232 protein-coding genes, 2 tRNA genes and 8 pseudogenes (2 of these 242 only partly in view) are annotated in these 226,265 nt (G+C 60.9%); 110 read left to right on the top strand and 132 right to left on the bottom strand.

Translation table 11 applies throughout. The features are described 5' to 3' along the window. A protein-coding gene (locus tag NUH87_RS26970; protein ID WP_338523391.1) for a transporter substrate-binding domain-containing protein crosses the window boundary here: on the top strand, positions 1-270 show its 3' end. 3,378 nt of this gene lie to the left of the window's left edge; only the last 270 of its 3,648 coding nucleotides appear in the window; the start codon falls outside the window, past its left edge; the stop codon is at positions 268-270. A gap of 62 nt (positions 271-332) precedes the next feature. Beyond that, positions 333-3,284 (top strand): HD domain-containing phosphohydrolase, encoded by a 2,952-nt coding sequence (locus NUH87_RS26965; protein WP_338523390.1) that lies wholly within the window; start codon positions 333-335, stop codon positions 3,282-3,284. A 6-nt stretch (positions 3,285-3,290) separates the two neighbouring features. On the opposite strand, the gene NUH87_RS26960 is transcribed toward NUH87_RS26965, so the two are convergent. Together NUH87_RS26960 and NUH87_RS26955 are read right to left on the bottom strand one after the other, a co-directional pair. Further along, positions 3,291-3,773: a GAF domain-containing protein gene (locus NUH87_RS26960; protein WP_040064690.1), complete on the bottom strand. Its 483-nt coding sequence runs from the start codon at positions 3,771-3,773 to the stop codon at positions 3,291-3,293. Next, positions 3,770-4,660 (bottom strand): ATP-binding protein, encoded by an 891-nt coding sequence (locus NUH87_RS26955; protein WP_338523389.1) that lies wholly within the window; start codon positions 4,658-4,660, stop codon positions 3,770-3,772. The genes NUH87_RS26960 and NUH87_RS26955 overlap by 4 nt, the downstream gene beginning before the upstream one ends. Positions 4,661-4,827: 167 nt before the next feature. On the opposite strand from NUH87_RS26955, the pseudogene NUH87_RS26950 reads away from it, so the two are divergent. Continuing rightward, positions 4,828-7,145, top strand: a pseudogene (locus tag NUH87_RS26950) (response regulator). On the opposite strand, the gene NUH87_RS26945 reads toward NUH87_RS26950, so the two are convergent. From NUH87_RS26945 to msrB, 3 genes are all read right to left on the bottom strand, one after another. Beyond that, the gene (locus NUH87_RS26945; protein WP_338523388.1) at positions 7,132-7,590 is read right to left on the bottom strand and encodes a MarR family winged helix-turn-helix transcriptional regulator; all 459 of its coding nucleotides are present in this window, start codon (positions 7,588-7,590) and stop codon (positions 7,132-7,134) included. The pseudogene NUH87_RS26950 and the gene NUH87_RS26945 sit on opposite strands and share 14 nt — an antisense overlap. After that, entirely contained in the window at positions 7,587-8,072 is a 486-nt protein-coding gene (locus tag NUH87_RS26940) for a glutathione peroxidase (RefSeq protein WP_338523387.1), read from the bottom strand. The genes NUH87_RS26945 and NUH87_RS26940 overlap by 4 nt, the downstream gene beginning before the upstream one ends. A gap of 106 nt (positions 8,073-8,178) precedes the next feature. Then, positions 8,179-8,574, bottom strand: a complete 396-nt coding sequence (msrB, locus tag NUH87_RS26935; protein ID WP_338523386.1) for a peptide-methionine (R)-S-oxide reductase MsrB — start codon at positions 8,572-8,574, stop codon at positions 8,179-8,181. Between the two features lie 226 nt (positions 8,575-8,800). On the opposite strand from msrB, the gene NUH87_RS26930 reads away from it, so the two are divergent. Further along, positions 8,801-10,012 carry a pyridoxal phosphate-dependent aminotransferase gene (locus NUH87_RS26930; protein WP_338526967.1) on the top strand — a complete coding sequence of 404 codons (1,212 nt, stop codon included), beginning with the start codon at positions 8,801-8,803 and terminating at the stop codon, positions 10,010-10,012. A gap of 316 nt (positions 10,013-10,328) precedes the next feature. Further along, positions 10,329-11,216: a protease HtpX gene (gene htpX / locus NUH87_RS26925; protein ID WP_338523385.1), complete on the top strand. Its 888-nt coding sequence runs from the start codon at positions 10,329-10,331 to the stop codon at positions 11,214-11,216. Positions 11,217-11,297: 81 nt separating this feature from the next. Here the strand turns inward: htpX and NUH87_RS26920 are convergent, their stop codons facing one another. Then, positions 11,298-11,957, bottom strand: coding sequence for a thiopurine S-methyltransferase (locus NUH87_RS26920; RefSeq protein WP_338523384.1), 660 nt, complete (start codon positions 11,955-11,957; stop codon positions 11,298-11,300). A 109-nt stretch (positions 11,958-12,066) separates the two neighbouring features. On the opposite strand from NUH87_RS26920, the gene NUH87_RS26915 reads away from it, so the two are divergent. Continuing rightward, positions 12,067-12,834 (top strand): class III extradiol ring-cleavage dioxygenase, encoded by a 768-nt coding sequence (locus tag NUH87_RS26915; RefSeq protein WP_338523383.1) that lies wholly within the window; start codon positions 12,067-12,069, stop codon positions 12,832-12,834. A gap of 82 nt (positions 12,835-12,916) precedes the next feature. Here NUH87_RS26915 and NUH87_RS26910 read toward each other — a convergent pair. Further along, positions 12,917-14,624 (bottom strand): annotated as a pseudogene (locus NUH87_RS26910) (DEAD/DEAH box helicase). Positions 14,625-15,037: 413 nt separating this feature from the next. Continuing rightward, positions 15,038-15,946 carry a 50S ribosomal protein L3 N(5)-glutamine methyltransferase gene (gene prmB, locus NUH87_RS26905; RefSeq protein WP_338523382.1) on the bottom strand — a complete coding sequence of 303 codons (909 nt, stop codon included), beginning with the start codon at positions 15,944-15,946 and terminating at the stop codon, positions 15,038-15,040. 218 nt (positions 15,947-16,164) lie between these two features. Here prmB and NUH87_RS26900 point away from each other — a divergent pair, with 218 nt between their 5' ends. The 3 genes from NUH87_RS26900 (at position 16,165) to NUH87_RS26890 (ending at position 17,851) form a co-directional block, all read left to right on the top strand. Beyond that, positions 16,165-16,758, top strand: coding sequence for a cysteine hydrolase family protein (locus tag NUH87_RS26900; protein WP_040065817.1), 594 nt, complete (start codon positions 16,165-16,167; stop codon positions 16,756-16,758). A 138-nt stretch (positions 16,759-16,896) separates the two neighbouring features. Further along, complete coding sequence (locus NUH87_RS26895; RefSeq protein ID WP_040065814.1) at positions 16,897-17,217, top strand: hypothetical protein; 321 nt, start codon at positions 16,897-16,899, stop codon at positions 17,215-17,217. 76 nt (positions 17,218-17,293) lie between these two features. Further along, positions 17,294-17,851 carry a Smr/MutS family protein gene (locus NUH87_RS26890; protein ID WP_040065812.1) on the top strand — a complete coding sequence of 186 codons (558 nt, stop codon included), beginning with the start codon at positions 17,294-17,296 and terminating at the stop codon, positions 17,849-17,851. Positions 17,852-18,124: 273 nt separating this feature from the next. Here NUH87_RS26890 and NUH87_RS26885 read toward each other — a convergent pair whose 3' ends face one another. The 11 genes from NUH87_RS26885 to NUH87_RS26835 all read right to left on the bottom strand — a co-directional run bounded on the left by NUH87_RS26885 (position 18,125) and on the right by NUH87_RS26835 (position 25,864). Next, entirely contained in the window at positions 18,125-18,646 is a 522-nt protein-coding gene (locus tag NUH87_RS26885) for a DUF2514 family protein (RefSeq protein WP_338523381.1), read from the bottom strand. Further along, complete coding sequence (locus NUH87_RS26880; RefSeq protein WP_338523380.1) at positions 18,631-18,981, bottom strand: DUF6527 family protein; 351 nt, start codon at positions 18,979-18,981, stop codon at positions 18,631-18,633. Before NUH87_RS26880 ends, NUH87_RS26885 begins: the two co-directional genes overlap by 16 nt. Next, a complete protein-coding gene (locus NUH87_RS26875) occupies positions 18,978-19,589 on the bottom strand; it encodes a glycoside hydrolase family 19 protein (RefSeq protein ID WP_338523379.1) in 612 nt (203 codons plus the stop codon). The genes NUH87_RS26880 and NUH87_RS26875 overlap by 4 nt, the downstream gene beginning before the upstream one ends. 57 nt (positions 19,590-19,646) lie before the next feature. Beyond that, positions 19,647-19,895 (bottom strand): hypothetical protein, encoded by a 249-nt coding sequence (locus NUH87_RS26870; protein WP_338523378.1) that lies wholly within the window; start codon positions 19,893-19,895, stop codon positions 19,647-19,649. 2 nt (positions 19,896-19,897) lie between these two features. Then, positions 19,898-20,413, bottom strand: a complete 516-nt coding sequence (locus tag NUH87_RS26865) for a hypothetical protein (RefSeq protein WP_338523377.1) — start codon at positions 20,411-20,413, stop codon at positions 19,898-19,900. Continuing rightward, complete coding sequence (locus NUH87_RS26860; RefSeq protein ID WP_338523376.1) at positions 20,414-21,952, bottom strand: hypothetical protein; 1,539 nt, start codon at positions 21,950-21,952, stop codon at positions 20,414-20,416. A gap of 8 nt (positions 21,953-21,960) precedes the next feature. Beyond that, positions 21,961-22,557, bottom strand: a complete 597-nt coding sequence (locus NUH87_RS26855) for a YmfQ family protein (protein ID WP_338523375.1) — start codon at positions 22,555-22,557, stop codon at positions 21,961-21,963. A gap of 5 nt (positions 22,558-22,562) precedes the next feature. Continuing rightward, positions 22,563-23,690, bottom strand: coding sequence for a baseplate J/gp47 family protein (locus NUH87_RS26850; RefSeq protein ID WP_338523374.1), 1,128 nt, complete (start codon positions 23,688-23,690; stop codon positions 22,563-22,565). A gap of 61 nt (positions 23,691-23,751) precedes the next feature. Next, positions 23,752-24,195: a phage GP46 family protein gene (locus NUH87_RS26845; RefSeq protein WP_338523373.1), complete on the bottom strand. Its 444-nt coding sequence runs from the start codon at positions 24,193-24,195 to the stop codon at positions 23,752-23,754. After that, a complete protein-coding gene (locus NUH87_RS26840; protein WP_338523372.1) occupies positions 24,192-24,788 on the bottom strand; it encodes a phage baseplate assembly protein V in 597 nt (198 codons plus the stop codon). Before NUH87_RS26840 ends, NUH87_RS26845 begins: the two co-directional genes overlap by 4 nt. Continuing rightward, positions 24,785-25,864, bottom strand: a complete 1,080-nt coding sequence (locus NUH87_RS26835) for a phage baseplate assembly protein (protein ID WP_338523371.1) — start codon at positions 25,862-25,864, stop codon at positions 24,785-24,787. Before NUH87_RS26835 ends, NUH87_RS26840 begins: the two co-directional genes overlap by 4 nt. 23 nt (positions 25,865-25,887) lie before the next feature. Between NUH87_RS26835 and NUH87_RS26830 the strand changes: the two genes are divergently transcribed. Then, complete coding sequence (locus NUH87_RS26830) at positions 25,888-26,292, top strand: hypothetical protein (protein ID WP_338523370.1); 405 nt, start codon at positions 25,888-25,890, stop codon at positions 26,290-26,292. Here the strand turns inward: NUH87_RS26830 and NUH87_RS26825 are convergent, their stop codons facing one another. The 29 genes from NUH87_RS26825 to NUH87_RS26685 form a co-directional block, all read right to left on the bottom strand. After that, positions 26,293-27,723: a DNA circularization protein gene (locus NUH87_RS26825; RefSeq protein ID WP_338523369.1), complete on the bottom strand. Its 1,431-nt coding sequence runs from the start codon at positions 27,721-27,723 to the stop codon at positions 26,293-26,295. Continuing rightward, the gene (locus NUH87_RS26820) at positions 27,720-29,711 is read right to left on the bottom strand and encodes a phage tail tip lysozyme (protein WP_338523368.1); all 1,992 of its coding nucleotides are present in this window, start codon (positions 29,709-29,711) and stop codon (positions 27,720-27,722) included. Before NUH87_RS26820 ends, NUH87_RS26825 begins: the two co-directional genes overlap by 4 nt. Before the next feature lie 111 nt (positions 29,712-29,822). Beyond that, on the bottom strand, positions 29,823-30,113 hold the full coding sequence (locus tag NUH87_RS26815; protein WP_338523367.1) for a phage tail assembly protein: 291 nt from the start codon (positions 30,111-30,113) through the stop codon (positions 29,823-29,825). A gap of 3 nt (positions 30,114-30,116) precedes the next feature. Next, a complete protein-coding gene (locus tag NUH87_RS26810; protein ID WP_338523366.1) occupies positions 30,117-30,482 on the bottom strand; it encodes a phage tail tube protein in 366 nt (121 codons plus the stop codon). Positions 30,483-30,539: 57 nt separating this feature from the next. Then, positions 30,540-32,018: a phage tail sheath subtilisin-like domain-containing protein gene (locus tag NUH87_RS26805; protein ID WP_338523365.1), complete on the bottom strand. Its 1,479-nt coding sequence runs from the start codon at positions 32,016-32,018 to the stop codon at positions 30,540-30,542. Next, on the bottom strand, positions 32,015-32,257 hold the full coding sequence (locus NUH87_RS26800) for a DUF2635 domain-containing protein (RefSeq protein WP_338523364.1): 243 nt from the start codon (positions 32,255-32,257) through the stop codon (positions 32,015-32,017). Before NUH87_RS26800 ends, NUH87_RS26805 begins: the two co-directional genes overlap by 4 nt. A gap of 2 nt (positions 32,258-32,259) precedes the next feature. After that, entirely contained in the window at positions 32,260-32,946 is a 687-nt protein-coding gene (locus tag NUH87_RS26795) for a phage tail protein (protein WP_338523363.1), read from the bottom strand. Then, entirely contained in the window at positions 32,946-33,281 is a 336-nt protein-coding gene (locus NUH87_RS26790; RefSeq protein ID WP_338523362.1) for a head-tail joining protein, read from the bottom strand. Before NUH87_RS26790 ends, NUH87_RS26795 begins: the two co-directional genes overlap by 1 nt. Positions 33,282-33,516: 235 nt before the next feature. Continuing rightward, on the bottom strand, positions 33,517-34,596 hold the full coding sequence (locus tag NUH87_RS26785; RefSeq protein WP_338523361.1) for a major capsid protein: 1,080 nt from the start codon (positions 34,594-34,596) through the stop codon (positions 33,517-33,519). Between the two features lie 87 nt (positions 34,597-34,683). Further along, complete coding sequence (locus NUH87_RS26780) at positions 34,684-35,379, bottom strand: head decoration protein (RefSeq protein ID WP_338523360.1); 696 nt, start codon at positions 35,377-35,379, stop codon at positions 34,684-34,686. A gap of 27 nt (positions 35,380-35,406) precedes the next feature. Next, the gene (locus tag NUH87_RS26775) at positions 35,407-36,057 is read right to left on the bottom strand and encodes a hypothetical protein (RefSeq protein ID WP_338523359.1); all 651 of its coding nucleotides are present in this window, start codon (positions 36,055-36,057) and stop codon (positions 35,407-35,409) included. A 24-nt stretch (positions 36,058-36,081) separates the two neighbouring features. Further along, positions 36,082-36,960: a S49 family peptidase gene (locus NUH87_RS26770; protein WP_338523358.1), complete on the bottom strand. Its 879-nt coding sequence runs from the start codon at positions 36,958-36,960 to the stop codon at positions 36,082-36,084. Beyond that, positions 36,960-38,612: a phage portal protein gene (locus tag NUH87_RS26765; RefSeq protein ID WP_338523357.1), complete on the bottom strand. Its 1,653-nt coding sequence runs from the start codon at positions 38,610-38,612 to the stop codon at positions 36,960-36,962. Before NUH87_RS26765 ends, NUH87_RS26770 begins: the two co-directional genes overlap by 1 nt. Next, the gene (gene gpW / locus NUH87_RS26760; RefSeq protein ID WP_338523356.1) at positions 38,612-38,881 is read right to left on the bottom strand and encodes a gpW family head-tail joining protein; all 270 of its coding nucleotides are present in this window, start codon (positions 38,879-38,881) and stop codon (positions 38,612-38,614) included. Before gpW ends, NUH87_RS26765 begins: the two co-directional genes overlap by 1 nt. 39 nt (positions 38,882-38,920) lie before the next feature. Continuing rightward, positions 38,921-41,062 (bottom strand): phage terminase large subunit family protein, encoded by a 2,142-nt coding sequence (locus tag NUH87_RS26755; protein WP_338523355.1) that lies wholly within the window; start codon positions 41,060-41,062, stop codon positions 38,921-38,923. Further along, on the bottom strand, positions 40,995-41,600 hold the full coding sequence (locus NUH87_RS26750; RefSeq protein WP_338523354.1) for a hypothetical protein: 606 nt from the start codon (positions 41,598-41,600) through the stop codon (positions 40,995-40,997). Before NUH87_RS26750 ends, NUH87_RS26755 begins: the two co-directional genes overlap by 68 nt. A gap of 150 nt (positions 41,601-41,750) precedes the next feature. Next, complete coding sequence (locus NUH87_RS26745; protein WP_338523353.1) at positions 41,751-42,380, bottom strand: hypothetical protein; 630 nt, start codon at positions 42,378-42,380, stop codon at positions 41,751-41,753. Between the two features lie 9 nt (positions 42,381-42,389). Then, positions 42,390-42,731, bottom strand: coding sequence for a hypothetical protein (locus tag NUH87_RS26740; RefSeq protein WP_338523352.1), 342 nt, complete (start codon positions 42,729-42,731; stop codon positions 42,390-42,392). Beyond that, on the bottom strand, positions 42,728-42,991 hold the full coding sequence (locus NUH87_RS26735) for a hypothetical protein (protein WP_338523351.1): 264 nt from the start codon (positions 42,989-42,991) through the stop codon (positions 42,728-42,730). Before NUH87_RS26735 ends, NUH87_RS26740 begins: the two co-directional genes overlap by 4 nt. Then, entirely contained in the window at positions 42,988-43,308 is a 321-nt protein-coding gene (locus NUH87_RS26730) for a peptidase M48, Ste24p (protein WP_338523350.1), read from the bottom strand. Before NUH87_RS26730 ends, NUH87_RS26735 begins: the two co-directional genes overlap by 4 nt. Before the next feature lie 69 nt (positions 43,309-43,377). Further along, positions 43,378-43,454 (bottom strand) — tRNA-Met (locus NUH87_RS26725). A 107-nt stretch (positions 43,455-43,561) separates the two neighbouring features. After that, the gene (locus NUH87_RS26720) at positions 43,562-44,125 is read right to left on the bottom strand and encodes a hypothetical protein (protein WP_338523349.1); all 564 of its coding nucleotides are present in this window, start codon (positions 44,123-44,125) and stop codon (positions 43,562-43,564) included. 3 nt (positions 44,126-44,128) lie between these two features. Beyond that, positions 44,129-44,449, bottom strand: coding sequence for a hypothetical protein (locus NUH87_RS26715; protein ID WP_338526965.1), 321 nt, complete (start codon positions 44,447-44,449; stop codon positions 44,129-44,131). Positions 44,450-44,524: 75 nt separating this feature from the next. After that, complete coding sequence (locus NUH87_RS26710) at positions 44,525-45,820, bottom strand: site-specific integrase (protein ID WP_338523348.1); 1,296 nt, start codon at positions 45,818-45,820, stop codon at positions 44,525-44,527. Then, positions 45,817-46,026 (bottom strand): hypothetical protein, encoded by a 210-nt coding sequence (locus NUH87_RS26705; RefSeq protein ID WP_338523347.1) that lies wholly within the window; start codon positions 46,024-46,026, stop codon positions 45,817-45,819. Before NUH87_RS26705 ends, NUH87_RS26710 begins: the two co-directional genes overlap by 4 nt. Continuing rightward, positions 46,019-46,297: a hypothetical protein gene (locus NUH87_RS26700; protein ID WP_338523346.1), complete on the bottom strand. Its 279-nt coding sequence runs from the start codon at positions 46,295-46,297 to the stop codon at positions 46,019-46,021. The genes NUH87_RS26705 and NUH87_RS26700 overlap by 8 nt, the downstream gene beginning before the upstream one ends. After that, positions 46,290-46,976, bottom strand: a complete 687-nt coding sequence (locus tag NUH87_RS26695) for a replication protein P (RefSeq protein WP_338523345.1) — start codon at positions 46,974-46,976, stop codon at positions 46,290-46,292. Before NUH87_RS26695 ends, NUH87_RS26700 begins: the two co-directional genes overlap by 8 nt. Then, on the bottom strand, positions 46,976-47,728 hold the full coding sequence (locus NUH87_RS26690; protein WP_338523344.1) for a DnaT-like ssDNA-binding domain-containing protein: 753 nt from the start codon (positions 47,726-47,728) through the stop codon (positions 46,976-46,978). The genes NUH87_RS26695 and NUH87_RS26690 overlap by 1 nt, the downstream gene beginning before the upstream one ends. Next, positions 47,728-48,387: a phage antirepressor KilAC domain-containing protein gene (locus tag NUH87_RS26685; RefSeq protein ID WP_338526963.1), complete on the bottom strand. Its 660-nt coding sequence runs from the start codon at positions 48,385-48,387 to the stop codon at positions 47,728-47,730. The genes NUH87_RS26690 and NUH87_RS26685 overlap by 1 nt, the downstream gene beginning before the upstream one ends. A gap of 160 nt (positions 48,388-48,547) precedes the next feature. Between NUH87_RS26685 and NUH87_RS31390 the strand changes: the two genes are divergently transcribed. Further along, complete coding sequence (locus NUH87_RS31390) at positions 48,548-49,066, top strand: ECs1072 family phage-associated protein (RefSeq protein ID WP_422393885.1); 519 nt, start codon at positions 48,548-48,550, stop codon at positions 49,064-49,066. Between the two features lie 298 nt (positions 49,067-49,364). Here NUH87_RS31390 and NUH87_RS26675 read toward each other — a convergent pair whose 3' ends face one another. The 5 genes from NUH87_RS26675 to NUH87_RS26655 are packed head-to-tail and all read right to left on the bottom strand — an operon-like array spanning position 49,365 to position 50,765. After that, complete coding sequence (locus NUH87_RS26675) at positions 49,365-49,613, bottom strand: hypothetical protein (RefSeq protein ID WP_338523342.1); 249 nt, start codon at positions 49,611-49,613, stop codon at positions 49,365-49,367. A 20-nt stretch (positions 49,614-49,633) separates the two neighbouring features. After that, positions 49,634-49,993 (bottom strand): hypothetical protein, encoded by a 360-nt coding sequence (locus NUH87_RS26670; protein WP_338523341.1) that lies wholly within the window; start codon positions 49,991-49,993, stop codon positions 49,634-49,636. 52 nt (positions 49,994-50,045) lie between these two features. After that, entirely contained in the window at positions 50,046-50,267 is a 222-nt protein-coding gene (locus NUH87_RS26665) for a hypothetical protein (protein WP_338523340.1), read from the bottom strand. 19 nt (positions 50,268-50,286) lie between these two features. After that, on the bottom strand, positions 50,287-50,493 hold the full coding sequence (locus NUH87_RS26660) for a hypothetical protein (RefSeq protein ID WP_110946441.1): 207 nt from the start codon (positions 50,491-50,493) through the stop codon (positions 50,287-50,289). Between the two features lie 29 nt (positions 50,494-50,522). Beyond that, on the bottom strand, positions 50,523-50,765 hold the full coding sequence (locus NUH87_RS26655; RefSeq protein WP_338523339.1) for a transcriptional regulator: 243 nt from the start codon (positions 50,763-50,765) through the stop codon (positions 50,523-50,525). Between the two features lie 100 nt (positions 50,766-50,865). Here NUH87_RS26655 and NUH87_RS26650 point away from each other — a divergent pair, with 100 nt between their 5' ends. The 23 genes from NUH87_RS26650 (at position 50,866) to NUH87_RS26540 (ending at position 65,634) form a co-directional block, all read left to right on the top strand. Then, the gene (locus tag NUH87_RS26650) at positions 50,866-51,600 is read left to right on the top strand and encodes an XRE family transcriptional regulator (RefSeq protein ID WP_338523338.1); all 735 of its coding nucleotides are present in this window, start codon (positions 50,866-50,868) and stop codon (positions 51,598-51,600) included. Positions 51,601-51,681: 81 nt separating this feature from the next. Beyond that, the gene (locus NUH87_RS26645) at positions 51,682-52,044 is read left to right on the top strand and encodes a hypothetical protein (RefSeq protein ID WP_338523337.1); all 363 of its coding nucleotides are present in this window, start codon (positions 51,682-51,684) and stop codon (positions 52,042-52,044) included. Next, entirely contained in the window at positions 52,037-52,582 is a 546-nt protein-coding gene (locus NUH87_RS26640; RefSeq protein ID WP_338523336.1) for a hypothetical protein, read from the top strand. Before NUH87_RS26645 ends, NUH87_RS26640 begins: the two co-directional genes overlap by 8 nt. Positions 52,583-53,198: 616 nt before the next feature. Next, positions 53,199-53,750 carry a DUF1566 domain-containing protein gene (locus NUH87_RS26635; protein ID WP_338523335.1) on the top strand — a complete coding sequence of 184 codons (552 nt, stop codon included), beginning with the start codon at positions 53,199-53,201 and terminating at the stop codon, positions 53,748-53,750. Positions 53,751-54,189: 439 nt separating this feature from the next. Continuing rightward, positions 54,190-54,552 carry a hypothetical protein gene (locus NUH87_RS26630; RefSeq protein ID WP_338523334.1) on the top strand — a complete coding sequence of 121 codons (363 nt, stop codon included), beginning with the start codon at positions 54,190-54,192 and terminating at the stop codon, positions 54,550-54,552. Between the two features lie 11 nt (positions 54,553-54,563). Beyond that, positions 54,564-54,860, top strand: coding sequence for a hypothetical protein (locus NUH87_RS26625; RefSeq protein WP_338523333.1), 297 nt, complete (start codon positions 54,564-54,566; stop codon positions 54,858-54,860). A gap of 72 nt (positions 54,861-54,932) precedes the next feature. Continuing rightward, positions 54,933-55,295, top strand: coding sequence for a hypothetical protein (locus NUH87_RS26620; protein WP_338523332.1), 363 nt, complete (start codon positions 54,933-54,935; stop codon positions 55,293-55,295). A 59-nt stretch (positions 55,296-55,354) separates the two neighbouring features. Next, the gene (locus NUH87_RS26615) at positions 55,355-55,831 is read left to right on the top strand and encodes a hypothetical protein (protein WP_338523331.1); all 477 of its coding nucleotides are present in this window, start codon (positions 55,355-55,357) and stop codon (positions 55,829-55,831) included. A gap of 117 nt (positions 55,832-55,948) precedes the next feature. Next, positions 55,949-56,527, top strand: coding sequence for a DUF1566 domain-containing protein (locus NUH87_RS26610; RefSeq protein WP_338523330.1), 579 nt, complete (start codon positions 55,949-55,951; stop codon positions 56,525-56,527). A 79-nt stretch (positions 56,528-56,606) separates the two neighbouring features. After that, on the top strand, positions 56,607-57,218 hold the full coding sequence (locus tag NUH87_RS26605; protein ID WP_338523329.1) for a DUF1566 domain-containing protein: 612 nt from the start codon (positions 56,607-56,609) through the stop codon (positions 57,216-57,218). Positions 57,219-57,270: 52 nt separating this feature from the next. Further along, positions 57,271-57,627: a four helix bundle protein gene (locus NUH87_RS26600; protein ID WP_338523328.1), complete on the top strand. Its 357-nt coding sequence runs from the start codon at positions 57,271-57,273 to the stop codon at positions 57,625-57,627. Between the two features lie 208 nt (positions 57,628-57,835). Then, entirely contained in the window at positions 57,836-58,993 is a 1,158-nt protein-coding gene (locus NUH87_RS26595) for an RNA-directed DNA polymerase (RefSeq protein ID WP_338523327.1), read from the top strand. 69 nt (positions 58,994-59,062) lie between these two features. Further along, a complete protein-coding gene (locus tag NUH87_RS26590; RefSeq protein ID WP_338526961.1) occupies positions 59,063-60,745 on the top strand; it encodes a DNA cytosine methyltransferase in 1,683 nt (560 codons plus the stop codon). Next, on the top strand, positions 60,742-61,074 hold the full coding sequence (locus NUH87_RS26585) for a hypothetical protein (RefSeq protein WP_338523326.1): 333 nt from the start codon (positions 60,742-60,744) through the stop codon (positions 61,072-61,074). Before NUH87_RS26590 ends, NUH87_RS26585 begins: the two co-directional genes overlap by 4 nt. Continuing rightward, complete coding sequence (locus NUH87_RS26580; RefSeq protein ID WP_338523325.1) at positions 61,071-61,688, top strand: hypothetical protein; 618 nt, start codon at positions 61,071-61,073, stop codon at positions 61,686-61,688. Before NUH87_RS26585 ends, NUH87_RS26580 begins: the two co-directional genes overlap by 4 nt. Next, the gene (locus tag NUH87_RS26575; protein ID WP_338523324.1) at positions 61,685-62,155 is read left to right on the top strand and encodes a phage protein NinX family protein; all 471 of its coding nucleotides are present in this window, start codon (positions 61,685-61,687) and stop codon (positions 62,153-62,155) included. The genes NUH87_RS26580 and NUH87_RS26575 overlap by 4 nt, the downstream gene beginning before the upstream one ends. Before the next feature lie 46 nt (positions 62,156-62,201). Continuing rightward, positions 62,202-62,438, top strand: a complete 237-nt coding sequence (locus tag NUH87_RS26570; RefSeq protein WP_338523323.1) for a hypothetical protein — start codon at positions 62,202-62,204, stop codon at positions 62,436-62,438. Further along, entirely contained in the window at positions 62,435-62,581 is a 147-nt protein-coding gene (locus NUH87_RS26565; RefSeq protein WP_338523322.1) for a hypothetical protein, read from the top strand. The genes NUH87_RS26570 and NUH87_RS26565 overlap by 4 nt, the downstream gene beginning before the upstream one ends. Then, positions 62,578-62,757, top strand: coding sequence for a hypothetical protein (locus NUH87_RS26560; RefSeq protein WP_338523321.1), 180 nt, complete (start codon positions 62,578-62,580; stop codon positions 62,755-62,757). Before NUH87_RS26565 ends, NUH87_RS26560 begins: the two co-directional genes overlap by 4 nt. A 443-nt stretch (positions 62,758-63,200) precedes the next feature. Beyond that, the gene (locus NUH87_RS26555) at positions 63,201-63,542 is read left to right on the top strand and encodes a hypothetical protein (protein ID WP_338523320.1); all 342 of its coding nucleotides are present in this window, start codon (positions 63,201-63,203) and stop codon (positions 63,540-63,542) included. Then, positions 63,446-64,591 (top strand): tyrosine-type recombinase/integrase, encoded by a 1,146-nt coding sequence (locus NUH87_RS26550; protein WP_338526958.1) that lies wholly within the window; start codon positions 63,446-63,448, stop codon positions 64,589-64,591. The genes NUH87_RS26555 and NUH87_RS26550 overlap by 97 nt, the downstream gene beginning before the upstream one ends. Positions 64,592-64,613: 22 nt before the next feature. Beyond that, positions 64,614-65,159, top strand: a complete 546-nt coding sequence (gene folE / locus NUH87_RS26545) for a GTP cyclohydrolase I FolE (protein WP_338526956.1) — start codon at positions 64,614-64,616, stop codon at positions 65,157-65,159. 103 nt (positions 65,160-65,262) lie between these two features. Then, positions 65,263-65,634 (top strand): glutathione S-transferase N-terminal domain-containing protein, encoded by a 372-nt coding sequence (locus NUH87_RS26540; protein ID WP_338523319.1) that lies wholly within the window; start codon positions 65,263-65,265, stop codon positions 65,632-65,634. A 131-nt stretch (positions 65,635-65,765) separates the two neighbouring features. Here NUH87_RS26540 and NUH87_RS26535 read toward each other — a convergent pair whose 3' ends face one another. Further along, positions 65,766-66,368, bottom strand: a complete 603-nt coding sequence (locus NUH87_RS26535) for a glutathione S-transferase family protein (RefSeq protein WP_338523318.1) — start codon at positions 66,366-66,368, stop codon at positions 65,766-65,768. Between the two features lie 10 nt (positions 66,369-66,378). Next, a pseudogene (locus NUH87_RS26530) lies at positions 66,379-66,540 on the bottom strand (PLP-dependent aminotransferase family protein); the annotation flags it as partial. 226 nt (positions 66,541-66,766) lie between these two features. Here NUH87_RS26530 and NUH87_RS26525 point away from each other — a divergent pair. Both NUH87_RS26525 and NUH87_RS26520 read left to right on the top strand, forming a co-directional pair. Continuing rightward, positions 66,767-68,116 (top strand): NCS2 family permease, encoded by a 1,350-nt coding sequence (locus NUH87_RS26525; RefSeq protein ID WP_338523317.1) that lies wholly within the window; start codon positions 66,767-66,769, stop codon positions 68,114-68,116. A 64-nt stretch (positions 68,117-68,180) separates the two neighbouring features. Next, positions 68,181-68,807 carry a LysE family translocator gene (locus NUH87_RS26520; RefSeq protein WP_338523316.1) on the top strand — a complete coding sequence of 209 codons (627 nt, stop codon included), beginning with the start codon at positions 68,181-68,183 and terminating at the stop codon, positions 68,805-68,807. 102 nt (positions 68,808-68,909) lie between these two features. Here NUH87_RS26520 and uraH read toward each other — a convergent pair whose 3' ends face one another. After that, positions 68,910-69,263 carry a hydroxyisourate hydrolase gene (gene uraH, locus NUH87_RS26515; protein ID WP_040065801.1) on the bottom strand — a complete coding sequence of 118 codons (354 nt, stop codon included), beginning with the start codon at positions 69,261-69,263 and terminating at the stop codon, positions 68,910-68,912. Positions 69,264-69,706: 443 nt separating this feature from the next. On the opposite strand from uraH, the gene puuE reads away from it, so the two are divergent. The 7 genes and pseudogenes from puuE to NUH87_RS26480 all read left to right on the top strand — a co-directional run bounded on the left by puuE (position 69,707) and on the right by NUH87_RS26480 (position 76,377). After that, positions 69,707-70,633, top strand: a complete 927-nt coding sequence (puuE, locus tag NUH87_RS26510) for an allantoinase PuuE (RefSeq protein WP_338523315.1) — start codon at positions 69,707-69,709, stop codon at positions 70,631-70,633. Next, the gene (gene uraD, locus NUH87_RS26505; protein ID WP_338523314.1) at positions 70,630-71,145 is read left to right on the top strand and encodes a 2-oxo-4-hydroxy-4-carboxy-5-ureidoimidazoline decarboxylase; all 516 of its coding nucleotides are present in this window, start codon (positions 70,630-70,632) and stop codon (positions 71,143-71,145) included. Before puuE ends, uraD begins: the two co-directional genes overlap by 4 nt. A 66-nt stretch (positions 71,146-71,211) precedes the next feature. Further along, complete coding sequence (alc, locus tag NUH87_RS26500) at positions 71,212-72,207, top strand: allantoicase (RefSeq protein WP_338523313.1); 996 nt, start codon at positions 71,212-71,214, stop codon at positions 72,205-72,207. A gap of 69 nt (positions 72,208-72,276) precedes the next feature. Next, entirely contained in the window at positions 72,277-72,780 is a 504-nt protein-coding gene (locus NUH87_RS26495; RefSeq protein WP_338523312.1) for an ureidoglycolate lyase, read from the top strand. 51 nt (positions 72,781-72,831) lie between these two features. Beyond that, positions 72,832-74,175: a urate hydroxylase PuuD gene (locus NUH87_RS26490; protein WP_338523311.1), complete on the top strand. Its 1,344-nt coding sequence runs from the start codon at positions 72,832-72,834 to the stop codon at positions 74,173-74,175. Positions 74,176-74,306: 131 nt separating this feature from the next. Continuing rightward, positions 74,307-75,644: pseudogene (locus NUH87_RS26485) on the top strand (nucleobase:cation symporter-2 family protein); the annotation flags it as partial. Positions 75,645-75,768: 124 nt separating this feature from the next. Then, positions 75,769-76,377: a TetR/AcrR family transcriptional regulator gene (locus NUH87_RS26480; protein WP_338523310.1), complete on the top strand. Its 609-nt coding sequence runs from the start codon at positions 75,769-75,771 to the stop codon at positions 76,375-76,377. 13 nt (positions 76,378-76,390) lie between these two features. Here NUH87_RS26480 and NUH87_RS26475 read toward each other — a convergent pair whose 3' ends face one another. Next, positions 76,391-76,831, bottom strand: a complete 441-nt coding sequence (locus NUH87_RS26475) for a GlcG/HbpS family heme-binding protein (protein ID WP_040065782.1) — start codon at positions 76,829-76,831, stop codon at positions 76,391-76,393. Between the two features lie 264 nt (positions 76,832-77,095). On the opposite strand from NUH87_RS26475, the gene gcl reads away from it, so the two are divergent. From gcl to NUH87_RS26445, 6 genes are all read left to right on the top strand, one after another. After that, the gene (gcl, locus tag NUH87_RS26470) at positions 77,096-78,871 is read left to right on the top strand and encodes a glyoxylate carboligase (RefSeq protein ID WP_338523309.1); all 1,776 of its coding nucleotides are present in this window, start codon (positions 77,096-77,098) and stop codon (positions 78,869-78,871) included. Positions 78,872-78,889: 18 nt separating this feature from the next. Further along, positions 78,890-79,672, top strand: a complete 783-nt coding sequence (hyi, locus tag NUH87_RS26465) for a hydroxypyruvate isomerase (protein ID WP_338523308.1) — start codon at positions 78,890-78,892, stop codon at positions 79,670-79,672. 15 nt (positions 79,673-79,687) lie between these two features. Beyond that, positions 79,688-80,578, top strand: a complete 891-nt coding sequence (locus NUH87_RS26460; RefSeq protein WP_338523307.1) for a 2-hydroxy-3-oxopropionate reductase — start codon at positions 79,688-79,690, stop codon at positions 80,576-80,578. Positions 80,579-80,742: 164 nt separating this feature from the next. Then, positions 80,743-81,648, top strand: coding sequence for an urea transporter (locus NUH87_RS26455; RefSeq protein ID WP_338523306.1), 906 nt, complete (start codon positions 80,743-80,745; stop codon positions 81,646-81,648). Positions 81,649-81,695: 47 nt separating this feature from the next. Continuing rightward, the gene (locus tag NUH87_RS26450; RefSeq protein WP_338523305.1) at positions 81,696-82,520 is read left to right on the top strand and encodes an ion transporter; all 825 of its coding nucleotides are present in this window, start codon (positions 81,696-81,698) and stop codon (positions 82,518-82,520) included. Between the two features lie 92 nt (positions 82,521-82,612). Beyond that, positions 82,613-83,611, top strand: a complete 999-nt coding sequence (locus tag NUH87_RS26445) for a sulfate ABC transporter substrate-binding protein (protein WP_338523304.1) — start codon at positions 82,613-82,615, stop codon at positions 83,609-83,611. Between the two features lie 151 nt (positions 83,612-83,762). On the opposite strand, the gene NUH87_RS26440 is transcribed toward NUH87_RS26445, so the two are convergent. From NUH87_RS26440 to ccmA, 11 genes are all read right to left on the bottom strand, one after another. Next, positions 83,763-84,401 (bottom strand): DUF5666 domain-containing protein, encoded by a 639-nt coding sequence (locus NUH87_RS26440; RefSeq protein ID WP_338523303.1) that lies wholly within the window; start codon positions 84,399-84,401, stop codon positions 83,763-83,765. Between the two features lie 192 nt (positions 84,402-84,593). After that, positions 84,594-84,989, bottom strand: a complete 396-nt coding sequence (locus tag NUH87_RS26435; RefSeq protein ID WP_338523302.1) for a hypothetical protein — start codon at positions 84,987-84,989, stop codon at positions 84,594-84,596. Between the two features lie 10 nt (positions 84,990-84,999). Next, a complete protein-coding gene (gene ccmI, locus NUH87_RS26430) occupies positions 85,000-86,199 on the bottom strand; it encodes a c-type cytochrome biogenesis protein CcmI (protein WP_338523301.1) in 1,200 nt (399 codons plus the stop codon). Further along, positions 86,196-86,666 (bottom strand): cytochrome c-type biogenesis protein, encoded by a 471-nt coding sequence (locus tag NUH87_RS26425; protein WP_338523300.1) that lies wholly within the window; start codon positions 86,664-86,666, stop codon positions 86,196-86,198. The genes ccmI and NUH87_RS26425 overlap by 4 nt, the downstream gene beginning before the upstream one ends. Next, positions 86,663-87,199, bottom strand: coding sequence for a DsbE family thiol:disulfide interchange protein (locus tag NUH87_RS26420; RefSeq protein WP_040065771.1), 537 nt, complete (start codon positions 87,197-87,199; stop codon positions 86,663-86,665). Before NUH87_RS26420 ends, NUH87_RS26425 begins: the two co-directional genes overlap by 4 nt. Beyond that, positions 87,196-89,169, bottom strand: a complete 1,974-nt coding sequence (locus NUH87_RS26415; protein ID WP_338523299.1) for a heme lyase CcmF/NrfE family subunit — start codon at positions 89,167-89,169, stop codon at positions 87,196-87,198. Before NUH87_RS26415 ends, NUH87_RS26420 begins: the two co-directional genes overlap by 4 nt. 3 nt (positions 89,170-89,172) lie before the next feature. Next, on the bottom strand, positions 89,173-89,628 hold the full coding sequence (gene ccmE / locus NUH87_RS26410; protein ID WP_040065765.1) for a cytochrome c maturation protein CcmE: 456 nt from the start codon (positions 89,626-89,628) through the stop codon (positions 89,173-89,175). Next, positions 89,625-89,801 (bottom strand): heme exporter protein CcmD, encoded by a 177-nt coding sequence (ccmD, locus tag NUH87_RS26405; protein ID WP_040065763.1) that lies wholly within the window; start codon positions 89,799-89,801, stop codon positions 89,625-89,627. The genes ccmE and ccmD overlap by 4 nt, the downstream gene beginning before the upstream one ends. Then, entirely contained in the window at positions 89,798-90,556 is a 759-nt protein-coding gene (locus NUH87_RS26400; protein WP_338523298.1) for a heme ABC transporter permease, read from the bottom strand. Before NUH87_RS26400 ends, ccmD begins: the two co-directional genes overlap by 4 nt. Positions 90,557-90,601: 45 nt before the next feature. Then, positions 90,602-91,270 (bottom strand): heme exporter protein CcmB, encoded by a 669-nt coding sequence (gene ccmB, locus NUH87_RS26395; RefSeq protein ID WP_040065759.1) that lies wholly within the window; start codon positions 91,268-91,270, stop codon positions 90,602-90,604. After that, entirely contained in the window at positions 91,267-91,848 is a 582-nt protein-coding gene (gene ccmA, locus NUH87_RS26390) for a cytochrome c biogenesis heme-transporting ATPase CcmA (protein ID WP_338523297.1), read from the bottom strand. Before ccmA ends, ccmB begins: the two co-directional genes overlap by 4 nt. Positions 91,849-92,098: 250 nt before the next feature. Here ccmA and NUH87_RS26385 point away from each other — a divergent pair, with 250 nt between their 5' ends. Both NUH87_RS26385 and NUH87_RS26380 read left to right on the top strand, forming a co-directional pair. Continuing rightward, a complete protein-coding gene (locus NUH87_RS26385; protein ID WP_338523296.1) occupies positions 92,099-93,679 on the top strand; it encodes a flagellar hook-length control protein FliK in 1,581 nt (526 codons plus the stop codon). Further along, entirely contained in the window at positions 93,676-94,005 is a 330-nt protein-coding gene (locus NUH87_RS26380) for an EscU/YscU/HrcU family type III secretion system export apparatus switch protein (protein WP_338523295.1), read from the top strand. Before NUH87_RS26385 ends, NUH87_RS26380 begins: the two co-directional genes overlap by 4 nt. 33 nt (positions 94,006-94,038) lie before the next feature. Here NUH87_RS26380 and NUH87_RS26375 read toward each other — a convergent pair. Beyond that, positions 94,039-94,805 (bottom strand): annotated as a pseudogene (locus tag NUH87_RS26375) (sulfite exporter TauE/SafE family protein). A gap of 102 nt (positions 94,806-94,907) precedes the next feature. Next, the gene (locus NUH87_RS26370; RefSeq protein WP_338523294.1) at positions 94,908-95,891 is read right to left on the bottom strand and encodes a hypothetical protein; all 984 of its coding nucleotides are present in this window, start codon (positions 95,889-95,891) and stop codon (positions 94,908-94,910) included. A gap of 546 nt (positions 95,892-96,437) precedes the next feature. Between NUH87_RS26370 and NUH87_RS26365 the strand changes: the two genes are divergently transcribed. Then, a complete protein-coding gene (locus NUH87_RS26365; RefSeq protein WP_338523293.1) occupies positions 96,438-98,465 on the top strand; it encodes a type VI secretion system tip protein VgrG in 2,028 nt (675 codons plus the stop codon). Positions 98,466-98,488: 23 nt separating this feature from the next. Here NUH87_RS26365 and NUH87_RS26360 read toward each other — a convergent pair whose 3' ends face one another. Beyond that, positions 98,489-99,244 (bottom strand): spermidine synthase, encoded by a 756-nt coding sequence (locus NUH87_RS26360; RefSeq protein WP_338523292.1) that lies wholly within the window; start codon positions 99,242-99,244, stop codon positions 98,489-98,491. Between the two features lie 110 nt (positions 99,245-99,354). Here NUH87_RS26360 and NUH87_RS26355 point away from each other — a divergent pair, with 110 nt between their 5' ends. Next, complete coding sequence (locus tag NUH87_RS26355; protein WP_040065736.1) at positions 99,355-100,701, top strand: class II 3-deoxy-7-phosphoheptulonate synthase; 1,347 nt, start codon at positions 99,355-99,357, stop codon at positions 100,699-100,701. Between the two features lie 178 nt (positions 100,702-100,879). On the opposite strand, the gene NUH87_RS26350 is transcribed toward NUH87_RS26355, so the two are convergent. Both NUH87_RS26350 and NUH87_RS26345 read right to left on the bottom strand, forming a co-directional pair. Further along, positions 100,880-102,094 carry a winged helix-turn-helix domain-containing protein gene (locus tag NUH87_RS26350; protein WP_338523291.1) on the bottom strand — a complete coding sequence of 405 codons (1,215 nt, stop codon included), beginning with the start codon at positions 102,092-102,094 and terminating at the stop codon, positions 100,880-100,882. 60 nt (positions 102,095-102,154) lie between these two features. Then, the gene (locus tag NUH87_RS26345; RefSeq protein WP_338526953.1) at positions 102,155-102,382 is read right to left on the bottom strand and encodes a DUF1127 domain-containing protein; all 228 of its coding nucleotides are present in this window, start codon (positions 102,380-102,382) and stop codon (positions 102,155-102,157) included. Positions 102,383-102,480: 98 nt separating this feature from the next. Between NUH87_RS26345 and NUH87_RS26340 the strand changes: the two genes are divergently transcribed. Further along, entirely contained in the window at positions 102,481-103,335 is an 855-nt protein-coding gene (locus NUH87_RS26340; RefSeq protein ID WP_338526951.1) for a LysR family transcriptional regulator, read from the top strand. Here NUH87_RS26340 and NUH87_RS26335 read toward each other — a convergent pair. Further along, a complete protein-coding gene (locus NUH87_RS26335) occupies positions 103,325-104,074 on the bottom strand; it encodes a sulfite exporter TauE/SafE family protein (protein WP_338523290.1) in 750 nt (249 codons plus the stop codon). The genes NUH87_RS26340 and NUH87_RS26335 overlap by 11 nt on opposite strands. Before the next feature lie 105 nt (positions 104,075-104,179). Between NUH87_RS26335 and NUH87_RS26330 the strand changes: the two genes are divergently transcribed. The 4 genes from NUH87_RS26330 to NUH87_RS26315 all read left to right on the top strand — a co-directional run bounded on the left by NUH87_RS26330 (position 104,180) and on the right by NUH87_RS26315 (position 107,415). Then, complete coding sequence (locus tag NUH87_RS26330; RefSeq protein ID WP_040065727.1) at positions 104,180-105,136, top strand: LysR family transcriptional regulator; 957 nt, start codon at positions 104,180-104,182, stop codon at positions 105,134-105,136. A 73-nt stretch (positions 105,137-105,209) separates the two neighbouring features. Beyond that, positions 105,210-105,662, top strand: a complete 453-nt coding sequence (locus NUH87_RS26325) for a MarR family transcriptional regulator (protein ID WP_338523289.1) — start codon at positions 105,210-105,212, stop codon at positions 105,660-105,662. Between the two features lie 287 nt (positions 105,663-105,949). Then, entirely contained in the window at positions 105,950-106,369 is a 420-nt protein-coding gene (locus NUH87_RS26320; protein WP_040065725.1) for an organic hydroperoxide resistance protein, read from the top strand. 26 nt (positions 106,370-106,395) lie between these two features. Then, the gene (locus NUH87_RS26315; protein ID WP_338523288.1) at positions 106,396-107,415 is read left to right on the top strand and encodes an alpha/beta hydrolase; all 1,020 of its coding nucleotides are present in this window, start codon (positions 106,396-106,398) and stop codon (positions 107,413-107,415) included. 81 nt (positions 107,416-107,496) lie between these two features. On the opposite strand, the gene efp is transcribed toward NUH87_RS26315, so the two are convergent. Continuing rightward, positions 107,497-108,066: an elongation factor P gene (gene efp, locus NUH87_RS26310; protein ID WP_040065720.1), complete on the bottom strand. Its 570-nt coding sequence runs from the start codon at positions 108,064-108,066 to the stop codon at positions 107,497-107,499. 48 nt (positions 108,067-108,114) lie between these two features. Next, positions 108,115-109,248 carry an elongation factor P maturation arginine rhamnosyltransferase EarP gene (gene earP, locus NUH87_RS26305; RefSeq protein ID WP_338523287.1) on the bottom strand — a complete coding sequence of 378 codons (1,134 nt, stop codon included), beginning with the start codon at positions 109,246-109,248 and terminating at the stop codon, positions 108,115-108,117. Between the two features lie 124 nt (positions 109,249-109,372). Here earP and NUH87_RS26300 point away from each other — a divergent pair, with 124 nt between their 5' ends. After that, on the top strand, positions 109,373-109,786 hold the full coding sequence (locus NUH87_RS26300; RefSeq protein ID WP_338523286.1) for a hypothetical protein: 414 nt from the start codon (positions 109,373-109,375) through the stop codon (positions 109,784-109,786). Between the two features lie 14 nt (positions 109,787-109,800). Beyond that, positions 109,801-110,283 carry a GreA/GreB family elongation factor gene (locus NUH87_RS26295; RefSeq protein ID WP_338526949.1) on the top strand — a complete coding sequence of 161 codons (483 nt, stop codon included), beginning with the start codon at positions 109,801-109,803 and terminating at the stop codon, positions 110,281-110,283. Between the two features lie 9 nt (positions 110,284-110,292). Here the strand turns inward: NUH87_RS26295 and NUH87_RS26290 are convergent, their stop codons facing one another. Beyond that, on the bottom strand, positions 110,293-110,547 hold the full coding sequence (locus tag NUH87_RS26290; RefSeq protein ID WP_338523285.1) for a hypothetical protein: 255 nt from the start codon (positions 110,545-110,547) through the stop codon (positions 110,293-110,295). A gap of 255 nt (positions 110,548-110,802) precedes the next feature. Here NUH87_RS26290 and NUH87_RS26285 point away from each other — a divergent pair, with 255 nt between their 5' ends. Both NUH87_RS26285 and NUH87_RS26280 read left to right on the top strand, forming a co-directional pair. Then, positions 110,803-114,675 (top strand): dermonecrotic toxin domain-containing protein, encoded by a 3,873-nt coding sequence (locus NUH87_RS26285; RefSeq protein ID WP_338523284.1) that lies wholly within the window; start codon positions 110,803-110,805, stop codon positions 114,673-114,675. After that, positions 114,672-115,640 (top strand): hypothetical protein, encoded by a 969-nt coding sequence (locus NUH87_RS26280; protein WP_338523283.1) that lies wholly within the window; start codon positions 114,672-114,674, stop codon positions 115,638-115,640. The genes NUH87_RS26285 and NUH87_RS26280 overlap by 4 nt, the downstream gene beginning before the upstream one ends. Here NUH87_RS26280 and NUH87_RS26275 read toward each other — a convergent pair. Then, the gene (locus NUH87_RS26275) at positions 115,634-116,662 is read right to left on the bottom strand and encodes an Ldh family oxidoreductase (protein ID WP_338523282.1); all 1,029 of its coding nucleotides are present in this window, start codon (positions 116,660-116,662) and stop codon (positions 115,634-115,636) included. The genes NUH87_RS26280 and NUH87_RS26275 overlap by 7 nt on opposite strands. 72 nt (positions 116,663-116,734) lie before the next feature. Further along, on the bottom strand, positions 116,735-117,685 hold the full coding sequence (locus NUH87_RS26270) for a LysR family transcriptional regulator (RefSeq protein WP_338523281.1): 951 nt from the start codon (positions 117,683-117,685) through the stop codon (positions 116,735-116,737). Positions 117,686-117,823: 138 nt separating this feature from the next. Between NUH87_RS26270 and NUH87_RS26265 the strand changes: the two genes are divergently transcribed. Further along, positions 117,824-118,570 (top strand): 3-oxoacyl-ACP reductase family protein, encoded by a 747-nt coding sequence (locus NUH87_RS26265; protein WP_338523280.1) that lies wholly within the window; start codon positions 117,824-117,826, stop codon positions 118,568-118,570. Here NUH87_RS26265 and NUH87_RS26260 read toward each other — a convergent pair. Then, the gene (locus NUH87_RS26260) at positions 118,560-119,453 is read right to left on the bottom strand and encodes a LysR family transcriptional regulator (RefSeq protein ID WP_338523279.1); all 894 of its coding nucleotides are present in this window, start codon (positions 119,451-119,453) and stop codon (positions 118,560-118,562) included. The genes NUH87_RS26265 and NUH87_RS26260 overlap by 11 nt on opposite strands. Positions 119,454-119,558: 105 nt before the next feature. On the opposite strand from NUH87_RS26260, the gene NUH87_RS26255 reads away from it, so the two are divergent. Next, the gene (locus tag NUH87_RS26255) at positions 119,559-120,797 is read left to right on the top strand and encodes an MFS transporter (protein ID WP_338523278.1); all 1,239 of its coding nucleotides are present in this window, start codon (positions 119,559-119,561) and stop codon (positions 120,795-120,797) included. A gap of 24 nt (positions 120,798-120,821) precedes the next feature. On the opposite strand, the gene NUH87_RS26250 is transcribed toward NUH87_RS26255, so the two are convergent. Further along, positions 120,822-121,523, bottom strand: coding sequence for an HAD-IA family hydrolase (locus NUH87_RS26250; RefSeq protein ID WP_338523277.1), 702 nt, complete (start codon positions 121,521-121,523; stop codon positions 120,822-120,824). Positions 121,524-121,681: 158 nt separating this feature from the next. On the opposite strand from NUH87_RS26250, the gene NUH87_RS26245 reads away from it, so the two are divergent. From NUH87_RS26245 to NUH87_RS26215, 7 genes are all read left to right on the top strand, one after another. Next, the gene (locus NUH87_RS26245; RefSeq protein ID WP_040065694.1) at positions 121,682-121,981 is read left to right on the top strand and encodes a DUF6388 family protein; all 300 of its coding nucleotides are present in this window, start codon (positions 121,682-121,684) and stop codon (positions 121,979-121,981) included. A gap of 280 nt (positions 121,982-122,261) precedes the next feature. Next, on the top strand, positions 122,262-123,233 hold the full coding sequence (locus NUH87_RS26240; RefSeq protein ID WP_338523276.1) for an alpha/beta hydrolase: 972 nt from the start codon (positions 122,262-122,264) through the stop codon (positions 123,231-123,233). Positions 123,234-123,335: 102 nt separating this feature from the next. Further along, positions 123,336-126,971, top strand: coding sequence for a response regulator (locus NUH87_RS26235; RefSeq protein WP_338523275.1), 3,636 nt, complete (start codon positions 123,336-123,338; stop codon positions 126,969-126,971). A 2-nt stretch (positions 126,972-126,973) separates the two neighbouring features. Then, positions 126,974-127,915: a diguanylate cyclase domain-containing protein gene (locus NUH87_RS26230; protein ID WP_338523274.1), complete on the top strand. Its 942-nt coding sequence runs from the start codon at positions 126,974-126,976 to the stop codon at positions 127,913-127,915. Between the two features lie 324 nt (positions 127,916-128,239). Continuing rightward, positions 128,240-129,481, top strand: coding sequence for a type II and III secretion system protein family protein (locus NUH87_RS26225; protein ID WP_338523273.1), 1,242 nt, complete (start codon positions 128,240-128,242; stop codon positions 129,479-129,481). Positions 129,482-129,509: 28 nt separating this feature from the next. Beyond that, a complete protein-coding gene (locus NUH87_RS26220; RefSeq protein ID WP_338523272.1) occupies positions 129,510-130,220 on the top strand; it encodes a tetratricopeptide repeat protein in 711 nt (236 codons plus the stop codon). An 18-nt stretch (positions 130,221-130,238) separates the two neighbouring features. Further along, positions 130,239-130,505, top strand: a complete 267-nt coding sequence (locus NUH87_RS26215) for a DUF3613 domain-containing protein (RefSeq protein ID WP_338523271.1) — start codon at positions 130,239-130,241, stop codon at positions 130,503-130,505. Positions 130,506-130,535: 30 nt separating this feature from the next. On the opposite strand, the gene NUH87_RS26210 is transcribed toward NUH87_RS26215, so the two are convergent. The 9 genes from NUH87_RS26210 to NUH87_RS26170 all read right to left on the bottom strand — a co-directional run bounded on the left by NUH87_RS26210 (position 130,536) and on the right by NUH87_RS26170 (position 138,537). After that, positions 130,536-131,504 (bottom strand): type II secretion system F family protein, encoded by a 969-nt coding sequence (locus NUH87_RS26210; protein ID WP_338523270.1) that lies wholly within the window; start codon positions 131,502-131,504, stop codon positions 130,536-130,538. Positions 131,505-131,533: 29 nt separating this feature from the next. Beyond that, complete coding sequence (locus NUH87_RS26205; protein WP_338523269.1) at positions 131,534-132,520, bottom strand: type II secretion system F family protein; 987 nt, start codon at positions 132,518-132,520, stop codon at positions 131,534-131,536. Next, a complete protein-coding gene (locus NUH87_RS26200; RefSeq protein WP_338523268.1) occupies positions 132,517-133,959 on the bottom strand; it encodes a CpaF family protein in 1,443 nt (480 codons plus the stop codon). Before NUH87_RS26200 ends, NUH87_RS26205 begins: the two co-directional genes overlap by 4 nt. Before the next feature lie 3 nt (positions 133,960-133,962). Continuing rightward, positions 133,963-135,183: an AAA family ATPase gene (locus NUH87_RS26195; protein ID WP_338523267.1), complete on the bottom strand. Its 1,221-nt coding sequence runs from the start codon at positions 135,181-135,183 to the stop codon at positions 133,963-133,965. A gap of 100 nt (positions 135,184-135,283) precedes the next feature. After that, entirely contained in the window at positions 135,284-136,090 is an 807-nt protein-coding gene (gene cpaB, locus NUH87_RS26190) for a Flp pilus assembly protein CpaB (RefSeq protein WP_338523266.1), read from the bottom strand. 15 nt (positions 136,091-136,105) lie between these two features. Further along, the gene (locus NUH87_RS26185) at positions 136,106-137,431 is read right to left on the bottom strand and encodes an AAA family ATPase (protein ID WP_338523265.1); all 1,326 of its coding nucleotides are present in this window, start codon (positions 137,429-137,431) and stop codon (positions 136,106-136,108) included. Between the two features lie 2 nt (positions 137,432-137,433). Beyond that, positions 137,434-137,964 carry an A24 family peptidase gene (locus NUH87_RS26180; RefSeq protein WP_338523264.1) on the bottom strand — a complete coding sequence of 177 codons (531 nt, stop codon included), beginning with the start codon at positions 137,962-137,964 and terminating at the stop codon, positions 137,434-137,436. 28 nt (positions 137,965-137,992) lie between these two features. Beyond that, positions 137,993-138,187 carry a Flp family type IVb pilin gene (locus NUH87_RS26175; RefSeq protein WP_338523263.1) on the bottom strand — a complete coding sequence of 65 codons (195 nt, stop codon included), beginning with the start codon at positions 138,185-138,187 and terminating at the stop codon, positions 137,993-137,995. A 158-nt stretch (positions 138,188-138,345) separates the two neighbouring features. Continuing rightward, the gene (locus NUH87_RS26170; protein WP_338523262.1) at positions 138,346-138,537 is read right to left on the bottom strand and encodes a Flp family type IVb pilin; all 192 of its coding nucleotides are present in this window, start codon (positions 138,535-138,537) and stop codon (positions 138,346-138,348) included. 306 nt (positions 138,538-138,843) lie between these two features. On the opposite strand from NUH87_RS26170, the gene NUH87_RS26165 reads away from it, so the two are divergent. From NUH87_RS26165 to NUH87_RS31385, 5 genes are all read left to right on the top strand, one after another. Continuing rightward, on the top strand, positions 138,844-139,713 hold the full coding sequence (locus tag NUH87_RS26165) for a DNA-binding response regulator (protein WP_338523261.1): 870 nt from the start codon (positions 138,844-138,846) through the stop codon (positions 139,711-139,713). A 399-nt stretch (positions 139,714-140,112) separates the two neighbouring features. Continuing rightward, positions 140,113-140,586 carry a TadE/TadG family type IV pilus assembly protein gene (locus NUH87_RS26160; protein ID WP_338523260.1) on the top strand — a complete coding sequence of 158 codons (474 nt, stop codon included), beginning with the start codon at positions 140,113-140,115 and terminating at the stop codon, positions 140,584-140,586. Positions 140,587-140,698: 112 nt separating this feature from the next. After that, entirely contained in the window at positions 140,699-141,154 is a 456-nt protein-coding gene (locus NUH87_RS26155) for a TadE family protein (RefSeq protein ID WP_338523259.1), read from the top strand. A 41-nt stretch (positions 141,155-141,195) separates the two neighbouring features. After that, positions 141,196-142,518: a vWA domain-containing protein gene (locus NUH87_RS26150; RefSeq protein ID WP_338523258.1), complete on the top strand. Its 1,323-nt coding sequence runs from the start codon at positions 141,196-141,198 to the stop codon at positions 142,516-142,518. A gap of 213 nt (positions 142,519-142,731) precedes the next feature. After that, a complete protein-coding gene (locus NUH87_RS31385; RefSeq protein WP_422393884.1) occupies positions 142,732-142,941 on the top strand; it encodes a helix-turn-helix domain-containing protein in 210 nt (69 codons plus the stop codon). Positions 142,942-143,032: 91 nt separating this feature from the next. Here NUH87_RS31385 and NUH87_RS26140 read toward each other — a convergent pair. Then, positions 143,033-144,213: pseudogene (locus NUH87_RS26140) on the bottom strand (NnrS family protein). A gap of 311 nt (positions 144,214-144,524) precedes the next feature. On the opposite strand from NUH87_RS26140, the gene NUH87_RS26135 reads away from it, so the two are divergent. The 3 genes from NUH87_RS26135 to NUH87_RS26120 all read left to right on the top strand — a co-directional run bounded on the left by NUH87_RS26135 (position 144,525) and on the right by NUH87_RS26120 (position 145,918). Then, a complete protein-coding gene (locus tag NUH87_RS26135) occupies positions 144,525-144,992 on the top strand; it encodes a Bro-N domain-containing protein (protein WP_338523257.1) in 468 nt (155 codons plus the stop codon). A gap of 366 nt (positions 144,993-145,358) precedes the next feature. Next, on the top strand, positions 145,359-145,637 hold the full coding sequence (locus NUH87_RS26125; RefSeq protein ID WP_338523256.1) for a CopG family ribbon-helix-helix protein: 279 nt from the start codon (positions 145,359-145,361) through the stop codon (positions 145,635-145,637). After that, positions 145,625-145,918: a type II toxin-antitoxin system RelE/ParE family toxin gene (locus NUH87_RS26120; protein ID WP_338523255.1), complete on the top strand. Its 294-nt coding sequence runs from the start codon at positions 145,625-145,627 to the stop codon at positions 145,916-145,918. Before NUH87_RS26125 ends, NUH87_RS26120 begins: the two co-directional genes overlap by 13 nt. A gap of 136 nt (positions 145,919-146,054) precedes the next feature. On the opposite strand, the gene NUH87_RS31380 is transcribed toward NUH87_RS26120, so the two are convergent. Continuing rightward, positions 146,055-146,759, bottom strand: a complete 705-nt coding sequence (locus NUH87_RS31380; protein WP_422393959.1) for a methyl-accepting chemotaxis protein — start codon at positions 146,757-146,759, stop codon at positions 146,055-146,057. Between the two features lie 198 nt (positions 146,760-146,957). Further along, positions 146,958-147,842, bottom strand: a pseudogene (locus NUH87_RS31375) (methyl-accepting chemotaxis protein); the annotation flags it as partial. 571 nt (positions 147,843-148,413) lie between these two features. On the opposite strand from NUH87_RS31375, the gene NUH87_RS26110 reads away from it, so the two are divergent. From NUH87_RS26110 to arsJ, 10 genes are all read left to right on the top strand, one after another. After that, positions 148,414-149,067, top strand: a complete 654-nt coding sequence (locus NUH87_RS26110; protein WP_338523253.1) for a peroxiredoxin — start codon at positions 148,414-148,416, stop codon at positions 149,065-149,067. A gap of 287 nt (positions 149,068-149,354) precedes the next feature. Then, positions 149,355-149,948 carry a cytochrome b/b6 domain-containing protein gene (locus NUH87_RS26105; RefSeq protein ID WP_040065644.1) on the top strand — a complete coding sequence of 198 codons (594 nt, stop codon included), beginning with the start codon at positions 149,355-149,357 and terminating at the stop codon, positions 149,946-149,948. A 3-nt stretch (positions 149,949-149,951) separates the two neighbouring features. Beyond that, positions 149,952-150,725, top strand: coding sequence for a molybdopterin-dependent oxidoreductase (locus NUH87_RS26100; protein ID WP_422393883.1), 774 nt, complete (start codon positions 149,952-149,954; stop codon positions 150,723-150,725). Positions 150,726-150,793: 68 nt separating this feature from the next. Continuing rightward, the gene (locus tag NUH87_RS26095; RefSeq protein ID WP_040065641.1) at positions 150,794-151,108 is read left to right on the top strand and encodes a pentapeptide MXKDX repeat protein; all 315 of its coding nucleotides are present in this window, start codon (positions 150,794-150,796) and stop codon (positions 151,106-151,108) included. Between the two features lie 465 nt (positions 151,109-151,573). Next, positions 151,574-151,930: a metalloregulator ArsR/SmtB family transcription factor gene (locus tag NUH87_RS26090; RefSeq protein WP_338526944.1), complete on the top strand. Its 357-nt coding sequence runs from the start codon at positions 151,574-151,576 to the stop codon at positions 151,928-151,930. Between the two features lie 39 nt (positions 151,931-151,969). Next, positions 151,970-152,440, top strand: a complete 471-nt coding sequence (locus NUH87_RS26085) for an arsenate reductase ArsC (RefSeq protein WP_338523252.1) — start codon at positions 151,970-151,972, stop codon at positions 152,438-152,440. A 16-nt stretch (positions 152,441-152,456) separates the two neighbouring features. Beyond that, entirely contained in the window at positions 152,457-153,533 is a 1,077-nt protein-coding gene (arsB, locus tag NUH87_RS26080; RefSeq protein WP_338523251.1) for an ACR3 family arsenite efflux transporter, read from the top strand. Further along, on the top strand, positions 153,523-154,239 hold the full coding sequence (gene arsH / locus NUH87_RS26075; protein ID WP_338523250.1) for an arsenical resistance protein ArsH: 717 nt from the start codon (positions 153,523-153,525) through the stop codon (positions 154,237-154,239). Before arsB ends, arsH begins: the two co-directional genes overlap by 11 nt. Positions 154,240-154,405: 166 nt before the next feature. Then, complete coding sequence (locus tag NUH87_RS26070) at positions 154,406-155,410, top strand: ArsJ-associated glyceraldehyde-3-phosphate dehydrogenase (RefSeq protein ID WP_338523249.1); 1,005 nt, start codon at positions 154,406-154,408, stop codon at positions 155,408-155,410. A gap of 9 nt (positions 155,411-155,419) precedes the next feature. After that, positions 155,420-156,640 carry an organoarsenical effux MFS transporter ArsJ gene (gene arsJ, locus NUH87_RS26065; RefSeq protein ID WP_338523248.1) on the top strand — a complete coding sequence of 407 codons (1,221 nt, stop codon included), beginning with the start codon at positions 155,420-155,422 and terminating at the stop codon, positions 156,638-156,640. A 55-nt stretch (positions 156,641-156,695) separates the two neighbouring features. Here arsJ and NUH87_RS26060 read toward each other — a convergent pair whose 3' ends face one another. The 3 genes from NUH87_RS26060 to NUH87_RS26050 are packed head-to-tail and all read right to left on the bottom strand — an operon-like array spanning position 156,696 to position 160,906. Next, positions 156,696-157,769 carry a lipocalin-like domain-containing protein gene (locus NUH87_RS26060; protein ID WP_338523247.1) on the bottom strand — a complete coding sequence of 358 codons (1,074 nt, stop codon included), beginning with the start codon at positions 157,767-157,769 and terminating at the stop codon, positions 156,696-156,698. Beyond that, on the bottom strand, positions 157,759-160,236 hold the full coding sequence (locus NUH87_RS26055) for an ABC transporter permease (protein ID WP_338523246.1): 2,478 nt from the start codon (positions 160,234-160,236) through the stop codon (positions 157,759-157,761). Before NUH87_RS26055 ends, NUH87_RS26060 begins: the two co-directional genes overlap by 11 nt. Before the next feature lies 1 nt (position 160,237). Continuing rightward, complete coding sequence (locus NUH87_RS26050; RefSeq protein WP_338523245.1) at positions 160,238-160,906, bottom strand: ABC transporter ATP-binding protein; 669 nt, start codon at positions 160,904-160,906, stop codon at positions 160,238-160,240. 617 nt (positions 160,907-161,523) lie between these two features. Here NUH87_RS26050 and NUH87_RS26045 point away from each other — a divergent pair. The 4 genes from NUH87_RS26045 (at position 161,524) to NUH87_RS26030 (ending at position 166,078) form a co-directional block, all read left to right on the top strand. Further along, positions 161,524-162,945: an undecaprenyl-phosphate glucose phosphotransferase gene (locus NUH87_RS26045; protein WP_338526942.1), complete on the top strand. Its 1,422-nt coding sequence runs from the start codon at positions 161,524-161,526 to the stop codon at positions 162,943-162,945. A 35-nt stretch (positions 162,946-162,980) separates the two neighbouring features. Further along, complete coding sequence (locus tag NUH87_RS26040) at positions 162,981-164,123, top strand: hypothetical protein (protein ID WP_338523244.1); 1,143 nt, start codon at positions 162,981-162,983, stop codon at positions 164,121-164,123. An 84-nt stretch (positions 164,124-164,207) separates the two neighbouring features. After that, positions 164,208-165,314, top strand: coding sequence for a glycosyltransferase family 61 protein (locus NUH87_RS26035; RefSeq protein ID WP_338523243.1), 1,107 nt, complete (start codon positions 164,208-164,210; stop codon positions 165,312-165,314). Positions 165,315-165,523: 209 nt separating this feature from the next. Next, positions 165,524-166,078 (top strand): hypothetical protein, encoded by a 555-nt coding sequence (locus NUH87_RS26030; RefSeq protein WP_338523241.1) that lies wholly within the window; start codon positions 165,524-165,526, stop codon positions 166,076-166,078. 38 nt (positions 166,079-166,116) lie between these two features. On the opposite strand, the gene NUH87_RS26025 is transcribed toward NUH87_RS26030, so the two are convergent. The 8 genes from NUH87_RS26025 to NUH87_RS25990 form a co-directional block, all read right to left on the bottom strand. Next, positions 166,117-166,869, bottom strand: a complete 753-nt coding sequence (locus NUH87_RS26025) for a WecB/TagA/CpsF family glycosyltransferase (protein ID WP_338523240.1) — start codon at positions 166,867-166,869, stop codon at positions 166,117-166,119. Then, entirely contained in the window at positions 166,869-168,056 is a 1,188-nt protein-coding gene (locus tag NUH87_RS26020) for a glycosyltransferase family 2 protein (protein WP_338523239.1), read from the bottom strand. The genes NUH87_RS26025 and NUH87_RS26020 overlap by 1 nt, the downstream gene beginning before the upstream one ends. Continuing rightward, on the bottom strand, positions 168,053-169,255 hold the full coding sequence (locus NUH87_RS26015) for a glycosyltransferase family 4 protein (protein ID WP_338523238.1): 1,203 nt from the start codon (positions 169,253-169,255) through the stop codon (positions 168,053-168,055). Before NUH87_RS26015 ends, NUH87_RS26020 begins: the two co-directional genes overlap by 4 nt. 114 nt (positions 169,256-169,369) lie before the next feature. Then, positions 169,370-170,305 (bottom strand): DUF535 family protein, encoded by a 936-nt coding sequence (locus NUH87_RS26010; RefSeq protein WP_338523237.1) that lies wholly within the window; start codon positions 170,303-170,305, stop codon positions 169,370-169,372. A 7-nt stretch (positions 170,306-170,312) separates the two neighbouring features. Next, positions 170,313-171,290: a glycosyltransferase family 2 protein gene (locus NUH87_RS26005; protein ID WP_338523236.1), complete on the bottom strand. Its 978-nt coding sequence runs from the start codon at positions 171,288-171,290 to the stop codon at positions 170,313-170,315. A 52-nt stretch (positions 171,291-171,342) separates the two neighbouring features. Next, entirely contained in the window at positions 171,343-171,864 is a 522-nt protein-coding gene (locus NUH87_RS26000; protein WP_338523235.1) for a serine acetyltransferase, read from the bottom strand. 8 nt (positions 171,865-171,872) lie between these two features. After that, on the bottom strand, positions 171,873-172,829 hold the full coding sequence (locus NUH87_RS25995) for a glycosyltransferase family 2 protein (RefSeq protein ID WP_338523234.1): 957 nt from the start codon (positions 172,827-172,829) through the stop codon (positions 171,873-171,875). Positions 172,830-172,950: 121 nt separating this feature from the next. Next, entirely contained in the window at positions 172,951-174,327 is a 1,377-nt protein-coding gene (locus NUH87_RS25990) for an oligosaccharide flippase family protein (RefSeq protein WP_338523233.1), read from the bottom strand. 96 nt (positions 174,328-174,423) lie between these two features. Between NUH87_RS25990 and NUH87_RS25985 the strand changes: the two genes are divergently transcribed. The 3 genes from NUH87_RS25985 to galE all read left to right on the top strand — a co-directional run bounded on the left by NUH87_RS25985 (position 174,424) and on the right by galE (position 179,774). Beyond that, positions 174,424-176,040: an O-antigen ligase family protein gene (locus NUH87_RS25985; protein WP_338523231.1), complete on the top strand. Its 1,617-nt coding sequence runs from the start codon at positions 174,424-174,426 to the stop codon at positions 176,038-176,040. 5 nt (positions 176,041-176,045) lie between these two features. Beyond that, positions 176,046-178,709 (top strand): glycosyl hydrolase family 5, encoded by a 2,664-nt coding sequence (locus NUH87_RS25980; RefSeq protein WP_338523230.1) that lies wholly within the window; start codon positions 176,046-176,048, stop codon positions 178,707-178,709. Between the two features lie 87 nt (positions 178,710-178,796). After that, positions 178,797-179,774, top strand: coding sequence for a UDP-glucose 4-epimerase GalE (gene galE / locus NUH87_RS25975; RefSeq protein ID WP_338523228.1), 978 nt, complete (start codon positions 178,797-178,799; stop codon positions 179,772-179,774). A 43-nt stretch (positions 179,775-179,817) separates the two neighbouring features. On the opposite strand, the gene NUH87_RS25970 is transcribed toward galE, so the two are convergent. The 6 genes and pseudogenes from NUH87_RS25970 to NUH87_RS25945 all read right to left on the bottom strand — a co-directional run bounded on the left by NUH87_RS25970 (position 179,818) and on the right by NUH87_RS25945 (position 184,305). Continuing rightward, positions 179,818-180,549 (bottom strand): CpsD/CapB family tyrosine-protein kinase, encoded by a 732-nt coding sequence (locus tag NUH87_RS25970; RefSeq protein WP_338526940.1) that lies wholly within the window; start codon positions 180,547-180,549, stop codon positions 179,818-179,820. An 86-nt stretch (positions 180,550-180,635) separates the two neighbouring features. Beyond that, complete coding sequence (locus NUH87_RS25965) at positions 180,636-182,186, bottom strand: GumC family protein (protein WP_338523227.1); 1,551 nt, start codon at positions 182,184-182,186, stop codon at positions 180,636-180,638. 20 nt (positions 182,187-182,206) lie between these two features. Continuing rightward, positions 182,207-183,322 carry a hypothetical protein gene (locus NUH87_RS25960; RefSeq protein ID WP_338526938.1) on the bottom strand — a complete coding sequence of 372 codons (1,116 nt, stop codon included), beginning with the start codon at positions 183,320-183,322 and terminating at the stop codon, positions 182,207-182,209. A 26-nt stretch (positions 183,323-183,348) separates the two neighbouring features. Further along, positions 183,349-183,906 carry a polysaccharide biosynthesis/export family protein gene (locus NUH87_RS25955; protein ID WP_338523226.1) on the bottom strand — a complete coding sequence of 186 codons (558 nt, stop codon included), beginning with the start codon at positions 183,904-183,906 and terminating at the stop codon, positions 183,349-183,351. Between the two features lie 23 nt (positions 183,907-183,929). Beyond that, positions 183,930-184,133 (bottom strand): annotated as a pseudogene (locus NUH87_RS25950) (MFS transporter); the annotation flags it as partial. An 82-nt stretch (positions 184,134-184,215) separates the two neighbouring features. Beyond that, positions 184,216-184,305, bottom strand: a tRNA-Ser gene (locus tag NUH87_RS25945). A 320-nt stretch (positions 184,306-184,625) separates the two neighbouring features. Here NUH87_RS25945 and NUH87_RS25940 point away from each other — a divergent pair. Together NUH87_RS25940 and NUH87_RS25935 are read left to right on the top strand one after the other, a co-directional pair. Next, a complete protein-coding gene (locus NUH87_RS25940) occupies positions 184,626-185,315 on the top strand; it encodes a crotonase/enoyl-CoA hydratase family protein (RefSeq protein ID WP_338523225.1) in 690 nt (229 codons plus the stop codon). Positions 185,316-185,471: 156 nt separating this feature from the next. Further along, positions 185,472-186,209, top strand: coding sequence for a 1-acylglycerol-3-phosphate O-acyltransferase (locus NUH87_RS25935; protein WP_338523224.1), 738 nt, complete (start codon positions 185,472-185,474; stop codon positions 186,207-186,209). Positions 186,210-186,219: 10 nt separating this feature from the next. Here NUH87_RS25935 and NUH87_RS25930 read toward each other — a convergent pair whose 3' ends face one another. Next, positions 186,220-186,948, bottom strand: coding sequence for an amidotransferase (locus tag NUH87_RS25930; RefSeq protein ID WP_040065620.1), 729 nt, complete (start codon positions 186,946-186,948; stop codon positions 186,220-186,222). 619 nt (positions 186,949-187,567) lie between these two features. Here NUH87_RS25930 and NUH87_RS25925 point away from each other — a divergent pair. Together NUH87_RS25925 and NUH87_RS25920 are read left to right on the top strand one after the other, a co-directional pair. Continuing rightward, positions 187,568-188,032, top strand: a complete 465-nt coding sequence (locus NUH87_RS25925; protein ID WP_338523223.1) for a rhodanese-like domain-containing protein — start codon at positions 187,568-187,570, stop codon at positions 188,030-188,032. Next, positions 188,029-188,829 (top strand): cytochrome c, encoded by an 801-nt coding sequence (locus tag NUH87_RS25920; RefSeq protein WP_338523222.1) that lies wholly within the window; start codon positions 188,029-188,031, stop codon positions 188,827-188,829. The genes NUH87_RS25925 and NUH87_RS25920 overlap by 4 nt, the downstream gene beginning before the upstream one ends. A 3-nt stretch (positions 188,830-188,832) precedes the next feature. Here the strand turns inward: NUH87_RS25920 and NUH87_RS25915 are convergent, their stop codons facing one another. The 14 genes from NUH87_RS25915 to NUH87_RS25850 form a co-directional block, all read right to left on the bottom strand. Continuing rightward, positions 188,833-189,636 (bottom strand): transglutaminase family protein, encoded by an 804-nt coding sequence (locus NUH87_RS25915; RefSeq protein ID WP_040065612.1) that lies wholly within the window; start codon positions 189,634-189,636, stop codon positions 188,833-188,835. After that, complete coding sequence (locus NUH87_RS25910; protein WP_338523221.1) at positions 189,633-190,583, bottom strand: alpha-E domain-containing protein; 951 nt, start codon at positions 190,581-190,583, stop codon at positions 189,633-189,635. Before NUH87_RS25910 ends, NUH87_RS25915 begins: the two co-directional genes overlap by 4 nt. 11 nt (positions 190,584-190,594) lie before the next feature. Continuing rightward, positions 190,595-192,004, bottom strand: a complete 1,410-nt coding sequence (locus NUH87_RS25905) for a circularly permuted type 2 ATP-grasp protein (RefSeq protein WP_040065607.1) — start codon at positions 192,002-192,004, stop codon at positions 190,595-190,597. Positions 192,005-192,284: 280 nt separating this feature from the next. Further along, on the bottom strand, positions 192,285-192,623 hold the full coding sequence (locus tag NUH87_RS25900) for a ribonuclease E inhibitor RraB (RefSeq protein ID WP_040065605.1): 339 nt from the start codon (positions 192,621-192,623) through the stop codon (positions 192,285-192,287). Between the two features lie 200 nt (positions 192,624-192,823). Then, on the bottom strand, positions 192,824-193,060 hold the full coding sequence (locus NUH87_RS25895; protein WP_040065602.1) for a hypothetical protein: 237 nt from the start codon (positions 193,058-193,060) through the stop codon (positions 192,824-192,826). A 249-nt stretch (positions 193,061-193,309) separates the two neighbouring features. Next, positions 193,310-193,915 carry an START domain-containing protein gene (locus NUH87_RS25890; RefSeq protein ID WP_040065600.1) on the bottom strand — a complete coding sequence of 202 codons (606 nt, stop codon included), beginning with the start codon at positions 193,913-193,915 and terminating at the stop codon, positions 193,310-193,312. Positions 193,916-193,958: 43 nt separating this feature from the next. Continuing rightward, positions 193,959-194,213: a YkgJ family cysteine cluster protein gene (locus tag NUH87_RS25885; RefSeq protein WP_338523218.1), complete on the bottom strand. Its 255-nt coding sequence runs from the start codon at positions 194,211-194,213 to the stop codon at positions 193,959-193,961. A 149-nt stretch (positions 194,214-194,362) separates the two neighbouring features. Then, entirely contained in the window at positions 194,363-194,884 is a 522-nt protein-coding gene (locus NUH87_RS25880; protein ID WP_338523217.1) for a hypothetical protein, read from the bottom strand. 102 nt (positions 194,885-194,986) lie between these two features. Beyond that, complete coding sequence (locus tag NUH87_RS25875) at positions 194,987-196,429, bottom strand: PLP-dependent aminotransferase family protein (RefSeq protein WP_040065594.1); 1,443 nt, start codon at positions 196,427-196,429, stop codon at positions 194,987-194,989. A 207-nt stretch (positions 196,430-196,636) separates the two neighbouring features. Next, complete coding sequence (locus NUH87_RS25870; RefSeq protein WP_040065593.1) at positions 196,637-197,452, bottom strand: OmpA family protein; 816 nt, start codon at positions 197,450-197,452, stop codon at positions 196,637-196,639. Next, the gene (locus NUH87_RS25865; protein WP_040065592.1) at positions 197,449-197,805 is read right to left on the bottom strand and encodes a DUF4398 domain-containing protein; all 357 of its coding nucleotides are present in this window, start codon (positions 197,803-197,805) and stop codon (positions 197,449-197,451) included. Before NUH87_RS25865 ends, NUH87_RS25870 begins: the two co-directional genes overlap by 4 nt. Before the next feature lie 10 nt (positions 197,806-197,815). Beyond that, on the bottom strand, positions 197,816-198,382 hold the full coding sequence (locus tag NUH87_RS25860; RefSeq protein WP_422393882.1) for a hypothetical protein: 567 nt from the start codon (positions 198,380-198,382) through the stop codon (positions 197,816-197,818). 204 nt (positions 198,383-198,586) lie between these two features. After that, complete coding sequence (locus NUH87_RS25855) at positions 198,587-199,516, bottom strand: electron transfer flavoprotein subunit alpha/FixB family protein (protein WP_338523216.1); 930 nt, start codon at positions 199,514-199,516, stop codon at positions 198,587-198,589. A 2-nt stretch (positions 199,517-199,518) separates the two neighbouring features. Next, the gene (locus tag NUH87_RS25850) at positions 199,519-200,268 is read right to left on the bottom strand and encodes an electron transfer flavoprotein subunit beta/FixA family protein (protein ID WP_338523214.1); all 750 of its coding nucleotides are present in this window, start codon (positions 200,266-200,268) and stop codon (positions 199,519-199,521) included. A gap of 562 nt (positions 200,269-200,830) precedes the next feature. Here NUH87_RS25850 and NUH87_RS25845 point away from each other — a divergent pair. Both NUH87_RS25845 and NUH87_RS25840 read left to right on the top strand, forming a co-directional pair. Continuing rightward, positions 200,831-202,495 carry an electron transfer flavoprotein-ubiquinone oxidoreductase gene (locus NUH87_RS25845; RefSeq protein WP_338523213.1) on the top strand — a complete coding sequence of 555 codons (1,665 nt, stop codon included), beginning with the start codon at positions 200,831-200,833 and terminating at the stop codon, positions 202,493-202,495. 118 nt (positions 202,496-202,613) lie between these two features. After that, positions 202,614-203,945, top strand: coding sequence for an IS4 family transposase (locus NUH87_RS25840; protein WP_338522612.1), 1,332 nt, complete (start codon positions 202,614-202,616; stop codon positions 203,943-203,945). 49 nt (positions 203,946-203,994) lie between these two features. Here the strand turns inward: NUH87_RS25840 and nirD are convergent, their stop codons facing one another. Together nirD and nirB are read right to left on the bottom strand one after the other, a co-directional pair. Further along, positions 203,995-204,363, bottom strand: coding sequence for a nitrite reductase small subunit NirD (gene nirD / locus NUH87_RS25835; RefSeq protein WP_338523212.1), 369 nt, complete (start codon positions 204,361-204,363; stop codon positions 203,995-203,997). Beyond that, a complete protein-coding gene (gene nirB, locus NUH87_RS25830) occupies positions 204,363-206,924 on the bottom strand; it encodes a nitrite reductase large subunit NirB (RefSeq protein WP_338523210.1) in 2,562 nt (853 codons plus the stop codon). Before nirB ends, nirD begins: the two co-directional genes overlap by 1 nt. A 671-nt stretch (positions 206,925-207,595) precedes the next feature. On the opposite strand from nirB, the gene NUH87_RS25825 reads away from it, so the two are divergent. From NUH87_RS25825 to cobA, 6 genes are all read left to right on the top strand, one after another. After that, positions 207,596-211,729: a sulfite reductase subunit alpha gene (locus NUH87_RS25825; protein WP_338526935.1), complete on the top strand. Its 4,134-nt coding sequence runs from the start codon at positions 207,596-207,598 to the stop codon at positions 211,727-211,729. Between the two features lie 202 nt (positions 211,730-211,931). After that, positions 211,932-213,125 carry a CmpA/NrtA family ABC transporter substrate-binding protein gene (locus NUH87_RS25820; protein ID WP_338523208.1) on the top strand — a complete coding sequence of 398 codons (1,194 nt, stop codon included), beginning with the start codon at positions 211,932-211,934 and terminating at the stop codon, positions 213,123-213,125. Positions 213,126-213,140: 15 nt separating this feature from the next. Next, positions 213,141-213,716, top strand: coding sequence for an ANTAR domain-containing response regulator (locus NUH87_RS25815; RefSeq protein WP_338523207.1), 576 nt, complete (start codon positions 213,141-213,143; stop codon positions 213,714-213,716). A gap of 343 nt (positions 213,717-214,059) precedes the next feature. Then, a complete protein-coding gene (locus NUH87_RS25810) occupies positions 214,060-215,271 on the top strand; it encodes a nitrate/nitrite transporter (protein WP_338523206.1) in 1,212 nt (403 codons plus the stop codon). Between the two features lie 9 nt (positions 215,272-215,280). Beyond that, positions 215,281-216,948, top strand: coding sequence for a bifunctional protein-serine/threonine kinase/phosphatase (locus NUH87_RS25805; RefSeq protein ID WP_338523205.1), 1,668 nt, complete (start codon positions 215,281-215,283; stop codon positions 216,946-216,948). A 27-nt stretch (positions 216,949-216,975) separates the two neighbouring features. Next, positions 216,976-217,734, top strand: a complete 759-nt coding sequence (cobA, locus tag NUH87_RS25800) for a uroporphyrinogen-III C-methyltransferase (protein WP_338523203.1) — start codon at positions 216,976-216,978, stop codon at positions 217,732-217,734. On the opposite strand, the gene NUH87_RS25795 is transcribed toward cobA, so the two are convergent. Further along, complete coding sequence (locus NUH87_RS25795; RefSeq protein ID WP_040063003.1) at positions 217,695-218,588, bottom strand: AraC family transcriptional regulator; 894 nt, start codon at positions 218,586-218,588, stop codon at positions 217,695-217,697. The two genes, cobA and NUH87_RS25795, sit on opposite strands and share 40 nt — an antisense overlap. Positions 218,589-218,767: 179 nt before the next feature. Between NUH87_RS25795 and NUH87_RS25790 the strand changes: the two genes are divergently transcribed. Then, positions 218,768-219,820, top strand: coding sequence for an NAD(P)-dependent alcohol dehydrogenase (locus tag NUH87_RS25790; protein ID WP_338523201.1), 1,053 nt, complete (start codon positions 218,768-218,770; stop codon positions 219,818-219,820). Between the two features lie 232 nt (positions 219,821-220,052). Continuing rightward, the gene (locus tag NUH87_RS25785; protein WP_338523200.1) at positions 220,053-220,703 is read left to right on the top strand and encodes a TetR/AcrR family transcriptional regulator; all 651 of its coding nucleotides are present in this window, start codon (positions 220,053-220,055) and stop codon (positions 220,701-220,703) included. Positions 220,704-220,922: 219 nt separating this feature from the next. On the opposite strand, the gene NUH87_RS25780 is transcribed toward NUH87_RS25785, so the two are convergent. From NUH87_RS25780 to NUH87_RS25765, 4 genes are all read right to left on the bottom strand, one after another. Beyond that, a complete protein-coding gene (locus NUH87_RS25780; RefSeq protein ID WP_338523198.1) occupies positions 220,923-224,507 on the bottom strand; it encodes a molybdopterin cofactor-binding domain-containing protein in 3,585 nt (1,194 codons plus the stop codon). A 16-nt stretch (positions 224,508-224,523) separates the two neighbouring features. Continuing rightward, a complete protein-coding gene (locus NUH87_RS25775; RefSeq protein ID WP_338523197.1) occupies positions 224,524-225,000 on the bottom strand; it encodes a (2Fe-2S)-binding protein in 477 nt (158 codons plus the stop codon). A 171-nt stretch (positions 225,001-225,171) separates the two neighbouring features. After that, positions 225,172-225,621, bottom strand: a complete 450-nt coding sequence (locus tag NUH87_RS25770; RefSeq protein WP_040065821.1) for a MarR family winged helix-turn-helix transcriptional regulator — start codon at positions 225,619-225,621, stop codon at positions 225,172-225,174. A 92-nt stretch (positions 225,622-225,713) separates the two neighbouring features. After that, positions 225,714-226,265: the 3' portion of a 2,5-dihydroxypyridine 5,6-dioxygenase gene (locus NUH87_RS25765; protein ID WP_338523195.1), read on the bottom strand. It continues 501 nt past the right edge of the window; only the last 552 of its 1,053 coding nucleotides appear in the window; its start codon lies off the right edge, out of view; its stop codon occupies positions 225,714-225,716.

Raw genomic sequence — 226,265 nt, 5'->3', positions numbered from 1 at the left:
GAGGAACTGCAAGTGCTGCCCATCAGCGGCGACCTGATTCCATTGATCGACATGGCCCACAAGATCAAGGGCGCGGCACGGATCGCCCAGGCCAACGACCTGGTGGAACACTGCGAAACCCTGGAACAGCAATGCCAGCAGGAAGCCCCGACAGCGCGGATCGAAGCCGCCCGGCAGGCCATTGTGCGCACGCTGCGCGAACTCGAAACGGCCCTGCGCGAACACACGGATCGGCCACCTGAAAAAATGCCCGGCCAGGACAACACCTGAAAGCCGACATTGACTATCCTTGGGCGCTGAGCAGTGCACCCCATCACCCAGGGAGATTGGCGATGCCCCGTCCCATGCAACGCGAAAGACGTCGGCTGGCGCTGCACGTGCACATCAGTATCCTGTTCACCTGCCTGCTGCTGTTGACCGGCACCCTGCTGGGGCTGTTCAACTACAGGCAAACCACGCAGATCATTCTCTCCAGCAGTGAGAAGCTCTTCGGCAGGGTCCAGGAAGATGTGCAGCTTGATCTGCAGAACACCTACCAGCCGATTCGCCATCTGCTGAGCCTGCTGGCCATCGACGATCGCACCCAGGCCCTGACGCTTGCGCAACGGCTGGCACTGCTCAAGCCCTTCACCCAGGCACTGGAGGACAATCCGAACCTGGCGTCGCTGTACCTCGGTTACGCCGATGGCGACTTCTTCATGGTCCGGCCGCTGCGCGACAGCGCCCTGCGCGCCTATTTCAAGGCACCGGACAACGCCGCCTTCCAGGTCTGGAGCATCGAGCGCGACCCCGGGGTCGACGAGGTCAAGTCCGAATCGCTGTTCTATGACGCGGCCTTGCAACTGATCAGCCGCCAGGACAATCACCGCGAAGCCTTCGATCCCCGCGTGCGATCCTGGTTCAACAGCGCCCTGAACGACAGCGACCAGATCACCACCGCGCCCTACCTGTTTTTCTCCACCCACAATGTCGGCACCACCCTCGCCCGGCGCGGCGGCCCGAACGTGGTGATCGCCGCCGACCTGACCCTGGCCGAGCTGTCCGCCACCCTGGACAAGCACAAGGTCACGCCCTCGACCGAGATCGTCCTGTTCGATGAAAACGGCACCGCGGTGGCCTACCCCGACTACGCCAGGCTGATCGGCGGCAGCCACGACGCAGACCTGCCCCGGGTCCAGGACCTGAGCCCGATCCTGCGGCGTTTCATGGAGCCGGGCAGCACCACCGACCACCACCTGGACACCAGGCAGCGGCAATGGATAGTCGCCCATACCCAACTGGCCGAAGGCGGTCCCAAGGGCCTGCAACTGGCCCTGCTGGTGCCGGAGGATGAGCTTCTGGCGGACGCCTACCGGATCCGCTGGCAAGGCGCGCTGATCACCCTGACGATCCTGTTGCTGTGCCTGCCCCTCGGCTGGCTGACCTCCAGGCTGCTGGTCAAGCCGTTGCACGCCCTGGTGCAGGAGGCCGATGCGATTCGCAGCTTCAACTTCAACCACCCGGCGACGCCGCGCTCGCCGGTGCTGGAAGTGGACCGGCTGGCGATCTCGATGACCCGCATGAAGCAGACCCTGGCAAGTTTCTTCGAAATCGCCTCCAGCCTCTCGGCGCAGACCCGCTTCGACCCGCTGTTGCAACGGGTGCTCGAAGAAACCCTGAAAATCGCCCAGGCCCGGGCCGGCCTGATCTACCTGCTGGACAGCGACAGCCGCCAGTTGGAGGCCCATGCCCTGGTCATCGATGGCCTGTCGCAGGAGCCCCGACGATTCGATATCCGCAACGCCGCCGAGGCCGACGAACAGCGCCCGGCCTGGCTCAAGACACTCGATAAGCAAGACAATGTGGTCGCCAGCCTGGGCTTCGAGCAGGCGGCCGACCTGCAACAGGTGATGCTCGCGCTGGGAAGTCCGCGCATTCACCTGATCGGTATTCGCCTGCACAACCGCCATGGCGAAACCGTCGGCGTCCTCACCCTGCTGCTGCCGGACACCGGCACCGAGGCGGACCTGGAGAACCTGCAGCCCGACCGGATCGCCTTCATCAGCGCCATTTCCGGCACCGCGGCCGCCTGCATCGAGAGCCAGCGCCTGCAAGCCCGCCAGAAACAGCTGCTGGACGCCTTCATCCAGTTGCTGGCCGGCGCCATCGATGCCAAGAGTCCCTACACCGGCGGCCACTGCCAACGTGTCCCGGTGCTGACGCTGATGCTCGCCGAGGCCGCCGCGGCCAGCCAGACGCCCGCGTTCAAGGGCTACCAACCCACGGAAGACGAATGGGAGGCGCTGCACGTCGCCGCCTGGCTGCATGACTGCGGCAAGGTCACCACCCCCGAATACGTGGTCGACAAGGCCACCAAGCTGGAAACCCTGTACGACCGCATTCACGAAATCCGCACCCGCTTCGAAGTGCTCAAGCGCGATGCCTGGGTCGATTACTGGCAAGGCCGGGCGCAAGGTGGCAACGAAGCGGCCTTGAGCCAGGCCCGTGATGCCGGCCTCACTGCCCTGGACGAGGATTTTGCCTTCGTCGCCCACTGCAACCTGGGCGGCGAAGCCATGGCCGAGGCCGACCAGGAACGCCTGGAACGCATTGCCCAACGCACCTGGACCCGCACGCTGGACGACCGCCTCGGGGTTTCCTGGGAAGAGAAGCAACGCCAGGAACGCCGCCCGGCCGCCCCCTTGCCGGTCACCGAAAGCTTGCTGGCGGACAAGCCCGAGCACCTGTTCGAACGCAACGAGGCCGAACTGATCCCCGCCGACAACCGCTGGGGTTTCCAACTGGACGTGCCGCCCTACAAATTCAATCGGGGGGAGTTGTACAACCTGAGCATTGGCCGCGGGACACTGACCCGCGAAGAGCGCTACATCATCAACCATCACATGGTGCAGACCATCCTGATGCTTGATCAGTTGCCGTTTCCCGGGCACCTGACCGCCGTTCCGGAGATCGCCGGCGGCCACCACGAAAAAATGGACGGCACCGGTTACCCCAAACGCCTGAAGCGCGAAGACATGAGCCTGCCGGCGCGGATGATGGCGATTGCCGATATCTTCGAGGCGCTGACCGCCGCCGATCGCCCGTACAAGAAGGGCAAGACCCTGAGCGAAGCGCTGGGCATCATGGCCGGCATGTGCCGCGATGCCCATATCGACCCGGAACTGTTCCAGCTGTTTATCCGCGAAGAAATCTACCTGGAATACGCCCGGCAGTACGTCCCGCCCCAGCAGATCGACACGGTGGATGCCGAGTCGCTGCTGGAAAAGGCCGGCCTGGTCGCCTGAACCGCCTCAGCAGTCGGTCAGGCGCAGGAAAATCGCCGCCAGTTGCTCGATACCCGCCTGGTCTTCGAGGGTGAAGCGGGCCAGCCTCGGGCTGTCCAGGTCGAGCACGCCGATCAGGCGACCGTCCTTGACCAGCGGCACCACCAGTTCGCTGTTCGAGGCACTGTCGCAGGCGATATGCCCGGCAAACGCATGCACGTCCTCGACCCGCTGGGTTTGCCGGCTGGCCGCGGCCGTGCCGCAGACACCGCGTCCGAAGGGAATGCGCACGCAGGCGATCTGGCCCTGAAACGGCCCGAGCACCAGCTCCTCGTCGCGATTGAGGTAGAAACCGGCCCAGTTCAGGTCATCCAGCTGATTGAACAGGAAGGCCGAGAACTGCGCGGCATTGGCGATGAAATCGCGCTCGTCCGCCAGCAGCGATTCCAACTGGGCGTGCAACAGCCCGTAGCCGTCCAGGCCGGCACCCGCGTTCTGCAAATCGATCATGGTGTCTGCTCCAACAACTTCAATCCCACCCAGTAGCGCGCAAACTGATAGGCACAGCGCCCATTGCGATTGCCCCGCCCGGTCGCCCAACGGACCGCCTGGATATCCAGTTCTTCGTCACGCTGCCAGGTCAACCCGGCCTTGCGCGCCAACTCGCCCACCCAGTGCTCGACCACGCTGAGGAAGTGCTCCTGGGTGAAGGGGTAGAACGACAGCCACAGGCCGAAACGGTCGGACAAGGCGATCTTGTCCTCCACGGCTTCGCTGGGGTGCAGCTCGCCGTCGACGCGCTTCCAGTTTTCGTTGTCGCTCTCTTTCTCCGGCACCAGGTGCCGGCGGTTCGAGGTGGCATACAGCAGGACGTTGTCCGGAGCCTGTTCGAGGGAACCGTCGAGCACGCTCTTGAGCACGCGGTAGTCGCCCTCGCCGGCCTCGAAGGACAGGTCGTCGCAAAACAGCACGAAGCGCTGGGGGAGCTTGTGCAGCTGTTCCACCACCCGCGGCAGGTCCGCCAGGTGATCGCGCTCGATCTCGATCAGGCGCAGGCCCGCTTTGGCATGTTCGGCGAGCAAGGCGCGCACCAGCGAGGATTTTCCGGTCCCGCGCGAACCCCAGAGCAAGGCATGGTTGGCCGGCAAGCCGTCGAGGAACTGCCGGGTGTTGCGCGCCAACTGCTCGCGCTGCTTGTCGACACCGATCAGGTCGGACAGGCGCATGTCCAGGCTGACCTCCAGCGGCAACAGATAGCCGCTGCGCCCTTCGCGCTGCCAGCGGGCCGCCAGGCAGCCGCTCCAGTCGATGGCCTGGCGCGGTGCGGGCAACAGCGGTTCAAGACGGGCGAGCACCCCCTCGGCACGCTCAAGAAAGGCATTCAATCGAGAATCCACGACTTTTCCTCAGGCAAATTCATACGATGATGTCGCGTTGGCGCCCCCGGGCGCCGACAAGCGCTGGCAGACGGCATGCCACGCGTATCGAGTTCCCCCCTGACGGTGCGCATACCGGATCGGCTATGCTTGCCGGGCGAAGGGAAAGGAAAGTGGTACAGCACCCCATGGATATAAAATTCACCCACCGCTTGTCCTACAAGCAAGCCCGGTTGACGGTACTGGTCGGTTTCATTCTGGGAACACTGCTCAGTCTGCTGCAAATCGGCATCGATTATGCCAGCGAAAGCGCCTCGATCAACGGTGAAATCCTCTCCCTGATGGAAATCAGCCACAACCCGGCGTCGAGGATCGCCTACAACATCGACGCCGAACTGGCGCAGGAACTGGCCCTGGGACTGCTACGCTCGCCGGCCGTGTTGCGCGCGCAATTGATCGATAACAACAATGTCGTCCTGGCCAGCGTCGAACGTCCCCGCCAGGAAGGCAGCTACCGGCTGATCAGCGATTGGCTGTTCGGCGCCAATCGCAGCTTCGAAGACCGGCTTTTTCTCAGCCATTTGCCCGACGAATCCCTGGGCACCTTGCACCTTGATATCGACACCTACACCTTCGGCATCCGTTTCCTGCACCGGGCCGAGGTCACCCTGATCAACGGTTTTATCCGCAGCCTAGTCCTGACCCTCCTCTTGCTCGTGCTGTTCTACACGATGTTGACCAAACCCCTGGTGCGGGTGATCCAGGCCCTCAGCAGCACGCCCCCGGGCCAGCCGAAACAGGCGCGACTGGCGTTCCCCCCGGCCACGAACACGATGAGATCGGCGTGCTGGTCAGAGTGGCCAACCAGCAATTCGAAAACATGAACACCGAGATCCAGCAGCGGCGCAGCGCCGAAAACCGCCTGACCGACTACCTGGGCCAACTGGAAAACATCGTCTCGGCGCGCACCACCGAGCTCAAGGCGAGCAATGCGCGCCTGAGCCAATCCAACGAAGAACTGGAAGTGGCGCGCAGCACCGCCCTGAACATGGCCCAGGCCCGCTCGGCGTTCCTGGCCAACATGAGCCATGAAATCCGCACGCCCTTGAACGGCCTGCTGGGCATGATCGCCCTGTCCCTGGACAGCCCGTTGAACGCCGAGCAGCGCCAGCAGTTGTCGATTGCCCACGACTCCGGAAAAGTCCTGGTGGAACTGCTCAACGACATCCTCGACCTGTCGAAATTCGATGCCGGGCAGTTGGAACTGGAGCGGATCCCCTTCGACCTCGGTGCGCTGATCGAGGACACCGCCAACCTGCTCTCGCAAAACGCCGCCCCCAGCGTCGAACTGGCCTGCCTGATCGACCCGCAATTCCCGGCGCTGGTGCTGGGTGACCCGACGCGGGTGCGGCAGATCGTCAGCAACCTGTTGTCCAATGCCCTGAAGTTCACCCGCTTCGGCCGTGTCGATGTGCGCCTGAGCGCCCACAACAACGGTGTGCGCATCGAAGTCTGCGACACCGGCATCGGGATCGCCCAGGAGGCCCAGGCCAAGATCTTCCAGCCCTTCACCCAGGCCGGCGCCGGCATCACCCGCCAGTTCGGCGGTACCGGACTGGGGCTGACCCTGACCTACAACCTGTGCGAGGCCATGAAAGGCCGCCTGACCATCAATTCCGAAGTCGGCTTCGGCAGCCAGTTCTGCGCCGAACTGCCGTTGCCCGGCCACACACCGGCGGCGACCCAGCGGCCACTCAGTGGCAAGGTGATCGCCGTGACCTCAAGCACCAGCGGCCTATGCGAACTGCTCGGCCACCAGCTGCCGGCCTGGGGCCTGGACTATCAGCACCATGGGCTGGACGACAGCCTGGCGGGCCTCACGCCCGACCTGTTGATCACCGACTGCCCCGAATGCCTGTTCGGACTGCGCCCGGCGATCAGCGCACCGATCCTGCTGGTCACCGCCTATGGCAACTTCATGCCCAGCGAACAGGCCAGCGCCCTCGCTCCGTTGCAACAGCAGGCCCGGCCCCTGGCCCGCAACGCGCTGTACCAGACGCTGGCGCGCATCCTGCTGGCCGACGACCCGGCCGAGCGCGAGGTTCAGCCCCGGGACAAGCCTTCGTCACGGCGCGCGCGCATCCTGTTGGTGGAGGACAATCCGGTCAATCAACTGGTGGCCAAGGGCATGCTCGGCAAGCTGGGCTGCGAGGTGACGGTTGCCGCCCACGGCGGCGAGGCCCTGGGCCAGTTGGAACAGCAGGAGTTCGACCTGGTGCTGATGGATTGCAACATGCCGGTCATGGACGGTTACGAAGCCAGCCGGCAGATACGCCGCAGCGGGCGCTGGCCGAACCTGCCGATCGTGGCCCTGACGGCCAATGCCATGCCCGAGGAGCGTGAGCGCTGCCGGGCCGCGGGCATGAACGATTACCTGGCCAAGCCGTTCCGCCGCGAAGAGCTGATGGCCCTGCTCGAACAGTGGGTCCCCGCTACAGTGGCTTGAGCTGCATCAGCAATTGGTCGAGGCCGTCGCGCAGGGCGTCCAGCCGGGTCAGATCCACGCCGCTGTCGCAGAGCAGGCGGGTCTTGATCGGCAGCACGTCGGCGCGCAGGGCCACTCCGGCGGGGCTCAGGCTCAGGTGGACTTCGCGCTCGTCAAGGGCCGAACGCCGCCGCTGCACCAACGCCATCTGCTCAAGACGCTTGAGCAGCGGCGTCAGCGTCCCCGAATCCAGCACCAGGCGCTCGCCCAGGGCCTTGACCGTGGGTTGCGCCGGCGGGACGTCGTGCCACTCCCACAACACCAGCATCACCAAGTATTGCGGATAGGTCAGGCCCAACTGTTCCAGCATCGGCTTGTAGCCTCGAATGACCGCCCGTGAAGCGGCGTAGAGCTTGAAGCAGAGCTGGTTGTCGAGGCTCAGCGAATCGCTGGACAGGTCATTCATTTAAGCAGGGCTTCGATCTCGCGGGTGAGGTTCTCGGGCTTGGTGGTCGGCGCGAAGCGCTTCACCAGGCGGCCGTCCTTGCCGATCAGGAACTTGGTGAAGTTCCACTTGATGCCCTGGGACCAGAGCAGGCCCGGCGCGCGCTTCTTCAGCTGGACGAACAGCGGATGGGCACCGTCGCCGTTGACTTCGATCTTCTTGAACAGCGGAAAGCTGACGCCGTAGTTCAGCTCGCAGAACTCGGAAATCGCCCCTTCGTTCCCCGGCTCCTGCTTGCCGAACTGGTTGCAGGGAAAACCGAGCACCACCAGCCCCTGGTCCTTGTAGTCCTGCCAGAGCTGCTCAAGCCCTTTGTACTGTGGGGTGAAACCGCATTTGCTGGCGGTATTGACCACCAGGATCGCCTTGCCGGCGAAGTCAGCCAGGGTCTTTTGCTCGCCCTTGATAGTGGTGCAAGGGATGTTCAGCAGGTTATCGCTCATGACAGTTCCTCCAATGAATGCCGAGCAAGATAGCGAGCAATTGAATTGCACACAATTCAATCACCCGGAATGATGGCTCCTCATAAGCCATCATTCGGAGCCGGATTCAGCCGCGTGGAATCAGGTCCAGGCACACCGAATTGATGCAGTAGCGCAAACCGGTCGGCGGCGGACCGTCGGGAAACACATGCCCCAGGTGCGCGTCGCATCTGGCGCAGACCACTTCGGTGCGGATCATGCCGTGGCTGGTATCGCGGATCTCGACCATCGCGCTATCACCGATGGGCTGGTAAAAACTCGGCCAGCCGCAGCCGGAGTCGAACTTGGCCCGGGAGTCGAACAGCGGCTCATTGCAGCAGATGCAATGATAGACCCCATCGGTCTTCGTCCCATTGTATTTGCCCGAGAACGGCCGCTCGGTGCCTTTGAGGCGGCACACGTTGTACTGCTCCGGATCGAGCATGGTGCGCCATTCTTCCAGGGTTTTTTCCAACTTTTCCATCGTCACACCTCGGCGGCTGAAAAACCCCGATCTGTATCTTTTCCACGGATCGGGCGGCACGTATGATTGCGCCTCGTCTAACGCCAGTCTGGCACCCGCGTCCGACGCATTCAAACGGATTTTCCAGGACGGCGGCCGGGGACCACGGGACGAGGTGAAAACGCAGTATTGCCACGGCGATCTCGACGAGATCGTCTGGATCGTCCATTTTCAGGATCACATCGCCATGCAGGTCAGCAAATCCAACAAGCTCGCCAACGTCTGCTACGACATTCGCGGCCCGGTGCTCAAGCACGCCAAACGCCTGGAGGAGGAAGGCCATCGCATCCTCAAGCTGAACATCGGCAACCCGGCGCCCTTCGGTTTCGAAGCCCCGGACGAAATCCTCCTGGATGTGATCCGCAACCTGCCGACCGCGCAGGGCTACAGTGACTCCAAGGGCCTGTACAGTGCCCGCAAGGCGGTCATGCAGTACTACCAGCAGAAGCAGGTCGAAGGTGTCGGCATCGAAGACATCTACCTGGGCAACGGCGTGTCCGAGCTGATCGTGATGTCCATGCAGGCCCTGCTCAACAATGGCGACGAAGTGCTGGTCCCGGCACCGGACTACCCGCTGTGGACCGCCGCCGTGGCCCTGGCCGGCGGCAACCCGGTGCACTACCTGTGCGACGAACAGGCCAACTGGTGGCCGGACCTGGCCGACATCAAGGCCAAGATCACCCCCAACACCAAGGCCCTGGTGATCATCAACCCGAACAACCCGACGGGCGCGGTGTATTCGAAGGAAGTCCTGCTTGGCATGCTGGAGCTGGCACGCCAGCACAACCTCGTGGTCTTTTCCGACGAGATCTACGACAAGATCCTCTACGACGACGCCGTGCACATCTGCACCGCCTCGCTGGCGCCGGACCTGCTCTGCCTGACCTTCAACGGCCTGTCCAAGTCCTACCGGGTCGCGGGTTTCCGTTCCGGCTGGGTGGCGATCTCCGGTCCCAAGCACCACGCCCAGAGCTACATCGAAGGCATCGACATCCTGGCCAACATGCGCCTGTGCGCCAACGTCCCGAGCCAGCACGCCATCCAGACCGCCCTGGGCGGTTACCAGAGCATCAACGACCTGGTGCTGCCGCCCGGTCGCCTGCTGGAACAGCGCAACCGCACCTGGGAACTGCTCAACGACATTCCCGGCGTCAGCTGCGTGAAACCCATGGGCGCGCTCTACGCCTTCCCGCGGATCGACCCGAAAGTCTGCCCGATCCACAACGACGAGAAGTTCGTCCTCGACCTGCTGCTGTCGGAGAAGCTGCTGGTGGTCCAGGGCACCGCGTTCAACTGGCCATGGCCCGATCACTTCCGCGTGGTCACCCTGCCCCGGGTGGATGACCTGGAACAGGCCATCGGGCGCATCGGTTCGTTCCTGAAAACCTACAGCCAGTAATTTCCTACGACTTCCTGCGACTCATCCGCGAATCGCAGGAAGGCACTTTCCTCCCATTTCTTTTTGTATGTCTTTGCGTCAGCCAGCCAGCGCTCCGGGAACGCCCCTCACAGCGGACGCACATCCCGGTTTCAAAGGGGCTGACGGCACTGCAGCGCCTCTCCCATCTGCGCCGCCCATTAGGAAATGACTGGCAAGCGACTAGAATCAAGCTGTAGGACACAGTTTGAAATAGTCACCCGGTTGAATAGGTTGGAGCCGCACCTTATATACCCCGCATGACGCTACATCTTTAGCCGAGGAGAAACTTTCAACCATGATGCGCATCCTGCTGTTCTTGGCCACTAACCTGGCGGTCGTGCTGATTGCCAGCATCACCCTGAGCCTTTTCGGCTTCAACGGGTTCATGGCGGCCAACGGGGTTGATCTCAACCTCAATCAGCTGCTGGTCTTCTGTGCGGTCTTTGGTTTCGCGGGCTCCCTGTTCTCGCTGTTCATCTCCAAGTGGATGGCGAAGATGAGCACCGGCACCCAGATCATCAGCCAGCCGCGTACCCGCCATGAACAGTGGCTGCTGCAAACCGTCGAGCAACTGTCCCGCGAAGCCGGGATCAAGATGCCCGAGGTGGGTATCTTCCCGGCCTACGAGGCGAACGCCTTCGCCACCGGCTGGAACAAGAACGACGCGCTGGTCGCGGTCAGCCAGGGCCTGCTGGAGCGGTTCTCGCCCGATGAAGTGAAGGCCGTGCTGGCCCACGAGATCGGCCACGTGGCCAATGGCGACATGGTCACCCTGGCGCTGATACAGGGCGTGGTGAACACCTTCGTGATGTTCTTCGCGCGGATCATCGGCAACTTCGTCGACAAGGTCATCTTCAAGAACGAAGAAGGCCAGGGCATTGCCTACTACGTGGCGACCATCTTCGCCGAACTGGTCCTGGGTTTCCTCGCCAGCGCCATCGTCATGTGGTTCTCGCGCAAGCGTGAATTCCGCGCCGACGAAGCCGGTGCCAGCCTGGCCGGTACCACCGCGATGATCGGCGCCCTGCAACGCCTGCGCTCCGAACAGGGTCTGCCGGTGCACATGCCGGACACCCTGAACGCCTTCGGCATCAACGGCGGCCTGAAACAAGGCCTGGCGAAGATGTTCATGAGCCACCCGCCGCTGGAAGAGCGCATCGAAGCCCTGCGTCGGCGCGGCTGATCAGACCTCAGAGGCACAACGCAAAGGGCGACGAAAATCGCCCTTTTGCTTTTCCCACCGCCGGTACCGGATCGGCCTTGATCAAGCGACCTTCTCCAGCCGGTAAACCCGCTCGTCGAGCCGCGTGACACCGGCCTGGAGGAACTTCCAGCTCTCGCCGAGCACATCCTGCTCATCTTCCACCTGAAGCTGCCACTGCGGCTCCAGCAACCGCCGGACCTCACCGTCGAGCAAGGCGAACGGCGGCCCGTCGAGCTGGGCCTGGTCGTAGTCCAGGGTGATCAACAGGCCCTGGGTGCCGACCGGGAGTATCCGGGTCAGATGCGCCGCATAACGCTCGCGCATCGGCGGCGGCAAGGCGATCAGCGCCGCCCGGTCATACAGCCCCGCGCAATCGGCGACGTCCGCCGCGGTCAAGGCAAAGAAATCCCCACACCAGAGCTCCAGCGGACCCGCTTCATAGACCATGAAGGCCCCCTGTTGACGTATCAGCGGCTTGAGTTGCTGCTCGGCAAAGAAAGCCTCCACGGCCTTCTCCGACAACTCCACCCCCAGGACCCGCAGGCCTTGGGCCGCCAGCCACGCCAGGTCGAGGCTCTTGCCGCACAGCGGCACCAGCACCCGCGCCTCCACCGGCAGGGCCAGGTCGGGCCAGAAGCGCTGCAGATAGGGGTTGACCTGCTCCAGGTGAAAGCCGATCTGGTTGTGTTCCCAACGCTTGTGCCAAAATTCCGGTTGCATAGGTTCACCCTGAAAATTCGATCAAAAATCCCTAAAACTTATATTAGATTTAGATCAGTGATCTGATTGAAGATGGTGCCATCATCACTTGACGCCCAGGACCTTCATTATGCTCCCCAGCCTGTTCATCTCCCACGGCTCGCCCATGCTGGCGCTGGACCCCGGCGCCAGTGGCCCGGCCCTGGCCCGCCTGGCGGCCGAGCTGCCGCGACCGAAGGCCATCGTCATCGTCTCGGCCCACTGGGAAAGCCAGGATCTGCGGGTCAGCAGCAACCCGCAACCGGAAACCTGGCACGACTTCGGTGGTTTTCCCAGAGAGCTGTTCGCCGTGCAATACCCGGCACCCGGTGAGCCAAAGCTGGCCGCCGAGGTGGCGGCATTGCTGAACGCCGACGGCCTGCCCACCCGGCTCGATGACCAGCGCCCGTTCGACCACGGGGTCTGGGTGCCGTTGTCGCTGATGTACCCGCAAGCCGATATCCCGGTGGTCCAGGTGTCGCTGCCGAGCCGCCTGGGCCCTGCCCTGCAGACGCGTATCGGGCATGTCCTCGGCGGCCTGCGGGCACAGGGCATCCTGCTGATCGGCTCCGGCAGCATTACCCATAACCTCGGTGAACTGGACTGGCATGCCGGCCCGAACAGCATCGAGCCGTGGGCCAAGGCCTTCCGCGACTGGATGGTCGACAAGCTCGCCGCCGACGACGACGCCGCCCTGCACGACTACCGCAAACAGGCGCCCTATGCCGTGCGCAGTCACCCCAGTGACGAGCACCTGCTGCCGCTGTACTTCGCCCGTGGCGCCGGCGGCCAGATGAGCATCGCCCACCAGGGCTTCACCCTGGGCGCACTGGGCATGGACATCTATCGCTTCGGCTGACACCTCGCTCCTACAACAACAGGCAAAAAAAATCCCCGAACCAGTCGGGGATTTTTTTATCGATCAATCAACCCGGGGTTGATCAATCTTCGCGGTAGCGACGCAGCTTGAGCTGCTTGCCGGCCACGCGGGTGTCCTTCAGCTTGGTCAGCAGACGCTCCAGACCATCCTCCGGCAGCTCCACCAGGCTGAAGCTGTCACGCACCTGGATGCGACCGATGGCTTCACGCGCCAGGCCACCTTCGTTGAGGATGGCGCCCAGCAGGTTCTTGGCGGCGATACCGTCACGCGCACCCAGCGCGGTACGGCAGCGGGCACGACCTTCAGCCAGAGGAATCGGCGCACGACGCTCACGATCGCCACGCTCGGGACGGTCACCGGAACGCTCCGGACGATCGCCACGCGGCGCGTTGTTCGGCACCAGCGGACGCTCTTTCTCGATCGCCGCCAGGTTCAGCGCCTGGCCATTGGTGGCCTTGCGCAGCAGGGCTGCGGCCAGGGCACGCGGGCTGCAACCGATATCGGCGGTCAGGCGATCCAGCAGGTCGCCGTGGGTCGATTCAGCGTCAGCCACCAGCGGCGACAGGCTGTTGGTCAGCTTCTTGATGCGCGCATCGAGAACGGCCTGGGCGTCCGGCAGGCGGACTTCGGCAACCTTCTGCCCGGTCACACGCTCGATCACTTGCAGCATGCGGCGCTCACGTGGCGTCACCAGCAACAGCGCACGACCTTCACGACCGGCACGACCGGTACGGCCGATACGGTGCACGTAGGACTCGGGATCGTACGGCATGTCGACGTTGAACACGTGGGTGATGCGCGGAACGTCCAGGCCACGTGCGGCAACGTCGGTCGCCACAACGATGTCCAGGCGGCCATCCTTGAGGGAGTCGATCACGCGCTCACGCTGGTTCTGGGCGATGTCGCCGTTCAGCGCGGCAGCCTTGTAGCCTTTGGCTTCCAGGGCGCTGGCCAGGTCCAGGGTCGCTTGCTTGGTGCGCACGAACATGATCAGCGCGTCGAAGTCTTCGACTTCCAGCAGGCTCAGTACAGCCGAGGTCTTCTGGTCGGCGTGGACCAACAGGTGGGCCTGTTCGATCGCGGTGACGGTCTGGGTCTTGCTCTGGATCTTGACGTGTTTCGGGTCCTTGAGGTGACGCTCGGCGATCGCACGGATCGACTGCGGCAAGGTGGCCGAGAACAACACGGTCTGACGGGACTCCGGCATGGCCTTGAAGATCACTTCCAGGTCATCCATGAAGCCCAGCTTGAGCATTTCGTCCGCTTCGTCGAGAACCAGATGGTTCACGGTGGCGAGGACTTTTTCGTCGCGACGCAGGTGGTCGCACAGACGGCCCGGCGTGGCGACAACGATCTGTGCGCCATTACGGATGGCTTTCAATTGCGGGCCCATCGGCGCACCGCCGTAGACAGCCACAACAGTCACGCCCGGCATTTGCTTGGCGTAGGTTTCGAAAGCGGTTGCAACTTGCAGCGCCAACTCACGGGTTGGGGCCAGGATCAGAGCTTGCGGCTCGCGCTTGGACGGATCGATGCGGTGCAGGATAGGCAGGGCGAACGCGGCGGTTTTACCGGTACCGGTTTGCGCCTGGCCAATCATGTCATGACCGGCAAGGATGATCGGGATTGACTGCTGCTGAATGGCCGAAGGCTCTTCATAGCCGGTAGCGACTACTGCAGCGACAATATTGGGATGAAGTTCAAGAGCGGCGAAGCCGCCGATTTCCTGGGTCATGGGTCTGCCTCTAAGTGCATCCGCAAAGACCCATGCTCCAAAGCTGCGCATGCCGTGTAAGACTCTGAGAGTCACCCTGGCAGCTTTGTCGGCGGGGATTTGCGAAAACGATTGAATGGAAGAGTCGTCAAGGATAGTCCGCAGGGCGGACAGCGACCGAAGCTGGCTTCGGGGAATTGCATTACCTAAACGCGGCCCGGTTAAAGGCCGGCGCGCACTATACCGGAACTGGCAAAAAAAGGGAGATTTATTTATCTGGAAAAGCCGTTGTACGCCTCTCTATGGCGGGCTTTACGGATAACCGACCGAAGGCTTGCAGCTTGCCCGCCTTGCCCGGTGGGCCTGGCGGCTTAAACGGTTCACTCGTCGGAATGTACCAACGACCGCCAGGGCACGCTAAAACCTGTAGGAGCCAGCAAGCCGGCTCCTACAGGGCGGTGCTCGTCTTTAGACCTTCGCGGCGAACAACGCCTGATGCGCACGGCACTGCTCGGCCGTGAGCATGAACACGCCGTGCCCGCCCCGCTCGAAGTCCAGCCAGGCAAAGTCCACCTCGGGGTACAACGCCTCGACGTGCACCTGGCTGTTGCCGACCTCGACGATCAGCAAGCCCTTCTCGGTCAGATGGTCCGCGGCCTCGGCCAGCATCCGCCGCACCAGGTTCAGGCCATCGTCGCCGCACGCCAGGCCCAGCTCGGGCTCGTGCTGGTACTCTTGCGGCATGTCGGCAAAATCCTCGGCATCCACATAAGGAGGATTGGAGACGATCAGGTCGAAGCGCTGGCCCGGCAGGCCATCGAAGCCGTCGCCCTGGACCGTGAACACCCGCTCGTCGACGCCATGGCGCTCGATGTTCTGATTGGCCACCTCCAGCGCGTCGAAGGACAGATCGGCCAACACCACTTCCGCCTGCTGGAACTCATAGGCGCAGGCGATGCCGATGCAGCCGGAACCGGTGCAGAGGTCGAGAATCCGCGCCGGCTCATTCGCCAGCCAAGGGGCGAAGCGGCCTTCGATCAACTCGCCAATGGGCGAACGCGGAATCAGCACCCGCTCGTCGACGATGAACGACAACCCGCAGAACCAGGCCTCGCCCAGCAGGTAAGCGGTGGGCACGCGATCCTGGATGCGGCGCTTGAGCAGGTGGTGCAAGCGGCTCAGTTCGTCGTCTTCCAGGCGGCAGTCCAGGTAGCTGTCGGCGATCTCCCAAGGCAGGTGCAAGGCCCCCAGCACCAACTGGCGCGCCTCGTCCCAGGCATTGTCGGTGCCATGCCCGAAAAACAGATCCGCGCCATGAAAGCGGCTGACAGCCCAACGAATATGGTCGCGCAGCGTGCGCAGGCGGGAATTGATCACGGGTAGGCTCCTGAAAAAACGACGGGCGATTCTAACAGCCAAACCGGTGCCAGGTGGAAATAAGGCAAAAAGACATCATTGCCCGCCGTATCCGGCCTCGGCAAACAATCCTTGACACGGCTACAGCCCAGTAACCACGCCGCCTGCACGGGTAGCGATTCACATAAGCGCTCAGCCGGAGGACAATGCGGCAAAAGCCCCACTCAAAGGAGCCCCGAATGTCCGTTCCAAAGACGATGTTTCAACTCAGCGGTCGTGGTTATGCAGCCGCCAATCTGAGCCACGCCAGCCTGTTGATCATCGACGCCCAGAAAGAATACCTCAGCGGCCCGCTGGCCCTGTCCGGCATGGACGCCGCCGTCGACAATATCAAGCAATTGGTCGCCGCCGCCCGCCAGGCCGGACGACCCATCGTGCACATCCGCCACCTGGGCACCGTAGGGGGGCTGTTCGATCCCCAGGGCGAGCGCGGCGAATTCATTCCGGGGCTGGAACCCCAGGGCGACGAAACCCTGATCGGCAAGCTGCTGCCCAGCGCCTTTCACGGCACGGGCCTGGAGAAACACCTGCAGGAACTCGGCTCCCTGGACCTGATCGTCTGCGGTTTCATGAGCCACTCCAGTGTCAGCACCACCGTGCGCGCGGCGAAGAACCTGGGGTTCCGCTGCACCCTGGTGGAAGATGCCTGCGCGACCCGCGACCTGCCCTACAAAGGTGAAATCATCAGCGCTGCCCAGGTCCAGCGCACGGAAATGGCGATCATGGCGGACAATTTCGCCACCCTCGCCCAGACCAGGGACCTGATCGGCTAACGGTTTCGATGGGCCGCCCCGGCGACCGCCCATCCATTACTGCTGCCAATTGCGTCTCATTTTCCGATTTCCCGAACACGTCAGGAACAAGCCGGGCATCTCCCGGTCGAAGGGCCGATACTCACAGAGGAAATCGGAATGAAGCTATCCGATGGTTTTGACGCTCGCCGACTGCGCCCCAAAGGTCCAAGCACCTGGCGCTCACGTTTGAGCGCTGCCATTGCGGCGCTGCTGGCAACCCTCGGGGTGTTGCTGGCCTTGGCTGGCGCGGCCAGCCTGCTGGGCCACGCACCGGCGCTGGGGGACTTGAACGCCACGCCGGCCGGCTCGGCGGTGGTCCTGGGCGTGGGCCTCCTGACGCTCTGGTTCGGTGTCTGGCTGTGGCGTCGCAGCCGTCGCCGGATGCGTCGCGGCCATGGGCTGAACATGGCCCCGCACCTGATGAAAAAGCACGACTGATCAAGCACCTGCGCGCAATCGGCTGTGACGACACCCAGGGGACTTGGGTAAACTGGTCGACCCTGCGGAGGCTGACATGCAAGACGACGATTTTTCCCTGTTCAAAAGCGAGATCCGCGGCGTCAAGCCGATCAAGCATGACCGGGCCGACACCGGCAAGCCCAGGTCCGACCGAGCGCAACTGGCCAAGCTGCGCCAGGCGGCCACGGTACGGGTCCAGGACATCGCGGTGGACGGGCTGTCCGACCAGTTCGTCATCGACGTCGGCCCGGAAGACGAGCTGTACTGGGCCCGCGACGGGGTCCAGGAAAGCCAGATGCGCAAGCTCAAGATCGGCCAGATCCCGTTCGAAGGCAGCCTCGACCTGCACGGCATGAGCGTGGAAAAGGCCCGGGAAACCCTCTGGGCGTTTCTCGCCGAGGCGACGAAATTCGAGATCCGTTGCGTGCGCGTCACCCACGGCAAGGCCGTACGCCTGGACGGCAAGCGCCCGATGATCAAGAGCCACGTCAACACCTGGCTGCGCCAGCACGCCCAGGTCCTGGGTTTCACCTCCTGCCAGCCGAAACATGGCGGCGCGGGCGCGGTGTATGTGATGCTCAAGCGCACCATGATGGAAGGTCGCGACGAGTAGGCGGACCGTCATCGAATTTGCAGGCGGCTGCCAGCCGCCGTATCCTTGCTCCTTTGCGTAGACTCCCACAGGTAGCTTCATGTCCCTGGAACAGAATTACACAGCGATTTTTGAAGGGTAGGCGAGCGCAAGGCAAAGTAACGAAAGTCAATGAAACCGGGCACTTCCTTGCTTTGGGATACCCGGTTTTAACCTGCTTTACACGGCCATTGGTACAAAAATTGGTACGAGCTTCACCCCTCCTCCGGCGTCCTGCCGAACGAACACCCATCCCTATTTCAGCTTCACCAGCGCGTCATAGGCCGCCTCGCACGTCATGCCCCGGGCTCGGGACTGATCAGCATCTGCCGCCAGGACTCCCGCTCTTTCATCAGCGAGCTTGAACACGTCGGCAAGCACTCTGGCGGCGTGGGCAGCTGCCTTGCCTGCGGCGGCAGTGCAGGAATCGCCGCGGGCTTCACTGGCTGCGAGTCGGTTGGCAAGGTCGTCGGCTGCATCCCGCACCCGGCCAGACTCGCGATTAGCAGCAGCAACGGCAGCAGTTGCCGTGTCGATGAACACTTGACCATTTTCCACCACCTTGTTGATTGCCTGTTGCCGGGCCTGCTCTTTGTCACGCTCGGCGCTTTCGTTGAGTTCTTTTGCTGCTTGGTCGGCGGTGTCGCGGGCGTTCCATCGCTCCTGCCACTGAGCATTGGCGAGGGTCTCGCCGTGGTGATAAGCGCCGAATAGAGCCAGACCCACCAGGGCCAGGACGGCCAGATAGGGGGCAATTTTTGCTACCAGCGCTCCCATGATTCCTCCCAGTTCGGCAGATCGACCATTTGCCCGGCCAGCGAGTGCGTGGAGTCGCCCAGGTACTGGATGCGACCGTCCGTGACGAACGAGTGACATACCCGCTCGGTACGCCACTCTTTGAGCGCTTCACAGGCTTCGGGGTTTGCCGGCCAGTTGACCAGCACCGACGGCGTAAAGGTCGGCGCGTCAGGATTGCCGTTATAGCCCCAGCGAGGGCCAGGACCGGCACCGACCTGAAGGCTGTGCGGGCTGTCGCAGCCGTCGCAGAAGAACCACAGCGAGCCGTCGACTGCCTGCCCCAGTGCGCGACCAATGGTTTTGATTTCGCTCATGCCAGCACCTGCTGCGCGGTCGCGTACAGCGCCTGGCGGTCAGCCGCGCCGTTCTGTGCGCCGTTGATGCGCTGGGTAATCGCGTCGAAGCTGCCGGCGTCGGCCAACGTGTTCAGCCCGTTGGTTGCCCAATACCAGGCCGCCGACAGCGCCGCGTATTGCGGCTGGGCCAGCAGATCCGGGTTACCGATCAGGTCTACGCCCAGAGCATCACCGCATGCTTGGTAGTTCGTCCGGCCAGTGATCTGGATCAGACCGCGGCCACGAAAGGCCCAGCCGTCGCCGGATGACGCATCGCCGTTCCCCATGCGATTGGCATAGGCGATGTTGGCAATTTGCTCCGGCTGACGGGCGACCTGGGCCGCCAGCGTGGCCGAGAACCGGCTCGGCCAGGTCGCCACCAGCCCGGACGCGCCGTAGTTCAGGTTCTCGACCAGCTGCGTCAACTGCCCAGATTCGTGCCCTACCTGGGCCAAGAAGGCGGCAACTCGCTGCGTGGTGACAATCTGATAGGAATTCATGGCCGTGTTGAGCGCAGGAACAAAAACGCCGGCAACTTGGCCGGCGTTCGGAAGGATCTGCAGCAGTTGCTGCTGGGTAATCGGCATGGTTTTCTCCAGGCGAAAAAAAACCGCTTAGGGCGGCCGGTGGTGGTCTGGGTGTTTCTACTTCGCGGCTTGATCGTCTGGGATGACCGCGTCAGCCCCAGCGTAGGGCTCCAGAGACTTCTGGCAATGGCCTTTCTGGAACAGGTCCAGAAACTTGCACATGACACAGCCCCAGCGCCGGCCAGCGGCCTGGGCTTTTGCAGAGCGCGAACTGATCGTCTCGCCAGGATCGCCGAGCAAGAGCGTGTTGGCGCCCTCGTCGAGCCAAATCAGCAGGTTGAGCAAATAACGTTTGATCGGATTCATGGCTAACCCCCTGCTGGATGAACTGTCCAGCCGAACGTTGCCGGTTGCGGCAGAGACGCAATCAATTCTGCCGCGGTCGGGATTACCGGGTTAGTTGCAGCCTGTGCAGCGCTCCACTCTGCAAAACAGGCCTGCCACACGGCATCCCGCCAGGCGGTGGCCGCCTTGGCGTCTGCCGCCCATTGCGTCACACCGCTGTTGGCGTAGGAGGCGCACGAGGCGAGCGAGTCGTAGCCACTGGCCTGAGCAGTCGTGTCGAGCCACTGCTGCACAGCCGCCTTCAACGCAACAGTGGCGTCGGCCAGAGTTGGCTGATAAACAGCAGGTGCTGCAAAAACTCCTTTGGCATATGTCCATCGCTGGTCTGGCTGAGGGGTAATCCCGGTGATGTCGACCATCTGGGCAACAAAATCTGCCGTAAACCGCTCTTCAATGGGAACCTCAACGCCTTCATCGGTTGCATAAGGCAGGACAATTTCCACGACCACGCCCTGGTCTACCCGCGCGTAAGTTTTCATTTATGCGTACTCATAAATTGTGACTCGACCATTCTTGCCGGCAACTCCGGAAAGAGTTGGTTGGGATGAAGTATTGATAACGCCCGTGGCTCCAGATTGACCACCGCAACCGTCAGCACCGCCCGCGCCGGCCGCAAGATAGGTGCCGAGTTGAACCGAGGGCGCCGCATTGAGCCCAGAACTGTTCAGCAAAGTCCCTCCAGTAGCGGCCCCCGCAACGTTGTTACCACTAGTGGCATTCGCCGTGTTCGCGAGAGCAATACCTGCTGCTCCTCCGATCCCTCCGGATGACGACAGCAACGAGCCAAGGCTGGAAGCTGTACCGTTACCACCAACAAAACCCGTACCGGAAGAGCCCGCGACGCCACCCGATCCGACAGTGATCGTCAGCCCTGAGAATCCTGATGTGTAATAGCTACGAGCGCAGCCAGCACCAGAACCACCACCACTGACGGCTAATTGAGAAGAGGTCGTTGCCTGACACCCACCACTACCACCGCCACCACCTACCACCTCGACGACAATTGAGTTAGTGCCGGCTGTTGGTGTGTAAGTCGAAGTTCCTGGAGTAGTGAAGTTTTTAACATTGAGCAAACGACCTACCGCCTGCCCCATTTGCATGGCGTGCTGGCTTTGTGATGCCGCTCCGATCTGCATGGCAGCAGCCTGGCACGACAGGAGAATCCAGGAGTTTTGCGCAGCAGCCCACATGAATGTGGCCCGCCCTCCGGCGACCAGCTCGTTTCCTTGAAGCGCCGCAGAGCCAAGTCCCACCACGGGCTTAACACCAAGCCCGTTTAGATTAAGAGTTGTGGGACCGGTGTTGTTTGCCGCAATCGCTACGCGGATCGGCATCGTGTCGGTGAGGGATGTAGGCGCCGGCGAAAGTGCTGCAACAATGGCGTTTGCGGCACCCGTATCAAGGGCGTAGGTGCCATAACCCGCTTGCATTTGCGCCACGGTCGGAGCGTGTTGGGACTTGGAAGCCTGGGCTACTTGTGCGGCTCCCCCCAGCGACTCAATCAGAACCCATGCCCCGTTTCCGCCGTTCACGCCCGCCTGCACCAGGTACATCATCACCGCGATGCCCGGTGGCAGCTCGCCGCCCTGCAGCGGTTGGAGGGCCATGCCATAGATGGGCTTCGCGGCCAGACCATCGGGCGCGTACGTGGACGCCCCGGTATTGGCGTTGGCGATGTTGACCCGCTGAACAAATCCCGTGCCTGGGAGAGCAGTAAGTGCAGGCACGTTCACCGCCGAATAAGCGCCGGCAATACCAGTGTCCGCGAGAATAGTTGCCTGCTTGTTCACTGCTTTGATCGCAGTGACAAGCTGCGTGAAGTTTGACTTTGATGGGGTGACTCCCGCAGCACTCAATACGCCCAATATCTCCAGCATGAGCATGTTCAAGAATTCGGCGGGGAGAATCGTTGGCGTTGTGCCAGTCGCTGGATTGCCATCCGTGAAGAATCCAGCGGTACCCGGCGCGGTACTCGCTGGAAGTAACGGCGCAGCGGTCGAGTTATCAATTTGATACATCTAGGGCCTCACGAATAATGGAACTGCAGGATGGTGTGTGATGGCTTTGCTTCGGATAACTCGCACTCGAGCACCGCATTCCCCCACGACGACAACGGCTCCCCCGCTGCCGATTGCCCTGCCCGGAAATAGTTGACGGTGTTCAGTTGGCAGTTGACGGCCCAGGTGAAGAACCAGTCGGGGCCACCGAGCTGCTGTCCACAGGTGCTCTGTCCGCATCGGAAGGGCGCGTACTGAGTGACAGTGATTGCGTACCCAAGGCCAGCCGCGTATGCAGTGAAGAATTGGATGGACTGACCGCCGGTGTTGGTGAACCTGGCCACCACTTGGTTGCGGCGCCCCTGGAACGTCGGTGCGATGCCCGCACAAGGGTCTGGCAGCCCGAGAGTCGCCTCCCATTCAGTGAGAAAGTTCACGGTTGTCGCCGGGAACATGTCATCGATCAGTCCTAGCGCGGAGTCACTGATCCGCGTGAAAGTCGGGGCAAAGCAGGAGATGGCCTGGGCATGAACAGAGGTCAGATCCTTCGGCCAAACACGGCCACGCGGCAACAGGCCGAGCAGCGCCGACGTGAAGTCGGCGTCAGTGAACGACGGTTTTGACATAGCGATCAGCCGTAGGTAACGGTACCCAGCGTGGGCAGGTAGCCGAGGGTGTTGGGGATGTTTGCTGCTGGGGATGTGATAACGAACCCCTGTGTGCCCGCGATCGCGGAAATTGCCGCGCTCACGTCCGAAATATCCACAGATGAGCCATCAGCAAGGGGGGCACCCTGATCAAACAGAACGCCGGAGATTGCGGCAGCTACCGCAGCCCTGGTCGTCAGCGAGGCAGCCAACAACCCGGTAATCGTCCATGCAATTGGGGCCGCAATGGGCGAGCAGCTGTAGACCATTGCCGTAACGGGCTGCTGGACATAGATGCTGTTCGCGATAGTCAGTTGATCGCCGGCGGCAAGGTTTCCAGACGTGACGCGGTTGTCACGCGGCGAGATCCCGTTCGTGCCCTGGGGAAAGCCACCATAGGCGGCGTTGGCGTCATCCAGCATTGTGTACACAACCACGGTGCCGGTGCCGAAGCCATTGGGCATACACCAGGCCCGGGTTACGCCCGGTACATTCTTTGCCCAAGTCACATAGTCGTTGTCAGATCCGCCGTTCGGAGTGCTCTGATAGGCCGCAAGCATGCGATCGAAGAACGCCCCGTCAAGCTCCTGATCTGCGCCCCCAGTAATGACGGTGGTCACCGCGCCGGTTGATTGCACGCCAGTGATTGAGGTACCCAACGTCATCAGGCTGCCGACGGGGGTATTCCCTGCCTCGCCAGCCACGTCCGCAGTCACCTGGACCACCAGGGTGCCCCCGGCACCGACAGTGGTTGATGCCTGTGTGGTGAATGTTGCCGAGTCGCTGCGTACAACCTGGGTGCCTGCGTCGACTGTCACGCCGGGGGTACCAGGGAACGTGACCTGCCCAGAGGCGACCGTCGATGGCTTCGGGTAGACATTTTTCAGGGCGCCCCAGGCATAGAGAAATTCGCCCGATGCCGTATAGGGCACCCCTTGCCGGGCGATCCAGTCGAGGTAGCCGTAGTTGAGGTAAGCCATACCAGCGACAGCTTTGCCGGTAATTTGCAGATTGGAAAAACGCAGCAGGCCGTCGGCCGTCGGCAGGCCCGAGGTGATGTCCGAGGCGACGCGCGCGCGCAGGTCCGAGAGCGTAGGTCGCGGAAATGGCATAGGTGGCTTGCTCCAGGCAAAAAAATACCCGCTCAAGGCGGGCTCGATAATCAGCGTGCGGTCAGTTCTGGCCCCACACCCAGTTGTAATTGAGCGTGCTCAGGGAGCCGTTGCGGTGTGTGATTGTGATGATCGCGTTGAGTTGGCTGCGCCCGGCGATGACGGTGGCGGCGCTTACATCCAGGGCCACCTGGTCATCGATGAGCCACTTCAGCGCCTCCTCAATATAAATTTTGGCGGTGTTGGCTACGGCAGGCGTGAGCTTTGAGCGGTCAAGCAGCCAGAGCCGCGAGCCGATCGGCACATCCTCACCGGCATCCCCCCACCAGCCTCGGCGGTCGTCCCCGCCATCCGGTGGGATGTCGTCGTCATCGGCCAAGCGATCGGTAAACAAACTGATCAGCACGGCGCTGGCCAAGTCGTCGCCACTGGCCAGAGCGCCCCCACTGATCGACCAATCGCCATTGCCCGTGCTCGCGATCCAGGTAGTGGTGATATCGGTCATTGTTGAGGTGTCGGCGTGGTGGTGCCGCTCCCGTTGGTGTGCTGGTTGAAGATCATCCGGTCGGCGGCCATGGTCCGGATCGAGTCCTTGACGTTGCCGCCAGCCTCAATATCCCCGCTGACGCGCAACACCGGCGTGTTCATCTGCACGGCTGTCACGGCGTTGATCGTGACCGTGGTGGCGTTATTCACGGTCACTGGCGACCCCTTCGCCTCGATGACAATCCCGCCAGACTGGGTCAGGTAGACCGACTTGCCCGCCAGGTCGTAGAGCATGGACTCGCCAGCCTGTAGGTTGGCCGGCCGACTGGCCTGGTGCCCAGTGGCCACGACGACACCCTTGGAACGATCGCCGCCCAGGAACACCACAAGCACGTCAGAACCGTCAGGAGGCACAGAGGTAAAGCCAAACTCCGCGATTCGTGGGGTGCCGTCCCGGGTTTCCGAGTCGTTGAGTTTCACCTGAAGTAGCTGGGCTGTTTTGCTGTCGTTGACGAAACTCACCCGCCCCCAGCTCGACATCAGCTGAATTCTTCGCCAGAGGCGCTGCATAACACCGTCGCTATCTGCTGACTGTTTGTCTGAACCGCTCATTGAGGCACCCCATGAGATAACTCCCCATACAGCTGCGTGAGGTTGATTGGCTGAGGCAAAAACGCTGCGGGCGGCATCAGCGTTAGCTCTGCGGTCGTGCCGGAATAATCATTTCTAATAAAAGTAACATCAACAATCAGCATGATCTCATTTGAGAGCTTCAATCTTGGTAGATGAACCGGAACAAGTGTATTCGGCTCCCATAACGAGCCAGAAGAGTCTCGCCAAGTATCAGTCGTCACCCTGACAACTTTCGACCTTCCAAATCTTCGGGCGGCTTCCCAATCTGCCCGTTTTATTGCGATATCATTGCCAAGGCCGCCACCCTCGGAAATTATAACCATCACGCGATGACGTTTGACGTTTATATCTTTTGATGTATATAGCTTATTTCCAAGCTGCCCTAGGTCGGTAAAGGCATCGACCGATTGAATGTATGCATTGTAATCCGAATAGGTGAAGTCTGCGGAAAAATCAATGTACGCAGACTGAACATTCACACCCTCGGCAAAACCACTGGCCGCGCTCCGCGCTCCTGCTTGAGACAAAAACAAACTGCCATCGGGCAGATCATAAGCCAATACCGCAGAGAAACGAGCCATCCGCTCAATGATCTCGAAGGCAGACTCTCCGAGCATCAGATTGACCTGTGGGAGAATCGGTAACTCTTTCACGTCTGTCGCGACCGGAATTCCAGAGCCCCCGTATACCGACGCGAGCCTCTGAGCGATACCAAGAACCGTCTGATTAGTAATCTGTCCACCAGGCCATTCCGCCGCGCAGTCAACGAGGTCTGCACACTTGGATCGCCCGCTTATGCGTATGGAGTGATCCCCAGCGCTAATGCCGGGTACATAATGATCGATATAGCCGGTTACCACTGGATCATCGCCCAGGCGCACCTGGCAGGCATCACCCGGTTCCAGAACGATCTGTCCAAATTCGCCTGGGTAGATCTCCGTCATGCCAATACTGAAGTCACTGGGAAGCCTCTCGATGCCACGCGTAACGCGAACATCTGTCCACCCAGTGATAGTCAAACCACCCGATGTTATGGTTAGATCATCAGCCTGCATGGAGCCCCCCTTTAGGATAAACCATGAACAAAAAATCGAAGCTGGTCTTGTGTTTTCTTGTATTAGCGGCTAACACAAGCGCAAGTGCTGAATGCCGATTTACGGCAGAACAGCCAATAATTTGCACATATCCAAAACCTGCAGCCATAATTTTCAAACGGCTTGGATACAAGGCCGACCAACTCGAGTCATACGAAAGACAGCTGCTAAAAGAGGCACAGTGTGGATCACCACTAACTTCGAAAAGTGACTTATCCAAAATAAGAATAACCACCTCTGGAAAAGTAGCACTGCCCGACGGATGGGCCTATGTCTCCTACATCGTCATGGATAACGGCTATAACGGATACATTGCCAACGAATACTTATCTGGAACATGCGACAAATACATTGCGCCAACCTACAACTACCAACAGCAGAACAAGTAACTATTTTGATAAAGCGCTTATTGTCGTCGGCATAAACGCCGGGTGAATCGGATTGGCCTGCTGGATCAACTCGTCGGCCCGGGTGGCATCGCGGTAGAGCCGGTTCGCCATGGTCAGGGCATTCATCGGTGCCCGAAAGGCAAACGTCTCCAGGCGCGGCAGCGTGGCGCCCGTGGTGGTCAGATCACTGACCACGGCCTGGCGCAGGGCGACCAGGGCGTTGTAAGTATCATCATCGCCCGCATCGCCGGCCACCAGCAATTCCGCATCAATGAATCCGGTGACTGTCCCCATAGTGCTAATGGCCTCGTCGTAGGAGGTCGGCACATAAGCGGCCACCACCTGACCGATAGAGGCCAGTGCCGCCCGGCGTAGCAGTGCGCTTGTGGCGTCCTGCGCCACCCCACGAGCCACACCGATAGCACCAGCCCCGCCGAATGTTGTCGGTGTGTAGCTGGCCAGCGGCCCCAATAGAGCTATGGCATTACCCGGATCAGCAATACCAGCCACCAAGGCATCCATCACCCCCTGCACGGCCGCCGTGAATGCAGCACTGCTCGAGGCGTCCAGATTGGCAGCGGCGCTCACCAGGGTGTCCATGGCCGCATCGACCGCCGCACGGTTATCCGTGTTCTTGGCGATCAGGTCGGCCATGGTTGCGCTGGCGTCTCTGGCATTCTTGCTGGTCGTCAGCGCGCTGCTGACGTTGCCATTGGCGTAGCGGCCAAAGTCACCAGTCAGCAACGCTCCCAGGCTGGTGATGCTGCGCACGTCATGAGTGATACGCCCGACCAGCACTTTGAAGTCGGCGATCACGCCGACGATCATCCCAACGATAGCCTTACCGAACTTGATGACGCCCTCGACGGCATTTATCACTGCGGTGACGCCGCCGATCACCTTGCGGGCGAAATCCAGCGCCGAAGACAGCCCGAGGGCTGCGGCCAGCTTGTCCAGCAGCGTGCCGCTGTCAGAGGTGATGGTCGGAAAGACCCGGTCGCCGGACTCGATGAAGGTGAAGCTGATTTCAAAGTAGCGCCCCATGTCCCAGCGCTCAACAACGCTCAGCCCCTCGGCCGGGACGCTGACTTTCAGCGCGCCCAGGGTTGGGTGCACCAGAGCGCCGGGGCCACCCTTCTCTGCCGCCGCGACCAGGGCATCACGCTGCGCCAGGACACTGCCGCCGCCATACACCAGGCTGTCGGTGACAAGAAAGCCGCTCATGCGAATCCGGCGCGTAGAGCGGCCCATGTCCTCAATGTAGGGTTTATCGCGGCCAGGGTACTCGTGCATCGCCAGACGCCGGCCGAAGCGCGCATCACCGCCATAGACGGCGAACGGCACGCCCCGGAACGACGCCTGATTGAGCATTTCCGTCCAGGACCTGTTGGAGTCCTGGGCGATTTGGATGATGTCGGACAGCAGGCTCATGCGATGGCTCCAACGCCTGACCAGGCGACACGGCTTGAAGTCTGGACGTTGCCGTCGGACTTGACCTTGGTCTTGATCCCCTCGGGGGCATTCTTGTGCTCGATCTCAACCTTGACGGTACCGCCAGGCGCAGCCTGAGCGGCACCTTGTGTATACGGCCCGGCGGGGGCTGGGGCTGGATCTGGGGCTGGCGTTGATATCGCTTCAGCCAGTTTTCCGCGACGAGCAGCCTCCCAATCAGCAGCAGCAGGACGCTCGTATTTCCTGGAAACAATCTCGCCCGCCTCGCGGGCACTCTTCGCACCACGCAACTGATCCCCGGCGGCCTTCTCGTTACCCTGTGTCAGCTCGTACTGGACAAAGCGAAGTTGATCTTCTTCGCTTGAGCCATGGATGCTTTTCCCTGCCCACTTGGCGAATTCCTGCTGCCTGTCCTGGTGCCATTGACCAAGGCCATAGGCGCTACCGCCATCACCATAAGCGGAAGGACTGAAGTTGCTTTCAAGACCGAGGTTTGCCGCTATTCCAGTTGCCTGAGCTTTGGTCCAGCCTTGATCTTCGAAAAACTTGGAAACCGATATGGACTTGTCGCGGCCTCCAGGAATCACTCCATTAGCCAGATCCGTGGCGGCAACAGCCTGCTTGGCCTCGTCGTTGCCGAAAAATGCCAAGCCTCGAGCGATCTTGTCACCGAGCCAGCCCTGGAATTTTGTTCCTTCGACAAAATGATTATTGATCATCGTGCCGACGCCATAGCCGGCGGCACCGGCAGCCCCAACAAATCCAGCCTTACCCAGAAAACCAGCCGCAGCGCTTGCTGTCAGCGTCCCTTGTGCAGCAGCGGTTGCAGTGGCAGCGGCCTGCCATTTCCAGAGGATACCGATAAAAGACAGAATCCCGGCGCCCCCTTTGAGCAGGGTTACTCCCAGCGACAGGACACCAGCGATCAACCCCGCATTCATGACGCCAACCACCAGCAGCGCGGCGTTCTGCCAGCCGCCAAGCCAGTCAACGACCTTACCGACGCCCTTGCCGAAGTTGATGATCCCGTCGCCGACCTTTTTCCAATCGATCTTGTTGATCCAAGTGGCGAAGCCCTTGGCCCAGTCGGCGATATTGGTGGCAATCAGCTCCCGGTTCGCAGCCAGCCAGTTGGTGAACTGATCAACCAGCGGCTTTATGACAGGGATCAGTTTGTCGCCGATCGCGTTCTTGGTGCCGTCAACAGCGATATTCAGGGATGCCAGACTCTGGGAAAACTCCTTACCCTGCTTGACCGCCGTGTCGCTCATCACATAACCGAGGCGGCGAACGGTGTCTTCATAGCGCTCAATGCCAGCCGCGCCCTCGCGCAGGAACGGCAGCATGCCGCCCAGACCGAGATTATTGGCAATCAGCGCCTGGACCTGAGGACTCTTCTGGCTGGCCACGGCGTTGGCAATGGCCTTGTACTCTCCGACGACATCCCAGGCGCCGTCCTTGGTCTTCTTCAGGCCTATGCCGAGCTTGTTCAGCATCAGCAAGGCACCCTGGTTTCGCCCCCACTGAGCGTCCTGCATGGTAGTGGCCAGGCTATCCATACTTGCGGTTGTCGTGTCAGCTCCAATGCCGACAAGCTTGGCCGCGCCCTGGAAGCTTTGCAGCTGCCCGGACGTGACACCGATACCGCGAGCGCTGTTATCGATGGAACGGCCCAGGTTGGCCCAGTTGTTGGCCAGGGCCGCGATACCCGCCACAGAGCCAATACCGGTGAGCGCCGCCATGGGCGCGACGATCATACCTACGCTTCGGGCCGCGCCGCCGGCTTCACGGCCGATAGTGGTGAGGTTTTTGCCGATTCGTTCAAACCCAAGCTCACGACCGAGACTCTTGAATGACTTGCCGACCTCTTCGAAAGGCCGTGTCATTCGGCTGACGGCGTCGTTGACCTTGCGAACCGTGGCGGTCGCCTTGTCGACGGCGCTGATGACTATTTTGAAGTCAGGCATTTTGATTACTCGTCATGCGAATGGCCTGCTTGTTCCATTCGATCAGCTCCGCCAGGGTGAGCGACCACGCATCGCGCGGCCCCCAGCCGTAATACTTGGTCAGTTCGGCAATCAGCTCTGGCCAGCCTCCTCCGTCTGACCAGCTTCGGTAAAACCCTCGAGGAACTTGTTCGCGGCAACAAGATCGCGCTTGCTGAACTTCTCGACCACGCCGCGCGGGATGCCGGCGACCAGACTGATCAGAGTGATCGCAGAGCCGACCGACGTATCGGCACGGCTGGCCTTTTCCATCTCGCCGGCAGTAGGTTCGCGCAGCTTGATTTCGTCGTATGGCACCGCCGTGTCACCCTTACCGATGACAACGGACTTGACCAGGGTGATGGTGATTTCTTCTTCAAACATGGATCAGTTCTCCGTAACGGATGGGCCTTCCCACTTGACTTCAATAGTCGCGTCGGAGGACTTGGATTCTTGTTGCTCGGTGGTCCACATGTTGCGACCGATGATGGTTTTGCCGTTTGCCAACTCAGCCACGACAGTGGCGTTGTTCATCGCGTTGATGTCGGCGATGCTCAGGTTCGAGGCATCCCGCAGGGTCGCAGCGATATAGCCAGGCTGTGGGGTTTCGCTGTAGCCGTGGACGCCGTCCTGCCCCTTCAGGGTTTCGCGGGACACGCCGGAAACCTTGTAGGAGAAGTCACCGGCCAGCATGTAGTTCACGCCGTCAATGCTCAGGTAGCAGGTCCCGGCCAGGCGGTTGGTATCAGCCATGTCTTTCTCCAGGCGAAAAAAAACCGCTCGATGGCGGTCGTTGACGAAAGGCCTGAGTTACAGGCGGAATTGAGCGAGCAGCGCGAAGGTGCGCAGCTGGTTGATCAGGGTGCCCGGCCAGAGCGCATCAACCCGGTTGGGATTGGTCGCATTCTTCTCAATGATCAGCGCCTGGGCGAAGGCCTTGGCATCCTGCGCAAACCCGTTGTATTCCAGCGCGCCATACCCGGCGATCAAGTCGGCTCGGATGATGTTTGGCGTGACAATGGCCGAGCCAGGTGCAAACCGGGTGCCATTAGCGGCGAGCTTCACCCGACCGTACTTAGACGTGACGATCGAGCGCAGAAAGCGCAGCACATACATCAGCGAGAAGAGCGTCTCGATTTGCAGGTAGCTGTCGTCCGGAGCACCGAATCCATTCACCTGATAGGTGGTGATCAGGTTCTCGATGGCGACGGTGCCGTCACTGGCAACGGTGAAAGTCGAGATACCATCCCAGAGCAGCGTGTTACGTTCACCCAGATCGAAACGCGACGCCGGAGGCGGCGCCAGCACAGTGCTCAGCGCTAGAGTCTGCAAAGGACGGCCAGGATCGGCGCGAAGCGCCACAGCCGCGGTACCCGCCATATCCGCCGCCCAGATCCATGCCGGCGACGGGGAGTCGTAGAAGCCCATGATGCTTTCGTGCTGGTTGTTGCGGGCATCACCGGCAGTAGCCAGGGTCGACAGCGTGCCGCGTTGGGCGGCAAAGACATGGCCATACAACTGACTGGCATAACTCCAACGCCCGGTCTGGTCGTTGAGCAGGTTCTTCAACGAATTCAGCGAGGCAGTGTCGGTGTAAGGGCTGACAATGATGTCGAACGCCTCATCACCCAGGGCGGACAGCGCGGTGTCAAGCACCGGATTGGTCGCCCCGCCGGTCATCTGGGTCAGGGTGAGCGTCAGGCCGGTGGGCACGAACTCGCCGCCAGCGGTGCCCAGGTAGTTCAGGCGTAGGTCAATCTCGTTGCCGCCGGTACCCTTGTTCTTTGCAGTGAGCGTCACCGTTGCGGTCGCAGCAGTGGCCGTGACGGGAAGATTGCCGGAGCTGTTCACCAGAGCCGCCAGGGCGGTGGCAATATCCGCGGCGGCCTCCCCCGTGGTGACGGTCAGACTGATCAGCTGCCCGGCGATGTAGAGCGAGATTACGCCAGTGGCTGCCGGGCTCCCGACGATAGCGACGGTGCCCGTGGCGGCCACGGAGCCTGCGGCATCAGCCAGCGGCAGAAACCAGACCTCGCCGAAGCTGTCAGATCTCTTATAGGCAGCGGTCATCAGCGCCAGCATCGAGCCCAAACCACCCTTGGCCTGGGCATCACTGACACCCTGGCCCAGTACTGGCACGTTGACCACGCCATTACCCCCGGCGGTGATCTGACCAACAATCAGGGTGCGCTGAGTCTGCGCGCCGCTGTTGGCCTGGGAGTTATCGACCTCGGCATAGAACAGCGGAACCCGCAGGTTCGCCGGGATGTTGCTGAACGGGACGGTCATTGACTGTCGCTCCCTTCATGGGTTTCGGGCGGCTCGACCAAGATCGGAGCCGAGGTTTCTTGTAACGGCGCCGCCATTTCAACGGGCGCAGCGTCGGAGGCCACCAGGGTGGCGTCGCCACAGCTCAGCCGGCGCAGCCAGTAGAAATCGTCGTCCGGCACCTCCCGGCCTTCTGGCGGCAGGCGATCGCGTTTGACCGGGTCGCGTACCAGCAACCCAGGGGAGGCATAAATGCGCATGATTACTCCTGCGGAAATTCGAACATGAGACCGCCTTCTGCTCGCCCATCAGGACCAACAGTGCGCGGAGCCGGTGTAACAGCGCCAGCGAATGGCGGGTTGGGATAGGTGCCCGTGGGGTCGGCGACGTTGATCAGATCGGCGGTGACATTGACCTCGGTCAGCGGCACGATGGGTTGAACGACGGCGGCGGCCACCGGGTCGAACGGCGGCTCGTCTGCCGCCCCTTCGAGTGGATAGAAGTCCTCGGGGCCCTGGTAGAACTCCATACCGACATCCATGACCAGTTCGCCAAGGTGCTGCTCGCCTTCACCATCCTCATGCATCTGGGAGCGAATGAAGGGGAACTGTTGCAGCCTGCTCATCAGTGGCGGGAAGTTGATCAGCGCCCTTTCAATCTGGCGCTGCATGGCTTCCAGTGCCAGGATCATCGCGCCAGCCGCGGCGTTTTTCGGGAGCGCTTTGAGCTGCAGCCGAGCGCTGATCCGGATCGTTGCCGTCACGGTGAATTGCGGTCCGCCCTGACGACCCAGCGACTCCTTGTCTTCCTCTGGCGCATGTAGCCAGATGATGGGGTAGCTACCGTTCCAGGTCGGCCAGGTCCTGGCCGCGAAAACATTGTTGCCGGCCGCCGTCCCCGCCTTGAGTGCCTCGGCGGCGATCTGCCGTAGTTCGGAGGTGGTCGCCATTACATTTCACTCAGCATGAGCTTGGCCCAGCCGTGGCTGTCGGGGCGAACTTCGATCACCAGATAGCGCTGGGCAATGCTCGGGATATAGACCTCGTCGTCCTGGGCAGGAGGCTCCAAAAAGGTCGAGAGCCGCACGCCCAGCACAGGTTGTGTCGAGGTAACGCCCACCAGCGGATCGACCAGCTCAACCTCACGATAAGCCGAATCGAACACACCATCGATGGGATAGGCCACTCGGCCAGCGGGGTAGAACATCACCTTCCCTTCCGGGCGCTGACCTTCTCCGAAGATGGTTTCCAGCGGCGCCAGCACCAGGCCGTCCCAATCGATCATTAGGCAATCCTCACCCCAGGGCCGGACGACACTCGGATGTGCGGGCCCACCTGCGGTTTCTCCACAACATCCCCATCAACCAGAAATCCTTGGCGAGTCAACACCTCGGCTTCGGTAGCGGGAACCTTGACGGTTTCGCCTTCCCGACGCGATTTTTTGTCGACGCCCACCACGGTACGACCTCTAGCCACAATGGCCTCCACGACAGAGGCCCCCGCTCCTCCAGGGGCGGCCATCAGCTTCCGCTCGCCGGGGTGCAGACCTTGGCGGCCAGGCAGGCATTGACGCGACTCGGGATAACCAGCGGCGAGCTCTGCATCAGCAGGATGCGCTGGGCTGGGTCGTTCTCAACCCAGGTCTTGGGCGCGTAGGACAGCGACTGATAGTTGAAATTCGGGTCCAGGATGGTGCCGAAGGCGCGGGTTCCCATCAGTTGCGCGCCGGACATCAGCATGTAGCCATCAGGCAGCATTGGCTGCTCGACGCCGTTTTCGTCGATATACCAGTCGTTGTACAGCCACAGGTCGTACTGACCCCAGCGCCCCTTGTACACGGCGCCCGGAGCGATCTGCGGGCCGATGTTGATGTTGCCGGACTCTCCTTGTTTCGGGAAGAAGATGGCGCCAAACACTTTCTCGTCATTGGAGAAGGTCCGCCAGGCCGAGGTGGTGAACACCAAGTCCGCGGCCTGGGCCCCCGACAGTTGGAGCATCAGGGTCTGCCATTCCTCAATGTTGTTGGCCGGTACGGTGTCGCGACCCGCGGCGTTGAAGTTGGCCTTGATGCCCCACTGGCTGTTGCCGGTCAGGGCAATCGACAACTGGCCGTCGCGACCGAAGTCCACCACCTCGGTTTCAAAGCCTTCCCCGGAGACGGTGACGCGACCGGTCAGCATGGCCGAGGCCGCCATCCATTCCAGACGCCGATCCAGCATGTCGATCTGGTCGGCCATCTCGAACGCGACGTTGGCCATCTCGCGTTCGCCGGCGGTCATCTCGCCGCCGCCGATGCGCTCACCGATGTGGCGCATGACCGGCTTGCGCAGGTCCGGCGCGCGCTTGTCCTTGATATATGCGGGCTTGTAGGTGTTGGTCTGGTACTTGCGCTGTTCGACCAACTTGCCCTGCACCAGTGGACTGACGAAGGGCGACATGCGGCGCAGGCCGACATCGATGTCGATCGCGACGAATTCGGTTTGCGAGTTGACGATGTTCGGAAAGAACCGGTCGAGCAGGAATTTCTGCGAACGCTTGAGCGTCGGTACGACCTGGATCAGGTCGGTGGTGCTGAATGGAAACGAACTGGCGGCAGTCATGGGCCTCTCCAAGCAAGGGATGCTAAATCCAGCTCACAAAAAAACCCGCCGGAGCGGGTTCTTGTGGGCAGTACGGTAGGGGCCGAATTACGGCGCGGAGTTGTTCGAAGGCGAATCAGACGAAATGGAGCTTTTGGCGAACATCCCGTAGGGGCGCATGGCGGACACCAGGCCCGGTAACGACCAGGAGGTATCGAAGATCAGCTTCGAGGCGTTGAACTCGCCCGCCAGATACCCACCAGCCGTGACAGGACCCAGGCTGGCATCAGCATCGTCTACCAGAATGGCGACTGGGTTCTGGCTGCCATCGGAAGCAGTACGGACGCACTGCACATAGGTGCCGACGGCATCGAACACGCTGATGGTGAAAGCGTCACCGACCACGAACGCCGTAGCGCCTGCAGTTAGGGTGAGGTTGATTTCAGCGCTCGTGAACGGCGTGCCGGCAGTGGCATTGCCGAGCACAACACCTTCCGGGTCGATGACGCTGAAGACGGTGGCCGAGGTTGCGGTAATGGTATAGATACCCACCTCAACCGCAGCGCCGACACTAATGCTTCCCAGGGTACCGTTACCGGTATTGCCCTGGGCCGCCGCTGCCTGGATCGGGTTGACGGTCTGCTGGCCGAGTACCGTGCCGCGTTTGAGAGTGCCGGAGCCAATCAGGATCGGTTGCGTCACCAGATTGCGCGCATCGGCGATCAGTTGATCCGGGATGTAGACCTGAGCCTGCACGCCGGGCTGTTGCGGGTTGTCACGAATGACGCTGGGGGTCAACGACATGTTGTCGATCTCCGTGGAGTGTTGGGGTTAGAGCGACTGCGCACGGGCGGCGGCAGCAATGATTTTCTGGGCGATCGGTGAAACCCCGGATGACTCATCGCCACCGCCGGCGCCCACGTGCGTGACGTTGGCGTCCTTCATGCGTTCGCCCAGACTGCCGCCACGCCCACCGGCGACGCGAGCTACGCTCAGGGCGCTGATGGCGGCGTCTGCCGACATGTTGGTGTCGAAGGCAAAGACGCAGGCCTGCTCGGGATTACCCGACCTCAGGCCGTGCGCAACGATTCGGGCGCAGCGGATGCGCTCCTGGGCGACGATGGCTTTTTTGGACTTGGCGTCTTTTTTGTCTTCGTCATCCTCCATGTCCTCGTCGTCTTCCTCAGCGCGCTTGGCCTTGCGCCCTTTCTTGTCCTCATCCTCCTCATCGTCTTCGGTTTCGCCCTTGGCGCGGCGCGACTTTTTGTCGTCATCCTCTTCTTCCGTGTCGTCATCGTCCTCAGCGCGCTTGGCCTTGCGACTTTTTTTGTCGTCTTCCTTGTCGTCCTTTTCCTCGTCATCCTCTTCCGCACGACGGGCATGCCTGGATTTTTCCTTGTCGTCTTCTTCCTCGGCGCGCGGGGAAATACCAAACAACTGGGCGAACGGCATGGCCGCACTCAGCTTTTTGCGAATGGTCATCGGTGAATCCTCTGAAGGTTGGTGCTAGGCCAGCTGAGAGAGCAGCGCCCGGAAAGCGGCGTCGGGCGCCGCAACAGCGTCAGCCAGGCCAGCCTCAACTCCGGCAGCGCCGAGAAAGGTTCCAGCCTGGGTTGCGCGGACCTTGCTGGCCGCGATGTTTCGGTTACGGGCAACCGTCTCGACGAACAGTTCGCCCATGGTGTCGATGTCCGCTTGGAACCGCGCCAGGGCATCCGCCGACAGCGGGATTTCTGAGTGTCCGTCTGCCTTTCGGTCACCATAAGTGATGAAAGTGACCTCAATTCCGGCCGAGGTCAGGGCCTTGGAAAAGTCGACATGCATGCAGATCACGCCAATGGACCCGGTGCCGCCCGTGCGCGGCACGTAGATGCGGTCCGCTGCACTGGCAATGGCATAAGCCGCTGAGTAGGCCGACTCGTTGAGAATCGACCAGATCGGCTTGTCGCCACGAGCGCTGTAGATGGTGTCCACCAGATCGAAACAGCCAGCGACCTCACCGCCAGGTGAATCGACATCCAGCACGATGGCGCTGACTTTCGGGTCGAGCAGGGCCGTGAGAAAGGCCTGGCGCAAGCCGTCGTAGCCGGTCATACCGCTCCAGGGCCGGAGAGTCCCAGTCTTCTGCACCAAGGTGCCGTGCACCTGAATGATGGCTATGTCGCCGACCAGGTCGTAACCGGTGTCGCGGGCCTCCCGGTCGGCATAGCTGTAGCCGTCGCCCTCAAGGGCCAGGGGCGTCAGGTCAACGGCATCACCGCTGACCCGCATCATCCGGCCGATACCCAGGCGCTCGGCCAGGGCGGCCATGATGACCTCGGCCTTTTCTGGGCGAATCGCCACCGGCACATTGAAAAGCCGCTGCGCAAGGTGTCCAAAGTGCATTAGGTAGGCCTCGGTTTCTGTATGGCGTCGTCCGCCGTGGTGTAGCCGCCTGGGATCTGCATGCCAGCCCATGTCGGGGCCGGGATGCCGAGCTCCTTGAACTTGTCGATTTCGCGCTTGCGCTGCTCGAGCACTTCCTCGTAATCCAGGCCCTGTTCCATGCACTCCTGTTGCAGGGTGGACAAGCCCGCATCCATACCGAGGACGGCGCCCTGTTTCTCGGCGACAGGATCGATCCAGCCGCGGGCCGGTCCCATCCATTCGGCGCGTGAGTACATGCCACGGCACTCCATAAACGCCGGAGCGCCATGTGGCAGCGGGTAGTCATCAATCTCCATGGATTCCTCCATGAAGCAGCCCAGCACCGGCTGCGCGGTGTTGGTGGCGAAGTCGTTGCGGCGGCGCGTCAAGGTCTTGAACGCCTCCAGCAAGGCGCCGCGCGCTGAGCTGTAGTTGGTGTCGGACCAGTCGTGCGACATCTGCTGAGCTGACAGGCCGGTGGCCGAGGCGAAGTTGCGCAGGAACGATTTCTCGAAGCCGGCGAAGTTCGCATTGGGCCGGGTGGCCGTGACGGCGTTGATTTTCTCGCCCGGGAATAAGATTGGCAGTCGAGATTCGCCGAGCATGGTCCGGCGGTCTTCGTGGTAATCGGCGCGCTGGTCCTGGTACCGGGATAGATCAGCATCGTCACCGATGGCATCGCCGACCAGAGAGTGGTCAAACGGACTCTCGATATAGGCACCGAAAATCGAGTTGATCACCGCCGCATCCAGTTCCACCGCGTCGTACTTGGCCAGCATCTTCATGCGCTGCAAGATCGGCGCGAAGATGCCAGAACCGCCGCGATGCTGAGAGGCCCGATCATGGTCGTAGTCATGGATGATGACCGGCCGCCCCCATTCAGTTTCCCGCGGGATTTCCTCCCAGGTCACGCTGTCGGCAGCGGCCCACCAGTCGCCCTGATGGGCCTTGCGAATCCAATAAGCCTTGGCGGCGCCGAACTGATCGAGCACGACGCCCCCGCGGGTGGTGTCGGAGTCGAACCGCTGTTGTGGATTGCTCAGACGGTCCGGATCGATCAGTTGCATGGCCGTGGCATAGCGCGCCCTGCCATACCCCACGCGCTCAGGAATCCAGCAGGCCTGCACTAGGGAATCCCCCTCGACCAGCTTGTGCCGGAAGCCCAGGCGCATCATTTGAGTGATAGTCAGAGAGCGCTGTGCATCACAATAGCGCCCACTGTCAAAGGCCCAGGTCCGGTAATTGGCCGTGGCCACCTGGGCGAATTCGTGGGCCCAGGTGGCATCGAATACCTTGTTGCCCGTATGTGCTGCCAGGGCGCGCCAGTCCGGCTTGATCAGAGGCCGGAAATGACCGCCGATAGCGTTGTCGAGAATTCGCGTGACCGCACCAGAGGCCCAGCCATCGTTGCGCACCAGGTCACGGACACGAGAAACGATCCGGTCCCGGTACATGTTGAGGTCGCCGTCTGGTGACCCCAAATACGGGCGCCAGCCAGATACGTGCTCACCGTAGATATCAGCGGCGTCGTACGGGACGTTGCCACCCGGCGCCAGCATCTTGCCCCGGCTCGGCCGCATGGGCTGGATCGGCTTGCCGTCGAGCCCCACAATCGATACGGGATTATTCATCACTTAAATCCAATGCGGATGGGCTGACGCGGCCGACAAACGATGCCGAGCTGTTTCTGGAGCATCATGATGACGTTCGCGAGTTGAGCGAGGTTTGCGCGGGTATAGGTGATGCTTTTCGAGCCATCGCCCTGGGTGTAGGTCGCGCTTTCGACCTTGCCGCCGGCGGAAAGCTGCAGGTAAGCCTGTTGGGCGCTTTCCAGCGATGTCTGCAACGACGCGCGCGGAATGCCCGCCAACAGGTTGCTGGTTGGTCCGTAACGGCTCATAGGGGTGACTCCGGGTGATCCCCGCCGAAACGGGGATATCTAGGCCAACCGTCTGGTTAGCGATTTCTTTTTGTCGGGCGTGGTCTGGATGACCCTGGGCCCAGCGGCAACAGGTGCTGTGGTCTCTGGCGGGACAATGTCGTCCTGAGGTTCAGTCTCTGGCCGAGCCACCGGAATGCCAATCGAGGCATTGACCTCTTCGGCACGCTTGTTGAGTTTGATGCCCATGTGCAGCAGCCCGCAGAGCGCGGCATAGCCATATACGCGACAGTCCAATCCCTCGTTGGCACGTCCTGGTCGAGGCTCCCATACCCGGTACTTCACACCACCTGTCACCTTGACGATGGAGCGTTCGGCGGTGAGCTGGGCGAAGTAGTTGATGTCACGACTGACTGGAAAGTGCATGTAGCCAGGACCTGGCTTGTCCTTCATCAGACGAGTGGTAATGGTGTCCTTGGCGGCGTTCACCCCCAGCATCACCGGGCGGTAAGTCGCCTTGCTGCGCCGGCTTGGGACTTTGGTAGGCCAGACAGGAGAGCGCTTGCCGTTGCGGGCGGACTCGCCCTTAACGGCCCATATGCGTCTCCCAATGCGAGCCTTGCAGAAGCCATACACTGCCTGAGTGTGGTGGCCACCCGAGTCGAAACAGGCAGCCATCACCGGGAAGGCATAGCCGTCAGCGCGGTACCAGATCCGCTTGAGGTAAGCGTCGAGCAGCGCCTGTACGTCGGGCTGATCGAATTCGCCGTCAATGACGTGATAGTCAATCGACCAGGACTCCTCATTAACACCCCAGCCGATGACCTCCATCTCAAGCCGGTAGTCCTGGCAGTCGATGCCGACTGTGATTAGCGCAACGCCGTCGGGAACTTCGGCCGCCCAGACCTCGCAGCGAGCGGCCAAGGCCTCGATCTGAATCTCACGCCCGGAGTTCTTCCGATAGGGCAAGCCCAGCTGGGTGTTGTAGAACGCCAGCTTCATGTCTTCGTCGTCACCGCAGGCCAACCATTTGCGAGCGATATCCGATGGCTTGTCCTTCGACCATGGACTATAGAGCTTCGAGGCGGTGAACCCGGCATGCTCGTTGTCCACTGGGTGACTGCCGCAGGTTGGGCAGCGCGCCAGATATACCGAATGCCGCGGGCTCTCGGATAATGTCCAGACCCGAGCCACCGCACCTTCACGCAGCAGGTTCCAGGCCGCGTCGTATTGCTCAAGCGGCTGATGGCGATCACCGCAGCAACTGAACGGCTTGGTCTGATGCCAGCGGATGCTACGCAAAGCCTTGAGGCGCTCGCCTTCCGACCACTCACAGCCACAACCCTCGCAGTACATGCGTGCCGTCTTCGGCAGGTGGGCTCCGGTTTCCGGGTCCTTTTGCCAATGGACATGCTTGAAAAAATCCGGAAACTGCCGGTGCCCACACCCTTGGCACTCCAGGGAGGCGCGGCGCTGGTCGGAAGCCAGAAAGCTTTTTTCAATTCGAGACTCGTCCTCGACGGTCGGCGAGCACGCGCGCACTGACAGCCAGTTGGCGCCGAAACTCGCCGTGCGCTCTTCGGCCAGCATGATCGGATCACCCTCGCGGGTGATCGGATATTTGTCGACCTCGTCGCTCAGCAGAATGCGAATCGGGCGGCGGGCCAGGTTATCCGGACTGCCCGCACCGGCCAGTGCCAGGAAGCCGCCAGGGAAAGCCTTGTACAACAGCGTTTCATCCGATGACCGGGTCTTTCCGGTGCCGACGATCTCGCGCAGGACTGGAGTTGTCCGAACCAGGGGGCTGATACGCTCTTTTGAGAACTGTTCGGCGGCCGCCTCCTTGGGTTGTAACAACAGCATCGGACATGGGTCCAGGTGAGCGAAGTAGCCGAAGATGTTTTCTAGCAGCGCCGTCTTGAGCAGCTGGGTGCTGACCATCACCGTGATGACATGCACGCCAGCCTCGGTTACGGCCAGCATCGGGCCTCGGGCGACCTCGACCGTCGAGGTTTCCCAGTTGCCCGAGATTGCGCCGGCCTCCTTCGCCAGGCGCCGGTAACGGTCAGCCCAGTCGGGGACGGTGATGCGTGGCGGCGGCGTCCAGCCCTGGCGGTAGGCCAGGCGCAGGCGGTCAGCTTTCGCTAACGAACTCGACCTCACTTTCCGGTGTACCGAGTTGACTGATGTGTTTGTGGACATACTCCGTCAATGCTCCAACCACACGATCAGCCTCAAGGCCGAGATCGGCGGCGAGAAGCGGCCCCACACGGGTAGGCCAATTGAGCCAGGCATCACGCGATGCCCGGGCCTGTTCAAATAGGATTTTCTCGGCGACCTCCAGATCAACCAACGAACCTGACTTTTGTTCGTACTCGAGCTGGCGCAGCAGCGCCAGGTAGTTCTCTTTCCGTCGCAGCGCTTCGGCGTAGTCATGGGAGGCCACGCCGCCGCTTTCGAGCAGTCGAGCGGCCTGCACTTCCAGAGTTTCACCGTCGATCTCATCGACCTGCGAACTGCGACCCCTTGAGTGCGAACTGCGAACCCCTGGGTTCGCATTTTGGTCCGCTGGGTTCGCACCCTTGGCGTTACCTTCCCGCCAGCTACTTCCAACGAGATCTGGATTGATCGAGCCGTCGTCGAAAGCCGCGAGCCTGTTGAGCTTCAGCGCTTTTCTGACGAGCGTGTCGGACACACCTTCGCGGCGCGCAAACTCGCGAATGGAGACACCTTGCTTCATGGCTCGAACTCGGGTGCGAACACCTTTAGGACTTCATAGCTGGGGCTGCACCGGGGCGCGCAATGCCCTCGGTGCAGGAATGCTCAGGAGGGACCCATGACCAGGGGGGGGGCGGAAAGGCACCCTGCACCATCGTGGCGCACCACCCCATTACCGGGCCGAGAGGATCGCCTTGCCTATTGCCGACCCAAGCACGGCATTGAACCGTCGATCAATCAGCGCCTTGGCGCGACTGCGGTAGTTCAACCGTTTGGTCACAGCAACCGCGTCACCGAAACGAATCAGCAGCTTCAAGTGAGCTGGCTGTTTCTTCTTTGCTGGTATGCGCTGCCAGACACCATTGACGGTGCCTGACTTTGCTTTGATCGGCCCAATGAAAATATCCCTTCGAGCCTTCAGTCGTTCCAGCACCTTGCGGGGCAACTGGCCGTATTGATCGAGCTTGATGTTCTTCGGGTTGAAGAGCGCGCGGCCAGCCAGAACATGGTCGCCGCCGTCTTCGTAGGGCTCGAGGTACTTCGCGGCAATCGGCCTGACGAACACGATTGCTGTGAGCGTGTCCTTGCGAGCGCCTTGCATGCCCACCGACTTCTGGGTGAATGGCTTGGGCTTCTTGAAGGTGGAGGCGATGTTCTGGATCTCATCGGCCTGCACTTCCTTGGCTATCGCGGTCAGTGCCAAGGCCGTGGCGAATGGCATTTGCTTGTAAGCAAAGGCAGATAGCGCCTTGGATATCTCCTTGACGTTTCCGCGCACGGAGATATCGAAGGGACCAGACATGATCAGCCCTCAAACCGCTTTCTTGGCCAGGGCGACAGCCTCATGCCAGTACGCAGGCAGTTTGTGACCGATAGCCTCGAGGATGCCTTCGAGTTTTTCGATCACATCGGGCGCCGGAGCTTCCTGGTCACTCTCTGCCGGTGCAGCGGCAACGCTCGGCTTGGCGGCCACTTGGGTATTGGCAACATCAGCAACTACCTGAGAAGTGTCAGCCCCCAGTGATTGCAAGGTGGGCTGGGTGGTCGCCAGGACGCCGGACTGGATCAGATCATCGGGCATTTTTGAATCCTCATTTTGAGTTGCGGCCAAGCGGCCGGAGAACCAGGCGAACAGCCATTTGAAGGCGATCATCTGAGAATCTGCTGGAACACGTAGTCCCGTCTTGCCCAGGCGTACAAGACAACACCTGCATGTAGCATCACGGTGAACGAGCTCACGCACTGCCCGTGCAGCGCCTCGACGAAGCTGCCAAACGCGGCGATCGCGACCAGGTAGAACGAAAGGCTCAGCAGCGGCTGGTCGACCGGGCGAATCTTGCGCAGATACTCGACGGCGGCCGTCATGACCAGGGCGCACAGGAGGGCATCGACTGACACAAGGATGATGTTCATGGGCCAGTTGCTCCTGTAGAGCCGAACTTGCCAGCCAAGGCTTTCAGGCCCGGGATGATATTCATGGCCAACAAGCCTATGAGGAAGGCGACCCCGTACTGAATCGCTCCGTCGGCTGGCAGAGCGAAGTAGTGCAATGCAAGTGGCGTGGTGAAGACCGAAGAGGCGAAGCCAGTAAAGAACGCACTGGCAGCCTGCTTCCTGGTCAGCCCTTGCAAGAAGGTCAACGAAAGGAGCGCACCAGCAAAGCCCGCGATGAACGCGCCGTACTTCACAAGCAGCATGCTGCCTACCGTGGTGCTTGCCGGCTCAGCCATGGGTATCTCCAGGGAATAAAAAAGGCTGCCAGTGGGAGCAGCCAAACGCGGCGAGGAGCAGCGAAGGATTGGTTGCGAGGGATGGATTCGAACCACCGATCTCCGGGTTATGAGCCCGGCGAGATAGACCACTTCTCCACCACGCAAAATGCAGGCACAAAAAAAACCGCTCAATGGCGGGTTTTTTCGTCGACTCTCATAACGCGCAAGATCGACATGATGGGGTTAATTTACAGCCACTCTGCCAGCAAGGTCAAGCCGCATCGATAAAGATTTCCTCATGGTCAAAAATCTCCGTCGCATGCACCACTGCCGCCTCCTCAAGCATTTCTAGGCGCTTGTGAATCCCGGCCCTCCAGCGATGCCGGGTGCGCTCCGGCGAGCCGTCAGTATCCCAGGTATTCATGTCATAGAACCCAGGCGGCAAGACAATCATGTCCGTCGAACGCTTTCCAGTTTGGGCGCCGCGCAGCTTCGGAATGGCCCATGCGGTCAGCGCCTTATAAACGAACAGCTGAGGGGCGGGAGAAGTCATTCGACTGACAAGCCGTCCAATCGCCGCGACCTTATTCGCTTTATGCGTTGAGTATTTGGCCACTAAGACGTCCCAGTGGCCCGGGGTCAGCTCTCGGTGCAACAGCGCGTATAGACAGCAGTCGTAGTCGAACTTGTCGCGAACAGAGATTGAGCTACCGGTACCGCCGTGGTTCAAATCGGCATCAATCAGCCTCTGCCAGGATTGCTTCGTGCTGTTGTCGATGTTGTCCGCCGCAAGCACCCGGACCAAGGTCCCCATCACGTCTTTATAGATCCCCATCCCTCAATCCCCTGTGTAGTTGGTGCCGCCGGCGCCCAGGCGGTTGTTCTGCTCGTACTGCTGCTGAGGCCCTAATGAGGCCCTCTGTAAATTGCGGAGAGCCCTTTCGGCGCCCTGGAGCCTCAAGCTGAGTTGAGGCACAAGCGCTTCAAGCGACAATGCATGACCTGTAGCCGCCTCCACCCATCCGGACGCGTTGCATGCAACACACGCCAGGTCGTGGAAAATCCCCCTGATAAATGCTCGACCATGACACTCCAGGCAGTGGCGCAACTCTATTTTTTGAGCGCTGAAAGCAGGACCGGAGCTTTTGGTCCACCCCACAATAGGAATTTCAACCCGATCAGTCGCGATATCAGTCCCGCCGACGAGGTGCTGGGAAGTTCTTTTTTCCATGTTTTAAACCTCGCCCTTAACAAATTGTGGAATCGACTCGCAGGCCCCGCCATTCAGGGCGTCTACGAGGTTTTGCGAATCTTCATATCTAACGCCTGTCTGCGCGTGGATTACCCTGAGGCCACGCTCATCTAACCAGTTGTGCCACTTCACCAGGGCCAGCCGGCGCTGCTCCTTGGCCTGGGTGTTGATGTAGGTGGAAGCGATCTTGCCCAGCGAGTGGTTGAGCAGCATCTCGCCGATGTGCCCGTCGACACCAAGGTCGGTCCACGCCGTCCGGGCCACCTTGCGCAAGTCGTGACTGGTCCAGGCACCCTGACCCAACCGAGTAAACACGGCGCAGGCCTGGTTATCGCTCAGCGGCTTGCCGCGGCGTGATGGGAACAAAAATGGCCCCTCATACCCCTGGGCGGCCTGGCGATCACGGTAGCGGCGCAGCAGCGCGCAGACCTGGTCAGTCAGTGGCACACGAAGTTCGGTCTTGGTCTTGGTGTGCTCCGCCGGCAGAAACCACTCACGTTCCGGCAGCGTTATGTCTGCCCAACGGGACTGACGGGTCTCGCCGATCCGGGTGCCGTGGCAGAGCATCATCAAGGCCAGCATGGCGTCACCCGGCGTGCTGTCGAAGCGCTCAGCCAGTAGCGCAACCAGTTCCGGCAACTGGACATCACGCAGTCGTGCCGGCTTGGGCAGGATGCGCGCCGTGGTGAAGTTGCTGAATTTGAGTTCGGCCATCGGGTTGAGGGGAATCAGGTCCAGCTTACGGGCCTGACGGAAAGCCATCGCAAGCAGGCGGAACAGCTGCTGAACGTACGACAGCGACAGTTCTTCCTGCGCCGGCCACATTAGCGACTTGTCCAAGGTCTGCGCGTTCACGTCACAGAGCAGCAAATCATTCAGGCGCGGCTTGAGCTGGCAGCTGATCGCGGACTTGATGGCCGCCCGGCGCTTCTCGGAGAGTGCCCGCGACTTGGCCATGCGATCACCGAACCAGTCGAGCAGCTCACCAACGGCCACCCAGCCCGAAACGCTGGCCGCGCCGTCGGCAGCCACGCGCAAGCGAACCGCGGGCAGAGCCGCAATTACCTGCTTGGTGTTCAGGTCGGGGAAGGCGCCGATGCGGTGCCATTGGCGCTTGTTCAGCAGGTACCAGGAACCGCGGGTGCGATTCTTGGCGAACCGAAAGTGCAGTGCCGGGTGACTGGCGTCCCGCAGGTCGCGAACATGTTCAAGCTTCGCGTTGCGCACGATCTCGGCATCTGACAGCTTCACGGTCAGGGTTTTGATCTTGGTGTTCAAGAATCGCCCTCCTTGGGGGCAAGGAGGTCAACGACCTCGAAAGTGGTGGGCCACATCCAGGCGCCGTACCTTTTGGCCATAGCTTCATCGGCGAACAACGCCAGGGCGTGGTCGGGCATACCGCTCAGATCAACCTTGAAAGAGCAGCAGAACACCGCATAGCGGTATTGATCGGGGTTCGGAACAGCCAGGCGCCGGTCAGTCACGAGGCACCTCCTTGTCCAGGGCAGCAGCAAGCAGACTGCGAGCCCTGGCGATCTCGCCGCAGGTGTGCTGCTCCCAGTCCGTGGCATCGGAGATGTGAATGAGCCCCTTGAGCGATTTGCGCAGCGCCTCGTTCTCGGCGATCAGGGCCAGGACTGTATGAGGCTTGGCGGCATGCGCGAAGCCTGCTTGGTTAAGCGCGTGCATCTTCCAGTTTGGCGCAACGGTATTTGCAGCCGCGGCCAGCCTCTTCAGTTCGCTATAGTCAGTCACAGCTGCGCCCTCCGAGACACGCCCTGAGTCGGGCCAGGGCATCGTTACCGACCTCGGGCGTGATTCGGCCGTCAACCCGGGCAGGCAATGCCTTGGGCATAGCCTGGAGCGGTAGCCCATCGAGCAGGCGGCGAATGGTGATCGTGTAATTCCGCTCGAACAGCTTCAAGCTCAGCGCAGTGTCGAGCTTGTTCAGACTTTCAAACCCGCACTCCTTGGCTGCGTGCCACACTGCGTCATGGGACCAGTTGCCCTGGCCGGCCATGCTTGGGTGAGCATTCCGGCACGCCTCCCGGTGCGCACTGGACAGGGATGGCAGGCCGAGCATTTCAGGGGTTGGCTTGCACCACTCGATAAACTGGCCCGGGCTCGGGATGAAGTCCGAGACCTGTTTGCGAGCGCGTGCCATGCCGAAGTCGACCTGACCCTGAGAACACACTCCCTCGTCGAGGAAAGCCTGCATCCATTGCACTTTCGCAGCCTGGTAGGTTTCCTTGTCGGGCCACGCCTGGCGCCAGGCTGACCGGATCAGGCGCAGCTCCTTGAACAACTCGTTGATGGCCCCGGCCATTTTCCGGCGCCCATCATCCACTGGAGAGGCGCGGTCGTCCGCCGGGATGAACTCGCCCGCGCCAGGACTTGACCACAGGTTTTCAGCAACCACCGATACTTGCTTCATCACGACTGCACCCCGTTCTGCCATTCGGTATCGTCATCATCGAAGTCCGAGGCAGCCGCTGGCTTCTGGCGGATCGGGGTCACGTTTGATGCGGCGACGCGGGCCTTATCGTTGCTCACCCATTTGACGAGCATGCTCACCCACTCCGCCTGCGTGTTGACCTGGTGCTGGGGCTCGTAGTGGCCGGTGAAGGCTATGCGGACTTCCTCAGTAAACAGGTCAAGCGGCAATCCGCGGTGGTAGGCGTAGGTTTTCAGCAGGGTTTCGTCAGGCACCCAGGTCAGGGTCATTTCGCTGGGCATGCGCGGGTCGATGGCGTCCTGCGCAGAGAGAGGGTTTTGATCTTCTCTTCTCTTCTCTTCTCTAGGTAACGCATTAGTAACGCTGTTAGCGTTACTTTTACCGTTGGTAGCCTTATGGTTGGCTGCGCGCTTTGCTCCGAGAGACCTATTTTTAGCGGTCTTTCCGTTGTGCCGGTCAAAGTGCGGGAGGCTGATCACCCCATCGACATCAATCATCCATCCGACCGATTTCATGTGTTCGCAGAAACCGGTAACACCGACGAGACGGTCGAGTAACTTTTTGCTAACGCTCGGAGCGTTACCTTTTTCAGTTTGCTGATCGAACCAACCCCACACGCGCATCAACTTGCCGATGACCGCATCAAGGTCGATGTCCGCCAGGTCCGCGATCTGGCAGACCTCGGGCTTGTCCAGGGTGGTAAGTTCGAATTTGATCCAGTCGCCGGCCATTACAAAGCCTCCTGAATGACTGTTGCGAGATGGGCGATGCCTTTGCGGGTGACCATGACCTGCTCGATCACCTTGAGTTCTTCCTCGGTACCGTGGCCCACCTTCACTAGCTTGTGCTCGAGCAGTCCTGCAGTGAGGCGCGGCTGATAGGCAGACCATGCGGCGAAACTGGTGCGGCGGTAGATCCAGCGGTTGTCGCTCATCCACTTGAAGAGTGTCAGAGGACCAATGCCCAGTTGCTTGGCAGCAGAGGTAATGCAGATCGATCCATGGGTGCCAGCCAGGCGCTCAAGCGCTTGGACCTTTGGCGCCTGCTGCTGGATGACTTGCTGAAGCCGCAGGTTTTGTTCAGCCTGGTCAGCAGCGAGCCGAAGGGCCTCGGCAAAGCTGGTGGGGATTTGCACCTGGCCGACCACCTTAGACTCCAACTCCTGCCACCGGTCGATCACGCGAGCGCGGTGCTCGTCGCTGTAGCCGGCCACAACAAGATGGGTGTCGCGCTCGATCAGGTCATAGACTTCGGTTGGCCGGCCGCCAGTGGACTCTCTGCGGGTTTTACGAGTTGATCGTAAAAGCCCTTTGTTGAAGAGGCGCTCGATTGTCGACACGACATCGTTGTGTCTCGCCTCGACCAAATCCGCGATCTCGCGTGACGACATAGTGTGTCGCGACACATTCTGCGCTCCAGCAAAAAGTGTCGCGACACGATGGGTATTGCCAGGGGTAGCTGTCATGTTCATAATGGCCCCACAGTGTTTTGCAAGTTGTTGAAGAAGCCGCCCTGCCAGGCGGTTTTTTTGTGCCTGAAATTCAGGCGCTATGGATGTCCGGCGCTTCCGTGGTAGCTTTTGGCTTCCACACGAAAAGGCCTCGGAGGCCGGACAAATGAACGATATACGGGAGCGTTACTGGAACTTTTTCAACACAATCAACAGTCAGGTCGAAGCGGTCCGAGGTGGGCCTGGAATGGATCTCGCTGACATCAACAAGATAAAAAACAGGTCGTATCAGATATACCGAATGGAGATTTACCTGCGCGATTACAGAGCCAAACACGCGCATCCGTGGGAGTCGCTTACAGGAGTCAGGGCAGCTCACCACCGGATACTCGCGAAGTTTCATTGGCCGATCCCTGCTATTGAGATGCTGACGGTTGAGCAGATTTTTTTTGCTCTTCATGACGACATAGCGAATCATCCAATAGGTCCTGCCGCGGAGCAGGCGCTGGCGAATTACGGCTTTCCTGATATGCCCACTGGAGACTCTCTTCAGGGATTTCTGGAAAAAGAGTGGCTGCCTGAGATAGCAGCCCGGCTGCTTCCAAAAGCTCATCTTTAGCCACTTCAAACCGGCGCTGCGCAATCGGCGCCGCTTGCTGGTAGCGAGCACTGTCGACTTGAAGCTCAGCGATCCTGCTTATCTGTCCAGCAATATCGCGGAGGTACTTCGAAAACTCTGTGGCGCTCAGATTTCCCGGATGAACGAAAGGCTTTTCGCCCAGGATCACTTCAGCGCTTCCGTCTTCTTTGATTGCCTTGGTTGTCATGCCCTTCTCCACATGCATTCGGTTGTGTTTGCTCAGGCCCTTATTAGGTGCCAGGCTCTGCCGTAGTGACCCTTATTAGGGGCCGGCGTGTTACGTCTCAGGGAAAATCGAAACCACGTTTTCTGCCTGCGCCTCTTGCACAAAATGAGCAGCGAGACGGCTCAGCAGGGATGCTCTATCTGCTGCAAGGCGAGCAGCACTGCGCCGCTCGACTGCGCGCTCTGCAGCATCCAAGATTTGGTCTTCCAACTGCTCCATGTCGATGCCAGCCTCAGCAGCCCAGCGTTCAAGCCCTTCCCTTTCTTCCTGCTTGTACTGCTCCACTTTCACCACGGACATGACGCCCCCTTGCGGCCTAATCAGGCGCTGAATTTTTTATCGCCGAACAGCGACAGTTGCTCATGCTTGAGCTTGAGTGCGAGCGCCTGACGCACGAGGTCATGAACCAACTCGCGCGGCTGCATGTTCAATGTGCGGGCCAGCTCACGCAGGGCCGGGAAGTTGTCCAGCTCCCCGCCTTCAAGCTCCTGGTCATCCACCAAGGGGAAATACCCGTGCGCCTGCTTGAACTGCAAAGCTGCCAGGGTCAGTTCGCGGACGAGCGCCCCTGGCTGTATGGCCCGATCCTTCGCCTCTGCTTTGAGGTCGGCGTAGGCGTCGTCATTCAGGCGCGACTTCAGCTGGTGCGTATTGCGGTGAGTTTTATTGCCGTAGCTCATTGGGTATCCCCTGCAGTTCTGCGGTGCGCCTGGTTTGTGCCCGCGACCCGGGCTAATTCGGGTCTTTTTTGGCCCTGATTTGGCCCAGCCCTTTCGGTGGCCCATTGATGTCCACCAACTTCGCTTTTGGTCGTCCGGCAGAGGTGAGTCCACCCATAGCGATTCCCTCGATGACGATCTCTTCCATCGCCTGTTCAAAGGTCCAGCCGTTTGCAGCAACGAGCCCGTCCACCTTCTTTTGCGTGGCAGGGCTCAGGTGTTCGTACTCGAGCACTTGACCCTCCTTTGGCCCACTAGGCCGCGCTAGACTCGTTCCGGTCCTTCAGGAGTGCCTCGATAGCGCCGTTTTCCACGGCCCACTCCACCAGCAGGTAGAGAAAGGTCCCGTGCTGTTTTTCAGCGCGGATCGCTGATCGAGCGGTGATCTTCTCCAGGGTGCTGTTGAGGCTGACCTTGTGGCGCTTGTCGCGGCGATGCTCTTTGGGCTTGTCGTAGGCCATTGGTGAGGCTCCTTGGGTGTTCGAATGGGTTAGGCGGCTTGAGTCGAATTCGATGGGGTGCTGCGCAGATATGCCCAGTCGATATCAGGGCGAAGCTCTTCGCAGGTGACGACGGCTTTTGTCTGGCGATCAATGCTGATAGCCAGCGATGCGCTTGGCCGTCGGTGGCCATATGCGACCTGCTTCAGCTGCCCGACGCTGGTCTCGCAGGAAGCTGCCAATTCAGTGAGGGCGTCTTTGTCGAGCGGCTTAATAAATTCGTGCAGGTTCATTTGCACCTCCTTTGTCAGCCTCAAGATTAGCGTTTGCTAATGCATCACGCAATAGCAAACCGTAATTTACTGTTTGCTAACTGGTTGCGATGATTTGGGGATGGATATAAAACAGATGCGAATACATGCTTTGCGGGAGCTCATGGGGCCGATGTCCCAAAAGGAGTTTGCCGAAAGGCACAATCTTGATGCTTCCTACCTTTCTCAGCTCCTGAACGGACATCGGAGCTTGGGGGAAAAGGCCGCGGCAACACTTGAGACGAAAATCGGCCTTATGGCTGGAGCGCTTGTCACGCCAGTTATAGGAAAGGCAGTGGCGCTAGCCCTCTCCCAACCAAGGGAAATAGAGTCGAACGCCATTATGTTGGGCCCCATCGACGTATGGGACGACGACACGCCACTGGATGACGACGAGGTCTACGTGCCATTCCTCAAGGAAGTTGAGCTTTCGGCCGGCGGCGGCCGAAATATGGTTCAGGTTTCGCCCAAGCAAAAACTCCGGTTCGGCAAGATCACGTTGCGGCGCCAGGGCGTGCAGCCTTCAGAAGCGGTATGCGTGACCGTCAGTGGGAACAGCATGGAGCCGGTTTTGCCTGATGGAAGCACTGTAGGTGTCGATACAGGCACAACCGCGATCACCGACGGCAAGATGTATGCGGTAGACCATGGGGGGCAGCTCCGGGTCAAGACGCTATACCGGCTTCCAGGTGGTGGTATCCGCATGCGCAGCTTCAATCGCGACGAGCACCGGGACGAGGAATACACCGCCCAGGAGATGCTGGAGAAGGAAATCATCGTTCTCGGTCGGGTGTTCTGGTCTTCAGTGCTCTGGTAGGCGATCGCGTGATCTGGCGCGGCGGGGATTTGTAGAAGGCCCCAATAGAAGTGTTAGGCCTCAGCTGCTAAGGGAAAAGAAATGGCAGAAAATGATAAAAAACCGTCGTCACGACTGACAATGCACTCCATCGATCCTGATGACTTCATACGTTTTCTGGCAGAAAAAGCAGGTGATCACGACCCCTGCTGGGTATGCAAGGCCGATGACTGGGTGATCATGTGCGCTAACGATGGCCCGACCTACCGATTTGGAATTCCCTCCAGGAACGTTGAAAAAACCTTCTATGCTTCAGTCTTCATGTACTACTGCCAAAATTGCGGATTCTTGAGGCAGCACATATCAAAGGTGGTCAATAGTTGGGTGGAAGAAAACCCGGCAAATTTGGAGCTTGATCTGGGGGACGACCAAGGCGTCGAACATGAGGGCGGCGAGAATGTCTAAGAAGCAAGCTGGCGACAGTCACTTGTACCTTGTCGAAAAAACTCAGTACCACAAAGGTCTTGACAAGACTGACGTCGACTTCCGTGATGACAGTGCGCAAAAAGGGAGCGATACTCAAAAAATGAACGATATCACTCGCGAAGAATTCAATGCCAAGCTGGAGACCATCGAAGCCAAGATGGATGCTCGAGTCGAATCGGTTTCGTCAAAAATCGAGTCCTTTATGGCTGTGCAGGCTGAGCGGGACAAGCGCATGGAGGCCACGGTCAATCAGATATCAGCCAACCACAGCGAGCTGAAATCAAGCCTTGGCTCCATGAAAACCACCGTTATCGTTACGGCGGTCTCGACAGTGCTTGCGATTGTGATTGGGGTAGCATCATTCAATGCCACCCTGACCTCAAATATGTTTTCAGCTTTCCAGGCCGGGAAAAGCGAAGCGCCTACCCACTCCCAGCCTGTCATTCCCTCGCCCACACCAACGGCGGCTGCTCCCGCATCAGCTGCGCCACCCCCGACCCCAACACCAGCCAAATAAAGAAGCCCGGCCCAGCGCCGGGCTTTTTGTATCTGTCGTCCGCGGTAACTATTATCGCGATAACCTTTAAGTAAGACCGCGCCAGCCCAGGGCCTTTCGCTCCTACCCTTCCCGCCTGACACCTCCTGCACCTTCCCCATCGACCTGCACGCCTGCGGTTGACCTGCACCTGGCATTCACCCTTCCCAATCTGAACCATCCATAGGCCGCCACTGAGCGGATTTTTTGTGCCTGCGCAAAATAATTTAGCATTTGCTATTGCGTAATTATTTAGCAGTTGCTAATTTTACCCCATCGCAACACGGAACCGAATCAGGTGCCGGCTGCGAAGGCCCTCAAAAGGCCCCGCTCTTTGGTTTCACCCCTTGCCGGATCGACACCGGCCCAGCGTCACAGGCAGCGATGAACCGGCCTCAACGGTTCAGAAGGTTGGCAACTGACCCGGGTGCGCAGCGTAAAGCACCGCAATCAGTTATCCGGCGGACAGGGTTCGTGGTCGGAGAAACAACTTGAGATAGCCGGTGACCGACGCCAGTAGCGGGTCACGGCGGAAAGCATCACTGAAGCCAGTTCGCTGAACTGGCTTTGGGATGACAACCAACACAAGGGCATCGCAATGAGCGCACAACAGAAACTCACTCCCCCAGCAATCGGCGAAATCTGGCCAGGAAAGGGCGGTATCTACGGCGGTCTCCGCCAGTATCCAGAAGGCCTGTGCCACATAATCTTCGCTGTCGAGGACGTGCCTGGGCGCCACACCTACGGCGACTACGGCGTGAACGTCGATGCTGAGAGTCGCACTGATGGCCGCGCCAACACCCTGGCGCTGCTTGCCGCCATGCTGAAAGAGCAGCAAAGCGCAAATCGCTTCATTCACGATTTGCTGTCTCAGATCCCGGATGACCAGCGGAGCAAGCATCCCGCTGCCATCGCCGCTGCCAGCTACACCGCCGACGGCCACACCGATTTCTACCTGCCATCTATCGGTGAACTACACCACGGCTGGCAGTTCGCTCCTGAGTCGTTCAGCAGTGACTGGTATTACATATCGAGCACGCAGCGCTCCGCCAGCTACGCCTTCAGTCTGCTTTTCGTAGCTGGCCTTCAGCTCATCCACGACAAGTACCACGAGCTCCGCGTCCGCCCCGTCCGCAGATTCCTTCAGTAATTCATTTCTTCAATTCGACTCCCTGGCAGCCGGGAAAGACCGGCCCGATCACCTGCGTTCCGAGCAGGCTGCATTGGAATGTCGGCGCCCCATGAAAAAAGCTGATCCAGGCCAACTGTTTGTATGCGAACGGGAGGACGTAGTTAGGCATCTTGGTCAGGACCGACATTCCAATGCAGCTTCGATAGGTGACCACTGCCTTCCCAGTGAGCGAACGACAGGAGACGCCGCCATGATCAAGTAGCCAAAATAGAAGCCCTTCCCCATGAAGGCATCAGCGCTCACGTAGGGAGGTCTTCGTGACGCACAAAAGCCCGGGTTCGCCTGGGCTTTTTTACGCCTGCCGTTACCCGTCAGTACTCTTCCTTGCGCCCACCGGCACCCAGCAGGCGATCAGAGTGCTGATGAATAACCGCAGCAACCAACACGAGAAATCGCCATGAACCAGACCATCCGCCAAAAGCAAGCGGTCCTGCAGGTGCTTCGGGATCGCCTCACGTTATCAACCGCCGAGATGTACCAGAAGATCGGCCGCGCCGAGCCGGCCAGGGCACCACGCTTCAATGTCGTGCCCTTGGGCCGGAACACCTTCGATATCATCGAACGAGCCACTGGTGAGTCCCGCGGGGCCCGCCAAGGCCATGACACGGCCTGTCACTATGCCAAACAACTCGAGCACAGCGCAGACTTCGTCGGCTCAGTCCGAGTGGCCCGGCGCCACTTCTTCAGCACCCTGCTGCGCTGGACGATTGGAGCGGCAATCGCACTCGCGGTGTTCGCCTTGTACGGGGTGCAGCAATGATCGGGGTTCCGATGCCAGACCCGCGACAGGCGGTTATCGATGACCTCAACCGGCAGATGGATCAGTTCTTCGGCGCCGGCGGATCCGTGCGTGAGATCCCGCGTGGCGTCAGCGCTCATGCACCGCACCTCGGTACCACCGGACACCATGAACGCCTCCGCGCCGAGCGCGACAAGTTGGCACCAAGCGTGAAGGCTCAGGCCGAAACAGGCTGCACGGCGGCCGAGGCCGCCAAGGCCCTGGGCATGCACGTCAAGCGCGTTCGACTGATCGCCAGCGAGAATGGCCTCAGGTTTCGCGAACCATGAGGCGCATCAGCAACAAGGTCCGGCAGCGCCGGCGACAGGCATGGTTTGACCTGCCAGCACACGAGGTGGACCATGGCCAAACAGCAGGAGCTGACGGCGGAAGCCGTGAAGCAGCGGCGGAAACGCGAGAAGGCGGCCGAGAAAGCCGCTGCCTTGGGCGTCGAGAAATTTACGGTTGAAGTTGCCGGCGTTTTCAAGCCGGGCATCAAGCGCTTGATGAAAGAGCACGGCTTCAACAGCCAGCAAGAGGTCTACCAGAACCTGATCCGCAACGTGATCGCCGCCGACTTCGCCACTGCCAGCCAGATGCTCATGTGTGTCACGACACCTTATGTAGTTAGCGAAAAGGTGTCGCAACAACTTGAGGACGCAAGCCGGCGGATGCTGGGCGAAGACCTCGGCGAGCCTGACGACGAAATCATAGAGCCAGCATAACCCACAATCTACTCGCTGCATCCGGTCACCGGAGGGCGGCATGCACCCTGGAGAAAGTCATGACCAACCAAACGCCTCAATCTATCGCAGCATCTGAACTTCCTGAACGCGGCCAGCCGCTCGCCGGCGGAAGCTTTGTGACTCGCTACTGGCTCAACGGCCAGGAACGCGCCCTGGTGCTGCTCGACGACGAACTGAGCGGTGTCTATGGCGAGTACGGCCAGGACATCCCAGGCGCCCAGAGCTACAGCGATGGCGAAGCGAATACCCGCGCCATGGCCGAAGCTGGCAGCGAGATCGCAGCGAAGGCGCTCGAACTGGGGGCGTTCATCCCTTCGTGCCTCGAGGGTCAGCTGCTGATGGCGGCCAAGGCCGACGGCCTGATCACCCTGCGCGACGATCGCTTCCATTGGCTGAGCACGCAGCGCTCCGCCTACAGCGCATTCATTCTGGGTTTCGAAGTTGGCACTCAGGGCATCAGCGGCAAGAACCACGAGCTCCGCGTCCGCCCCGTCCGCAGCCTCCCTATTCAGTGATTCATCTATTCATTGATTTTTCTGCAGGTGATTCCCGGGTGTTCCCGGACGGAACTCAGACCAGAAACGTGCCGAGCAGTGCCGGCCGCCTGCCCCATTTCAATCAGGAGCCACACCATGCAACTGATCACCGTAAGTCGAGGCGAAACCCAGCTGACAACACCAGACGCAGCGCTGGCACTGCAAGTGCTCGCAGGCCTGAGCGCCTCCTCAACTCCCATCAGCCCATCATCAGTGCCGGCGGTCGGCGCGCCCTGGCCCGGTGAAGGTGGCATCAACGGCGGTCTGTTCCCAGGCAACGGCAAGCCCTACTACCTGATCGTCCCTATCGGCACCGATGCTGAAAAGCCCCTCGAGTGGGGCGGCTACGGCGACGAGCTGGAAGGTGCTGACAGCGCCTGGGACGGCCAGTCGAACACCGCCGCCCTGGTGGCCGACGACAGCGACCACCCCGCCGCCCAGTTCTGCCACGCATTCGAACGCGACGGCCACGCCGACTTCTACCTGATGTCCCGCCGTGAGGCTGCCTTCTTGGAGATCACCCTGGCCGACGTGTTCAGCAAGGCCTGGCATTGGACGAGCACGCAGCGCTCCGCCAACAACGCATTCAGTCTGCTTTTCGACGGTGGCATTCAGTACAGCTTCGTCAAGAACCACGAGCTCCGCGTCCGCCCCGTCCGCAGACGTTTCATTTGATCCTTCATTAATTGCTTTTGATCCGGCACACCGGGGCGCACAGGCGCCTTTTTTGTTGCCCACGAAAAGAGGAAAGACCATGTCCGCAGCAACACCAGCAGAAATCACCCTTCAGATCGGCCAGCCTTACGGCGGCGGCTACTTCAACGGCATCGTCCGCGACCCGGACACTGGCCTGGAATACCGCACCATCACCGCCGGCGCCGAGCACGAACTGGTCGGCCCCTGGGGTGAATACGGCGTGAAGATCGAGGGCGCCGACAGCTTCACCGATGGGCGCGCCAACACCGAAGCCATGGCGGCCGCCGGTAGCCCTCTGGCGCAGAAGGTCCTGGCCCTGAACATCGGTGGCCACAGCGATTGGGCGATCCCAGCTCGCGACCAGCAGGAGCTGCAGTACCGGCACTTCAAGCCAACCACCGAGGAGAACTGGGCCGGCCGACGCGATGGCGACAACCCGAACAGCGTTCCGCCTGGCTTGTTGTACAGCGAGGAAGACCCGGTACAGACAGTCCATGAGGCATTCCAGGCCGGCGGTGCCGAAGCCTTCCGCGACACCTGGTACTGGTCGTCAACGCAGCGCTCCGCCTACAGCGCTTTCTTTCTGTATTTCGAAGGTGGCATTCAGCTCGACGACGCCAAGCACCACGAGCTCCGCGTCCGCCCCGTCCGCAGCGAGCTTATTCAATAATTCATTCATTTAACCGGCCGCTTGCGGCCGGCCGCCCATGGAGGGGCATGACATGGCAATGCACACAGAGCTATCGATCTACAACGCGGCGATGGGCCTGCTGCACATGGCCACGAATCTGACCCGGAACATCCCGCGCGACCTCAAGCAGTCGCTGGGCAAGCGGGTCATCGATGAGTGCATCGACGTGCTGATGCTGATCGCTCGGGCCAACTCGACCCGTGACCGGCGCCAGTTCTTGACTGATCTTGTCGAGAAGGTGCAGGTGATCGAGTTCTTGATGAGGCTTTTCAAGGACAGTCGGTTCATCAGCATCGGCCAGCACGCAAAAATGATCGAGGTCACCACCTCCATCGGCAAGCAGGCCAACGCCTGGAAACGCTCCACCCCAACCGCGCCCGCTACCTGAGAGCCAAGGTTCTCAGGTCTGTGCGAATTGAATCTGGTCGTGCCGCTGGCCCCCTGGGCCACCGCTATGTGCACCCACGGATACCGACGGTCTAAAGCGTCCGCGCAGGTCCGGCACAGTTTCCCCGATGAGCAATCGCCGGGGCGACGTAGATAGCACGATAGGTCGCAGCGCTCCGCCAACAACGCATTCAATCTGAATTTCGAAGATGGCAATCAGAACAACAACGACAAGAACCACGAGCTCCGCGTCCGCCCCGTCCGCAGATTCGACTGTTGGTCCCTACCCGTTCAGCGATCTGGTTCAGGCCTATTACGATTGCCGGCGCTCGAAGCGCAACAGCGACAGCGCGCTGGCTTTCGAAATGAACCTGGAACAGAACCTGATCGAGCTGCACGACGACCTGGTCAGCGGCCGTTACCGCCCGGGCCGTTCAATTTGCTTCGTTGTCACCCGGCCAAAGGCCAGGGAAGTCTGGGCCGCCGACTTCCGCGACCGCATCGTGCACCACCTCCTGTACAACCATATCGGGGCCGGCATCGAGGCCACCTTCATCGCCGACACCTGCGCCTGCATAAAGGAGCGCGGCACGCTGTACGCCGCCACCAGGCTTGAGGCGAAGATCCGGAGCGCGACCGAGAACTGGTCGAAACCGGTCTTCTACCTGAAGTGCGACTTGGCGAACTTCTTCGTCTCGATCGACAAGCGCGTGCTGGCCCAGCAGTTGGCCGCGCGGATTGACGAACCATGGTGGCTCGCCTTGGCAGATCAGGTGCTGATGCACGACCCGCGCACCGACTACGAAACCCGGAGCCCGGCCCACCTCTTCGCCCGGGTGCCCCAGCACAAGCGCCTGACCGCTCAGCCAGCGCACCTGGGCCTGCCCATCGGCAACCTGAGCAGCCAGTTTTTCGCGAACATCTACCTTGATGCCCTGGACCAGTTCGCCAAGCATACGCTCAAGGCGAAGCATTACATCCGCTACGTCGACGACTTCATCTTCCTGCATGAGTCGCCGCAGCAGCTCAATGAGTGGTTGGCCCAGGTCGAAGCGTTCCTGCCCGGCCTCGGCGCCCGGCTGAACCCGTCGAAAACGATCCTGCAACCCGTTGACCGCGGCGTCGACTTCGTCGGGCACGTGATCAAGCCCTGGCGCCGGACGACGCGGAAGCGATCGCTGGCCCAGGCGCTGAAGAGGACTGCTGCGGCGCCGGCCGAGGATCTGCGCAAAACCGCCAACAGCTACTTCGGCCTGCTCGGGCAGGCCAGCCACAGCGCCAAGGACCGGGAGAAGTTGGCCCGGGTTGTGATGAGGCGCGGGCACGTCGTAAACGGCACGCTGACCAAGACCTACCGCAAGAAATAACCACCCACCCGCAACACCCATAGGCGCCTCCGGGCGCCTTCCTTTTTGCCTCAAGGAATCCGCCGCATGATGCTCAAGCGAATTTTCAAGCACTTCCACTTCTGCTGCGGCCTCGGCGGCGGCGCCAAGGGTTTCAACCGGGCCAAGCCGGTTGTCGGCAACATGCAGGCCGAGTGGAAATGCATCGGTGGTATAGACGTTGATCCTGCTGGCCTTCGCGATTTCCAAAAGCTTTCTGGCGTGCCAGGCACCCTTATGGACCTGTTCACCCGCCAGCAGTACATCGCCTTTCACGGCACAGAGCCGCCGGCAGACTGGCGCGAAGCCACTGCCAAAGATGTTCGACGCGCTGCTGGCAACCAAGATCCGGACGCGGTGTTCATCAGCAGCCCCTGCAAGGGGGCATCTGGCCTGCTGTCCGAAACCATGAGCCTGACCCCGAAGTATCAGGCCCTGAACGAACTGACGCTGCGCTGCGTTTGGCTGATGTGCGAAGCATGGAAACACAACCCCGTGTCGCTGATCGTGTTCGAAAACGTGCCGCGCCTTGCTACCCGTGGCCGCCACCTGCTGGACCAGATCAACCAGTTGCTGGCCTTCTACGGCTACGCGGTCGCCGAAACCACCCACGACTGCGGCGTGATCGGTGGCTTGGCCCAGAGCCGCAAGCGCTTCTTGCTGGTCGCCAGGCACATCGAGAAGGTTCCTCCGTTCCTGTACGAGCCAGAGCAAAAGACACTCAAGTCAGTGGGCTCCATCCTGGGCCGCATGCCGCTGGCGGGCGATATCGAGGCCGCTGGACCGATGCACCGGGTGCCGTCGCTGCAATGGCAGACCTGGGTGCGTCTGGCCCTGGTGCGCGCTGGCAGCGACTGGCGGAGCCTGAACGATCTGGCGATCGAGGACGGTCACCTGCGCGACCTGATCATCGTGCCAGAGTACCGTAACGGCTACCTGGGCGTGCATGACTGGGGTGATACCTGCGGGACCATCGCTGGCCGCAGCAGCCCAACAAACGGCGCATTCTCGGTTGCAGATCCTCGCTACCGTCAGGCCGCGAACTGGAATCATGGCCAGCAGTTCGGCGTGGTCTGCTGGGATGAATCGTCGCCGACCATTCCTGGACAAACGATGCCGGGTCAGGGCACTTTCAGCGTGGCCGACCCTCGCCCGAACTGGAATCGCCACAGCGGTAACTACCGTGTTGTTCCGTTCGACAAGCCGGCCGGCACCATCATTGCTGGCGGCAAAGGTGTGCAGGGCGGCCAGCAGTCCGTCGCCGACCCGCGCATTCTGCACCGCGGTAAGGGCGACAATTACCTGACCGGCGGCCACTACGGAGTAATCCCGTTCGACCAGCACGCTGGCGCAATCGCCGCGAGCTCGCGCTACGACAGCGGGCGATTCAGCGTCGCCGACCCTCGCATTCCAGATGCCAATGAGCGCCTGACCTGCATCATCCGCAGCCTGGATGGCACGTGGCACCGCCCTTTCACCACTCTTGAAAAAGCGGCGTTGCAGAGCCTGATAGACCCCGAAGAACAGCTGATCCTGGACGGTCTGAGCGATAAAGACTGGAGCGAGCGGATCGGCAACGCAGTCCCGCCATACGCCGCCGAAGCAATCGGTCACGTGATGGGCACTACCCTACTGCTGGCTCAGGCCGGCGAAACCTTCATGCTCAACAGCATGCCGATCTGGGTCCGCCCGGTCGCGGTTGGTCTGAGCGTTTCCGAGCAGGTAATCCCATGAATGCACTCGCACGACGGGCGCTCGACCGCGCCCTGGGCAGTCCTTTGCCCGTTCCCCAGCCGAAACCACGGGTCGTCCAGACCTTCGCCGATGTCCTGGTGCAGCTCGATTTGAACGAGATTGACACCAGCGGCCCGATCAACCGCGTCATGTACCTGGAGGGTCGGCAGTTCGCAGTCGACATGGTCGAGCACGCCGGCGACACGCTTACCGAACCGGCCCACATCGCGAAGCTGGTCCAGGCCCTCATCCGGGCGGCGGTCAGCAGGCCGCCCAGCCACGCCAAGGGCATCAAGGACGTGATTGAACTGCTGGAGGCTCGGCCATGAAAGAGCGACCTATTCACCTCCTCGGTCACGAAGTGCGCGCCATCCTGGAGGGCCGGAAGACGGTCACGCGGCGGCCAGTGAAGGCCCGGCTAGCGAATAGGTTCGACGAACCGCGCGGACAAGCGGATATCGATGCAGGGTATCCATTCGTTGAGTGTGACGACGGCTATGTGTCTGCTGTGAAACTTTGTCCATATGGACAGCCTGGCGACCGGCTGTGGGTGCGCGAGACCTGGGCGCGCATCGGTATCGCCCAGGCTCCTGACCAGGAGTGGGTCGTATACCGAGAGAGCGATAACCGGACCGATTACGGCGGCCCCTGGAAACCTGGCATCCACATGTTCCGGCGCGACAGCCGCATCCTGCTGGAGATCACCGGCGTGCGCGTCGAGCGGTTGCAGAACATCAGCGAAGACCAATCAAAGGCTGAAGGTGTGCGGCTGTATACCGATCACGCTGAGTTGGGTGACTGGTATCACGTGGATGGCATCGAGACCTACAGTTCGGATCCGCGCAAATCGTTCGAACTGCTCTGGTCATCGATCAATGGTGCCGAATCGTGGAACGCAAATCCGTGGGTTTGGGTGGTCGAGTTCAGGAGGGTGACACCATGAACGAACTGACCGAAGTGAAAACCGTCGACCTGATCGGGCCGGCGCTGGATTGGGCGGTGGCGAAAGCTGCTGGCTGGGTGCTGGCAAGGATTGTAGCCATAGAAACCCCAAGCAAAACCTACTACGAAATTCATGCCCCGTCAGGGTTGGAGCTACGCCCATCCAGCGACTGGGCTCAGGGCGGCCCGTTGATCCAGAGTTGGCAAATCTTCATCGACCCGCCGCATGACGTTCACCGGGCGAACTACGACGAAAAAACTGGCAAGGTCAAGGGCTGCTGGCAGACATATGAAAGTTGGCATGCCACCGTCAGCGCCAGAGTGTGCACCACGCCACCAAAGGTCCCAGGCTTCCCCGGCGGTGTCGGTCGTGGCGAGGGAGAAACGCCGTTGATTGCCATCTGCCGCGCCATCATCGCCGCCAAGCTGGGCGCGACCGTCCAGATTCCGAAGGAGCTTTTACCATGATCGCCCTCGCCTACATGGCCTGGCTCATCTACAAGGGGCCGAAGCCATGAGCCGGTTTATAGCCGTAATCCACGGTTGGCACGTCGATAGCAACGGATTCAATGTGCACGAGCTGAAGGCCGCTAATGTCCAGGATGCGGCCAAAGAGGCCTGCTGGTTAAAGCATCAGCGTGAAGACACTTTCGACAAGTGCTCGTACGTGGTGATAGAGATTGATGACCGCGAACATTTGCCGCGCCGGCTGACCTGGCTGGAGCGGCTTACTGGGAGGCTGGCGCCATGACCCCTTTCGAAAAAGGCTACAAAGCCTTCCTCGACAGAATCTCCGAGGACGGCAATCCATTCCCCAAGAACCTCTGGCCCCATTCCCATCAAAGGTGGAATAAGGGTTGGATGCGCGCCAAGCAGGAGGGATTGAAGCAATGAGCCATGAACGAGTCGTCACCAAGATCATCAAGCCTGCGCACAAGAAATTCGGCCTGTGGCACGTAATCGTCGGCGAAGGCGTCTGCCCGGTGATACGCGTCACGCTGAGTTTCAGGACCGAAGAGGCAGCCCGTCGGGTTGGTCTCGGCTATCAGCTCGACTGCGTCCCGGCCTGAGCCCACCCCATTCAACTCTATGACAGCCTGCCGGCCTGGCGGGCGAGGAGTCCTGCATGTTCGAATCTTTGAAAAAGCGCTTTCGGCGCAAGCCCACCGAGAAACCCGTGACACCAACAACCGTTGCCCGGCCTGGCAGTGGCTCTGGCACCAGCTTCTCCGCCTCATCATCCCCGGCTGCCAGCCGCGACACCTCTTCGGATCTGCTCAACCCTTTGAACCCGCTGAGCCCCTTCAGCCCGCTGAACCAGGTCGACTCATACGAACCTACCCATTCACACAGTCACTGCGACTCCAGCAGCAGTTACAGCAGCTATGACAGCGGCAGCTACTCCTCGAGCGACAGCTGTAGCTCTTCCAGTTCAAGCGATAGCAGCTCCAGTTATAGCAGCGACTGAACATCAACCACCTTCTGCCGCCATAGGGCGGCATGGAGCACCATCATGGCAGCAGCAGAGCAGATACCCGTCGAGTACCTGTCCGATAAAATCGCCGAGAAGAACTTCGCGGAGATGGTCGGGACTACTCGCCGCGCGCTTCAGGGTAAGCGCCAGCGCGGCATCATCCCGAAAGGGGTGTGGAACGAGATCGACGGGCAGATTTACTACAGCATCAGGAGATATGAGGCATGGCTAGAAAGCCTTTGGGATTGCCCGCCGGAGTTGAATTTGCAGGACAATCAGTCCGGATTCGTTTCACCTGGAAGTTCCGGCGCTGCGAGACCCTCCCCTATCCCCAAACGCCAAAAGGCATCAAAGCTGCCGCCGATCTGCGCGCTACAGTAACCAGCCTAATCAAGCACGGCGTGATGGACGATCAACGTTACGCCGAGCTGTTCCCGAACTCGACCTACTCCACCTACTCTGCCACGCCCCTGTTCGGGGTTTACGCGCAAACCTGGCTCGACAGCCGGGAGGTCGTGGGTGGCACGCGGAAAAACTACCGGATATCCCTCAACCTTTACTGGATGCCACACCTGGCGTTGATCCCGATCGACCAGATCACGTCGGCAATGCTTCGAAAAATCGTCAGTGAAACGCCATGGAAATCGTCGACTGTGAAGCGCTCGGCGATCCAGCGCCTACACACGCTGTTCGAAAGCGCTGTCGGTGATGAGTTGATCACACGGAATCCGGTCGGCTCGATTGAATTGCCGGTGAAGGCAAAGAAACCGGTGGACCCGTTCACAGTGGCAGAGGCTGATTTGATCGTTGGGCACCTATATAAGGTGCTGACCGGTTCAATGCGGGTGTACGCGGCCTATTTCGAGTTCGCGTTTTACACCGGCATGCGGCCTGGTGAGATAGCGGCTTTGCGCTGGGATGAAGTGAATACAGAGGGGCGAGTCGCCAACGTGTGCAGAATCGTGGCGGACTACAAGATCGAGGAGCGCACGAAAACCCGCGAAACGCGGCGAGTCATGCTGAACAGCAGGGCATTGAATGCGATTGAGGCGGCCAAGGGCGTGGCCGAATTGAGGGCAAAACAGAGCAGGCGCCAGCACAAGCAGTCGCCCTACGTGTTCCCGCCGACCAAGAACTTTGAGTTCATCCAGCAGGCCAGCGTGACCGACAAGCACTTCAAGGCGGCCCTGGTCGCGTTGAAGATCCGGGCCAGACGGCAATACAACTGCCGGCACACTTACGCTACCATGTGCCTAATGGCAGGCATGAACCTTGGGTTCATCGCGAATCAGCTCGGCCACAGCGTGCAAATGCTACTGTCGACCTACGCCCGGTGGATCAACTCCAGTGAAGACTGGAGCGAAGTCGGGAAGCTGGAACAAAGCCTGATTGGTACAAAATTGGTACAGACCGAAACAGTACCCCTCTGAAACCCTTATGGAATCGGCCCTTGTGACACTGGAACAGAATTACACAGCGATCCTCGGTCAACTCGGCGAGGACGTCTCCCGCGAGGGCCTGCTGGACACGCCCAAGCGTGCAGCCAAAGCCATGCAGTACCTTTGCCGCGGCTACGAACAGACCCTGGAAGAAGTCACCAACGGTGCCTTGTTCAGCTCCGACAACAGCGAAATGGTGCTGGTCAAGGACATCGAGCTCTACTCGCTGTGCGAACACCACCTGCTGCCGTTCATCGGCAAGGCCCACGTGGCCTACATCCCGAGCGGCAAGGTGCTGGGGCTGTCCAAGGTCGCCCGCATCGTCGACATGTATGCCCGGCGCCTGCAGATCCAGGAAAACCTCAGCCGCCAGATCGCCGACGCGGTCCAGCAGGTGACCGGTGCCCTGGGTGTGGCTGTGGTGATCGAAGCCCAGCACATGTGCATGATGATGCGCGGCGTGGAGAAGCAGAATTCGTCGATGATCACCTCGGTGATGCTGGGCGAGTTCCGCGAAAACGCGGCGACCCGCAGCGAGTTCCTGGCGCTGATCAAGTAAGATTTGGCGACATGAAAAAACCGGCGCTCATCGCCGGTTTTTTTTCGCACGGTAAAAATCAGGTAAGCTGCGCGCCCTTCTCCACCGCCCGCGAGGCTATACCGTGTTCGTCAAAGCCCTTCGAGTCGGCCTGGGCCAGCTCATCATCTTCGTCGATTTCCTCACCCGCCCACGCAAGCAGCAACGCTCCGCGCCGGACCAGGCCAAGGTCGATGCCGCCGCCCGGGACCTGACCCTGTATCAGTTCCACGCCTGCCCGTTCTGCGTGAAGACCCGCCGCACCCTGCGCCGCCTGAACGTACCGGTGGCGCTGCGTGACGCCAAGAACAACGAACAGGACCGCCAGACCCTGCTCGAGCAAGGCGGCAAGATCAAGGTGCCGTGCCTGCGCATCGAAGAAAATGGCCAGACCACCTGGATGTACGAATCCAAGGTGATCATCGACTACCTGCAAAAGCGCTTTGCCGCCGCCTGAAGCCAGCCACCTTCATTGCCGGCAGCCTGGGAAAGCAAGTTTCCGCTAGAACCTGACCGGCGACGAAGGTGCCCGCACCGGCAAAAATAAACCGGCCCTGAGGCCGGTTCAGGTGTTTGCGGATTTGCCGATCAATCCAGCATGCCGACATGCTTCGGATGACTCGCCACCCGTTGCAACCAGGCCTGGATAGCCGGATAGGCACTCAGGTCGAAGCCGCCCTGATGCGCGACATGGGTATAGGCATACAACGCGATGTCGGCGATCGAATAGTGCTCGCCCACCAGGTACGGGGTTTGCTGAAGCTGCTTCTCCATCACCTTCAATGCCTTGTGCCCGCGCTTCTGCAGCTTGAGGTATTCCTCCCGACGCTCCTCCGGCAAGCCCAGGTAGAACTCGATGAAGCGCGCCACCGCGATGTAGGGTTCGTGGCTGTATTGCTCGAAGAATTGCCATTGCAGCACCTGGGTGCGCAAACGCGGCTCAGTGGGCAGGAATTCGCTGCCGTCGGCGAGGAAGTTGAGAATCGCGTTGGACTCCCACAGGCAGGTGCCGTCTTCCAGCTCCAGCACCGGCACCTTGCCGTTGGGATTCTTCGCCAGGAATTCCGGCGTCTCGGTGCCGCCCTTGAGGATGTCCACCGGGTGCCAGCGATACTCCTGCCCCAGCAGGTGCAGCATCAGCTTGATCTTGTAGCAATTGCCCGACTGGTAATCACCATAAACCTTGTACATGGCCCTCCCCTTAAGCCGCTTGTGCGGCCTGTGCATGACGGATGACAGCGGCCAGGCGCTTGAGACCTTCGTCCAGGCGCTCCGGTGCGATATGACTGAAATTAAGACGAAGATTACCCGGATTACGCTCCGGTTCGGCAAAAAAAGGTTCACCGGGCATGAACGCGACATCCCGGCGCCTGGGTTTCGTGGCGATCTTCACCAGAGGACTTCATCTTCCGACGTATCGCACACAAATTAAAAAACATTATTTGCTTTATTTGTATACAAAAGCATAAATTCGTTTCGTGCGAGTTCCTGACCTCATAGTCAACAAACCCGTGCTGCCTCAAAGAGCCGCTGCCCGCCCCTGCGTCCGGCTCTGGAAATAACAATAAAACTCTTGAGGAGTACACGCTGTGGAAAGCCGCAAATCCGAAGCCTCCCTGCTGGACCTGTCGCCACCCTCGAGTTCCGGCCTGCTGGAACGCCTGTTCAAGCTCAGTTTGCATGGCACCACGGTGAAAACCGAGCTGATCGCCGGGGTGACCACCTTCATCACCATGGCCTACATCATCTTCGTCAACCCGAACATCATGGCCGACGCCGGCATCGACCATGGCGCGGCCTTTGTCGCCACCTGCATCGCCGCCGCCCTCGGCTGTCTGCTGATGGGCCTGTACGCCAACTGGCCGGTGGGACTGGCACCGGGCATGGGCCTGAACGCGTTCTTCACCTACACCGTGGTCGGCACCCTGGGCTACCACTGGGAAACCGCCCTCGGTGCGGTGTTCATCTCCGGCGTCCTGTTCATGGCCCTGACCCTGTCGAGGATCCGCGAATGGCTGCTCAACAGCATCCCCGTCAGCCTGCGCCATGCCATGGGTGCCGGAGTCGGGCTGTTTCTCGGAGTCATCGGCCTGAAGACCGCCGGGATCGTCGTCGCCAGCCCCGCCACCCTGATCCGCCTCGGCGCCCTGCATGAACCCGGTCCGCTGCTGGCCGCCCTGTGCTTCCTGATGATCGCGATCCTCAGCTACCACCGGGTATTCGGCGCCATCCTGATCAGCATCATCAGCGTGACCCTCGCAGGCTGGGGCCTGGGCCTGGTGCAATACCACGGCATCTTCTCCAGTCCACCGAGCCTGGCCCCGACCTGGATGGCCATGGACCTGAAGGGTGTGTTCAACATCAGCATGATCAGCGTGGTCCTGGCCTTCCTCTTCGTGCACATGTTCGACACCGCCGGCACCCTGATGGGCGTCGCCCAGCGCGCCGGCCTGGTGAACGCCGACGGTCGTATCGAGAACCTGTCCCGGGCCATGAAGGCCGACAGCGTCTCCAGCGTATTCGGCGCGGTGGTCGGTGTCCCGCCGGTCACCAGCTACGTGGAAAGCGCCGCCGGCGTTGCGGCGGGTGGTCGGACTGGTCTGACCGCTGTTACTGTAGGCATACTGTTTGTCGCGGCCATGTTCTTCGCCCCGCTGGCTGGCATGATCCCTGCGTACGCGACCGCCGGCGCGCTGATTTACGTGGCGATGCTGATGATGAGTGGCATGGCGCATATCGAGTGGAACGATGCGACGGACAGCATTCCGGCGATCGTCACCGCGATCATGATGCCGCTGACCTTCTCGGTTGCCGACGGCATCGCCCTGGGCTTTATCACCTACGTGGCGCTGAAGGCGGGGACCGGCAAGTTCAAGGATATTTCCATCAGCCTGTGGGTGCTGTGCGCCATCTTTATCGCCAAGTTCATCTTCCTGTAGAAGAGAACCCGCGGTAGTAACCGGCCCCATTTCGATGGGGCTTTTGTACGAAGGGAGAAACCTGATGAGTCTGGAAACCTGGTTGTTGTTCAGTGGCGCCGCCCTGGTGGTGATCCTTATCCCCGGGCCGCTGTCGCTGCTGATGATCAGCAACAGCCTGAACTATGGATTGCGGCGTTCATACCCGGCCTTTCTCGGCGGCGTCAGCGCCTCGATCTGCCTGTTGAGCGCTTCGGCCCTGGGTCTGGGAGCACTGCTGCTGGCTTCGGAGCGGTTGTTCAGCGCGCTGAAGATCGTCGGTGCGCTGTACCTGTTCTACCTCGCCTGGCAGAGCTGGCAGCAATCGCGGCAACCGGCCCGGGCGGCGAATGTGCCCGAAAGCGCCCCGGTTCCGCGTTTTCGTGCCCTGTTTGGGCGCGCCTTCGTGCTCGGCGCGAGCAACCCGAAGGACATCCTGTTCTTCGCCGCGTTCCTGCCGCAGTTTCTCAAGGCTGACCAGCCGTTCCTCGGCCAGTTGCTGGTGATGATCACCACCTGGACCGTGCTGGACCTGCTGTGCAAGCTGGCCTACGGCCTTGGCGCCCATGGCGCGGCCGGTTACCTGCGTAGCGGCAAGGGGCAGAGCTGGTTCAACCGGATCAGCGCCGGGTTGTTCAGTGGCGCGGGCGCGGCGTCGCTGTTGAGCCGCTAGAGGTGCAGGGCCGGCAACGGCCCTTTCGCGAGGCATAAAAAAAGCCCGCCAGTGTGAGCGGGCAAATGACCAAGGAAGCTGTTGCGCAGATGCTTGGGGAATCTAGCTGCCTCGGTAGGTCGAATAGCTGTAGGGCGAAATCAGCAACGGTACGTGGTAATGATCCTGCTCGGCGCTGATACCGAAACGCAGCACCACCACGTCGAGGAACGCCGGTTCCGGCAGCGTCACGCCACGGGCCCGATAGTAGTCGCCGGCGTGGAACTGCAACTGATAGACCCCGGAGCGGTAGTCGGCCCCTTGCAGCAACGGCGCATCGCAGCGCCCGTCGCTGTTGGTCAGGGCGCTGGCGACCAGCTCCAGCTGTGCGCCTTCGACCCGATACAGCTCGACCTTGATCGAGCTGCCGGGGCAGCCATGTGCGGCATCCAAAACATGTGTAGTCAAACGTCCCATTGATTCTGCGGACCGACCCGCCCTTCAGGCAGATCAGGCCTCGCGCCTCCCGGAGTCAGTGGATAAAGGAGAAGCCGCACCCTGGCGAAGCACGAGCTGGCACGACCCGGAAATAATTAAGACACTTTTACAAAAAATTGTACACAATAAATTCAGGATATTTTCCACCACCCCGGCCCCACGCCTGCCGGCCACGAATGGAGCGCTATCGCCTGCCGGTAAAAGCCCGGAAAACCATTAACTGACCGATCAGGCAGATTTCTTGCAGTGCTTTCCAAGGTGAATCCGGAGTGAAGGGCGTGGTCATCCAACGGAAAGAAATGCAAAAAAACGGGCTTACAAAATCAATATAAAGTTGTATACAATCATTCCATCGCCGTGACGCCACCCGGTTTCGACGGGGCACCACGCAACCGTCACCACGAACAAGAAGGAAGACTGCAGTGAGCGCCGACTACCCACGCGACCTGATCGGTTACGGCAGTAACCCGCCTCACCCCCACTGGCCGGGCAACGCCCGCATCGCCTTGTCCTTCGTGCTCAACTACGAAGAAGGCGGCGAACGCAACATCCTCCATGGCGACCCGGAATCCGAAGCCTTCCTTTCGGAAATGGTCGCTGCGCAACCCCTGCAGGGCGCGCGCAACATGAGCATGGAGTCGCTCTACGAGTATGGCAGCCGTGCCGGTGTGTGGCGGATTCTCAAGCTGTTCAAGCGCTTCGATATTCCCCTGACCGTCTTCGCCGTGGCCATGGCCGCCCAGCGTCACCCGGACGTGATCCGCGCCATGGTCCAGGCCGGCCACGAGATCTGCAGCCACGGCTACCGCTGGATCGACTACCAGTACATGGATGAGGCGCAGGAGCGCGAGCACCTGCTCGAAGCCGTCCGCATCCTGACCGAAATCAGCGGCGAACGTCCGCTGGGCTGGTACACCGGGCGCACCGGGCCAAACACCCGCAAGCTGGTGATGGAGGAAGGCGGCTTCCTCTATGACTCGGACACCTACGACGACGACCTGCCCTACTGGGAACCCGACACCCCTACCGGCAAGCCGCACCTGGTGATCCCCTACACCCTCGACACCAACGACATGCGCTTCACCCAGGTGCAGGGCTTCAACACCGGCGACGATTTCTACCACTACCTCAAGGATGCCTTCGACGTGCTCTACGCCGAAGGTGCCGAGGCGCCGAAAATGCTCTCCATCGGCTTGCACTGCCGCCTGATCGGCCGCCCGGCACGCCTGGCCGCCCTCCAGCGCTTCATTGAATACGTCAAGGGTCATGAGCGGGTCTGGTTCAGCCGCCGGGTCGACATCGCGCGCCACTGGCACGCCACCCACCCTTGCCCGGGAGCCGCGAAATGACTGTCTTCCAGACCCTCAAGCCATCGACCTTGAGCCGCGCGGCCTTCGTCCAGGCCTTCGCCGATATCTACGAACATTCGCCCTGGGTCGCCGAAAAGGCTTTCGACCTGGGCCAGGACGCCGGGCTCGACGAGATCGAGACCCTGCACCAGCGCATGAGCGACATCCTCTTGAGCGCCGATCACGCCAGCCAGCTGGCATTGATCAACGCCCACCCGGACCTGGCCGGCAAGGCCGCCGTCCAGGGCCAACTCACCGAAGCCAGCACCAACGAACAGGCCGGCGCCGGTATTCACCAATGCTCGAACGAGGAGTTCCAACGCTTTACCGAGCTGAACGACGCTTATAAAGCCAAGTTCAAGTTTCCCTTCATCATGGCGGTAAAAGGCAGCAACCGGCACCAGATCCTTGCCGCGTTCGAAGTGCGCATCCACAACCCGGTGGACACCGAGTTCCAGTGCGCACTGGCCGAAATCAACAAGATCGCCCTGTTCCGTCTACTGACCCTTTAGCGAGCCGCGCCTGAACCCGGGCCCTGCAAGCCTCCCCAGCCACTAATTAAAAGGCAGACAAAAAGCATGAAAGCCTACGCCGCACCTTTCGAGAAGTTCGTCAACCTGGCCGACGCCCGCCTGGGCACCAAGATCATCTCGGTCACCGACGACTGGTTCGCCGACGCCAACCGCCTGTTCCAGCCGACCCCGGCGGTCTGGAAGGAAGGCGTGTTCGATGACAACGGCAAATGGATGGACGGCTGGGAGTCGCGCCGCAAGCGTTTCGAAGGCTACGACAGCGCGGTGATCCGCCTGGGCGTGCCCGGCTCGATCAAGGGCGTGGACATCGACACTTCGTTCTTCACCGGCAACTACCCACCGTCGGCCTCGCTGGAAGCCTGCTTCCTGAGCAAGGGCGAACCAGACGAAAACACCCAGTGGGTCGAAGTGCTGCCCGCCGTCGAGCTGCAAGGCAACAGCCATCACTACCACGAAATCAGCAACGACCAGGCCTTCAGCCACCTGCGCTTCAATATCTATCCGGACGGTGGTGTGGCACGCCTGCGGGTCCATGGCATTCCGTTCCGTGACTGGTCGGCGGTGGGCGACAACGAACAGGTCGACCTGGCCTCCGCCCTCAACGGCGGTCGCGCACTGGCCTGCTCCGACGAGCATTTCGGCCGCATGAGCAACATCCTCAACCCGGGCCGTGGCGTCAACATGGGCGACGGCTGGGAAACCGCGCGCCGGCGTACGCCGGGCAATGACTGGGTGATCGTGGCCCTGGGGCATCCGGGCGAGGTCGAGCAGATCATCGTCGACACCCTGCACTTCAAGGGCAACTACCCGGACAGCTGCTCGATCCAGGGCGCCTTCGTCAAGGGCGGCACCGACAGCCAGATCGAGACCCAGAGCCTGTTCTGGCGTGAACTGCTGCCGAGCCAGAAGTTGGAAATGCACCAGGAGCACAGCTTCGCCGAACAGATCAAGGCGCTGGGGCCCATCACCCACATCCGCCTGAACGTGTTCCCGGACGGCGGCGTGAGCCGGCTGCGGGTGCTGGGCAAAGTCGCGAAGTAACCCCAATGGTGGTTCCCACGCACCACGTGGGAACCACCGAGACACAGAATCCGAGAACAGAAGAACCGCATGCGCACACTGACGATTGAACCGCTGAGCAAAGAAGCCTTCGCCCCTTTCGGTGACGTGATCGAAACCGACGGCAGCGCTCACTTCATGATCAACAACGGTTCGACCCAGCGCTTCCATCGCCTGGCGACGGTGCAAACCGCCACGCCGGACGACCAGGCAATCATCAGCATCTTCCGCGCCGACGCCCTGGAGATGCCCTTGACCGTACGCATGCTCGAACGCCATCCGCTGGGCAGCCAGGCTTTTATCCCGCTGCTCGGCAACCCCTTTCTGATCGTGGTCGCGCCCCTTGGCGATGCACCTGTATCAGGTCTGGTCCGCGCCTTCGTCAGCAATGGCAGGCAGGGCATCAATTACCATCGCGGCGTCTGGCACCACCCGGTGCTGACGATCGAAAAGCGGGATGACTTCCTGGTGGTTGATCGCAGTGGCTCCGGCAACAACTGCGATGAGCATTTCTTCAAAGAGGATGAGTACCTGATCCTCGCCCCCCACCAATAAGAGAAGGTCTGATCACTCCCGAAAAAGAGTGACAGGCGAGAGGTAAAGACTGTGCAAGCACATCTGATGGAATGGCTGAACCTGAGCGTGCGCTGGATTCACATGATCACCGGCGTGGCCTGGATCGGCGCGTCGTTCTACTTCGTCTGGCTGGAGAACAACCTCAACCGGGTCAACCCGAAGGAAGGCCTGGCGGGCGACCTGTGGGCAATCCACGGCGGCGGTATCTACCACCTGGAAAAATACAAGCTGGCCCCACCGACCATGCCGGACAACCTGCACTGGTTCAAATGGGAAGCCTACTTCACCTGGATCTCGGGGATCGCGCTGCTGTGCATCGTGTTCTACTCCAACCCCGTGCTCTACCTGGTGGCCCCCGGCAGCGGCCTGAGCGGCCCCGAGGGCGTGGCCATCGGCATCGGTGCGCTGATCGCCGGCTGGTTCGTCTACGATTTCCTCTGTGATTCGGCCCTGGGCAAACGCCCGGCCCTGCTCGGCTTGATCCTGTTCGTGTTGCTGATTGCCGCCGCCTACGGGCTCAGCAAGGTGTTCAGCGGTCGTGGGGCGTACCTGCACGTCGGCGCGATCATCGGCACCATCATGGTCGGCAACGTGTTCCGCATCATCATGCCCGCCCAGCGCGCCCTGGTGGCGGCCATCGCCGAGAACCGCACGCCGGACCCGGCCCTGCCGGCCAAGGGCCTGCTGCGCTCGCGGCATAACAACTACTTCACCCTGCCGGTGCTGTTCATCATGATCAGCAACCACTTCCCTAGCACCTACGGCAGCCAGTACAACTGGTTGATCCTGGCCGGGATCGCGGTGCTGGCGGTGTTGGTGCGGCACTATTTCAACACCCGCCACAACAGCCACAAGTTCGCCTGGACCTTGCCGGTCGCGGCCTTGGGGATGATCTGCCTGGCCTATGTCACCGGCCCCGCGTCGACCCCGAGTGCACCGCAGGTCGCCAAGGCGCCGGCGAAGATCGAATACCAGCCCCTGCCGGAAACCGCGCTGGGCGGCAAGCCGGCCGAGACGACCGCAGCACCGGCGGCGCCCGCCGCTGCGGTCGCACCGGCTGCTCCAACGCCAGCTCCAACTGCAGCGCCCACCGCGACGACGAGTGCCACCGATGTCAGCTTCGACAAGGTTCACAGCGTGATCCAGGAGCGCTGTGCGGTGTGCCATTCGGCCCAGCCCACCAGCCCGCTGTTCAGTTCGGCACCGGCGGGGGTGATCTTCGACACCCCGCAACAGATCCAGCAACTGGCCCCGCGCATCCAGGCCCAGGCCGTCGCCAGCCAGATCATGCCGCTGGGCAACATCACCCAGATGACCCAGCAGGAACGTGACCTGATCGGTGCCTGGATCAACCAGGGCGCGCATACCAACTAAACGTTTGTAGTGAGTGGGCTTGCCCACTCACTACAAAAGCCCTATCCGCCACACAGGTGTAACCGATTCAAGAAGGCTGTTCGCAACCACACAGCGCTAAAACCACAAGAATAAAAAATCCGAGGTGTTGCATGTCCGAGTTATCCGAGCCGCGCATCCCCGCCGCACCCGCTTTCCAGCGCCTGCCCCTGTTGCAACTGATCCTGGTGGGTCTGCAACACGTCCTGCTGATGTATGGAGGCGCCGTCGCCGTACCGCTGATCATCGGACAGGCCGCCGGCCTGAGTCGTGAGGAAATCGCTTTTCTGATCAACGCCGACCTGCTGGTGGCCGGTATCGCCACCGTGGTGCAATCCCTCGGCATCGGCCCCATGGGCATCCGCATGCCGGTGATGATGGGGGCCAGCTTCGCCGCCGTTGGTAGCATGGTGGCCATGGCCGGCATGCCCGGCATCGGCATGCCCGGTATCTTCGGCGCCACCATCGCCGCCGGTTTCTTCGGCCTGCTCATCGCCCCGTTCATGTCGAAAGTCGTGCGCTTCTTCCCCCCGCTGGTGACCGGCACGGTGATTACCGCCATCGGCCTCTCACTGTTCCCGGTAGCGGTCAACTGGGCCGGCGGCGGCAACACGGCGGCGCCGTTCGGCTCGCCGACCTACCTCACGGTGGCCGCGCTGGTACTGGCCACCATCCTGCTGATCAACCGCTTCATGCGTGGCTTCTGGGTCAATATCTCGGTGCTGATCGGCATGGCCCTGGGCTATGTCCTGTCCGGTGCCATCGGTATGGTCGACCTCAGCGGCCTGGCCCAGGCGCCCTGGCTGAAGGTGGTCACCCCGCTGCATTTCGGCCTGCCGCAGTTTCACCTGGCGCCGATCCTGTCCATGTGCCTGGTGGTGGTGATCATCTTCGTCGAGTCCACCGGGATGTTCCTGGCCCTGGGCAAGATCGCCGGCCAGGACGTCACCCCGCGCATGCTCCGGCGCGGCTTGCTGTGCGACGCCGGCGCGTCGTTCCTCGCCGGTTTCCTCAACACCTTTACCCATTCCTCCTTCGCCCAGAACATCGGCCTGGTGCAGATGACCGGCGTGCGTTGCCGTTCGGTGACCGCGGTCGCAGGGCTCTTCCTGATCATCCTCAGCCTGCTGCCCAAGGCTGCGTTCCTGGTGGCCTCGATTCCCCCGGCGGTGCTGGGCGGCGCGGCCATCGCCATGTTCGGCATGGTGGCGGCCACCGGGATCAAGATCCTCCAGGAGGCTGACATCTCCGACCGGCGCAATCAGCTGCTGGTGGCGGTGAGCATCGGCATGGGCCTGATCCCCGTGGTGCGACCGGAGTTCTTCGCCCACCTGCCGTTGTGGATGGGTCCGATCACCCATAGCGGTATCGCCATGGCGACCCTGAGTGCCGTGTCCCTGAACCTGCTGTTCAACGTGCTGGGGGCGCCGAACGGGCGGCACTCAGCGGGCATGTTCATCAGCACTGATGCCCTGGCCGATCGCTGTGAATGTGCGGGAGCGGCATTCTTGAGCCTTGCGCAAACCCGGTGCTACCATGCCCAACCGCCCGGGCCGGCAAGGAAAAACCTGGTTTATGAGCACCATCCGCGAACGCAACCGAGAACTGATCCTGCGCGCCGCCAGCGAAGAGTTCGCCGACAAGGGCTTCGCCGCCACCAAGACCAGCGATATCGCGGCCAAGGCCGGCCTGCCCAAGCCCAATGTCTACTACTACTTCAAATCCAAGGACAACCTCTACCGCGAGGTGCTGGAAAGCATCATCGAGCCGATCCTCCAGGCCTCGACACCGTTCAACCCCGAAGGCGTGCCCGCTGAAGTGCTGGCCGGCTATATCCGTTCGAAGATCCGTATCTCCCGCGACCTGCCTTTCGCCTCCAAGGTCTTCGCCAGTGAAATCATGCACGGCGCGCCGCACCTGAGCGCCGAGCAAGTGGAACAGCTCAACGCCCAGGCCCGGCACAATATCGCCTGCATCCAGAGCTGGATCGACCGCGGCCTGATCGCCCCGCTCGATCCCCATCACCTGATGTTCAGCATCTGGGCCGCGACCCAGACCTATGCCGATTTCGACTGGCAGATCTCCTCGATCACCGGCAAGGCCAAGCTGGAAGACGCCGACTATGAGGCGGCGGCACAGACCATCGTGCGGCTGGTGCTCAAGGGCTGTGAGCCGGACCGGTAGACCGTGGCGCCTGTCAAACTGACACCCCGGCATCCGCCACCAGCCCCAACGCCTCGACCGCGCTGATCGCGCACTGCTCGTCGATATCCGACGTATCGCCAGTGATCCCGATCGCACCGATCACCTTCCCGTCCTGATCGCGAATCAACACTCCACCCGGCGCCGGTACCACACTGCCCTGCCCCAGGCTGTTCAACGCCGCCACGAACGCCGGCCGTTGCTGCGCATCCAGCGCCAGCAATCGCGACCCCTTGCCCAGGGCTATCGCGCCCCAGGCCTTGCCGATGGCGATCTGCGGACGCAGCAGGCTCGCCCCGTCCTCGCGCTGCAGCGTCACCAGGTGTCCGCCGCCATCCAGCACCGCAATGGTCAGTGGCGCCGCCGAAATGGCCCGGCCGGCGGCAATCGCCTGACTGGCCAGGCTGACTGCGAGATTCAAGGTTAAAGCGCTCATGGTGCCGTCCTTATAGGTGAGGGGAAAGCCGTTGACGCTCCGCTTCAGGAGCCGTCCGCCAAGACAAATAGAACACAACAAACAATGTTTTTGTATACAAAAATAACAATAGACGCACCTAAATCCACTCAGACACCCGATAAATGGCCCTGGAACGAATCTTCAGATCGTTCGAGAAAAGGCATTGACCTTCGCCACCTGCCATGAATACACTCGCCACACAGCAACTTGTATACAATTACAAAACGCAAGAGGCACAAAACAATGAGCAAAATGAGAGCAATCGAAGCTGCCGTCATGGTGATGTGTCGCGAAGGCGTGGACACCGCCTTCGGCATTCCCGGTGCCGCGATCAACCCGCTGTACAGCGCGTTGCAGAAAGTCGGCGGTATCGATCACGTCCTCGCTCGTCATGTCGAAGGCGCCTCGCACATGGCCGAGGGCTACACCCGCGCCAAGGCCGGCAATATCGGCGTGTGCATCGGCACCTCGGGCCCGGCCGGCACCGACATGGTCACCGGCCTGTACAGCGCCAGCGCCGACTCGATCCCGATCCTCTGCATCACCGGCCAGGCACCGCGGGCACGGCTGCACAAGGAAGACTTCCAGGCCGTGGACATCACCAGCATCGTCAAGCCGGTGACCAAGTGGGCAACCACCGTGCTCGAACCCGGCCAGGTGCCCTACGCCTTCCAGAAGGCCTTTTATGAAATGCGCTCCGGCCGCCCCGGTCCGGTGCTGATCGACCTGCCGTTCGACGTGCAGATGGCCCAGATCGAATTCGATATCGACGCCTACCAACCGCTGCCCTTGGCCAAACCAAGCGCCACGCGGATTCAGGTCGAGAAGGCCCTGGCCCTGCTCGACCAGGCCGAACACCCCCTGCTGGTGGCCGGTGGTGGCATCATCAACGCCGATGCCAGCGAGTTGCTGGTGGAGTTCGCCGAGCTGACCGGCATTCCGGTGATCCCGACCCTGATGGGCTGGGGCACGATTGCCGACGACCACCCGCTGATGGTCGGCATGGTCGGGCTGCAGACCTCCCACCGCTACGGCAATGCCACGCTGCTCAAATCCGATCTCGTGCTGGGTATCGGCAACCGTTGGGCCAACCGTCACACCGGCTCCGTGGAGGTCTACACCGAAGGCCGCAAGTTCATTCACGTGGACATCGAGCCGACCCAGATCGGCCGCGTGTTCACCCCGGACCTGGGCATCGTTTCCGACGCCGCCTCGGCCCTGACCGTCTTTATCGAAGTGGCCCGTGAATGGCAGGCTGCCGGCAAGTTGAAGGATCGCAGTGCCTGGCTCAAGGATTGCCAACAGCGCAAGGCCAGCCTGCAGCGCAAGACCCATTTCGACAACGTGCCGGTCAAGCCGCAGCGCGTCTATGAAGAGATGAACCAGGTGTTCGGCAAGGACACCTGCTACGTCAGCACCATCGGCCTGTCGCAGATTGCCGGCGCGCAGTTCCTCCATGTCTACAAGCCACGGCACTGGATCAACTGCGGCCAGGCCGGCCCCCTGGGCTGGACCATTCCGGCCGCGCTGGGGGTGGTCAAGGCCGACCCGAACCGCAAGGTGGTGGCACTGTCCGGCGACTATGACTTCCAGTTCATGATCGAGGAACTGGCGGTGGGCGCGCAGTTCAAGCTGCCGTATATCCACGTGGTGGTGAACAACTCCTACCTGGGGCTGATCCGCCAGGCCCAGCGCGGCTTCGACATGGACTACTGCGTGCAACTGTCCTTCGACAACCTCAATGCGCCAGAGCTCAACGGTTATGGCGTGGACCACGTGGCCGTCGCTGAGGGCCTGGGTTGCAAGGCCCTGCGGGTGTTCGAGCCGGAGCAGATCCAGGGCGCGCTGCGTCAGGCCCAGGCGATGATCGAAGAGTTCAGGGTGCCGGTGATGGTCGAGATCATCCTGGAACGGGTGACCAATATCTCCATGGGCACCGAGATCAACGCCATCAACGAGTTCGAAGACCTGGCGCTGGTCGGCAACGATGCGCCGACGGCGATTGCGCTGCTCGACTGACCTACCAAGGAGACCACCATGCCACGCTTTGCCGCCAACCTCTCCATGCTGTTCACCGAACAGGATTTCCTGGCCCGCTTCAAGGCCGCCGCCGATGCCGGTTTCAGCGGTGTGGAGTACCTGTTCCCCTATGACTTCAATTCGGCCGAGATCAAGGCGCAGCTCGACGCCCATGGCCTGACCCAGGTGTTGTTCAACCTGCCGGCCGGTGATTGGGCCAAGGGCGAGCGCGGGATTGCCTGCCACCCGGACCGGGTCGAGGAGTTCCGCGCCGGGGTCGACCTGGCCATCGCCTATGCCCAGGTGCTGGGCAATACCCAGATCAACTGCCTGGCCGGCATCCGCCCCCAGGGCTTCGACGACGCCTTCCTGGAAAAGACCTTCGTCGACAACCTCAAGTACGCCGCCGGCAAGCTTGAGGCCGTCGGCATCCGCTTGGTGATGGAAGCGATCAACACCCGCGATATCCCCGGTTTCTACCTGAACACCACGGCCCAGGCCCTGTCGATTCGCCAGCAGGTGGGCAGCGCCAACCTGTTCCTGCAATACGACATCTACCACATGCAGATCATGGAGGGTGACCTGGCACGGACCCTGTCCGACCACCTGGCCGAGATCAACCATGTGCAACTGGCCGACAACCCCGGGCGGCATGAACCGGGGACCGGGGAAATCAACTACCGGTTCCTGTTCGAGCACCTGGACCGCATCGGTTATCAGGGCTGGGTCGGCTGCGAATACAAGCCATTGACCAGCACCGAAGCCGGGCTGGGCTGGTTGAAAACCCATAACGCACTATAAGAAGAGGACATTCTCATGGCTAAAATCGGTTTTATCGGCACCGGTATCATGGGCCAGCCCATGGCCGCCAATCTGCAAAAGGCAGGTCACAGCCTGTTCCTGTCCAGCCACCACGACGCCGCTCCGGTCGACCTGGTCAGCGCCGGCGCGGTTGCCCTGGCGAACCCCAAGGAAGTCGCCCAGGAAGCCGAATTCATCATCGTCATGGTGCCGGACACCCCGCAGGTCGAGGATGTGCTGTTTCGTGCCGACGGCATTGCCGCCGGCGTCGGCCCGGGCAAGATCGTCATCGACATGAGCTCGATCTCCCCCACTGCCACCAAGGCGTTCGCGGCGCGGATCAATGAAACCGGCGCGCAGTACCTCGACGCCCCGGTGTCCGGCGGTGAAGTCGGCGCCAAGGCCGCCACCCTGAGCATCATGGTCGGCGGCGACGCCCAGGCCTTCGCCCGCGCCCTGCCGCTGTTCCAGAACATGGGCAAGAACATCACCCTGGTGGGGGGCAACGGTGACGGCCAGACCGCCAAGGTGGCGAACCAGATCATCGTCGCCCTGAACATCCAGGCGGTGGCCGAGGCGCTGCTGTTCGCGGCGAAGAACGGCGCCGACCCGGCCAAGGTGCGTGAAGCGCTGATGGGCGGCTTTGCCTCGTCGAAAATCCTCGAAGTGCATGGCGAGCGCATGATCAAGGGCACCTTCGACCCGGGCTTCCGCATCAGCCTGCACCAGAAGGACCTGAACCTGGCCCTGGCCGGTGCCCGCGAGCTGAATATCAACCTGCCGAACACCGCCAATGCCCAGCAGGTGTTCAGCACCTGCGCGGCCATCGGCGGCAGCCAGTGGGACCACTCGGCGCTGATCAAGGGCCTGGAGCACATGGCGAATTTCTCGATTCGCGAGCGCTAGAACAGCGCAGTCCGTTTGGCTGAACACGATACTTGTAGGAGCCAGCTTGCTGGCGATGAGGCCAGTGAGCCTTGCATCGCCTGATCGGCCGCTATCGCCAGCAAGCTGGGCTCCTACAGTTGAACGCGTTCGGTCTTGATTGAAGAGTTCCCCTGACACACACCATGAGCAAGATCGCCAACACGCCCCACTGTCCCGACTGGGCGACCGCCCTGCTCAACGGCTTCAGCCAGATTTTCCTCCAGCGCCATCCGCTCTGCGGTCTCTGCTGCCTGCTGGCAATTGTCCTGACGGCACCGACCCTGCTCGGCGGCGCGCTGCTGGGCGGCCTGGCCGGCCTGCTCACCGCCCAACGTCGCGGCTACCCCAAGGCCGAACGCCAGGCCGGTCTCTACAGCTACAACGGTGTGCTGCTGGGCCTGCTGATCAGCCTGCAATTGCCCTGGTCGGCCCTGATCCCGCCGCTGATCATCGCTGCCTCGGGCCTGGGCGCGATCCTGGTCCGGCAATGGCTCAAGCACGCCGGCGACGCTCAAAGCCTGCCCGCCTACACCGCCCCCTTTGTCGGCGTGGGCTGGCTGTTGCTGGCGTTCGCCCCCCAGGGCCAGCCGCACAGCTTGCCGCTGCCCCTCGACGGCACCCTCACCTATGCCAACGCCACCCTCATGGGCCTGGGCCAGATCATGTTCCTCGACCACCCCCTCGCGGGCCTGTCGATCCTCATCGGACTGCTGCTCGCCAATCGCCGGGCTGCCGCCTGGGCCGCCCTCGGCAGTGCAGCCGGGCTGGCGTTCGCCCTCCTCCATGATCCTTCGCCACAAGCCCTGCTCGGACTGGCCGGCTACAACCCGGCCCTGGTAGCGCTCGCCTTGAGCCAGCAGCATCGCACGCCGTGGCCGACGCTGATCGGCATCGTCCTGGCGATCGTGTTGACACCCGGCTTTTCCGCCCTCGGCCTGGCGCCATTGACCGCTCCCTTTATCCTCGCCTGCTGGCTGATCCGCGCCGGGGCCCGCGTGCTGCGCCAGACCAGCGACGGCAGCGGGCCCGCCCGCCGGCTTGCGCATTGATCGGCAATCCCCCACCCTTCGCCCATCGACAGCTTGGGCAACACCTCATGAACAGTAACAACGACTGGCGCCAGCGGCTCTACGTCATGGTTTTCCAATCCGACACCGTCGCCGGCAGGCGCTTCGACAAAATCCTCCTGCTGATCATTCTCGCCAGCCTGGTGACCGTGATCCTCGACAGCATCGAGAGCTTTCACCAACACTTCGCCGAAGCCCTGGCCTATATCGAATGGGGCTTCACCCTGGTCTTCGCCGTCGAGTACCTGGTGCGCCTGTACTGTTCGCCCAGGCCGCTGCGCTACGCCTTCAGCTTCTACGGGCTGGTGGACCTGCTGGCCATCGTGCCGGGGATCCTCGCGCTCTACTACAGCGACGCCCAATACCTGCTGATCATCCGTATCATCCGCATGCTGCGGATCTTCCGGGTACTCAAGCTCGGGCCGTACCTGAAACAGGCCCACTACCTGCTCGACGCCCTGCGCGGCAGCAAGCAGAAGATCCTGGTGTTCCTGCTCAGCGTCTGCACCCTGGTGACCGTGTTCGGCACCCTGATGTACGTGGTCGAAGGCCCGGAACATGGTTTTACCAGCATTCCCAAGGGCATCTACTGGGCTATCGTTACCCTCACCACGGTGGGTTATGGCGATATCGTGCCCAAGACCGTACTGGGCCAGGTGATTTCATCCCTGGTGATGATCACCGGTTACTCGATCATCGCCGTGCCCACCGGGATCTTCACCGCCGAACTGGCCAGCGCCATGCGCGGCGATTCGCACAAGCACGACTGCCCGGTCTGCGGGAAAAACAGCCACGAACCGGAAGCCTCTTTCTGCTCCCGTTGCGGGAATGCGCTATACACCAAAATAGAATAAGCAAAGTATTTTTTAATCTTTAAATGACTATACCAGCGCCGTTATAGTGGCTGGCAAATTGCCCCTCTCTCAGCTGAAACAAGGACTGCGCAGTGAAAAAACTCTTTGGCGCCTCACTTCTCGCCGCGGGCCTGGCCTTTGCCAACCTGGCCCAGGCCGCACCGACCTTGCTGAACGTTTCCTACGACGTGATGCGTGACTTCTACAAGGACTACAACGCGGCGTTCCAGAAGCACTGGCAGGCCGAGCACAATGAGAACATCACCTTGCAGATGTCCTTCGGCGGCTCCAGCAAACAGGCGCGCTCGGTCATCGACGGCCTGCCGGCGGACGTGATCACCATGAACATGGCCACCGACATCAACGCCCTGGTGGACAACGGCAAGCTGCTGCCGGACAACTGGGTCAGCCGCCTGCCGAACAACAGCGCGCCGTTCACCTCGGCCACCGTGTTCATCGTGCGCAAGGGCAACCCCAAGGCCCTGAAAGACTGGCCGGACCTGCTCAAGGACGGTGTCCAGGTGATCGTGCCCAACCCCAAGACCTCGGGTAATGGCCGCTACACCTACCTGTCGGCCTGGGGTTATGTGCTCAAGAACGGCGGTGACGAGAACAAGGCCAAGGACTTTGTCGGCAAGCTGTTCAAGCAGGCGCCAGTGCTCGATACCGGCGGTCGTGCCGCCACCACCACCTTCATGACCAACCAGATCGGCGACGTGCTGGTGACCTTCGAGAACGAAGCGGAAATGATTGCCCGCGAGTTCGGTCGCGACCAGTTCGAAGTGATCTACCCGAGCGTATCCGCCGAGGCCGAGCCGCCGGTGAGCGTGGTGGACAAGGTGGTCGACAAGAAAGGCAGCCGTGCGGCGGCCGAGGAATACCTGAAATACCTGTGGTCGCCGGAAGGCCAGGAAATCGCCGCCAACAACTACCTGCGCCCACGTGATCCGCAGGTACTGGCCAAGTTCACCGACCGCTTCCCGAAAGTCGACTTCCTCTCGGTGGAGCAGACCTTCGGCGACTGGCGCACGGTGCAGAAGACCCACTTCAATGATGGTGGCGTGTTCGACCAGATCTACAACGGCAAGTAACTGCAATCACACGGCATTGAAAACACCGCGAACCCTGTAGGAGCCAGCTTGCTGGCGATGAGGCCCTCAAGCCTTGTGGCGCCCAGCCGACCGCCATCGTCGGAACGCCGCCCGCAGCAAGCCGGCTCCTATAAAGATGATTGACTGGCCGCTACATCGGCGGCTTGACCCCATCCTTGCCCGCAAAAATCCCCATCGCCGTCAGCTTGCCATCCGCCCCCGGCACCGCGGACAGCATCACTTTCACCCCCGGCTTGAGCAGGCTGCGATCCCCCGGCATCAAGTTGACCACCGGCACATTCTCCGGCACCACCACCGTCTTCTCGCCGCCCTTGTAATTGAGGGTCAGGGTGCGCCCATTGGCGACTTTCAATTCACCCACGCGACCATTGGTCATGCTGCTGCCAGGTGCCAGGTCAAAGGGCCGATGGCCATCGCCGGTGCCGGCCATTTCCGGCGGGAACACGTGAACTTCCATCGCCGTCAGTGTCCCGTCAGGGCCGGGCATCGCCGCCGTGCCGATGTAGCTGCCGGGCTTGATATCGGAGATCTTGGCCAGGGTCACGCCGCGGACCTGGGTGTCCTTGGTCAGCCCCACCGTGACATCTTCATTGCCAAGGGTATGGACCTTGAGCGCATCGCCCTCGAGCGCCATGATCTCCCCGCGCACCGCGACCCGCTGGGCCGGAGCATCGGCTGCCTGTGCCACGCCGACAGACATCAATACCGCCACGCTCATCGCCGAGGCCAACGCACTGCGGCGGGCCAACTTGCCGAAAATCGAATTCATGGGACGTCAGGTTCCTTGGGTGGGGATGTGAACGGTTCTGGATTCAACATGACTGTTATAGCGCTGATAACAGGATTCGGAGATGAAAATATCGCCTTCGCGCTTTCGCTCTCCATAGGGAGGGCATGTTTCCGGGCATTGCAAAATGACACCCGAAAAAAAACGGCGACCCATTGGGGTCGCCATTTTCACTCACTGTCCGAACTGCTTGCCCAAGCCAGGCGGCACGCCATGGATATCGGTGTCTTCCCACGGTCCGTTGGGGCTGACGGAGCGGCTCCAACCATTGTCCCAGCGATAGTAGGTGCGCTGGCGATAGAAGGTGTTGGGTTGGTTGTCGAGGACATAGACGCCCATCCGCCCGTCCCAGTGACTGTTACCCCCCGGTGGCGGGGCAAAAGTCGGTGAGAAACTCGGACGAGGTTTGCTCGGTTGGATCGGCTTGCCCGGCGTAGACGGTGGATAAGGTTGGGTCGAGGGACCGGAGGGCCGGATCGTCGGCTCCCCCGGCGTCGGCGGGTGTTGGACCGCACAAGCGCTCAACCCGAGGACCAGCGTTAACAGGGTGAAGCGAGCAATGGCGGTCATGGCGAATTCTCTATTTATCCGGGCTGTCGATGGTCAGGTGCTGTTGCGCGGCGGTACTGCTGGCCAGGGGCTGGCTGCGTCCGACCCATTCGCCGGCCGTCGGCTGGCCGGCCCGGGACACCCGCGCGACCAGTTGGACCTCGGGAAAGCCCGACAGTTTCAATTGCGGCATCATCGCGTCGCTGTCGCTCAATTCGACCGTCGCCGGCAGATCGGCGACGGTCAGGCGCTTGGCCGCCAGCGGCGCGGGCGGCCCCTGGGTCGCCCGGGCGAAGATGAAGACGCTGTCGCCCGGCTGGACCTTGGCCTTCAGCTCGGCCGCCAACTCGACCCGTACTTTCAACAGCGCGCCCTTGGCCACAGGCGCCTCGGCAACCTTGCCGCCACCCGCCACCAGCTTTTCACCGGCGCGGTCGATACCGCCCTGCAACGCCGCACGGGAACCGTCGTCCGGCGGCAATTGCGCCAGCAGACGTTTCCAGTAGTCGATGGCCTCCTGGTAACGCTGCCCCTCAAACGCGGCGATCCCCAGCAGCCCCAGGCTGGTGACTTCCTTCGGGTCGATCTTGAGGGCTTCGTCGGTCAGCGCCTGGACCTGCGGCGACCATCGCTTGCCATCGGCAAAGTACTGCGCCTGGGCCCACTGCCCGAGCAACTCCGGCTGACGTCCGGCGACCTTGACCGCGCGCTCGAACGCCTTCGCCGCATCGGCCGCACGCTCCTGGGCCATGTAGGCGCGGCCGAGGAAATACAGGCCCTCGGCCGAATCCGGCTGGGCCGCCACCGCCCGTTCCAGACGCCGGGTCATCTCTTCCACGGATTGCGGCGCCTGGGCGAATTCACGGGTCAGCTCGACCTTGTCGCTGGCACCGAAATGCAGGTACAGCCCCAACCCCAGCACCGGTACCAGCAGCGCCGCCAACAGCGGCAACGGCTTGCCCAGCCGCGAAACCCGGGCCGGCGCCACGCCTTCGGTATCGGCCAGCAACTCGCGGGCCGCTTCCGCCCGCCCGCTGTCCAGCTGTTCGGCGCTGAGCACGCCTTCGGCCTGCTGCGCCTGCAACTCGGCCACACGCTCCTGGTAGAGGGCAACGTTCAATGCGGTGCGATCTTCTTCACGCTGCACGCGACGATCGCGCAAGATCGGGATCAACAGGAAACTCAGGGCAATCAGTAACAACAGACCGGTAGCGAGCCAGAAATCAATCATTCGTTTTCTTTATCCAGCAGGTGGTCGAGGCGCTGGCGCTCCTCGGCGGAAAGCGCATCCGGGGCAGCGGCGCCCTCGGCGCGACGACGGCGAACGATCACCGCGATCACCACGAAGCCGCCCAGCAGCAGGCCGGCCGGGCCGAACCAGAGCAAGGCGGTCTTGCCACTCAGGGCCGGCTTGTAGCGCACGAAGTCGCCATAGCGGTCGACCATGAAGTCGATGATCTGCTGGTTGTCCTTGCCCTCGCCGAGCATGCGGAAAATCTCCCGGCGCAGGTCGGCGGCAATCGGCGCGTTGGAATCGGCGATGTCCTGGTTCTGGCACTTGGGGCAGCGCAGTTCCTTGGTCAGGTCGTGAAAGCGTTCACGCTCGGCGTCATTGGCGAACTCATAGGTGTCGATGGCGGCATGGGCCACGCCGGCCAGACCCAGGCCCAGGGCGACCGCGGCTAACCAGCGCTTCATGGCCGGGCCTCGTCCACCAGCGACTGGTACACACTCGCCAGTTGTTCGCGCCAGACCGTCTCGTCGATCACCCCGACGTGCTTGTAGCGAATCACGCCCTTGGCATCGATGAAGAAGGTCTCCGGCGCGCCGTAGACGCCCAGGTCCAGACCCAGGGTGCCCTGCCCGTCGCGGATATTCAGCTGGTACGGGTTGTGGAACTCGTTCAGCCACTTCAGCGCCTCGGCATTGTCATCCTTGTAGTTGACGCCGTAGATCAGCACGCCCTGCTGGGCCAGCTTGTTCAGCACCGGGTGCTCGACCCGGCAGGAAATGCACCAGGTGCCCCAGACGTTCACCAGCGCCGGCTTGCCCTGCAGATCGGCCACGCTCAGGGTCTTGTCGCCCTGCACATTGGGCAGCGAGAACGCCGGGAACGGCTTGCCGATCATCGCCGACGGCAGCTCGGACGGATCCAGGTACAGCCCGCGATACAGGAATACCGCCACCACCAGGAACACCGCCAGCGGTAACACCATCAACCAACGCTTCATGCCGTCGCTCCACTCATGCCCAGCGCTTCACGAACGCGGCTTTTCACCTTGACCCGATAACGCCGGTCCAGCGCCGCCAACGCACCGCCGAGCCCGGTCAGCAGGCCGCCGAACCAGATCCAGCGCACGAACGGCTTGACGTGCACCCGCACCGCCCAGGCGCCGTTTTCCAGCGGTTCGCCGAGGGCGACGTAGAGGTCACGGGTGAAACCGGCGTCGATCCCGGCTTCGGTCATCATCGATTGCTGCACGCTGTACAGCCGCTTCTCCGGGTGCAGCAGCGCCACTTCCTTGCCGTTTTCGATCACCCGGATCGTCCCCTGGTCCGAGGTGAAGTTCGGCCCTACGACATGCTTGGCGCCTTCGAAAACGAAGTGGTAACCGGCCAGCTCCATGGACTCGCCCGGCGCCATGCGCAGGTCGCGCTCGGCGCTTTCCTGGCTCGACAGCACCACGCCCAGGGCGCAGACCGCGATACCCAGGTGCGCCAGCTGCATGCCCCAGTAGCTGCGGGTCAGGCCTGGCAGGCCCTTGACCAGGCCCTTGTGACGGGTCTTGTCGAGGATGTCGCGGACCCCGGCCAGCAGCACCCAGGCCGCCAGCAGGAAAGTCGCCAGCACCGCCCAGTTGAAATCGCCGTAGACCAGCCCGGCCACCACCGCCAGGGCAACGCTGCCCAACAGCACCGGGGTCAGCATGCCCAGCAGCCATTTCACCGGGGTGTCCTTCCAGCGCACCACAATACCGACCGCCATCACCCCCATCAGCAGGGCCATCAGCGGAATGAACAAGGCATTGAAGTACGGCGGGCCGACGGACAGCTTGGCGCCACTGAGGGCATCGAGCACCAGCGGGTACAGCGTGCCCAAGAGGATCATCGAGGCCGCCACCACCAACACCAGGTTGTTGCCCAGCAGCAGGGTTTCCCGCGACCACAGGTTGAAGCCCACATGGCTTTTCACCACCGGGGCGCGCAGGGCGAACAGGGTCAGCGAACCGCCCACCACGAACAGCAGGAAGATCAGGATGAACACGCCCCGCGCCGGATCGGCGGCGAAGGCATGCACCGAGGTCAGCACGCCGGAACGGACCAGGAAGGTCCCCAGCAGGCTCAGGGAAAACGCCGCAATCGCCAGGAGCACGGTCCAGCTCTTGAACACCCCGCGCTTTTCCGTGACCGCCAGGGAGTGGATCAGCGCCGTGCCCACCAGCCAGGGCATGAACGAGGCGTTTTCCACCGGGTCCCAGAACCACCAGCCGCCCCAGCCGAGTTCGTAGTAGGCCCACCAGGAACCGAGGGTGATACCGATCCCGAGGAACGCCCAGGCGACCATGGTCCAGGGTCGCGACCAGCGCGCCCACGCCGCGTCGAGACGACCGCCGAGCAAGGCGGCGATGGCGAATGCGAAGGCCACCGAGAAGCCGACATAGCCCATGTAGAGCATCGGCGGGTGAACGATCAGGCCGACGTCCTGCAGCAACGGGTTGAGGTCGCGACCGTCCGCCGGAATCTGCGGCAGGATCCGCGAGAACGGGTTGGAGGTCAGGATCAGGAACAGCAGGAACCCCGTGCTGATCATGCCCATCACCGCCAGCACCCGGGCCAGCATCACCTGCGGCAGCTGCCGGGAAAACACCGACACGGCAAAGGTCCAGCCGCCTAGGATCAAGGCCCAGAGCAGCAACGAACCTTCGTGGGCACCCCACACGGCACTGAACTTGAAGTACCAGGGCAAGGCGCTGTTGGAGTTGTTGGCGACATAGCTGACGGAAAAGTCGTCGGTCATGAAGGCGTAGGTCAGCACCCCGAAAGCGAACACCAGAAAGGAAAACTGCCCCCAGGCCGCCGGCCGGGCCAGACTCATCCACAGGCGGTCGCCGCGCCAGGCGCCGAACAGTGGGACAACGGCTTGCACCAGGGCGAAGCACAGCGCGAGGATCATGGCCAGATGGCCCAACTCAGGAACCATGGATCAACCCTCCTTCGCTTGTGTGGGGGCGGATTGACCGCTGTCCTTCAAGGCCTTGCTGACCTCTGGCGGCATGTACTTCTCATCATGCTTGGCCAGCACTTCATCGGCCACCACCACGCCATCGGCGTTCAGCTTGCCCAGGGCGACAATGCCCTGCCCTTCGCGGAACAGGTCCGGCAGGATGCCGCGATAGGTAATGGTGACGGACTTGTTGAAATCGGTGACCACGAACTTCACGTCCAGCGAGTCGCTGGAGCGTTGCAGCGAGCCCTTTTCCACCATGCCGCCGGCGCGGATCCGCGTGTCATGGGGCGCTTCGCCGTTGGCGATCTGGGTCGGGGTGTAGAACAGGTTGATGTTTTCCTGCAGCGCACTCAAGGCCAGGCCCACGGCAGCGCCGACGCCGACCAGGATGGCGAGGATGATGATCAGGCGCTTCTTGCGCAACGGGTTCACTTGGCATTCTCCCGGCGCAGACGACGCGCCTCTTGTTGCAGGTAACGCCGACGGGCCAGGATCGGCGCCGCGACGTTCAGGGCCAGCACGGCCAGGCAGATGCCGTAGGCCGACCAGACATACAAACCATGATGGCCCATGGCGAGAAAATCGCCGAAGCTGGCAAAACTCATCGGGCCACCCCCAGCTCGTTCAGGACTTCGGTCTTGACCCAACTGGCCCGGGCCTCGCGCTTGAGCACCTCGAGGCGCATGCGCAGCAACACCACGGCGCCGAAGAAGCAGTAGAAACCGAGCACCGTCAGCAGCAGCGGCAGCCACATTTCGACGGGCATGGCCGGCTTCTCGGTCAGGCTGAACGTCGCGCCCTGGTGCAGGGTATTCCACCACTCCACCGAGTACTTGATGATCGGGATATTGATCACCCCGACAATCGCCAGCACCGCACAGGCCTTGGCGGCGCTGTCGCGATTGCTGATGGCGTTGCCCAGGGCGATCAGGCCGAAATAGAGGAACAGCAGGATCAGCATCGAGGTCAGGCGCGCATCCCAGACCCACCACGAACCCCAGGTCGGCTTGCCCCAGATGGCCCCGGTGACCAGCGCCACGGCGGTCATCCAGGCACCGATGGGCGCGGCGCATTGCAGCGCGACATCGGCCAGCTTCATCTTCCACACCAGCCCCACCACACCGCAGACCGCCAGCATCACATAGCAGGACTGGGCCAGCATGGCCGCCGGCACGTGGATGTAGATGATGCGAAAGCTGTTGCCCTGCTGGTAGTCCGGCGGCGCGAAGGCCAGGCCCCAGACCACGCCGACGCCGATCAACAGCACGGCGGCCACGCTCAGCCAGGGCAGCAGGCGCCCGCTGATGCCATAGAACCATTTGGGCGAGCCCAGCTTATGAAACCAAGTCCAGTTCATCACGGTACATCCAAGGGTCTTTGCTGGTCATCAACCGACCAGACCTCATTATTCGCCGACGCTGATCTTCAGGCCAGCCGCTATTGCAAAAGGTGTCAGGGTCACCGCCAGGGCGGCCAGGCTGCCCAGCCAGAGCAGGTACCCCGTGGCCGGCATGCCCTGCAACGCGGCCTGCAAGGCCCCGCTGCCGAGAATCAGTACCGGGATGTACAGCGGCAGGATCAGCAGGGCCAGTAACAGGCCACCGCGCTTCAATCCCACCGTCAGGGCCGCACCCACCGCACCGAGCAGACTCAGTACCGGCGTACCCAAGAGTAGCGATAACAGCAGCACCGGCAAGCAGGCGCCGGGCAAACCGAGCATCAGCGCCAGCAAGGGCGCGAGCAGGACCAGGGCCAGACCGGAAAAAACCCAGTGTGCCAGTACCTTGGCCAAGACCAGAAGGGCCAGGGGGTGCGGCGAAAGGACCCACTGCTCCAGCGAACCGTCCTCGAAATCACTGCGGAAAAGCCCGTCCAGCGAGAGCAGGACGGACAACAGGGCCGCGACCCAGACCAGTCCCGGAGACAAAGTTTGCAACATATTTGTCTCGGGGCCGACCGCCAGCGGGAACAGCGCCACCACAATGGCGAAGAACACCAGCGGATTGGCCAGCTCCGCCGGACGACGGAACAGCAGGCGCGCTTCGCGGGCGAACAACAGGCCGAAGACACTCATGCAGCCCACCGTCCCAGGTCGAGATCGCGGTAACCGGTCGGCACCCGGGCCAGCGTGTGGTGAGTGGTCAGCACGACCATGCCACCGCGCTCGCAATGACCGGCCAGGTGTTCTTCAAGCTCGGCGACACCCTGCTTGTCCAGGGCGGTGAAAGGCTCGTCGAGAATCCACAGTGGCGGGCTGTCCAGGTGCAGCCGGGCCAGGGCCACGCGACGCTGCTGGCCGGCGGACAAGGTGTGGCACGAGACATCTTCGAAACCACGCAGCCCGACCGCCGCCAGGGCTTGCCAGATCGCCTCGCGCCCGGCCGGCTGATGCAGGGCACACAGCCAGCGCAGGTTCTCTTCGGCAGTGAGCAGATCCTTGATCCCTGCGGCGTGACCGATCCACAACAGCATGCGCGCCAGCTCGCTACGCTGGGCATTCAAGGGCTGTCCGTTGAGTCGTACCTCGCCGGCGGTCGGTTGCATCAGGCCGGCCAGCAGGCGCAACAGGCTGGTCTTGCCGCTGCCGTTGGGGCCGCTGATCTGCAACATATCGCCGGGACGCAGCTGCAACTCGAGGTGCTCGAAGAGCATCCGCCCGTCCCGCTCACAGGCGAGCGCCAAGGCTTCTAGAAGAGGGCTGGTCAAATGATCGAGGCCTTTTTACAGTTCAAGTCGGCACGGGTGCAGCCGTTAAAGTGAAGCAGAATAAATGCTTTTGCAGCTCGCCCCACAGAGCTGTGTCAATTTTTGCGCTATTTTGGACACACTTTCGGGGGATGGCAGCGCATTATACATGTGATGCCTTACTCCAAAGAGGGCTATTTCGACAGGCTGCGACCCGATGACAGGCGAATTCACCATCCTCCCCGTGCCCCAGCTGATCCCGGCCAACAGCCGTCCGATGCTGCTGGCCAGCGAATTGCTGCAGCTGACACCGCCGCTGGAAGGCTTGATCGCCCCCGGACAGAGTGCCCAGGCCGAAGTCCTCTCCCTCAAGCAAACCGACCAAACCGACCAGACCTTCCAGCTGTTGCTCAAGGTCACCACCGACAACGGTCGCCAGACCACCGTGCAGGCCAGCAGCAACCAGCCGTTGCCGCAAGGCGCCAGCGTCGTCGTGACCCAACCGTCGCCCGGCAACCTGGCCATCACCGTGCAGCAGGCCCTGAGCGCCAGCGTCGCCGCCCTGACCCGACTGGACACCACGCAACTGCCGGTCGGAACCCTGCTGCAAGGCAAGGTCATGACCACCCAGGCACTGCCACAAGCCCCCGGACAGCCAGCGGTCTATCGCTCGCTGGTAACCCTGCTCAACACCGACCTGAGCGGCACCACCCTGACCCTCGACAGCCCGCAACCGCTGCGCCTCGGCAGCCTGCTGAGCGCCCTGGTGCAGGGCTCGCAGAGCCTGAGCCTGGTGCCGCTTGCCGCTCGCCAGGAACAACTGGCGGTGGCCCAGCAACTGATCACCCAACAAGGTCGCCAAGGTTCTCTGGACAGCCTGATCAACACCCTGCAGAACCTGCCCCGCAACGCCGAGTTGCCCGACGACCTGCGGGCGGCCATCAACACCCTGCTGGCGGACCTGCCCGACATCCATCAGTTGAGCACCCCCAAAGGCCTGGCCCAGGCCCTGCAGAACAGCGGGCTGTTCCTGGAGGCCAATCTGTTGCAAGGGCAAAACCCGGCCCTGACACCAGACCTCAAAAGCAACCTGCTGCGGCTGATCGCCCAGATCATGCCGCAAGTGCCTGGTGGCCCGGGCTTCGACCCCGGGGCCGCCGCCAGCATGCTCGCCCGCGCGCTGCCGGGCTTTGTCCGCAGCGCCCTGGGCACGCTCGGCCAGGTCGGCGAGTCCACCCAGCCGATCAGCTTTCCGCTGCCGTCGCGCTTGCTGCAAAGCCTCGCTGGCGAAGGCGACCTGGAAAACCTCCTGCGCCTGGCCGCCGCCGCCGTTTCGCGCCTGCAAACCCATCAACTGTCGAGCCTGGAGCAGACCGGGCGCACACCCGAGGGCAATCTGCAGACCACCTGGCAACTGGAAATTCCCATGCGCAACCTGCACGACATCGTGCCCTTGCAGATCAAGATCCAGCATGAGGAAAAGGAGCAGCAAGCGCAGCAGGAAAAACACGAGAAGCGCGAGCAGAAAGAACAACTGTGGCGGGTGGAACTGGCCTTCGACCTCGAACCGCTGGGCCCCTTGCAAGTCCAGGCCCAACTGGTGCGCGGCAGCCTGTCCAGCCAGTTGTGGGCCGAACGGCCCTACACCGCCAGCCTGATCGCCAGCCAATTGGGCGAGCTGCGCGAGCGCCTGCGCGCCTCGGGCCTGAATGTCAGCGATCTCGATTGCCATCAAGGCACTCCGCCCCAGGGCAATCAAACCCGACTGGAACAACGCTGGGTCGACGAAACCGCATGAAGAATCCAAACACCCCACGCCAGGCCATTGCCCTCAAGTACGACGGCCAGCAAGCCCCGACCCTCACCGCCAAGGGCGACGAGGAACTGGCCGAAGCCATCCTCAAGCTGGCCCGGGACTATGAAGTACCGATCTACGAAAATGCCGAGCTGGTGAAACTGCTCGCGCGGATGGAGTTGGGCGACAGCATTCCGCAAGAGCTGTACCGGACCATCGCCGAGATCATTGCCTTTGCCTGGAACCTCAAGGGAAAATTCCCGGCTGGCCAGGATCCCAGTGCACTGCCGATAGAGAAAGATATTACTGAGCGTGGGGAGGATTACTGATTCGGAAAATCATTCACAGCGCGCAAAATTGACTTATAAGAATATGGATACTCCCATCCTCCCAATGAGAAAAACAAGTAAAATCAAAAAGAATATTCGAATAAAGCCACTTCCATAACGCAGTGCTAAAAAAACCCCAGCAATAGAGCCTGCAATATTGCACACAGCAACGACTCCACCTATCCCCATAAAACATTACCCGACGGGATAAAAAATATTAGCGCCGCGCTAAATGTTCCTAAATTAACCAGCTTTGCTGAAGCTGATGCATTTAGAAAATCGAACCCAAAACATCTTACAAAAATAAAAAGTAGAAGGCTGCCGCTACCAGGCCCGAACACACCATCATAAAAACCGATTAATCCGCCAAAAAAAATCCCCAACAGAGTTTCTTTCTTTCCAATTTGAATATCACAACCGACTCGACCCAAATCTTTTCTTACAAAAGTATAAACAGCCATCACTATCAAAATAAAAAAAGCAACATACTCCATAAGCCTCTTTGGAACGAGCGAAACAGAGAGCGCGCCAAAGAAGGCAAATATAAAAGCTGAAATCATAGTCGGAAGCATAAGCCTCCATATGATTTTTATTCTTTTGAGATAGGTGAATATGGAAGAGAAGTTACCCGCTAAAACAGATAGCTTATTGGTTCCAAAAACCGTAGCCAAGCTGTATTGGGGTAAAGCGTGTAAAAGTGCTGGCAGCTGTACAAGTCCACCTCCGCCAACGGCCGCATCAATCAAGCCACCGCAAAAAGCAAAAACACCTAACACAATTAAGGAGTATTCAAAGTCCATACAAAATATCCAGCCAGGATTTGCATTCTTGACCAGGCATTACGAAGTCCTATCGATGGAGGCTTGGATATACGAGCATCCAGGATGAGTATCACTGACACATCAGCTTGTCGAGGTCAAAGCCGCATGCAAGAAACTGAATGCTTTTCCAACACGCTGGTTGTAATCGAGCATTATTTCCTTTAGGCGATCAACCTCAAATCTTAGGTCTACCGTTCGACCATAAGTTTGTGCTGCCGCCAAAGCATGTAGGCCGTGCTTGTTTTCTACCTCTCCAGCATGGCCCAATACATATCCTTTTGCATTTCGCAGGTTCTGAACGTTGCTGCTCAACAAGGGATTGAAAGAAAGAAGTTTTTCCTCAATGTATTGAGCGAGAAAATTATATTCTCGTCCGTTCCAAAGCTCTGAAGCGATGGAGACCATCATAGCATCCATGATGGATTGTTTATGCTCAATAGAACTCATGGGGGATTTATGTTCCGCTACGCCAGTAGCGTAGAGGAATGCAGAGAACGCTTCACACTCATCAACTTTATACTGACTTTCTACCCAGCCAGGCGCACCGAAGGCCGCCGTCATATAACCGTACATGCCATCATGCCCTTTGTGCCCGAGGCCGAAATCATCTTTCGCAACCTCATGCATGTGTGCCATAACGTTATGGTATCCAGCTCGCTTTTCGGCAGATACGGATAGAGCGTCCGCAGATAAACGCATGATAATTTTGGCGGAGACTAAGCTGGTTGTTTTGTGGGTTTCATTCCAGCCATTGAAAAATTTCAAAACACCAGCATCTGCCTTGTCTTTTTTGAGAAAGGCTTTAAATGTATTTTCGGCGTAGGTCTGAGCTTCTTGAGTGGTCGGATGGCAAAGTACTTCGTGCATCGCACTCTGAATCTCAGCTATTTGATCAACCTGCGCGAATATAGCCTCCCTCCGGAAATTGTCGAATATAGCTCGGACTGGTATTTTTAAATTTTCGAGATGACGGGTTAACGCCTCAATAAAAATCTCACCAAACTGTTGCATCGACTTGTTTTGTTCAACTATTTCGAAGCGACTTTGTAATGATGCCGAGCTCATGATTTCGCCCTTTTGTTTTCATGTGTACTTCCCCACTGTTTATTTTGTCCAACCGCGCACTGGACAATTCCAATTTAGATAGACACCCTCAATCCTGTCAATCCTTTAACACGGGGCAAGAACGCGCCAAAGTGATTTAATTCACCCTGGAAAAATCGATATGTAAGATAGTTCACACAACATGTGTCGCGCACCGTTGAGAGCAACAGCTCTAAATGGCGATTTCCTTGTAGGACTTGCTGTCATCCAGGAACATTTCACCTGAAATTAATTGCAACAATTGAATGGCCGTTTTTCTCTCAGGCACAACTATCACCCACTCAAGTCACCGACCAAATCTCCCCGATCAAGGTCTGCAACGAATACCCCTGGCGCGGCGCCAGTTCATCGGCACGATCCTGCAAGGCTTTGACCCTTGCTCCTACATTGCCCTACAGCCCGCCAAAGTAGGGCCTTGTAGCCTGACTCTGATTTTGTTTTCCACCCTTCAACACTACTACCGACGGGTCCAGACTCCGTGCTTTCCCCTTGCAGGAGGAACAACGGATGTTCACCTCGGCGAATCAACCCCGCTTCACCTTCAGCCTCCCTGGTTTCGAGCACGGGCTTGAAGTCCTGGCGTTCAAGGGCACGGAGGCCATCAGCCAACCCTACCGCTTCGAACTGGAACTGGTCAGCCGGCACCCGGACCTCAACCTCGACGATCTGTTGCACCGACAGGGCTTTCTCGCTTTCAACGAAGCTGGTACGGGTATTCACGGCCAGGTCTACGGCATCGGCCAGGGCGACACCGGCCAGCGCTGGACGTACTATCAGCTCACGCTGGTTCCGCAGCTGACCTATCTGGGCCACCGTTTCAACCGGCGCATCTTCCAGAACCAGAGCGTGCCGCAGATCGTCGTCCAGGTGCTCAAGGAGCACGGCATCCTCGGCAATGCCTTCAGCTTCAACCTCGCCCAGCCCTTGCCGACTCGCGAATACTGCGTGCAGTACAACGAGTCCGACCTGGATTTCATCCAGCGGCTGTGCGAAGAGGACGGCCTGCACTATCACTTCCAGCACAGCCCGCAGGGTCATCACCTGGCCTTCGGCGATGACCAGACCTACTTCCGCCCACTGCCCGACAGTGTGCCGTACCGGCCGGACAACGGCAGGGTCGCGCAACGACCTGGCATCACCGCCTTCGACCTGCGCCTGGAGACACGCAGCACCCGGGCGACCTTGCGTGACTACGACTTCGAACACCCCGGCGCGGGGCTGGAAAGCAGCGCCTGCGTGTTCCATCCCCTGCCCCAGCCGGACCTCGAGGATTACCGCTACCCGGGTCGCTACAGGAGCGACGAACACGGCCGACAGCGCAACCGGCGCCAGTTGGAAAGCCATCGAAGCGACTACCGACAGGCCTCGGGTCAGAGCAATGAACCACGGCTGGCCAGTGGACACTTCCTGCCCCTGACCGACCACCCACAGCCGTACTGGAACGCCCTCTGGCTGCTGACCCACCTGACCCACGAAGGCAAGCAGCCGCAGGTGCTGGAGGAGTCGGCAGCAACTGCGCCCCGTACCGACGGCGATTTCCGCCAGGGCTACCGCAACAGCTTTCTCGCTACGCCCTGGGATGTGTTCTTTCGTCCGCCGCTGCACGTGCGCGAATCCCGTCGCCTCAATGCCCAGACCGCCATCGTCACCGGCCCGCCCGGCGAAGAGATCCACTGCGACGAATATGGTCGGGTCAAGGTGAAGTTTCACTGGGACCGTTCGGACGAAACCGGTGAACGAAGCAGTTGCTGGTTGCGGGTAGCGTCCAGCTGGGCCGGGGCCGGTCATGGCGCCGTCAGCTTGCCCCGGGTCGGCATGGAAGTGCTGGTGACCTTTCTGGAAGGCGACCCGGACCAGCCGCTGGTCGTCGGTTGCCTGAACAACGCGGTACAGCAAGCGCCCTACCCGCTACCGGCGCACAAGACCCGCAGCGTGTTCAAGAGCCTGAGCAGCCCGGGCGGTGGCGGCAGCAATGAAATCCGTATCGAAGACCGCAAGGGCGAGGAACAGATCTACCTACATGCCCAGCGGGATTTTGAGCAGCACATCGAACACGACCAGCATGTGCAGGTCGGCCATGAACGGCATGAAAGCATCGGTGCCAACAGCTACTCCGAGTTTCAGGCGGAGGAACACCACACCGTCCATCAGGACCGCCGCGTCGAAGTCAAAGGGGATGACAGCCTGATGGTCGGCAATAGCCTGCAGGTGAAGACCGGGCTCGGTTATTTCATCGAAGCCGGGCAGGAAATCCACCTGCGGGCCGGGGTCAAGGGGGTGATCGACGCGGGAGAGGAGTTGACCCTCAAGGTCGGCGAACACTTCATCAAGCTCGACGGCAACGGCATCACCTTGAATGGGCCCAAGGCGAACGAGGATGCGGGCGTCGGTTCGGGGCCGCGGATCAAGGGGCCGTTGCTGCCGGGGGCGGTGGAACAGGCGCTGCCCTCGTCGCGACGGGGCAAAACACTCGTCGGCGGGGGGCAGGAACAGAAGCAGCGCGCGCCATTGTTGGTAACCGGCTTTTCCGACTGAATCACCATCACGCAGTCACCCACTCAGGTCGCCGGCCGAATATCCCCGATCAAACTCTGCAACGAATACCCCAGGCGCGGCGCCAGCTCATCGGCCCGCCCCTGCAATGCGCGCAGGTCCAGTGCCTGGTCCAGGTCCGCCGGTACGATCAGGATGACATTGCCTTCCTTCACCGGCAGTTCCCAGTAATGCCGGTGATAAAGCCCGCGCAACAACGCCGCGCCCAGCGGTTTGCCGTCGTCGGTGGCCCATTGGTTGATCACCAGCCAGCCACCGGGGTTGAGCTTCTTCTGGCAGTTTTCCAGAAAGCCCCAGGCCAGATGACCGACACCGGGGCCGACATCGGTATACAGGTCGACGAAGATCAGGTCGGCCGACTCCGCCGTCTCCAGCAGCTCCAGCGCGTCGCCGACACGGATATACAGGCGCGGGTCGTCATCCAGTCCCAGGTATTCGATGGCCAGGCGCGGTACATCCGGGCGCAATTCGATGGCCTCGACATCCTCCAGCGGCAAGAAGCGCAAGCACGCCTGGGTCAGGGTGCCGGCCCCCAGTCCCAGAAACAGCGCACTCTCCGGCGCCTCGTGGCACAAGGCACCGATCAGCATGGCCCGGGTGTAATCGTATTCCAGCCAACTGGGATCGGCAGTGAACACGCAGCTCTGCTCAATGGCATCGCCAAATTCGAGAAAGCGGTAATCGTCCACTTCAAGGACTCGAATCATGCCGAAGGCGTCGTGCACTTCGACGAGCAGGCGCTCCACGCGCTCCTCAGTCATTTCATTTCCTTGCAAACGGGAAAACGGCAATTGTCAGCCAAGCCGACAGAGCAGGTCACGCACTAATTGCTGCTAACATGGGCCTCCCACCGTCAATCCTCGAGTTCATGATGAGCCAACCCTGGAGCCCCGACAGCTGGCGCGCCCTGCCGATCCAGCAACAACCCCAGTACCCGGACGCGGCGCACCTGCTGCGGGTCGAGCAAAGCCTGGCCAGTTATCCGCCGCTGGTGTTTGCCGGGGAGGCCCGTGAGCTGCGCCGTCAGTTCGCCGAAGTCACCCAGGGCCGGGCGTTCCTGCTCCAGGGCGGCGATTGCGCGGAGAGCTTCGCCGAGTTCTCGGCGGCGAAGATTCGCGACACCTTCAAGGTGCTGCTGCAAATGGCCATTGTCATGACCTTCGCCGCCGGCTGCCCGGTGGTCAAGGTCGGGCGCATGGCCGGCCAGTTCGCCAAACCGCGCTCGGCCAACGACGAAACCATCAACGGCGTGACCCTGCCGGCCTACCGTGGCGATATCGTCAACGGCATCGGTTTCGACGAAAAAAGCCGCGTGCCGGACCCGGACCGCCTGTTGCAGTCCTACCACCAGGCCACCGCCACCCTGAACCTGCTGCGCGCCTTCGCCCAGGGCGGTTTTGCCGATCTGCACCAGGTGCACAAGTGGAACCTGGACTTCATCGCCAACTCGGCCTTGGCCGAGAAATACAGTCAACTGGCCGACCGTATCGACGAGACCCTGGCCTTCATGCGCGCCTGCGGCATGGACAGCTCGCCGCAATTGCGCGAAACCAGCTTTTTCACCGCCCACGAGGCACTGCTGCTGAACTACGAAGAAGCCTTCGTGCGGCGCGACAGCCTGACCAACGACTTTTACGATTGCTCGGCGCACATGCTCTGGATCGGTGACCGCACCCGCCAGCTCGACGGCGCCCACGTCGAGTTCCTGCGCGGGGTGAACAACCCGATCGGGGTCAAGGTCGGCCCGAGCATGAACACCGAGGAGTTGATCCGCCTGATCGACATCCTCAACCCGGACAACGATCCCGGCCGCCTGAACCTGATCGTGCGCATGGGCGCGAACAAGGTCGGCGATCACCTGCCGCAACTGATCCGTGCCGTGGAAAGCGAAGGCAAGAAGGTGCTGTGGAGTTCCGACCCGATGCACGGCAACACCATCAAGGCCAGCAGCGGCTACAAGACCCGGGATTTCGCGCAGATTCTCAGCGAGGTGAAGCAGTTCTTCCAGGTGCACCAGGCCGAAGGCAGCTACGCGGGCGGGATTCATATCGAGATGACCGGGCAGAACGTCACCGAATGCATCGGCGGCGCGCGGCCGATCACCGAGGACGGCTTGTCGGATCGCTATCACACCCATTGCGATCCGCGGATGAACGCTGACCAGTCGCTGGAATTGGCGTTTCTGATTGCCGAGACGTTGAAGCAGGTGCGGCGCTAGGTGCAGGCGGCTTGCCTGTGATGACGATGCAAGCAGCACCACCGTCATCGCTGGCAAGCCAGCTCCTACAAGGTTTTGGGCTCGGCGATAGGTTGCGGTGAGACACCGACCTGTGGGAGCCGGCTTGCTGGCGATAGCGGTGGTGCTGTTTGCATCGTCATCACAGATAAGCCTCTCCCTACAGAAGCAACCCACGCAACCGCTGGGCGCTGACCCGCTGGCAATTGAGCTGAATATCCGGCAAGCCCAGCCAATCGGCCAACTGCCGCAAACTGACGGCCAACGCCGCCATCCCCGCCTCGTCCAGCCCCTGCTCTTCCTCATGCACCGCATGCACGGCCAGACGTCCCGACGCCCGTTCGGCGCGCAGATCGACCCGCGCGGCGATCCGTTCGCCGTGCAGAAACGGCAACACGTAATAGCCATACACCCGCTTGTGCCGCGGTGTATAGATTTCCAAGCGATAACGGAAATCGAACAACCGCTCGGTCCGACTGCGCTCCCAGATCAGTGAGTCGAACGGCGACAGCAAGGCACTGACATCCACCTTGCGCGGCAGCGTGACCTGTGCCGGACAATACGCCGGCTGACGCCAGCCCTGCACCTCACAAACCTGCACCTCCCCCGCCTCCAGCAGCTCGGCCAAGCGTGCACGGCAGTCGGCCGGATCCAACCGGAAGTAGTCACGCAGGTCTTTCTCCGTCGCCACCCCGAGGGCCGCCGTGGCCTGACGCAACAAACCGCGCTGGGCCTCGGCCTCGTCGACCGGCGGCTGTCCGAGCACCGCCGAGGGAATCACCCGCTCCGGCAGATCGTAGAGTCGCTCGAAGCCCCGGCGCCCGGCCACCGTGACCTCACCGGCGGCGAACAGCCATTCCAGCGCATGCTTTTCAGCGCTCCAGTCCCACCAGGGCCCGGCCTTTTCCTCGCGGCTCGACAGACTGCCCGCGCCCAAGGCACCCTGCGCCTCGACCACCGCCAACACCCGGCGAATGGTCGCCTGCTGCTCGCGACCGAAACGCGCCATCTGCTGATAGATCCCCTCGCCACGGGAAGCCCGCTGCATGCGCCAGCGCATCAGCGGATACAGCGACATCGGCAGCAGCGACGCCTCATGTCCCCAGTATTCGAACAAGGTGCGCCGCCGCCCCTGGCTCCAGGCGGCCTGGTCCAGCAGGTCGGGGGCGTAGTTGCCCAGCCGCGAGAACAGCGGCAGGTAATGGGAGCGCACCAGTGCATTGACCGAATCGATCTGCAGCACGCCCAGGCGTTCGATCAGCCGGTTGACCTGCACCGGCTTGATCGACGCCTGGGTTTTGCGCCTCTGGAAGCCCTGGGCCGCCAGCGCCAGGCGCCGGGCTTGCTTCAACGAAAACGACTGATCTGCGGGCATGCACGCCTCCTTGTGAACCCGCAAATTACCGCAGTCGTCCCCCGCTTGTGTAGCACCGGATCAACGGCCTTTGCCCAGCGGATCGTTCCAGAAATGCTGGTGGGTTTCCTGCTCGACATCGGCACGACTGAGCCCCATGTCCTTGAGTGCGTCGTCATTCAAGGCCGCCAGCACCCGGCGCTCGCGCGCCACCTCGTGCCAACGGACAATCCGCTGCCACAAGGCCCGCAGCGAAAGCACCGAGTGCGAGGCACCACCGATCAGCACATACCCTCTTTGACCTTTCATCATCCAGCCCTCCTGTTGGGGATGACTAAAGTCTGTACCTGGCGCTAAGATCAATCCAACGAATGTTTCTTATGAAATACATCTCGGAGATTGATGAATTGTCCAGCTACCCGAGCATCGATACCGACGTCCTGCGCACCTTTGTCGCGATTGCCGATCAAGGCGGCTTTACCAAGGCCGGCGAACTGGTCAACCGCACCCAATCGGCCGTCAGCATGCAGATGAAACGCCTGGAAGAAGATGTACTCAAGCGCCAGCTGTTCGAGCGCGACGGGCGCCAGGTGCGGCTGACCGCCGAAGGCCAGGTCCTGCTCGGCTATGCCCGGCGGATCCTGAAGCTGCACAGCGAAGTGTTCAACACCCTGCGCGAACCGCATATGGTCGGGCTGGTGCGCATCGGGGTGCCGGATGACTACGTGATGCGCTTCCTGCCGGGCATCCTGTCGCGCTTCGCGCAGTTCTATCCGCTGATCCAGATCGAAGTGAACTGCGAATCCTCCACGCGGTTGCTGCAACGCCAGGACCTGGACCTGACCATCGTCACCCGCAAGCCGGGCAACGAACTCGGCCAGTTGCTGCGTCAGGAACGGCTGGTCTGGGCCGAAGCCCAATGCTCCGCCAATCATGAACAAACGCCCTTGCCACTGGCATTGGACGGGATTGATTGCTTCTGTACCCAATGGGCTTGCAATGCATTGGACGCCCGTGGCCGGGACTATCGCCTGGCCTACAGCTGCCCGAGCCTGTCGACGATCATGGCGGTGGTCAACGCCGGCCTGGCGCTGACCGCCCAGTTGGAAAGCCTGATCCCCCAGGACTGGCGGATTCTGGGAGAAGCCGAAGACTTGCCCCAACTACCCCTGCTCAACATCATGCTGGTGCGCAACCTGAACAAACCCTCGCCGATCACCGAATGCCTGGCCGAGCACATCGTCGAGGGCTTCAAACTTTAAGGCCGAGCAACAGCGCGCCAAGTACCAGATAAACGCAAAACAGACCGCGCAAGACTTTCTCGGGCAAGGCGTAGGCCACCTTCACCCCCCAGCTGATACTCATCAGGCCGCCGATGGCCATGGGGATGCCCATGCGCCAGTCCACCTCGTGATGAACCGCGTAAGTCACCAGCGTCACGCTGGTGCTCGGCAACGCCAGGGCCAACGACAGCCCCTGGGCCACCACCTGCGAAGTACCGAAGACATTGGTCAGGAATGGCGTGGCCACCACCGCCCCACCGACCCCGAACAAGCCACCCATGGTGCCGGACGCCGCGCCCAGCACCCCCAGCCACGGCCAGGGATAACGCATCTGCGCCGACACCTCGGCAGGCGCCATGAACAGGCGCACCAGGTAGAAAAGCGCCAGCGCCAGCAGGAAACCGACAAAGCCCAGGCGCATGCTGCGCGGATCCAGCCCCACCGCCCACAGGGCGCCGAGCCAGGCAAAACAGAAACTCATCAGCACCAGTGGCAACGCGTGGCGCAACTCGATGCGATTGCGCTGGTTATAGCGATGCAACGCCAGCACGACATTGGGCACCACCATCACCAGCGCCGTGCCCTGGGCCAACTGCTGGTCCAGGCCGAACAGGATGCCCAGCACCGGAATCGCGATCATGCCGCCGCCAATGCCGAAGATACCGCCCACCCCGCCCATCACGAGGCCCAGCAACAAATACTCAATCAATTCGACCACAGCCGTCTCCCCACTCACATGGCCTTCATGCTACTCAGTCCTCTCTGGCGCGGAAACGCACAGCAACGCACAATGGCTATGCCAATCTCGCACAAGCAAACGCTGATGAACCCTACCACCCTGACCGATCAACTCGGCCTGTTTCTCGATGTCCTGGAAACCGGCAGTTTTTCCGCCGCCTCCCGCCTCCACCCGCTGACCCCGTCCGCCGTGGCACGCCGGATCGACAGCCTGGAAAGCTCGGTCGGCAGCCGCCTGTTCATTCGCAGCACCCATGCGGTCCGGGCCACGCCCGCCGGCCTGGCGTTCGCCGAACGGGCCCGGCGGATCGTCGCCGAACTGCGCCTGGCCCGAGCCGAGGCGGTTTCCCTGAGCAACGCCCCCGAGGGCCTGATCCGGGTCGACGCCCCCGCGGCTTTCGGTCGCCGCCACCTGGCACCGGCCATCGCCGACTTCCTCACCGGGTACCCGGGCCTGGATGTGCAATTGCACCTGATCGACAGTTTCGTCGACATGCAGGGTTCCAACCTGGGCAAGGTCGACCTGGTGCTGCGCGCCGGACAAATGGCCGATACGAGGCTGGTGGCGACCCCCTTGGCGAGTATCGTGCGGATCGCCTGTGCCAGCCCGGCCTACCTGAAAAGTCGCGGCACGCCGCTTCATCCCAGCGAGTTGAGCGAACATGACGGCCTGGACTGGGATGCGCTGGCCCCGTTCATGGCCTGGCGATTCACCCAGGACGGCCAGATGCGACTGCATCGCCCACCACGCATGCGCATGACCTCGAACAACGCCGAGGCGCTGCTGTCCGGAGCCCTCGCCGGCCTGGGCATCGCCCATTTGCCGACGTGGCTGGCCAGCGAACACCTGCTGCGCGGTGAACTGCTGCCGCTGTTCTGCGAAAACGGCCTGCCGGCACCGGAAAGCTCCGGCGTCTATGCGCTGCGCCTGGAACAACCGGCCAACTCCCGCAGCCGCCTGCTGCTGGAGTTCCTCAAGAGCCGCTTCAGTCCCGTGCCGCCTTGGGACCTGGCCCTGCAAAGCGGCCTGGGACGACACTAGGCCGGGAAAATTCTCTGGCGCATTAAAGATTCGACCGCTAGATTCATCGAACGTAACGCACAAGGCTTTAGTGATGACCAGCAACCGCGACAACTGTGACGACCTGCTCCTGGACAACCAGGTGTGCTTTGCCCTGCACTCCACCTCGTTGTTGATGACCAAGGTCTACAAACCCCTGCTCCAGGCCCTCAACCTGACCTACCCGCAATACCTGGCGATGATGGTGCTCTGGGAAAAGGACGGCCTGACCGTGGGCGAGATCAGCACGCGACTGCTGACCGATCCGGGCTCCCTGACCCCGCTGCTCAAGCGCCTCGAAACCGAGGGGCTGCTGAGCCGGACCCGGAGCAAGGAGGACGAACGCGTGGTCATCGTCGAGTTGACCGAACAGGGCCGGGCCTTGCGCGAACAGGCCCGCGGCATCCCGCAATGCATTCTCGCCGCCAGCGGCGACTCCCTGGAACGTCTGCGCGCCCTTCAGGCCGAACTGGTGGCCTTGCGCGGGCATCTGCAAGACAGCCTCTGATCCTTCTCCTTTTCAGCGCTTCGCGCTGATCGCCAGCAATCGAGCGTCGACCGGCGGCTCCTACAGAAAAGCCAGACCGCTCCTGACAGCAGGAGCGAGTCTGCTGGCGATAGCCCCCTCGCGGTTACCGTTAATCTCCCTCCCTGAACCACCCCAAAAAACCGAATCAAATATTTTTTGAAATTTATCTTGCGCGCAAAATATTTGCTGATTACATTTACCTCGCAGTTAGTTAACGCGCAAACATTTAGCGCAAACAACACCACCCTGAAACGACGAGGCTCATCATGCAAACGCTCTATACCGCAATCGCAACCTCCACCGGTGGCCGTGACGGCCGTGCTGTTTCCAGCGACCAGATTCTCGACGTCAAGCTCGCCACCCCGAAAGAACTCGGCGGTGCCGGCGGCGCGGCGACCAACCCGGAACAACTGTTCGCCGCCGGTTACTCGGCCTGCTTCATCGGCGCGCTGAAATTCGTTGCCGGCCAGAGCAAGCGCCAGATCCCGGCCGACGCCTCGATCACCGCCCATGTCGGCATCGGCCAGATCCCCGGTGGTTTCGGCCTGGATATCGACCTGCACATCAGCCTGCCGGGCCTGGAACAAGCCGACGCGCAGAGCCTGGTCGAGGCGGCCCACCAGGTCTGCCCGTACTCCAACGCCACCCGTGGCAACGTCGACGTACGCCTGCACGTCACCGTCTGACCGCGCTGCCACTTGAGGATCCGAACATGAACACTTTCAGCAAAGTCCTGACCGGTACCCTGCTCGCGCTGTCCGTCCAGGGTGCCTTCGCCGCCGATGTCGCCGGGGTCGAGCACAACACCCAGGCGTTCCTCGATGCCTTGAACAGCGGCGGCGGCAAGCCGATGGAACAGATGACACCGACCGAAGCCCGCGCCGTGCTGTCCGGTGCGCAGTCGGGGGTCAAGCTGAACCTGCCGCACACCGATGTCAGCCAGAAGACCATCCAGGTCGACGGCAAGCCGCTGGCGCTGACCATCGTCCGTCCGGCCGGGGTCAAGGGCACGCTGCCGGTGTTCATGTTCTTCCACGGTGGCGGCTGGGTCCTGGGGGACTTCCCGACCCACGAGCGGCTGGTTCGCGACCTGGTGGTCGGTTCCGGCGCCGCGGCGGTGTTCGTCAACTACACGCCGTCTCCGGAAGCGCACTACCCGGTGGCGATCAACCAGGCCTACGCGGCGACGAAATGGGTGGCGGAACACGGCCAGGAGATCAATGTCGACGGCAAGCGCCTGGCCGTGGCCGGCAACAGCGTCGGTGGCAACATGGCCGCGGTGGTCAGCCTGATGGCCAAGGACAAGGGCACGCCGGCGATCAAGTTCCAGCTGCTGTTGTGGCCGGTAACCGATGCCAATTTCGAGACCGCGTCCTACAACCAGTACGCCGAGGGGCACTTCCTCAGCAAGAACATGATGAAATGGTTCTGGGACAACTACACCACCGATGCCAAGCAACGCAGCGAGATCTATGCCTCGCCGCTACGGGCCAGCACGGCGCAGCTCAAGGGCCTGCCGCCGGCGCTGATCCAGACCGCCGGGGCCGATGTGCTGCGTGACGAGGGCGAGGCCTACGGTCGCAAGCTGGATGAAGCCGGGGTGCCGGTGACCAGCGTGCGCTACAACGGCATGATCCACGACTTCGGCTTGCTCAATGTGGTCAGCCAGGTGCCGGCCGTGCGTTCGGCCATGCTGCAGGCTTCACAGGAACTGAAGGAACACCTGAAATAAACGCCACCCTGTGAAACAAGCAGACACAAAAAAGCCCGGAGCATGTCCGGGCTTTTTTGTTCGTGCGGCGAAAAGCAGTGCTTATTTAGCACGGCCTTTGTAGGAACCGCCTTCACGGGTATCGATCTCGATCATGTCGCCGATTTCGATGAAGTCAGCTACCGACAGTTCGGTACCGTTCTTCAGTTTGGCAGGCTTCATCACCTTGCCGGAAGTGTCACCGCGAGCGGAACCTTCGGTGTAGTCGATCTGACGCACGATGGTGGTCGGCAGCTCTACGGATACCAGACGGCCTTCGAAGAACACGGCTTCGCAGATGTCGGTCATGCCTTCTTCCACGAATGGCAGAACAGCCTCGATGTCTTCGGCGTTCAGCTCGTACATGGTGTAGTCGGTGGTGTCCATGAACGTGTAGGAGTCACCGCTGATGTAGGACAGGCTCGCTTCCTTACGGTCAAGGATCACGTCGTCCAGTTTGTCGTCGGCGCTGTAGACGGTCTCGGTCTTGTAACCGGTCAGCAGGTTCTTCAGCTTGGTCTTCATGATCGCGCTGTTACGACCGGACTTGGTGAATTCAGTTTTCTGAACCAGCCAAGGATCGTTGTCGATACGAATCACCGTACCGGGTTTCAGTTCTTTACCAGTTTTCATTGCGAATATCCGAATTTGGATGGGACGTACATAAATCTAGGCCGCGTATCATATCCAATTTAGGTAAAGCTTCACCAGCGCCGTGGCAAGATCGGTCCGAGAAGCCTGTTCCAGACACCAGCGCTCGGCGTGCTCGGCCAGTTCCCGCTCGTTTTCCAGCACCGCCTTCCAGCTCGGCGCCATGTCGCCCGCCCTGTTCCAGGCCCGCCACCAGCCCTCGAACGCCGCCTTGGCCGGCGCTGACAGGCCTTGGCTGTACAGAACGAGGAAGGCCTCCAGCTTGTCCAGGTGAACGTCATCCTCCTGGCGGTAGATGTGCCAGAGCAGCGGCCGCCCGGCCCATTGCGCCCGGACGAACGAGTCTTCGCCACGCACCGCGTTGAAGTCGCAGCTCCACAGCAGGCGGTCGTAATCTTCCTGGGGGACGAACGGCAGCACCTGCACCGTCAGGCGACCCCGGACCTCTCGGGCGCCCGCCGCCATGTCCTTGACCCCCAGCCAACGCTGCACATCCACCAGTATACGCCCTTCGGGCACCAGCAACTGCGTGGGTCGGGTATCGCTCGCCAGGGCATCGAGCCAACTAGCCAAGCCGTCGTTCTCGTAGGCGAACAGCGAAATGAGTCGTGCACCGTCCGTCGGATCGACGCCGAGCCCGCGCAGGAAATCGCCACGCGCCCGGGGATCCTGCACAAAGGCCCGGCGCTGCTCCAGCAGTCCGGCTTCACGCAGCAGGCCTCCGGTCCCGGGTTGGAAGCCCGGGAAAAAGAAGAACTTCTGCACCTGCCTGAATTTGACCGACGGTAGCCCGTGGCAACCGACGATCCAGTCCTCGGCGCTCAGGTAGTCGAGATTGAGCCATAACGGCTCCTTGTCCCGTCCCGCCATGGACTCCATGTAGTCATGGGGCAATGCGCAGGCAAAGGCCGCAATGACCACATCGGCCGCCTCCACAGGCGCCCAGGGCGTCGACCAGCGGCGCACCTCGACCCCACGCTGGCGCTGCCGGTCGAGCTCGGCATCGATCGCCGGGCACAGGTGCTCGAAGGCCCGCAGATCGTCGACCCACAGGCGCACGGCATAGTCATGTTCGGCGGCCAACTGCCGGGCCAGGCGCCAGGTCACGCCGATATCGCCGAAGTTGTCCACAACCGTACAGAAAATATCCCAGGTGGCCTTCATTCCAGGCTCCGCTTGGCAAAAATGCCGATTGTCCGCATAAATCCGCGCGTGAAGAAGAGCCGATGTCGATTAATCTTCATGCGATAATTGCCCTTTGCTCCGAATCGCCCTGCCAGGAGGTCCCATGCCTTACCGCCGACAAGCGCGTCGTCCCCTCTATATCACCCTCAATCCACTGCAATTGACCGCCAGTATCGCCCTGGGTCTCTGGCTGGGGGTCATGGCCCTGGCCCTGACGGCCTGGGTGGTGGCACGGATCTTCATCCCGCAGCCCCTGGCACCGCTGGCCGAGGCCGCCCGCCAACTGGGCAAACCGCCCGCCACCGCCGTCACCGCACCGCAACCCGACGGCGATTCGACGCAGATGTTCGAGCAATACAAACAGAACCTCTACAAAAACGAAGAACAGCAACGCCTGGAACAGGCCCGCAGCAGCTATCGCAACCTGTCCAATCCCAAGTGCCAGTTCTGGCTGCAACAGGACCAGACCGCGCCCACGGACAAGAGCCGGGCCAACGTGCTGCAGTTCTGCAATTGAGCGGCTTCAACGTGATGGACAAGCACGCCGTGCACCAACGGCTCCTCGAACGGCTGGCAATCGATCTCGACGTATTGCAGCGCGCCGCACAAACCGCCTACGAAACCGCGACCCACGAGGAAAACGTCGCCGAGAACAAGTACGACACCCTGGGCCTGGAGGCCTCGTACCTGGCCACCGGACAAGCCCGGCGCATGGAAGAAATACGCCAGGCCCTCAAGCGCTGCCGGGAACTGCCCCTGCGTCCTTACGACGAGCGCAGCGGCATCCAGCTGGGCGCCCTGCTGGCACTCGAAGCCGAGAACGGCAGCGAACAATGGCTGTTCCTGGCGCCCGACGCCGCCGGGCTCAAGGTCGAGGAAGCGGGCCAACTGATCACCGTCATCAGCCCGCGCTCGCCCCTGGGCGGTGCCCTGCTGGGCAAACAGGAAGGCGACGAGGTGGCGATCAAGGTCGGCGGCGTGGCCCAGTGCTACAGCATCATCCAGGTGGCGTGAACCCCGCGCTTACTTGGCCGCCGCCATCAGGCGATTGACCTCACTGCGCACCATGCTGGTGTATTCCGGCGGCGACAGGGTGTCGAGTTCCGAACGCACCCATTCGGCCCACTTGCCCTTGCGCTTGGCACGCTCGCCGAACAGGCGCGCGGCCTCGCCCTTGGCCTTGCCCAGGTTGCTCTGCCAGAGATCGAACAGCCGGGACTTCTCGTCTTCGATGGCGGCCCGCTCGGCCAGGGACTTGTTAGCCAGATTGAAGCTCATTGGAAAATCCTGCGGTGTAAATAGAGCCGTATCTTACACCGTCAACGGAAATATCCGGCCGAGGATTTTGGAGCGCCGCGGACCCCGGCTGAAAAGTTCGAACGCTCCCTTGTCGCCACGACAAGGGACACCAGCCCCCCCGAAGCACTATCTACCACCCCACTGCCCCGCCACTCGATAGCGTTTCTGCCCTCTCCCGCGAAGCCTGGCCTGCCAGTGCCCAGCGGTTCGTCAGTACGAACGAAGGCACAGACCATGTCCGACCATCCCTCTGTCCATTACCCGTCCCAGGCGCGGGTCCCGGAACCTATCCAGGAAGACGCCCTGAGCGATCGATGCCAGCCCACCGAAAACCACCTCGTCACCCCCCTGAAGAACCTGCATGACGAACTGCTCAGGTTGCCCACGCTCAGGTCCCTGATCAACCAACGGCTCGAGAGCACGCTGGGCAGGCGCTTCCCTCATGTCAGCCTGACGTCCCTGATGGTCATCAGTTATGAAAACCCGGCCTCGGAACCGAACACCGCCGTGCTCCCACTCCAGCAGGTCTCGACCCGACCGCTGAGCGAGACCTTGCTCGAGCACTACAAGCGGGGTGCCTGGCCCAAAGGGCAGACCCGTGAATTCGTTGCGCCCGGCTACACCTCCTCGGTGAGAGATACCGTCGTCTGGGATAATGCGCTTGCGGACCTCTCCGACCAGTTGGACCACCACCTGGAAAGCGTACTGCAAACCTTCTGGGAGGAGCCCCTCGACAACGGGCAACCACGCCGGGAGCTGTTCATCGATGCCATGGGCACGCGCTTTCGAGCCGAGCTGCTGCAGCAGGAACAGGACTGGAATACGCTCAGTCAGGAGGACTTCTACCCGTTGTGCGGGTTATATCCGCTGGATGCCTCAAGACTGCGGGATCTGACGCTCTACTCACTGGAGGTCCGGACGAGCGAACGCTCGTCCCTGCTGGCCAACGCCTTTGTCGTGCGCAGCGACCGTCAGCAGCCCGCGGTTTTCTTCCTCCATGGCGCCGGTCGATTGCAGACGTTCGAAAGCGAGACGGCACTGCTGGCCTGGGTCAAGGGACGACTTGAGACCCCGAATCAGGCTGATGATTTGCAGCATGGCCTGTCACTGCGCGAACGCGCTGACCTGAAGCGCTCGGCGATCACCGGCGTCGCGCTGACACCGGGCAGCCCATCGGTGTTCAAGGAACAACTCCAGGCTATCGTCGCCAAACAACTGGATAACGTGAAGTTCGTGCTCGCGCGCTATCGCACCGGCAACGGCGCGTTGGCGCTCTTCGCGGCTTTCGACAGCGCACTGGATGTTCGCGCATTGATCGACCCGCGCCTGGTTTCCCTCGCCCCCCTGGGTCGATGGAGCCACCGACTGGATCTCTCTCCCAGCGAGACATTCGTCGAACCGGGCCTGCGGCGAACACTGACGCCGACGCTCGCGACCGTCAGATACCAGTTGAGAATGCTGAGCGAACTCAAGACCCACCTCGCCGCGGGACTGCAAAAGCGCCCGCTCCTCAAGGCCTTCATCCAAAGCGAGCTGTCCACGGAACTGAACCTTGCCCATGAAGGCAATCTGTCGCCCGACAACCTCTACATCAATCACTACCCGTCGACCCTTCCCTCGCTCGGCGATACGACACAGGTGCCCAACCGTTCGCAGAGCCTCGTGGAGCACTTTCTGGAGCGCCTGACCCAGCACACCGGCGCGCTGGTACAGGCCCCGAACATCGGCCTGTTCAGCAAGGATGCCGAGGGTAACTGGTCACGGGACGACAACCTGGACGTTGCGCAGCTCAACACCCTCGTCGACAAGGCCCTGGCGGATTTTCTCGGGCGCTACCTGCGCCAACAGCGCTCGGTGTATAGCGCACTGTCCGGGCCCTTGAGCGAGGCGGTGAGCAACGGCTTGCGCCGCGAAGCACAGCTCAAGCTGCTATGGGGCGCCTTGAACGTAACCGACCTGGAGCTGCTCGACAACATTCTCGACAGCCAGCACCGGGACCTGCGCCCCGGCTTGCGCGGCTTCATTCCGGATGCCTTCGCGCTGACGTTGCGCACCGACGCTTCGGCAACACCGGTCAAGCTGCACAACTGCTTCCTGCTCACCGAGCGTGGCGGCCTGAACACCGAGCACTCCGGAACCGCGCTGCTGTGGACCCCGGTCCAGGGGGCGGAAACCTTCCACTCGTGTCACGCCGCCGAAGTCGAACTGCAACGACGCCTGCATGACCCCGTGGAGCGCCTGTCCCTGCTGGAGAACATCGCCAGAAGCGAGCGACCGGCGAATGGGTCGCTCCCCCAGGGCCGCCCTCCCCATCAGCCGGGCTATCCGACCCTGGGCTTTGAACTCATTCAAGAGGGTTTGCGCGGCAATCGACAACACTCGCTGGTCGACAAGGCGATGGGTGACCTGACTCACGCGGCGGCTTCATCCTACTCGGGCGACCACTTTCACCAGCATCTGCAGTCCTGTCTCGAGGCCCACTCGACGGTGCCCACGCTTGAGAAAGCCATCCAGTCCGCCGAGAACGCCGCCCTGCACCTGGCACTGCCTCCCTGGTTGGCCGGCACCACCGACAGCCGCCAGTTCGCCCTGGCGACCCTGCTCGATCGCTATCGCCAGGACGCCGCGACAGCGGGTGACTATCACCAGGACATGCCCGATATCCGCGACAACGCCAGGACCAAGGTCACGAGCCTGCTTTCACGGGACTTCCCGGCGACGCGCATCGACCCCGACAAGGTCACCGTCTCGCTGACGCTGCGCAATGCGGCCTCGGCCATCAAGGAATCGCTGACCGACTTCGCCCTGCGGCACTTCGACGACATCGACCAGAGCTCGATCGTCGCCCGTACGCTGGAGGGTCTGCTGCCCAGGGAACTGACGCCCCTGCGCCTCAAGACACTGGTGAAAGAGGCCGCCGTTGGCAGCCACTACGGGAAAATACTCGAGTCCTACCTGTCGGGAAGCGGGATCACGCAACGCCGTCTCGCCTTTGGCAAGCACTTCTTCTGGCAAACCCTGCTGCACGCCTTCACCCAGGTGATCCGCAACACCCTGTCCGCCACTGCCCACGCTTATATCAAGCACCTGCTGGCGATGCCGGACGGTCTCGCCAGGAAACCCCTGAACGGACAGCCCATCCACCTTCGCCCACTGGAGCTGATCAGCGACGCCCAGGCCAAGGCCGACCCCGTGGCCGGTTTCTATCTGATCGGCCCCAGCCCCGGCGAACGCGGTCCGCAGATCCTGTTCACGCCACAGGGCGCGCAACCGATTTTCCAGGAATATACCGATGAGGCCGCCTTGCTGGCCGACCTCAAGGACTCGGACAGCCTGCAACAACGGGTCCTCGACAGGCTGGCCCATGAGCGACGCGATCATTACGCCCGACAGGTGTTCGGCGCGCAGCGCACGGCCCTGGCGATCAGCGACAACCCGCTACGCGGCAATTTCTTCCAGAGGCTCTATCAGGACACCACTGCGCTGCTCAAGAACCTGCTCGGCCGGCAGAACGTGCAAGCGCAGAGCCAGGGTTGGAGCCACGCCTTGTCCTGGCTCGAGGGTGGGCTTTACCAGGGCGCGATGTTCATGCTCGGCCGGTTGCGCTTGCCCGCGCTCATCTGGCAGACCTTCCCACAACTCAAGGATGCGGCGGAAAACGCCTGGCAGGGCCGCTGGGGCGACGCCATCGAGGAGTTCGTCATCGCCCTGGGTCAACTGGCGGTAGCGCGCCGGGGCTGGAGCCGGTCGGGCCTTGCCAGCCTCGCACAAACCGAAACCGAAGACCCCATCGAGTCGCCCTTTCCCGAACCGGCCTGGGGCGACAGCCGCCTGACGCCCGGACAAAAAGCCGCGATCCTCGGCCATGAAGCCCATGAGATTGCTTTGGAGGACATGACTCTGAACCTGGCCACCGGCCTGTACCAGGACCCGACGACCGGCAACGCCTTCGCGGCGGTCGGCGGAAAAGTCTTCCAGGTACAGGAAGAGAATCGGCGCTGGCACATCGTCAAGGACAACGCCCGGGGCCCCTGGCTGAAACAGAACCCGCATAAGCAGTGGTCATTCAACCTGCAAGGACACTGCATCGAGGACCTGTCGCAATGAAATGGTTCAATTACTGCTCGAACCGAAAAGCCATCCGCGAGGAAATGCTCGTGCAGGCGGTCGGGATTGACAATATCCGCCGGCTTTATCCCAACCGGGCCCGCCTGATCCGCCATGGCCACGCACAAGCGGTGGCCTATGTGAGCGCCGCCTTGAGAAACATGGATCGACTTTTTTCCGACAGCCCCCTGGATCAAAAGCGCCGCCTCTTCGTGGAAACCTTCTTCGATACGTCCCCGGTGAGTGAACGCACCATAAGGAAAATCCAATTCCGCGCGCGCATGCTGCTGGGAAAACTGCTCAAGCCAGCGCTCGATCCCGAGACCTCGTTACGCTATGTCGTGGGTTCGGCCCTGCACCCGGAACACGGCATCCAGGCGTTCACCTTGCCCAACGAAACAGCCAGGAGAATCTATTTGACCGAGCGCTTTTTCGATCCCGGCTTCCAGGTCTACCTCCCCCTGCGCCCGAAAACCTTCGACATGCTGGGACACAACATGGCGGCGGTCCTGCTGCATGAAATCAGCCATCTGGCACTCGACACGCTCGACTACTCCTATCTGGACTCGAGCCGGCCTTTCCTCGATCTGATGGATACCAGCACGCTGGCGGGAAGGCTGCGCCACGACGCCCTGGAGCGCATCCAGAAACACGCTTTCTCCAGTACCACCCCCGACAACGAACTGTTCAGGGAGCTCGACGATCAAGACCTGTACTGGTCTGACCTGGTGGGAGAACCCCGCCAGCGGGTGTTGCAACTCACCGGTGCGCGGAATCTGGATGACGCCCGCAGAGTCTTTTTCTCGGATGAGAACAAAAGAGTCGATGTCATGCTGGACAACGCGGACTCCCTGACATTGTTGCTCGCCCACCTGGGCAGGCCACCCGAGTACCACCCCCCGCATGAGACCGGGATCAACCCTGCACCTGGGATACCGCGCCTCCCAGGTCGCAACGTTCATTGACCGGCCAGTGCGCGCAACTGTTGCAGATCGCTCACCGCCAGGACGATCCCCTCGCGCAGTGACTCGGCCCGCTGACGGTGACGCCGGTCACCCGGCAATCGTTGCAGGCCAACCCCCTGCATCTGGCTGACCAGGGTCTGGCTGCGCTCGGCGAAGTCGCGCCCCGCTGACTTGGAGGGGTCGATGACAATGATCAGTTGCCCGGTCCAGGGGGTCTTGGCGCCCGGATGTTTCGACCAATCGAATTCGAAGGAAAAATTCCCGCCGGTCAGGGCTGCCGCCAGCAACTCGACCATCATCGACAACGCCGAGCCCTTGTGGCCGCCGAACGGCAGGAGCGCGCCGCCGTCGAGGATCGCCTTGGGATCGCAGGTCGGCCGGCCGTCGCGGTCCACCCCCACCCCGGGTGGCAGGCTGCGCCCCTCACGGGCGGCGATTTGCACATCGCCGTGGGCCATGGCGCTGGTGGCCAGGTCGAAGACGATCGGATCGCCGCCGGCCCGGGGCGCGGCGAAGGCGATCGGGTTGGTCCCGAACAGCGGCCGCTCGGCGCCATGGGGCACCACGCAGGTCATGCTGTTGACCACGCTCAGCGCCACCAGCCCCTCAAAGGCGAAGGGCTCGACATCCGGCCAGAGCGCGGCGAAGTGATGGGAATTGCGGATCGCCAACACCGCGATCCCGGCACTGCGGGCCTTTTCCACCAACAATGCACGGGCGGCGGCGAGGGCCGGTTGGGCGAAGCCGTTGCCGGCATCGACCCGGACGAACCCGGAAGCGACATCCTCGACCACGGGAATGGCCTTGCCATCCACCCAGCCGCTGGCAAGGGTGGAGACATAGCCGGGAATCCGGAACACCCCGTGACTGTGGGCGCCGTCGCGCTCGGCGCTGGCGCAGTTCTCGGCCAGGACCCGGGCGACTTCCGCCGAGGTGCCATGGCGCTGGAAAACCTGGGCGAGCAATGCCACCAGATCGCTGTAGGAAATAGTTTGAGTAGCCGTCTCGCGGGGTGCAGACATCCGAAGCTCCAATTCCGATTTATTTATTATTGGATCGATGAGAGAAGAGCAGTGCCTGGGCAGGCGTCCAGACTATCCGGCGGCGGGGGACTCCTTGTCAAACCGGGCATCGAAGCGCCGGCCCAACTGTTGTTCGGCGAACTGCTCGATGATGAAGTCGACGAAGGCCCGGGTCTTGCCCGGCAGCAATTTGTGCCCGGCGTAATAGATCGAGATATGGCCGTCGTCGACATACCAGTCGGGCAGCACCCGCTGCAAGGTCCCGGCCTGCAACCAGGGCACCGCGAACGGCATGCTCACCAGCGCCACGCCCAGGCCCTGGGCCGCCACGGCGCAGGCGGCTTCCGAATCGCTCATGGTCATGCGCGCGCCCAGGTTCAGCGGTTGATGTTCGCCGTCGCGACCGGTCAATTGCCAGGAGCGCACGCGTCCGGTCTGCGGCGAGCGGATCAGGATACCGTCACAGCGGATCAGGTCTTCAGGGGTGCTCACCACGGCCTGATGCGCCAGGTAATCCGCCGACGCCACCAGCACCCGGTGGGCCACCGCCAGCTTGCGCGCCACCACGCCCTGGGGCAGTTCGAAACCGCCACCGATGGCCGCGTCAAAGCCCTGGCCGATCAGGTCCACCTGGCGATTATCGAAATGCCAGTCCGGACGGATATCCGGAAAGCGCCGCAGGAACTCACCGAGCAACGGCACCACATAGAGACGCCCGAACACCGTGCCCACGCTGACCTTGAGGGTGCCGGCCGGACGACCTTTGACACTGGCCAGGTTGGCGACGGCATTCTGGATGGTGTGCAGGCTGGCACTGACTTCCCCGAGGAACACCTGGCCGGCTTCGGTCAGCCTCAGGCTGCGGGTGCTGCGCTGGAACAGGCGTACCCCCAGTCGCGCCTCCAGCTTGGCAACACTCTTGCCGACCGCCGCCGGCGTCAGGCTCAGGCGTCGCGCCGCCTCGGCGAAGCTGCCGACTTCGGCACTGCGGACAAAGCATTCGATACTGCTGAAGGTTTCCATGGTCACCACTATAAACTTTTGGTTTACACAGACTGTAGCAATGACTGTCTACACAGCGAGTCATCCGAGGTCGATACTCGGCTCCAACAACAAGGCCAGCTCCCCTCCCTTCCCCGGCCTTGAACTTTGGAGAACGACATGAGCGAACACACTCTCAACGGCAAAGTAGCCCTGATCCAGGGCGGCTCGCGCGGTATCGGCGCGGCCATCGTCACACGCCTGGCCGCCCAGGGCGCAGCAGTGGCCTTCACCTACGTCAGTTCCGACGCCAAGGCCAAGGCCCTGCAGGACAGCGTGATCGCCGACGGCGGCAAGGCCCTGGCGATCAAGGCCGACAGCGCCGATGCCGCGGCCATTCGCCAGGCGGTCGACAGCACCGTCGAGGCCTTTGGCCGAATCGACATCCTGGTCAACAATGCCGGTGTGCTGGCCATGGGACCACTCGAAGACTTCAAACTGGAAGACTTCGACCGGACCCTGGCAGTGAATGTCCGCAGCGTGTTCATCGCCACCCAGGAAGCGGCCCGACACATGGGCGAAGGCGGCCGGATCATCAATATCGGCAGTACCAACGCCGAGCGCATGCCGTTCGCCGGTGGCGCCGCCTACGCCATGAGCAAGTCCGCGCTGGTGGGCCTGACCAAGGGCCTGGCGCGGGATCTCGGGCCACGGGGCATCACCGTCAACAACGTGCAGCCGGGTCCCGTGGACACCGACATGAACCCGGCCGACGGCGAGTTCGCCGAGAGCCTGCTCGGCCTCATGGCCAGCGGCCGTTATGGCCGGGTCGAAGAAATCGCCAGCTTCGTGGCGTACCTGGCAGGGCCGGAAGCCGGCTACATCACCGGGGCCAGCCTGACCATCGATGGCGGCTTCAGCGCGTAGGACGCGGTGGTAGCGCCAACGCCTGCTCCAGCAGCAAGAGAAACGCTGCGGCCGCGGGCGTCGGCGTATGCGACCACACCGCGTACAGGTGGCGCGAAGGCGCGTCGGACACCGGCAGCGTCACCACCCCTTCGAAGCCCTCGGCGATCTTCTTCGGCACCAACCCCAGCGCCAGCCCCCGGCGCACGAACTCCCCCACCAGCATCACATTGCCCGCCTCGAACTGCACCCGATGGCGCAAGCCGGCCGCGGCAAAGGCCTCATCGGTCTGCCGGCGTCCCGCCGTACCGGCCTGGAAATCCACCAGCGGCTGGTTCTCCAGCTCCGCCAACGGCAGGCGCTCGAAGCGGGCCAACGGATGCCCCGGCGGCAGCACCGCCACCAACTCTTCCTCGGCCAGCAGGCGAAACGCCAGGCCCTCGATCCGTTCCCCGGGCCACAAGCCGACGAACGCCAGGTCCAGCCGCCGTTCGCGCACATCGAGCATGAGCAGCTCGCTCTTGCTCATGTTCAGGTGAATATCCACCTGTGGATAAAGACCGTGGAAGCGCGCGAGCAAACCCACCAGGTCGACTTCGGTCAGGGACGAGATCTTGCCGATGGACAGGCTGCCGCGCACCTCCCCGGACACCGCCGCCACCTCGGCAACAATTCGCCGGGTCGCCTCCAGCGCCGGGCGGGCACTGCGCACAAAGGCCTCGCCGGCAGCAGTCAGGCGCACCTTGCGCGAACTGCGCTCGAACAGCGCCGCGCCGAGATATTCCTCCAGGCGGGCGATCTGGTGACTGAGGGCCGACTGCACCACATGGCAGCGCTCGGCCGCGCGGGTGAAGCTGCCCTCGTCCGCCACCGCCAGGGCGTACTCGATCTGTTTGAGGTTCATCGCTTGTATCTCGTTTCAAGATGAATAGGATGAAAACAATGCATTGGCGTCATGTTAAGACATTCCAGATACTCTGCGCACCGACTCCCGATAACGAGACAGCCAATGTCCGACGCCAACGCCGCACACAAACCTTTGAGCCCTGCCCTGATCCTGCTGATGGCGATCGCCACCGGCCTGGCGGTGGCCAGCAACTATTACGCCCAACCGCTGCTGCACACCATCGCCCAGCACCTGGGCCTGAACACCGGTACCGCCGGCACCATCGTCATCACCGCCCAGTTGAGCTACGGCGCCGGGCTGTTGCTGCTGGTGCCGCTGGGGGATCTGTTCGAACAGCGCCGGCTGATTTTCATCATGACCCTGCTCAGCGCCCTGGGCCTGTTGATCAGCGCGTTCTCGCCGAGCCTGCCGTGGCTGCTGTTCGGCACCGCGCTGGCCGGCCTGTTCTCGGTGGTGGCCCAGGTGCTGGTGCCCATGGCCGCCAGCCTGACCGCACCGGAACAGCGCGGACGGGTGGTCGGCACCTTGATGAGCGGCTTGCTGCTGGGCATTCTCCTGGCGCGTACGGCGGCGGGCCTGCTGTCCGATGTGGGCGACTGGCGCAGCATCTACCTGCTGGCGGCCGGCCTGATGTTCCTCTGTGCCTTCGCCCTGCTGCGCGCCCTGCCGGAACACCACCAGCCTGCCGGGCTGAGTTACCCGGCCCTGCTCGGTTCGGTGTTCCGCCTGTTCGTCGAGGAGCCGGTGCTACGACTGCGGGCGGCCCTGGGCCTGCTGACCTTCTGCCTGTTCGCGTTGTTCTGGACGCCCCTGGCCTTCCTGCTGGCGAGCCCGCCCTATGGCTATTCGGATGGGGTCATCGGTCTGTTCGGCCTGGCCGGCGCCGTCGGTGCGATGGCGGCGAACCTGGGTGGACGCATGGCCGATCGCGGCAAGGGCGCATTCGCCACCACCCTGGGCCTGCTGGCCTTGCTGTTGTCGTGGTTGCCACTGGGATTTGCCGGGCATTCGCTGGTGGCGCTGCTGATCGGCGTGCTGGTGCTGGACTTTGCCGTGCAGTTGATTCACGTCAGCAACCAGAACGCCGTGTTCAAGGTCCGGCCGCAGGCGCGCAACCGTCTGAACGCCGGGTATATCACCTGCTATTTCATCGGCGGCGCGCTGGGCTCTCTGCTGGGCGCCCAGTTGTACGGGCCTTATGGCTGGAACGGCATCGTCATCGCCGGGGTCGTGATTTCGACCCTGGCGCTGGGGATCTGGGCGGTGGTACAGCGCCGGATCGGATTGTCGGAGCCGGCTACTGGTAGCAGCGAGCTTGCTCGCGATGGACGTCAACGATAAAGCGGGGCCTCTGCAGCACCGCGATCAAACACTCGCCCAGTCAATCGCCGGCAACCCCAACGGCTCCAGCGGGAAATGCTTGAGCGACGGCACGATCCGATCCGCATGTGGGTATTTCTCCGCCGCCATCGCCGGATCGGGCACCGCCACCGCATACATCCCCGCCGCCTTGGCCGCCGTCACGCCGAACGGCGAGTCCTCGAACACCAGGCAGTCCTCGGCCGCCACCCCCAGGCGCTTGGCGGCCAAGAGGAAAATATCCGGTGCCGGCTTGGCTTCGCCCACCTCCGGATCATCGGCCGTGACAATGGTATCGAACAAGGCGAACCACTCACGGTGCAGGGTGGTCTTCAACTCGAAGGCGCTGCGCGAAGAACTGGTGCCCACCGCAATCGGAATCCCGTGGGCCGACAGATGCCGTACCAGGGCCTCGGCGCCGGACATGGAACCGGCCTTGGGAAAACGCTCGCGCATCAGCGGCTCGCGCGCCGCCAGGAACTCCTGCGGGCTCAACGGCAACGCCATGGCGTCGACCACGTAGCAGGCCAGATCGCCGGCACCACGGCCAATGATGTTCTGCTTGTGATCCCAGCCGAAGGTCCGCCCGTAGCGACCGACGATGATCTGCGTCACTTCGGAGTAGATGCCCTCGGTGTCGAGCAGCAAACCGTCCATATCGAAAATCACGGCCTTCACCTGGCCCGGGTTGGAGAGTGCTGCGGTCATCGCATCCGATCCGTATACAGGGTTGAAAGCGTGCTAGCGTCGCAGAGCCGGGCGATTCTTTCCATCCGAGAATGAAGTCGCTAGCATGGCCGCAGTATTTTCCAGGCCCGCGGGCCCGCCGACGGCTTGCCGTCCGGCCATCCAACAGAGACGCCAGCATGATCGCCAAAGAATCCCGAAACGAGGTCGCCCTCGGCAAGTTCCTCGACGCCCATCCCCACCTGCGTGAAGAAACCCGCGAGCTGAGCCCGAAGGAACAGCAGCAACAGTTCCAGTGGGCCTTCGAGGACGAAGCCGAGAACCTCGGGATCGAACCCTGGGAGCTGACCCTGCAGCTAGTGGCCGAGACCCCCGAGGAACTCAAGGCGATGCGCCTGGAAGTCCACCGTGAAGTGGCCGAGGCCCTGGGTATGGATTGGGACGAGTACTGCTCGTTCAACGAAATTACCGAAGACTGAACCGCTTCCGGTGCGCTCGCACCTGCGCGGCCCCGTCAACTCGCAGGCAAAAAAAAGCCCGCGGGAGGGCGGGCAAGGGAAGCTTTTGAACGAGCGCATCCACTATAGACGTCGCGTGACGAGCGCTTCATGAAACATTTTTCATGTTTGACAGACGTCGCCGGCCCGTCCGGAACCGAACGAAACTCGATGCCCGCTCCATCATTCGGTCAATGAATGATGATTAGCAGCACGCCAGCGTTTTGCTAGGGTCTTGTACCTGGATCAAGGAGCGCGGCCGATGAACGAACTCGAACAACAGGTGCTGTCCGTCAATGGCATCGAACTGAGCGTGCACGTGTCCGGTCCGCTCGACGGCAGACCGGTGTGGCTGCTCCACGGTTTTCCGGAGTGCTGGCATTCCTGGCGCAAACAGGTTCCGGCGTTGGTGCAGGCGGGTTACCGGGTGTTTGTCCCGGAGATGCGCGGCTATGGGCGCAGCAGTGCGCCCGCCGAGGTGGCCGCCTACGACCTGCTGACCCTTTGCGCGGATATCCAGGCAGCCATGGATACGTTCGGGCACCGGCAAGCCTGCATCGTCGGCCATGACTGGGGCGCACCGGTGGCCTGGCACCTGGCGTTACTGGAACCGCAGCGGGTCAAGGCGCTGGTCACCTTGTCGGTGCCCTTTGGCGGACGGCCCAAGCGCCCGGCGACCGAACTGATGCGCGAGCATTATGCCGACCGCTTCAACTACATCCTCTATTTCCAGGAGCCCGGCGTGGCCGAGCAGGAACTGGACGCGGATATCGACCGGACCTTGCGGGCGTTCATGGGCGACACCGAGGTGTTCCTGCAAACCAAGGCGGTCGATGCACGCCTGTTCGATGACGTGAACGTCGCCTCCGAGTTGCCCGATTGGTGCGCGCCCGAGGACTACGAAGCGTACCGACAGACCTTTGCCGGAAAAGGTTTTCGCGGCGCACTGAACTGGTATCGCAACTTCGAACGCAATTGGCAGCGCACGGAGTTTCTGGCCGCAGCGCAGGTCCGGCAGCCAACCTTGTTCCTGATCGGCGACCGCGACCCGGTGGGCGTGCTGGAGGCGCACACGATCAAGCGCATGCCGGGGCTGGTGCCGCAGCTGGAACAGCAGCTGATCGCGGATTGCGGGCACTGGATACAGGGCGAGAAGGCTGAGGCGGTGAATGCGGCGATGATCGGCTTTCTTGGACGGGTGTATGCCTCGTCCCCGGATGACGCGGTGGATTGAGCAAAGCCGAGCGCGACCTCTCCCGAAGGACAAGTTGCCGCACTACCGGGTTTGAGACAGACTGGGCCACCAATGGCTGATCCTCCTCTCGGGAAGACAAACGTGGCATACAAGTTTTCGCTCACTTCCCGAATGACGCTGTTGATCTTCATCATGTGCGCGGTGCTCGTCGGCTCCGATATCTGGCGCAGTTTTACTGCCCGCACGGTGCAACTGAACGAGGTGACCACCGCCACCGCGAATCTTGCCCGCGCAATGTCACAACACGCCGACGACACGATCAAGGAAGCCGACCTTGTACTGAGCGGGATCGTCGAACGCGTCGAACGCGACGGTACCGCCCCGCCTGCACTGGAGCGCTTGCACCAGCTCTTCGTCGCGCGGCGCCTCGAGCTCGTGCAACTGGATGGCCTCTTCTTGCTCGACCGCGATGGCGTGATGCTCACCAGTTCATTACCTGGGCCTTTGCGCAGCTATAACAACTCCGATCGTGAATATTTCGTCTTTCATCGAGATCACCCCGATCGAAGCGTGCGTGTATGGACGCCGCTGCGCAGTCGCTCCACTGGAAACTGGGTCATTCCGGTGTCGCGGCGCATTGACAATCCAGACGGCAGCTTTGCCGGTATCGCCTCTGCCACTATCGATATCGATTTTTTCTCGCAGTTTTACAATCGCCTGGAGATCGGCCAAAAAGGCGCCGTAGCCTTGGCTTTTGACTCAGGCGTCATGGCCGTCCGGCGCCCATTCGAAGAACGCACCATCGGCATAGACATCACCGGCACCCGGCTTTTCCAGGAGCACGGCTTGCAGCCGGCGGGCGGTACCTTTTCCACGGCCTCGTCCCAGGACGGCGTGGTTCGCCTGAATAGTTTCCGCAGCCTGAATGACTATCCGCTGTTCGTCGCGGCAGCACTCTCGACGGACGAAAACCTCGCCTCCTGGTGGTCGGATACGCTGTGGCATGCCGCCGGTGTCGGCTTGCTGGTGTGCGTGCTGGTGGTTTTCGGCCTGCGCCTGATTCGCCAGGTGGCCCTGCAAAGCGCAACGGAAAAAGAGCTTGCCGCGAGCCTGGAAACCACGCGGGCGATCCTGGAGGAGCAGAAGAAACAGCGCAGCGATCTTGCCGCGACCCGTGACCATCTCCTGTTGGCTGCCGATATCGCCGAGCTTGGCATCTGGTCGTGGAGCCTTTGCGACGGGAAGTTGCATTGGAATGATCGCATGTTCGAGATCTATGACTACTCACCGGAGTTGCTCGATAATGACCTGAACTTCGAGCATTGGCGCTCGCGGATGCATGCGGATGACATCGATTGCGTCATGACGGCGCTCGGCGCCGTGATCGATGATCGCGAAAAGCGCCTGCCCTCCTACCGGGTCGTGCTTCCCGACGGGCGCATCCGCCACATCGAAACGCGAGTGCGGGTCGAACGTGATGCAAGCGGCAATCCGGTCCTCATGACGGGCATCAATCATGACGTGACGGCTCAGCACGAGATGGAAGTGAGCCTGCGCGATGCCAAAGAGCAGGCCGACTCGGCGAATGCGGCCAAGTCAGCCTTCCTGGCGAACATGAGCCATGAAATCCGCACCCCCATGAACGCGGTACTCGGCATGCTGCATCTGGTGCAGTTCACGCCGCTGAATCTGCGTCAACGTGACTACGTGAGCAAGGCCCAGACGGCCGCCCAATCGCTGCTGGGCCTGCTCAACGACATTCTCGACTATTCGAAGATCGAGGCTGGCAAGCTCCAGCTGGATCGCCATCCGTTCGACTTCGAACCCTTGATGCAGGACCTCGGCGTGGTATTGGCCGGCAATCAGGGCAAGAAGGATATCGAAGTGCTGTTCGATCTCGATCCCGCCCTTCCCAGTGGGCTGATTGGCGACAGACTGCGCTTGCAGCAGGTCTTGATCAATCTCGCCGGCAACGCCCTCAAGTTCACCTTGAAAGGGCAGGTCATCGTCGGTCTTGAACTGCTGGAACGTACCGACTCCAAGGTTCACGTGCGGGTTGCCGTCACGGACAGTGGCATCGGGATCAGCGCCGAGCACGCAGAGCATATCTTCGAAGGCTTCAATCAGGCCGAAGCTTCGACCTCACGTCGCTTCGGCGGCTCGGGTCTGGGCCTGGTCATCTGCAAGCGCCTGGTCAGCCTGATGGGCGGGGATCTGCAACTGCAGAGCCGTCCGGGTGTGGGCAGCCGTTTCTGGTTCGATGTCTGGCTGGATGTGGACACGCGTGCCACCACCAGGCCCTCCCCTCTCCACGCGGATCGATCGATGCGTCTGCTGGTGGTCGACGACAACCCGATTGCCGCCGAATTGCTGATGCGAACGGTGGCCGCACTGGGCTGGCAGGCCGACTTCATGTCTTCCGGCCTCGACGCCGTGAGCAGGATAAGCGAAGCCATCCATGCGGGAGAACGCTATGACGTGGTCCTGATGGATTGGCGAATGCCGGACTTGAACGGCATGAACGCGGCCAAGTTGATTCGCGGCATGAAAGGACGGATACCGCCCCCCGTCGTCATCATGATCACGGCCTACGGGCGCGAAATATTGGCCGAGAGCCATGATCAGGGCGATGCGCCTTTCGCCGAGTTCATTACCAAACCCGTTACGCCGAGACAGCTGAGTGAGGTCATTTTACGTGCGCTGCAAGGCCCTCCCCTTGCGCCCGAGGTTCCGGCGCTCAAGCACAAGCCCTCGGGGCGCCTCAAGGGGCTCAGCTTGCTGGTGGTCGAAGACAACGCCTTGAACCGCCAGGTCATCGAGGAACTGCTGAGATCGGAGGGAGCCTCGGTTCAATTGGCCGAAGGCGGTTTCGAGGGGGTCAAATGCGTGACAACGGGGAGCAAGTCCTTCGATGCCGTGCTGATGGATGTCCAGATGCCGGACATCGATGGCTACGAAGCGACCCGGAGAATTCGCGCCAACCCACGCTTTACCACGCTGCCCATCATTGCGATTACCGCCAATGCGTCCGAGGCAGATCGACAGGCCTGTTTGCACGCGGGGATGAACGCACATGTAGGCAAACCGATCGACGTCGAGTATCTGGTTTCGGTGCTGCGGGCACAAATCGACGGACACCCCTCCCCGGTCCTGATTGCCAGTCCTCCGGTCCATGCACAGGACGGGCTCATTGAAGCGCGCGCTTCGATGGTCGAGCGGCTGGACGGAAATCTGGGTGTGATACGCAGTGCACTGAAGATCTTTGCTGCCGATACGGAGAAACAACTCGACAGTCTGGCCGAGCAAATAGCCAAGAAAAACGTTGCGGGCGCCGCCAGTGTGTTGCATACCATCAAGGGCAGTGCCGCCACCCTGGGTGCCCTCGCGCTTTCAAGAAGAGCCGGCCAGCTTGAACAGGCGCTGAAGGGTGGCGACGCGTCGACCCCGGCAACTTCTCTGTCCAGTGGATGCACATCTGAATTGCGACACTTGCTGCAGGTCAGCATCGAGCAATTGACGAGTGCGTTCGCTGAGCCCGCGGGCCCCGTTGCGCCCGCTGTAGACGCTTTGCCCTTGGCCGAATGGCAACACCATTTGAACGAAGTATTGATGCTGCTGAACGCTTCGAACCTGCAAGCCATTGCGGCAGCAGAAACATTGCTTGCCCAAACCCCTGAGGAACGACTTGTTCGATTCAATCCGTTCCTCAACCAGGTCAGGGCATTGGATTTTACGGCCGCAGCACTGAGTGCGCGCGATATGCTGGAGCAACCCTAGCCGTGGAGCAAATTCTCGAAGATTGGTTACTGCATACCAACCGACGCCCCAAGATCCTGATTGCGGACGACCAGCCGGCGAATATCCGGGTGCTGTACGAGCTGTTTTCCGAACAGTGCGACGTGTTCATGGCAACCAACGGCACGCAGACGCTGAAGATTTGCCAGGACGAATTGCCGGACCTGGTTCTGCTCGACGTGGTGATGGACGATATCGATGGCCATGAAGTGTGCCGCCGACTCAAGGCCGATCCCTTGACGAGCACGATACCGATCATCTTCATTACCGCGCAGAGCCAGGTCGCGGATGAGGTCATTGCGCTGGGGCTCGGGGCGGTCGACTTCATCATAAAACCCATCAACGCCATTATCGTGCGGGCCCGGGTCCAAACGCACCTGACCCTGAAGTTGCAGGGCGACCTGTTGCGGGCCAATGCCTTTCTGGATGGTTTGACCGGCGTGGGCAATCGCCGCAGGTTCGACGAGGATTTGCTCAGCAGTTGGCGTCAATGCCTGCGCGACAAGATGCCCATGTCGCTCATTTTGCTGGATATCGATTACTTCAAGCGTTACAACGACCGCTATGGCCACCAGAGTGGCGACAGTTGCCTGAAGCGTGTCGCCAAGGCACTTTCCGACTCGCTCAGACGCCCCTATGACAAGGTGGCGAGGTATGGCGGCGAGGAGTTCGCCTGCATCTTGCCGAAAACCGAACTGGAAGGCGCGGTCGGGATGGCCGAGGCCATGCTGGGGCGTATTAGGGCCTTGGGTATCGAGCATCTCGGATCGGACGTTGATCGCGTGGTCACCACCTCCCTGGGTGTCGCGACACTGCTACCCACCCTCAGTAGCAGTCCCGAAGCACTGTTGGCGGCCGCGGACAGACAACTGTATGAAGCCAAGCGTACCGGGCGGGCCCGGGTTTGTGCCGACAGAGAGGAGTGATGGCCGATCGACGATCCAGCGTCGAACATTCCTTCGGTAACCCTGTTTCAGAAAAACAAATGCCCCGACAAGTCGGGGCATTTGTTTTTTGCATGGCGCTTTGCCTTGATTGAACTACCTTCTAACACAGAGCGAGCCATAGCGGCTTGAGTTATCCACCTGTTGCTCCGCGATTAAATAGCGGATCCGTCAGACCAGCGTCTGGCACTTGATTGTGCGCGGTACCAAGGAATTTTGCTGGAACCATTAGTGGTTAGTGTGGAGGGCCGGCCTGGAACGACCCGGTTAGCCCACAGACAGCCTGTTCGGCGAGGATGCACTTATATGAACGATCGTACCGTACCCGCTCTCAAAACCGTTATTCATGGCCTGTTGTGGATGGGCCTTGGCATGGAGGCGGCTCAGGCCGCGCCGGCCAATTGCTCGCAATTAGCCAGTCTGCCCAGCGTATTCGAGGTCGGCCAGGGACTTCAGGATGAACTGCGCATGCCCGTTCCGATTACCAAACTGGCCGTGGGCGACCCGAAAGTCGCCGACGTGCAAACCAGCAGCGGCAGCGCCTTCATCCTCACCGGTATCGCTCCTGGGGCCACCAGCCTGATGGTCTGGACCGGCTGTTCGCCGTTGCCGCGCCAAAGCATGGTGTTCGTCAAGGGCAAGGCCACCGCAGCGCTGACCAACGTGTCGACGGGACCTTCCGAAGACCCTCTGCTACCGAGCCAGGTGCAGACCGATATTCGCTTCGTCGAAGTCAGCCGCACCAAATTGAAAGAGGCCAGTACGTCGATCTTCGGCAAAAGCGGCAATTTTCTGTTCGGCTCGCCGGGCACCGTGCCTGGGGTGACAGTGACCCCGGGGCACATTGGCAGTCTGGCGCCAAACGTCCCGCTCAATAACGGCACGTTCAATATCGGCTTTGGCGGTGGCAATGTGCTGGGGATGATCAATGCCCTGGAAGGCAGTGGCTTTGCCTACACCTTGGCACGGCCGAGCCTGGTAGCCCTCAGCGGGCAGAGCGCAAGCTTCCTGGCCGGTGGTGAAGTGCCGATTCCGGTACCCAGTTCGTCCAGCAACAGCTTCTCCATCGAGTACAAGGAGTTCGGTGTCCGCCTGACACTGACCCCGACCATCATCGAGAAAAATCGCATTGCCCTGAAGGTGGCCCCCGAGGTCAGCGAGCTGGACTTCACCAACGCCGTGCAGATTGCCGGCACCATCGTCCCGGCGCTAACCGTGCGCCGCACCGACACCAGCATTTCCCTGGCCGATGGCGAAAGCTTCGTCATCAGCGGCCTGATCAGCACCCGCAACAACTCCCAGGTGAACAAGTTTCCGGGGTTGGGCGATATCCCGGTTCTCGGCGCCTTCTTCCGCAATAACACCATCAACCGTGAAGAGCGCGAACTGCTGATGATCGTCACCCCGCACCTGGTTCAACCGCTGGCAACCAACGCACAACTCCCCTCATTGCCGGGTGAGCAGCTGCGCAACTACGACCCGAATTTCTACCGCATGTACTTCCTCGACAACGGCGACTTCGACAATCGCATGGGCCTCTCGCAATAAGCCCGAGCCTGAACCCAGAGGACACTCGATGAAAGCGGTCATAGCAATAGCGGCGACCATGATGCTCGCAGGTTGTGCCAGCAATGGCCTGTCTTCGCGACCGAGTAGCTGCGCGACGCCCAGTTCGGATCAGCAGTTGAGCCTGAACCTGGCTGACGACATGATCAACGATGGTCGTTTGTATGCCAGCCTGGCGAATCTGGAAGGGTTGCCTGGCGACCTGGTCCAGGTTCGCCTGCGCAAGGCGCGAATACTGCGCCTGCTGGGTCGTAACGACGCCGAACCCTTGTATCAGGGCCTGCTCGGCACGTGTCTGGCCGCTGAAGGCGAACATGGCCTGGGCCAGTTGGCCGCGGCCAGGAATGACAATGCGGCCGCCCTGGATCACCTTGAGCGTGCGGTGAGGATGGCCCCTACCGATGAAAAAATCCGCAATGACCTGGGCGTCGTCTACCTCAACCAGCGGCGGCCCGATGACGCACGCTTCCAGTTTCTGACCGCCATGGAGCTCAAGCAGTCGGATTCACTGGCGGCACTCAATATGGTGACGCTGCTGATCTATCAGGATAACTGGAAGCAGGCTGCGGAACTGGCGAGCCGCGCCCACTTGAGCCCCCGGCAGGTCACCGACGCGCAAGCCCGCGCGGAAAGACTCAAGGCCTCCGCAAAAAAAGTGGCGGTTTCCGAAGGGAGTCGCATGACTGAGGCCGTCAGTGCCTCGGCCAGTGCGATCAAGTAGAAAAGACGAGGAATCGAGATGAATACCAAGAGGCTGTTGATAGTGTCCATGGCTTGCCTGTCCACGACCGCCTGGGCTATTGAGCCGGGCCCCTCTTCGGTGCCGCAACAAGGCACCGAACAGTGGCTGCAACTGCAGATTCGCGGCGTGGTCGCCTCCCCTAAACTGCAAACCGTTTCGGCCACCGAACGTGATCTGGCGATGCAGCGTTGGCTGAACAGCTTCACCTACCCGATTCCTGAACACTTTGATCAAAAGGCCTCGGGAAACATGAGCAGCAAATGAGACACCCCAGCGCTGCGACTCGCGCGGCGCTCATGGATTGCCGAATACCTTGAGCACCCCGATCATGGCCGGTCCGATCGCGATCAGGAAGAAGCTCGGCCACAGACAGAAAATCAGTGGGAATATCAGCTTGGTGCCGATTTTCGCGCCCATTTCCTCGGCGGCCTGGGTACGCCGGTCACGGAACTCATCGGCATAGATGCGTAGGGTATCGGCCACGCTGGTGCCGAAGCGGATACTCTGCCCCAACAGGCTTACCAACCCTCGTACGTCTTCCAGCCCGGTGCGCACGGCCAGTTGTTTCAGCGCCTCGGTACTGGTGATGCCGGCACGGATCTGCGCATTGACCAGTGCCAGTTCCTCAGCCAGCTCGACCTGGCTGACCGACATCTCTTCAGCCACCCGCTCGATGGTCGTCGGCAAGGCCAGGCCCGACTCCACGCACACCACCATCAGGTCCAGGGCATCCGGAAAGGCAGCCCGCAGCCGGACTTGTCGCATCTGCTTGCGCTTGCTGACATACAGCCCTGGCACCAACCAGCCGATACCCGCCACCAGGATCAGCAGCAGCATGCCCGGGATCAGCGAAAGCCCGGGAATCAGTGGCAACACCAGCAGCGCAAGGCCGATCAATATCAGCGGAAGCAGCAAGCGCACCGCCCAATAAATCTGCACCGCCGAAGACGAGCGGTACCCCGCGTGTATCAACAGCAGTTGGGTGACGGACGTCTTGGCGGCTTCGGTCAAGCCAAAACGCTGGCCGACCCGCTCCAGCAACAGTTGCAGATTACCCGGCGCATCCGCTCCCGCTGCGTTCCCGAAATGCCCCCGCTTGATCAGCGCAAGACGACGCCGCATCGGATCCTGGAGCCCCAGCAACAGTAACATGAGGGTGACCACCGCCAGCACCGTACTCAAACCGATCGCACTGACGAATAACAGGCGGGCCAGCGCCTCATTGCTCGTCACCCGACTGAACAACCCGAGTAAATAGTCCATGACCTGTACCTCCGCGTAGCGAAAACCGCTTAAACCTGAATCCGGATGATTTTGCGTATCCAGAAAATCCCGACCAACATGGCGCAGAACGCCCCGACGATCAGCTTGTGGCCGAGCGGATCATTGGTCAGTACCGGCAGATAGCTGGGGGTCGTGACCAGGATCACCGCCGCCAGTACAAAAGGAATGGACACCAGCACCCAAGCCGACATGCGGCCTTCCGCCGACAAGGTCTTGACCTTGCGCTGAAAGCGGAAACGCCCGCGGATCAGCCGACTCAAACGCTCCAGCACCTCCGTCAGATTACCGCCGGTCTCGCGATGGATAAGGATCGACGTCACCAGCATCATCACCGTCATGCTCGGCATGCGCTCCAGCAGACCGAGCATGGCCCGGCGGACATCATTGCCATAGTTGATATCGGCGAAGGTCAGGCCAAACTCATGCGCCACCGGCCCCTTGTGCTCTTCGGATACCAGGCGCAGGGTTTCGTTGAACGGATGCCCGGCGCGCAACGCCCGGCACATCGCGTCCAGGGCATCCGGCAAGCCCTCTTCGAACGCCGCAAAGCGTTTGTTACGGTCATAGAGGATTTTCAACAACGGCAGCCAGGCCACGACAAAACCCACTGCCAGCGCCATCCACCAGGGTGACGACAGCAACCAGGCCAGGGTTCCGCCCCCTACCCCCAGGGCGATCCCAAGGAACAGCACCCGATAGGCCCGATATTCATGTCCGGCCTGCTCGATCAGCTGGGTCAGATTCGCCATGAATGGCAGCTGCTCGAGTCTGGCCTCCAATGGCGACAGGCGTGTCAGGTATTTCTGCCGCAACACGGTCTGCATGTTCGGCAGATTGTTGGCCTTCTCCAGCACGTGCAGACGACCGCGAATGCGCTTGCGCATCTTGCCCGCCTCACCGAACACCGGCACCGTCACCCCCTGGGCCAGGAGGAAGACCGCGATAAACACCATACCGAGAAAGATCAGGATGAATTCACCGGATACAGGGCTCATGACTGCCGTCCCTCCATCCATTCAGGCCTGAACAGGGAGAGCGGCAACTCGATGCCACGCTTGGCCAGCACATCGCGAAAGGCCGGAATCATGCCGCTGGGCCGATAATCACCGAGGACTTCGCCGTGTTCGCCCATGCCACTGCGGGCAAACGAAAAAATCTCGCTCATGGTGATGATCTCGCCCTCCATGCCGTTGATCTCCTGCACGCTGACCAGGCGCCGCTTGCCATCCTCCTGACGCTCCAGCTGGATCACCACACCAATGGCCGAAGCGATCTGCTGACGCATGGCCTTGATCGGGAACGTGACACCGGTCATTGAGACCATGTTCTCGATCCGCCCCAAGGCATCGCGGGCGGTATTGGCGTGGATCGTGGTCAACGAGCCGTCGTGGCCGGTGTTCATGGCCGTCAGCATGTCCAGCGCCTCGGCGCCACGCACCTCGCCGATGACAATGCGGTCCGGGCGCATCCGCAGGCTGTTGCGCACCAATTCGCGCTGGCTCACCTCGCCACGCCCCTCGATGTTCGAAGGCCGGGTTTCCAGACGCACCACATGGGGCTGCTGCAGTTGCAGTTCGGCCGAGTCCTCAATGGTGACGATCCGCTCGTTCTGCGGAATGAAGCTGGACAGCACATTGAGCAGGGTGGTCTTGCCGCTGCCGGTGCCGCCGGAGACCAGTACATTCAAACGCCCACGAACGATCGCCTTGAGCAACAGGGCAATGGCCGGGGTCAGGGTCCCCACCTGGATCAGGCTGTCGGTGTTGAGCAGGTCCACGGCAAAGCGGCGGATCGACAGGCTCGGTCCGTCTATGGCCAGCGGTGGGATGATCGCGTTGACCCGCGAACCGTCCTTGAGCCGGGCATCCACCAACGGCGAGGACTCATCGATGCGCCGCCCCAGGCTGGAAACGATACGGTCGATGATGTTCAGCAAATGCTGATCATCGCGAAAGCGCACATCGGTCCTCTGCAACTTGCCGAAGCGCTCGACATAGACCGAGGCATGGCCGTTGACCAGGATATCGGACACGCTGTGATCGGCCAGTAACGGTTCCAGCGGGCCAAGGCCGAGCACCTCGTCGGTGATCTGCTTGATGATCAACTGGCGGCTGACCGTACTGACGGGTGCCGAATGCTCCTCCAGCAGACGCTGGCAGATCTCACGAATCTGCCGGGTGGCCTCGGCCTGCTCGAGCGAGTCGAGCAAGGACAGGTCCATGACTTTAAGCAATTGCTGATAGATCTTTTCCCGCCACTCGGCCTCCACCGGGGTGACCTGGCTCTTGGTCTCGTAAAGAACGTCCGGCGCTGCACGCTCCCACGCCATCAATTCCTCGGCGGGATCCAGCAGGTCGTCGCCCTGCTGCCCCACCAACGCTACGGAGGGTTTGCCGGACTGTTTGCGCAAGCGGTTACGAAAGTCGCTGATCATGGCTCATCCCCTGAAAAAACGGTTGAAGGCGCGTTTGAGCAAGCCTTTGTTCCCGGCCATCTGCTGACCGGCCAACTGCTCGGTCATCTCGCGCACGGCGACGGTGATCGAAGCCCGCGGTGCTTGCACTCCCAACGGCACGCCGGAGTTCTGGCTCTGGCTGACCAGGTTGAAATCGTTGGGCAGTTTCAACAGATTCACGCAGCGCAGCGCCTCGCCGATATCCTTGAGACTGATCGCTGCCGCCTTGTCATAGCGATTGACCACCACCTGCAATTGATCCCCGCGCACGCCCAGGTCTTCGCGAAGAATCCGCATCAGGCAGCTGGCATCCCGAAGATGGCTGACGCTCTGCTGCACCACGACGTAGACCCGATCCACCTGTTCCAGCACGGAGCCGGTGAGGTGGTCGATTTGCCGCGGCAGGTCGACCACCGTCCAGTCATAGCTTGAGCGGGCCAACTGCAACAAGGTATCGAGTTGTTCCGGTTGCGCATCCTGCGGCAGGCACAGTTCACCGGCCCGGCCACCCAGCACATGCAAGGTCGGGCTGAAGTGGCTGCAAAAGCCGCGTAACGCTACACCGTCCATGTCCTCGACCTGCTGCAACACCTCCAGATGGCTGTGGGACTGTGTCACATCCAGGTAATGCGTCACGCTGCCAAATTGCAGGTCCATATCCAGCAACAGGGTATTGCCGCCCTTGACGCTGAGCTGGTGCGCCAGGTTGCAGGCCAGCAAGGTACCGCCGGAGCCGCCCTTGGCGCTGATCACGGCGATCAGCTTGCCTTGCGCCCCACCGCTGACCCGGACCTCCATGACCAGGCGACTCAAGGCGGCCACCAACTCCGTCTCGGCGATCGGCTCCGGCAGCACGTCACGCGCGCCGGCCTGCATCGCCAGCCGCATGCCATCCTGGTCACCCGGCAGACCGCACACCAACAGCGGCGGACGTTCATGGGCCGGGCGCTGCGACAGTGCCGCCAGCTCCTCGCGCCACAGGTGGCTGACGCGCACCAACAACAGATCGGGCATCCGCTCCAGACCATAGAGCGGGTCGACGTGTCCATTACTCACCAGGCGAGTGCTCACTTCCAGGCCAGGGACACGCTGGCAAACGCCTTGCAGATTACGCAATGCCGTGGCATCGCGGCTGCTGATCAGCAATCGCAGCCCGGGTTTACCGGTCGTGAGGGTTAACGGAGCTTCCTTTAAGTTCAGCATGGCGTGACCTCCGCTGATTCGGAATGATGCCAAAGGGCTTCGATGCGGACCCGGATCGACTCCGCTACTGCCCAGGTGCCCAGGCACCCACTACACCCTGTCAGCGCACATTGACGACATGGGCTTCGATACCACGAATAACGGTGATAGCCCCACCGCCACCGCTGCTACGGTGCACCACGCGTCTTGGCGCTGTTTCGGTGACCATTGCGATGGCCTGCGGGGCAGGCGCGACGGCCGCCGGCTTTTTCTCGACGGTCAGCGGGTTGCGCAGAGCCAGTTGCAACTTCCCTTCCGTCTGCGCCGTGACCAGGCTTTCCGCCTCGGCGGCAGTCATCTCCAACGTTACGGCACGCACCACCACCGGTTGGGTCTTGTCGGTACCCGCGGTCTGATCCACCGCCAACACGCGCAAGTTCTCGAGGATGGTCCTGGACACGGCATTGTTGCCGGCGCCATCGGTGTGTTTGGTCGCCAGCACATCGACCCGATTCCCCGGCAGCAGGAACCCGCCCACGCCGACCACATCGTCCACCCGTACCGAAATGGCCCGTTTGTCCGGCGAGATCAGCGAGGCCAGGGTGCTGCCGCCCAGGTGCTCGCTCAGTCGTGCACCGCGTACGATGTCACCGCGCAGGATGTCGAACGTGGCGATCTTGCCCACCGCCTGATCGCTGGAAGTGAAGGCATCGTCCGGGATCGTATCCATGGGCATGCGTACGGTCGTGACCTGCGGGGCCTCGACCATCTGCCCGAAAGGAATCTCGACCGTGGCGACGACCACGCTTCGAAGGTGATCATCCGGGCTGGCATTGAGCCGTGCGCTCAGCCAGGAGTTGGCCATCAATGCGGCCCCCAGGCCCATGACCAGGGAAATACCAATCAGGGTTGCAGTACGAGAGCTCATATCTGTATCTCCTACTCAAAGGAAGTCGAGCTGGACGAAGTAGTTGTGCCAGGCCCATTCCAGTTCCTGCGGCGACAGTGGCCCGCAACCGCCCTGGTAACGCTGGCGGTCGAGCGCCATGTTCAGCAGGTCGCGGGGATGGCAAGGCACCAGGGGCATGCCTTCAACGGCGTAAAGTTTCTGCAGCGCATAGCGCACCAGCAGCGGGTCATGACGAATGCCCAGGCGCTCGGACTCCTGTTGCCAGATCCGTTCGTACTCATCGGGCTTCAGGTAACCGAATTGCAGCTTGTAGCCAATCCGCCGCAGGAAGGCCTCATCGGCCAGCTCCAGGGGATTGAGGTTGGTGGAAAACACCAGGATCAGGTCGAATGGCAGCTCGCAATGTCGCCCGCCTCCCAGGTTGAGGAAATCGCGTTTCTCTTCCATCGGGACGATCCAGCGATTCAACAGCTCGGCGGGCGCCATGCGCTGGCGGCCCATGTCGTCGATGATGAACAGGCCATTGCTGGCCTTGAGCTGCAAGGCAGCCTGGTACTGACGGGTGAAGGGGTCATAACGCACGTCCAGTTGCTCCATGCTCAACTCGCCGCCGGTGATGACAATGGGGCGTTTGCAGCACAGCAGGCGACGATCGATCCCTTCGTTGAGCAGCAGATTGTTCTGTTGACTGTCGTCCAGGCGCTGATGCACCTGCGGGTCATAGATCTCGATCACCGACTCATTGATCACGATGGCATGGGGCACCCAGATGGCCTCGGCAAACAGGCGGATCAAGCGACTGCTGACATAGGTCTTGCCGGTACCGGCAGGGCCATAGATCATGATCGCGCGCCCGGAGTTCAGCGCCACGCCCAGTTGATCGAGCATCTCCTCGGTGAGCACCACGCCGTTCAGCGCCGTGCGCATATCGTGGGCGCCGATGTGCCCATGGTGAATGGTCTGTATCTTGAGCAGGGAACGGTAGGCGCTCACCGGAAACGGTGCCGCGCCGATATAGCCGCTGCGCGACAGGGCATCGCGGGCGGCACCGCGACCGCGTTCGGTCAGGCCATAGCGCAGCGATTGCCCGCCCGCTTGCGCGCCCACCTGACCCAGCACCTCGATGCGGCCATCCTTGCGTAGAAACGCCAGGACCTCTTCCATGACGGCACCGGTCAGGGCCAGGCGCTCCACCAGCCGCGGCATGTCCAACACGCCAGCGTCGTACAAATGCTTGCACACCAACTCGCCGAGAAAACTGTCCGTCAGACCCGTCTCGCTGATCGTGCATGGCTGGGGAGCCAGTCGCTGCACCGCTGCTCGCTCACTGTGGTAGGCATCACTCTCGACGACGTGCATGACTAACCTCCCAACCCACTGGCAAAGAGTTGCCAGTGAACGGTGTTTAAAGTGCCGAGTAAAATGGCAATCGAATAAGGGAAAGGCTTGCCGGCCACTTCATCCGAGGCTGGCGCCAGGTAGGCCTGCGTCCTCAGAATCAGCCAATAGCGCCCCAGGGTCTGCAACAATTGACCGCGAACCAGCACCATCAGGAAGCCGCACACGCCACCGGCGATCAGGCTGAACAATGCAGCCCATATCGCGTAATGGAAGGGTAGAAAACTGCCGACCATGGCCATCAACTTGACGTCACCGGCAGCCATGCCACCCAGGACATACATGGGCAGAAACAGCGCAAAACAAATCAAAAGCCCCTGCAGGCCATCTCCCAATCCGCTTGCACCGCCTGAATAAGCCTGGCCGGCCAATCCCAGTGCAAGACCCAACAGGATCAGCAGGTTGGGAATACGGTGGCGAAGCAGATCGCTCACCACCGCCACGCCCAGCAGTCCTATCAGTAAAACAGTCGAAACCAGCATTTCCGTGGACATGGGGCTTCTCCCTGACGGGGATTAATTGTCAGCACGCCGTGTTGTTATTAACGATTTGGCACAGTGCCTTGAGCTTGGTAGACACGTTGCCGCCAAGGAGTGTGAACGCGACAGTAACAGCGATCGTAATCAACCCACCCGCCACCGCGTACTCCACAATGGTCAGGCCTTTTTCATCTTTTGAGAACTTCAGTACCGAAGTCTTGATTGTGTGCAGAGTCATTTTGCTCTCCCACTCCGGCGGCCAAACCGCTCAGAACCTACTTTGGTAGAGGCAACGCGAAGCCCATTAAGAAAGTTGCCCGGCAGCTTCATCAGCAAAACAGAAGCAACCGCCCGTTCCATGGGCATCGCCATGTCACCCAACGGTCATTGCCGTTATCAGCAGGCCGCACCTTTGACCGCCGCGCACAAGGCGGTAATCTGGGTATTCACCGCGCCTCCAAGTTTCACGAAAATCGCGGCGACAGCCACGGTAATCAACCCACCGGCCACCGCGTATTCCACGACGGTCAGGCCGTTTTCATCTTTGGCGAACTTCATTACCGAAGTCTTGATTGTTTGCAGAGTCATTTTATTCACCTCATTTTCGATTGTTGTTCTTCCGGGGAAGCAGCTCTTTTTGTACTGCTTGTGGCTACCTTAGTCAGGCCCCCCCGAAGAGGGTTAGGAGGATTTTGCGTATCGCTAGGACTTTTTTGCGGGCACGGCCAACTAGCGGGTTATTGGCGCCTGCGCCAGGGAAAGGAAAGGCTGGAAACAAGCATAGAGCGTATGGAACTAAGCTCGGTTTTTCTTATCAGCATTCAGTCTGAAAAGTGATATCACATTGGCAATACTCCTTAGTGGAAAAAGCAGTCCGACCTCAGAGCCCAGCACATGACGTCGAGCGTGATCAGGAAACCGTTACTCCTCTGGTTCGATCGGACCCACGATCGCTCCACAAGCGAACTTATCACCCAGTTCGAGCACGCCTGCGACTGCAGGCTGGCGAAAGAATCGGTGTTCTCCGGCAAGGTGCAAGCCGACATGATCTGCATTCATTTCGATCGCCCTGACACACCGGGCCTGAGGATGTTGCTGGAGATCAAACGCACCGCCCCCACCATCCCGATCACCATGTTCACCGTGCAGCACTCCGAAGAACTGGCGGTCTGGGCCATGCGCTCGTGTGTCTGGGAATACCTGGTGCTGCCCCTTTCAAGCGCCGAGAAGAATCGCTACCTGGCCGCTGTCGCCCAGCTCCAGAAGCTGCGCCGCCATGTCAACGACCAACGCAAGACACCGCAGATCGACCATTCCCCGACCCTGCCGGGCAGCATCCGGATGACACCGGGCCACCAGAAACACCAGGCGCTCAGCGATGTACTGCCATACATCGACCAGCATTTTCGGGACAGCATCGACCAGAAGGAACTGGCGAAGCGCTGCGGCATGACCACCTTTCGCTTCAGCCGCCTGTTCAAGGAAGCCTACGGACTCGGCTTCATGGATTACATCCTGAACAAACGCATGAACTACGCCAAGGAACTGCTCGACAACAGTGAGATGCCCATCACCAGCATCGGTTATGAGGCCGGTTTCAAGGACCCCTCCTACTTCGCTCGCGCCTTCAAGCAGTTCGCCAACTGCACACCGAGCGAATACCGTCTGACCCGCCAGCTTGGCGTGCCTGTCGCCTTGGAGCCGACGCAGGACAGTGCAACCGCTGAAATGCTCGAGAGCCTGGTACAGAGTCTCGGCGGTTGAGTCGCCGCCCCCTTGGCCGGAGGGGCAACAAAAACCGCAGAAAGCAAAAGGCCTCATGAAGGGGCGTTCTCAGTGCTGCCGATATCAAGCGTCAACCCGGGCTTGCCGCAGCATCAGCCCATAACGCCAGGCATACAGCGCGAACGCCAGCGCCCAGCACAGGCTGGCTATGCGGCAGCAACTCAGCAATCTCACTCGCCTGTCCTGGTCATGGCCGCAAAAAAGTTTTAGTGATCGGCAAAAAAGTCCTAACCCGTCTGTTGCCCGTTGACTAGGATTCGGACAAGCAGTGAATACAGCAAACTTCCTGATCACATAAGGAAGTCAACAATGATTCCGTGCACGAATAGAGTGGGCTAATGAAGGTTCTCACGGCGAACAGTGACAGGGAGAGAGAACATGATGAATACCAAGTACGAAACCGGTACGACGGTTGTGGAGTTCACACTCGTACTCCCGTTGCTGCTGATACTTCTCTTTGGGATCATCCAGTTTGGCTGGCTGTTCTACAACTACGCCGTGTTAACAAGTGCCGCGTCGACCGGGGCACGCCTATTGGCCACACAACGTGGTTATGCCGCCCCTTACTCAGACACTAAAAACGCGGTACTTTCGGCTGCGGGAGTTATCGCGCCTTTAGCAACCCTGAATAAGGCGTTGACGATCAACATATCCGTGAATGGCGTGTTGTGCCAGAGCGACGCCGCCTGCGCCACCGCTCTGGGCACTGCCAGCCAGGCCCCCGCCGTTGGTACACAAGCCAGTATTTCTCTTAGTTATCTGTTCGCTCCGATACTGGGTAACCCATTAGGCGGCCTCAAGTTAATTGTGCCTTCGAGCTTGAATGCGACAATGTCGGAGCTTGTGCAATAACCGGTAGTGTTTGAGTTGTCACCGCCACACTGGGACACACCTGGCAAAAACGGTGCGACATTTTAGTGATGATGGCATCGGTAACGAACACCCTGCCAAGTTGGAGACGATCATGATGAGAAAGATGCAAAAAGGCATAGCGGTCGTCGAGTTCTCCATCGTGGCCCCATTGCTCATTTTATTATTCATCTGTCTTGCAGAGTTTGGCTGGCTGCTCGTTAACGGCGTGATGCTCATGAATGTCGCGTCGTCAGGCGCACGCTTCTTCGCAAGCCAGCGCGGAACAACCACCCCCTACACGGACACCAAAACACAGATACAGAAATCGGCGGCCTACTTGACCGTAGCGAATCTATCGTACTCGACTTCCGTGGGGAACGCCTCATGCAGCGCTGACGCTACTTGCGCAGCCGATCTGAACAATGCAGTGCTGAATGGGGCCGTCACCAATGCCACGGTAACGGTGACTTATTCCCCTTATAAGCCCCTGCTCGCATGGTCTCTTCCCGGTATTACGAACCTGCTCCCTTCGTCACTGAGCTTCACCGTCGTAGAGCGAGCGCAGTGAACACTCCTTATCAAATCCCTCATCTCAAGGAGTCCACCATCATGTCAAGAATTTCTGACCGGCAGCAGACCATGGGCCACCAACGTGGCTCCGTGATTATCCTGGTAACCCTCTCGATGTCCGTCCTGCTGAGTTTTATCGCCCTGAGCATCGATGCTGGCTACGTTCTCTACAATCAGAAGCGCCTACAGGCCGCCACGGATGCTGCCGCGCTGGCCGGAGCCGCCGACCTTTGGAACAGTCCGTTTGCAACGGCGCAAACGAATGCCGCGGCGTACTCCGCCGGACAGGGGAAGAACACGTTGTCTTCCAACGTCACCGTATCGCCGGCCAGCATCACCGGCCTGCAATTGGTAAATGCTCAGTTGCCCGCAGCCGGAGCCGTCTCGAAATTCAATGGTATCCAGGTCGTACAGCAAGCCACGGTGCCGCTCTACTTTGCCAAAATACTGGGTTTCGCTTCAATGCAAATTACCGCTACCTCGAAGGCTGTAGCCGGCGGCGGAGCCGTGCCAACCAAATACAATGTCATGATTTTGCTCGACACGACAGGATCGATGAATACCACCGATACTAATTGCCTGGGGGCAAATAATAAGCCAATGACCCGACTCCAATGTGCCCAGCAGGCGGCAATCACACTCATAAACAACTTGACGAACGCTGGCGATAACGTTGGTTTGATGACATACCCACCGCTCGCAACAAATACCAACTTTTCGTGCAACTCGAAGCAATCTATAGCCAGCAGCTACTCGGCTGTGGCGCAGGGCGTTGTAACGAGCGGCGCCACCTATCAAGTATCCGGGCTCAGTTCCGGCTTTCTCAAAAACGGCCAAGTCAACACGACTTCAAGCATCGCGCAGGCACTCGGGGCAGGCGGCTGCAGCGGCATCCAGGCAATTGGCGGTTTAGGTACGTATTTTACTCAGGCGATTTTTTCCGCGCAGGCAGCCTTGCTGAGTATGTCGCAATCGCAGTCGCCGCCCGGGCAAAACGTGATCGTCCTGATGAGCGACGGCGACGAATCCTCGTCGCAAAGTCAACTAGGCAACACCTACAAAAGCCAATATGGATCGGAATGCAAGACGAGCGTTACTGCAGCCAATACCGTCAAGCAGACCGGTACGCAGATCTATAGCGTGGCCTATATCGGTGGTGGTTCCACTTCGGCGCCATGCAGTGACGGTAGTAGCGATTTGACGCCTTGCAACACCATGCAACAGATCGCCACAGGCCCCTCCTATTTTTTCTCTGACACTTGCCCGAACGCCGCCGGGGGGAGCGTCAATCTGAATACCGCATTCAAAACCATCTCATACGCGCTGACGAAACCACGATTGATCCCGCCAAATGCGATGTAACGTTCGACTACGGCATTGCCGGCAGGGCTGACTATTCGGCCCCCCCTTTCAGCCGCCGAGAAGAATCGCTACCTGGCGGCTGTAGCCCAGCTCTGCAAGCTGCGCCGCACGGTTAACGACCAGCGCAAGACACCGCAGATCGACCATTCCCCCCGACCCTGCCGGGCAGCATCCGGATGACACCGGGCCACCAGAAACACCAGGCGCTCAGCGATGTGCTGCCGTACATCGACCAGCATCGGTTACGAGGCCGGTTTCAAGGACCCCTCCTACTTCGCTCGCGCCTTCAAGCAGTTCGCCAACTGCACACCGAGCGAATACCGTCTGACCCGCCAGCTTGGCGTGCCTGTCGCCTTGGAGCCGACGCAGGACAGTGCAACCGCTGAAATGCTCGAGAGCCTGGTACAGAGTCTCGGCGGTTGACTCGCCGCCCCTTGGCCGGAGGGGCAACAGAAACCGCAGAAAGCAAAAGGCCCCATGAAAGGGGCCTTCAGAGCGCTCAGTAGCACCGGTATCAAGCGTCAACCCGGGCTTGCAGCAGCATCGGCCCATAGCGCCAGGCGTACAGCGCGAACCCCGACGCCCAGCACAGGCCGGCCAGCCACAACGCCGGCAAGGGAAAGAACAGGATCAACACGACCCGGCTGAGACACCCAAGGTTCAGCAAAATGAACGCCAGGGTCATGCCCGACGGCGGTTCCAGGGCACGACCGGTATGCCCCAGGCTGACCCGCGCGATCATCGCCAGGATCAGCCCCCCATCGCCCCGACCGTCAGGCAATGCAGCGCCAGGCTCGGATTCAGCGGCACGCCGAAATGCCACAGCGCCATCCCGAGACAAGCCACCGCCAGCCAGCCATACGCCAGGTGCAATGACCACAGCAACGGAACACGCCAGAGTGCCCGATCATGCCAGCGAAACAGACGCAGCAGATGCCCCGCTGCCAACACCGCGAACAGCAGGCCAACCCAGGGGTTGGGGGTCAGCGCAGGCCCTGCGGCATAGAGCAGGGCCACCAGCGGCGAGCCCACCAACAGCAGCCGATCCAGCCAGGGCCAAGGGGCAGCGCCCTCGGCCCGGCCGAGACCGCGCTGGGTGAAGAACGGAATGATGCGCCCACCGATCAACCCCATCATGGCCGCCACCAGCCAGATACCGGTCAATACGCCCTGGCGCTGCCAGACTTCATGCCCCTCAACCAGGCCATACAGGGACAGGCCGTCGGCCCCGGTCAGTAGCAGCAACATGATCACAATCGGGTAGTTACGCTTCTGCCGCACCTTCCACAGGGTCATCCCCATGGAAAATGCCACGGCCAGCGGGAATGCCAACTCCAGCAGCGCGAGCAACGGCCACGGCAGATTGGCCAGCCAGGCCAGGCGCGCGCTGAACCACAACAGCGCCAACACCGCCAACGGTGTGCCGCTGACACCGGGACGCCCGGTCCAGGTCTGCACGGCCGTCAGCAGAAAGCCCGCAATAATCGCCAGGGCAAACCCGACCAGCATCTCGTGTCGATGCCAGCCCAGCCAACCGCCGGCCGGCTGCCAGCTGGAAATGCCACCACCGAGGGCGGCCAACCAAAGGGGTATGGCCAGCACCGCCAAGAAGCAGCCGGCGAGGAAAAATAGCCGAAAGGCCAGCTGTAACAGTGGCGGGATCGCCCTGGCCTCACTGCGCTCAAGCACTTGCATAAAGCGACTCCTCTGCCTTGTCGCGGAGCTGACACTCACCGATGAGCGTCGCGGTCAATCCGCAGTGCAATGATCGGGTATTTGCGATCAAAGGCAGTTGTCGCAGATCAAATCGACAAGGCTTGCGCTTGCTGGGACGTCCACGAAGCAAAACAGAGCCTTTTCTTACAACACCAAACTCTGCTTTCCTCCTTGCCCGCCTGTCCGCCAAGCGTTAGGGTTCATTTGTCGCTGTACGTTCAGCGATACAGGATTGGCGTCCTGTGAATACGAGGCGACCCCCAGTTAATCAACTAGTCGGACACCTCAACATGAACGAACACTTCGAACCCACCCGTTTCACCCGCCACAACCGCTTTATCCATGCCCTGCTACTGGAATCACAAGCCTGGTTCAGCCTGACCGACCTTGGCCGCCTGATGGGCCGCCCGCTGGATGAGCGCCTGGCCCGTAAGCTCGACAGTGATCAGCGCCGCATGCTCTGGCTGAATTACCACGGAAAAATCCAGGAAACCCTGATGGTCAGCGAGTCGGGTGTCTATGCCTTGATGGTTCACCACCACATCCCGGAAAACCAAAGCCTGCGGCAATGGCTGACTCATGAAGTCGTTCCTGCATTGAGAAATATCCGGACAAGCATCACCGACCAAGGTCCCAGTCTCAGTTCGCTACACTGGGCAGGTCATTCGCTCAGTCTGCTGCATTGGCAGAATGAGGCGTGGGTCAGGTGGCGAGATATGCCGGGGCTGAAACAGCCGACGGAAACAATGCCGGTCTAGCTGAAACCGGTAAGAAGCCGCATCACCGTAGAGAAATGATGATGCGGCTGGCTTCAAAAGCCCAGCCTCTTTGAATAGCGCACTAGCATGGGGTGCTAGGGGTCAAGTTGTCCCCGCAAGACCTGCCAGGGGCATTGCGGGCTAGCGTTTTACTGGAGGTATGTTATGACGAGCAAGATCATTGAATCCCTACGCGACGACTTGGCCGTGCTACATGAAGCGGGTGTGATCTGCGAGGTGACGATGCACGAATTCGACACAACTGCCCGCCGCCAGTGCGGGAGTTCAATGCTGCCGAGATGGACAGCCCAGCGCTCGACGACTAAAGTAGCGTTAGGTATTACCTTTCGCTACAGGAGCCCCCGCATGGCAACGGCAACCTCCATCAAGCTCGATGATGAACTGAAAGGGCGCGTGCAACATCTGGCCGAGGCTCGCCGCCGTACCTCGCACTGGATCATGCGCGAGGCTATCGCGCAATACGTTGAGCGCGAGGAAAAGCGTGAAGCGCTCCGACAGGACACGCTGAAAGCATGGGAAGAGTTTCAAGCCACTGGCCTGCACGCGACGGCCGATGAAGTCGAGAAATGGCTTTCGAGCTGGGGCACTGAAAATGAATTGCCTGCGCCCGTATGCCACAAGTGATCTTCGCTCCCGCCGCCATCCGGGACATTCAACGGCTGCGGGAGTTCCTGCGTCCGAAGAACGCCGACGCCGCCAGTCGGGCAGGCGCATCAATCATGCAGAGCGTGCGGATGCTCGGAACACAGCCACATATTGGCCGCCCGATTGATGATCTTCCCGATGAGTATCGGGAATGGCTGATTGACTTCGGGGACAGCGGCTATGTGGCCCGTTACCGCATCAATGGCGATATCGTCACGATCTTGACTGTTCGGCACCAAAAGGAAGTGGGGTACAAGTGACTCAGCCCCCCATCTTGGCGAGCGCCCACCTCAATCGCCAATAACGGCTTACAAACCACCCCCTGACACAACCTTCATCACCGTTAACTAATCAGATGATCGCTCCCATTCAAAGCCTGGGAGCGACCTTGCTTCGTCAAACCTTGAAATGGCTGACCATCATCTGCAACTGGTTGCCCAACCGTGCCAGCTCGACGCTGGAGGCGGCGGTTTCGTCGCTGGCGGCAGCGGTCTGCTCGGAAACGTCCCGCACGTTGACGATGCTCCGGCTGATCTCGTCGGCGACGGCGCTCTGTTGCTCGGCCGCGGCGGCGATCTGCTGATTCATCGACTGGATGTTCGACACCGTGCGGGTGATATTGCCCAGTGACACACCGGCCTTGCGCGTCAGTTCGACGCTGTTATCGGTCAGGCTGCGACTGTTGTTCATGACGTTGGCCACCTGCTCGGTGCCACTTTGCAAACCGGCGACCAGCCCTTCGATCTCCTCGGTGGATTTCTGGGTACGCTGGGCCAGGCTGCGAACTTCGTCGGCGACCACGGCGAAACCACGACCGGCCTCACCGGCACGGGCGGCTTCGATGGCGGCGTTGAGGGCCAACAGGTTGGTCTGCTCGGCCACGGCCTTGATCACGTCCATGACGCTACCGATCTTGTTGCTTTCCTGCTGCAGGAGCGTCATCGCCTCGGTGGAGCGCACCACTTCGGTGGCCAGGCGTTCGATCTGGGCAATGGCCTCGGCAACCACCTTGTCACCTTCACGGGCTTGGCCGTCGGCGTCTACAGCGGCTTGCGAGGCTTGTTCGGCGTTGCGCGCGACTTCCTGCACGGTGGTGGTCATTTCGTGCATGGCGGTGGCGACCTGGTCGGTTTCGACTTTCTGGCTGTTGACCCCGGCGCTGGTCTGTTCGGTCACCGCCGACAGCGCTTCGGCGGCATTGGCGATCTGCGTGACGCTATCGCGAATACCGCTGATCAGCTCGCGCAAGGTCGTGCCCATACGCTGAATGCCTTGTTGCAACACACCCAGTTCGTCACGGCGGGTCACCACCAGGTTATGGGTGAGATCGCCGCCAGCAATGCGTTCGACGACCCCGAGGGTTTCGCGGATCGGTCGGGTGATCTGGCGGGTGATGATGACGGCGGCCAGGATGCCGAACAGCAAGGTGAACAAGGCGCAGCCCAATTGCAGCGTGCGAGTCTGGGCGACTTCGCTGTTGCGGCTGTCTACTTGCCCCTGGTAAAGGGCGTCGCTGATAGCCGATATCTGGCCCACCTGGTCGGCCAGCTCCTTGCCCGTCAGGGTAACCACGTTGCCAGCCGTCTTGAAGTCCAGGAAGGCGGTCCGGTAGTTGCCCAGGGCGGTTTCCAGCTGACGCCATGCATCCGGTTGGGACGAGCTGAAATGTTCGCCAAGCTGTTTCAGGCCATCAACGGTTTCATTGAGTTGGTTCAAGGCCTTCTGCTCGGTATTCGGAGTGCCGTCGGCGATGTAACCGCGAACTTCGAAACGGCTCAGCAGGAACAGTTCCTTGACTTGCGCAATGGCCTGGAAGCGTTCGAAACGCTCCACGTCGCCCGGGGGCATTTGCAGCACGCTGCTACGGATCGCGTCGACCAGCTTGAAGGCCGCTTCGCCGCTGTTGCTGAAGGTTTGGCGTGCACTGTTGCGGACTCGATAGGCGTCATGCATTTTATTCAGAGACTGCTGGAATTTGCCGACGATGACCGCTTGTTCCCGAAGGAGTTTGACAAATCCAGGGTTCTTGAACGTGCTGATCAGTTTTTGCTCCTGGGCGTTGAATGCGTCCAGGTTGAGCTGCACGTTCTGTGCCGCCGTTTCATCGCCATTGGTCAGCATGTACTGCTGGCGAGCCTCGCGTACTTTGGTCAGCAGCGCGTTTAACAAGGTGACATCGCCCATGCGGTCGCTGCGCCAAACCAAGCTGTCCAGGCTGGTCCAGCCGGTCAGTGCAAGGACAGAGGTCAGTGCCAATACCAGGCCGAAGCCCAGGGCCAGCTTGAGGTTGACGCTGATATTGCCGAGCCATTTACTCATTCCATTTCCCCACAAGGCATTCTGTTCTTCGTGTTCAGGTGACAGGGAAACTGTTCCCGGGGACCCTTGGTGGCTTCTCATGGCAGTTATCGGCGCAATATTTTTTTGCTGAAATGTTTCTGTTTGTTTCTTTCGATCTTATCCACATCTGTTTGGTGGCGATAGGAGCGGCTGTTACTTTCCCCAGGCATTCGGCCAGCCTGTTGCATTGGCAGGATGAGGCGTGGGTCAAGTGGCAAGACATGCCGCTCTGATACCCAATAAAAATAATAAATTTCAACTACTTACATAGTTGATGCGCGGGTTTGCGCCTTATCTTGGAGCGTCTCCTATACTCATTCGCTCCGACAGGTTCGATGCAAACATTCGAACGCCGTCGCAACAGCAGTCAGCTGTGCTGATAGCTTCCCTCCCAGTCACTGCAAGGAGATCGAACATGGCAATCCGCATTGGCGATGAAGCACCGGATTTCACCGCCGAAAGCACCGAAGGTCCGCTCCACTTCCACGAGTGGATTGGCGACAAGTGGGCCATCCTGTTCTCGCACCCGAAGGATTTCACCCCTGTCTGTACCACCGAACTCGGTTATATGGCCGGACTCAAGCCGGAGTTCGACAAACGTAACACCAAGATAGTCGGGCTCAGCGTCGACCCGGTCAGTGACCACCTGGCCTGGCTCGGTGACATCAAGGAAACCCAGGGCCATGCGGTCAACTATCCCATGATCGGCGACGAGAACCTGGTCGTGGCGAAGCTCTACGACATGATTCACCCGAATGCCTCTGGCGGCGCACGCACCGCCGTGGACAACGCCACGGTGCGTTCGGTGTTCATCGTCGGCCCGGACAAGAAAGTCAAGGCGATGCTGATCTACCCAATGAGTGCCGGACGCAACTTCGACGAAGTGTTGCGCCTGCTCGACTCCCTGCAATTGAACGCCAAGCACACCGTCGCCACCCCAGTGAACTGGCGTCCGGGTGAGGACGTCATCATCCCCACTTCGGTGTCCGACGAGGACGCCAGGAAGAAATACCCGCAGGGCTTCAAGACGTTGAAGCCTTATTTGCGCACCGTGGCTCAGCCGAAGTAACAACAATCCGCAAGGGCTCGATCAATTTGGAGAAAGATGATGGATCCGGGAGCGACGCTACGCTCGATCCCGGACCTGAAATCCCATGAGATCAGGGCCCTCGGTTTGCCACCCCGCAATAATGTGAAACACCGTCTATAACCCGATGCTAGTCTGATAGATGCGTCATCCGGTCGGCGTAGTTTGTGACTCCATTGGAGTTGCGGGTTGACCATGGGGGGATTGAGCCAACACATTTCGTGGTGGTCGGGGGGATTCGTCGGCACTGTGCCAGTAGGACAGGAACTATGAGTAACCCCCAAACGATTCACCCGATCTGGCTCCGGCTGACCCACTGGGTCAATGTCATCGCTGTGGTCATCCTGGTCATGAGCGGTTGGCGAATCTATAACGCCTCGCCGATTTTTTCCTTTCAGATTCCCGCCGGGATCACCTTGGGTGGTTGGTTGGCGGGGGCACTCCTCTGGCATTTTGCGGCGATGTGGATACTGTTCATCAACGGTATCGTTTACCTGCTGCTCAATATTTTCTCCGGCCGCATCGCCTACAAGTTTTTCCCCATACGCCCCACCGACGTCTTTCATGATTTCCTGGCGGCTCTCAGGGGCAAGCTCGCCCATGCGGACTTGCGGCAATACAACGCCCTGCAAAAGCTCGCCTACCTGTTTGTCGTGCTCGATCTTGTTGTGCTCGTCCTGTCGGGCCTGGTGATCTGGAAGTCAGTTCAGTTTCCTTTGCTGAGGGAACTGATGGGCGGTTATGACTCAGCACGCATCGTGCATTTTGTCTGCATGGCCCTGCTGGTCGCTTTTACCGTGGTGCATCTGGTGATGGTGGCCCTCGTGCCGCGCACCCTGATTGCCATGCTGCGTGGGCACTGACTCATGAACAGAAAGAGTGGCAAAGACAAAATGGATGAACCCGCCATCATCCAGTCGGTGGCGCAGGAGCTTGATCTCCCTGCCCGCAGACAGTTTCTGCGCTATGCCTGGACGCTGGGCGGGATTGCCTTGCTGACGGGCTGTCGTGTTGATGACAGCGACTCCGTGGAGTCCATGCTGAGAAGGGTGTCGCGCTTCAACGACAAGGTTCAGGCGGCGCTATTCGACCCGAGCAGACTGGCACCGACTTATCCTGAGTCGATGATGACGCGGCCATTTCCCTTCAACGCCTATTACGACCGCAACGGCATTCCGGACATCGACGGTGATGATTTCAAACTCACGGTCGGCGGTCTGGTCCAGGATAAACACAGCTGGACCCTTGCCGAATTGAACCAGCTGCCGCACACCAGCCAGGTCACGCGGCTGATTTGCGTGGAGGGCTGGAGCGCCATTGGTAAATGGGGTGGGGTGACCTTTTCGACCTTTCTGCAACGTGTGGGCGCCGATACCAGCGCCAAATATGTAGGGCTGAAATGCGCCGATGATTATTACACCAGCATTGACATGCCCACGGCGTTGCATGCGCAAACGCTGCTGACCCTGAGTTATGACGATCAGGTATTGCCGCCGGAATACGGTTACCCCCTACGGCTGCGTATGCCGACCAAATTAGGCTTCAAGAACCCCAAGCATGTGGTGGAGATCTTTGTGACCAATGACTATCCCGGTGGCTATTGGGAGGATCAGGGTTACAACTGGTTCAGTGGCAGTTGAGCAATCGGCTGTCCTGAAAAACGGCGTATTGCCGCTGTCGTTAACGCGAACTACACAGGAGTAGTGACATGAAGAAGCTGATTGTTACGGCGGTTGCCGCCGTTGTTCTGGGGCTGGCCGCTGCCCCACTGTTTGCAGCTGAAACCGGGACAGGTGATATGTCGAAGGATCAGATGGCCAAGCCTGCGATGCAAAAGGATGAAATGAAAAAAGATGAAATGAAAGGCACCGCAGCGAAGAAAGCGCACCACTACAAGACCAAAGGCAACAAGGCGAAGAGTGACGCCATGAAAAAAGACAGCATGGATAAAGGTGGCGCCATGAAGAGCGATGGTATGGAAAAAAAGGACGACATGAGCAATGACACGATGAAGAAGTATTGAGACGCCCGGTCGCTTCAGCAGTGGATCGCGTGTGCTCCCGCCGGGGACATTCCAGGAGCATCGGCACCGACTGATTGACAGACGATCCAGAAAAGTCGTCTGCCAATCACTCGAGGGCTCAAGCTATGAAAACGACTGTTGGCGTGCCTAGGTGTTCCCACCTGTGCAATGGCTTTCCAGGTCCTGCCTTCGTCTTGCTTGGTGGTCGAGCCGTGGGAGAGGCCACGCCTGATCGATGACTACTCATTACAAAATCCGCATATACAATTTCTCAAATATAACCGACACAAAACCTGACCACTCTCCAGGACCCTCCTCATTTCATGGGTGTTTCAGTGAGACCGTTCGGCGCAATCCGATGCCCTCATCGAACAAATCCGCCCTTGATGCTTTACCTTATATTCGAAAAATCATATATTCGAAAAATCGCATATGAGCCAAGACCTCATTATGACCACCACAGCAATGACCGACCACCTGACCCCCACCACCGTTTTCAAATGCCTGGCCGACGACAATCGGGTTCGCATGATGCTGCTGGTCACCCGTGAGGGTGAACTTTGCGTCTGCGAACTGACCTGCGCGCTCAACGAGAGTCAACCCAAGGTATCCCGGAACTTGGCCCAACTGCGTAACTGCGGCTTGCTGGCGGATCGTCGGCAAGGCCAATGGGTCTACTACCGACTTCACCCGAACCTGCCTGATTGGGTGCATGGCGTTCTGACCACCGTTCTGGAGGCCAACAAGCATTGGTTGAGCCCAGATGCCAAACGCCTTGATGAAATGGGCGACCGCCCCGAACGCGTCGCTGCCTGCTGCTGAACCCTAACCGCCTGAGGTTGGTTTATGAGAGAAAGTCCGATGAAGATACTGTTCCTCTGCACGGCCAATAGTTGCCGCAGCATTCTCTGTGAAGCGGCCTTCAACCATTTGGCCCCTGCAGGCATGAAAGCCTACAGCGCGGGCAGCCAGCCCAAAGGCGAAGTGCATCCACTAGCCCTGAAAACGTTGGAAAAGACAGGCATCTCAACGGTTGGACTGTTCAGCAAGTCCAGCGACGCGCATGAACACCTTGCTCCCGACTTCGTCATTACCGTCTGCGATAAAGCCGCGGGTGAAGCCTGCCCGGTGTTCTTCGCCCCCTCGGTCAAGGGGCACTGGGGCTTGGCTGACCCATCGGACTTTCATGGCACACCAGAAGAAGTCCAGGCCGCATTTGATGTGACCCTGGAGCAAATCACCCGGCGACTGGAAGCGTTCCTGGCTTTACCCCTTTCCACGTTGGGTGCCGAGCAGCTCAAGGCCGAGCTGGCTCTGATCGGCACGCTTTAACAGCAGGAAATAGGTCATGAGTAAAAGCCGCCTTTCCTTCCTGGACCGCTACCTGACCCTGTGGATCTTTTTGGCCATGGCGTTCGGTATCGGACTGGGTAGCCTGTTCGAAGGCTGGCCGAGGTGGCTCAACAGTCTTTCTGTAGGCACTACCAACATTCCAATCGCCATCGGCCTGATCGTGATGATGTATCCGCCCTTGGCCAAGGTTCGCTATGAGGAACTGCCGGAGGTCTTCAAAGACAAGCGCATCCTCACTTTGTCCCTGATCCAGAACTGGGTTATCGGACCAATATTGATGTTCGCGTTGGCGATCATCTTCCTTCGGGACCAGCCGGAGTACATGACAGGGCTGATCCTGATCGGCCTGGCTCGCTGCATTGCGATGGTGCTGGTGTGGAATCAAATCGCAGGCGGAAACAACCAATATGTCGCAGGGTTGGTGGCGTTTAACAGCATCTTCCAGATCCTGTTTTTCAGCCTGTATGCCTGGGTGTTCCTTGGCCTCCTACCGCCACTGTTCGGGCTGGAAGGTAGCGTCATCGAGACCAGCTTCATCAGCATTGCCGAATCGGTCCTGATCTACCTGGGTGTGCCGTTTCTGGCCGGTTTCCTGACCCGCAAGATCCTGATCGCGCGTAAAGGAAGCGCTTGGTATCAAGCGCACTTCATCCCAAAAATCAGCCCTCTAACGCTGGTTGCATTGCTGCTGACTATCGTCGCTATGTTCAGTCTCAAGGGTGGCAAGGTGCTGCAACTGCCGCTGGACGTACTGCGCATTGCGATCCCCCTGACGATCTACTTCGTCGTGATGTTCTTCTTCAGTTTCTGGATGGGCAGGCTGCTCAAGGCGGACTATCCACGTACCACGGCTCTGGCGTTCACCGCCGCGAGTAACAACTTCGAACTCGCCATTGCGGTCGCCATCGCCACCTTCGGTCTGGCCTCGCCTGTCGCTTTCGCGACGGTGATTGGCCCTCTTGTGGAAGTGCCGGTGCTGATTTCCCTGGTCGGTGTCGCCTTTTGGCTGAAGCGCCGCTGGTTCGACGATTCCAAGAGCGCCATGGCGCAGGACAACGACTATGTACGATGACCCCATCCCCCAACTCGATGCCGAACTGGTCGATCTCCCATCGACTGACAAGCTCGGCATCGAACAAATATCCACCCACAAACCGCGCATTTTGCTGCTGTACGGATCGACTCGTGAGCAGTCCTTCAGTCGGCTGCTGGTCGAAGAAGCGGCTCGGCTGCTGGAGCACTTCGGCGCTGAGGCGCGGGTTTTCAACCCGTCAGGTTTACCACTTCCAGATGACGCCCCCGCCGATCACCCTCGGGTTCAGGAACTGCGCGAGCTGATGCAGTGGTCCGAGGGACAGGTCTGGTGCTCCCCGGAACGTCACGGCTCGATGAGCGCGGTCTTCAAGGCGCAGATCGACTGGGTGCCTTTGGCCATGGGCGCCGTGCGCCCGACCCAAGGTAAAACGCTTGCCGTCATGCAGGTGTGCGGCGGCTCGCAGTCGTTCAACGTGGTCAATCAGCTGCGAGTGCTGGGGCGCTGGATGCGTATGTTCACCATCCCCAACCAATCCTCCGTACCGAAGGCCTATATGGAGTTCGACGACAACGGTCGGATGAAGCCCTCTCCTTTCTACGACCGGGTCGTTGATGTGATGGAGGAGTTGGTGAAATTCACGCTGCTGCTGCGCGACCGTCAGGACTATCTGGTTAATCGCTACTCCGAGCGCAAGGAGTCGGCGGAAGAACTCATGAAACGTGTCAATCAGCGCTCCATCTGAGGAGTTTTTTACCGTGCAACAACACCCCTAGTCCGTACTCCCCCTGGCACTGCTCAAAGACCCATTGATCTTCACAGCGTACCCGGCATCCAACCCATATCGAATACATCGGCCAGTTCGACACCCAGTCGAACTCCCACTGACAACAGATACAGAGCACAACACCATGACTATCAAAGTTGGCATCAATGGCTTCGGTCGGATCGGCCGCCTCGCACTGCGAGCGGCCTGGAGCTGGCCAGAATTCGAGTTCGTGCAGATCAACGATCCGGTAGGTGACGCCGCGACCCATGCGCACTTGCTGAACTTCGACTCGGTGCACGGCCGCTGGAATCATCAGGCTGACTCCGAGGACGACAGCATTGTCATCGACGGCAAGCGAATCAAGGTGACAGCCAACAAGGCGATTGCCGACACCGACTGGTCGGGCTGCGATCTGGTGATAGAGGCCAGCGGCAAGATGAAGACCGTCGCAGTGCTTCAGGCTTATCTCAACCAGGGCGTTAAACGCGTGGTAGTCAGCGCTCCGGTGAAGGAAAAAGGCGCTCTGAACATCGTCATGGGCGTCAACCATCAGTTGTTCAATGCTGCGGAACATCGCATCGTCACCGCTGCGTCATGCACCACCAACTGTCTGGCGCCCGTAGTTAAAGTGATCCACGAGAAACTGGGCATTCGCCACGGTTCGATCACCACCATCCACGACCTGACCAACACCCAAAGCATCCTCGATCAACCGCACAAGGATCTGCGTCGTGCACGGGCTTCGGGCATGAGCCTGATCCCCACCAGCACCGGCTCGGCCACCGCCATTGCAGAAATATTCCCAGAGCTGCGCGGCCGCCTGAATGGACACGCCGTGCGTGTACCGCTGGCCAACGCTTCGCTGACCGACTGTGTCTTCGAAGTCGAACGCGCCACGACCGTCGAGGAAGTGAACCAGTTCCTGAAGGATGCTGCGCAAAACGAACTGAAAGACATCCTCGGTTTCGAGGAACGCCCGCTGGTGTCCATCGACTACCGTACCGACCCGCGCTCGTCGATCATCGATGCGCTGTCGACCATGGTCATCAATGGCACCCAGGTCAAACTCTATGCCTGGTATGACAACGAATGGGGCTATGCCAACCGCACCGTCGAACTGGCCAGAATGGTCGGGTTGGCAGTCTGAGGAGCGGTCATGAAAGCGTTGTCAGCCCTCGCTCCGGAAGTGCGGCAGTACCTGCTCGTGACGGGCAATTACTGGGCCTTCACCCTCACCGACGGCGCCTTGCGCATGTTGGTGGTGCTGCATTTCAACGAGCTGGGCTACAGCCCATTTCAAATCGCGGCGTTGTTTCTGTTTTACGAATTCTTTGGCGTGGTCACCAACCTCGTCGGCGGCTACCTCGGCGCTCGGTTGGGTCTGAACCGAACCATGAACATCGGTCTGGGCATGCAGGTCGTGGCGTTGCTGATGCTGGCAGTGCCCTCGGCCTGGCTGACCATTCCTTGGGTAATGGGCGCCCAGGCGCTTTCAGGGATCGCCAAAGACCTGAACAAGATGAGTGCCAAAAGCTCGATCAAACTCCTGGTGTCCGATGGGCAACAGGGCAAGCTTTACCAATGGATAGCCATCCTCACCGGCTCGAAGAACGCACTCAAGGGTGTCGGTTTCTTTCTCGGTGGGACCTTGCTTGCCCTCATGGGGTTCAAAGGTGCGTTGCTGGCCATGGCAGGCGTCCTGGCGCTGATCTGGATCGGCAGCCTGATGCTGCTGAAGAGAGACCTGGGCAAAGCCAAGGCCAAGCCCAAGTTTCGTGAAATCCTTTCCAAGAGCCGGGCGATCAACATTCTCTCAGCCGCACGGATGTTTCTGTTCGGTGCTCGTGATGTCTGGTTCGTGGTGGCCTTGCCGGTCTACCTGAGCAGTGTTTTTGGCTGGGACTTCTGGAAGGTCGGCGGGTTCCTGGCGGCCTGGGTGATCGGCTACGGCATCGTGCAATCGTTCGCTCCGCGCATTACCGGCAAGAAGCGCGGGCATGTTCCAGATGGTCGCGCGGCATTCCTGTGGGCCCTGGCACTGGCGGGATTGCCTGCGGCAATAGCTCTCGGGCTGAACAGCGGACTGTCGCAACAGGGGGTGCTGTTGGGTGGACTGATGCTCTTTGGTGCGCTGTTCGCGGTGAACTCGTCGTTGCACAGCTACCTGATCGTGTCCTATGCCAAGGAAGACGGCGTGTCGCTGGATGTGGGGTTTTACTACATGTCGAACGCCATGGGACGACTGATAGGCACCGTGCTCTCCGGCTGGGTTTATCAGGCGTATGGGCTGGGTGCGTGCCTATGGATATCCAGCACATTCGTGCTGCTCGCCGCACTGATTTCCATAGGGTTACCGAGGCATGCCGAGGCGATTTGAGCGACTTCGTTGTACGAGATCGGTTCTTCAAGGCTCACTTGAACGCAATTGGGGATCAGTACCCGGTCATTTCCAGATACCCGTTGCCGGCATGGCTACCGCTCAATTGCACCGGACCCTCCCAGTAGGGAATGCGCAAATCCATCCAGGCTCCGGGGTTCAGCACGCTACTGGTGATGTCCAGGCCTTTGCCCGGGACCTTGATCGACCAGCGTGTCGGCAAACGCCGCCCGGCCACCTCGGAAGACGCCAACGGCGTGAGGCTGATTTCGTCTCGCGAGAGTTGCACAACGCTGCCGTCCGGGTTGATCCAGCTGCCGGTCAGGTACACCCCTGCGTCCTTCTGTCGAATCCGATACAGCATCACTTGCGCGCCACTGTCCAGGTGCAGGGAAAACCAGTCCCAACCGGTCTGGTTCGCCGTCAGCGGCTGGCTGCTCCACTCACGGTCGAGCCACGCCGGGCCACTGACCTGATAGGTTGTGCCGTCGATTTCCAGGCTGCCGCTGGCCTGGAAGAACGGCTGGCTGTAGTAGTACGACGCCTGGCCCCGTTCGGATTTTTGACTGAAGCCTTGCTCGCCTTGCAGCACCAGCGGCCTGTTTGAGGTGAGTCGCAGCCGATAGTTGAAGCCCTTGCCGCTGGCCTGCATGTGCATTTCGGCCAAAGGGTTCGCGGAGTCGGTTTGAGTGTTCAGGCGCCAGTCATCGATCCACGCCGCAAACGGTACGTTCTGAACCCCGGCCTGGCCGACGCCACCGCGGGCATAACGCTCGGCGGCGTGGTGAACGGTCGCCGAGGTCACTGCCGCATGACCGAGCCAGATGATCCGGCTGGCCCAGCCCGGCTGCTCGGGCCCGGACTTCAGGGCATTGCGAAACAGTGTCCACTGCACGCCGAACTCCCGGCCCTGCGGGTCCTTGAGGTTGGCGGTGATGTACCACCACTCGACGCGGTAACCGTCATGCGCACCGTGATCGACCGGAAAGCTGAATACCCGGCCCGGAGTCACCTGTTTGAACGCAGCCGCTTCGCTGCCCAGCCCGGCGAAACTGTCGTCGTGCGTCGACGAGCCATCGCAACCCGTCAATGCCAGCAACAGCACGCCAACGACCCGGTTAATCCTCATGGGCAAAGCTCCTCAGCAGGTCCGCCGGTTGCGTGCGATAGAGCTTGAACAATGGCCAGGCCGAGGCCAGTAACGTTGCCAACATCGCCAACCCCATCAATTCCACGAGTTGCAGCGGGAACACCCGCAACGGCAGGCGCCAGCCAAACGCCTGAACGTTGATCACCGTGTCCAGGCACCAGGCCAGCGCCAGTCCCAAGGGTAACGCCACCACCAGCGTGAGCAGTGCCAGCAACCAGGTCTGCCCGAGGTTGAGCAGCATCAATTGTCGGCGCGTCACGCCCAGCGCCCACAGCGGCGCCAGTTGCCCGAGACGGCTCTGACTCTGGGTCAGCAAACTGATGAACAGCGCCACACCGGCCACGCCGAGAGTCAGGCTGTTGAGCGCCGCCGTCGCCGAGAAGGTCCGTTCGAACACTTGCGTCGACCAGCCCTTTAGCCGGGCCTGATCGACAATGCGGCTGTCGTCCAGGGAAAAGCGCCTTTGTAGCGCCGTCAGCAGCGCGGGGATTTGCGCCGGATCGATACGCAGATTGAAGCGACTCGGCGTCAGTTGCGGCCAGTAACGCAGCAGGTGTTCGGCGTTGACCAGCAAGTGCCCCTTGGGGTTGCCGTAGTCGGCATAGATCCCGATCAGCTGCGGTGACCATGCACCTTGTGGCGTGGGAATGCTCAGGTGGTCACCGAGCCGCAGCTTGAGTCGACGGGCCAGTTGTTCGCTGAGCATCACCGTGTCATGCGCCACCAACTGATCCCAGGGATGCTCGCCCAGTGCTTCAAGCAACGGCCAATGCTCGCGATAGGTCGGATGGTCGATCACCCCGTAAAGGTCCGCTGGCCAGCCCTGCAACGACACCGCAACCTGCCAGCTCGGCAACACCGCGCCGAGATGTTGTTCCGGCAGCCATTGCTGCAGTTCGGTGGCCTGTGCCGGGTTCTGTGGGTTGACGTAAAGCTCGGCAGTCAGCCGTTGCTCCAGCCAATCACTGAACGTCTGACGAAAACCGGCCGTCATGCTGCCGGCACCGATGTTGGCCGCCAGCGCCAACAGCAGCGCCATCAAGGCCAGGCTCAGGGCAGGCAACTGCTGACGGCAATCGGCGAGAAACCATTGCCCCAGCACCGACAGGCTACGCCGCACGAGCCGATTCAACACAGCGTCGAGCAGCACCGGCAAACTCAATGCGGCACCGATCAACAACGCCGCCATCAACACAAAACCGCTGGCCAGGCTGTCACCCCACAGCAACGCGATCAGGCCGATCACCGCAGCGACTGTCGCCACCCAGGCCTGGCGCAGCAACCAGCGCGCGTGAGCCTGATGCCAGGCTTGCGGATTGGCCAACGCCAGCAGCGGCAATTGCGCCGCCCTCAGCAAACTGTTCGCCCCGGCCAGCAGTGCGCCGAGCAGGCTCAATCCGAGCCCGCTGAACCACCACAGCGGGCTGAGACTCAACTGCCCCGCCACTTCGGCGCCATACAAACCACGCAAGCTGGCGGCAACGTCCGGCAACAGCAGGCTGGCCAAGAGGTAACCGCTGACCACTCCGGCCATCCCGCCGAGCAGTGCCAGCCCACCCAATTCAAGGCTCAGGCAGAAGATCAGCCTCCGCACGCTGACGCCACAGGCGCGCAGGGTTCTGAACAACCCGCGACGTTGCTCCAGCGCCAGACCAATAGCCGCGTGGACAATAAACAAGCCGACGACGAACGACAGAAACCCCAGCGCGTCGAGGTTCAGGTGAAAGCTTTCGGTGAGCCGCGCCAGGTTGTTTTCCTCACCGCTGCGCTTGAGCTGCAACTGACCGGCTAACTCGGCGGGTAACTGAGGATCGGTGGCGGCGAAATCCCTGGGCAACAACAGTCGCGACACCTGTGCCGGCAAACCCAGCACCTGCTGGGCAACTCCGATGTCCACCAACAACACGCCGGGGGCCATGTCGACCTGGCTGCGCAACGGCGGCAAGGTCTGCCCGTTCAGGCTCTGCGGTTGAGCGCCCTCACGCAAACCGAGCGCCTGCAAGGTTGAAGGGGCAATCCAGGTACGGCCCGGCGGGCCGACAAAATCGACCATCTGCGCCATGTCGAGGTGTTGTCCGGCCAGCGCCGAACCGCTGGGCAAGGATAACGGCTCGATGCCCATCAACTGCAAGCGCAGGTCTTCGTGCCCCTTGAGTTGAAGTCGCGCCTGCAACACCGGTGACACCGGCCAACCCGCCCGGCGCAGGTCGACGAACACCCCCTGGGAGAAGGTCGCGCCATTCGGCGCGCTGAGGCTGGCCTGGGGTTCACCGCCAATCAGTTGACTGGCGCGAGCGTAACTTTCTCGCGCCTGACTGTTCAGCGCCTGCACCCCGGTCAACAGGCTGGTGGCCAGCCAGAGCCCGGTCAGCACACTGAAAAACTGCACCGGGTGCTGACGCCAATGGCTGAGCAGCGCTCGCAAGGTTTCACGCAGAACGTCCATATCAGCGTTGGCCTGCGTCGACCAGGCGTCCACCGTGCAACAGCACTTTTTCTGCCAGCCGTGCGGCGACCCGTGGGCTGTGGGTGACCATCAACAAACTGCTGGGGCTGTCATCGAGCAGCTCCAGCAGCAGGTCGAGCACCTCGTCGCTGGTGTGTTCATCGAGACTGCCGGTCGGCTCATCGGCCAACAGCAGACGCGGACGCGACGCCAGCGCCCGACCGAGAGCAACCCGTTGCTGCTGGCCACCGGACAATTGCTCCGGATAACGTTGGAGTAAATCCCCCAGCCCCAGCCGCGCCACCAGGTGCGCCTGCCAACGCAGGTCATGACGCCCGGCCAAGCGTGCCTGGAATGCCAGATTGTCCTCGACCCGCAGGCTGCCAATCAGGTTGTACTGCTGGAACACCAGGCCGATTTCAGTACGCCGCCAATTTGCCAGTTGCCCTTCGTTCATCTGTTCGAGGCGCTGATCGCCCATGCGGATGTTGCCGCGATCGACCTTGTCGAGCCCGGCAATCAAGTGCAACAAGGTGCTCTTGCCACTGCCGGACTCGCCCATCAGCGCCAGGCTGCTGCCTTGCGCCAGGTGCAAGTCGACACCCTGCAACACCGCCAGCGGACCTTGCGGGGTGGCGTAGCTCTTGAACACGCCGTGTACTTCAAGCATGGGAACGCTCGTTCAACAGAAGGTGAGATCAAGGATAGCGGACAGGATTGAACGCCCAAGTCTCCCCTTCCCGGTGTTGAGCACGTACAAAACCAGCAGCAGTTCCTTCAGGTATCTCGTCATGAGTCCTCTCTCGCTCCTGATCGGTATGGCGAGTGAGTGACTGGCAATTTTTTTTTACAAGCAGCACGCACTTAAAGCGCAAGAAATGCCCTCTAACGCGCCAAAGCGTCAAAAAATAGATGACTCGAAAATGACACACCTGCGTCTTGTCAACCCCTTTAACTCAAGTATTACGACCGTTCATCGCTTTCTTTACAGCGTCTGCAATGCCTCAACCACAGGCAGAGCCGCTGTCTGACGGCACTTGATGGCAGATCGCCTAACCCCTGACCATTTTTCAACATGAGGAACACGTCGGTTTGATGACATGGTTTGTCCACGCTGGGCTATACCGTGGAAAGACGGATGTGGAGAGCCTGCGAAGCGCCTACTGCTGCAGATAAGCGCTTACAAGATTTTATGAGATTGGCTGTGCCACGGCTGGCGGCTCATATCCCGCATTGACCTCCAAGAGGGTGAATTCGATGAAGATGTATTTGAGCTGAGGTCTAATGATGATATTCGAACCCAGCAGTAGCCGCTCCATACTCCAGCGACGAAGCAGTACCAGTAACGCTATTCAGGCCGGTCTCGATTTTGTTGCGGTGATCGGTGTCGCATGGTATTTGATCGATTATCATATCGGCGTTATCACGCAGGCTTATGTCATCATGCTCCTGTTGCTGCTTGGGGCGTTGGCCGTCGTGTACGACCATTATGCTATTTACCGAAGCAATGTTGGATTTACCGTCAAAGCATTTAAGCTTTTAAAGGCGTGGCTTGCCGCTTTTGGTTTTATCGTGGTCATGGCCTTCCTGACCAAACAAAGTGAACAGTACTCGCGCTTATTGGTTGCACAGTTATTTATTATTGGATATTTCGCTCAGTTGCTTTTGCACCTGGCGACACTCGAAGTGCAGAAGAAACTCTTGACCCACCCGAATCAATTGGAAGCCGCTCTTATTATTGGCTCGGGGGAGCTGGCTAGCTTCCTTCACCAGAAAATAAGCAATAATCCCTGGCTGGGTGAACGGGTGGTCGGTTGTGTGTTGATTGAGGCGGACGACGATCGGGGGAAGGGAGGCTCAGAAAGCACGCAACGTTTGTCGATACTGGGTAACATCTCCGAACTTGATGAGTTAATTGTGCGACATTCCATTCATACCGTATATTTCGTTACACCTCTGGATAGCTCGGAGGTCATTAAGGATGTTTACTTAAAGCTGCTTGATAAGCACATTGCTATTAATTGGGTGCCTGACATTTTTTCACTGCGCTTGATCAATCACAGCGTTCGTGAAATTGCCGGTATTCCCGTGCTGACTTTGTCTGAAACTCCGCTGATGGGGATGCGTCTGTTTCTGAAGAATTTCGAGGACAAAGTCTTGGCTTTTCTCATCTTGCTTCTGGCGGTTCCATTGCTGGTGGCTATAGCGATTGCCATCAAGGTCGATAGCCCTGGACCGGTGTTCTTTCGACAGGAGCGCATGGGGTGGAGTGGAGTTTTTCGTATCTGGAAGTTCAGAAGCATGGTCGTCCATCAGCTGGAAGACGGCATCGTCAAGCAGGCAGAAAAGAATGATCCGCGCATGACCAGGGTCGGCGCCTTTATTCGGCGAACCAGCCTGGATGAGCTACCACAGTTGTTCAACGTTTTGATGGGGGAAATGTCCCTGGTGGGGCCTCGCCCACATGCTATTCAGCATGATGCGCAGTACTCGCCTGGCATCGCAGACTACTTTGCACGCCACAATATCAAGCCAGGCATCACAGGCCTGGCTCAGGTGCGTGGCTTTCGCGGTGAAACGAGAGATATAGAGCAGATGATTCAGCGTGTTGAGTCTGACATTGAGTACATCAACAACTGGTCGCTCTGGCTCGATTTCGTCATTCTTCTGCGAACGCTGTTTGCCCTCACCGGCAAGCAAGCCTATTAGCCAGTCTTGAAGGCAAGTTAAAAAGAGTGCCGAAAATGAAAGCGTATCTAGCGGTGCCGATCCGAAAACTCATATCTCCCTCAGTACGATTTGAGCTAAGAAAAACGGCAGCCTGGCTGCGAGACATACTTGGGCGAGCCTGTTTCTGGCGCTGGGAGATTGTCAGATTCAAGCTGCACAAAGACAGCTCTTACGACATCCTCTATGTGGGAAGGAGAGCACAGCGGGAAATGGCCAAGGTGCTCATGGGGGTGGAGTCTCCTATGGCCGGCAGCAAATCGGAATCGGATAAATCGAACCGTACGGTTCTGGTCAGCGAAATGCCAACCTTGGGCGCGTTGTATGTGCCTCACTTTCTGAGTGCTATCGTGCCGCTGGATCGCTCCATTGACGATATCACGGCGGGATACGATAGTAAGTTACGTCGAAACATACGCAAGAACCAGTCGCGCTACCGAATGAAGCAGGCGCTGACGGATGACGAAATTGAAAGAGCCGACAGGGAAATGCTTCAACCCTATGCCATCGCAAGGCATGGCACTGCCGCCTCGCAAATTGCCACACATGAAGTTTTAAGGATAGCAAAGACTGTCGGCCGGCTCGATCTAATACTGTTGGAAGACGAAATTGTTGCATGCCAACTGGCGTGCGTCATTACTCGGTCCGGAAAACGCTACTGGAGCATGATACGTGCTGGATATCCTGAGGCGGTTTTTTCAGATGCCAAAAGGCTGAACGAAGTCAACTCGATCACTACATTCATGGAGCTTGAGTGGGCAATAAACAATGGCTTTGACTATTATGACATCGGTACTTGCCTGGCCCGTCCAGACGATGGACTTCTCGAATGGAAAAGAAGACGTGGCGCTGATGTTGATACGCTGGGCAACCACGCTTATATGTTTGTCCGACTACCCAAGGTGGGTGCAGCCCAACTCCTTTGGCATACACCGTTATTTGCTGTCGAGGAAAAAAAACTGACACTTCATCTTGGCTTGCCGGACGGGCAAAACGATGAGGAAGTGGTGACTCGCTATATTAACATGGGGTTTGGCGGGCTACACAAAATTTATCTCTACTGCGCCAAGAGCCCAAGCGAACTTCTTCTCGACAGGTTACGTAGTCGTTATGCTCATTTGAAGTCCCCGCCCATTATGGAGAGGATTATATCTACCTGAGCAGCTTTCTGATGTTAAAAAATGCAGTTTAAGCGCTTGCGCCATTAACTGTTTTTTGTAGAGGCGGATGAGAGTGAACATGATATGTCGGAATTACGGGTATTAACGAGCAGCCACCGGACAAAATGGAGCCTTGCGGCATACCAGCATATTGTAAGAGCGCAGGTGATGCGAAAGCCGGCGGAACCCCCGCAAAGTGCAGCGGTGAAAAGCTGGACTATTGCGCCTGGCGAAACATCCATTTCTCCGCCGGCTTTTTTCCTGCCCAATCAACTCGAACGTGTGACCGGATGGGAGGAAGAACGCTTTTTTCCTTACGAACACCCCCGTCGTACAATGGAAGGAATAGGCCGCGTTGATCATGGTCCAACACGGGGCCACCTGCTTAAAGATGTCTGGCTGATAGATGGAACACTCTACAAGGGCAACGCAAAATCCTGGTTATCGCCTAGATCGGGTTGGCTTCCAAAAATCTCCGTGGAAACCGAGATGGAGCGCGGGGCGATTTACTGTACAGCAGGTGGAAACAAATGGTTTGGCTCCTGGCTGATGGAAGACTGTGCAACTTACCCATTAGCCTGCGACGAAGGCGTTCCGGTGACGACCGCGCCATCCACCCGGTTTCCTCTATTTCCCCAGGCTCCCGAATATGAGGACTGGCTTGGCATAACACCGGTTCGTTTGCGCAATGCGTTTTTTCGTGAGCTCGTGATATTCGATGATCTCAGTCAAAATCGAAATAGGCATTTACGCTTTCGCGCGATGGGTGAAAAATTACTGTCGCACGTCAGGTACAGCGCTCACCCCGGAGTTTTTATTCTGCGAGGCGGCAGCGGTGAATCGCGACTGTTACACAATGAAATGGAACTCGCTGAACGTCTGCATAACCGCAGGGGTTTTCGCATTCTCGACCCTTCGAAAACCGATGTTCCGAGCATCGTAGCGACCTGCGCTGGAGCAAAAACCGTGGTGGGGATCGAGGGGAGTCATCTCGTACATGGTGTCAATGTACTTCAGCCTGGTGGCTCACTGCTGGCTCTGCAGCCGCCGAATCGTTTCATCTGTTATTACAAGTATCTAACGGATCGCGATCAGCAGAATTTTGGCTTTGTGGTGGGAACGCCAGAGGGCAATGGCTTTACAATCGACCCCGATGAGGTTGAGCGCACTCTAGACCTATTCCCTTCATGAAGACTTGATCTGAACCACGCTCCTCGATTGATGACTGACGTGTTTATTGTGACGTTATTTTGACGAAGTCACACTGAGTTTTTATTTATATTTATCGTGACGACGTACTGTTGGCGTAGCAGCTATGTACCTACTATGCTCAATTTAACTTGATAAGGAATCCTTCGTCCGACAAAAGCATACTCCTCTGCTCAGAGGGGGGCGATGTTATGCACCTGACACTTTTTATTAAATCCGTTTTGTTATTAATACTCCTGAATGGCGCGACTGTTTCTAGTGCTCAGGCGGCCAGTTTGGTCTATAAATCCAGTTGCATGAGCAACCCTGGCGAGGACTTAAGGCCTCAACCAGGCATGCTGATCCAAGAGCACGCGGGTGGCGCGCTGTTTATTTCCAGAAACAGCATTAACGTGCCTTTGTCTCTTCCAGGTGGCAACGCCATTGGCTTTCACACCGACTTCTCCGGTGATTCTGACACGCAGGGCATGGCTACCAAGGGCGTGCTTAACAATGGGGTCAACGCTCTCGGCGAGTGGGTCAGCTTCCTTGGGCCGTGCGCCAATGCTTATTCATTTAACCGTTTAATGGCGGCGCCTGCCAATGGCCAGTTCAGGGTTGGTCGACATGTCCAGGGTATAGATCTGACTGGGACAGCCAATTCTTATATCAATCAACGGCGTGCGTTATCGCTTCCTGCGGCAGCATGGTTATTTTCTTCCGTGTTGTTTGGATTTATCGTGTTTGCCAATCGACGGAAGGTGTAGGTAGTACTTTCATAGAATGCCTCCCCATGGTCGGATTTTCAGGGTTTCCTTAATGTAGGCGCATCTCTGCAGACCAGCGTGCGCAACAAGAACACTGGATTACCAAGCACATAGCGTCTGAATAACCGCTTTGGCTCAATCATCAGCCTGAATACCCACTCACAACCGAGGCGACGCACCCATTGCGGAGCCCGAACAACCTTGCCACCGAGAAAATCCAGGATCGCCCCGCCGCACACTATCAGGCATGGCACGCCGCTGACAGCCAGCCTGGCAGCAACGGCTTCTTGCCTGGGCATACCCATGCCCAGCACAACCAATTCTGGCCGCAGTTGCCGGGCAAGGTTGATGTAGGCATCCACCTCAGCAAAACCATGGTGAGCAGAAACTATATTGACCGCAAATACCGCTTCGCTACGCTGCACCGCTTTCGCTAGAAAGGGTTCTGCAGTGCCCCAAAAAGCCACGCGCCGGCCCTTGAACGCGGCCAGTAATTTGGGGATAAAATCCGTGCCATTCATATTTAGCCCCGGCACCAAGCCCAGTCGGCGAAACAGGATAGCCATGCCGGAGCCATCCCGTAGTAACACGTCAGCAGCGGACAGCGCCTTATAGTAATCGGTGTTGCCCGCCACCAAGTTCATGGCAAAGGAATTGACGAATCCAAGTACTGTCGCCGCGTCAGGCTTGGATAAAGTTTCAATCAAGCCTTGCTCATCAACGAGATCACTGACCACCCTGAGTTTCTGGATAATCGTTTGCCAGTTGTGCTCCCATGCAAAAGCGCTCATTAATTGTCATCTCGCTTCGAACGCACCCACTCAACTTGGCGCTTAAACAAAAAGCCTAGATACAGGGGGATTTTTTTCATCGCGTAGAACGGCGCATACAACAAAGCTGAAAAAGATATAATCTCGCGACCAAATTGGCTCCATGCCAGCAAGATAGTCACATTCAATATGACCACCCCGGCAGAAGCGATTAATGCTGGAGCCAAGGCTCCACACAGCATAAACACCAACCATGACAGACTAAAAACAGCCCCCAACGCTAAAGACAATAAGGCCAACGGAGGGACCCATAAATCCAGCGTCATAGCCAGGAGGTTCCAGTTACGCCGGCTGATCGACTCTACAAGCAACTTTGGCGCATCACCCAGGATGACCCCGAGATGACCATGCTCCCAGCGCATACGCTGGGTACTTAAACCTTCATCACTGCGCGGAAAATAACTGGTCACCAGGGCATCGGGGCAAAACAGAGGCGGCTTGCCGTTGCGGCAGAAATCGAAGCCCATCTTCAAATCTTCGACGATGTGGCCACTGGCTAAATCGATCAAAGCCAGATCCCGCCAGACGAAAGCCATTCCCGTCCCCATTAACTGACAGGGCAAACCAAGCCAAGCCCAACCTTGCGGCCGCACCAGATTCTTCACACGCCAGGCAAACTCGGCAAACCGCACTTTTAGCCCGGAACCTGCTGGAGCACGAATTAAATCAAGTGCCTGCGTTGGCCGCCCTGAGTCGATACAACACATTGCCAAACGCTCAATAGAGCCCTCACCCACCTGGCAATCGGCATCGACAATGATCATGACATCCGGCGCAACGCTCGCTAAATGACGCACCCCAAAGTCCAGCGCATAACCCTTGCCACACTGCTGATCATTGCTGCGTTCCACCACCTCGGCTCCCGCCGTGCGGGCCAGCGCGGCCGTGTCGTCAGAACAGTTGTCCGCCACCACCAATAAGCGATCGCCCTCTAGCAACTGCGGCCGAATGGTATTTAACGTCGCGACGATCATCGAGGATTCGTTGTGTGCCGGTACCAACACCGCCACCCGCGGCCGCGATCTTGGCGCCGACGAGCGCAACCGCACAGGCAGGCAGGCCAGCAGCACCTGCAAAAACAGCACCCACACCGGCAGGACCATGAGCACCACCAGTGTGCTGAACAGCCAATCAAGTAAGGTGATCATCCTTGCGCCCTAAACAAATTAGCCAACTTGGCCGCTTCGGTATCGATATCGTGTCGCTCCAACACTCTCTGATAAGCCGCCTCGCCCATCCGCTGCAACACCTCGACGGGTTGCGCGAGGCAGTCCGCCAGCACCGCTGCCAACTCATCCACAGCTCCCGCAGGAAACAACCAACCGTTCTCACCCTGACGCACTAACTCGGGAATGCCCGCCACATAGGTCGTCAGTACTGGCCGGCGCAAGGCCATGGCCTCCATGATTACCACCGGCAAGCCCTCGGCGAAGCTCGGCAACACCAAGGCCCGCGCCGCAAGAATTTCCGCCCGCACTTGCTCACTGCTAATCCAGCCAGTGATTCGCACCTGCGCTTGCAAGCCATGCAGTGCAATCAGCGCTTCGATTTGCGCACGTATTTCCCCATCGCCGGCCAGTACTATCTCGAACACCACGGCTTGCGCTGCCAGGATACGGGCGGCCTCAAGCAACAACAGTTGGCCCTTCTGCTCACACAAGCGACCCACGCAGACCAACCGCGGTACGGGCGGCACGGCAACTGCAGGTACATCGTGAAACGCCCGCTCCAGACCACAATGCACCACCTTTACCCTTGCCCAGTGCGCATGAGCTACCCAGCGAAACAGCTGGCTGCGCCCATAAGAGCTGACAGCCGCGACAAAAGCCGCGCGCCGGACTTTCTCGCCCAAATGAATAAACTGCGGTTTGTCGAACTCTTCCGGGCCGTGCACCGTAAAACTGTACGCTGGCCCGCCGAGTGCATTGGCCAGCATCACCACCTCGGTTGAGTTAGTGCCGAAATGCGCATGCACATGCTCGGCGCCGAACGCCTGCAACCAAAACAGCAGGCGGCATGCCTCGGACAAATAGACCAGATGGTACGGCCAGGGCCGATCGGCATGCCGGCCCATACGTAGCGCCAGCCACAACGCCGAAAAAAAGCGTTGCGGCCGGGCGCGCAGTACCTGCAGCACAGGCACCAACAGCTCTTTGACTCCGCCCTGCAGCACATAGAAAGTTTTACTGCGCTCGGACACGTCCTCGGCATCCACCAACTCGGCATCCCAACCACGCAGAGCAATGCGCTGCACCACGAAGCCCTGGCGCTCTAACGCCAAAATCTCACGACGAATGAAGCTATGGCTGACCTTGGGGTATTGATTGATCAAATAAGCGATACGCATAGGAACCCGCTTAGATGTCGTTGCAGTGAATGATTACTACAGGTACTTTTACAGTAGTACAATTATCAAAAACGTCAACAAACACCACGGCGTTTGTTCCGGTCTTTTATCGACCTAATGAGCGCCTGTATTAGTTGCACAGCCACCTATTAATACACTGTCTATCCTTGTAAAAATATCATCCAGAAGCTCATAACGCCTGCGGTACATGGCACGTTTTTTTGAAGGAATACAATCAAGCGCTTTTTTGGACAGCACCATGGGAATTTCAAAAAAGTCTTCGCGCTCGGACGGAACCGCTCCATGTTCCAACCAGATGACATCATAATTAGCCGCTAGCTCTTGAGCTTTTTCAGCTCCAAAATACGGATGACGATGATGACGATATCCATCCCCTATCGCATAAATCTTTTCAACACCAACACTGCTTGCAATATACTTAATGGCTTCGATCAGAAGACTTCTTGGGCGAAGGCCTTCAAAATCCTTTGTCAGTGTTCTATAAATCTCCAAAGACCTATCACTCTCTACGCCTTTGTGTATCCCTTGAACGGCACCGATAAAAATACATAACTCAACTTCCGTGCGACACAAGGTGAACGCTATTGATGCAATACGTAAATCACCCTGAAACAAATTCAGCACCAACTCCCCTTCACGCATAAACCATACCGGGCGATCTAGAACCAAGGAACAACCCACAGAGCACTCCGACAAGTCACTCAACATCAAGCTGTCATTTCGCCCCAGAAGTAATAGCGGCGGACAGCTTTTTGTGACAACTTCGTAATGCGAGGCCAGCACACTCAGTCTCTCCTGAGATCTCCAGCATCTACTGATGTACGGCCAATGAACAACACCCACACAATCACCTCCCAACTTCTCAAAACGGGTCTTGCCCAGGGCATTCGACATACGCCACAAAAACAACTTTAGCTCGGACCAGTTTTTTCCAACTAAAATCAGTAATTTAAGCTTATTTTTCAACGCCCTGAAGGAATACCCTGCATGTAAAGAAAACACGCTTTTTAGTATCAGCCAATCATTCATAGCCGTCTCACTTGTATTCGATCAACGTCGTCTTGCCGGCGCCAAATCTGTGCAACAGAAACTTGACTTGCCCGAGCATCTCGGGAAATTTGCTCAGCACCAGAAAGAAGGCCTGCAGCCAGTTTTCGCGCGCAGATCTATCGCCCCGGCGAGCCAAGCGCACCACCTGCAGTGGATAGACCAGCAGCAGAAGCAGCCCAAACCATCCCAGCATCAAACTCGCGACCATAGTCGCCAGCGGGACACCCAAGCCCCAGAGCCAGGCCCGGCGCGACTCACGCCGCCAATGTTGCTCCGGTGCGGCCCCATGCAAAAATGCGCCCTCGGCAAAGGCATAGCCACCACGCAGGGTACGCCGCCACCATTGGCCGAAGCGGGTCATGGCCGCATCGTGCAAGGTCATTTCGTCAGCCAGGCGCCAGACCTTCCATCCATTCGCGCGCAGACGCACACACAACTCAGGCTCTTCCCCGGCAATAAGATCCGCTCGAAAACCAGACACTGCGGCGAAGGCGTCAGCCCGTATCAGCGCATCGCCACCACACGCCTTGGCCTCACCGATCGGGGTATCCCATTCAAGATCACACAATAAGTTGTAAATCGAACGCTGTGGAAAACGTTCACGGCGCCGTCCACAGGCCACTGCAACCTCAGGCTGTGCATCAAGAAAGGCCTGCGCCCGGGGCAACCAGCCACCAACCACCTCGCAATCACCATCGACAAACTGCACATAACGCATCGCCGGCAATAAACGTTGCACGCAGGCAAATCCTTCATTGCGCGCGCGCGCAGCCGTAAAGGGAATCGACATATCCAACTCAACCACCTCGACCCCAAGCCGTCGTGCCATCTGGACTGAACCATCCGTTGATCCAGAGTCGACATAAATAACCTTCTGCGCCGCACCGCCCAGCGAAGCCAGGCAACGCTCAAGCCGTAGGCCTTCATTGCGACCGATAACAACGACACCCATGCCAGTAGCCATTGAGTTCACTCGGCGATGTAAAACGGCTCGATATCGTCCAGCGGATGGTTCATCAGCATTCCCTTGCTTCTGCGCGCTGCCTTTTCTTGATAGTCGCAGGCACGCCCACCGCCACCGAGTCGTCCGGTACATCTGTCAGCACCACGGCATTGGCACCAATCACGACGTTGTTACCAATACGGATATTGCCCAGCACCTTGGCCCCGGCACCGATATCAACATTGTTACCCATCACCGGGGCAATCGGCTCATCCACATTCTTGAGCCCCACGACCACGCCATTGCGGATTCGGCAATCATCGCCGAACCGAGCATAACCACTGATCACGATTCCGCCGAAATGATCGATGACGAAGTTGCGACCGATCACCACCTCACACGGAAGCTCGACACCCGTCACGATCTGCACCAATTTGAAGAGCACTTTGTATATAAGGGAGAGCAACTTACGCAACAATGCCGGGCGCACACCGTAGCGCCAGCGCCCAAAGCGATAAACCAGCATCACCCAGAACCCCTGAGCAGCCCAATCACCGGCGTGTGCACGCAAATCCGCACGTATATTATCGAACATAAGTTGACCTACCGTGTGGGTTGGCTAGCCAATTGGGTATCGCGCAGCAACGCCCAAGTATCACGCGCATGCTGCCAACACGCCCCTATGGCGGCCCGACCGCGGCCTTTCAATAGAGCCTTGAGCGCCAGAATCAGATCCCCCAGGCTCACCAGTAACATATGTGAGGCCAAACCCAGTAGACCGTGGTGCTTGCGAAAGTACAAAAGCTCGCTTTCGATTTGTAACCTGGGTATCTGTCGACTGACCACATTGAGTTCGACAACCGATTTGGCACTTTCACCGCCGATATGCACCACCGTGGTATGCGGGTAATAAACCACCTTCCAACCGGCCTGCTTAACGCGTTTGCAGTGATCGACCTCCTCGTAGTAAAGAAAGTAGCGCGGGTCGAACAAGCCAACCTGATCAATGACTTCACGGCGGATCAAGTAATAGCAGCCGGGCACCCAGTCGCATTCACGGACCGAGGCATGATCCCAGTCCATGTCGTCGACCCTCTTCACCACAGGGAAAAAGCGTTGAAGCCCTGTACGCGAGAGGAAGACATTCAACGGCGTCGGAAAATAGCGACAGGAGGGCTGCAAATCACCCTCTCGTCCAACCAACCGAACGCCGAGGACTCCGCAATCAGGGTGAGCCTCCATGTAACCGAGGGTCTTGCTCAGGGTATCAGCAGCCACAAAGGCATCGGTATTGAGGAGCAACGCGTACTTGCCCTGCAGGTGCTCAACCAATTGATTGTTGGCACGACCAAAGCCAACATTATTTTCATTGGCCAGCAGAAATGCCTCTGGACAAATAGTTGCCAGGCACTCCAGTGAATTATCGGCAGAGGCATTATCCACCACTAAATAGCGCGTTCGATCGGCACTCTTTGACTCGCGCAACGCATTGAACATGGGCTGCAGCAGAGTCGCTGTATTGTAGTTAACCACCAAGACATCAAGAGGGGCACTAATCATTAGACCGCCCCCCAAAAAAGTGCTGAACGCTCATCGCCGGATTACAAAACCCTTTATAAATCGACATCATTTTCATTAGATCGCCTCCAAAACCGCTGAAAACAAGAGGTACCTATTCAAATCAAAGCCGTTCAGCAACGCCCAACACTAACTCTCCACACAAAGCCCCCACGGCCAGCATTGGCAGCACCACCAGTTCACGCTTGAGATCGAACAGCCCCACACGACAATTGACATAAACAATCAGGATCAGCGTAGGGAACGTATGCAGGGCAACGCCCCAAATCGCATATTTTACCCCGCCAATCGCCAGCAGCAGCGGCAGTAGCACCCATAACGAGACAATGCGGATAATGTTATCCATGGCTTGGTACTTTGTGAGTCCCAAGGCAAGCCAAACTTGATGCGCCACCGTGTAGCGCAATGTGAAAAAAGAAAGTGAAAGAATGGCCATCATGCTACCGGCAGCGGCATAACGCTCATCGTATAACCAACCCACGATGAGCGGACTGACGGTCAAGAACAGTCCACAGACAAACAGCAAAGCAAGATCGAAAATCAACCTGAAGCGGTAATACAAAACGCGGAGCCGCGCGGTGTCATTACTTCTTGAGGCTTCACTGAAGGCCGGCAGGGCCACGGCCCCGGCCAACCTGAGCACTCCGGCTTGAAGAGTGCCCAAAATCAGCACCGCAATGGAGTAGACGCCCAGTTCATTGGCCGACATGCTGCCGCCGAACCAGATGCGATCACCATACATGGCCAATACGCCCACTGCCGAAGACAACAGAATCCAACGGCCGAAGACGACTAACTCTTTAAGCGCAGAGCGCTCCCACTGTAGACGGTTAGGCGGGCCCTGAAACCATAGATGACCAATAACAGTGCCGACCATGGCCATGACCAGACCTGCAATCACCAGCGACCAGACAGACCTGGTGAAGTAACCGAGGACCAGCATCACCAGCAGGCCCGCCAGCTGGGCCGCAAACTCGAGGAGCACCACTTTCTTTTGCTGGAAATCGCGAACGGCCAAGTCGAATTTCGTCGACTGGAGCCCAAAGATGATCGCGGTAAAACCGGTAAAGGCCAACACCAGCGGCAACTCCGGTGCGGCATAGATGGAATTGGCCGGCCACAGATTGATGACTTGCGCAAACCAGGTGAAGCCCGCGATTAGCAGCGTCGCAGCAAAAAGGACAACGCCACGCAGGATCTGCACTGTCCAGGCGGTATTGAGAAACACGGGATCGTCGCCACGCGGGCTCTGGATAATGTTCTGGCGCAAACCGACATCGGCAAGCAAGTGCAGAACCATCGAAACGGTGGTGGCGATGAGCATTACACCGAAAATTTCCGGCCTCAGCAGACGGGCCATGACAAGGTTGCCGCCCAAGCGAAGTGCTTGAGAGGCAACAAGCGCACCCAGATTCCATGCCCCAGCAGATATCGCTCGCCGGCGAAGGCTCAACGATGGCGATAAGTCACTTGGAGGCATGACATCAACCCCGAACTCAAAGGGTACGCACGTTACTATAGCTACAATTGGTCATCTCACTAGCCGTTGCTCACCCATCCATGAGTTCAAGAATCCATGCCTGAGCACCTTCGCGCGTTGATCGTCATTCTGGTTTTAGCTGGCATCGTTTTTGCCTTTGCGCGTCGACCAGCAGTAGACCTGATCCCACACCACGACTTCACTCGTCGCCGCAATCTGTGGTTCGCCTTGACGCTACTGGCCTTTGTCTCGCACAGCTTCTGGGTGTACGCGGGCATTGCCGCTATCATTTTGACCGTCGCACGACAACGCGAACGCAATCCTCTGGCACTGTTTTTCCTTCTGCTGTTTCTCATCCCGCCGGCCCCGGTAGAGGTTCCCGGCTTTGGCCTGATCAACTATTTTTTTGCACTTAACCATATTCGTCTGCTCGCATTGTGTCTGTTGTTGCCGGCTTTTTTCATGCAACGCGGGCAAGCAAGCACACTGAGGTTCGGACGCACCTGGCCTGAAAAACTGCTCGCATTGTGTCTGTTGTTGCCGGCTTTTTTCATGCGGCGCAGGCAAGCAGGCACACTGAGGTTCGGACGCATCTGGCCTGACAAGCTGCTAGCGGCCTACCTCTTGCTGACGAGCCTGCTTTACCTGCGTGAAACCACGCTGACCGACACCTTGCGCCAGACGCTCTACCTGTTCACAGACGTTTTTTTGCCTTACTACGTTGCCAGCAGGACACTGAAGGAACTCAGCGACTTCAAGGATGCCCTGTTGGGATTTGTACTCGCCGCCATGTTGCTGGCGCTTATCGGTCTCGTCGAATTTACCCGCCATTGGCTGCTGTACAACGCGCTGATTGATGCCCTGGACATGCACTGGGAAATGTCCAGCTACTTGACTCGTGGTGATTCATTACGCGCCAGCGCCAGCACCGGCCAGGCAATCGCACTGGGTTACGTCATTAGCGTGGCCATCGGCTTTTACCTGTTCTTGCGCGAGAGCGTACGCAGCCGATTGCAGCAATGCCTCGGCGCGCTCCTGCTGGCTGGCGGTCTGTTTGCACCGCTGTCGCGTGGCCCCTGGATCGGTGCAGCCGTCATGATCACCGTGTTCATCGCCACCGGCCGTAAAGCTGTCAAACGCCTGATGCTTCTGGCAATCGCCGGAGTGCTCGCCCTTCTCCTGCTGGCCATCGTGCCCGGTGGGCAAAAAGTCCTGGATCTACTACCGTTCATCGGTACGGTAGAGGTAGAGAACATCACGTACCGGCAGCGCTTGATTGATAACTCAGTGATCGTCATCCGGCGCAACCCTTGGTTGGGCTCTTTCGATTACCGCAACACGCCTGAGATGCAGTCCATGATTCAGGGCCAGGGCGTCATCGATATTGTGAATACCTATATCGCCCTGGCGCTGGACATCGGCCTGATCGGACTGACGCTATTCGTGGTTTTTTTCGCCACTGTGCTGCTCGGCATCCGCACAGCAATGCGTTCGATCCCCAACAAAGACGATGAGGCGCGCCGACTCGGACGTGCGCTGTTGGCGGTACTGGCCGGGATACTGGTGACCATCTTTACCGTTAGCAGTATCACGGTGATCCCCGTGGTGTATTGGTCGGTGGCCGGACTGGGTGTGTCCTATGCTCAGATGGTGCGCAGGCTCAAGCGCACTGAGACGGCAAGCACTGCGAGCGCCAACCTTCAACCCTGGTAACGCTCATGACCTGTTTTTTTCACCGCGCCCATGTGTTGCTAGTGGTTCTCCTTGCTGTTTGGCCGTTCAGCACCTGGGCGTCGGACTGGGTCTCCAGCGTGGATGAGCGCAGCGGTCTGCCAATGCTGGCGCGCGGTGGCAACCCTGTCGTTTCTTCTTCATTCGCCTTTTGGGGGAGCCACTGGGAATGGACGGATTTGCCGACCGCGTTCAAGGTGAACAGCCCTTATAGCTACTCCCTTGCAGGCAAGAACAAAAACCTGGATTTCGACGTGACTGCGCAGATTCAGAAGGAAGACGAGCAGACGTTGACCTGGAACATTGCCCTGGATGCACACAGCATGATGCCGGACGTGATGGGCGGGGGCATCGTCTTCAAGTTCGATCCTGCCCTTTACGATGGAGAAATGGGTCAGCCGGCCTTGCTACCCGACAACCGCGGCTGGTCCTGGGGGAATACACAAAGCCGACGCATCGAGATGCGTTTTGAGCCTGCACTGGCAAGTGTGTACTTTGAACCGGGTGATAAATCTCAGGTGCGTGCTTTTTTTTACAAGAACACGATCAAACCCGGCCGCCAAAATTTCAAAGCCACCTTGAGCCTATCGGGCGATGTGGTACTCGGTCCGACCACAACCGAGCGCTTCGGGCTGGCGGACACAAGGAGCTGGCCGAGTGACACGCTCGACTGGAAAACCTCGCCGGTCGATCTGTCCTTTCTTAACGCTCACGAAAAACCTGCAGGCAAGCGCGGCTTCGTCAAAGTATCCGGCGAGCAACTGTTATTCGCAGACAACACCCCAGCGCGCTTCTGGGGCACTAACCTGACGGCCTATACGCTGTTTCGTACGCCAGACGACGCAATCAAGCTGCAGGCCAAACGTCTGTCGGCACTCGGTTTCAATCTCGTACGACTGCACCACCATGACTCTCCATGGGTCAGCCCAAACATCTTTCGCGACAGCAACCTCACGCCTGACACTCAGCAACTAAACCCGGACTCACTGAAAAAAATCGACTGGTGGATCAAGTGCCTCAAAGACGAAGGCATTTATGTATGGCTCGATATGCACGTCGAGCGCGCCTTAACTGCAAACGACAACATCTATGGCTTCGATGAAATGCCAAAGAATGGCCAGAACAACGCCGATCTCAAGGGCTATGCCTATGTAAACATCACCATTCGGCAGGCAATGAAGCGCTTTGCCCAAGCCTATTTGACCCATGTAAACACCTACACCGGACTCGCCTACAAAGACGATCCGGCGATCGCCGCCGTACTGATTACCAACGAAAACGATGTCACCCAGCACTTTGGCAACGCCCTATTACCAGACAAACGAGTGCCAAAGCACAACCAGATCTACATGGCCGAGGCCGAGGCCTTTGCGAACCAGCACCATCTATCTGCAAGCCAGACCTGGCGCTCCTGGGAGCCAGGCCCCGCCAAGCTGTTCCTTAACGATTTGGAGCGACGTTTCAACGTAGACATGATTCAGCACCTGCGTGAATCAGGCGTGAAGGTCCCCATCGCCACGACCAGTAGCTGGGGCGGCGACAGCCTAAGCTCCCTACCGGCCCTTACCGCCGGCGACCTGATCGACGTCCATAGCTACGGTGGCCCTGGGCAGCTGGAGAAAAACCCGCTCACCAGCGACGGTTTACTGAACTGGATTGCCGCCGGCCAAGTCGTAGGCAAACCCCTGACCGTCACCGAGTGGAACACTGAACCTTTCCCGGCACCTGACCGCCACTCGCTGCCACTCTATATGGCCGGCACCGCCAGCCACCAAGGCTGGGATGCGCTGATGCAATATGCCTACAGCCAGGAGCCGCTAACCGGCGAATGGATAACGGCCGACAACTGGCACGCCTATAACGACCCTGCAATGCTGGCCACCCTGCCCGCCGCCGCCTTGCTTTATCGCCGTGCAGACGTTCGTGAAGCCACAACGACCTATGTCTTCGCGCCGACGCCAAGCACCCTGTTCAACCAACGCATCACACCCGCCAACGCGGTTCTACTGCGCACAGCCATGGAGAAAGGCAAGCTGGAAATCGCCATGCCACAGACGCCGCAATTGCCCTGGTTGCAACAGAGTGCTATCCCGAGCAATGCACAGGTGTTTCATGACCCCAACCAGTCGCTGCTGGACGCCAATGCCAGCGAGTCCACGACAGACACTGGCGAGTTAAAGCGCAACTGGAAACTGGGCATCTACACCATCAATACGCCACGCACCCAAGCAGCAACCGGCTGGATCGGCGGCGAGTCGATCAGCCTTGGCAGCATCCAGGTTCAAGTGAAGACCGCTAATGCCAGCGTGGTGGTGCAAAGCCTGGACGACGCGCCTGTCGGCCGATCGCAGGATTTACTGATTTCGCTGGGTACCCGTGCCGTCCCCAAGGACGACAGCAAAACACCTTTTTATGTCGAGCCCCTCGAAGGCACCCTGACAATCCAGGCGCCGCAAGGCTTGACACTGTTCACCCACGGCATCCCTGGACAAATGAAGAAGCTACCCGCCAGCTACCTGGATGGACGCTATACGATCAAGTTCGACGGTTTGCAGGCGTCGAACTGGTTGTTTCTGAAAAAAGGCGTCACGCAAAACGCACAGCCAGGCCCTGTCAATACCGCATCCTCCAGCGCGCAGGCGAATCAATAGCTAACCTGTCTTGTAACGTAATGATCAGGCGGATCGAACTGGCGTACCAATCTGTGCTTGCACAGCAACAGTTTCCAGGAGATCAAGATGAATTTTTTGGTGGTGGGTGGCGCAGGCTATATCGGCTCGCATATGGTCAAGCAACTACTGCGAGCAGGTCACGAACTGGTGGTGGCAGACAATTTTTCAACAGGCCATCGCGGCGCGTTGATGGGCGGGAGATTGGTCGAACTGGACATCGCCAACACACAAGCCCTGGACGTCTTGTTTGCGGGACAGCACTTTGATGCCGTGTTCCACTTCGCCTCATTTATACGGGTGGGCGAATCCGTCACTGAACCTGCCAAGTATTACCAAAACAACCTGGCTGGAACCCTTACGCTGCTACAAGCCATGGTTCGTGCCGGGGTTAAAAACTTCATTTTTTCCTCGTCCGCAGCCGTCTATGGTAACCCGCTGTATGTACCTATCGACGAAGAGCATCCCAAGGCCGCGATCACCCCTTATGGTCGCAGCAAGTGGATGGTGGAGCAGATGCTTGAAGATTTCGACCGTGCATACGGGCTCAAATCGGTCTGCCTGCGCTACTTCAACGCCGCCGGAGCAGACCCTGAAGGACAGTTAGGTGAATGCCGTGAACAGGAAACCCACCTGCTGCCACTGATACTGCAAGCGGCCTCCGGTCGGCGCACAACCATCACCGTCTATGGCCGTGACTACGACACACCTGACGGCACTTGCATTCGCGACTACATCCACGTTGTCGACCTCGTTGCAGCTCATGCACTGGCCGTGGATTATTTACTGGCAGGTGGTGCAAGCACGGCTTTCAACCTCGGAAACGGTCAAGGTTTCTCAGTACTACAAGTAATAAACACTGCACGCGCCGTGACCGGCCAAGCTATCTCCGTGAGCGAAGCGCCACGCCGCGCCGGCGATCCGCCACGCCTTGTGGCCGATCCTCGCATGGCCAACACATTACTTGGCTGGCACCCGCAATTTGCCTCACTTGAACAGATAGTGGCGCACGCCTGGAGCTGGGAGCAGAAGTACCCTTGGCACTGAAAGTCGGCGCTGGCGCATACGCCGAACGCCTAAGGGTGACGCTCTAGTAGTAAGAGCGGTTTGGGGGATCGGCTTTGTTGAGTACCGTGCCAATCAGATTGGCTGTCCCCAGATGATACAGGCTTTCCTCGATCTCTTTCTTGCTGTTCATGCCGTTTGCGACCACCAGCAGGACGCAGTCGAATTTAGGCAAGACGGTAATAACATCGTCCGAACTCAACAACGGCGGCAAGTCGAAAATCACGATACGCGAGTCGTAGCGCTCGCGCAGATCAGCAATCAAATAGCTCACTGTGGGCGATGACAGCACCTCGGTAGAGAGAGGGATCGGCTCTCGCGTCGGCAGGACGACAAAGCGCGGCAAGGTCGGGTTGACCAGAACCTCTTGCAGTTCCGCTTCATGGTCCAGCAATTCATTGAGCGTTTTCTCCATCGGCAGACCCAGGCAGGCCCCCACCATCGGACGACGCAAGTCGAAATCCACCAGTAGGGCCGTCTTGGTGGTGTGGTGGGCGATGCTCATTGCCAAGTTGATAGCCAATACAGTCTTGCCTGCCTCCGGAGTTGGCGAGGTGATAGCAAGCGTGCGCCAGCCATTTTCTTCCATGACTTTCAGAACTTGCGTACGCAGCAGATCGAAAGCCCCACCCATATTCGAATTCTTGTTGTACGCCACAATGCGATTGCGCTCGAGATGATCTGGCCGCAGCGGTACAACTTTGGTTTGCACATAACTCAGCGCATTCAGACCTGCAGACTGCCCGGTCTCTGTCATGGCTTTTGGCACTGTCACGAGACTTGTCGAAGGTTGTTGCTCGGAATCCTCGGTATCGGGCTTGATTATTTCCATGGCTATATTCCTTATGCAAACCGGCCCAGAGCTTTAAACATCAGAAGGTCCAGAGGCATGTAGAAGAAGTGCAGGAGCACCAGAAAGAGCACGATGATCACGACTCCGCTGACGATCAATCGCGTTCGCCACTGCTTACGGCGTGCCAATTCCGCCCTGGTGTAGATGTAGGGAATCGCAACCAATATGCGTCTACCCAGCACACTGGCCAAGGCTTCAGCTCCGCGCACGCGCTGGTTTAGCATCTCAAGGAGCATCACCAATGCGCCAGCGCCCACCGGAGCGAGAACAAAGCCCATGGCAACCACTTTTTTACGGTTCGGCCGTATCGGCTTTTCAGGCAGCAATGGCGATTCCAGAAGAACAAAACGCTCGGCTTTGTTTTCCTGCTCCAGGCTTTCGGAAATTTTCGCACTCATTTCCTTGGTGCGAATTTCCTCGTATTTTTTACGAGCGTTTTCATAGTCACGCATCAGTGTGACCAAGCCGCGCTCGACTTGCGGCGTCTCAAGAATTTGCGCCTCGTAGTCGGCTATTTTCTTGAGTATTTCCTGCTTTTGATCGGCCAGCGACTTGATACGGGCTTCTGTGGCAGCGATCCGGGCCTGAGCCTTGGCAAGGTCCAGACTGGCTGGAGCCGCTGCACCACCAGCACCTTTGGTAGCCTCAAGTGCAGCAATTTTGCGTTTGACGGCACGCACATCGGGGTGAGCTTCCGTATACAGCGACCGTAACCGGGTGTACTCCGCCTTGAGGCTACCCAGATCTTGCTGTTTATCAACCGCCGGGCCGGGCAATTCATGCTTGGTCGCTGCTGCGGAAAGCTCCAACTCATTGAAGCGCAACTCCTCACGGGCAGATTTGTAGTCACGGTCGACCTCTTTGAGCTCGGTTTCGGCGCGTGACAACATATTCATGCGCAACTCCTGATGCTCGGGAAGCGCGTTGCTGTGCGCTTGCTTGAAGTCTGCCAAGCGGTTTTCCAGGGCTTCCAGTTCGACCCTGAGCTTGTCCGCCTCCTGCGTCAGGAACTCTGTTGTTTCACTGGCGCGCTCGGTGCGCTGCTTGATGTTTTCATCCAGAAACAGCGTCACCAGCTCGTTGGCCACTTTGTTGGCAATCTCTGCCTGCCGGTGCTCAAAGGAAAGACGGAAAGCAATCGTCACTTCTCCACGCCCCTTGACGACAGCACTGACCAAGGAGACTGTAATCGCATTGCGCATTTCATCGATTTTCTCGGAAACGCTCAACTGCCTGCTTTGCGAAGCAAAAAGATTGTACTTGTCGATGATCCCTTCCAGATGCTCACGGGTCATCACGCGCTGGCGAATGACTTCGATGCGCTCATCGGCAAAGGTATTGTTGTTCGACGCCACCAGGTCTGGCGAAATCTGCTGAGACTCGACCAGAATAGTGCCAGATGACTCGTAGATGGGTGGGATAGAGATCGCGACCACTACGCTCATGACGAGTATGACCGCGACACTCAGGATCAACAGCCAGGCATGGTGCTTGATGACAGCAATGTAGTCATTGGCCGACATTTCGTATTCAGAGGTCATATTTATCACCCTGCTGAATTTCAGAAGTCGGGGGGACTATAGGTCAAGGTCAACCCGACGACGTTGGCGGTGGCATCCGGCAAGCCAGCTTGCTGGAGTTCCTTGTACATGAAGGATAGGCGCGCCACCCAGAAAGGCGAGAGATCCCGGCTGAACCAGACACCGACATTGCGCAGGGTATTAGGCGTTAGCCCTTTGGTTTTTTGCCATGAGGTATCAAAACCGGTACGGCTGGTGTCGTCGAGGGCATAACTCCATGTACCGTTCAGGTTATCAACCTCAACAAAACCGCCGTCGCCGCTGGCGACAGTACTACGAGCGGCGTCGATACTTGTATCAACACGCTCACCGGTATAGTGCAACGAAAAACCGCCTTGGCCACGGGGGCGGCTGTTCGAGCCAGAGACTTGATTGACACCTGCGTAAAGCGCTCCCTTGAGCCGCTCAGAGATCTCAAAGTTCAAGCCGACAGTGGGGGTGTAACTGTTTGAGGAAGGCACCGCAGATCCCTGCTGCGGCTCATAACGCTTCACGCCAAGACGCGTGAATAGCTCCACACGCTCGCTCCATGCGTAGTTCAAGCTTAGTCGGTTCGAAAGCTCGTCATAGTTGGTCAGTGTATTGAGGTCGTAAGTGACATGTGTGTAGTCGGTTTCGTTAACCAAGGTCGTTCGCTCACTGAGAGCGGTCTTCCAGTTGCCTCCGAACGAGGTTAGCTTTTGCGTACCATCGGTGGCAATCACACCGGTTTCTTGAACCGCAGTGGAGAGCGTTGAACTCTCAACATACTTCGCCGTGAGTCCAAAACCGCCCGTTTCGGTCTCGCGCTGCCACCCTAACTGCAAGTTGGGGTCTTCGCGGTCCGAAACGATGGACGTATCAGACGAACGCACCAGATTCACACCAAGACCGAACCGCCACTGATCCCGGTCTGAAGTACCGACAAGCGTGTAATCGGGGGCGATGATCGTACGAGTCACCCCCTTCTTGTTTTCCGTAGCAAGCACCGGGTTGCTGTCGTACTCGACCGTCGAAGGCAGAACGATTGCTGATTGCCAAGTGGCAGCATCGGCCACACCGGAGCACGGCAAGATCAAGATGGCCGTCGCAACTCCGGCCGTTCGCAGCACAGGCAAGATAATCCCCAGTGCATCGCGCAAGGCTAAGGCACGACCAGCGTATCGCCGGCCTGGAGTTGAATATTGGTGGACATGTCATGCCCGGACATCAAATCGCTGTAATGGACGGGCAGGATCTCTTGTTTAGCCCCATTGCGGCGCACGACCTTGATCTCCTCCTTGTCGGCGAATTTGTCGAGCCCGCCCGACATGCTCAATACTTGCAGCACTGCAGTTGGACCTGTCATCTGTACGGTGCCGGGCTTCAGCACCTTACCCTGCACATAGACGAGATTGCCTGCGGTGCTCGTGATGACAACGCTCACGTTCGGATCGGGTATGAACTCCTTAAGCCTGGCAGCGACTTTCTTTGCGACTGCAGTGGCATCAAGCCCCGCAACATCGACTCGTCCTGCCAGCGGGAAGGTAATGCTGCCATCAGGAAGTACGTGCACCTCCTGTTTCAGCTTCTCTTCGCCCCAAACGGAAACCGAAATGACGTCCCCCGGACTCAGCAGATAAGCCGCGGCTTTTTCGTCGGCACAGGTAATGCTGGGCCAGACCACCAGCGCGCAGAGCACAGGTAATAAGAAACGCAACATAAGAATCCCTCCGACCAACTACCCCCGGCAATCGTCCCGACGTTGCCTGGTACTCGTTCTTGAGCGTAGACCACGATGGCCGAGAACGCCGAAGCCAGGATGAAGACGATCACCACGCTCAGTACACAGGTCCAGAACAGGTCCACATGAGGCAGCAACAGCGTGAACGGCGCCACGCCGAGGATCGAGAACCCGATCACGGCCTTTCGGCCGACCTTGTTGCCGATCAGAGAGAGAGGGAACAAATGGGGGAACAGAAACCACTGAAAGCAAAAAGGCCCCATAAAATGGGGCCTTTAAGTAAAAATGTGGCGGTGAAGGAGAGATTCGAACTCTCGATACAGTTTCCTGTATACACACTTTCCAGGCGTGCTCCTTAAGCCACTCGGACACTTCACCGTATCTCGTCAAACCGATTCAGTCTGTCGAGGCGCGCTAATGTAGTCGAAAGCTTTTCCGATGGCAAAGGTTTTTTTCAGAATTTTCATGCGGTTAAGTCAATCAGCCGGATTTCCCCAGCTCCCCGGCCCGCGGATCAGGGCAAAACCGCCAATCTCCGGGCCGCCGCGCAACGCTCCCTCCCCTCCACAGCCGGCCCGCCACAAGCCGCCAACCCGGCCCGCGGCCGGCAAAGGCTGACTCACCAGTCAGTCACGGCGCTTTACCTCCCCCCGGCAGCTGGGTAACGTCTGCCCCACTTCTATACAAGGAATTGCGTCATGAGTGAATTGATCTCTTACCACCTCGACGACGGTATCGCGACCCTGACCTTGAGCAATGGCAAGGTCAATGCCATTTCCCCGGACGTGATTGCCGCGTTCAACAGCGCGCTGGACCAGGCCGCCGCCGACCGCGCCATCGTCATCATCACCGGCCAGCCGGGCATCCTGTCCGGCGGCTACGACCTGAAAGTGATGACCGCCGGTCCCAAGGAAGCCGTCAGCCTGGTCACCGCCGGTTCCACCCTCGCCCGCCGCCTGCTGTCCCATCCCTTCCCGGTGATCGTGGCCTGCCCGGGGCACGCGGTCGCCAAAGGCGCCTTCCTGCTGCTCTCGGCCGATTACCGGATCGGCGTCGAGGGGCCGTTCAGCATCGGTCTGAATGAAGTGCAGATCGGCATGACCATGCACCACGCCGGGATCGAGCTGGCCCGGGATCGCCTGCGGCGTTCGGCGTTCCATCGCTCGGTGATCAATGGCGAGATGTTCAACCCGCAGGATGCCGTGGACGCCGGGTTCCTCGACAAGGTAGTGGCCGCCGATGCGCTGAAGGATGCCGCGCTGGCCGCCGCCCAGGCGCTGAAGAAGATCAATATGACCGCCCACAAGAACACCAAGCTGAAGGTGCGCAAGGCGCTGCTGGAAACCCTGGACAACGCGATCATGCTCGATCAGGAACATCTGGGTTAAGCCCGGTGCGGGCATGGCAACCGCTCTAGCCCGCGCCAGCCCTCTCAAGCAGAAACATACGCTAAAACATCGCCATCTCCGGCCAAAGACTGGTATTTGCCGAAAACAGTGCACATCCGTACACTGCGCCACCTTTTGTCCGCGCAGGCCCTGTAGATGCTGTTTCTGGTACGTATGTTATTGATGGGGCTGCATTTTGTGCTGGCCGGCGTGATCGGCGTGTTGCTCGGGCTCTGTCGGCCCTTCAATCCGGACAACAGCCGGCTCTGTGCCCGCCTCTATGCATGGCCTGCGATGTGCATCCTGCGCCTGCGGGTCAAGGCCGAGGTCGGGGCGTTGATGAACAAGCCGCAAAGCTGCGTGATCGTCGCCAATCATCAATCCAACTATGACTTGTTCGTCTTCGGCAATGTGGTGCCGCCACGCACCGTGTGCATCGGCAAGAAGAGCCTGAAGTGGGTGCCGCTGTTCGGCCAGCTGTTCTGGCTGGCCGGCAATGTGCTGATCGACCGTGGCAACGCCCACAAGGCCCGTCGCTCGATGCTGACCACCACCGAGACCTTGCAGCACAAGGCCACCTCGATCTGGGTTTTCCCGGAGGGCACGCGCAACCTGGGCGAAGCCCTGCTGCCGTTCAAGAAAGGCGCATTCCAGATGGCCATCGCCGCCGGCGTGCCGATCGTGCCGGTGTGCGTCAGCAGCTATATCAAGCACATGCGCCTGAACCGCTGGCGCAGCGGCCAGATCCTGATCCGCTCGCTGCCGGCGATTCCCACCGCCGGGCTGACGCTGGACGATATGCCGGGGCTGATCGCCCAATGCCAGGAGCAGATGCGCGCCTGCATCGAAGCCATGGACCAGCAACTGTCCCACGAACTTCCACGAGCTTGCTGACCCCGCCCACTCAGGCCGATGCGGCCTCTGGCTTGTGCGCCACGAAACGCATCATCCACTCCGCGACGGTGGTGCCATGGTGCTCATGCACCAGGCTCGCCACGGCGTTGGAGTAGAGCTGCTCGCCGAGGAACTCCTGGCGAATATCCAGCAACGCCCGGGAGTAATCGTGGATGAATTCCGGGTGCCCCTGGAAGCACAGCACCTGGTCGTTGATGTGGTACGCCGCGTACGGACAGAAATCGCTGGAGGCGATCACCGTGGCGTTTTCCGGCAGCGCGGTGACCTGGTCCTGGTGGCTGATCAACAGGGTCAGCTCTTCGCGCACCGGGCTCATCCACGGCGCCTTGGCCGCCAGCTTGTATTGATGGGTGCCGACGCCCCAGCCCTGGGTCGCACGCTCGGTCTTGCCGCCCAGCAGCAGCGCCAGCAATTGATGGCCGAAGCAGATGCCCAGCAGCTTGTCCCCCCGCTCGTAGCGGTTGAGCAGGTAGGTCTTGAGGGTCTGGATCCACGGATCGCTGCCGAAGGAGTCAGCCTTGCTGCCGGTCACCAGGTACGCGTCGAAGCTCAACTCGTCACTCGGGTAGTGGCCCTGCATCACGTTGTACACGCTGAACTCGGCGGCGATCGGTTGACGGGAAAACAGGCGCTCGAACATCTGCCCATAGCCCTGATATTGGTCGACCAGCTCCGGACGCAGGACATCGGTCTCCAGAATGCAGATGTGTAACGACATAAAAGTACCTGACACAAAAAGACAAAGAATGAAACTTGAGCCTGCCTTGAAACCCGCTTTCAAGGCAAGTACAGAACACGGTGTCGCAAGCTCCGGTTCAGCTTGCCGACAGCCTGAAGAACCGGCGACCGCCCCACCTTGAGGAGCACGCCCGGACGAACGGTAGTCTGCTAAGGGACAGCCGCCTTTTCCCCTTGCACGTGTCTAGCAAAAGGTCCGCTAAGCGGCTGGCACTATGCCTCATGCCTTTTCAAACAGAACTTTCGGCTAACTGATACGAAATGGTTCTAAACCAAGTGTGACGCGGGCTCTAAGGTTAACTCTGTAGCGATGGCCGCCGGGTTTTGCCGGGGCATCCTCTACAACCTTGTTGTCAGTAGTCGTCGTCAGGAATAACAACAAAAGGCAATCAGCCATGTTCAAACATACGAAAATCCGTCAAGCCGGTCTTATCGTCATTGCCACCACTCTGCTGCTGATCCTGCCGAACCTCACCAAAGTCATCGGCTAGGCACTGTGGCGTGTTTTTTGACCACCCCCGCACCTACCTTCAGCGGTTCACTACCGAAGTGCGGGTTTGTGTGCCAATCTTGAGCCATGGCTCGAGGGAGGGAGGCTCGTGCGCCACTGGATCGTCATCATCACATTGGCCAGCAGCTTTTCTGCCCAGGCGGGCATCGTCGATGTCAATCGCGCGGTGGACGAGATCCGCGAAGGCGCGCTGATTCTCGACTTGCGCAATAACAGCGATTTCGCCGCCGGCAATATCCACAACTCACTGCAAGTCGACCTGACCCTGGAAGACGGCACCGGCATCAGCGCCGAGGGCCTCGCCTACCAGTTGCGCCGGGTGGTCCTCGACCCCAGCGCCACGGTGGTCATCTACAGTGACACCAACCAGCACGCCCTCGAGGCCGAAGACACGTTGATCCAGCGCGGCTACCTCGGCATCGTCAACGGCGGCAACTACGAAGAATTGCGCGACGCGCTGTTCGATCACGTCGAAGACACCCCGACCTGGGTCTTCGAAAACGACGACAACACGGCCGACGAGGCCGCCCCGACCGGTACCCCGACCGAATGAAACCACTGATCCTGTTCACGACCGCCCTGCTCTGCTCACCTCTTTACGCCGCGCAACTGGAGCTGCCGCAGGGCGCCGGCAGCCGGACCTGGCAAACCGAGGAACTGCTGAAGCAGGCCCAGACCATCACCGTCAAGGACGATGTCTCCTACAAGCGCGACATGACCTATCGCGCCGTACCGGTGGCGGTATTGCTGCCAGGCATCAAGGCCGACGATCACCTGCAAGCGGTAGCGCTGGACGGTTTCGCCGCCGAGATGGGAGCCGCCCCTCTATTGAATCGCCAAGGTGCGCAGGCCTGGGTGGCGGTGGAGGACCCGAGCCAGCCGTGGCCGCCACTGGCCGATGGCAAGCCCAGTGCCGGGCCGTTCTACCTGGTCTGGACCAACCCGCAGGCCGGCCATATCAGCCCTGAGCAATGGCCTTATCAGATGGCGAGCATCAAGCGCCTGGCGCCGGTGGCCGAGCGTTTCCCGGCCCTGCGACCGGACCCGAAGCTGGCGGCCAATGATCCGGTGAACAAGGGCTTCGCGCTGTTCCAGAAAAACTGCCTGGCCTGTCATCGGCTCAACGGCGCCGGGGATGCCCAGGTCGGGCCGGACCTGAACCTGCCCTACAACCCCACCGAATACTTCGCTGCGGGTTACCTCAAGCGTTATATCCGCGACCCGCAGAGCCTGCGGCACTGGCCGCAGGCGAAGATGCCGGCGTTCGCCCCGGCGGTGCTGCCGGATGGCGAACTGGATCAGTTGGTGGCCTACTTGAAGCACATGGCCAAGCGCAAACAGCCGATGTAGGGCTTATTGCTGCTGCACCGACAACACCGGCGTCGGCGACACCAGCACCTTGGCGTGCATCTGCTCGTAACCTCCGCCCCGGCGCATGCCACGCACCGGGCAGGCATCCAGGTAATCCAGGCCCACCGCCAGCTTCAGGTGCCGCTCCGGCCGGGACAGCTGGTTGGTCACATCGAAGCTGTACCAGGCGTCGTCCAGCCAGGCTTCGGCCCAGGCATGGCTGGCCAGGTGCTCGCTGTTCTCGCTGTACAGATACCCCGACACATAACGCGCCGGAATCCCCAGGCTGCGGGCGCAGGCCAGGAACGCATGGGTATGGTCCTGGCACACCCCGGCCCGGCGGGCAAAGGCCTGGGCCGCGCTGGTGTCGACTTCGGTGGCGCCCGGCGTGTAGGCGATGTGCTGGTTCAGCGCCTGCATCAGGTCGATCAACGCGCTGCGGTCACGCCGCTTGCGGCATTGCTTGTCGGCAAAACCGCGCAGGGCATCGTCCGGCTCCGTCAGGCGGGTCATGCGCAGGAACGGCAACGCCGACTGGCTCTCGTGCTCGGCCTCGCGCTGCTCGTCGATATCCACCTGGCCGCGGGCGCCGATGATGATGGCTTCGTGGGGCTCGTCGAGGGTCAGCACATGCAGGATGTTGCCGAACGGATCGAGCTGCGCCCGCACCGGACGCGGCAGGTTGAGTTGCCAGCTGAGCACGTGCTGGCGCTCGCTGTCGTGGGGGGTCAGGCGCAGGTACTGGATGCTCGCCCGCACCTGATCCTCGTAGTGATAGGTGGTCTCGTGGCTAATGGAAAGTCTCATGCGGCCTCCAGGTAGGAACTGTGTATGGCGTTGCCCAGTTCGGCAACCAGGGGAATGAACTCGGTCAGCCAGGTGTGCAGGCCTTCGTCGAGGATTTCATCGATACCGGTGTAGCGCAGTCGTGCGTCCATCTCGGCGGCCAGGCGCTGGGCCGGCCGGCCGTTGGTGCCCGGCAGGCTGGCGAGGATCTGGTCGATTTCTTCAGTACAGGCGCGCAACGAGCGCGGCACATCGGCCCGCAACAACAGCAGTTCGGCGACCTGCCGTGCCCCCGGGGCGTCACGGTAGATCTCGGTGTAGGCCTCGAACGACGACAGCGCCCGCAACAACGCGCTCCACTGGTAATAGGCGTGGGCCGTGCCGTCGCTGACCGCGTCGGCCTGGTCGCCGGCCATGTCATAGCGGGCATCCAGCAGGCGCAGGGTGTTGTCGGCCCGTTCGATGAAAGTGCCCAGGCGAATGAAACGAAAGGCATCGTTACGCATGATGGTGCCGTAGGACGCTCCGCGAAACAGGTGGGAACGCTCCTTGATCCACTCGCAGAAACGGCTCATGCCATAACGGCCCAGGCCCTGGTCGGCAATGCCGCGAATCTCCAGCCAGGTGGCGTTGATGTTTTCCCACATGTCCGCGGTAATCCGCCCACGCACCGCATGGGCACTGGCCCGGGCCGCCCGCAGGCAACTGAAGATGCTCGCCGGATTGGTGGCGTCCAGGGCGAAGAAATGCAGCAACCGGTCGGCGTGCAGCTCGCCATGACGCTCCAGGTAATCGTCGAGGGTGCCGGTGATCAGCAGCGGCATGGCCATTTCCTGCAGACCGTCGCCGCGACCGTCCTGCGGCATCAACGACAACGAATAACTCACGTCGAGCATCCGCGCGAGGTTTTCCACGCGTTCCAGATAGCGCGACATCCAATACAAATCCGAGGCAGTTCTACTTAGCATGTCAGGCTTCCTTAATCCTCGACCACCCAGGTGTCCTTGGTGCCGCCGCCCTGGGACGAGTTCACCACCAGGGAGCCTTCGCGCAGTGCGACGCGGGTCAGCCCGCCCGGCACGACACGGGTCTCACGACCGGAGAGGACAAATGGACGCAGATCGATATGGCGCGGGGCGATGCCGCTCTCGACGAAGGTCGGGCAGGTCGACAGGGACAACGTCGGCTGGGCGATATAGGCGTGGGGCTTGGCCTTGAGCCGGGCGCGGAAATTCTCGATCTCCGCGGCGCTCGCCGCCGGCCCTACCAGCATGCCGTAGCCGCCCGAGCCCTGGGTTTCCTTGACCACCAATTCGGGGAGATGCGCCAGCACGTGGGACAGTTCCTCGGGCTTGCGGCACTGCCAGGTGGGCACGTTCTTCAGGATCGGCTCTTCGTCCAGGTAGAAACGGATCATGTCGGTGACGAACGGGTACACCGACTTGTCGTCCGCCACCCCGGTGCCGATGGCATTGGCCAGCACCACATTGCCGGAGCGGTAGGACGACAGCAGCCCGGGCACGCCGAGCATCGACTCGGGGTTGAACGCCAACGGATCGAGGAAAGCATCGTCGAGGCGGCGGTAGATCACATCCACCTGTTTCGGGCCGTCGGTGGTGCGCATGAAGACCTTGTCGTCGCGCACGAACAGGTCGGCGCCTTCCACCAGTTCCACGCCCATTTCCCGGGCCAGGAACGCGTGTTCGAAGAACGCACTGTTGAAGCGTCCGGGCGTCAGCACCACCACGCTCGGGTTGTCCAGGGGGCTGGAGCTTTTCAGGGTGTCGAGCAGCAGGTTGGGGTAATGGTCGATGGGCGCGATGCGCTGGGCGGCGAACAGCTCGGGGAACAGGCGCATCATCATCTTGCGGTCTTCGAGCATGTAGCTCACGCCGCTGGGCGTACGCAGGTTGTCTTCCAGGACGTAATAGGTGCCGTCGCCATCACGGACCAGGTCGACTCCGGAAATATGCGAGTAGATATCGCGGTGCAGGTTCAGGCCCTGCATGGCCAGCTGGTACTGCTCGTTGGCCAGGACCTGTTCGGCGGGAATGATCCCGGCCTTGATGATCCGCTGCTCGTGGTAGAGGTCGGCGAGAAACATGTTCAACGCCTTGACCCGCTGGATGCAACCACGCTCCACGACGCGCCATTCACTGGCGGGAATGCTGCGGGGAATGGTGTCGAACGGAATCAGGCGTTCGGTGCCCTGCTCGTCTCCATAAAGGGTGAAGGTAATCCCGGCGCGATGAAACAGCAGATCGGCCTCGCGTCGCCGTTGTGCCAATAACTCCTCGGGAGTATCGGCCAGCCAACGAGCAAACTCCCGGTAATGCGGGCGGACCTGGCCGCCGGCATCGTACATTTCGTCAAAATAGGTGCGGATCATGCCGTGCTCCTTGTCACCCGGTCACAAGAGCCTTCGCAAGGCCCGTGCCATCGGCATAAACGCTTTAATATCAAACAGTTGGATAATCATCCAACCTGCGCCGCACCATAGCTGTGCAGTAAACGCCCCAATGCGATCAGCCGCGCCTCATTGCGAAGCAGGCTTTGCCTATCACCAGCATAGCCAGACTTTGCGCGCCTGCCCGGGCGGCCTTTTTTTGTGCGCACGAACAAAAACGGCCAACCCTTGGGTCAGCCGTTGTTGGTGGAAGGAACCGCTCTCAATTCAGCGCCCGTACCGGGTGCTTGACGCCCCAACCTTCGATAGTGCCGCCCAGGCGCTCGACCACCGCGCCGAAGTTCTGCTCGAAGTCACCGATACCGCCGTGGGTGGCGTACATCACCTTGCTCAACTCCAGGTACCAGGCACCGTCGTCGCGGACACTGACCTGGGCATTCAAGGATTCACCACGAAACTTGCCTGCCGCCCTGCGCGCCCGCTCCTCGTCCGGGAAAACGGCATAGAACTCGATGGGATGGATGCGTGCGAAATCGAAACCGCCTTCTTTCATGCGGCGCAGCACGTTGCTGCTGATGTCTTCTTGATAGGCTGTGCTCATGAAACGTCCTCCTCAGCAACCGTTGGATAGACTTTCCGTACTCCCGAACCAGGCACTGAACAGCGCTGGCATTAAGACAACCGGGAAACAAGCATGTAGCTGACAAGACCAGACCAATAGCGAATCATTCGCTGATCTCCCTTGCAGAGTAGCGCGATGCCATCGCCTCTGCCAGAGGGGTCGCAGATGAAAAAACGCGGTCAGGGTGACGGTGTGATAGTGAGGATCCGGATGCTGTTCTGATCCTTCAGGCTTTTGACCGTCGGTTCCGAAGTACGGCCTTCCAGATCATTGAGGTCCAGCGTGGCAGGGACCGGCAACAGCTTGGCGCGAATCAATCGGGCGGCCTGTTCCAGGTCCGGTTGACGTGCGCACTCGAAGTACTCGGTGTCCTGCACGCCATGATCATCGACGAAGGTAACTGCCCACTTGCTCATCGGTGCCTCCTCGGTCAAGCCCATGAAGGGGCTTATAACATCTGGACTGCGGGGCACGGGCGATCGTTCAACTTACTTTGCCCCAGGAAAACACCGCATAACGTGTAGGAGCTAGCTTGCTGCGGGCGGCGTTCCGACGATTGCGATCTGATGGTCAACATCGTTGTCGCCTGAAAAATCGCCATCGCCAGCAAGCTAGCTCCTACAGGACGGTGTTTCACCGCAGAGAACGCCGGAGGCTTCAACCTCTTACTTTTCGGCGCGTTCCTTCAGGGCCTTGAGGGTGTTGAACGGCGCATCGACCACGAACTTGTTGGCCAGCCAAGAGGGCACGCTGCCGCCCGGCTCGGTATGGACCTGGTAGGTCACTTCGGTCATGCCGCCCTCCTTGGGCACCAGCTTCCAGAAGCCGTCCACCTGGGCGACACGGACATAGCCCTTTTCTTCCGGCAGGTAGGTTGGCACTTCCTTGAGGGCGCGGGTCAGGCTGCCATCAGCCCCCTTGGTGGTGGTGATCTGCATCACCGAGTCGCGGTCCGTCACCGGGAAAGGCGCCTTGAACTGGGTGTAGGTCCAGCTCAGGTCACCCTCTTTCTTCAGCAGCTTCTGCGACTTGCACTCGTGAATCCACGCGCAGGCCCCGACCACGTCTTCCTGCAGCGCCTGGATCTTGGCCACGGACGCCTTGATCAGGGTCACGCCACGGTAGGCCTTGTACTGGGAGTTGGCCACTTCACTCAGGGACACCTTGATACCGTCCTGATCCTTGGCCGTTTCCCAGTTTTCCGCGTACGCAGTGCCGGTCAGCAGGACAGTCAAGCCACAAACCACAGCCATTCGATGCAGCGAACTCATTGTTGTATTCCTTGTTGTTGAAGTTCCGGTCATTGAACACACCTCATGCCGCCGTCATTTGCTCCCACCAGCCGATCAGGCGGATCGCCTCTTCCCGGCTGCCGCCGCAGACCTCGGGATCGGCCTGGAAAGCCCCGCACACGGAGGGCCGCTCAGGCTGGCCAAACAGACCGCACAACGCGTCGACCGAGAGATGCAGGCAGCGTTCTCCCGCCGGCTTGCCGTTGGGCATGCCTGGAATCGGCGTACTGATGGAAGGGGCAATGCAACAAGCGCCACAGCCCTCACGGCACTTCATGACGACAAGCTCCTGACAAGGGAAACGATGTGTGGAAGACAGAGTAACCGCTAAAACGTCTGTTTAAAATTGGTCGCACAATGGTTTTTCAAGGATAAGGCCGGTGACCGAGCAGTCACCGACAAAGCGTCGTAAGGGTAGCCGCCGTTTTACTGTTTGAACTGAAAATCCAGGGCCGCCCCGTCGATTTCCTTGTTGCGACTCTCATTGCGCAGCTGCAGATCCATTTCATTCTTGAGCAAGCGCCCGTTGAGCTGGAAAGGTGTCTGCTCGGCGCTCTTGTCGACGAACAGCGGTGGCAACAACGGCCGGCTTTTCGACGAAGGCGGCGTGCCCACCGGTTCAAGGTGCTTGAGCGCGTTCTGGGGCAGGCTCAGATCCAGATTGGCCGGTGGCAGCGTGGTTTGCAGCGCCTCGCTGGCCGGCAGGGATTTGGCAGCGATGGGCGCACGGCGCTTGAGCGTGCCCGGCGCAACCTTCTGGGGGGTTGTGCGCTTGGCCGGCAACGGCTTTTTCTTCGCAGGCTTGACCTTACCCGCCGGGGTGCCGGCCTTCTTCGGCGTCACCACGGGAGCGCTTGCTTCCTCGGCCTGCACCGTCACGGCCGCACCCGCGCCCATGCCGGTCAGCACGATCATCAACAGCAAACGAATGGAAAGAGTCGCTTTCATAAACTCTACGGCAGGAACGACAGGGGGCCTATATGCTCGCCTGTTGAGCGCCTCCTGACAAGCAGGCCGATCATCCGGGATCGCCCGCCTGTCCCCGCTCCGTTACAGGAGTCCGGCCGCCGTCTCCTGGCACAACTGGTTGGCCAGCATGCCGAGGGTCATCAAGGCCCGCTCGGCCTCGCGGTTCCAGGGGATGCCACAGTTGAGCCGGATACAGTGGTTGAACTGCTCGGTGTTACTGAAGATCAGCCCCGGCGCGATACTGATGCCCTGCTGCAGCGCCCGCACGTGCAACTCCTGGGTGTTGACCCGCCCGGGCAGGCTGACCCACAGAATGAAGCCGCCCGTGGGTCGGGTCATCTGCGTCCCTTCCGGAAAGTACTGCTGCACCGCCAACTGGAAGGCACTCAGGTTCTTGCGGTACTCCTGGCGGATATAGCGCAGGTGCCGGTCGTAGCCGCCGTTTTCCAGGTAGGCCGCCACCGCCATCTGCGTCACGCTGCACGCCGAGTGGGTGCTGAAGGTCTGCAGGCGCTGGATTTCCTGCTGGAACTTGCCGGCGATCATCCAGCCGATCCGCACACCGGGCGAAAGGGTCTTGGAGAAGCTCGAGCAGTAGATCACCCGGTCCAGGCGGTCATAGGCCTTGAGCGCCTTGGTCCGGCCGACCTCGAACATCAGCTCGCCATAGATATCGTCCTCGACGATCTGGATATCGAAGTCCGAGGCCAGGCGCAGCAACTGCTTCTGCCGTTCTTCCGGCATGGTGCCGCCCAGCGGGTTGCTCAGCCGGGTGGTCAGGACCAGGGCCTTGATCGACCATTGGTTGGCCGCCAGTTGCAGGGCCTCCAGGCTCATGCCGGTGGACGGGTCGCTGGGAATCTCGATGACTTTCAGGCCCAGCAGGTCCGCCAGTTGCAGCAGGCCGTAGTAGGTCGGCGACTCGGCGGCGATCAGGTCGCCCGGCCGGGTCAGGACCCGCAACGACATTTGCAGGGCATCCACGCAACCGTGGGTGATCACCACTTCCGAAGGGTCGACCACCACCCCGGCATCGCGCATGCGAATCGCCACCTGGCGGCGCAACGGCTCGAAACCGGGACTGAACATGTAGCTGAAGGCCCGCGGACTGTGAAAGCGCGTGACCTTGGCCAACTGCTGGTGCAGGGCCCGCACCGGCAGGTAATCCACCGACGGCACCGCCGCACCGAAGGGAAACACCCCTTCCCGGCGGGACTCGACCAGCACCTGCTGAATGATACTGCTGCGGGTGACCAGCCCCGGACGTTCGACCCGGGCGATGTCCGGCGTGGGCGCGGTCAGGGCCGGGGTCTGGTGAACGTAGTAGCCCGACTGCGGACGCGCGCGGATCAGCCCCTGGTCTTCCAGGTTGGCATAGGCCTGCAGCACCGTGGCATGGCTGACATTGAGCTGCGAGCTCATCTTGCGCACCGACGGCACGCGCTCGCCGGGCTGATAGACGCCCCGCCGGATATCCTCGGCCAGCTGCTGAGCAATACGTTGGTAGAGCAATAGGTTGGTCATGAAGCAGCACTCGGTTTCAACGGCATTTTTATTCTTGGAAACAACGATACCGGAACAGTTCAAAAGTGTACTGGCACAGTTTCTACAATAGTCGACAATACAGTGACAAGAAAAGTAAAACTGTACGGGCACAACGATCCGCCGATATGCGGATACAAAAAAACCCGGCACCTTGCGGATACCGGGTCTTCGGCCAGCGGCCCGCCGTCAGCGCGCCGCGCCCAGCTGGCCCTTCGCGTCGGAAAAGACGATCTCGACCCGACGGTTCTGCGCACGCCCGCGCTCGGTGGCGTTCACATCCACCGGGTACTGGTCGCCATACCCCTCGACCTGGATGCGCTTCTCGTCGATGCCCAGGTCAACCAGCATGTCGGCCACCGACTGCGCCCGCTCACGGGACAGTTGCAGGTTGCTGTCCGGATCGCCGGTGCTGTCGGTATAGCCCTCGATGCGCACGATGCGCCGCGGGTTGAGCTGGAGAAACTGCACCAGCTTGAGCACCGTGCGATTGGCCGAGTTCTTCAACTCCGCCTCGCCGGTGTCGAACAGCACATCGCCCAGGGTCATCACCAGGCCGCGATCCTTCTGGTTGCTGGTCAGGCTGGCGATCTGCTCTTCGACCCACTTGCCCTGCTGCTGCACGCTGAGCAACTTGCTTTCGCGCAAGGCCAGTTGCAGGCGCTGACGCTCCAGTTCCAGCTTGGCCGCCCGCTCCTGGTTCAGCGCGGTTTCGGTGTGCTCGCGGGCGATGTCGGCGTAGCGTTCGCTCAGGTAGGCGTAGTGCTCGACATCACCGGCGCTGCCCAGATAGCCGGACAGGCGCTCGGCCCGGGCCAGGGAGTCACCGGAACGGATCACGTCCCTGGGCGCATAACGCAGCACATTGCTGTCTTCCTTGACCTTCTGGAAGCTCGCCGACGCCGCCTGCAAGGCCGCCTCGCTGTCGTTCTGGCCGGCGCAGCCGTACAAGCCGGCACAGGCCAGCAACACCAGGGCGCCCGCCCTTGCGCTCGAATAGATCATTGAGCACTCTCCAGTTGCTTGTGCAGCCGGGTGATGCGGGTGTTGAGCAACGAGACCTGCTCCTGGCTCTTCTCGTTCAACACCCGGGCTTCGGCCAGGCGCGCGTCCAGTTCGGCCTGTTCAGCCTTGCGCCGGGCGCCGCGGAAAGCCTGCTCGGTCATGTTGGCCTTGGCCCGGCGAAACTTGTCCTCGGCCTGTTTCAGCTCCGGGACATCATCGGCACTGGCACCCACGGCATGGGCCTGCTCGATGGCGCGCTCGGTCAGGCGCATCTGCTCGTTCGGGGCCGGATCGTTTGCGCAGCCCGCCAGGGCCAGCACGGCCAGGACAGCAAATAGAGGTCGAATACTCACAAGAAAATCCCTACGGTTTTGGGGCGCTGACCGGTTGCGATTGCGCCTTCCAACGCTCCAGATTGCGCTGCAGTGCGGCTTCGGTCAGGCCGGACGCGGGCAATTCTGTCATCTTTTTGGCCAACTGTCCGCGCAACCAGGGGTCATTGCAGGCCGAGTTGTGGGAAACCGCGAGAAACAGCCCCGGCTGGTCGACCGGTTGCGCAGAGGCCTTGAGGTCGTTGTACAGCAGCGCCGGGTGGATGTAGTCCAGCGAATCCTGTTCGTCGAGGGCGATGGGTGCATCCAACAGCAGGTCCATGCGCCCGCTGCGCACCTCGTCCCGGGCCTGGGAACGCTTGCCGCCGTAGAGCACCTCGACCTTGAGCCCCAGTTCCCCCGCCACCTGGCGCAACAGGTCGGCGCTGGCCCCGATCAGGTGCGCCGGATCCTGCGGGTCGCGCCACAGGTACGGCGGCGCATCCGGGCTGCCGGTGACGATCAGGCGCTCGCATTTACCCAGCGCCTGGGCATCTGCGGACAATGCGGGCAAGCCCAGCAGCAGTGATAGCGCAGCGGCGCGAAGCCTGTCCGTCACGTGACTCTCCTTCTCAAAAATCCCCCCTGTAGGAGCGAGCTTGCTCGCGATGGAGGTCAACGATGACGCGAGCAACCAGAAAGAACGAGGAGCCCTTGCGTTCATCGCGAGCAAGCTCGCTCCTACAAGTAAGTTCTGGTCTCGCTGGAGACGAAAAAAAACCCGGCCAGAAGGCCGGGTTCTTTTATAAGCGAAGCCGCTGGATCAGACCAGCTTCTCGAACTCAGGGATGGCTTCGAACAGGTCCGCCACCAGGCCGTAGTCGGCCACCTGGAAGATCGGTGCCTCTTCGTCCTTGTTGATCGCAACGATCACCTTGGAGTCCTTCATACCCGCCAGGTGCTGGATCGCGCCGGAGATACCGACGGCGATGTACAGCTGTGGCGCAACGATCTTGCCGGTCTGGCCGACCTGCATGTCGTTCGGTACGAAACCGGCGTCAACCGCCGCGCGGGAAGCGCCGACCGCAGCGCCCAGCTTGTCGGCCAGGGCGTACAGGTGCTTGAAGTTGTCACCGTTCTGCATGCCACGGCCGCCGGAAACGACGATCTTGGCAGCGGTCAGCTCAGGACGGTCGGACTTGGCCAGCTCTTCGCCGACGAACGACGATTTGCCTGCATCGTGAGCCGCGGCAACAGCTTCAACCGCAGCCGAACCACCTTCGGCGGCAACCGGGTCGAAACCGGTGGCACGCACGGTGATGACCTTGACGGCCGCGTTCGATTGCACGGTGGCAATGGCGTTACCGGCGTAGATCGGACGCTTGAAGGTATCGGCGCTTTCCACCGAGATGATCTCGGAGATCTGGTCGACGTCCAGTTGCGCGGCAACCCGCGGCAGGATGTTCTTGCCGTTGGAAGTGGCGGCGGCCAGGATGTGGCTGCAGCCCTTGCCCAGCTCGGCTACCAGGGGAGCGACGTTTTCCGGCAGTTGATGCGCATAGGCGGCGTTGTCGGCCACCAGCACTTTCGATACGCCGGCGATTTTCGCAGCGGCTTCAGCCACGGCGCCAACGCCCTGGCCTGCGACCAGCACGTGAATGTCGCCACCGATCTTCGCGGCAGCTGCCACGGTGTTCAGGGTGGCCGGGGCCACGGCTTTGTTGTCGTGTTCGGCGATTACCAAGATAGTCATGATCAGATTACCTTCGCTTCGTTTTTCAGTTTCTCGACCAGTTCTGCAACCGACTTGACCTTGATACCCGCGCTGCGAGCAGCCGGCGCTTCGACTTTCAGGGTCTTGTTGGTGGAGGCGGTGGAAACGCCCAAAGCATCCGGAGTCAGCGTTTCAAGCGGCTTCTTCTTGGCTTTCATGATGTTCGGCAGGGACGCATAACGCGGCTCGTTCAAACGCAGGTCGGTGGTGACGATGGCCGGCAGGCTCAGCGACACGGTCTGCAGGCCGCCGTCGATTTCGCGGGTCACGGCAACCTTGTCGCCGGCCACTTCGACTTTCGAGGCGAAGGTGCCTTGGGCGTAACCGCTCAGGGCCGCCAGCATCTGGCCGGTCTGGTTGTTGTCGCTGTCGATGGCCTGTTTGCCGAGGATCACCAGCTGTGGCTGTTCCTTGTCGACCACGGCCTTGAGCAGCTTGGCCACGGCCAGGGAGGTCAGCTCTTCAGCCGATTCCACGAGGATGGCACGGTCGGCACCCAGGGCCAGCGCGGTGCGCAGTTGCTCCTGAGCAGTGGACGGGCCGACGGAGACGACGACGATTTCAGTCGCCACGCCTTTTTCCTTCAGACGTACCGCTTCTTCCACTGCGATTTCGCAGAACGGGTTCATCGACATCTTGACGTTGGCGAGGTCGACGCCGGAATTGTCCGCCTTGACGCGAACCTTGACGTTGTAATCGACAACGCGTTTGACAGCTACAAGAACCTTCATGGATTCCTCGTTACTCTCCGGTGAAAAGGAAATCGCCAGGACCCGCCTGGCGGTTGATGCTCATCGGCGCACGACTCCATAAGAAGCACAAGGGCACCTCCAAAAACGTCGGCACATGAAGCGAAACCACCGCCGCCGACCACCCGCTACCGTCCGTCGGACGTGACTGGGCAGTCATGAACCGTCAAGGCGTGTAGACTCGTGCCAGAACGGTATGCAGCTGCACTTCCCCCTGCCTTCGCCCTGTCTTTAGAGGGGCTCCTGAATCCTCGATTCAGCCTACGGCGAGCGCGAAACCGACCGTATCTTGACCGGAACGCCCATTCTGGTCAATACGGCAAAATGGCCAGTCATAAGCCGCGCTTCTTTGATTTATCTAGCCTGCAGCGATTTCAAACAAACGTTTGTATTGGACGCTGGTAGTGGTGTAGATATAATGCGCCGCCAAGAGAGAAAGATGTCTCATCCGTGATCCTCCTCCCGACGTGGTGCAGGAATACTGGAGCGGAACAGCAAACTCCAATTAGAAAAAAACTGTAGAGCCTTGAGTAGGAGAGAGTCCGTGGAACGCGAATACATGGAATTCGACGTGGTCATCGTCGGTGCCGGCCCCGCAGGCCTGTCCGCCGCTTGCCGGCTGAAACAGAAAGCGGCCGAAGCGGGTCAGGAGATCAGCGTCTGCGTCGTGGAGAAAGGCTCCGAAGTCGGTGCCCACATCCTTTCCGGCGCGGTGTTCGAGCCACGGGCCCTGAACGAGCTGTTCCCGGACTGGAAGGAGCTCGGCGCGCCGCTGAACACTCCCGTCAAGCGCGACGACATCTATGTCCTGCGCAGCCCCGAGGCCTCGACCCGGGTCCCGGACTTCTTCGTGCCCAAGACCATGCACAACGAAGGCAACTACATCATCTCCCTGGGCAACCTGTGCCGCTGGCTGGCCCAGCAGGCCGAGAACCTGGGCGTGGAAATCTACCCCGGCTTCGCCGCCCAGGAAGCCCTGTTCGACGAGAACGGCGTGGTCCGCGGGATCATCACCGGCGACCTCGGTGTCGACCGTGAAGGCCACCCGAAAGAAGGCCTCTACACCCCCGGCATGGAACTGCGCGGCAAGTACACGCTGTTCGCCGAAGGCTGCCGTGGTCATATCGGCAAGCAACTGATCAAGCGCTTCAACCTCGACAGCGACGCCGATGCCCAGCACTACGGCATCGGCCTGAAGGAAATCTGGGAAGTCGATCCGGCCAAGCACCAGCCCGGCCTGGTGGTGCACACCGCCGGTTGGCCGCTGGACATCATGGGCACCGAGAACACCGGTGGTTCCTTCCTCTATCACCTGGAAAACAACCAGGTGGTGGTCGGCCTGATCGTCGACCTGTCCTACAGCAATACCTACCTGTCGCCGTTCGACGAGTTCCAGCGCCTCAAGCACCACCCGGTGCTCAAGCAATACCTGGAAGGCGGCAAGCGCATCAGCTACGGCGCCCGCGCCATCTGCAAGGGCGGCCTGAACTCGCTGCCGAAGATGGTCTTCAAGGGCGGCGCACTGATCGGCTGCGACCTGGGCACCCTGAACTTCGCCAAGATCAAGGGCAGCCACACCGCGATGAAGTCCGGCATGCTGGCCGCCGAAGCCGTGGCCGCGAAACTCCTGGCCGGTGCCGAAGGCGGTGACGAACTGAACACCTACGTCGAGTCGTTCAAGGCCAGCTGGTTGTACGAGGAACTGTTCGCCAGCCGCAACTTCGGCGCGGCGATCCACAAGTACGGCGCCATCGTCGGCGGCGGCTTCAACTGGGTCGACCAGAACCTGTTCGGCGGCAAGCTGCCGTTCACCCTACACGACACCAAGCCGGACTACGCCTGCCTGAAGCTGGCGGCCGACAGCCAGAAGATCGACTACCCGAAACCGGACGGCAAGCTCAGCTTCGACAAGCTCAGCTCGGTGTTCATCTCCGGCACCAACCATGAAGAAGAGCAGCCCTGCCACCTGAAACTGGCCGACGCGAGCATCCCGATCGGCAAGAACCTGCCGCTCTACGACGAACCGGCGCAGCGTTACTGCCCGGCGGGTGTGTATGAGGTGATCACCCAGGAAGACGGCGTGAAGCGTTTCCAGATCAACGCCCAGAACTGCGTGCACTGCAAGACCTGTGACATCAAGGACCCTGCGCAGAACATCACCTGGGTGACTCCGGAAGGCGCTGGCGGACCGACTTACCCGAATATGTAAGTCTCAAGCTGAACAAAAAAGGCCCCTTCGGGGTAATGCCGATCAGTTAAGCCTCGTCGCTTGACCTTTGGCCGCAAGAAATCAAAATCCGATGCCTGAATAGGCATCGGATTTTTTTATGCGTCTGGCTCGGGCACTGGAACTAACCCACAACTTCGTCTCGACTCCCAATTCCATTGAGGGATTGGACTCGTTGCTTGATCCCTCTCTGGTCGAGCAAGCGTTGGAACAGGCCGGCGTAGCCACCCTTCGCAAGCGGCGTCTGCCCTTGGAAATGATGCTCTGGTGCGTCATCTCCATGGCGTTCTTCCGGCGCATGTCGGCGTGGGATGTGGTCAGTCGCATGAACATCATGCTGCCCGGGCAACGCCCACTGGTCGCACCCAGCGCCGTAGTCCAGGCCCGTCAACGATTGGGTAGCGAGGCCGTACGACAAGTCTTCGATCTGACGCAGAAAAGCTGGCATGAAGCGGCCGGCCATCCGACCTGGGCCGGATTGCGTTTACTGGGGGTCGACGGTGTCGTCTGGCGAACGCCCGATACACCCGAAAACCGTGCGCGTTACGACTCCGCCAGCAACCAGCATGGCGATACCGGTTTTCCTCAGGTGCGCATGGTTTGCCAAATGGAGTTGACCAGCCATTTGCTGATCGGCAGTGCTTTTGATGGCTATCGCAGTAACGAAATGAAACTGGCAGAGCAACTGATCGACACCACGCCAGATCACTCGCTGACGCTGTTTGATCGCGGTTTCTACTCCTTGGGGTTGCTGCACCAATGGCAGCAGGTCGGCACTGAGCGGCATTGGCTGATGCCGCTGCGTAAAGGTGCGCAGTACGAAGTGATTCAGCGCTTGGGGCGTCAGGATGCGGTGGTCTCGCTCAGCACTTCGCCGCAGGCCCGCAAGCAGTGGCCAGGCTTGCCAGAGCGCCTAACCGCAAGGCTCCTAAGCAAGACCGTAAAGGGCAAGGTCTGTCAGATTTTGACGTCGATGGTCGATCCGCTGCGTTTCCCATCCGATGAAATCGTCGACCTATACAGCCATCGCTGGGAAATCGAATTAGGATTCAGGGAAATGAAACAGACACTGCTCAACAGCAGCTACACGTTGCGTAGCAAGACGCCCGAGATGATCGAGCAAGAGTTGTGGGGCGTGTTGCTGGGCTACAACCTGTTGCGTTATCAGATGGTGGAAATGAGCCGCCATTGTCCGGGCATCCATCCGTGCGAGCTAAGCTTCACCGCGTGTACTTGGGCGATCCTGGGTTTTATCAATGGCGTTTCTGCGGATCGCTCAGGGAACATCCCCAAATACCTCGCCGAATTGCATGCCTCGGCCCCGCACTATGTACTGCCGCATCGCCGGGAAGAGCGGGTTTATCCGCGAGCTATCAGGCTGAAATCCCCGAAGTATCCGATCAAAAATAAAAATGCCAGTCAGCTTAACTGACTGGCATTACCCTTCGGGGGCCTTTCTTGTTACTCGGGGAAAGCCGGCCTCAATCGAGGCCCACCTCCACCCGATCGCCGTTCAGGCGCACCGGCCAGACCCGCAGGCGCTGTTCCGGGTACTCGATACAGACTCCATCCGCCAGGCGGAAGTGCTGCTTGTACAAGGGCGAGGCGATCACCAGCTCGCCCTTCAGCGTACCGACGATGCCGCGACCGATGACATTGGCCCCCGACTTCGGGTCGCGGTTATCGATGGCAAAGACCTGTTCGCCACCGCTGAGCGGCAGGTGGAACAGCGCCACCTGGGCGCCGTCGAGCCAGGCCACCACACCGGAGTCAGCCACCAGGTCGGTGCGCTGGCACAGGGTTTTCCATTCGACGGCATTCCGGGTACGTTCCAGGGTCATGGTGTTCATCAGTTCAACTCCTCGGCGACAGGGATCAGGTGAAGTTCGCCGGCGCGGGCCGGACGACGCTGGCCACGCTCCTCGACGAAACGGATGGCGGGATCGCCGCCGGCATCATTGACGAAGGTCCGGAAGCGCTTGAGCTTCTCCGGGTCCTGCAAGGCGTTGGCCCATTCGCACTGGTAGCGGTCGATCAGCAGTTGCATCTGCGCCTCCAGCTCAGCGGCCAGGCCGAGGCTGTCGTCGATGATCACCGCCTTGAGATAGTCCAGGCCGCCTTCCAGGCTTTCGCGCCACACCGAGGTGCGCTGCAGACGGTCGGCGGTGCGGATGTAGAACATCAGGAAGCGGTCGATGTAGCGGATCAGGGTGGCGTCGTCGAGGTCGGTGGCGAACAGCTCGGCGTGCCGCGGACGCATGCCGCCGTTGCCGGCGACGTACAGGTTCCAGCCCTTGTCGGTGGCGATCACGCCGATGTCCTTGCTCTGCGCCTCGGCGCATTCGCGGGTGCAGCCGGAGACCGCGAGCTTGAACTTGTGCGGCGCCCGCACGCCCTTGTAGCGGTTCTCCAGGACCAGGGCCATGCCGACGCTGTCCTGCACGCCATAACGGCACCAGGTGCTGCCGACGCAGGATTTCACCGTGCGCAGCGACTTGCCGTAGCCGTGGCCGGTTTCAAAGCCGGCGTCCACCAGTTCGCTCCAGATCTGCGGCAACTGGTGCAACTGGGCGCCGAACAGGTCGATACGCTGACCGCCGGTGATCTTGGTGTAGAGCTCGTATTTCTTCGCCACCGCGCCCAGGGCAATCAGTTTGTCCGGGGTGATCTCGCCGCCGGCGATGCGCGGAATGATCGAATAGGTGCCGTTCTTCTGCATGTTGGCCATGAAGGTGTCGTTGGTGTCCTGCAGCGGCACCAGCGCCGGGTCCATGATCGGCTGGTTCCAGCACGAAGCGAGGATCGAGCCCACGGCCGGCTTGCAGATATCGCAGCCGACATGTCCCTTGCCGTGGCGGGCCAGCAGCGCGTCGAAGGACTCGATGCGCTCGACCCGGACAATGGCGTAAAGCTCCTGGCGGGTATGGGCGAAATGCTCGCACAGGCTCTTGTCCACGGTGACGCCGCGGGCGCTCAACTCGTGTTCGAACACCTGCTTGAGCAGCGCGGCACAACCCCCGCAACCCGTGGCCGCGCGGGTGCAGGCCTTGAGCTCGGAGAGTTCGCTGCAACCGCCATCGATGGCCGAGCAGATCGCGCCCTTGCTGACGTTATGGCAGGAACACACGGTGGCGGTCGCGGGCAGCGCATCCACGCCCAGGGCCGGTGCCGCCTCGCCCAGCGGAAGGATCAGACCGGCCGGATCGGCAGGCAGGTCGATGCCGTTGCTGACGTACTGCAGCAGGGTGTCGTAATAGCTGTTGTCGCCCACCAGCACCGCGCCCAGGGCGCGCTTGCCGTCGGCGGACACCACCAGGCGCCGGTAGCTGGCGCTGGATTCGTCGATAAAGCGGTAGCTGCGCGCCCCCGGCGTGGCCCCGTGGGCATCGCCAATGGAGCCGACATCGACCCCCAGCAACTTGAGCTTGGTCGACATGTCCGCGCCCATGAAGGGTTCGCTGTCTTCGCCACAGAGTTGCGTGGCGACCGCGCGAGCCATCTGGTAGCCCGGGGAGACCAGGCCGAAGATCCCGCCGTTCCACGCCGCGCACTCGCCGATGGCGTAGATGTGCGGGTCGCTGCTGGCGCACTGGCTGTCGATCGCCACCCCGCCACGCGGACCGAGCTCCAGGCCGGACTGCCTGGCCAGGGCATCCTGTGGACGGATACCGGCGGAAAACACAATCAGGTCGGTCTCGAGGAAATCCTCGCCGGCGAAGTTCATCCGGTAGCGGTACTCACTGCCGGCGCTGATCGACTGGGTGCCGCGGGACAGGTGCACACTGACGCCCAGCGCCTCGATCCGGTCCTTGAGCGCCTGGCCGCCCTGCTCATCCAGTTGCACCGGCATCAGCCGTGGCGCGAACTCCACCACATGCGCTTCCAGCCCCAGGGACTTCAGGGCATTGGCCGCTTCCAGACCCAACAGGCCGCCGCCGACCACCACGCCACGCCGGGCATTTTTCGCCGCGTCGCGGATGCGGTCAAGATCGCCCAGGGTCCGATAGACCAACCGCGAGTCGCCCTCGGCGCCTTCGATCGGCGGGACGAAGGGGAAGGAGCCGGTCGCCAGCACCAGCTTGTCGTAGGCCAGGCGACCGGCGTCACTGACCACCTCGCGGCGGACGCGGTCGATCTCCAGCACCGCGCGGCCCAGGTGCAGGGTGACACCGGGGGTCTGGTACAGCGCGATATCGCCGAGGGCCAGGGCCTGCGCGTCGCGGCCACTGAAGTATTCGGACAGATGCACGCGATCGTAGGCGCGCTGCGGCTCTTCGCTGAACACATGAATCTGGTAGTGCGCCAGGGCGCCGCGCTCGACCAATTGCTCGACGCAGTGATGGCCCACCATGCCGTTGCCGATCACCACCAGCGTTTGCAAGGTATCGGAGGTCGCTGAATAGCTGTTCATAGGAAGCATCCGTCAAAGCCAATCCGGTTTTTCGAAGGCAAAAAAAAGCGCCCGGAACCAAAAGGTTCCAGGCGCCTTTGCCTGTTCGTGCTGCCGGCCCGTGGGCCCGACGCAGTCATGTTCACCCGGGCCGGTTGAGGCCAAACGATCGCCGTTGATCGACGGGGCGTCCCACTCGCGCCATCGCGGTGAGGTGCAAGAGGCTATGCATCGCTTGTGCCACATCGACACCGACGAGTTTTCAGCGGCTTGCCCAATGCCTATTTGAAGCCCTCTGCTGCAGATTTCCTTGATCTGACGGCAGCGCTGCAAGGCGGCAGACAGCCCACACAAAAGCGCCAAAACAGTGCAATAACGCCCACCCCGCCCCATCGCGACGCCGGTTTTCATCTCCAGGAACTGCGCCAGCGTTCCGGCTTCAACCCACGCCAGGGCGCCGCCGGCCTTGTCCGCCCCGCTTCGCCGGCCACCCTCGCGACAGTTGGCGCGCGCATTGCTACATGCCTGCATAGGCCATCAACGTCGATGGCCGTGTATTTCACTCTCCAGGCAACAGTCACGACAAAGGCGCCGTGCCGCTCCCGTTGAAAAACGTGGAGCAGCAGGCGCTTTTTTCGTTTCCGCCGGAGCCGGTTTTCAACCCCCGAGGACGCCCCATGACCGATACCCAGATGCCCAGCAAAACCGTGCGCAGCGTCTGCCCTTATTGCGGTGTGGGCTGCGGCATCGTCATGCAGGTCGAGAACAACCTGATCGTCAAGGTCTCGGGCGACAAGCAACACCCGAGCAACTTCGGCCGCCTGTGCACCAAGGGCAGCACCTGCGGCCAGGCGGTGGCCGATTCCGGGCGCATGGAACACGCTTTCCTGCGCTCGCAACGCGACCGTGACCCCGCACGGGTCGGCATCGACCAGGCCATCAGCGCCACCGCCAGCCGCCTGCGGGCCATCATCGACACCCATGGCGCGGACGCCGTGGCGCTCTACGTGTCCGGGCAGATGTCCCTGGAAGCGCAGTACCTGGCCAACAAACTGACCAAGGGTTTTATCCGCAGCCGCCACATCGAATCCAACTCACGCCTGTGCATGGCCAGTGCCGGCAGCGGCTACAAACTGTCGCTGGGGGCCGACGGCCCACCGGGCTCCTATGAGGACTTCGAGCACAGCGAGCTGTTCCTGGTCATCGGCGCGAACATGGCCGACTGTCACCCGATCCTGTTCCTGCGCCTGCTGGATCGGGTCAAGGCCGGGGCCAAGCTGATCGTCGTCGATCCCCGGCGCACCGGCACCGCCGACAAGGCCGACCTGTTCCTGCAGATCAAGCCGGGCACCGACCTCGCCCTGCTCAACGGCCTGCTGCACCTGCTGGTGAAAAACGGCCACAGCGACCGCGACTTCATCGCCGCCTTCACCGAAGGCTGGGAGGTGATGCCCGACTTCCTCGAAGACTACACCCCGGCGCGAGTGGCCGAGCTGACCGGCCTGGCCGAGGCCGACCTGCTCCAGGCCGCGCAGTGGATCGGCCAGGCCGCCAACTGGATGAGCTGCTGGACCATGGGCCTCAACCAGAGCGTCCAGGGCACCTGGCACACCAACGCCCTGTGCAACCTGCACCTGGCCACCGGCACCCTCTGCCGTCCCGGCAGCGGGCCGTTCTCCCTGACCGGCCAGCCCAACGCCATGGGCGGTCGCGAGATGGGCTACATGGGCCCCGGCCTGCCGGGCCAGCGCTCGGCGCTGGTGCCCGACGATCGCGCCTTTATCGAAGACCTGTGGCAGATCGCCCCCGGCAGCCTGCGGGCCGAAGCCGGCGAGGGCACGGTGGCCATGTTCGAGGCCATGCGCGCCGGCAGCATCAAGGCCTGCTGGATTATCTGCACCAACCCGGTGGCCAGCGTGCCCAACCGGCAGAACGTCATCGAGGCGCTGCAAGCCGCCGAACTGGTGATCAGCCAGGACGCCTACCTGGATACCGAGACCAACCGCTACGCCGATATCCTCCTGCCCGGCGCCCTGTGGGCCGAGGCGCAAGGGGTGATGATCAACTCCGAACGCAACCTCACCCTGATGCAGCAGGCCGTCCAGCCACCGGGCGAGACCCTCCCCGACTGGCAGATCATCGCCCGCGTGGCCTGCGAAATGGGCTACGCCGAGGCCTTTACCTATGACAGCGCCGAGGCGGTGTTCGAGGAGATCAAGCAGGCCTGGAACCCCAAGACCGGCTACGACCTGCGCGGCGCCAGCTATGCCCGGCTGCGCGAACAACCGCTGCAATGGCCCTGCGCCGAGGCGCAGGGGGCCACGCGCAATCCGATCCGCTACCTCAACGACGGCCTCAGCCAGGCGCTGAAACACGACCAGGACGGCCGGCAACCGGCGATCGCCTTCCCGACTGAAAGCGGCAAGGCGCAGTTCTTCGCCCGGCCGCACCTGATGCCGGCGGAAATGCCCGACGAGGAATTCCCCCTGGTGCTCAACACCGGGCGGGTGCAGCACCAATGGCACACCCTGACGAAGACCGGCAAGGTGCCGACCCTGAACAAACTCAACCCCGGCCCTTTCGTCGAGATCCATCCCGGCGACGCCACGCGCCTGGGCATCAAGGAGCGCGACCCGGTGCAGATCCGCTCGCGGCGGGGCCGTGCGGTCCTGCCGGCGGTGATCACCGACCGGGTCCGGCCGGGCAACTGTTTTGCGCCCTTTCACTGGAACGATGTGTTCGGCGACGACCTGGCCATCAACGCCGTCACCAGCGACGCCATCGACCCGCTGTCGCTGCAGCCGGCGTTCAAATTCTGTGCGGTGAACCTGCTGGCCCTGCCCCCGGAACCCACCCGCCTGGTCCCCGAACTCGCGCTGGCCGGCGCCTCGACTGTTGCCCCGGAGGGCTTTTCTCCCATGCAGCTCAACGCCTTCGCCCGCCTGCTCAACCTCGATACCCCGGCCGAGCTGAGCCTGGCCGCCGACGAACGCCTGTACATGCAGGGCTACCTGCTGGGCCTGCGCAGCGCCGAGGCCAAGGCCCCCGGGGTGCCCACCCTCCCCGCCAGCGCGCCCTTCGGCGCCGACAAGCGTCTGCTGCTGGATGGCCTGCTCGCCGGGTTGTTTTCCCGTACGGCGGGCACGGCGCCGGAGCCGCAGACCGCCGCCACGGTTCAAGCGACCCGCCCCGAATGGCTGGTGCTCTGGGCCTCGCAAACCGGCAACAGCGAAGAACTGGCCCAGGCCTGTGCCAAGCGCCTGGACGCCGCCGGCCAACGGACCCGCCTGCGCGCCATGGACGAGGCCGGCCTTGACGACCTGCGTGGCGCCAGCAGCGTATTGCTGGTCACCAGCACCTTTGGCGACGGCGACCCGCCGGACAATGCCGCGAATTTCTGGCAGGCCCTGCAAGGTGCCCAGGACCAGGCCCTGGCGCAAAGCCGCTACAGCGTGCTGGCCCTGGGCGACGCCAACTACGATCAGTTCTGCGGCTTCGGTCGCAAGCTCGACGAGCGCCTGAGTGAACTCGGCGCCGAACGCCTGCTGCCCCGCCTGGAGTGCGAGCAGGACACCCAGCAAGCCGTCGAACCTTGGCTCACCACACTCTGCGCGGCACTCAGCGGCGCGTCCGCGCCCCCCGCTGCGCTCGCGCCAGTCGCCGAGGTGGCGCCCGCGACACCAGCCGCCCCGGCCGACATCGGCAGCCCCTACAGCCGCCATCACCCGTTGCGTGCCCGCCTCCTGCACAATCAGGTGCTCAATGCCCCCGGCGCGGAAAAGGAAACCCGCCATCTGGTGTTCGACCTCGGCGACCAGGATTTCCCCTACCAGGCCGGCGACGCCCTCGGCGTCTGGCCGAGCAACTGCCCGGAGTCGGTCGAACAACTACTGGGCCTGCTGGAGCTGGACGGCGCCGCCGTGGTCACCCTCAAGGACAAGACGCCGATGACGCTACGCGAGGCCTTGCTCGACCACCTGGACATCACCCGCATCACCCCGGAAATCCTCCGTCGGGTCTGCGGACTCTGCGCCAGCCCCTGGCTGGACGAGTTGCAGGAGGAAGCCAACCAGGCCCGGCTCAAGGACTGGCTCTGGGGCCGGCAACTGCTGGATCTGCTGCGGGAGTTCCCCATCAGCCTCGGCGCCAATCAGTTGATCAGCCTGCTCAAGCCCTTGCAGCCACGGCTGTACTCGATCTCCTCCAGTGCGAAAGTCACCCCGGGACAGGTGCACCTGACGGTTTCCACCGTGCGCTACCGGCACGGCGAGCAGATCCGTGGCGGGGTCTGCTCGACCTTTCTCGCCGACCGTGCCGCCAGCAGCGGTGCCCGCCTGTTTATCCAGCGCACCACGCACTTCCGGATCCCGCAGGACCCGCGCACGCCGCTGATCATGATCGGCCCCGGCACCGGCATCGCACCGTTTCGCGCCTTCCTGCAGGAACGCCAGGCCCAGGGCGCCGACGGCAAGAACTGGTTGTTCTTCGGCGAGCAACGCGCCGCCAGTGATTTCTACTACCGCGAGGAGCTCGATGCCTGGCTGCGCAGCGGTCATCTGAGTCGCCTGGACACCGCCTTCTCCCGTGACCAGACTGAAAAGATCTACGTACAACAGCGCATGCTCGAAGCCGGTGCACAGCTCTGGAAATGGCTGGAGCAAGGTGCCTGTGTGTATGTCTGCGGCGATGCCAGCCGCATGGCCAAGGACGTCGACGCCGCGCTGAAGAAAATCGTCCAGGTCCACGGACGGATGAGCGGCGGCGCCGCGGCGCTGTATGTCAGCGCCATGAGCAAGGACCGGCGCTATCTGCGTGATGTCTATTGACCGGGATATTCAACACACCGCGTAACTGTAGGAGCCGGCTTGCTGGCGATAGCGGCCGATGAGGCGATGCAAGGCTCACGGGCCTCATCGCTGGCAAGCCAGCTCCTACAAGGGACCGTGTTTGGCCTGACCGACGGGTATCGGCATAACTCTTGCTCCGCCTAGTGACAGGCGCCAGCCCTACAGCTTCAGGAATCACCGCATGAACAACGATTTGGCAAGATCCCCACTGGCCTGGGTCGCAGGCAGCGATGCCCCGGAAAAGCACATCCTCAACCTCGGCTACATGCCCTTGAGCGACAGCGCCTCGCTGGTGGTGGCGGCCACCCAGGGCTTCGCCCAGCCCTATGGCCTGACACTGAACCTGCAGCGGCAGAACTCCTGGGCCGGCCTGAGCGACAAGCTGGTCAGCGGCGAACTGGACGCCGCCCATGGCCTGTACGGGATGATCTACGCCATCCAACTGGGCATCAGCGGCACTCCGGCCACCGACATGGCGGTGCTGATGGGCCTGAACCAGAACGGCCAGAGCATCAACCTCTCGCAGCCGCTCAAGGACAGCGGCGTGACCAGCGGCGCGGCCCTGCGGCAACGCGCCCGGCCAGGCCAGGCCAAACTGACCTTCGCCCAGACCTACCCCACCGGCACCCATGCCATGTGGTTGTATTACTGGCTGGCCAGCCAGGGGATCCACCCACTGGAGGACGTCAACAGCGTGGTGGTGCCGCCACCGCAGATGCTCGAACACCTGCAAGCCGGGCGCATCGACGGTTTCTGTGTCGGCGAGCCCTGGGCCGCCCATGCCGTCGAGCAGGGCCAGGGCTTTACCCTGGCCACCAGCCAGGCGATCTGGCCAGACCATCCGGAAAAGGTCCTGGCCTGCACCCGCGCGTTCGTCGAAGAATACCCCAACACCGCGCAGGCCCTGGTGATGGCGATCCTGGAGGCCAGCCGGTTTATCGAAGAAAGCCAGGAAAACCGCCGCAGCACCGCACAATTGATGAGCGGACGCGACTACCTCGATGCCCCCCTTGCGAGCATCGAGCCGCGTCTGCTGGGCCGCTACGACGACGGTCTCGGCCGGCACTGGCAAGACCCCCATGCCCTGAGCTTCCACGGCCGGGGCAAGGCCAACTACCCGTACCTCTCCGACGGCATGTGGTTCATGACCCAGTTCCGCCGCTGGGGCCTGCTGCGCGAAGCGCCGGACTACCTGGGCGTGGCGCGCCAGGTCCAGCAACTGGAGCTGTACAGCCGCGCCGCGAGCGCCCTGGACATCTGCGTGCCCAACACCCCGATGCGCAGCAGCCAACTGCTCGATGGCAAGCGTTGGGACGGTTCCGACCCGGAGACCTACGCCCGTGGCTTTGCCCTGCATGCCCTCAATGACAACTGACGGGAGCTGGCCGCCATGCTGAAAATCCTGCTGATCAACGATACCTCGAAGAAGCTCGGGCGCCTGCGCACGGCCTTGAGCGAAGCGGGTTTCGAGGTGATTGACGAATCCGGCCTGACCATCGACCTGCCCGCGCGGGTCGAGGCCGTGCGCCCGGATGTGCTGCTGATCGACACCGACTCCCCCAGCCGTGACGTGCTGGAGCAGGTGGTGCTGCTGAGCCGCAATCAACCCCGCCCCATCGTCATGTTCACCGACGAGCACGACCCCACCGTGATGCGCCAGGCGATCAAGGCCGGGGTCAGTGCCTACATCGTCGAAGGCATCCAGTCCCAGCGCTTGCAGCCGATCATGGAAGTGGCCATGGCCCGCTTCGAAAGCGATCAGCAACTGCGCGCGCAGTTGCAAGCCCGCGAGCAGCAGATCGCCGAACGCAAGCGCATCGAGATGGCCAAGGGACTGCTGATGAAAATGAAGGGCTGCGACGAGGAAGCCGCCCACACCCTGATGCGCCGCCAGGCCATGAGCAAGCAGCAGAAGCTGATCCAGGTCGCCGAACAGGTGATCGCCATGAGCGAACTGCTCGAGTGATTGCGCACCGCAACGCAGCACGGTATCGGCCAGGGGCTGCGTTGTGGGGCACGAACCTCCCCCTCCCTGCCCTCCACCGGCGGGCAATGCTCTCGAAAGGCCGAACTTGAGCGCCGCACGGCCCCGGAACAAGAACTGGCACACATAGTGCTCAGGTAATACCCGGTAGCCAACGGCGGCTGCCCCACCCCGACAAAGACGTCGCATTTCCCTTCGTGAAAACGAGCAGGGATGCGGCGTTTTTTTGTTTCTGGCGTCGGCAACAGGGCACAGGCGGCCGGTGAAATCCCCCCGTCCACAAGCCCCAGGCCTTCGTCGAACCCCTTGGCAGATGAGGTGTTAGATGCACAACAGTTTCTGGAAAGCCGGCCATACACCGACCCTGTTCGCCGCGTTCTTGTATTTCGACCTGAGCTTCATGGTCTGGTACCTGCTCGGGCCGCTGGCGGTGCAGATCGCCACCGACCTGCAACTGACCACCCAACAGCGCGGCTTCATGGTCGCCACGCCGATCCTGGCCGGGGCCTTCCTGCGCTTCATCATGGGCATGCTCGCCGACCGCCTGTCACCGAAAACCGCCGGCATCATCGGCCAGGTGATTGTCATCACGGCCCTGCTGGTGGCCTGGAAGCTGGGTATCCACAGCTATGAACAAACGCTGCTGCTGGGGGTGTTCCTCGGCATGGCCGGGGCCTCTTTCGCCGTGGCCTTGCCCCTGGCCTCGCAATGGTATCCGCCGCAGCACCAGGGCAAGGCCATGGGCATCGCCGGGGCCGGCAACTCCGGCACCGTGATCGCCGCGCTGGCGGCGCCGCTGCTGGCCGCCGCGTTCGGCTGGAGCAACGTGTTCGGCCTGGCCCTGATCCCCTTGGTGTTGACCCTGGTGCTGTTCAGCCTGCTGGCCCGCAACGCCCCCAACCGCGCCAAGGCCAAATCCATGGCCGACTACCTGAACGCCCTGGGCGACCGTGACAGCTGGTGGTTCATGTTCTTCTACAGCGTCACCTTCGGCGGCTTCATCGGCCTGGCCAGCGCCCTGCCCGGTTACTTCCACGACCAGTACGGCCTCAACCCGCAAACCGCCGGCTACTACACTGCGGCCTGCGTGTTCGCCGGCAGCCTGATGCGCCCATTGGGTGGCGCCCTGGCGGATCGTTTCGGCGGTATTCGCGCCCTGCTCGGCACCTACACCATTGCCACCCTGTGCATCGGCGCGGTGGGCTTCCACCTGTCCAGCTCGGTGGCGGCCCTGGCGCTGTTCGTCAGCGCCATGCTCGGCCTCGGCGCGGGCAACGGCGCGGTGTTCCAACTGGTGCCGCAGCGCTTTGCCAAGGAAATCGGCGTGATGACCGGTCTGGTCGGCATGGCCGGTGGTATCGGCGGCTTCCTCCTCACGGCGGGCCTGGGGGCGATCAAGCAGAGTACCGGTGACTACCAGCTCGCCCTGTGGTTGTTCGCCAGCCTCGGGCTGATCGCCTGGTTCGGCCTGTACGGAGTCAAGCGCCGCTGGAGAACCACCTGGGGTTCGGCGGCCTTCTCCGCCGCCCGGGTCTGAGCCAAGCTCATGGGCCTGCAACTCAGCTATGCCGAGGCCAGCGCCAGCGGCCCCCGGGAGCAGAACCAGGACGCGACGCGCCTGGTCATCCCGGTGCCCGCCCTGGCCGCCAGCAAGGGTTACCTATTCGCCCTGGCCGACGGTGTCAGCCACTGCGCCGACGGCGGCCTGGCCGCGCGCTCGACCTTGCAGGCCCTGGCGCTGGATTACTACGCCACCCCGCCGACCTGGGGCGTGTCGCAAGCGCTGGACCGACTGCTGCTGGCGCAGAATCGCTGGCTGCATGCCAATGGCGGCCAGTCGCCGCTGCTGACCACCCTCAGTGCGCTGGTGCTGCGCGGGCGTTCATTCACCCTCGCGCATATCGGCGACTGCCGGGTGTATCGCTGGTTTGCCGGGCAGTTGCAGCGCATCAGCGAGGATCACGTCTGGGGCCAGGCCGGCATGCAACATGTGCTGAAACGGGCCCTGGGCCTGGAACAGCACCTGGTGGTCGACTACCTGGAAGGCGAGTTGCGCCAGGACGAACAGTTCCTGATTCTCAGCGACGGTGTCTGGGCAACCCTCAGCGACGCCTCGATCACCGGCATCCTGCAGCGTGACCTGCCGCTGGAAGACGCCACCCAGGCCCTGGTCGAGGCCGCGCACCAGTCCGGCAGCCAGGACAATGCCAGTGCCGTGCTGGTGCGCGTCGACGAACTGGCCGATACCGACCTCGACGATCTGCTCGGACAGGCCGACCAATGGCCGCTGCCGCCGTCACTGAAGCCGGGACAACTGTTCGAAGGCTGGCAGGTCGAGGGCCTGTTGAAACAGAGTCGCCAGTCACTGCTGTACCGGGTCCACGACGCCCAGCAACAAGCCTGGCTGTTAAAAACCCTGCCAACCCAACGACAGGACGACACGGCAGCGGCCCAGAGCCTGCTGCTGGAGGAATGGTTCCTGCGACGCATGGCGGGCCGCCACTTCCCCGAAGTGCACCCCGCCGACCAGCGCCGGCACCTGTATTACCTGATGCGCGAATACCCGGGGACCACCCTGGCCGAACACTTCAACGCCCACGGCAACCTCGGACTCAACCAATGGCTGGAGTTGGCGTCGCGACTGCTGCGGGCCGTGGGCCTGATGCACCGGCGCAACATCCTGCACCGCGACATCAAGCCGGAAAACCTGCTGCTGGGGAACGACGGCGAACTGCGGGTGCTGGACTTCGGCCTGGCCTACTGCCCCGGGCTGACCCGCCAGCGCGACGGCGAACTGCCGGGCACCCCCAGCTACATCGCCCCGGAGGCCTACAACGGTGTACCACCGAGTCCGGCGCAAGACCTGTATGGCGTCGGCGTCAGCCTGTATTACCTGCTGACCGGGCACTACCCCTATGGCGAAATCGAAGCCTTCCAGCGTCCACGGTTCGGCTCGCCGGTGCCGGCCAGCCGGTATCGTCCGGACCTGCCCGACTGGCTCGAACACAGCCTCGACAAGGCCCTGGCCAGCGACCCGGCGCAGCGCTACGAAACCGCCGAGGAATGGCTGCTGGCCCTGCAACAGGCCGAGCACCTGCCGCCACCGCGCCCCCGGCCCTTGCTGGAACGCGAGCCGGTCAAAGTCTGGCGCGCCCTGGCGCTGGGCTCCCTTTTACTGAACCTGGTCCTGCTGGCCTGGCGGCTGCACGGCTGAAGCGAACGCCCCTCTGGAGAAATGAACATGCATGGCAAAGTCTGGTTGGTTGGCGCGGGCCCCGGTGACCCGGAACTCTTGACCCTGAAGGCGGCGCGCGTGCTGCACGGTGCCCAGGTGGTGATGGTCGATGATCTGGTCAATCGCGCCGTGCTCGAACACTGCCCCGAAGCCCGGGTGATCGCCGTGGGCAAGCGCGGCGGCTGCCGCTCCACACCGCAGGCGTTCATCCATCGGCTGATGCTGCGCTATGCCCGCCAGGGCAAATGCGTGGTTCGCCTCAAGGGCGGCGATCCGTGCATCTTCGGTCGCGCCAGCGAAGAAGCCGACTGGCTGCAGGCCCGCGGGATCGAGGTCGAAGTGGTCAACGGCATCACCGCCGGCCTGGCCGGCGCCACCCACTTCGGCATCCCGTTGACCTTGCGCGGCGTGGCCCGTGGCGTGAGCTTCGTCACCGCCCACACCCAGGACGACAGCCCGCTGGACTGGACCGCCCTGGCGCAAAGCGGCACGACCCTGGTGGTCTACATGGGGGTCGCCAAGCTGGCGGAAATCCGCAGCAACCTGATTACCGCCGGGCTCGCCGCCAGCACCCCCGTGGCGCTGATCGAGAACGCCTCGCTGCCGCAGCAACGTGAATGCCGCAGCGACCTGGCGAACATGCACGAAGATGCCCTGGCCTTCGAACTGAAAAGCCCGGCGATCCTGGTGATCGGCGAGGTGGCGGCCAGCGCCTCGAGCAGCGTTCAAGCCGCCCGTTCGTCCCCGGGGCTGCGTTCGAAGTAGCGCTTGTACTCGCGGCTGAACTGCGAGGAACTCTGGTACCCCACCCGATGCGCGACCTGGGCCACGCCCAGGCCGTCGGCCAGCAACAACTGCTGCGCCTTGAGCAGGCGCAGGCGCTTGAGGTATTGCACCGGCGACAGCAGGGTGACGCGCTTGAAATGCTCGTGGAAGGTCGACAGGCTCATGTTCGCGCAACTGGCCAGGGTCTCGACGTTCAACGGCTCGGTGTAATGGGCATGCAGATGGCCCAGGGACGCCGCGATCCGGGAAAAATGTCCCTGCTGCTCCACCAGCGCGCGCAGCACTTCCGACTGCGGCCCGCGCAAGGCGGCGAACAACAACTCACGCACCCGCGCCTCCCCCATGACCCGGCACTCCAGCGGATCCTGCAGGCAACGCAGCAAACGCTCGACACAGCCGCGCATCGTGTCGTCCAGCACCACCGAGGCCATGGACTCCGGCGTCTGGGCCGCCGCCGGGCTGTCATGGTTGATGCCCATGGCCAACACCAGTTCACCGAGCATCCCCCGGTCGATTGCGACCGAAATCCCCAGCAGGGGCGCGCCGTCGCCGCCGGCAAAGGTCTCGCACTCGAAAGGCACCGCCAGCGCCTGGATCAGATAGTGTCCGGCGCCATATTCCAGGGTCCGCACACCCAGGTAGGCCAGCTTGCTGCCCTGGACGATGATCATCAGGCTGGGCTCATAGATCTGCGGACCACGGGCCACGTCACAACCGACCCGCAACACCTGCACGCCCGGCAACAAGGTCGGCACGAAGCCGTCGCGAGTGGCCAGGGGTTCGATCAGCGCAACCAGGGGGGCATTGGCGTCCAGATGACGGGTCAACAGCATGGCAAAAACTTCACGGAAAAAGGGATGGGAACATCTTCGCAGGTCCGGGGACACAGGCGAATGGCGAAAACGCGATACCGGAGGAATAGGCAAGATACGCGGAGGAATCGCCATGGCCGTACCCGCGCTCGACGCCGAGAATGGCTCGCCTCAACCGTCACAGCTTTGCGAGGTTCCTCATGTACACCGCCATCGGTTACGCCGCCCAATCGCCTACCACGCCCCTCGCCCCCATGACTTTCAAGCGTCGTTCGCCGCGACCCGACGATGTCGCCATCGAGATTCTCTACTGCGGCGTCTGCCACTCCGACATCCACCAGGCCCGCAACGAGTGGGGCATTGCCGTCTACCCGTTGATGCCCGGCCATGAAATCGTCGGCAAGGTCACCGCCGTGGGTGCCAACGTCACCCGGCACAAGGTCGGCGACCTGGTGGGCGTCGGCTGCATGGTCGACTCCTGCCGCCACTGTGAAGCCTGCCACGCCGACCTCGAGCAATACTGCCTCGAAGGCCCGACCATGACCTACGCCACCCCCGACCGGGTCGACGGCAGCAACACCATGGGCGGTTATTCCGACAGCATCGTAGTCAGCGAACACTTCGTCGTGCGCATTCCGGAAAAACTCGACCTGGCCAGCGCCGCGCCGATTCTCTGCGCCGGCATCACCACCTACTCGCCCCTCAAGCACTATGGCGTCAAGCCGGGCGACAAGGTCGGGATTCTCGGCATGGGTGGCCTGGGCCACATGGGCATCAAGTTCGCCAAGGCCATGGGCGCCGAAGTCACCCTGTTCACCCGTTCGGCGAGCAAGGCCGAGGAAGCGCGTCGCCAGGGCGCCGATCATGTGATCGTGTCCACCGATGCCGGGCAGATGGCTGCGGCGGCGGGTCGCTTCAACTTCCTGCTGGACACCATCCCGGTGCAGCACGACCTCAACCCCTACCTCGACACCCTGGCCTTCGACGGCGTGCACATCCTGGTGGGCCTGATCGAACCGGTGGACCCGGCGCTGCATGCCGCCAAGCTGGTGCTCAAGCGCCGGGTACTGGCCGGATCCTTGATCGGCGGCATTGCCGAAACCCAGGAAGTGCTGGATTTCTGCGCCGAGCACGGCATCACCTGCGACATCGAGATGCTCGACATCCGCCAGATCAACGAGGCCTACAGCCGCATGATCGCCGGCGACGTGAAGTACCGCTTCGTGATCGACATGGCGACCCTCAAGGTCTGATAAAAGGCTGCGCAATCGACTTCGGTTGCGTCGGTGCCCATCCGGACGCCATCGCCGGCAAGCCGGCTCCCACAGTATCAGCGTCGCACGCAGAAATTGCGTCAGACGCAACATTGTGGGAGCCGGCTTGCCGGCGATGAGGCCCTCAAAACCGGCATCACCCTTAATCCATGTCACCGTCGGCACTACGGCCGCATGTTATATTCCCGTCCCTTTCCGACCCTCAGAAGGAATGCCGACGGTGAACAAGAAGACCGGCATCAGAGCCCAGCAAGCCGACCAGACCCGCGCGCGCATCCTCAAGGCGGCGGTGAAGGTGTTCACCCGCGACGGCTATTCCGGTGGCCGGGTCGAAAGCATTTCCCGTGAGGCCGACTCCAACGACCGCATGCTCTATTACTATTTCGGCAGCAAGGAACGCCTGTTCATCTGCGTGCTGGAACACATCTACGAGCAGTTCAACAAAGCCGAAAGCAAGCTCAAGCTGAACCTGGAGGAGCCGCTGCAGGCCTTGCAGGCGCTGGTGGCCTTCGTCTGGAACTACTACGTCAAGCACCCCGAATTCGTCGCCATCCTGAGCATCGAGAACCTGCACAAGGGCCGACATGCCCAGCAGTCGGGCGAATTGCGGCGCCTTTCCGGCGAAGCGGTGGGCGTGCTGCGCCCAATCATCGAGGCGGGCCAGGCCAAGGGGATCTTTCGCCAGGACCTGGACATCAAGCACGTGTACCTGATGATTGCCTCGCTCTGCTATTTCTATAACTCCAACCAGCACACCCTGAGTTCGTTCCTCGGTGAGCCGCTGGCGGAGAAGCGCCAGCAGCAGGACTGGCTGGCGTTTATCAGTGACCTGGTGGTGCGCGGCGTACTGCGCCTGCCCTAAGTCGCCTGTTACACAGAGACCTCAAGACAAGCACATTTATTGTGGCGAGCGGGCTTGCCCGCGCTGGGGTGCGAAGCGCCCCTAAAATCAGCGACCTAGGTATGTCAGGCAGAACGCGGTGATCGGTTTTGCGGCTGCTTCGCAGCCGAGCGCGGGCAAGCCCGCTCGCCACAATGTCCCTGCATCTGCCAGGAATGTCCCTGCTTCTTCCAGATTTGATCAGTGGGTTCCGGGATTGGCGCGCACCCGGGCCACGGCCTTTTCCAACCCCTGCCACGGCGCCGCCTCACCGGCAAACCGACTGCGCAGATACGCCGCCAACTCCGCCACCTGGGTATCCGACAGGCTATCCTTGAACCCCGGCATATAACCCAGATCCCGGGTCGCCGGATTCTGGATGCCCTGCAGGATCACCTTGAGCAGATTGTCCGGCACATCGCTGTGCACATTGCTGTTGGTCGCCAGTGACGGACTGACCCCGAACAGCTTCGGCCCCAGCCCGTCGGCATGACAGCCCTGGCAGGAACCCTCGAACAACCGCTGGCCATTACTCAGCGACAACTTCACCTCCGGCACCGCCCGCACAACCTTCTCCACCGCCGCCACCGGCCGGGTCGCCTTCTCCACCACCTGCGCCTCAGCCTGCGCGCCGTTGAGCGACGCCAGGTACACCGCCATCGCCCGCACATCCTCTTTCGGTAATTTCGCAAGCTCCGTGACCACCGGCCCCATCGGCCCCGCCGCCACGCCGTGGGCCTCGGAGTAGCCCGTGCTGAGGTAGGTGAACAGCTGATCCTCGGTCCAGGGCGTCGGCGCCTTCGACAAGCCGTTCAGCGCCGGAGCCTCCCAGCCATCGACCATGGCCCCCGCGAGAAACGCCGCCCCGCCCTTCTCCGCGCCCAGGAGATTGCGCGGCGAATGACAAGCCGCGCAGTGCCCCAGGCCATTGACCAGATAGGCGCCACGATTCCATTGCTCGCTACGCTGCGGCTGCGCCTGGATTTCCCCCTTGCGCAGGAACAAGGCATTCCAGCTGGCCATCAACGGCCGCTGGTTGAACGGAAAGCGCATGGCATTGGCCTTGACCGGCTGGCTGACCGGCGCCTGGGACATCAGGTAGGCATACAGCGCCTGCATATCGGCATCGTTGATATTGCGAAACGCCGTATAGGGAAACGCCGGGTACAGATTGCGCCCATCACGGCCAATACCCTCGCGCATCGCCCGCTCGAAGGCCGGATAGGACCAACTGCCGATGCCGGTCCGCACATCCGGAGTGATATTGCTGCTGTAAAGCGTGCCGAACGGCGTCTCCATCGCCAACCCGCCGGCATTGGTCGCGCCGCCCGGTGCCGTGTGGCACACCGCACAGTCGCCGACCGCCGCCAGCAAGCGTCCGCGCTCAAGGGTCGCCGCCGACCAGGTCCCGGCACTCGGCGGCGCGATGGGGGCGATTTCGCCATGCCAGGGCCAAGCCGTGGCGGCCATCCCGAGCAGCGCGCCGAAAGCCGCGAACAACGAACCGAACAACCATTTCGAACGCTTCGCCGGCGACTTCGGCGGGTCCCCGGCGGTCCCGGCATTGAGCGCCTGCAACACCCGCTCCGGGGTGATCGGCAGTTCGCGAAAACGAATCCCGGTGGCATCGAAGATCGCATTGGCAATCGCCGCCGCGCTCGGCACCGAGGCCGATTCGCCGGCGCCCATGGGCGGTTCGCTCTGGCGCGGCATCATCAGCACATCGATCGGCGGCACCTCGGGAAAGGTCAGGATCGGATAGCCGCCCCACTCCTTGCTCGTCACCGTCGACTCCTCGAAGGTCACCCGCTCCTTGAGCACCCGGCTGGTGGACTGGATCACGTTGCCGTGGATCTGGTGCCGTACCCCGTCGGGGTTGATCATCATCCCCGAGTCGTGGCCGATCACCACCCGGGTCACCGAGACGTCGCCGGTCTGTCGGTCCACCGCCACATCCGCGACCCAGGCCGCCCACGCCGCGCCGAAGCCGGGAAACTTGCTGTGGATATAACGCGCGTAGGCGAAACCGCGACCGCGCAGCAGATGATCTTCGCTCGGCGTTTGCATCGGCGCGGTGCGCGGGGTCCAGGCGGCGCGTTCGGCGGTGGACTTCACCAGGTCCACGGCCCGCTGGTCCGGCAGGTAACGCAGGCGATATTCCACCGGATCGACCCCGGCGGCGAAGGCCAGTTCGTCGATATAGGACTCATGGGCAAAGGTGTTGGGCAAGGCCGACACCCCGCGCATCCACGAGGCCCGGACAATCGGCGACATGTCGTTGATGCTCACCCGCATGTGCTCATAGGCGTAGGGCGGGATCGAGGTGCGGTCGCCCATTTCGAACATCGCCGCCACCGGCTCGACCCGGCCGGTCAGCAGCAAGGCCAGGGTCGGCGCACCGTTGGACGGGTAGCTGGTCTGGAAATCGTAGGCGGCCACGCTACCGTCGGCATTCAGGCCGCCATCGATGTCCATCAACTGCGCCGTGCCCTTGGGTTCCCAGGCGTGTTCCTGGTCGCGGGTCAGTTGCACCCGCACCGGTTTGCCCACGGCCCGGGACAGCAACAAGGCGTCGGCGCAGACATCATCGGCGCAGTTGCGGCCATAACAGCCGGAGGCCTCCATGCGGATGATCTCGATACGCTCTTCCGGGTACTCCAGCAGCCAGGCCAGGTCGGCCCGCAACAGATGCGGATTCTGGCTGCCGGACCAGACCCGGATGCCCTCCTCGCGATAATCCGCCAGGCCGCAGGACGGGCCGATGGAGGCATGCATCTGATAGGGCCACAGGTAGGTGCGCGGCATGCGCTGGCTGGCACCGGCGAGTGCCGCGTCCACGTTGCCCTGGTCCAGCACCGTGCGCTTGATTCGCGGGTTGTCGCGAATCGCCTGCTCGACATTGCTCAGGTCCGGCAGCTTCTGCGTCCAGTCCTTCCAGCGCACCCGCAGTTCCCGAGCGGCCTTCGCCGCCTGTTCCTCGCGCAGCGCGACCACCCCGACGAAGTCACGGATCACCACCACCGCGACGATCCCGGGAATATGCGCGATGGACGACTCGTCGACCTCCAGCAGGCTGTTGCCGACAAAATCGCCGCTGTCGAAACCGGCATAGGGTGGGCGCACGACCCGGCCATGGAGCATGTCCGGCACGCGCATGTCATGGACATAGGTCAGCTCGCCGGTGGCCTTGCCCGGAATATCCACCCGCGCCGTGCCCTTGCCCACCAGCCGATAGTCTTGCGCCAGCTTGAGCGGCGCGTTGCCGCTGATGCGCAACTCATCATGCTCGCCCATCACCAGTTCGCTGTAGCTCAAGGCCCGGCCATCCGCCGCCTTGACGATACCGCGTTCGACCCGCAGCGCCTCCGAGCTCACCGCCCAGCGCGCGGCGGCCCGCTCCAGCAGAAAGCGTCGGGCTTCGGCCGCGGCATTGCGCAGGGGAATCGCGGAAATCTGCAAGGTGGCGCTTGCAATGGTCGCGCCCTGGTTCGGCGCGCGCTCGGTGTCGCCGAGCACCATGCACACCTGCTCCAGCTCCAGATCCAGCTCTTCGGCGACGATCTGCGCCAGCGAGGTGCGAATGCCGGTGCCCAGGTCCACGTGGCCGTTGAAGGCATAGACCCGACCATCGTCGTTGACCGCGATGAACAACCCCAGCTCCTTGGGTTTTACCACCGGCGTGCCGCCCTTGGCCACCGGCCCCGAGGGCGGCAGGATGTCGTCGACGATCAGCAGCACGCCGGTCTTGGCCAGCCATTGATCGCGGGTGGGGATGGCGTCGCTCATGGTCGTCGATCCTGGTTCAAGGCAAGGGACGGGCGGCACGCAGCACCGCGCGAAGGATTTCGATATGGGTGCCGCAGCGACAGAGATTGGCCGAGAGTTCCTGGCGGATCTGCACTTCGCTGGGGTGCGGATTACGGTCGAGCAAGGCCTTGGCGGTCATGATCATGCCGTTCAGGCAATAGCCGCACTGGGCGGCCTGCTCGTCGATAAAGGCCTGTTGCACCGGGTGCGGCGCCTCACGACTGCCGAGGCCTTCGAGGGTGACGATCTGCCGATCCGCCGCGCCGGCCAGGGGAAAGACGCAGGAACGCGCGGCCACGCCGTCGACGATCACCGTGCAGGCGCCGCACTCCCCCAGGCCGCAGCCGTACTTGGGACCGTTGAGCAGCAGGTCGTTGCGCAGCACCAGCAACAGCGGCGTATCGGCCATGGCCGTGACCGAATGGCGCTGGCCGTTGACCTCGAGGGTCAGGGTGATTTCCTGCGTCGTCATGGATTGCGCCCGCTTCATTTGATGAAGTAATTACTTCATGAAAAAGGCGTGGGTCGAGGACGATGTCTCCTGACGACACACTTTTTCTATGAAGTGGTTACTACATGAATGGAGAGCAAGAAGAGTGCCAGCCGACCGCCAGGCACCCGGATACTTCGCGGGGAACAGCGATTATTCGTCGCGGTCTTCGATCATCTTGCGCAACAGGAACAGCACGGCGACCTGCTCGGCGGGGTTGAGGTTGCTCATGGTCAGTTCACTGATCCGCGCCGCGCAAGGCACGGTCTGCTGCACCAATTGACTGCCGGCCTCGGACAACCCGACGATAACCTTGCGCCGGTCTTCGGGATCCGGCTCCAGGGTGATCAGCTCACGGGCCTTGAGCCGCTCGACGATACCGCGAATGGTGGCCTGGTCCACGGCGGTGGCCTTGACCAGTTCGGTCAGAGAACTGGGACCGTGATCGCGCACCGCGCACAAGGTGACGAACTGCACGGCGGTGAGCTGCGAATCACCGACATTCTGCTGGAAGATCGCCATATGCCGCTGGTAGGCCTTGCGCAGCAGGTGGCCGACTTGCTCGGAGAAAACGTAAGGGCTGGAATCAGGAGTATCCGACACGGCAGGCTCGAAAAGGCGAAGGAGAATGGGCAGGCATGATGGACAGGTTGTCGGGCGGACTCAAGCCTGAGCTCGCCCGACCGCCCACGGACTCAGCGAACCCGCGACGCCTCCGGCGCCACCACATCGCCGCCGAGCACCACCGCCTGGTCATCCAGGTACACATCGCAATGGCGCAGCGGAATGTCCATGTGGCACGGCGTCTTGCGCGTCCCGCCCACCTCGGTATTGGGTCCGGTGGAGAACAGGAAGTTGCCATAGAACGCCCGGGCATCCATGCACATGCCGTCGTTCTTGTCGTGCAAGCCCATCGCCGTCCACTGCGCCCGTGGCTGCAGGCCCCAGCCGATATGGGAGATGCCGTACACCTCGGGATCGTTGAAATACTTCATGTAGTCGCGCAGGTACCCGGCCTCGAAGCCGCCGTGGATCGAGGTGATAAAGCCCTTCTCGATCTCCAGGGTGATCTTCTCCCGGGTGTAGGTCTTGAACGGCAACAGGATGTCGCCGACGTCCAGCACCAGCACGCCCTCGGCGGTTTCCTCGTTCGGCCAGGAGAACAGGAAGCCGCTCGGCCAATGGTCCCAACGCCCCGGCTCGTCGGCGAAACCGTACTCGGTCACCGACGGATACTGCCCCAAGGC

This window comes from Pseudomonas batumici (genome assembly GCF_036585405.1).
Lineage (GTDB): Bacteria > Pseudomonadota > Gammaproteobacteria > Pseudomonadales > Pseudomonadaceae > Aquipseudomonas > Aquipseudomonas batumici.
This window is presented reverse-complemented; position numbering and strand designations above follow the sequence as displayed.

Coding starts and splice junctions, on each gene's coding strand:
- NUH87_RS26945 (WP_338523388.1), bottom strand. CDS start 7,590: ATGAATGACCTGTCCAGCGATTCGCTGAGCCTCGACAACCAGCTCTGC.
- uraD (WP_338523314.1), top strand. CDS start 70,630: ATGACTGTCTTCCAGACCCTCAAGCCATCGACCTTGAGCCGCGCGGCC.
- NUH87_RS26015 (WP_338523238.1), bottom strand. CDS start 169,255: ATGCGTATCGCTTATTTGATCAATCAATACCCCAAGGTCAGCCATAGC.
- ccmD (WP_040065763.1), bottom strand. CDS start 89,801: ATGAGTTTTGCCAGCTTCGGCGATTTTCTCGCCATGGGCCATCATGGT.
- NUH87_RS26045 (WP_338526942.1), top strand. CDS start 161,524: ATGATATTCGAACCCAGCAGTAGCCGCTCCATACTCCAGCGACGAAGC.
- NUH87_RS25775 (WP_338523197.1), bottom strand. CDS start 225,000: ATGACGACGCAGGAAATCACCCTGACCCTCGAGGTCAACGGCCAGCGC.
- NUH87_RS26855 (WP_338523375.1), bottom strand. CDS start 22,557: ATGTCAAAACCGTCGTTCACTGACGCCGACTTCACGTCGGCGCTGCTC.
- NUH87_RS26820 (WP_338523368.1), bottom strand. CDS start 29,711: ATGCCTGACTTCAAAATAGTCATCAGCGCCGTCGACAAGGCGACCGCC.
- NUH87_RS26215 (WP_338523271.1), top strand. CDS start 130,239: ATGAATACCAAGAGGCTGTTGATAGTGTCCATGGCTTGCCTGTCCACG.
- NUH87_RS26090 (WP_338526944.1), top strand. CDS start 151,574: ATGACCGACCACCTGACCCCCACCACCGTTTTCAAATGCCTGGCCGAC.
- NUH87_RS26150 (WP_338523258.1), top strand. CDS start 141,196: ATGTCAAGAATTTCTGACCGGCAGCAGACCATGGGCCACCAACGTGGC.
- NUH87_RS26455 (WP_338523306.1), top strand. CDS start 80,743: ATGAGCAAGATCGCCAACACGCCCCACTGTCCCGACTGGGCGACCGCC.
- NUH87_RS26825 (WP_338523369.1), bottom strand. CDS start 27,723: ATGAGCCTGCTGTCCGACATCATCCAAATCGCCCAGGACTCCAACAGG.
- NUH87_RS26325 (WP_338523289.1), top strand. CDS start 105,210: ATGACCAGCAACCGCGACAACTGTGACGACCTGCTCCTGGACAACCAG.
- NUH87_RS26290 (WP_338523285.1), bottom strand. CDS start 110,547: ATGAGCTTCAATCTGGCTAACAAGTCCCTGGCCGAGCGGGCCGCCATC.
- NUH87_RS26010 (WP_338523237.1), bottom strand. CDS start 170,305: ATGAATGATTGGCTGATACTAAAAAGCGTGTTTTCTTTACATGCAGGG.
- NUH87_RS26370 (WP_338523294.1), bottom strand. CDS start 95,891: ATGAGCTCGGCATCATTACAAAGTCGCTTCGAAATAGTTGAACAAAAC.
- NUH87_RS26885 (WP_338523381.1), bottom strand. CDS start 18,646: ATGGGAGCGCTGGTAGCAAAAATTGCCCCCTATCTGGCCGTCCTGGCC.
- NUH87_RS26590 (WP_338526961.1), top strand. CDS start 59,063: ATGCTCAAGCGAATTTTCAAGCACTTCCACTTCTGCTGCGGCCTCGGC.
- NUH87_RS25815 (WP_338523207.1), top strand. CDS start 213,141: ATGCTGAAAATCCTGCTGATCAACGATACCTCGAAGAAGCTCGGGCGC.
- NUH87_RS26300 (WP_338523286.1), top strand. CDS start 109,373: ATGCCTTACCGCCGACAAGCGCGTCGTCCCCTCTATATCACCCTCAAT.
- NUH87_RS26755 (WP_338523355.1), bottom strand. CDS start 41,062: ATGTCCACAAACACATCAGTCAACTCGGTACACCGGAAAGTGAGGTCG.
- NUH87_RS26320 (WP_040065725.1), top strand. CDS start 105,950: ATGCAAACGCTCTATACCGCAATCGCAACCTCCACCGGTGGCCGTGAC.
- NUH87_RS25820 (WP_338523208.1), top strand. CDS start 211,932: ATGAACAACGATTTGGCAAGATCCCCACTGGCCTGGGTCGCAGGCAGC.
- NUH87_RS26630 (WP_338523334.1), top strand. CDS start 54,190: ATGAACCAGACCATCCGCCAAAAGCAAGCGGTCCTGCAGGTGCTTCGG.
- NUH87_RS26750 (WP_338523354.1), bottom strand. CDS start 41,600: ATGAAGCAAGGTGTCTCCATTCGCGAGTTTGCGCGCCGCGAAGGTGTG.
- htpX (WP_338523385.1), top strand. CDS start 10,329: ATGATGCGCATCCTGCTGTTCTTGGCCACTAACCTGGCGGTCGTGCTG.
- NUH87_RS26625 (WP_338523333.1), top strand. CDS start 54,564: ATGCCAGACCCGCGACAGGCGGTTATCGATGACCTCAACCGGCAGATG.
- NUH87_RS26245 (WP_040065694.1), top strand. CDS start 121,682: ATGATCGCCAAAGAATCCCGAAACGAGGTCGCCCTCGGCAAGTTCCTC.
- NUH87_RS26160 (WP_338523260.1), top strand. CDS start 140,113: ATGATGAATACCAAGTACGAAACCGGTACGACGGTTGTGGAGTTCACA.
- NUH87_RS26200 (WP_338523268.1), bottom strand. CDS start 133,959: ATGATCAGCGACTTTCGTAACCGCTTGCGCAAACAGTCCGGCAAACCC.
- arsH (WP_338523250.1), top strand. CDS start 153,523: ATGTACGATGACCCCATCCCCCAACTCGATGCCGAACTGGTCGATCTC.
- efp (WP_040065720.1), bottom strand. CDS start 108,066: ATGAAAACTGGTAAAGAACTGAAACCCGGTACGGTGATTCGTATCGAC.
- NUH87_RS26670 (WP_338523341.1), bottom strand. CDS start 49,993: ATGAGCTACGGCAATAAAACTCACCGCAATACGCACCAGCTGAAGTCG.
- NUH87_RS26915 (WP_338523383.1), top strand. CDS start 12,067: ATGCTCCCCAGCCTGTTCATCTCCCACGGCTCGCCCATGCTGGCGCTG.
- NUH87_RS26170 (WP_338523262.1), bottom strand. CDS start 138,537: ATGACTCTGCAAACAATCAAGACTTCGGTAATGAAGTTCGCCAAAGAT.
- NUH87_RS25920 (WP_338523222.1), top strand. CDS start 188,029: ATGAAACCACTGATCCTGTTCACGACCGCCCTGCTCTGCTCACCTCTT.
- NUH87_RS31385 (WP_422393884.1), top strand. CDS start 142,732: ATGTGCTGCCGTACATCGACCAGCATCGGTTACGAGGCCGGTTTCAAG.
- NUH87_RS26640 (WP_338523336.1), top strand. CDS start 52,037: ATGTCTAAGAAGCAAGCTGGCGACAGTCACTTGTACCTTGTCGAAAAA.
- ccmA (WP_338523297.1), bottom strand. CDS start 91,848: ATGCTCTTCGAGCACCTCGAGTTGCAGCTGCGTCCCGGCGATATGTTG.
- NUH87_RS26620 (WP_338523332.1), top strand. CDS start 54,933: ATGGCCAAACAGCAGGAGCTGACGGCGGAAGCCGTGAAGCAGCGGCGG.
- NUH87_RS26635 (WP_338523335.1), top strand. CDS start 53,199: ATGAGCGCACAACAGAAACTCACTCCCCCAGCAATCGGCGAAATCTGG.
- NUH87_RS26440 (WP_338523303.1), bottom strand. CDS start 84,401: ATGAATTCGATTTTCGGCAAGTTGGCCCGCCGCAGTGCGTTGGCCTCG.
- NUH87_RS26225 (WP_338523273.1), top strand. CDS start 128,240: ATGAACGATCGTACCGTACCCGCTCTCAAAACCGTTATTCATGGCCTG.
- NUH87_RS26050 (WP_338523245.1), bottom strand. CDS start 160,906: ATGCTTGAAGTACACGGCGTGTTCAAGAGCTACGCCACCCCGCAAGGT.
- NUH87_RS26740 (WP_338523352.1), bottom strand. CDS start 42,731: ATGATCGCCTTCAAATGGCTGTTCGCCTGGTTCTCCGGCCGCTTGGCC.
- nirD (WP_338523212.1), bottom strand. CDS start 204,363: ATGAACACCATGACCCTGGAACGTACCCGGAATGCCGTCGAATGGAAA.
- NUH87_RS26100 (WP_422393883.1), top strand. CDS start 149,952: ATGAACAGAAAGAGTGGCAAAGACAAAATGGATGAACCCGCCATCATC.
- NUH87_RS31390 (WP_422393885.1), top strand. CDS start 48,548: ATGGATGTCCGGCGCTTCCGTGGTAGCTTTTGGCTTCCACACGAAAAG.
- NUH87_RS26315 (WP_338523288.1), top strand. CDS start 106,396: ATGAACACTTTCAGCAAAGTCCTGACCGGTACCCTGCTCGCGCTGTCC.
- NUH87_RS26615 (WP_338523331.1), top strand. CDS start 55,355: ATGACCAACCAAACGCCTCAATCTATCGCAGCATCTGAACTTCCTGAA.
- uraH (WP_040065801.1), bottom strand. CDS start 69,263: ATGGGACGTTTGACTACACATGTTTTGGATGCCGCACATGGCTGCCCC.
- NUH87_RS26595 (WP_338523327.1), top strand. CDS start 57,836: ATGGCAATCAGAACAACAACGACAAGAACCACGAGCTCCGCGTCCGCC.
- NUH87_RS26930 (WP_338526967.1), top strand. CDS start 8,801: ATGCAGGTCAGCAAATCCAACAAGCTCGCCAACGTCTGCTACGACATT.
- NUH87_RS26840 (WP_338523372.1), bottom strand. CDS start 24,788: ATGAGCGGTTCAGACAAACAGTCAGCAGATAGCGACGGTGTTATGCAG.
- NUH87_RS26095 (WP_040065641.1), top strand. CDS start 150,794: ATGAAGAAGCTGATTGTTACGGCGGTTGCCGCCGTTGTTCTGGGGCTG.
- NUH87_RS25940 (WP_338523225.1), top strand. CDS start 184,626: ATGAGTGAATTGATCTCTTACCACCTCGACGACGGTATCGCGACCCTG.
- NUH87_RS26345 (WP_338526953.1), bottom strand. CDS start 102,382: ATGAAAGGTCAAAGAGGGTATGTGCTGATCGGTGGTGCCTCGCACTCG.
- NUH87_RS26420 (WP_040065771.1), bottom strand. CDS start 87,199: ATGAAGCGTTGGTTGATGGTGTTACCGCTGGCGGTGTTCCTGGTGGTG.
- NUH87_RS26035 (WP_338523243.1), top strand. CDS start 164,208: ATGTCGGAATTACGGGTATTAACGAGCAGCCACCGGACAAAATGGAGC.
- NUH87_RS26040 (WP_338523244.1), top strand. CDS start 162,981: ATGAAAGCGTATCTAGCGGTGCCGATCCGAAAACTCATATCTCCCTCA.
- NUH87_RS26570 (WP_338523323.1), top strand. CDS start 62,202: ATGAGCCGGTTTATAGCCGTAATCCACGGTTGGCACGTCGATAGCAAC.
- NUH87_RS26385 (WP_338523296.1), top strand. CDS start 92,099: ATGACAGGCGAATTCACCATCCTCCCCGTGCCCCAGCTGATCCCGGCC.
- NUH87_RS26780 (WP_338523360.1), bottom strand. CDS start 35,379: ATGTCGTTGACCCCCAGCGTCATTCGTGACAACCCGCAACAGCCCGGC.
- NUH87_RS25895 (WP_040065602.1), bottom strand. CDS start 193,060: ATGAGCAAGTGGGCAGTTACCTTCGTCGATGATCATGGCGTGCAGGAC.
- NUH87_RS26495 (WP_338523312.1), top strand. CDS start 72,277: ATGCGCACACTGACGATTGAACCGCTGAGCAAAGAAGCCTTCGCCCCT.
- NUH87_RS26960 (WP_040064690.1), bottom strand. CDS start 3,773: ATGATCGATTTGCAGAACGCGGGTGCCGGCCTGGACGGCTACGGGCTG.
- NUH87_RS26120 (WP_338523255.1), top strand. CDS start 145,625: ATGCCACAAGTGATCTTCGCTCCCGCCGCCATCCGGGACATTCAACGG.
- NUH87_RS26380 (WP_338523295.1), top strand. CDS start 93,676: ATGAAGAATCCAAACACCCCACGCCAGGCCATTGCCCTCAAGTACGAC.
- arsJ (WP_338523248.1), top strand. CDS start 155,420: ATGAAAGCGTTGTCAGCCCTCGCTCCGGAAGTGCGGCAGTACCTGCTC.
- NUH87_RS26210 (WP_338523270.1), bottom strand. CDS start 131,504: ATGGACTATTTACTCGGGTTGTTCAGTCGGGTGACGAGCAATGAGGCG.
- NUH87_RS26675 (WP_338523342.1), bottom strand. CDS start 49,613: ATGTCCGTGGTGAAAGTGGAGCAGTACAAGCAGGAAGAAAGGGAAGGG.
- NUH87_RS31380 (WP_422393959.1), bottom strand. CDS start 146,759: ATGACCACCACCGTGCAGGAAGTCGCGCGCAACGCCGAACAAGCCTCG.
- NUH87_RS26270 (WP_338523281.1), bottom strand. CDS start 117,685: ATGGAAACCTTCAGCAGTATCGAATGCTTTGTCCGCAGTGCCGAAGTC.
- NUH87_RS26475 (WP_040065782.1), bottom strand. CDS start 76,831: ATGAGCGCTTTAACCTTGAATCTCGCAGTCAGCCTGGCCAGTCAGGCG.
- NUH87_RS26585 (WP_338523326.1), top strand. CDS start 60,742: ATGAATGCACTCGCACGACGGGCGCTCGACCGCGCCCTGGGCAGTCCT.
- NUH87_RS25880 (WP_338523217.1), bottom strand. CDS start 194,884: ATGAAAGCGACTCTTTCCATTCGTTTGCTGTTGATGATCGTGCTGACC.
- NUH87_RS25955 (WP_338523226.1), bottom strand. CDS start 183,906: ATGTTGCGTTTCTTATTACCTGTGCTCTGCGCGCTGGTGGTCTGGCCC.
- NUH87_RS26355 (WP_040065736.1), top strand. CDS start 99,355: ATGAGCCAACCCTGGAGCCCCGACAGCTGGCGCGCCCTGCCGATCCAG.
- NUH87_RS26865 (WP_338523377.1), bottom strand. CDS start 20,413: ATGAAAACTTACGCGCGGGTAGACCAGGGCGTGGTCGTGGAAATTGTC.
- NUH87_RS25810 (WP_338523206.1), top strand. CDS start 214,060: ATGCACAACAGTTTCTGGAAAGCCGGCCATACACCGACCCTGTTCGCC.
- NUH87_RS26450 (WP_338523305.1), top strand. CDS start 81,696: ATGAACAGTAACAACGACTGGCGCCAGCGGCTCTACGTCATGGTTTTC.
- NUH87_RS26250 (WP_338523277.1), bottom strand. CDS start 121,523: ATGACCGCAGCACTCTCCAACCCGGGCCAGGTGAAGGCCGTGATTTTC.
- NUH87_RS26695 (WP_338523345.1), bottom strand. CDS start 46,976: ATGAAGCAAGTATCGGTGGTTGCTGAAAACCTGTGGTCAAGTCCTGGC.
- NUH87_RS25825 (WP_338526935.1), top strand. CDS start 207,596: ATGCCCAGCAAAACCGTGCGCAGCGTCTGCCCTTATTGCGGTGTGGGC.
- NUH87_RS26940 (WP_338523387.1), bottom strand. CDS start 8,072: ATGAGCGATAACCTGCTGAACATCCCTTGCACCACTATCAAGGGCGAG.
- NUH87_RS26285 (WP_338523284.1), top strand. CDS start 110,803: ATGTCCGACCATCCCTCTGTCCATTACCCGTCCCAGGCGCGGGTCCCG.
- NUH87_RS26435 (WP_338523302.1), bottom strand. CDS start 84,989: ATGACCGCCATTGCTCGCTTCACCCTGTTAACGCTGGTCCTCGGGTTG.
- NUH87_RS26155 (WP_338523259.1), top strand. CDS start 140,699: ATGATGAGAAAGATGCAAAAAGGCATAGCGGTCGTCGAGTTCTCCATC.
- NUH87_RS26800 (WP_338523364.1), bottom strand. CDS start 32,257: ATGCGCATTTATGCCTCCCCTGGGTTGCTGGTACGCGACCCGGTCAAA.
- NUH87_RS26875 (WP_338523379.1), bottom strand. CDS start 19,589: ATGCCGATTACCCAGCAGCAACTGCTGCAGATCCTTCCGAACGCCGGC.
- NUH87_RS26025 (WP_338523240.1), bottom strand. CDS start 166,869: ATGAGCGCTTTTGCATGGGAGCACAACTGGCAAACGATTATCCAGAAA.
- earP (WP_338523287.1), bottom strand. CDS start 109,248: ATGAAGGCCACCTGGGATATTTTCTGTACGGTTGTGGACAACTTCGGC.
- NUH87_RS26600 (WP_338523328.1), top strand. CDS start 57,271: ATGGCAATGCACACAGAGCTATCGATCTACAACGCGGCGATGGGCCTG.
- NUH87_RS26770 (WP_338523358.1), bottom strand. CDS start 36,960: ATGCACTTTGGACACCTTGCGCAGCGGCTTTTCAATGTGCCGGTGGCG.
- NUH87_RS25875 (WP_040065594.1), bottom strand. CDS start 196,429: ATGACCAACCTATTGCTCTACCAACGTATTGCTCAGCAGCTGGCCGAG.
- NUH87_RS26175 (WP_338523263.1), bottom strand. CDS start 138,187: ATGACTCTGCACACAATCAAGACTTCGGTACTGAAGTTCTCAAAAGAT.
- NUH87_RS26255 (WP_338523278.1), top strand. CDS start 119,559: ATGTCCGACGCCAACGCCGCACACAAACCTTTGAGCCCTGCCCTGATC.
- NUH87_RS26650 (WP_338523338.1), top strand. CDS start 50,866: ATGGATATAAAACAGATGCGAATACATGCTTTGCGGGAGCTCATGGGG.
- NUH87_RS26660 (WP_110946441.1), bottom strand. CDS start 50,493: ATGGCCTACGACAAGCCCAAAGAGCATCGCCGCGACAAGCGCCACAAG.
- NUH87_RS26135 (WP_338523257.1), top strand. CDS start 144,525: ATGAACGAACACTTCGAACCCACCCGTTTCACCCGCCACAACCGCTTT.
- NUH87_RS26850 (WP_338523374.1), bottom strand. CDS start 23,690: ATGCCATTTCCGCGACCTACGCTCTCGGACCTGCGCGCGCGCGTCGCC.
- NUH87_RS25980 (WP_338523230.1), top strand. CDS start 176,046: ATGACCTGTTTTTTTCACCGCGCCCATGTGTTGCTAGTGGTTCTCCTT.
- NUH87_RS25900 (WP_040065605.1), bottom strand. CDS start 192,623: ATGAGCACAGCCTATCAAGAAGACATCAGCAGCAACGTGCTGCGCCGC.
- NUH87_RS26185 (WP_338523265.1), bottom strand. CDS start 137,431: ATGCACGTCGTCGAGAGTGATGCCTACCACAGTGAGCGAGCAGCGGTG.
- msrB (WP_338523386.1), bottom strand. CDS start 8,574: ATGGAAAAGTTGGAAAAAACCCTGGAAGAATGGCGCACCATGCTCGAT.
- NUH87_RS26795 (WP_338523363.1), bottom strand. CDS start 32,946: ATGGCGACCACCTCCGAACTACGGCAGATCGCCGCCGAGGCACTCAAG.
- NUH87_RS25855 (WP_338523216.1), bottom strand. CDS start 199,516: ATGACTATCTTGGTAATCGCCGAACACGACAACAAAGCCGTGGCCCCG.
- NUH87_RS26765 (WP_338523357.1), bottom strand. CDS start 38,612: ATGAATAATCCCGTATCGATTGTGGGGCTCGACGGCAAGCCGATCCAG.
- NUH87_RS26205 (WP_338523269.1), bottom strand. CDS start 132,520: ATGAGCCCTGTATCCGGTGAATTCATCCTGATCTTTCTCGGTATGGTG.
- NUH87_RS26125 (WP_338523256.1), top strand. CDS start 145,359: ATGGCAACGGCAACCTCCATCAAGCTCGATGATGAACTGAAAGGGCGC.
- NUH87_RS26835 (WP_338523371.1), bottom strand. CDS start 25,864: ATGCAGGCTGATGATCTAACCATAACATCGGGTGGTTTGACTATCACT.
- NUH87_RS26730 (WP_338523350.1), bottom strand. CDS start 43,308: ATGGCTGAGCCGGCAAGCACCACGGTAGGCAGCATGCTGCTTGTGAAG.
- NUH87_RS26575 (WP_338523324.1), top strand. CDS start 61,685: ATGAACGAACTGACCGAAGTGAAAACCGTCGACCTGATCGGGCCGGCG.
- NUH87_RS26020 (WP_338523239.1), bottom strand. CDS start 168,056: ATGATCACCTTACTTGATTGGCTGTTCAGCACACTGGTGGTGCTCATG.
- NUH87_RS26220 (WP_338523272.1), top strand. CDS start 129,510: ATGAAAGCGGTCATAGCAATAGCGGCGACCATGATGCTCGCAGGTTGT.
- NUH87_RS26690 (WP_338523344.1), bottom strand. CDS start 47,728: ATGGCCGGCGACTGGATCAAATTCGAACTTACCACCCTGGACAAGCCC.
- NUH87_RS26900 (WP_040065817.1), top strand. CDS start 16,165: ATGTCCGTTCCAAAGACGATGTTTCAACTCAGCGGTCGTGGTTATGCA.
- NUH87_RS26180 (WP_338523264.1), bottom strand. CDS start 137,964: ATGTCCACGGAAATGCTGGTTTCGACTGTTTTACTGATAGGACTGCTG.
- NUH87_RS26565 (WP_338523322.1), top strand. CDS start 62,435: ATGACCCCTTTCGAAAAAGGCTACAAAGCCTTCCTCGACAGAATCTCC.
- NUH87_RS25885 (WP_338523218.1), bottom strand. CDS start 194,213: ATGAAGTGCCGTGAGGGCTGTGGCGCTTGTTGCATTGCCCCTTCCATC.
- NUH87_RS26790 (WP_338523362.1), bottom strand. CDS start 33,281: ATGATCGATTGGGACGGCCTGGTGCTGGCGCCGCTGGAAACCATCTTC.
- NUH87_RS26870 (WP_338523378.1), bottom strand. CDS start 19,895: ATGAATCCGATCAAACGTTATTTGCTCAACCTGCTGATTTGGCTCGAC.
- NUH87_RS26810 (WP_338523366.1), bottom strand. CDS start 30,482: ATGGCTGATACCAACCGCCTGGCCGGGACCTGCTACCTGAGCATTGAC.
- NUH87_RS26460 (WP_338523307.1), top strand. CDS start 79,688: ATGGCTAAAATCGGTTTTATCGGCACCGGTATCATGGGCCAGCCCATG.
- NUH87_RS26580 (WP_338523325.1), top strand. CDS start 61,071: ATGAAAGAGCGACCTATTCACCTCCTCGGTCACGAAGTGCGCGCCATC.
- NUH87_RS26350 (WP_338523291.1), bottom strand. CDS start 102,094: ATGCCCGCAGATCAGTCGTTTTCGTTGAAGCAAGCCCGGCGCCTGGCG.
- NUH87_RS25790 (WP_338523201.1), top strand. CDS start 218,768: ATGTACACCGCCATCGGTTACGCCGCCCAATCGCCTACCACGCCCCTC.
- NUH87_RS26415 (WP_338523299.1), bottom strand. CDS start 89,169: ATGGTTCCTGAGTTGGGCCATCTGGCCATGATCCTCGCGCTGTGCTTC.
- NUH87_RS26845 (WP_338523373.1), bottom strand. CDS start 24,195: ATGACCGATATCACCACTACCTGGATCGCGAGCACGGGCAATGGCGAT.
- NUH87_RS26105 (WP_040065644.1), top strand. CDS start 149,355: ATGAGTAACCCCCAAACGATTCACCCGATCTGGCTCCGGCTGACCCAC.
- NUH87_RS26330 (WP_040065727.1), top strand. CDS start 104,180: ATGAACCCTACCACCCTGACCGATCAACTCGGCCTGTTTCTCGATGTC.
- NUH87_RS26965 (WP_338523390.1), top strand. CDS start 333: ATGCCCCGTCCCATGCAACGCGAAAGACGTCGGCTGGCGCTGCACGTG.
- NUH87_RS25965 (WP_338523227.1), bottom strand. CDS start 182,186: ATGACCTCTGAATACGAAATGTCGGCCAATGACTACATTGCTGTCATC.
- NUH87_RS26895 (WP_040065814.1), top strand. CDS start 16,897: ATGAAGCTATCCGATGGTTTTGACGCTCGCCGACTGCGCCCCAAAGGT.
- NUH87_RS26085 (WP_338523252.1), top strand. CDS start 151,970: ATGAAGATACTGTTCCTCTGCACGGCCAATAGTTGCCGCAGCATTCTC.
- NUH87_RS26555 (WP_338523320.1), top strand. CDS start 63,201: ATGGCAGCAGCAGAGCAGATACCCGTCGAGTACCTGTCCGATAAAATC.
- NUH87_RS25935 (WP_338523224.1), top strand. CDS start 185,472: ATGCTGTTTCTGGTACGTATGTTATTGATGGGGCTGCATTTTGTGCTG.
- NUH87_RS26880 (WP_338523380.1), bottom strand. CDS start 18,981: ATGAGCGAAATCAAAACCATTGGTCGCGCACTGGGGCAGGCAGTCGAC.
- NUH87_RS26735 (WP_338523351.1), bottom strand. CDS start 42,991: ATGAACATCATCCTTGTGTCAGTCGATGCCCTCCTGTGCGCCCTGGTC.
- NUH87_RS26860 (WP_338523376.1), bottom strand. CDS start 21,952: ATGTATCAAATTGATAACTCGACCGCTGCGCCGTTACTTCCAGCGAGT.
- alc (WP_338523313.1), top strand. CDS start 71,212: ATGAAAGCCTACGCCGCACCTTTCGAGAAGTTCGTCAACCTGGCCGAC.
- NUH87_RS26560 (WP_338523321.1), top strand. CDS start 62,578: ATGAGCCATGAACGAGTCGTCACCAAGATCATCAAGCCTGCGCACAAG.
- NUH87_RS26060 (WP_338523247.1), bottom strand. CDS start 157,769: ATGAGGATTAACCGGGTCGTTGGCGTGCTGTTGCTGGCATTGACGGGT.
- NUH87_RS26000 (WP_338523235.1), bottom strand. CDS start 171,864: ATGTTCGATAATATACGTGCGGATTTGCGTGCACACGCCGGTGATTGG.
- NUH87_RS25805 (WP_338523205.1), top strand. CDS start 215,281: ATGGGCCTGCAACTCAGCTATGCCGAGGCCAGCGCCAGCGGCCCCCGG.
- NUH87_RS26265 (WP_338523280.1), top strand. CDS start 117,824: ATGAGCGAACACACTCTCAACGGCAAAGTAGCCCTGATCCAGGGCGGC.
- cobA (WP_338523203.1), top strand. CDS start 216,976: ATGCATGGCAAAGTCTGGTTGGTTGGCGCGGGCCCCGGTGACCCGGAA.
- NUH87_RS26535 (WP_338523318.1), bottom strand. CDS start 66,368: ATGTACAAGGTTTATGGTGATTACCAGTCGGGCAATTGCTACAAGATC.
- NUH87_RS25915 (WP_040065612.1), bottom strand. CDS start 189,636: ATGAGACTTTCCATTAGCCACGAGACCACCTATCACTACGAGGATCAG.
- NUH87_RS26030 (WP_338523241.1), top strand. CDS start 165,524: ATGCACCTGACACTTTTTATTAAATCCGTTTTGTTATTAATACTCCTG.
- NUH87_RS26830 (WP_338523370.1), top strand. CDS start 25,888: ATGAACAAAAAATCGAAGCTGGTCTTGTGTTTTCTTGTATTAGCGGCT.
- NUH87_RS26890 (WP_040065812.1), top strand. CDS start 17,294: ATGCAAGACGACGATTTTTCCCTGTTCAAAAGCGAGATCCGCGGCGTC.
- NUH87_RS25985 (WP_338523231.1), top strand. CDS start 174,424: ATGCCTGAGCACCTTCGCGCGTTGATCGTCATTCTGGTTTTAGCTGGC.
- NUH87_RS26720 (WP_338523349.1), bottom strand. CDS start 44,125: ATGGGGATCTATAAAGACGTGATGGGGACCTTGGTCCGGGTGCTTGCG.
- NUH87_RS25910 (WP_338523221.1), bottom strand. CDS start 190,583: ATGCTAAGTAGAACTGCCTCGGATTTGTATTGGATGTCGCGCTATCTG.
- NUH87_RS26110 (WP_338523253.1), top strand. CDS start 148,414: ATGGCAATCCGCATTGGCGATGAAGCACCGGATTTCACCGCCGAAAGC.
- gpW (WP_338523356.1), bottom strand. CDS start 38,881: ATGAGCCGTTACGGACCAACCAGCAACCTGTTGGCGGGCATTCCGCGC.
- NUH87_RS25995 (WP_338523234.1), bottom strand. CDS start 172,829: ATGATTAGTGCCCCTCTTGATGTCTTGGTGGTTAACTACAATACAGCG.
- arsB (WP_338523251.1), top strand. CDS start 152,457: ATGAGTAAAAGCCGCCTTTCCTTCCTGGACCGCTACCTGACCCTGTGG.
- NUH87_RS26005 (WP_338523236.1), bottom strand. CDS start 171,290: ATGGCTACTGGCATGGGTGTCGTTGTTATCGGTCGCAATGAAGGCCTA.
- NUH87_RS26070 (WP_338523249.1), top strand. CDS start 154,406: ATGACTATCAAAGTTGGCATCAATGGCTTCGGTCGGATCGGCCGCCTC.
- ccmB (WP_040065759.1), bottom strand. CDS start 91,270: ATGAGTGTCTTCGGCCTGTTGTTCGCCCGCGAAGCGCGCCTGCTGTTC.
- NUH87_RS25930 (WP_040065620.1), bottom strand. CDS start 186,948: ATGTCGTTACACATCTGCATTCTGGAGACCGATGTCCTGCGTCCGGAG.
- NUH87_RS25990 (WP_338523233.1), bottom strand. CDS start 174,327: ATGCCTCCAAGTGACTTATCGCCATCGTTGAGCCTTCGCCGGCGAGCG.
- cpaB (WP_338523266.1), bottom strand. CDS start 136,090: ATGAGCTCTCGTACTGCAACCCTGATTGGTATTTCCCTGGTCATGGGC.
- NUH87_RS25780 (WP_338523198.1), bottom strand. CDS start 224,507: ATGAGCGACGCCATCCCCACCCGCGATCAATGGCTGGCCAAGACCGGC.
- ccmI (WP_338523301.1), bottom strand. CDS start 86,199: ATGATTGATTTCTGGCTCGCTACCGGTCTGTTGTTACTGATTGCCCTG.
- hyi (WP_338523308.1), top strand. CDS start 78,890: ATGCCACGCTTTGCCGCCAACCTCTCCATGCTGTTCACCGAACAGGAT.
- NUH87_RS26785 (WP_338523361.1), bottom strand. CDS start 34,596: ATGACTGCCGCCAGTTCGTTTCCATTCAGCACCACCGACCTGATCCAG.
- NUH87_RS25890 (WP_040065600.1), bottom strand. CDS start 193,915: ATGAGTTCGCTGCATCGAATGGCTGTGGTTTGTGGCTTGACTGTCCTG.
- NUH87_RS26815 (WP_338523367.1), bottom strand. CDS start 30,113: ATGTTTGAAGAAGAAATCACCATCACCCTGGTCAAGTCCGTTGTCATC.
- NUH87_RS25840 (WP_338522612.1), top strand. CDS start 202,614: ATGCGTCTGGCTCGGGCACTGGAACTAACCCACAACTTCGTCTCGACT.
- NUH87_RS26645 (WP_338523337.1), top strand. CDS start 51,682: ATGGCAGAAAATGATAAAAAACCGTCGTCACGACTGACAATGCACTCC.
- NUH87_RS26295 (WP_338526949.1), top strand. CDS start 109,801: ATGGACAAGCACGCCGTGCACCAACGGCTCCTCGAACGGCTGGCAATC.
- NUH87_RS26365 (WP_338523293.1), top strand. CDS start 96,438: ATGTTCACCTCGGCGAATCAACCCCGCTTCACCTTCAGCCTCCCTGGT.
- NUH87_RS26685 (WP_338526963.1), bottom strand. CDS start 48,387: ATGTCGTCACGCGAGATCGCGGATTTGGTCGAGGCGAGACACAACGAT.
- NUH87_RS26165 (WP_338523261.1), top strand. CDS start 138,844: ATGACGTCGAGCGTGATCAGGAAACCGTTACTCCTCTGGTTCGATCGG.
- nirB (WP_338523210.1), bottom strand. CDS start 206,924: ATGAACAGCTATTCAGCGACCTCCGATACCTTGCAAACGCTGGTGGTG.
- NUH87_RS26480 (WP_338523310.1), top strand. CDS start 75,769: ATGAGCACCATCCGCGAACGCAACCGAGAACTGATCCTGCGCGCCGCC.
- NUH87_RS25905 (WP_040065607.1), bottom strand. CDS start 192,004: ATGATCCGCACCTATTTTGACGAAATGTACGATGCCGGCGGCCAGGTC.
- NUH87_RS25850 (WP_338523214.1), bottom strand. CDS start 200,268: ATGAAGGTTCTTGTAGCTGTCAAACGCGTTGTCGATTACAACGTCAAG.
- NUH87_RS26280 (WP_338523283.1), top strand. CDS start 114,672: ATGAAATGGTTCAATTACTGCTCGAACCGAAAAGCCATCCGCGAGGAA.
- NUH87_RS26745 (WP_338523353.1), bottom strand. CDS start 42,380: ATGTCTGGTCCCTTCGATATCTCCGTGCGCGGAAACGTCAAGGAGATA.
- galE (WP_338523228.1), top strand. CDS start 178,797: ATGAATTTTTTGGTGGTGGGTGGCGCAGGCTATATCGGCTCGCATATG.
- NUH87_RS26520 (WP_338523316.1), top strand. CDS start 68,181: ATGAGTCTGGAAACCTGGTTGTTGTTCAGTGGCGCCGCCCTGGTGGTG.
- NUH87_RS26195 (WP_338523267.1), bottom strand. CDS start 135,183: ATGCTGAACTTAAAGGAAGCTCCGTTAACCCTCACGACCGGTAAACCC.
- NUH87_RS25870 (WP_040065593.1), bottom strand. CDS start 197,452: ATGATCTATTCGAGCGCAAGGGCGGGCGCCCTGGTGTTGCTGGCCTGT.
- NUH87_RS26655 (WP_338523339.1), bottom strand. CDS start 50,765: ATGAACCTGCACGAATTTATTAAGCCGCTCGACAAAGACGCCCTCACT.
- NUH87_RS26425 (WP_338523300.1), bottom strand. CDS start 86,666: ATGAAGCGCTGGTTAGCCGCGGTCGCCCTGGGCCTGGGTCTGGCCGGC.
- NUH87_RS26260 (WP_338523279.1), bottom strand. CDS start 119,453: ATGAACCTCAAACAGATCGAGTACGCCCTGGCGGTGGCGGACGAGGGC.
- NUH87_RS25785 (WP_338523200.1), top strand. CDS start 220,053: ATGCCGACGGTGAACAAGAAGACCGGCATCAGAGCCCAGCAAGCCGAC.
- NUH87_RS26360 (WP_338523292.1), bottom strand. CDS start 99,244: ATGACTGAGGAGCGCGTGGAGCGCCTGCTCGTCGAAGTGCACGACGCC.
- NUH87_RS26805 (WP_338523365.1), bottom strand. CDS start 32,018: ATGACCGTCCCGTTCAGCAACATCCCGGCGAACCTGCGGGTTCCGCTG.
- NUH87_RS26240 (WP_338523276.1), top strand. CDS start 122,262: ATGAACGAACTCGAACAACAGGTGCTGTCCGTCAATGGCATCGAACTG.
- gcl (WP_338523309.1), top strand. CDS start 77,096: ATGAGCAAAATGAGAGCAATCGAAGCTGCCGTCATGGTGATGTGTCGC.
- NUH87_RS26055 (WP_338523246.1), bottom strand. CDS start 160,236: ATGGACGTTCTGCGTGAAACCTTGCGAGCGCTGCTCAGCCATTGGCGT.
- NUH87_RS26275 (WP_338523282.1), bottom strand. CDS start 116,662: ATGTCTGCACCCCGCGAGACGGCTACTCAAACTATTTCCTACAGCGAT.
- NUH87_RS26775 (WP_338523359.1), bottom strand. CDS start 36,057: ATGACCATTCGCAAAAAGCTGAGTGCGGCCATGCCGTTCGCCCAGTTG.
- NUH87_RS25970 (WP_338526940.1), bottom strand. CDS start 180,549: ATGACAGAGACCGGGCAGTCTGCAGGTCTGAATGCGCTGAGTTATGTG.
- NUH87_RS26610 (WP_338523330.1), top strand. CDS start 55,949: ATGCAACTGATCACCGTAAGTCGAGGCGAAACCCAGCTGACAACACCA.
- NUH87_RS26605 (WP_338523329.1), top strand. CDS start 56,607: ATGTCCGCAGCAACACCAGCAGAAATCACCCTTCAGATCGGCCAGCCT.
- NUH87_RS25795 (WP_040063003.1), bottom strand. CDS start 218,588: ATGCTGTTGACCCGTCATCTGGACGCCAATGCCCCCCTGGTTGCGCTG.
- NUH87_RS26920 (WP_338523384.1), bottom strand. CDS start 11,957: ATGCAACCGGAATTTTGGCACAAGCGTTGGGAACACAACCAGATCGGC.